Annotated in this window: 186 protein-coding genes and 2 pseudogenes (2 of these 188 only partly in view); 49 read left to right on the plus strand and 139 right to left on the minus strand. The window is 53.9% G+C overall.

The window, feature by feature from the left end:
- Positions 1–1,191, minus strand: partial view of an amino acid permease gene (locus tag AC27KL_RS11265; RefSeq protein WP_487169724.1) — the 5' portion only. Its footprint begins 168 nt before the window's first position; only the first 1,191 of its 1,359 coding nucleotides appear in the window; its start codon is at positions 1,189–1,191; its stop codon lies beyond the left edge, outside the window.
- A 222-nt stretch (positions 1,192–1,413) separates the two neighbouring features.
- Here AC27KL_RS11265 and AC27KL_RS11270 point away from each other — a divergent pair, with 222 nt between their 5' ends.
- Entirely contained in the window at positions 1,414–2,535 is a 1,122-nt protein-coding gene (locus tag AC27KL_RS11270) for a VanZ family protein (protein WP_487169725.1), read from the plus strand.
- An 18-nt stretch (positions 2,536–2,553) separates the two neighbouring features.
- On the opposite strand, the gene AC27KL_RS11275 is transcribed toward AC27KL_RS11270, so the two are convergent.
- From AC27KL_RS11275 to AC27KL_RS11315, 9 genes are all read right to left on the minus strand, one after another.
- Positions 2,554–3,771, minus strand: a complete 1,218-nt coding sequence (locus AC27KL_RS11275) for an ABC transporter permease (protein ID WP_487169726.1) — start codon at positions 3,769–3,771, stop codon at positions 2,554–2,556.
- A complete protein-coding gene (locus tag AC27KL_RS11280; protein WP_487169727.1) occupies positions 3,768–4,460 on the minus strand; it encodes an ABC transporter ATP-binding protein in 693 nt (230 codons plus the stop codon). Before AC27KL_RS11280 ends, AC27KL_RS11275 begins: the two co-directional genes overlap by 4 nt.
- Positions 4,457–6,013, minus strand: a complete 1,557-nt coding sequence (locus AC27KL_RS11285; protein ID WP_487169728.1) for an efflux RND transporter periplasmic adaptor subunit — start codon at positions 6,011–6,013, stop codon at positions 4,457–4,459. The genes AC27KL_RS11280 and AC27KL_RS11285 overlap by 4 nt, the downstream gene beginning before the upstream one ends.
- A 220-nt stretch (positions 6,014–6,233) precedes the next feature.
- The gene (locus AC27KL_RS11290) at positions 6,234–6,602 is read right to left on the minus strand and encodes a Rieske (2Fe-2S) protein (RefSeq protein WP_212947710.1); all 369 of its coding nucleotides are present in this window, start codon (positions 6,600–6,602) and stop codon (positions 6,234–6,236) included.
- Positions 6,599–7,693, minus strand: coding sequence for an amidohydrolase family protein (locus tag AC27KL_RS11295; protein WP_487169729.1), 1,095 nt, complete (start codon positions 7,691–7,693; stop codon positions 6,599–6,601). The genes AC27KL_RS11290 and AC27KL_RS11295 overlap by 4 nt, the downstream gene beginning before the upstream one ends.
- A gap of 32 nt (positions 7,694–7,725) precedes the next feature.
- Positions 7,726–9,288 carry an extracellular solute-binding protein gene (locus AC27KL_RS11300; protein WP_487169730.1) on the minus strand — a complete coding sequence of 521 codons (1,563 nt, stop codon included), beginning with the start codon at positions 9,286–9,288 and terminating at the stop codon, positions 7,726–7,728.
- A 61-nt stretch (positions 9,289–9,349) separates the two neighbouring features.
- Positions 9,350–10,210: a carbohydrate ABC transporter permease gene (locus tag AC27KL_RS11305; RefSeq protein WP_487169731.1), complete on the minus strand. Its 861-nt coding sequence runs from the start codon at positions 10,208–10,210 to the stop codon at positions 9,350–9,352.
- Positions 10,211–10,224: 14 nt separating this feature from the next.
- Positions 10,225–11,118, minus strand: a complete 894-nt coding sequence (locus AC27KL_RS11310) for an ABC transporter permease (RefSeq protein ID WP_487169934.1) — start codon at positions 11,116–11,118, stop codon at positions 10,225–10,227.
- Between the two features lie 270 nt (positions 11,119–11,388).
- Positions 11,389–13,701 (minus strand): helix-turn-helix domain-containing protein, encoded by a 2,313-nt coding sequence (locus AC27KL_RS11315; RefSeq protein WP_487169732.1) that lies wholly within the window; start codon positions 13,699–13,701, stop codon positions 11,389–11,391.
- A 248-nt stretch (positions 13,702–13,949) separates the two neighbouring features.
- Between AC27KL_RS11315 and AC27KL_RS11320 the strand changes: the two genes are divergently transcribed.
- Both AC27KL_RS11320 and AC27KL_RS11325 read left to right on the plus strand, forming a co-directional pair.
- Positions 13,950–15,017: a YeeE/YedE thiosulfate transporter family protein gene (locus AC27KL_RS11320; RefSeq protein ID WP_487169733.1), complete on the plus strand. Its 1,068-nt coding sequence runs from the start codon at positions 13,950–13,952 to the stop codon at positions 15,015–15,017.
- 14 nt (positions 15,018–15,031) lie between these two features.
- Positions 15,032–15,259, plus strand: a complete 228-nt coding sequence (locus AC27KL_RS11325; RefSeq protein ID WP_036714716.1) for a sulfurtransferase TusA family protein — start codon at positions 15,032–15,034, stop codon at positions 15,257–15,259.
- A gap of 74 nt (positions 15,260–15,333) precedes the next feature.
- Here AC27KL_RS11325 and AC27KL_RS11330 read toward each other — a convergent pair whose 3' ends face one another.
- The 6 genes from AC27KL_RS11330 to AC27KL_RS11355 form a co-directional block, all read right to left on the minus strand.
- Positions 15,334–16,035 carry a CD3324 family protein gene (locus tag AC27KL_RS11330; protein ID WP_487169734.1) on the minus strand — a complete coding sequence of 234 codons (702 nt, stop codon included), beginning with the start codon at positions 16,033–16,035 and terminating at the stop codon, positions 15,334–15,336.
- A 12-nt stretch (positions 16,036–16,047) separates the two neighbouring features.
- Complete coding sequence (locus AC27KL_RS11335) at positions 16,048–16,752, minus strand: hypothetical protein (RefSeq protein ID WP_487169735.1); 705 nt, start codon at positions 16,750–16,752, stop codon at positions 16,048–16,050.
- Positions 16,753–17,029: 277 nt separating this feature from the next.
- Positions 17,030–17,851, minus strand: a complete 822-nt coding sequence (locus AC27KL_RS11340; protein ID WP_487169736.1) for a carbohydrate ABC transporter permease — start codon at positions 17,849–17,851, stop codon at positions 17,030–17,032.
- Positions 17,852–17,866: 15 nt separating this feature from the next.
- Positions 17,867–18,829, minus strand: a complete 963-nt coding sequence (locus AC27KL_RS11345) for a carbohydrate ABC transporter permease (RefSeq protein ID WP_487169737.1) — start codon at positions 18,827–18,829, stop codon at positions 17,867–17,869.
- Positions 18,830–18,867: 38 nt separating this feature from the next.
- Positions 18,868–20,115 carry an ABC transporter substrate-binding protein gene (locus tag AC27KL_RS11350; RefSeq protein ID WP_339325164.1) on the minus strand — a complete coding sequence of 416 codons (1,248 nt, stop codon included), beginning with the start codon at positions 20,113–20,115 and terminating at the stop codon, positions 18,868–18,870.
- A 334-nt stretch (positions 20,116–20,449) separates the two neighbouring features.
- The gene (locus AC27KL_RS11355) at positions 20,450–21,604 is read right to left on the minus strand and encodes a Gfo/Idh/MocA family protein (protein WP_487169738.1); all 1,155 of its coding nucleotides are present in this window, start codon (positions 21,602–21,604) and stop codon (positions 20,450–20,452) included.
- Positions 21,605–21,766: 162 nt separating this feature from the next.
- Here AC27KL_RS11355 and AC27KL_RS11360 point away from each other — a divergent pair, with 162 nt between their 5' ends.
- A complete protein-coding gene (locus AC27KL_RS11360) occupies positions 21,767–22,171 on the plus strand; it encodes a winged helix-turn-helix transcriptional regulator (RefSeq protein ID WP_487169739.1) in 405 nt (134 codons plus the stop codon).
- A gap of 120 nt (positions 22,172–22,291) precedes the next feature.
- On the opposite strand, the gene AC27KL_RS11365 is transcribed toward AC27KL_RS11360, so the two are convergent.
- Positions 22,292–23,728, minus strand: coding sequence for a serine hydrolase domain-containing protein (locus AC27KL_RS11365; protein ID WP_487169740.1), 1,437 nt, complete (start codon positions 23,726–23,728; stop codon positions 22,292–22,294).
- Between the two features lie 185 nt (positions 23,729–23,913).
- Between AC27KL_RS11365 and AC27KL_RS11370 the strand changes: the two genes are divergently transcribed.
- Positions 23,914–25,146 (plus strand): aminopeptidase, encoded by a 1,233-nt coding sequence (locus AC27KL_RS11370; protein ID WP_487169741.1) that lies wholly within the window; start codon positions 23,914–23,916, stop codon positions 25,144–25,146.
- A gap of 86 nt (positions 25,147–25,232) precedes the next feature.
- On the opposite strand, the gene AC27KL_RS11375 is transcribed toward AC27KL_RS11370, so the two are convergent.
- From AC27KL_RS11375 to AC27KL_RS11385, 3 genes are all read right to left on the minus strand, one after another.
- Positions 25,233–26,525 carry an MFS transporter gene (locus AC27KL_RS11375; RefSeq protein ID WP_487169742.1) on the minus strand — a complete coding sequence of 431 codons (1,293 nt, stop codon included), beginning with the start codon at positions 26,523–26,525 and terminating at the stop codon, positions 25,233–25,235.
- 126 nt (positions 26,526–26,651) lie between these two features.
- Complete coding sequence (locus tag AC27KL_RS11380; RefSeq protein ID WP_052147345.1) at positions 26,652–27,116, minus strand: MarR family winged helix-turn-helix transcriptional regulator; 465 nt, start codon at positions 27,114–27,116, stop codon at positions 26,652–26,654.
- 199 nt (positions 27,117–27,315) lie between these two features.
- Positions 27,316–28,110 carry an exodeoxyribonuclease III gene (locus AC27KL_RS11385; RefSeq protein WP_487169743.1) on the minus strand — a complete coding sequence of 265 codons (795 nt, stop codon included), beginning with the start codon at positions 28,108–28,110 and terminating at the stop codon, positions 27,316–27,318.
- Between the two features lie 218 nt (positions 28,111–28,328).
- On the opposite strand from AC27KL_RS11385, the gene AC27KL_RS11390 reads away from it, so the two are divergent.
- Positions 28,329–29,495: an MFS transporter gene (locus AC27KL_RS11390; protein WP_339321002.1), complete on the plus strand. Its 1,167-nt coding sequence runs from the start codon at positions 28,329–28,331 to the stop codon at positions 29,493–29,495.
- Between the two features lie 220 nt (positions 29,496–29,715).
- Here AC27KL_RS11390 and AC27KL_RS11395 read toward each other — a convergent pair whose 3' ends face one another.
- Entirely contained in the window at positions 29,716–30,048 is a 333-nt protein-coding gene (locus tag AC27KL_RS11395; RefSeq protein WP_487169744.1) for an antibiotic biosynthesis monooxygenase, read from the minus strand.
- 263 nt (positions 30,049–30,311) lie between these two features.
- On the opposite strand from AC27KL_RS11395, the gene fabV reads away from it, so the two are divergent.
- The 5 genes from fabV (at position 30,312) to AC27KL_RS11420 (ending at position 37,187) form a co-directional block, all read left to right on the plus strand.
- Positions 30,312–31,502 carry an enoyl-ACP reductase FabV gene (gene fabV, locus AC27KL_RS11400; protein WP_487169745.1) on the plus strand — a complete coding sequence of 397 codons (1,191 nt, stop codon included), beginning with the start codon at positions 30,312–30,314 and terminating at the stop codon, positions 31,500–31,502.
- A gap of 254 nt (positions 31,503–31,756) precedes the next feature.
- The gene (gene aspA / locus AC27KL_RS11405) at positions 31,757–33,166 is read left to right on the plus strand and encodes an aspartate ammonia-lyase (RefSeq protein ID WP_212947722.1); all 1,410 of its coding nucleotides are present in this window, start codon (positions 31,757–31,759) and stop codon (positions 33,164–33,166) included.
- 303 nt (positions 33,167–33,469) lie between these two features.
- Positions 33,470–34,561, plus strand: coding sequence for an endospore germination permease (locus tag AC27KL_RS11410; RefSeq protein ID WP_212947723.1), 1,092 nt, complete (start codon positions 33,470–33,472; stop codon positions 34,559–34,561).
- On the plus strand, positions 34,558–36,045 hold the full coding sequence (locus tag AC27KL_RS11415; RefSeq protein WP_339321006.1) for a spore germination protein: 1,488 nt from the start codon (positions 34,558–34,560) through the stop codon (positions 36,043–36,045). Before AC27KL_RS11410 ends, AC27KL_RS11415 begins: the two co-directional genes overlap by 4 nt.
- Positions 36,042–37,187, plus strand: coding sequence for a Ger(x)C family spore germination protein (locus AC27KL_RS11420; RefSeq protein WP_487169746.1), 1,146 nt, complete (start codon positions 36,042–36,044; stop codon positions 37,185–37,187). Before AC27KL_RS11415 ends, AC27KL_RS11420 begins: the two co-directional genes overlap by 4 nt.
- Before the next feature lie 51 nt (positions 37,188–37,238).
- On the opposite strand, the gene map is transcribed toward AC27KL_RS11420, so the two are convergent.
- From map to AC27KL_RS11445, 5 genes are all read right to left on the minus strand, one after another.
- Positions 37,239–37,985 (minus strand): type I methionyl aminopeptidase, encoded by a 747-nt coding sequence (map, locus tag AC27KL_RS11425; protein ID WP_487169747.1) that lies wholly within the window; start codon positions 37,983–37,985, stop codon positions 37,239–37,241.
- A 228-nt stretch (positions 37,986–38,213) separates the two neighbouring features.
- Positions 38,214–40,472 (minus strand): YhgE/Pip family protein, encoded by a 2,259-nt coding sequence (locus tag AC27KL_RS11430; protein ID WP_212947732.1) that lies wholly within the window; start codon positions 40,470–40,472, stop codon positions 38,214–38,216.
- A 192-nt stretch (positions 40,473–40,664) separates the two neighbouring features.
- Positions 40,665–41,246 (minus strand): TetR/AcrR family transcriptional regulator, encoded by a 582-nt coding sequence (locus AC27KL_RS11435; RefSeq protein ID WP_036711610.1) that lies wholly within the window; start codon positions 41,244–41,246, stop codon positions 40,665–40,667.
- A gap of 190 nt (positions 41,247–41,436) precedes the next feature.
- Positions 41,437–41,775: a protein YmzB gene (gene ymzB / locus AC27KL_RS11440; RefSeq protein ID WP_340998632.1), complete on the minus strand. Its 339-nt coding sequence runs from the start codon at positions 41,773–41,775 to the stop codon at positions 41,437–41,439.
- Positions 41,776–41,947: 172 nt separating this feature from the next.
- Positions 41,948–43,471, minus strand: coding sequence for an MDR family MFS transporter (locus AC27KL_RS11445; protein ID WP_340998630.1), 1,524 nt, complete (start codon positions 43,469–43,471; stop codon positions 41,948–41,950).
- A 175-nt stretch (positions 43,472–43,646) separates the two neighbouring features.
- Between AC27KL_RS11445 and AC27KL_RS11450 the strand changes: the two genes are divergently transcribed.
- A complete protein-coding gene (locus AC27KL_RS11450; protein WP_487169935.1) occupies positions 43,647–44,087 on the plus strand; it encodes a MarR family winged helix-turn-helix transcriptional regulator in 441 nt (146 codons plus the stop codon).
- Between the two features lie 181 nt (positions 44,088–44,268).
- Here the strand turns inward: AC27KL_RS11450 and AC27KL_RS11455 are convergent, their stop codons facing one another.
- From AC27KL_RS11455 to AC27KL_RS11465, 3 genes are all read right to left on the minus strand, one after another.
- Entirely contained in the window at positions 44,269–44,865 is a 597-nt protein-coding gene (locus tag AC27KL_RS11455) for a nitroreductase family protein (RefSeq protein WP_036711604.1), read from the minus strand.
- A gap of 164 nt (positions 44,866–45,029) precedes the next feature.
- Entirely contained in the window at positions 45,030–46,049 is a 1,020-nt protein-coding gene (gene murB / locus AC27KL_RS11460) for a UDP-N-acetylmuramate dehydrogenase (RefSeq protein ID WP_036711602.1), read from the minus strand.
- Positions 46,050–46,593: 544 nt separating this feature from the next.
- On the minus strand, positions 46,594–46,971 hold the full coding sequence (locus AC27KL_RS11465) for a nuclear transport factor 2 family protein (protein ID WP_212947735.1): 378 nt from the start codon (positions 46,969–46,971) through the stop codon (positions 46,594–46,596).
- A 174-nt stretch (positions 46,972–47,145) separates the two neighbouring features.
- Between AC27KL_RS11465 and AC27KL_RS11470 the strand changes: the two genes are divergently transcribed.
- Positions 47,146–47,853, plus strand: a complete 708-nt coding sequence (locus tag AC27KL_RS11470; RefSeq protein WP_246536582.1) for a futalosine hydrolase — start codon at positions 47,146–47,148, stop codon at positions 47,851–47,853.
- Positions 47,850–48,698: a 1,4-dihydroxy-6-naphtoate synthase gene (locus AC27KL_RS11475; RefSeq protein ID WP_340998623.1), complete on the plus strand. Its 849-nt coding sequence runs from the start codon at positions 47,850–47,852 to the stop codon at positions 48,696–48,698. The genes AC27KL_RS11470 and AC27KL_RS11475 overlap by 4 nt, the downstream gene beginning before the upstream one ends.
- A 61-nt stretch (positions 48,699–48,759) precedes the next feature.
- Here AC27KL_RS11475 and AC27KL_RS11480 read toward each other — a convergent pair whose 3' ends face one another.
- The 4 genes from AC27KL_RS11480 to AC27KL_RS11495 form a co-directional block, all read right to left on the minus strand.
- The gene (locus tag AC27KL_RS11480) at positions 48,760–50,163 is read right to left on the minus strand and encodes an NAD-dependent malic enzyme (protein WP_340998621.1); all 1,404 of its coding nucleotides are present in this window, start codon (positions 50,161–50,163) and stop codon (positions 48,760–48,762) included.
- A gap of 142 nt (positions 50,164–50,305) precedes the next feature.
- Positions 50,306–50,809: a hypothetical protein gene (locus tag AC27KL_RS11485; protein WP_487169748.1), complete on the minus strand. Its 504-nt coding sequence runs from the start codon at positions 50,807–50,809 to the stop codon at positions 50,306–50,308.
- A gap of 189 nt (positions 50,810–50,998) precedes the next feature.
- Positions 50,999–51,889 (minus strand): GNAT family N-acetyltransferase, encoded by an 891-nt coding sequence (locus AC27KL_RS11490; RefSeq protein ID WP_487169749.1) that lies wholly within the window; start codon positions 51,887–51,889, stop codon positions 50,999–51,001.
- 151 nt (positions 51,890–52,040) lie between these two features.
- Complete coding sequence (locus AC27KL_RS11495; RefSeq protein WP_487169750.1) at positions 52,041–52,844, minus strand: AAC(3) family N-acetyltransferase; 804 nt, start codon at positions 52,842–52,844, stop codon at positions 52,041–52,043.
- Positions 52,845–53,215: 371 nt separating this feature from the next.
- Between AC27KL_RS11495 and AC27KL_RS11500 the strand changes: the two genes are divergently transcribed.
- Positions 53,216–55,363 (plus strand): acyltransferase family protein, encoded by a 2,148-nt coding sequence (locus tag AC27KL_RS11500; protein WP_487169751.1) that lies wholly within the window; start codon positions 53,216–53,218, stop codon positions 55,361–55,363.
- 108 nt (positions 55,364–55,471) lie between these two features.
- Here AC27KL_RS11500 and AC27KL_RS11505 read toward each other — a convergent pair whose 3' ends face one another.
- The 9 genes from AC27KL_RS11505 to AC27KL_RS11545 form a co-directional block, all read right to left on the minus strand.
- Positions 55,472–56,422 carry a D-alanine--D-alanine ligase gene (locus AC27KL_RS11505; protein WP_487169752.1) on the minus strand — a complete coding sequence of 317 codons (951 nt, stop codon included), beginning with the start codon at positions 56,420–56,422 and terminating at the stop codon, positions 55,472–55,474.
- Entirely contained in the window at positions 56,419–57,873 is a 1,455-nt protein-coding gene (locus AC27KL_RS11510) for an aminotransferase-like domain-containing protein (protein WP_212947751.1), read from the minus strand. Before AC27KL_RS11510 ends, AC27KL_RS11505 begins: the two co-directional genes overlap by 4 nt.
- Positions 57,874–58,085: 212 nt before the next feature.
- A complete protein-coding gene (locus tag AC27KL_RS11515; protein ID WP_036711576.1) occupies positions 58,086–58,535 on the minus strand; it encodes an OsmC family protein in 450 nt (149 codons plus the stop codon).
- A 144-nt stretch (positions 58,536–58,679) separates the two neighbouring features.
- Positions 58,680–59,627: a VanW family protein gene (locus tag AC27KL_RS11520; protein WP_445323967.1), complete on the minus strand. Its 948-nt coding sequence runs from the start codon at positions 59,625–59,627 to the stop codon at positions 58,680–58,682.
- 228 nt (positions 59,628–59,855) lie between these two features.
- Positions 59,856–61,136, minus strand: coding sequence for a glycoside hydrolase family 27 protein (locus tag AC27KL_RS11525; protein ID WP_487169753.1), 1,281 nt, complete (start codon positions 61,134–61,136; stop codon positions 59,856–59,858).
- A gap of 116 nt (positions 61,137–61,252) precedes the next feature.
- Positions 61,253–62,137, minus strand: coding sequence for an AraC family transcriptional regulator (locus AC27KL_RS11530; RefSeq protein WP_212947757.1), 885 nt, complete (start codon positions 62,135–62,137; stop codon positions 61,253–61,255).
- Positions 62,138–62,380: 243 nt separating this feature from the next.
- On the minus strand, positions 62,381–62,686 hold the full coding sequence (locus AC27KL_RS11535) for a DUF3889 domain-containing protein (protein ID WP_487169754.1): 306 nt from the start codon (positions 62,684–62,686) through the stop codon (positions 62,381–62,383).
- Between the two features lie 162 nt (positions 62,687–62,848).
- Positions 62,849–63,031 (minus strand): hypothetical protein, encoded by a 183-nt coding sequence (locus tag AC27KL_RS11540; protein ID WP_036711568.1) that lies wholly within the window; start codon positions 63,029–63,031, stop codon positions 62,849–62,851.
- A 161-nt stretch (positions 63,032–63,192) separates the two neighbouring features.
- Positions 63,193–63,654 carry a MarR family winged helix-turn-helix transcriptional regulator gene (locus tag AC27KL_RS11545; RefSeq protein ID WP_212947760.1) on the minus strand — a complete coding sequence of 154 codons (462 nt, stop codon included), beginning with the start codon at positions 63,652–63,654 and terminating at the stop codon, positions 63,193–63,195.
- Between the two features lie 162 nt (positions 63,655–63,816).
- On the opposite strand from AC27KL_RS11545, the gene AC27KL_RS11550 reads away from it, so the two are divergent.
- Together AC27KL_RS11550 and AC27KL_RS11555 are read left to right on the plus strand one after the other, a co-directional pair.
- Complete coding sequence (locus AC27KL_RS11550; protein WP_036711561.1) at positions 63,817–64,305, plus strand: glutathione peroxidase; 489 nt, start codon at positions 63,817–63,819, stop codon at positions 64,303–64,305.
- Between the two features lie 298 nt (positions 64,306–64,603).
- Positions 64,604–66,553: a PAS domain S-box protein gene (locus AC27KL_RS11555; RefSeq protein ID WP_487169755.1), complete on the plus strand. Its 1,950-nt coding sequence runs from the start codon at positions 64,604–64,606 to the stop codon at positions 66,551–66,553.
- 130 nt (positions 66,554–66,683) lie between these two features.
- On the opposite strand, the gene AC27KL_RS11560 is transcribed toward AC27KL_RS11555, so the two are convergent.
- The 4 genes from AC27KL_RS11560 to AC27KL_RS11575 form a co-directional block, all read right to left on the minus strand.
- Complete coding sequence (locus AC27KL_RS11560) at positions 66,684–67,478, minus strand: alpha/beta hydrolase (RefSeq protein WP_340998603.1); 795 nt, start codon at positions 67,476–67,478, stop codon at positions 66,684–66,686.
- Between the two features lie 129 nt (positions 67,479–67,607).
- Positions 67,608–68,591, minus strand: coding sequence for an endo-1,4-beta-xylanase (locus AC27KL_RS11565; RefSeq protein WP_212947764.1), 984 nt, complete (start codon positions 68,589–68,591; stop codon positions 67,608–67,610).
- Between the two features lie 261 nt (positions 68,592–68,852).
- Positions 68,853–70,388 carry a glycoside hydrolase family 43 protein gene (locus tag AC27KL_RS11570; protein WP_340998600.1) on the minus strand — a complete coding sequence of 512 codons (1,536 nt, stop codon included), beginning with the start codon at positions 70,386–70,388 and terminating at the stop codon, positions 68,853–68,855.
- 17 nt (positions 70,389–70,405) lie between these two features.
- Positions 70,406–72,226 (minus strand): family 43 glycosylhydrolase, encoded by a 1,821-nt coding sequence (locus tag AC27KL_RS11575; RefSeq protein WP_487169756.1) that lies wholly within the window; start codon positions 72,224–72,226, stop codon positions 70,406–70,408.
- 182 nt (positions 72,227–72,408) lie between these two features.
- On the opposite strand from AC27KL_RS11575, the gene AC27KL_RS11580 reads away from it, so the two are divergent.
- Positions 72,409–73,185: a helix-turn-helix domain-containing protein gene (locus tag AC27KL_RS11580; protein ID WP_036711550.1), complete on the plus strand. Its 777-nt coding sequence runs from the start codon at positions 72,409–72,411 to the stop codon at positions 73,183–73,185.
- Positions 73,186–73,277: 92 nt separating this feature from the next.
- Here AC27KL_RS11580 and AC27KL_RS11585 read toward each other — a convergent pair whose 3' ends face one another.
- The 9 genes from AC27KL_RS11585 to AC27KL_RS11625 all read right to left on the minus strand — a co-directional run bounded on the left by AC27KL_RS11585 (position 73,278) and on the right by AC27KL_RS11625 (position 86,154).
- The gene (locus AC27KL_RS11585; protein WP_212947768.1) at positions 73,278–74,225 is read right to left on the minus strand and encodes a carbohydrate ABC transporter permease; all 948 of its coding nucleotides are present in this window, start codon (positions 74,223–74,225) and stop codon (positions 73,278–73,280) included.
- 17 nt (positions 74,226–74,242) lie between these two features.
- On the minus strand, positions 74,243–75,151 hold the full coding sequence (locus AC27KL_RS11590) for a carbohydrate ABC transporter permease (RefSeq protein WP_036711547.1): 909 nt from the start codon (positions 75,149–75,151) through the stop codon (positions 74,243–74,245).
- Positions 75,148–77,700, minus strand: coding sequence for a DUF5696 domain-containing protein (locus AC27KL_RS11595; protein ID WP_487169757.1), 2,553 nt, complete (start codon positions 77,698–77,700; stop codon positions 75,148–75,150). Before AC27KL_RS11595 ends, AC27KL_RS11590 begins: the two co-directional genes overlap by 4 nt.
- Before the next feature lie 17 nt (positions 77,701–77,717).
- Positions 77,718–78,308: a Yip1 family protein gene (locus tag AC27KL_RS11600; RefSeq protein ID WP_487169936.1), complete on the minus strand. Its 591-nt coding sequence runs from the start codon at positions 78,306–78,308 to the stop codon at positions 77,718–77,720.
- A gap of 25 nt (positions 78,309–78,333) precedes the next feature.
- Positions 78,334–79,797: a hypothetical protein gene (locus tag AC27KL_RS11605; RefSeq protein WP_036711540.1), complete on the minus strand. Its 1,464-nt coding sequence runs from the start codon at positions 79,795–79,797 to the stop codon at positions 78,334–78,336.
- A 16-nt stretch (positions 79,798–79,813) separates the two neighbouring features.
- On the minus strand, positions 79,814–80,677 hold the full coding sequence (locus tag AC27KL_RS11610; protein ID WP_036711630.1) for a carbohydrate ABC transporter permease: 864 nt from the start codon (positions 80,675–80,677) through the stop codon (positions 79,814–79,816).
- A 13-nt stretch (positions 80,678–80,690) separates the two neighbouring features.
- Entirely contained in the window at positions 80,691–81,650 is a 960-nt protein-coding gene (locus tag AC27KL_RS11615; RefSeq protein WP_036711537.1) for a carbohydrate ABC transporter permease, read from the minus strand.
- A gap of 21 nt (positions 81,651–81,671) precedes the next feature.
- A complete protein-coding gene (locus AC27KL_RS11620) occupies positions 81,672–84,548 on the minus strand; it encodes an extracellular solute-binding protein (RefSeq protein WP_487169758.1) in 2,877 nt (958 codons plus the stop codon).
- Between the two features lie 211 nt (positions 84,549–84,759).
- Positions 84,760–86,154 carry an ABC transporter substrate-binding protein gene (locus AC27KL_RS11625; RefSeq protein ID WP_340998593.1) on the minus strand — a complete coding sequence of 465 codons (1,395 nt, stop codon included), beginning with the start codon at positions 86,152–86,154 and terminating at the stop codon, positions 84,760–84,762.
- Positions 86,155–86,429: 275 nt separating this feature from the next.
- On the opposite strand from AC27KL_RS11625, the gene AC27KL_RS11630 reads away from it, so the two are divergent.
- On the plus strand, positions 86,430–87,197 hold the full coding sequence (locus AC27KL_RS11630) for a helix-turn-helix domain-containing protein (protein ID WP_036711533.1): 768 nt from the start codon (positions 86,430–86,432) through the stop codon (positions 87,195–87,197).
- A gap of 109 nt (positions 87,198–87,306) precedes the next feature.
- Here the strand turns inward: AC27KL_RS11630 and AC27KL_RS11635 are convergent, their stop codons facing one another.
- The 11 genes from AC27KL_RS11635 to AC27KL_RS11685 all read right to left on the minus strand — a co-directional run bounded on the left by AC27KL_RS11635 (position 87,307) and on the right by AC27KL_RS11685 (position 105,665).
- Positions 87,307–90,033 (minus strand): endo-1,4-beta-xylanase, encoded by a 2,727-nt coding sequence (locus AC27KL_RS11635; RefSeq protein ID WP_487169759.1) that lies wholly within the window; start codon positions 90,031–90,033, stop codon positions 87,307–87,309.
- A gap of 221 nt (positions 90,034–90,254) precedes the next feature.
- The gene (locus tag AC27KL_RS11640) at positions 90,255–91,148 is read right to left on the minus strand and encodes an ABC transporter ATP-binding protein (RefSeq protein ID WP_487169760.1); all 894 of its coding nucleotides are present in this window, start codon (positions 91,146–91,148) and stop codon (positions 90,255–90,257) included.
- Positions 91,149–91,151: 3 nt separating this feature from the next.
- The gene (locus AC27KL_RS11645) at positions 91,152–94,025 is read right to left on the minus strand and encodes an ABC transporter permease (RefSeq protein ID WP_487169761.1); all 2,874 of its coding nucleotides are present in this window, start codon (positions 94,023–94,025) and stop codon (positions 91,152–91,154) included.
- 52 nt (positions 94,026–94,077) lie between these two features.
- The gene (locus AC27KL_RS11650; protein WP_487169762.1) at positions 94,078–95,136 is read right to left on the minus strand and encodes an efflux RND transporter periplasmic adaptor subunit; all 1,059 of its coding nucleotides are present in this window, start codon (positions 95,134–95,136) and stop codon (positions 94,078–94,080) included.
- On the minus strand, positions 95,099–95,830 hold the full coding sequence (locus tag AC27KL_RS11655) for an ABC transporter ATP-binding protein (protein ID WP_487169763.1): 732 nt from the start codon (positions 95,828–95,830) through the stop codon (positions 95,099–95,101). The genes AC27KL_RS11650 and AC27KL_RS11655 overlap by 38 nt, the downstream gene beginning before the upstream one ends.
- Positions 95,831–96,179: 349 nt before the next feature.
- Complete coding sequence (locus AC27KL_RS11660; RefSeq protein WP_487169764.1) at positions 96,180–97,613, minus strand: glycoside hydrolase family 43 protein; 1,434 nt, start codon at positions 97,611–97,613, stop codon at positions 96,180–96,182.
- A gap of 147 nt (positions 97,614–97,760) precedes the next feature.
- Entirely contained in the window at positions 97,761–99,392 is a 1,632-nt protein-coding gene (locus AC27KL_RS11665) for a response regulator transcription factor (RefSeq protein WP_487169765.1), read from the minus strand.
- The gene (locus AC27KL_RS11670; RefSeq protein WP_487169937.1) at positions 99,385–101,076 is read right to left on the minus strand and encodes a sensor histidine kinase; all 1,692 of its coding nucleotides are present in this window, start codon (positions 101,074–101,076) and stop codon (positions 99,385–99,387) included. The genes AC27KL_RS11665 and AC27KL_RS11670 overlap by 8 nt, the downstream gene beginning before the upstream one ends.
- 75 nt (positions 101,077–101,151) lie before the next feature.
- Complete coding sequence (locus tag AC27KL_RS11675) at positions 101,152–102,810, minus strand: extracellular solute-binding protein (RefSeq protein WP_487169938.1); 1,659 nt, start codon at positions 102,808–102,810, stop codon at positions 101,152–101,154.
- Positions 102,811–103,042: 232 nt separating this feature from the next.
- Positions 103,043–104,710, minus strand: coding sequence for a glucuronoarabinoxylan endo-1,4-beta-xylanase XynC (gene xynC, locus AC27KL_RS11680; RefSeq protein ID WP_487169766.1), 1,668 nt, complete (start codon positions 104,708–104,710; stop codon positions 103,043–103,045).
- Between the two features lie 130 nt (positions 104,711–104,840).
- Positions 104,841–105,665, minus strand: coding sequence for a sugar phosphate isomerase/epimerase family protein (locus AC27KL_RS11685; RefSeq protein WP_487169767.1), 825 nt, complete (start codon positions 105,663–105,665; stop codon positions 104,841–104,843).
- 95 nt (positions 105,666–105,760) lie between these two features.
- Here AC27KL_RS11685 and AC27KL_RS11690 point away from each other — a divergent pair, with 95 nt between their 5' ends.
- Positions 105,761–106,567 carry a helix-turn-helix transcriptional regulator gene (locus tag AC27KL_RS11690; protein WP_487169768.1) on the plus strand — a complete coding sequence of 269 codons (807 nt, stop codon included), beginning with the start codon at positions 105,761–105,763 and terminating at the stop codon, positions 106,565–106,567.
- A 50-nt stretch (positions 106,568–106,617) separates the two neighbouring features.
- Here the strand turns inward: AC27KL_RS11690 and AC27KL_RS11695 are convergent, their stop codons facing one another.
- Entirely contained in the window at positions 106,618–107,991 is a 1,374-nt protein-coding gene (locus AC27KL_RS11695) for an ABC transporter substrate-binding protein (RefSeq protein ID WP_487169769.1), read from the minus strand.
- Positions 107,992–108,277: 286 nt separating this feature from the next.
- Positions 108,278–109,579 carry an SGNH/GDSL hydrolase family protein gene (locus AC27KL_RS11700; protein ID WP_487169770.1) on the minus strand — a complete coding sequence of 434 codons (1,302 nt, stop codon included), beginning with the start codon at positions 109,577–109,579 and terminating at the stop codon, positions 108,278–108,280.
- A 212-nt stretch (positions 109,580–109,791) separates the two neighbouring features.
- Here AC27KL_RS11700 and AC27KL_RS11705 point away from each other — a divergent pair, with 212 nt between their 5' ends.
- Positions 109,792–110,556 (plus strand): helix-turn-helix transcriptional regulator, encoded by a 765-nt coding sequence (locus tag AC27KL_RS11705; protein ID WP_339321051.1) that lies wholly within the window; start codon positions 109,792–109,794, stop codon positions 110,554–110,556.
- Between the two features lie 18 nt (positions 110,557–110,574).
- On the opposite strand, the gene AC27KL_RS11710 is transcribed toward AC27KL_RS11705, so the two are convergent.
- The 4 genes from AC27KL_RS11710 to AC27KL_RS11725 all read right to left on the minus strand — a co-directional run bounded on the left by AC27KL_RS11710 (position 110,575) and on the right by AC27KL_RS11725 (position 116,665).
- Positions 110,575–112,119 (minus strand): carboxylesterase/lipase family protein, encoded by a 1,545-nt coding sequence (locus tag AC27KL_RS11710; RefSeq protein WP_487169771.1) that lies wholly within the window; start codon positions 112,117–112,119, stop codon positions 110,575–110,577.
- A gap of 356 nt (positions 112,120–112,475) precedes the next feature.
- Positions 112,476–114,806 (minus strand): glycoside hydrolase family 95 protein, encoded by a 2,331-nt coding sequence (locus tag AC27KL_RS11715; protein ID WP_487169772.1) that lies wholly within the window; start codon positions 114,804–114,806, stop codon positions 112,476–112,478.
- A 245-nt stretch (positions 114,807–115,051) separates the two neighbouring features.
- Positions 115,052–115,609, minus strand: a complete 558-nt coding sequence (locus tag AC27KL_RS11720; protein WP_487169773.1) for a dihydrofolate reductase family protein — start codon at positions 115,607–115,609, stop codon at positions 115,052–115,054.
- A gap of 123 nt (positions 115,610–115,732) precedes the next feature.
- Complete coding sequence (locus AC27KL_RS11725; RefSeq protein ID WP_487169774.1) at positions 115,733–116,665, minus strand: ketopantoate reductase family protein; 933 nt, start codon at positions 116,663–116,665, stop codon at positions 115,733–115,735.
- Positions 116,666–116,834: 169 nt separating this feature from the next.
- Between AC27KL_RS11725 and AC27KL_RS11730 the strand changes: the two genes are divergently transcribed.
- Positions 116,835–117,389, plus strand: a complete 555-nt coding sequence (locus AC27KL_RS11730) for a TetR/AcrR family transcriptional regulator (RefSeq protein WP_487169775.1) — start codon at positions 116,835–116,837, stop codon at positions 117,387–117,389.
- Between the two features lie 86 nt (positions 117,390–117,475).
- Here AC27KL_RS11730 and AC27KL_RS11735 read toward each other — a convergent pair whose 3' ends face one another.
- The 9 genes from AC27KL_RS11735 to AC27KL_RS11775 all read right to left on the minus strand — a co-directional run bounded on the left by AC27KL_RS11735 (position 117,476) and on the right by AC27KL_RS11775 (position 132,410).
- Positions 117,476–119,947: a family 43 glycosylhydrolase gene (locus tag AC27KL_RS11735; RefSeq protein WP_487169776.1), complete on the minus strand. Its 2,472-nt coding sequence runs from the start codon at positions 119,945–119,947 to the stop codon at positions 117,476–117,478.
- Between the two features lie 204 nt (positions 119,948–120,151).
- The gene (locus AC27KL_RS11740; protein ID WP_487169777.1) at positions 120,152–121,912 is read right to left on the minus strand and encodes a glycoside hydrolase family 2 protein; all 1,761 of its coding nucleotides are present in this window, start codon (positions 121,910–121,912) and stop codon (positions 120,152–120,154) included.
- Positions 121,909–123,942, minus strand: a complete 2,034-nt coding sequence (locus tag AC27KL_RS11745) for an alpha-L-arabinofuranosidase C-terminal domain-containing protein (RefSeq protein ID WP_487169778.1) — start codon at positions 123,940–123,942, stop codon at positions 121,909–121,911. The genes AC27KL_RS11740 and AC27KL_RS11745 overlap by 4 nt, the downstream gene beginning before the upstream one ends.
- A 68-nt stretch (positions 123,943–124,010) precedes the next feature.
- Positions 124,011–124,904, minus strand: a complete 894-nt coding sequence (locus AC27KL_RS11750) for a carbohydrate ABC transporter permease (protein WP_487169779.1) — start codon at positions 124,902–124,904, stop codon at positions 124,011–124,013.
- Positions 124,905–124,919: 15 nt separating this feature from the next.
- Positions 124,920–125,882 carry an ABC transporter permease gene (locus tag AC27KL_RS11755; RefSeq protein ID WP_487169780.1) on the minus strand — a complete coding sequence of 321 codons (963 nt, stop codon included), beginning with the start codon at positions 125,880–125,882 and terminating at the stop codon, positions 124,920–124,922.
- A gap of 43 nt (positions 125,883–125,925) precedes the next feature.
- The gene (locus tag AC27KL_RS11760) at positions 125,926–127,515 is read right to left on the minus strand and encodes a type 2 periplasmic-binding domain-containing protein (protein ID WP_487169781.1); all 1,590 of its coding nucleotides are present in this window, start codon (positions 127,513–127,515) and stop codon (positions 125,926–125,928) included.
- A 134-nt stretch (positions 127,516–127,649) separates the two neighbouring features.
- Positions 127,650–129,311 carry a response regulator gene (locus tag AC27KL_RS11765; RefSeq protein WP_487169782.1) on the minus strand — a complete coding sequence of 554 codons (1,662 nt, stop codon included), beginning with the start codon at positions 129,309–129,311 and terminating at the stop codon, positions 127,650–127,652.
- Between the two features lie 2 nt (positions 129,312–129,313).
- Entirely contained in the window at positions 129,314–131,113 is a 1,800-nt protein-coding gene (locus AC27KL_RS11770; protein ID WP_487169783.1) for a cache domain-containing sensor histidine kinase, read from the minus strand.
- A 427-nt stretch (positions 131,114–131,540) separates the two neighbouring features.
- Positions 131,541–132,410, minus strand: coding sequence for an AraC family transcriptional regulator (locus AC27KL_RS11775; protein ID WP_487169784.1), 870 nt, complete (start codon positions 132,408–132,410; stop codon positions 131,541–131,543).
- Positions 132,411–132,530: 120 nt separating this feature from the next.
- Here AC27KL_RS11775 and AC27KL_RS11780 point away from each other — a divergent pair, with 120 nt between their 5' ends.
- Positions 132,531–134,066 (plus strand): sulfatase family protein, encoded by a 1,536-nt coding sequence (locus AC27KL_RS11780; RefSeq protein WP_487169785.1) that lies wholly within the window; start codon positions 132,531–132,533, stop codon positions 134,064–134,066.
- Positions 134,067–134,224: 158 nt separating this feature from the next.
- On the opposite strand, the pseudogene AC27KL_RS11785 reads toward AC27KL_RS11780, so the two are convergent.
- Positions 134,225–134,988, minus strand: a pseudogene (locus AC27KL_RS11785) (MerR family transcriptional regulator).
- 178 nt (positions 134,989–135,166) lie between these two features.
- On the opposite strand from AC27KL_RS11785, the gene AC27KL_RS11790 reads away from it, so the two are divergent.
- The gene (locus tag AC27KL_RS11790) at positions 135,167–135,973 is read left to right on the plus strand and encodes a MerR family transcriptional regulator (protein WP_339321068.1); all 807 of its coding nucleotides are present in this window, start codon (positions 135,167–135,169) and stop codon (positions 135,971–135,973) included.
- Between the two features lie 16 nt (positions 135,974–135,989).
- Positions 135,990–137,222 (plus strand): MFS transporter, encoded by a 1,233-nt coding sequence (locus tag AC27KL_RS11795; RefSeq protein ID WP_487169786.1) that lies wholly within the window; start codon positions 135,990–135,992, stop codon positions 137,220–137,222.
- Between the two features lie 87 nt (positions 137,223–137,309).
- Here AC27KL_RS11795 and AC27KL_RS11800 read toward each other — a convergent pair whose 3' ends face one another.
- The 6 genes from AC27KL_RS11800 to AC27KL_RS11825 form a co-directional block, all read right to left on the minus strand.
- Positions 137,310–139,016, minus strand: coding sequence for an ABC transporter substrate-binding protein (locus tag AC27KL_RS11800; protein ID WP_487169787.1), 1,707 nt, complete (start codon positions 139,014–139,016; stop codon positions 137,310–137,312).
- A gap of 86 nt (positions 139,017–139,102) precedes the next feature.
- Positions 139,103–140,041, minus strand: coding sequence for a carbohydrate ABC transporter permease (locus AC27KL_RS11805; RefSeq protein WP_487169788.1), 939 nt, complete (start codon positions 140,039–140,041; stop codon positions 139,103–139,105).
- Between the two features lie 10 nt (positions 140,042–140,051).
- Positions 140,052–141,017: an ABC transporter permease gene (locus tag AC27KL_RS11810; protein ID WP_487169789.1), complete on the minus strand. Its 966-nt coding sequence runs from the start codon at positions 141,015–141,017 to the stop codon at positions 140,052–140,054.
- A gap of 91 nt (positions 141,018–141,108) precedes the next feature.
- A complete protein-coding gene (locus tag AC27KL_RS11815; protein ID WP_487169790.1) occupies positions 141,109–142,659 on the minus strand; it encodes a response regulator transcription factor in 1,551 nt (516 codons plus the stop codon).
- On the minus strand, positions 142,653–144,437 hold the full coding sequence (locus tag AC27KL_RS11820; protein ID WP_487169791.1) for a cache domain-containing sensor histidine kinase: 1,785 nt from the start codon (positions 144,435–144,437) through the stop codon (positions 142,653–142,655). The genes AC27KL_RS11815 and AC27KL_RS11820 overlap by 7 nt, the downstream gene beginning before the upstream one ends.
- Before the next feature lie 117 nt (positions 144,438–144,554).
- Positions 144,555–146,738 carry an alpha-galactosidase gene (locus AC27KL_RS11825; RefSeq protein ID WP_487169792.1) on the minus strand — a complete coding sequence of 728 codons (2,184 nt, stop codon included), beginning with the start codon at positions 146,736–146,738 and terminating at the stop codon, positions 144,555–144,557.
- 291 nt (positions 146,739–147,029) lie between these two features.
- Here AC27KL_RS11825 and AC27KL_RS11830 point away from each other — a divergent pair, with 291 nt between their 5' ends.
- Positions 147,030–147,869, plus strand: coding sequence for an AraC family transcriptional regulator (locus AC27KL_RS11830; RefSeq protein WP_036710372.1), 840 nt, complete (start codon positions 147,030–147,032; stop codon positions 147,867–147,869).
- A 187-nt stretch (positions 147,870–148,056) separates the two neighbouring features.
- Here AC27KL_RS11830 and AC27KL_RS11835 read toward each other — a convergent pair whose 3' ends face one another.
- Positions 148,057–149,499 carry an MFS transporter gene (locus AC27KL_RS11835; RefSeq protein WP_487169793.1) on the minus strand — a complete coding sequence of 481 codons (1,443 nt, stop codon included), beginning with the start codon at positions 149,497–149,499 and terminating at the stop codon, positions 148,057–148,059.
- 212 nt (positions 149,500–149,711) lie between these two features.
- Entirely contained in the window at positions 149,712–150,626 is a 915-nt protein-coding gene (locus AC27KL_RS11840; RefSeq protein ID WP_487169794.1) for a radical SAM/SPASM domain-containing protein, read from the minus strand.
- 215 nt (positions 150,627–150,841) lie between these two features.
- On the opposite strand from AC27KL_RS11840, the gene AC27KL_RS11845 reads away from it, so the two are divergent.
- The 5 genes from AC27KL_RS11845 (at position 150,842) to AC27KL_RS11865 (ending at position 155,095) form a co-directional block, all read left to right on the plus strand.
- A complete protein-coding gene (locus AC27KL_RS11845) occupies positions 150,842–151,672 on the plus strand; it encodes a protein-glutamine gamma-glutamyltransferase (protein ID WP_246536594.1) in 831 nt (276 codons plus the stop codon).
- Between the two features lie 181 nt (positions 151,673–151,853).
- Positions 151,854–153,104, plus strand: a complete 1,251-nt coding sequence (locus AC27KL_RS11850; RefSeq protein WP_487169795.1) for a methyl-accepting chemotaxis protein — start codon at positions 151,854–151,856, stop codon at positions 153,102–153,104.
- A 108-nt stretch (positions 153,105–153,212) separates the two neighbouring features.
- On the plus strand, positions 153,213–153,866 hold the full coding sequence (locus tag AC27KL_RS11855; protein ID WP_487169796.1) for a TetR/AcrR family transcriptional regulator: 654 nt from the start codon (positions 153,213–153,215) through the stop codon (positions 153,864–153,866).
- Between the two features lie 78 nt (positions 153,867–153,944).
- Positions 153,945–154,289, plus strand: coding sequence for a helix-turn-helix domain-containing protein (locus tag AC27KL_RS11860; RefSeq protein WP_244873139.1), 345 nt, complete (start codon positions 153,945–153,947; stop codon positions 154,287–154,289).
- Positions 154,211–155,095: an IS3 family transposase gene (locus AC27KL_RS11865; protein WP_212958463.1), complete on the plus strand. Its 885-nt coding sequence runs from the start codon at positions 154,211–154,213 to the stop codon at positions 155,093–155,095. Before AC27KL_RS11860 ends, AC27KL_RS11865 begins: the two co-directional genes overlap by 79 nt.
- A gap of 76 nt (positions 155,096–155,171) precedes the next feature.
- Here the strand turns inward: AC27KL_RS11865 and AC27KL_RS11870 are convergent, their stop codons facing one another.
- Together AC27KL_RS11870 and AC27KL_RS11875 are read right to left on the minus strand one after the other, a co-directional pair.
- Complete coding sequence (locus AC27KL_RS11870; protein ID WP_487169797.1) at positions 155,172–155,918, minus strand: SDR family NAD(P)-dependent oxidoreductase; 747 nt, start codon at positions 155,916–155,918, stop codon at positions 155,172–155,174.
- Positions 155,919–156,093: 175 nt separating this feature from the next.
- On the minus strand, positions 156,094–157,860 hold the full coding sequence (locus tag AC27KL_RS11875) for an ABC transporter substrate-binding protein (RefSeq protein WP_487169798.1): 1,767 nt from the start codon (positions 157,858–157,860) through the stop codon (positions 156,094–156,096).
- A gap of 125 nt (positions 157,861–157,985) precedes the next feature.
- On the opposite strand from AC27KL_RS11875, the gene AC27KL_RS11880 reads away from it, so the two are divergent.
- Complete coding sequence (locus AC27KL_RS11880; RefSeq protein WP_340998538.1) at positions 157,986–158,183, plus strand: hypothetical protein; 198 nt, start codon at positions 157,986–157,988, stop codon at positions 158,181–158,183.
- A 174-nt stretch (positions 158,184–158,357) separates the two neighbouring features.
- On the opposite strand, the gene AC27KL_RS11885 is transcribed toward AC27KL_RS11880, so the two are convergent.
- The 5 genes from AC27KL_RS11885 to AC27KL_RS11905 are packed head-to-tail and all read right to left on the minus strand — an operon-like array spanning position 158,358 to position 162,882.
- Positions 158,358–159,830, minus strand: coding sequence for a HAMP domain-containing sensor histidine kinase (locus AC27KL_RS11885; protein WP_340998537.1), 1,473 nt, complete (start codon positions 159,828–159,830; stop codon positions 158,358–158,360).
- Positions 159,809–160,504 (minus strand): response regulator transcription factor, encoded by a 696-nt coding sequence (locus AC27KL_RS11890; RefSeq protein WP_340998535.1) that lies wholly within the window; start codon positions 160,502–160,504, stop codon positions 159,809–159,811. Before AC27KL_RS11890 ends, AC27KL_RS11885 begins: the two co-directional genes overlap by 22 nt.
- 25 nt (positions 160,505–160,529) lie before the next feature.
- On the minus strand, positions 160,530–161,300 hold the full coding sequence (locus AC27KL_RS11895) for an ABC transporter permease (RefSeq protein WP_340998533.1): 771 nt from the start codon (positions 161,298–161,300) through the stop codon (positions 160,530–160,532).
- Between the two features lie 14 nt (positions 161,301–161,314).
- Positions 161,315–162,157: an ABC transporter permease gene (locus AC27KL_RS11900; RefSeq protein WP_340998531.1), complete on the minus strand. Its 843-nt coding sequence runs from the start codon at positions 162,155–162,157 to the stop codon at positions 161,315–161,317.
- Positions 162,154–162,882 (minus strand): ABC transporter ATP-binding protein, encoded by a 729-nt coding sequence (locus tag AC27KL_RS11905; RefSeq protein WP_340998529.1) that lies wholly within the window; start codon positions 162,880–162,882, stop codon positions 162,154–162,156. Before AC27KL_RS11905 ends, AC27KL_RS11900 begins: the two co-directional genes overlap by 4 nt.
- A gap of 178 nt (positions 162,883–163,060) precedes the next feature.
- Between AC27KL_RS11905 and AC27KL_RS11910 the strand changes: the two genes are divergently transcribed.
- From AC27KL_RS11910 to AC27KL_RS11920, 3 genes are all read left to right on the plus strand, one after another.
- Positions 163,061–163,834, plus strand: a complete 774-nt coding sequence (locus tag AC27KL_RS11910) for a class I SAM-dependent methyltransferase (RefSeq protein WP_340998527.1) — start codon at positions 163,061–163,063, stop codon at positions 163,832–163,834.
- A 289-nt stretch (positions 163,835–164,123) separates the two neighbouring features.
- Positions 164,124–164,492, plus strand: a complete 369-nt coding sequence (locus AC27KL_RS11915) for a hypothetical protein (protein WP_340998526.1) — start codon at positions 164,124–164,126, stop codon at positions 164,490–164,492.
- 67 nt (positions 164,493–164,559) lie between these two features.
- Complete coding sequence (locus tag AC27KL_RS11920) at positions 164,560–165,822, plus strand: FAD-binding protein (RefSeq protein WP_487169799.1); 1,263 nt, start codon at positions 164,560–164,562, stop codon at positions 165,820–165,822.
- 100 nt (positions 165,823–165,922) lie between these two features.
- On the opposite strand, the gene AC27KL_RS11925 is transcribed toward AC27KL_RS11920, so the two are convergent.
- The 6 genes from AC27KL_RS11925 to AC27KL_RS11950 form a co-directional block, all read right to left on the minus strand.
- On the minus strand, positions 165,923–167,059 hold the full coding sequence (locus AC27KL_RS11925) for a zinc-dependent alcohol dehydrogenase (protein WP_487169800.1): 1,137 nt from the start codon (positions 167,057–167,059) through the stop codon (positions 165,923–165,925).
- Positions 166,992–167,654 (minus strand): DUF3841 domain-containing protein, encoded by a 663-nt coding sequence (locus AC27KL_RS11930; RefSeq protein ID WP_487169801.1) that lies wholly within the window; start codon positions 167,652–167,654, stop codon positions 166,992–166,994. The genes AC27KL_RS11925 and AC27KL_RS11930 overlap by 68 nt, the downstream gene beginning before the upstream one ends.
- 291 nt (positions 167,655–167,945) lie before the next feature.
- Positions 167,946–169,136: a GTP-binding protein gene (locus tag AC27KL_RS11935; RefSeq protein ID WP_487169802.1), complete on the minus strand. Its 1,191-nt coding sequence runs from the start codon at positions 169,134–169,136 to the stop codon at positions 167,946–167,948.
- Positions 169,137–169,158: 22 nt separating this feature from the next.
- Positions 169,159–170,232, minus strand: coding sequence for a metal ABC transporter substrate-binding protein (locus AC27KL_RS11940; protein ID WP_487169803.1), 1,074 nt, complete (start codon positions 170,230–170,232; stop codon positions 169,159–169,161).
- The gene (locus AC27KL_RS11945; RefSeq protein WP_487169804.1) at positions 170,232–171,110 is read right to left on the minus strand and encodes a metal ABC transporter permease; all 879 of its coding nucleotides are present in this window, start codon (positions 171,108–171,110) and stop codon (positions 170,232–170,234) included. The genes AC27KL_RS11940 and AC27KL_RS11945 overlap by 1 nt, the downstream gene beginning before the upstream one ends.
- Positions 171,097–171,753: a metal ABC transporter ATP-binding protein gene (locus AC27KL_RS11950; RefSeq protein WP_487169805.1), complete on the minus strand. Its 657-nt coding sequence runs from the start codon at positions 171,751–171,753 to the stop codon at positions 171,097–171,099. Before AC27KL_RS11950 ends, AC27KL_RS11945 begins: the two co-directional genes overlap by 14 nt.
- Before the next feature lie 269 nt (positions 171,754–172,022).
- Here AC27KL_RS11950 and AC27KL_RS11955 point away from each other — a divergent pair, with 269 nt between their 5' ends.
- The 7 genes from AC27KL_RS11955 to AC27KL_RS11985 all read left to right on the plus strand — a co-directional run bounded on the left by AC27KL_RS11955 (position 172,023) and on the right by AC27KL_RS11985 (position 177,556).
- Complete coding sequence (locus AC27KL_RS11955) at positions 172,023–172,604, plus strand: TetR/AcrR family transcriptional regulator (RefSeq protein WP_487169806.1); 582 nt, start codon at positions 172,023–172,025, stop codon at positions 172,602–172,604.
- A gap of 24 nt (positions 172,605–172,628) precedes the next feature.
- A complete protein-coding gene (locus tag AC27KL_RS11960; RefSeq protein WP_487169807.1) occupies positions 172,629–173,834 on the plus strand; it encodes an MFS transporter in 1,206 nt (401 codons plus the stop codon).
- A gap of 141 nt (positions 173,835–173,975) precedes the next feature.
- Positions 173,976–174,551 (plus strand): class I SAM-dependent methyltransferase, encoded by a 576-nt coding sequence (locus AC27KL_RS11965; protein ID WP_487169939.1) that lies wholly within the window; start codon positions 173,976–173,978, stop codon positions 174,549–174,551.
- Positions 174,544–175,179, plus strand: coding sequence for a phosphatase PAP2 family protein (locus AC27KL_RS11970; protein ID WP_487169808.1), 636 nt, complete (start codon positions 174,544–174,546; stop codon positions 175,177–175,179). The genes AC27KL_RS11965 and AC27KL_RS11970 overlap by 8 nt, the downstream gene beginning before the upstream one ends.
- Positions 175,169–175,786 carry a DedA family protein gene (locus AC27KL_RS11975; protein WP_487169809.1) on the plus strand — a complete coding sequence of 206 codons (618 nt, stop codon included), beginning with the start codon at positions 175,169–175,171 and terminating at the stop codon, positions 175,784–175,786. Before AC27KL_RS11970 ends, AC27KL_RS11975 begins: the two co-directional genes overlap by 11 nt.
- On the plus strand, positions 175,783–176,481 hold the full coding sequence (locus AC27KL_RS11980; protein WP_487169810.1) for a response regulator transcription factor: 699 nt from the start codon (positions 175,783–175,785) through the stop codon (positions 176,479–176,481). Before AC27KL_RS11975 ends, AC27KL_RS11980 begins: the two co-directional genes overlap by 4 nt.
- Complete coding sequence (locus AC27KL_RS11985) at positions 176,474–177,556, plus strand: sensor histidine kinase (protein ID WP_487169811.1); 1,083 nt, start codon at positions 176,474–176,476, stop codon at positions 177,554–177,556. The genes AC27KL_RS11980 and AC27KL_RS11985 overlap by 8 nt, the downstream gene beginning before the upstream one ends.
- A gap of 57 nt (positions 177,557–177,613) precedes the next feature.
- Here the strand turns inward: AC27KL_RS11985 and AC27KL_RS11990 are convergent, their stop codons facing one another.
- From AC27KL_RS11990 to AC27KL_RS12005, 4 genes are all read right to left on the minus strand, one after another.
- Entirely contained in the window at positions 177,614–178,534 is a 921-nt protein-coding gene (locus AC27KL_RS11990) for a DMT family transporter (RefSeq protein WP_487169812.1), read from the minus strand.
- A gap of 88 nt (positions 178,535–178,622) precedes the next feature.
- A complete protein-coding gene (locus AC27KL_RS11995) occupies positions 178,623–178,835 on the minus strand; it encodes a hypothetical protein (RefSeq protein ID WP_487169813.1) in 213 nt (70 codons plus the stop codon).
- 60 nt (positions 178,836–178,895) lie between these two features.
- The gene (locus AC27KL_RS12000; protein WP_487169814.1) at positions 178,896–180,980 is read right to left on the minus strand and encodes a WD40/YVTN/BNR-like repeat-containing protein; all 2,085 of its coding nucleotides are present in this window, start codon (positions 180,978–180,980) and stop codon (positions 178,896–178,898) included.
- A gap of 265 nt (positions 180,981–181,245) precedes the next feature.
- Entirely contained in the window at positions 181,246–182,130 is an 885-nt protein-coding gene (locus AC27KL_RS12005) for a LysR family transcriptional regulator (RefSeq protein ID WP_487169815.1), read from the minus strand.
- 143 nt (positions 182,131–182,273) lie between these two features.
- Between AC27KL_RS12005 and AC27KL_RS12010 the strand changes: the two genes are divergently transcribed.
- On the plus strand, positions 182,274–183,293 hold the full coding sequence (locus AC27KL_RS12010; protein WP_487169816.1) for an alpha/beta fold hydrolase: 1,020 nt from the start codon (positions 182,274–182,276) through the stop codon (positions 183,291–183,293).
- Positions 183,294–183,598: 305 nt separating this feature from the next.
- Here AC27KL_RS12010 and AC27KL_RS12015 read toward each other — a convergent pair whose 3' ends face one another.
- The 15 genes from AC27KL_RS12015 to AC27KL_RS12085 form a co-directional block, all read right to left on the minus strand.
- Positions 183,599–184,510, minus strand: a complete 912-nt coding sequence (locus tag AC27KL_RS12015; protein WP_487169817.1) for a sensor histidine kinase — start codon at positions 184,508–184,510, stop codon at positions 183,599–183,601.
- Positions 184,511–184,527: 17 nt separating this feature from the next.
- Positions 184,528–185,289, minus strand: a complete 762-nt coding sequence (locus tag AC27KL_RS12020) for an ABC transporter permease (RefSeq protein ID WP_487169818.1) — start codon at positions 185,287–185,289, stop codon at positions 184,528–184,530.
- The gene (locus tag AC27KL_RS12025; RefSeq protein ID WP_487169819.1) at positions 185,282–186,205 is read right to left on the minus strand and encodes an ABC transporter ATP-binding protein; all 924 of its coding nucleotides are present in this window, start codon (positions 186,203–186,205) and stop codon (positions 185,282–185,284) included. The genes AC27KL_RS12020 and AC27KL_RS12025 overlap by 8 nt, the downstream gene beginning before the upstream one ends.
- 80 nt (positions 186,206–186,285) lie before the next feature.
- Complete coding sequence (locus tag AC27KL_RS12030) at positions 186,286–186,978, minus strand: response regulator transcription factor (RefSeq protein WP_487169820.1); 693 nt, start codon at positions 186,976–186,978, stop codon at positions 186,286–186,288.
- Positions 186,979–187,154: 176 nt separating this feature from the next.
- Positions 187,155–188,033: an MBL fold metallo-hydrolase gene (locus tag AC27KL_RS12035; protein WP_487169821.1), complete on the minus strand. Its 879-nt coding sequence runs from the start codon at positions 188,031–188,033 to the stop codon at positions 187,155–187,157.
- A gap of 62 nt (positions 188,034–188,095) precedes the next feature.
- On the minus strand, positions 188,096–189,310 hold the full coding sequence (locus AC27KL_RS12040; protein WP_487169822.1) for an MFS transporter: 1,215 nt from the start codon (positions 189,308–189,310) through the stop codon (positions 188,096–188,098).
- 28 nt (positions 189,311–189,338) lie between these two features.
- Positions 189,339–190,385, minus strand: coding sequence for an ArsR/SmtB family transcription factor (locus AC27KL_RS12045; RefSeq protein WP_487169823.1), 1,047 nt, complete (start codon positions 190,383–190,385; stop codon positions 189,339–189,341).
- Positions 190,386–190,697: 312 nt separating this feature from the next.
- Positions 190,698–193,745, minus strand: coding sequence for a DUF4855 domain-containing protein (locus AC27KL_RS12050; RefSeq protein ID WP_487169824.1), 3,048 nt, complete (start codon positions 193,743–193,745; stop codon positions 190,698–190,700).
- A gap of 348 nt (positions 193,746–194,093) precedes the next feature.
- Positions 194,094–195,698, minus strand: coding sequence for an S-layer homology domain-containing protein (locus tag AC27KL_RS12055; RefSeq protein WP_487169825.1), 1,605 nt, complete (start codon positions 195,696–195,698; stop codon positions 194,094–194,096).
- A gap of 230 nt (positions 195,699–195,928) precedes the next feature.
- A complete protein-coding gene (locus AC27KL_RS12060) occupies positions 195,929–197,524 on the minus strand; it encodes an alkaline phosphatase family protein (RefSeq protein WP_487169826.1) in 1,596 nt (531 codons plus the stop codon).
- A 156-nt stretch (positions 197,525–197,680) separates the two neighbouring features.
- Positions 197,681–198,241 (minus strand): GNAT family N-acetyltransferase, encoded by a 561-nt coding sequence (locus tag AC27KL_RS12065; protein ID WP_487169827.1) that lies wholly within the window; start codon positions 198,239–198,241, stop codon positions 197,681–197,683.
- A 37-nt stretch (positions 198,242–198,278) separates the two neighbouring features.
- Positions 198,279–200,003 carry a proline--tRNA ligase gene (locus tag AC27KL_RS12070; RefSeq protein ID WP_487169828.1) on the minus strand — a complete coding sequence of 575 codons (1,725 nt, stop codon included), beginning with the start codon at positions 200,001–200,003 and terminating at the stop codon, positions 198,279–198,281.
- A 398-nt stretch (positions 200,004–200,401) separates the two neighbouring features.
- The gene (locus tag AC27KL_RS12075; RefSeq protein WP_487169829.1) at positions 200,402–201,070 is read right to left on the minus strand and encodes a class II aldolase/adducin family protein; all 669 of its coding nucleotides are present in this window, start codon (positions 201,068–201,070) and stop codon (positions 200,402–200,404) included.
- A gap of 54 nt (positions 201,071–201,124) precedes the next feature.
- Positions 201,125–202,627 carry a rhamnulokinase gene (locus AC27KL_RS12080; protein WP_487169830.1) on the minus strand — a complete coding sequence of 501 codons (1,503 nt, stop codon included), beginning with the start codon at positions 202,625–202,627 and terminating at the stop codon, positions 201,125–201,127.
- An 82-nt stretch (positions 202,628–202,709) separates the two neighbouring features.
- Positions 202,710–204,497 carry an L-fucose isomerase gene (locus AC27KL_RS12085; protein WP_487169940.1) on the minus strand — a complete coding sequence of 596 codons (1,788 nt, stop codon included), beginning with the start codon at positions 204,495–204,497 and terminating at the stop codon, positions 202,710–202,712.
- A gap of 301 nt (positions 204,498–204,798) precedes the next feature.
- On the opposite strand from AC27KL_RS12085, the gene AC27KL_RS12090 reads away from it, so the two are divergent.
- Together AC27KL_RS12090 and AC27KL_RS12095 are read left to right on the plus strand one after the other, a co-directional pair.
- The gene (locus AC27KL_RS12090) at positions 204,799–205,812 is read left to right on the plus strand and encodes a LacI family DNA-binding transcriptional regulator (protein ID WP_339321115.1); all 1,014 of its coding nucleotides are present in this window, start codon (positions 204,799–204,801) and stop codon (positions 205,810–205,812) included.
- Positions 205,813–205,892: 80 nt separating this feature from the next.
- Positions 205,893–207,227, plus strand: coding sequence for a TrkH family potassium uptake protein (locus AC27KL_RS12095; RefSeq protein ID WP_487169831.1), 1,335 nt, complete (start codon positions 205,893–205,895; stop codon positions 207,225–207,227).
- A 193-nt stretch (positions 207,228–207,420) separates the two neighbouring features.
- Here AC27KL_RS12095 and AC27KL_RS12100 read toward each other — a convergent pair whose 3' ends face one another.
- On the minus strand, positions 207,421–208,098 hold the full coding sequence (locus AC27KL_RS12100; RefSeq protein WP_339321117.1) for a response regulator: 678 nt from the start codon (positions 208,096–208,098) through the stop codon (positions 207,421–207,423).
- Positions 208,095–208,931, minus strand: a complete 837-nt coding sequence (locus AC27KL_RS12105; protein ID WP_487169832.1) for a sensor histidine kinase — start codon at positions 208,929–208,931, stop codon at positions 208,095–208,097. The genes AC27KL_RS12100 and AC27KL_RS12105 overlap by 4 nt, the downstream gene beginning before the upstream one ends.
- Positions 208,932–209,096: 165 nt before the next feature.
- On the opposite strand from AC27KL_RS12105, the gene AC27KL_RS12110 reads away from it, so the two are divergent.
- Entirely contained in the window at positions 209,097–209,840 is a 744-nt protein-coding gene (locus tag AC27KL_RS12110; RefSeq protein WP_339321118.1) for a polysaccharide deacetylase family protein, read from the plus strand.
- Positions 209,841–209,946: 106 nt separating this feature from the next.
- On the opposite strand, the gene AC27KL_RS12115 is transcribed toward AC27KL_RS12110, so the two are convergent.
- Together AC27KL_RS12115 and AC27KL_RS12120 are read right to left on the minus strand one after the other, a co-directional pair.
- Positions 209,947–211,335, minus strand: coding sequence for a DUF4179 domain-containing protein (locus AC27KL_RS12115; RefSeq protein ID WP_487169833.1), 1,389 nt, complete (start codon positions 211,333–211,335; stop codon positions 209,947–209,949).
- Positions 211,332–211,871: an RNA polymerase sigma factor gene (locus AC27KL_RS12120; RefSeq protein WP_487169834.1), complete on the minus strand. Its 540-nt coding sequence runs from the start codon at positions 211,869–211,871 to the stop codon at positions 211,332–211,334. The genes AC27KL_RS12115 and AC27KL_RS12120 overlap by 4 nt, the downstream gene beginning before the upstream one ends.
- Positions 211,872–212,074: 203 nt before the next feature.
- Here AC27KL_RS12120 and AC27KL_RS12125 point away from each other — a divergent pair, with 203 nt between their 5' ends.
- Together AC27KL_RS12125 and AC27KL_RS12130 are read left to right on the plus strand one after the other, a co-directional pair.
- Positions 212,075–212,602: a YfiT family bacillithiol transferase gene (locus AC27KL_RS12125; RefSeq protein WP_339321121.1), complete on the plus strand. Its 528-nt coding sequence runs from the start codon at positions 212,075–212,077 to the stop codon at positions 212,600–212,602.
- A gap of 87 nt (positions 212,603–212,689) precedes the next feature.
- Positions 212,690–214,834, plus strand: coding sequence for a YhgE/Pip family protein (locus AC27KL_RS12130; RefSeq protein ID WP_487169835.1), 2,145 nt, complete (start codon positions 212,690–212,692; stop codon positions 214,832–214,834).
- Positions 214,835–214,972: 138 nt separating this feature from the next.
- On the opposite strand, the gene AC27KL_RS12135 is transcribed toward AC27KL_RS12130, so the two are convergent.
- From AC27KL_RS12135 to AC27KL_RS12155, 5 genes are all read right to left on the minus strand, one after another.
- Positions 214,973–217,252, minus strand: a complete 2,280-nt coding sequence (locus AC27KL_RS12135; RefSeq protein ID WP_487169836.1) for a glycoside hydrolase family 3 protein — start codon at positions 217,250–217,252, stop codon at positions 214,973–214,975.
- Positions 217,253–217,296: 44 nt separating this feature from the next.
- A complete protein-coding gene (locus tag AC27KL_RS12140) occupies positions 217,297–218,625 on the minus strand; it encodes an MFS transporter (RefSeq protein WP_487169837.1) in 1,329 nt (442 codons plus the stop codon).
- Positions 218,626–218,799: 174 nt separating this feature from the next.
- Positions 218,800–221,337 (minus strand): GH39 family glycosyl hydrolase, encoded by a 2,538-nt coding sequence (locus AC27KL_RS12145; RefSeq protein ID WP_487169838.1) that lies wholly within the window; start codon positions 221,335–221,337, stop codon positions 218,800–218,802.
- Positions 221,338–221,656: 319 nt separating this feature from the next.
- Positions 221,657–222,178: a PadR family transcriptional regulator gene (locus AC27KL_RS12150; protein WP_487169839.1), complete on the minus strand. Its 522-nt coding sequence runs from the start codon at positions 222,176–222,178 to the stop codon at positions 221,657–221,659.
- A 155-nt stretch (positions 222,179–222,333) separates the two neighbouring features.
- Positions 222,334–223,098 carry a class I SAM-dependent methyltransferase gene (locus tag AC27KL_RS12155; RefSeq protein WP_487169840.1) on the minus strand — a complete coding sequence of 255 codons (765 nt, stop codon included), beginning with the start codon at positions 223,096–223,098 and terminating at the stop codon, positions 222,334–222,336.
- Between the two features lie 188 nt (positions 223,099–223,286).
- Here AC27KL_RS12155 and AC27KL_RS12160 point away from each other — a divergent pair, with 188 nt between their 5' ends.
- The gene (locus tag AC27KL_RS12160) at positions 223,287–223,745 is read left to right on the plus strand and encodes an AraC family transcriptional regulator (protein WP_487169841.1); all 459 of its coding nucleotides are present in this window, start codon (positions 223,287–223,289) and stop codon (positions 223,743–223,745) included.
- Between the two features lie 115 nt (positions 223,746–223,860).
- Here the strand turns inward: AC27KL_RS12160 and AC27KL_RS12165 are convergent, their stop codons facing one another.
- From AC27KL_RS12165 to AC27KL_RS12200, 8 genes and pseudogenes are all read right to left on the minus strand, one after another.
- Positions 223,861–224,658, minus strand: a complete 798-nt coding sequence (locus tag AC27KL_RS12165; protein ID WP_036710386.1) for an ABC transporter ATP-binding protein — start codon at positions 224,656–224,658, stop codon at positions 223,861–223,863.
- Positions 224,651–225,571 (minus strand): ABC transporter permease, encoded by a 921-nt coding sequence (locus AC27KL_RS12170; RefSeq protein ID WP_339321134.1) that lies wholly within the window; start codon positions 225,569–225,571, stop codon positions 224,651–224,653. Before AC27KL_RS12170 ends, AC27KL_RS12165 begins: the two co-directional genes overlap by 8 nt.
- A gap of 134 nt (positions 225,572–225,705) precedes the next feature.
- Positions 225,706–226,746 (minus strand): ABC transporter substrate-binding protein, encoded by a 1,041-nt coding sequence (locus AC27KL_RS12175; RefSeq protein ID WP_036710384.1) that lies wholly within the window; start codon positions 226,744–226,746, stop codon positions 225,706–225,708.
- Between the two features lie 206 nt (positions 226,747–226,952).
- A complete protein-coding gene (locus AC27KL_RS12180; RefSeq protein ID WP_487169842.1) occupies positions 226,953–227,636 on the minus strand; it encodes an HAD family hydrolase in 684 nt (227 codons plus the stop codon).
- 241 nt (positions 227,637–227,877) lie between these two features.
- A complete protein-coding gene (gene pfkB / locus AC27KL_RS12185; protein ID WP_487169843.1) occupies positions 227,878–228,810 on the minus strand; it encodes a 1-phosphofructokinase in 933 nt (310 codons plus the stop codon).
- A 232-nt stretch (positions 228,811–229,042) separates the two neighbouring features.
- Positions 229,043–229,966, minus strand: coding sequence for a carbohydrate kinase family protein (locus AC27KL_RS12190; protein ID WP_487169844.1), 924 nt, complete (start codon positions 229,964–229,966; stop codon positions 229,043–229,045).
- Positions 229,967–230,010: 44 nt separating this feature from the next.
- Entirely contained in the window at positions 230,011–230,595 is a 585-nt protein-coding gene (locus AC27KL_RS12195) for a histidine phosphatase family protein (RefSeq protein WP_036710258.1), read from the minus strand.
- A pseudogene (locus AC27KL_RS12200) lies at positions 230,592–230,686 on the minus strand (VOC family protein); its annotated part runs 163 nt beyond the window's last position; the annotation flags it as partial. The pseudogene AC27KL_RS12200 and the gene AC27KL_RS12195, both read right to left, overlap by 4 nt.

A 230,686-nucleotide genomic window follows, 5' to 3' on the forward strand; every position in this document is an offset into this window, starting at 1 on the left:
CGGGTATCCCCACACCTTAAACGACGGTTTCACCGGATACCTTTTGCGCAGCTTCATTTGCGACAGCGCAATGCAAATCCATACCAGCAATACGACGAATCCCGGCACGGCCATGAGCACCCTGAACAGCTGATCCTGCGCGAAAAAGCCAAGCATGGCGCCCGCAAGCAGGATGACCGCGCATAACAGCAGCGTGTTGACCGGACTTCCCTTGCGGTTCGTTTTGGACAACGCCTTCGGCGCCTCCCCGGCCGCAGCCATCGAATACAGCATCCGCGACGCGCCGTAAATGCCGGAGTTCGCAGCCGACAGCACCGCCGTGACCAGAATGAAATTCATTATGTGAGCCGCGCCCGCAAGCCCCGTCGCCGACAGCACCTGCACGAACGGGCTGCTTTCCTGCCCGACCTCGTTCCACGGAATCATGCCGCAAATGACGAGGATCGGCAGCGTAAAAAACAAAATGATCCTTAAAATGAAATTGCCGACGACCTTGGGCAAAATGCGCTCGGCGTTTTCCGTCTCGGTGAGCGTCAAGCCGATCAGCTCAGAACCGCCGTAGGAGAACATGACGACCAGCATCGCCGAGAAAACGGACGTCCAGCCCCCGGGGAAAAAGCCGCCGGCACCGGCAAAATTGCTCAAATACGGCGTGTTGCCGCTTGGAATGATCCCGAAAATGAGGCAAGTGCCCAGCACGATAAATACGATGATCATGGCGATTTTGATGCCCGCCAGCCAAAATTCGAATTCCCCGAGCGTCCCTACGCTCAGCATATTGATCAGGATGATCAATGCCGCGGAAGCCAGGCTCAGCACCCATAACGGCACCCCCGGCAGCCAATACTGCAAGAAACTGCCCGCGGCAATGATTTCGATAACGCAAACCGAAAGCCACATAAAGCAGTACATCCATCCCAAAATGAAGGACACCTTTTCGCCGAATGCTTCCCTCACGAAATCCTTCATATTCCTGCCCTTGTATACCGTGGCCATTTCGGCCATCGCCGCCATCACAACCAGCAGCAGCAGCCCGGCAAACACGTACGTGACGATGACGCCCGGTCCCGCCAGCCCGATCGTTTCCGCGCTGCCTTTAAAAATGCCTGTTCCGATGACGCCGCCCATAGCCATAAAACTGATATGTCTAGGCTTTAGTTTTTTCTGCAACGATCCTTCAGGTTGTCCCATCCATATCCTCCTGATGCACTCATACATGAATGACGATGAATTTAATTAAACGTATAGTCCAGTATAAACGATTTTGCGTTTTTGTGAATAATAATTAAAGCATTTAAAGATGGCTGCAGGAAAATTTAAACTTAATTTAATCGAGAAGAAGGCCCGATTATGTTATGATCATTACCGGCTGTCTTTCCACGGCGGCCTTGATTAAACATTGGCGGTGATCGTGTGCTTCAATCCTATCTGTTTCCCATTTCTTACGCCTTTATGTCTTTTCCGTTTGCGGCGTTGTTGTTCACGCTTCCGTTCCTGATCGTGCAATACCGCAAATACGGTTATATCAATAAAGTACGGGCGTTTGTATTGTACCTGTTTTTGCTTTACTTAATGAATGCGTTGTTTCTTGTGATCCTTCCGCTGCCGTTGTCGCGGCATAACCCCGCGCTGGCATCGGGAGCCATGCAGCTAGTGCCGCTGAACTTCATTTTCGATATTCTAAAAGAGACGTCGGTCATCGGATCGGCTCCCTCCACTTACTGGCATTTGCTGAAGGAACGGGCGTTCCTGCAGGTCGTCTTCAACATCATTCTGACGGTGCCATTCGGGATGGTGCTCCGTTATTACTTCCGTACGGGCTGGATCCGGTCCATCCTGTTTTCGTTCCTGCTCTCCCTCTTTTTCGAGGTGACCCAGCTGACGGGTATATACGGAATATATGACCATGCATACCGCGTATTCGACGTCGATGATCTCATCATGAACACCCTTGGCGGCATTTGCGGGTATGTGGCGGCCGAATGGTTGTCCGGGCTCCTGCCAAGGATCGAAAAACTCGATGAAAACGTGGATTTATCCGCCAAAAGAGTCACATACACCCGCCGTGCCGTCGCGTTTTTGATCGATTCGGTCATCTGGCCGATATTGATGGCGATCTGTTTCGTTCTTCATGTCAAGGCGGCGTTTTGGGTGGCCACGGGGATTTATTTCATTCTGGTTCCATGGCTGACGCATGGCGTGACTCCGGGAAAATGGCTGGTCCGCATCAAGCTGACGAACATGGGAGAACCCATTACGCTCGCGGCGCTCCTCAAACGTTACGGTCTGCTTTACTGGGTATTTTTCGGGCTTAACCGCCTGCTGGCGGGTTCGCTCGACAATGTGCCGGACGTCGGCCGGCTCATCCTCGGCATGGTCGTCTTCGTCATGGACGCCTGGTTTTTTATCCACGTCCTCATCCGCCTGTTTCGAAAAGATCCCCAACTTTTTTACGAGAAACTCAGCAAGACGAAACATGTCATCCTGTGGAACAAACCTGCGGTAACGGTCAAAGAAGAAAAAGAGCCCGATTAACGGGCTCTTTTTCCGTATTCATTCGTATCTCAGCGCTTCGATCGGGTCCAGCTTGGCCGCTTTTCTTGCCGGGAACACCCCGAAGACCATGCCGATGCAGCCCGAAAAAATGACCGCCAGCAGCACGGAGTTAAGCGATACCGCGGTTTGGATGCTCATGAAATGGCCGACCAGCTTGGAACCGCCGAAGCCGAGCAAAACGCCGGCGATGCCGCCGAGAACGGCAAGCGTGACGGATTCGACGAGAAACTGGGACAAAATCGTGCCTTCCCGCGCCCCGATGGCTTTGCGGGTTCCGATCTCCCGGGTACGCTCCGTAACGGACACCAGCATGATGTTCATGATGCCGATCCCGCCGACAAGCAGCGAGATGGCCGCGATGCCGCCCAGAAACAGCGTCAGCGTCTTCGTCACGCTTTCGGCCGAGGACAAGACGTCTTCCTGGCTCTGAACCTTAAAGTCATCTTCCGCGCTTCCCAGCTTATGGCTCTGGCGCATCGTGTATTCGATCAGCGCGATCGTGCTTTGCATCGCATCCGGAGATTTGGCTTCCACCAAAATTTGACGAAGGCCGTTTCTGGAACTGCCGGACATGAAGCGGGACTGCACGGTCGAAATCGGCGCGATGGCCGTATCGTCCTGGTCTAAGGAGCCGGACGAACCTTTCGTTTTCAGCACGCCGATGACGCGAAACGGGACGTTGTTGATGTTGACGATGCTGCCGATCGCGTCAAAACCCGCCTTTCCGAACAGGTTTTCGGCCATCGTGGCCCCCAAAACGACCACCTTGGCTTTATCCGTGACTTCGTCCTCCGTAAAAAAGCGGCCGATATCCGTTTCCCAGGATTTGATGTCCGCGTAGCTCGGGGTCGTTCCGATCACGCTGGTTGACGTAACATTTTTTCCGTTTTTGAACTGAGCGCTTGCCTGCGTGACGGGCGCTACGTATTGGACCGTATCGATTCGGGAGAGCGGGTCGGCGTCCGTCAGCTTCAGCATACCGCTCCCCGATCCCCCGCTGCCGGATGATCCGGCCGAGGAGGCGGTTATCGTGATCAGGTTGGAGCCCAAGCTTTGGATTTGGCTTGCCACCTGTGCGTTGGTTCCCTGCCCGATCGAAATCATGGCGATGACGGTCGCAACCCCGATCATCATGCCGAGCACCGTCAAAAAGGAACGGAGCAGGTTGCTTTGCAAACTTCGAAAAGAAAGCTTGAACAATTCTCCCATTTTCATCCGGACACACGCTCCACGTTCAGCCGGTCGGATTCGATTCGCCCGTCCCGGAACCAGATGATTCGTTTCGTATGCGCCGCGATTTCCGGCTCGTGCGTCACGAGGACGATCGTGTTGCCGCTGTCGTTCAACCGCTTGAATATGTCCATGATTTCCTCGGAGGATGCCGTATCCAGGTTGCCCGTCGGTTCGTCGGCCAAAATAATGGCAGGTTCGTTCGAGAGCGCCCGGGCGATGGCAACCCGCTGCTGCTGCCCGCCGGACAGCTCGTTCGGCTTATGGCGCATCCGATCCTTCAGGCCCACCAGCTCCAGACAATATTCCGCCCGTTCGCGCCGCTCCTTTTTGTTTTTCCCGGCGTACAACAGCGGCAGTTCCACGTTTTCGACCGCCGAGGTCCGCTTGAGGAGGTTGAAATTTTGAAAAACGAAGCCGATTTTTTGATTACGGATCGCCGCCAGCTGCTTGGCCGAAGCCGAACCGATATCGACGCCGTCCAACGTATACGTGCCGGAGCCTGGTTTATCCAAACAGCCGATGACATTCATCATCGTGGATTTCCCGGACCCCGACGGGCCCATGATGGACACGAATTCGCGCGGCTCGATTTGCAGCGACACGCCTTTTAACGCATGGACCTTCATCTCGCCGGCGGCGTAGATTTTATCGACATGCTCAAACTTGATCATTGGCCGCCACCTCCGCCGGAACCGGCTGGACGCGAGCCGCCGCTCCGGCCCGACTGCTGGAACTGCTGCCTTCCTCCGCCCGTTTCGCCGCCGAACCCGCCAAAACCGCCGAATCTGCCTTGCATCATTAAAGCGTTGGATTTGGCAGAGGAAGACGTCGTCATCGTGATCGTTACCTTGTCGCCTTCCGAGAGGCCGGAGACGACCTCCGAGCTTGCGCCGTCGTCCAGCCCAGTCGTGATTTCCTTTTGCTCCGTTTTGCCGCCCGTTTCAACCATGACGATTTTTTTGCCGCCGAACGACTTGATCGCCGCATCCGGAACGGTCAGCACGTCCTTTTTCCCGTCGGTAACGATCGCCACCGTAGCGCTGAGACCGGGAATAAGCTTATCGGCGTTGTCCTGGCCCGGTGTGATTTCGACGGTTACCGGGAACGTGACCAGCCCGCTGCTTTGGACTTCGCCTAGAACGGCCTTGTTCGTGACCTTCCCTTTTAACGCCACGCCCGTCAACGCGTCGAACGTAATTCGCACCTCTTGCCCGACTTTGACGTCGGTAATGTCGGTATCGTCGATGGAGGCGGAAATTTTGTAATTGCCTTCGGTCGAAAACATCGAAATCGCCGTAGCCGTAGCCGCATCCCCGGAAGGATACTCGCCCGCTTTGATATTGACCGCGGACACGACACCGTTAAACGGAGCGAAAATTTTGGCCCCCGTCAGATTCGCCTTGGCGTCGTTTACGTTCGCCTCCGCCTGCGCCACGCTCGCTTTTGCCATGGCCAGCTCGCTTTCCTCCGGCCCTTTTTGCAGTTTGTTCAACTGCTGCACAGCCTGATCGTAGGCCCGTTTTGCGCTTTCGACTTTGCTCTCCGCCGTTTTGACCGACGACTGGGAAGCATCCGCTCCGCTTTGCCGGGAAGCTGCCTGCTTGTACGCGTTTTGGGCGTTTTCCAGCGCCACTTGGGCGAACAGGACCTGCGACTGATCCGGTCCCTGTTTCGCCAGATCCAGCTTTGCCTGGGCGATCTCCACCGTCTTTTTTGCCTTGTCCAGCTGCTGCCGGATATACGTCGGATCGGCCTGCTTTTTGGCCTCCGCCAGTTCGCTTTGCGCATTTTCCAAATCCGCCTTGGCTTTGGAAACCTCGTATTTCTGGTTCGCAATCGTATCCGCGTCCGTTCCTTCCTGCAGGCTTTTCAGCTTGGCGGCCGCGCTTTCGTAATTCGCCTGCGCGGACAGCAGCGCGTTTTGCAGCGCCGTGGCATCCATCTCGGCAAGCAGCTGGCCCTTGGACACCTTATCGCCGGGGCTCACGTGCACTTTGGTCACTTTGGATTTTCCGCTGAAGGCCAGATTGACCGAATCCGAGGCTTCCACATTGCCCGAAGAGGTCACCGTCTTGGAAAGATCCCCTTTCTTGACTTCGTATGTAATCGTCGCCGTTTCCGTCCTCGGCGTGGCCGCGCTTTTCTGAACAACATAAGTCCCTCCCGCTCCGATCACGACGACGCAGCCGCAGATGATCAATACGTTCCTAGCCACCTTGTTCATGCCTTCTCTTCTCCCTTCCCTTGAATGAACATGATGGTAGCACCGCCAGCTTAAAGAAAACTTAACTGCGTCTGCGATCGCACCGATGTGTCCCGGCTAGAAACCAAAAAACGGCTTCAGGTGCATCCCCTCAGCCGTTTTTGCCTGCATCATAACTTCGTCTGCATCGTCCCCTTTATCAGAACCTTTAAGGGCTGATGGAGCCGGCGCAGCCGCGAACCTAGCTTTTTTTTCGGTCGCCCAACACAATATACACCCCGGAATCGTCGGTTTCCACCGGATAACCCCGCAGTTTGGCATCGCTGCCGGCCGCCAGGTGGCGGCCGCTTTTCAGGTCGAACTCCCAGCCGTGCCACGGGCAGCGAAGCACTTGTTCCTCCATCCCGTAACGGTAATCGTATACGCCCGAAGGGAGACGGGTTCCCCGAATCGGACCCGCGCAGACCGGCGCCGCCGCATGCGGACAAACGTTAAGCCACGCATAGTAGCCGTCTCCGATCCGAAACAAGCCGATTTCCATCCCCTTCACGTTCACGATCAGCTTGCCCCCGCTAGGGAGCGCATCCGGCTCCGCGACTTTCACTCTCATGCGCGATCCGCCCCCTTATGCTCCGCCGGGATCGGAAAGCCGTACAGCTCCGCGGCGTTATATCCGAGAATACGCTCTTTCAGCTTCTGGGGAAGGCCCCGGAACACGACCTTCGGATTGTCGAAGTCCCAATGCGGGTAATCGGACGAAAACATGGCGATCTGTTCGGCATGCATCATCTGGAAGATTTGCAGCAGATGCTCCGGCATCCGCGGTTCCTCGATCGGCTGCGTCGTGAGCCGCACATGCTCCACGATATACTCCGAGGGGAGCCGTTTGAGCCACGGCGCGGTATCGCGCAGCGCTTTGTAGTTTTTGTCCATGCGCCACATCAAATGGGGCAGCCAGCCTATGCCGCCTTCGATCGCTACGAATTTGAGCTTCGGATATTTTTCGAACACCCCTTCGCATACGAGGCTGTTGATATGGGTCATGAAATTCGCCGGCAAAATATTATGCCATTCCATATACCGGGTCGGGTATCCAGCAGGCGTCGGCGGGCCGGCGATCCCCTTCCCTTCGGTCCCCGGATGAATCGCGACCGGCAGGCCATTCCGTTCCGCCGCTTCGTAGATTGGATGGTAGAAGCGGTTGCCGTACGGCATGCGCGCCCCGCTTCCCATCACGATCTGCACCATGCCCGGATGCGCCCCCATTCTGTCGATCTCTTTGGCCGCTTCGGCCGGATCGGAGTGGTTGATCTGAATCGAACCTTTGAATTTCGGACTGACGCCGAGCCAACGGTCCGCGAGCCAATCGTTGAAGGCGGCGGCCACGGCATTCGCAAAGTCCGGATCGGCGTGAAGGGAGAGGCCTTGCTCTCCCCCGCCGGTCAGTATCGCATAGTCGATGCCGAACGGTTCCATGTAATGCTGCAGAACAAAATGAGGATCGCTCCCGGGAAGCCCACCGTCGCCCGGCCGGGCGTCTTGGCGCAGCACGCCTACGGGCGAATAATACTGGCCATGCACGCCGATCCCGCTTTCCAGCCATTGCTGATGCCATGCTTTCGGCAAATAGGGCAGCAGGTCCTCGGGCCTCCCGATCGCATTGTGGACGTCGGCATCGACGATAAACGGTGCGGATCGCATTTCATGCCCTCCTTTGATTTGCATCGTGCCGCTTATTTCGAGCCGTACGTGCGCTTATACGCGGTGTTGTACATGTCCAGCAGCTCATCCGCACCAAGCTTCTTCAATTGCTCCAAAAACTGCTGGTAGTTTGCGTCCGTAATCGGCGTCTTGCCCGTGACGAATTCCGTAATTTTCTGCTCCAAAAACTTGGTAAGCGGGGTCAGCTTCGCTTTTTCCAGATCAAGCTCTTCGGTCGTTTTCACGATCGCTTTCGGCGCGGGGATAATGAACTTTTCATAGCTTTTGTTGATTTCTTTGCTCTTGTCGTCGAGGCCTCTCTCCCACGTTTCGCGCGCCAGCGCGTTGTTCAGCGAAATGTTGTCGTACCAGACGCCAAAATCGCGGCGCAGCGGCACGTAAGGGCTGGCTCCGAACTCTTTCATGTAGACGGGTTTTCCGTTCTCAAGCGTATACGATTTGCCTTCGATGCCAAGCGATAAATATTTCGTCCCTTCTTCGCTCACCAGATAATCAAGGAATTTGACGGCTCTTTCCTTATCCTTGACTTTCGCCGAAATGGCCCGCCCCGATGATCCGACCACCGGACGGGAAAACTGGTAGCTCTGAACGCCGTCCGCGGCAAACTCGGGCAGCGCATCCAGATTGTAGTCCGGGATGCCGGACTGCTTCGCTTTTTCAATCATCGGGTTCACTTCGGCCTTCCAATAATACGTTACGGACGACTTGCCTTTTAATAACCGCTCTTCCCACTGCTCCGGCGTCAACAAATAAAACTCGGGGTCGAGCAGCTGCTCCGCGTACAACTTATTCATGAAAATAAGCGCATCTTTATACTTGCTGTTATACGGCGCAAACTCGTATTGTTCACCCGTCGGGCTTTGATTGAAAAACCCTGAAATTCCCGTGAATATTTTGCCGAATACGGTATACATGCCGGTATCGCCCGTGACCGGGGCATTGAAGCTGAGCGGGAAACTGTCCGGCTCTTTGGCCTTCAAATCTTTCAGGAAACGGTAGAACTCATCGAGATTGGTTGGGGCTGTCAATTGGTATTTATCCATCAAATCTTTGCGTGCCATCCAAATATAGTTGAAGCCTTTCCCCGCCGGGTCGCCTTCGAGCACGGGAACGTCGTAGAGGCCGCCGTCCGCGCCGGTCGCCACGGCTTTGGCTTCGGGATACGTTTCGTAGAACTTTTTGAGATTGGGCGCGATATCCAAATAGTCCTTCAAATTCAGAAATACTTTTTCCGGCCCGTTCTCCCTGGCCTCCTGATTCGTCGGCTGACTGAAATCGGTGACCGAGTTCGTGGCGATCATAATCTGCCGCTTCTCCGTCAACCCTTCCTGGCTGACGACCTGCCAATCCACCTTGACCCCTGTTTTTGCTTCGATCTCTTTGAAAATCTCCCAATCATCCCTTACCTTTCCTTCCGGACGGTCGTAGACGAGCCAGGAGAACTTCGCCGGCTTTTGCGAGCCCGCTTCCCCTCCGGTTGCCCCTTCCTGCGTGCCGCCCTTTCCGCTGCAGCCCGCGGTCAAACCGCCCAGGATCGCGGCAGCAAGCATGACAGCCATCATTTTTTTGCTCATACGTTTGCCCCCTCCTTATATTGACTTCGGATATAGGAATAGTTTCCGGCGGTATCCATGGCTACCCTTTGATTCCGCCGATCATGGCGCCCTGCACGAAATATTTTTGGACGAACGGATATACGCATAAAATCGGCACCGTTGCGATCATGATCATGGCGTATTTTAGCGTTTCTATGTAGTCCGTGTTGCCTTCGCCCTGGACGTTGGAGCCGGCGATAATAATGTTGCGCAGCATGATCTGCAAAGGGTACATGCTCCGATCGTTCAAATAGAGCAGCGCATCGAAAAACGAGTTCCATTGATTGACGGCGGTAAACAAGCCGATGGAGACCAGCACCGGCAGAGAAAGCGGCAGGACGATCCGCAGGAATACCTGCATCGTGCCGCAGCCGTCCATCGTGGCGGCATCCTCAAGCTCTTCCGGCAATGCCTCGAAAAAGGTGCGCATGATAAACAAATACCAGGTGCTGACTAGCGTCGGCAGGACGATCGCCCACATCGTATCGAGCAGCCCGAGTTTCTGCACGACCAGGAAGGTCGGGATCATCCCTCCTCCGAACATGAGCGTAAAGGCGGCCAAAAGCAGGATCAGCCGTCGGCCGGGGAGCCATCTTTTGGCCAGCGGGTAAGCCATGGCGGATGTGACGGCAAGCGACAAGAAGGTTTGAACAGCGGTATAACGAATCGTGTTCCAATAGCTGATCCACAGGTCCGGATTGCCGACGAGCCGTTCGTAGGCGGCCAAGGTGACCGCCTTCGGCCAGAGGACAACCTGCCCGCTCATCACCATGGCGTTGTCGCTGATGGAAGCTGAGAATACATAGACGAGCGGATACACCATGACAATAACGAGGACGATCATAAGGAAGATATTGACGGCGTCAAACAGCCGCGAGCCGAAGCTTTCCTTGATTTTCATTTCCCGGCCCCCTTTCACCAGAGACTTGTGTCCGAAAATTTCTTGACGACGCGGTTCGCGGCCACGACCAGCACGAATCCGATCACCGATTGGAACAATCCGACCGCCGTAGCGAAGCTGAAGTCGGCGGATAGGATGCCGCGCCGATAAATGAACGTATTCAGGACGTCCGCGGTTTCGTAAGTCATCGGATTGTACAACAGGATGATTTTTTGAAAGCCGATTTCCATGAAATGGCCGAGCGTCAGGACGAACAGAATGATCATCACCGGAATCATGCCGACTAACGTCACATGGCGCATTTGTTGAAACCGGTTGGCCCCGTCGATTTTGGCAGCCTCGTACAAGGTCGGATCGACGCCTGCGATCGCCGCCAGGTACAGAATCGTGCCCCAGCCGACCGTCTGCCATATTTCCGAGCCCACGTAGATCGTGCGGAACCATTCCGGCTGGCCGAGGAACAGGATTCGTTCGAATCCGAGCCAGCTGAGCAAATGATTGACGATGCCGGTTTGCTGCGATAAAAAGGTGACCATAATGCCGGCGATCACGACGGTCGATAAAAAATGCGGCAAGTAGCTGACGCTCTGCACGAACCTTTTAAACATGCGGCTTCGAATTTCGTGAAACAGCAAGGCCAGGATGATCGGCGCCGGAAAACGAAACAGCAGGTCGTACACATTCAGCATGACCGTGTTTCGGATCAGCTTCCAGGCATCCGGCGTGTTCACGAAAAAATCGGTAAAATGCTGGAGGCCGACAAACTTGCTGCCCAAGATGCCGCGGCCGATCGAAAAATTCTGAAACGCGATGATCAGCCCGTACATCGGCACGTATTTGAAAAGGATGTAATACAGGATGCCGGGCAGCATCAACAAATACAATGTTTTGTGCTTCTTCAGGATCATTCCGAGAGAAGCCCTCTTCCTCCGATGCCCCCGGGCAGGCGCTCGGACGTTCGCCGCATCGCTTCGATCCAATGACAACGCTTTCACCCCCTTTGGCAGGCGTTTGCACACCAACCTTTGCTGAATGTTTGCCCTGACTATACGTCTTGGGCATGCCGCGGGTAAAGCGCCGTGTTTTTACGGATGTCTCCGTTTTTGCATCCCGCGGTACGGTTGAATTTCCGTTACCGGCCGACGAAAAAAATGAGTCTTCCCAAAAAAAGATCCCTCTCAAGATTGATGCATGGTACGGTATTTAGCCGGGGTAATGCCTTCGTATCTTCGAAAATTGCGGATGAACGAATTCCTTCCCCAATAGCCGATCCGTTCCGCGATCTCGTCGATTTTCAAATCCGTTTCGAGCAAAAATTGCTTCGCTTTCGATATCCGGTATTTGGCGATGTATTCCACGTACTTTTCGCCGACCTCTTCCTTGAACATGCGGCTGAAATGGCCGGCGGACATGTTCATTTGCTCCGCGAAATATTCTATGGAGAGCTCTTCGTTATAATGGTCCTGAATATAGGCCAAAATGTCGGCAAACTGCCGTTTGCGATCCGACGGTTCGATCGTCCGGAACAGCACGCCATGGATGTCCCGGAACGTCTGCTTCAGCTCATCCCAGGTCACGCAGCGGTTGATGGCGGCAAAAAACTCGGAATAGACCGAAATATCAAAATCGTTCCGCTCGCTCTCGACGGCGCGGGTCCACGTATTCAGCACATCGACGGCCAAGTTTTTGACCTGTCGGGCGTTGGCATGGCTTCTCATTCCGTCGTCCAGCAGGTCGAACGCCGATTGAAGCAGGCTTTTGCTGTCGCCGGCTTTATACATATTGAGGATGCGGTTCACTTCGAGCGCAGACAAGAAGCTGTCGCCTGACAATCGTCCCTTCCACGCCCTTTGCTCGCTGCAAATTTCGGCGCCGGAATGCAGACTTTTATACTTGAGCATCGAATGGGCATGTTTGTAAGACTGATGGAGGGCGGCCATGGAATGGACCGTTTTCCCGATGCCGATGGAAGCTTTGTAATACGGCTGCTGCAGAAGCTGCTTGATGGCATCCGCCGTTTCCGCGGGGTCGTCAAGCCCGTTCTCGTCATGGTGCAGCACGCACGCCAGTTGATCGGAACGCGTCTGGCAAACCCAGATCATGGCGGGGGACAGTTTACGGATGTTCTCCTTCAGTTCGGCCAGCATGAACGATTTGGACGTCTCGGACAATTGGTCCGCAAACGACGCGTAGAATTGGATTTCAATGCAAAGCACGGTGGCCGTCGCAACCGGATTGCAATGGAAGGATATTTCTTTCGCGTAATATCCGACCGACAAGCTGTCGCGGTATTCGCCGAACAATACCCTGACGATAAATTGCTCCTGGACGATCGGGTACATGCCGTTTACCGTCTGTGCCAGCTCCTTGTTCTTTGAGATCAGCAAACGGGAAAACCGTTTGATCATGTCGAACTCGTTGCCGCCGTGCAAATCGGGTGCATCGTCCAGCTGCTGCGATTCAAGCCCCGTTTTGATTTCGCGGATCGGGTTGTACAGCCTCCGGCTCAACACATACGAGACCAGGCCGCCGACGACGATAAACATGCCGAGCAGCGCGAGCGTCATCATGCGGATCGTGCGGGCCGGCTTCAATAAGGTTGGCAGGTCGATCATGCTTACGTAATACCACCCGTCATTGAACCGGGATTTTACATATGAAAGCGCTTTCTGTCCATCGTTCAAAAATAATTCCTGCTCCGGCATCGTGCCGATCATCGCCGCAAACGCATCGCGTTGCAGCTCGGAGAAGCCGCTTGCGATCAGGGCGGAACCTTCCGAGTTGACGAGCGCCGTATCCATCACCCACTTCTCGGGCATGCCCAATCGTTCACGAAGCTTATCCAGATCCAAATTCACGACCAAGTAGACGTCGAGACGGCCGCTGTTGAACGGATAGCTCATCAACACGGCGATGTTCTCATGGGCCTGGACGATGTCCCGCGTGTACGGCGGCCGTTCATATACGGTATGCGGTTTGGTAAAAACCATCGGCTTTTTGCCGGTAAAATTGCCGAAGTAGGAAGGCATATCCGCTTCTTTTACCGGATACCTTTCCCGGAAATACTCGTCCTTGCCATTGTACGTTTTGCCGTCGATGACAAGGTCTTCGTCCGCAAAATACAGGAACGATTGATACACCAGAGGTTCCGAATCCAGTGTAACCATTTGCTGCATGAGCGTGTGGATCGATTCATAACGCTGCGTCAGTTCGGCGGGATCGCCGGACGTTCGCGGAACGCTTTTGAAGCTTGCCGTCGACAGCATGTTCACCATATCGCTTTCGAGCGAGGCGAAGGTGTCGTCGATTTGCTCCGAAAAATGCCGCATGACGGTATTGTTCAATGTCTCCGCATCACGCTCGATCAACCGGACGACGAAGAAATGGGTCAATACGCTGGCTACGATGACCGGAATGAGAATCAGCGCGAAATAGTTGGCAAAAAAACGACAGAACAGCACCGTGCGATACGTTTGCCAGACACGTTTCACCTGGATGACCTCCTAATAAAAAATATCACGGAACAAACTGGGCAATGAAATATTATTTCACCCTATTCTAAACTATTTTGCTGCGTTTGTATTTAAACTTCTATGTTTTCGGCGGAACACCAACCCCAGATTTTGGCATTGACATCTCTTCTTGATCTGCTAAAATCGGTAATGCCGATAATTCAAAGCGTCTTACTTGTATTTACACAAAAAAACAGCATGATTTTTTTATTAGGAGGGGATCTCATATGATGTTAACGGGCTTGTTATGCGGAGCCTTGCTGGGATTTGTGATGCAGCGCGGCCGCTTCTGCCTGACGGGCGGTTTCCGGGACATGTACTTAACCAAAGATAACCGCATGTTCTACGCCCTGCTGATCGCCATTTCGATTCAAAGCATCGGCGTCTTTGCCCTCATTCAGGCGGGGCTGATCGAATTCAGCGCAGGCGCATTTCCATGGGTTGCCACGATCCTCGGCTCTTTTATATTCGGGATCGGCATTATCCTTGCCGGCGGCTGTGCGACAGGAACATGGTACCGCGCCGGCGAAGGTCTGATCGGCAGCTGGATCGCCCTTTTTGGATATATGGCCATGAGTGCGACCATGAAGACTGGTGCGCTGGCCCCGGTTAACAACGGAATCAAGAAATTGGACGCGCCGGTCAATTCGATTCCGGAAACGTTCGGGCTTTCCGTATGGCCATTCATTGCTATTCTTGCAGTCCTTACGGCATTTTTGGCCATCCGCCAGCTGCGCAAACCGAAGGTGGCCATTCCGGCCATGAAAGCAAAACGTTCCGGTCTGAACCACCTGTTGTTCGAAAAGCGGTGGCATCCGTTTTTCACGGCCGTCTTGGTCGGGTTGATCGCGCTTCTGGCTTGGCCGCTCAGCGAAGCGACGGGCCGGATGTCCGGACTGGGCATTACCACGCCTTCCGCGAATCTTTTGCAGTATCTCGTTACGGGGGACAGCGATAAATTCGTGAACTGGGGCATGTTTCTCGTGCTCGGCATTTTCGTGGGATCTTTTATCGCAGCGAAAGGCAGCCGCGAATTCCGTTTCAGAGCTCCGGACGCCAAAACAGCAGTCTCCAGCTTCATCGGCGGCATTCTCATGGGCTTTGGCGCCAGCTGGGCCGGCGGCTGCTCGATCGGCAACGGGCTGGTGATGACGGCGATGATGACCTGGCAGGGTTGGGTTTCCCTTGCCTTTATGATTCTGGGTACCTGGACGGCGTCATACTTCGTCTATGTCCGTCCGCGTGCCAAAACCAAAGCGAATCCGAGTGCGGCGCTGCGCACATCAACGACATAAGGGAGGATCAGATCATGAAACAACAAAAGCTGGAAGTCCTCGGGATGGTATGCCCGTTCCCGTTAATTGAAGCCAAGCAGGCCATCGAAGCGCTGGACAGCGGCGATGAGCTGGTGATCGATTTTGACTGCACCCAGGCGACGGAAGCCATTCCGCGCTGGGCTGCCGAAGCCGGCCACTCCGTCACGAACTTCGAACAAATCGATGATGCGTCCTGGACGATTACCGTTCAGAAGAAATAAACGCATTGATATGCCCTGTAAACAGAGGTGCCGTCCATTGCTGGACGGCCCTTTTTTTTGAATATATCGCCAAATCATGCATGATCGATAAAAAACAGCACGTTTCCATAATGCTTCTTAAACCTTTGATAATCCGCCGTTTCCTTTAACACGATGATGGTCGGGAATGCATTTACTTTGCGGCGTTTTAATGCGGCTAACATTTCTTTTTGCTCGATGCAATAAAATCGGCCTTCTTCATATTGAATGAGGAGAGGCGGAAGGTCCGCCGCGTGATCATCCGGTTCATTCTCTTCATCCGCTCCAGTTGCATGTTCCGCATCTAGCTGGATGAGACGCAAGGGAAACTTTACGATCCCAAAATAGACATGCTTTTCTTCCATGAAATTATAGAATCCGGGACCGGATTTTAGAGTCAGTTGCAAAAAACATTGGATCCATTCTTCGAGCATTCCGATATTGGCATATGCTACGGCCGATCGTACGGTTGGAGCATACGTCATATGTCCGTCGTTTTTCTTCGAATAAATGATTTTTTTGATCGAATCCAGGGATAAAAAATATTCGTCCGCAAGCTCCGAAACGGTCATTCCCCCGGCATATTTATTGCGAATCATCCTATTCCGCTTTTGCAATCGGTCCCGGTAGCCGGACGTTTCGCCCCAACCCTTCTTTTCCTTTCCGATCGGAATGTATAACAGTTTACCGGCCGCGTATTTTTGGATTTCTTTCAATAACTTCTCGGGTATGACTTCGCCGGCGTTTTCATATTTCATGACGATCATCCTTTATAAGGCGTAAATTCGGTCCTTCAGCTGACGGATCGATTCCATGATGGACGTGCATGATTCCGTGTCATCGATCGACGCATGCCAACGCAAAGTATCGATCCCTTTATAATACGCCATGCATAAAAATCTTTCTTTAAAATCCGGAATGACGATGCCCCTTTTGCCGCAATACTCGAACAGCAATTCAGGAATGCGCAAATAAGGCTTGTTTAAGTCCATTATGGCAAAATCCAGCAGGAAGTCGCAGATGCCGGAACGGCTCCAATCCGGGAAACCGACCATTGTTTTTCCATCCGTAATCATAATTTCGAAAAACGTATTATTATTGACCAAATACCGCCTGCCCTCGCAATAATCGATTCTGGCTTCCATTTCCTTTAAATACGTTTCGACAAAGCCGCGGTCCAGCATCGTCGTATCGTAGAGTTCCTTCCAGTGGAACCAATATCCTTCTTTCTCTTCCGCAAAAGTGTCGATCAGAAATTCCCTGCAGGTAGCATACTCCGTCTTGCAATCCTCGTTGAACTCGCCGTAGCCCTGTACGCCGGTGATATCCGATGCGCTAATTTCCAAGATCTTGTCAAAAAAAAGCTCGTAACAATCGGCAAATTGAGCGGGGCTTAAGTGATCTGCGAGAAATCCGTTTGGCGTCATGCTGACCTGGCCGGACAGCATCGACTTAATGATATGGTCTTTGCTCATGTTATATCTCCTTTTGATTAAAAATGGCAAAACCGGTTGCGCGCACCCGTGATGTGCTCATCATAACATCAGCCTTGTTAAGGAGATAGGCAGCAAATAAGTTTAGTCAACTTTACACGCCTGAGCATGAGTTCCAGCCCCATGTAACGTGCTGCAATCAAAAGAACAAGCCGCCCAGGCTGTCGCCGGGACGGCTTTGGATATAGATGGAGAACCTGTCGGCTCAGTCTGCATTTGGAACGGCCGCCCGCAATGCGGCCCAAACACGATCCACCCTTCAGCTCTTGATCGCGCCCGCGGCGATGTCCGAAATGAACTGCTTGCTGACGAACAGGAACAAGATGATGAGCGGCACGACCGCGAGCAGCGTCCCGGCGATGACCATCGAATAGTCCGTGGTGTAAATGCCGTTAAGCGAAGATAAGGCCACCTGCAGCGTAAATTTGCTTTCGTCGTTCAAAATGATGAGCGGCCACAGGTAATCGTTCCACGCGCCGATGAACGTAAACGCCCCCAAAAAGGACAGGGCCGGCCGCAAAATCGGCAGCGCCACGTTCCAATAAAGCCGGAAAAAGCCGCAGCCGTCGATCCGCCCCGCGTCCAGGAGCTCGGAGGGCACGGATTCCTCGGCATACTGCCGAATCCAGAAAATGCCGAACGCGTTCGCCATGCCCGGAATTATCAGTGCCTTGAAGGTGCCGACCCAGCCGAATTTGGCCATGATGACGAAGGACGGCACAAGCGAAAGCTGCGCCGGGGCCATCATCGTCGCCAGGAGCAGAACGAACAGCCATTTTTTGCCCGGAAAATTGAACTTCGCAAACGTGTAGCCTGCCAGCGAATCGAAGAACAACACGAGCACGGTGCTGCAGGAAGCCACAAACAACGTGTTCAGGAACGCCCCGAAAAAATCGATGTTTTGCAACACCCGGGAAATGTTGTCGATCAGGTGGGTCCCGAACCAGAACTTGGGCGGGAAGCTGTAAATCTCCGCGGTCGTGCGCGTAGCCATGACCACCAGCCAATAAAACGGAAAGACGGATAGGATCAGTCCAACGATCAGACCGAAATAAAGCAGGATCGATTTTCGGATAGCCATTCGATGCACCCCCGTTTATTCGTCTTTGGCGCCGCCGCCCTGAACGACCCGCCAATTGAAGATCGAAAACAAAGCGATCAGGATGAACATGCCCCAGCCGACGGCCGAGCCGTAACCGAAATAGTTGTTCACGAAAGCTTCGCGGTACAGATACAGGACGATGGTCAAGCCGCCTCCGCTGACGCCGCCGTCATTGCCGACCAGCACCTGGGATTCGGTGAAAATCTGCATGCCGCCGATCGTCGACGTGATCACCGTAAACAAAATGATCGGCCGCAAGTTCGGGATCGTGATGCGGAAAAAAGCCTGGACGCCCGTGGCGCCGTCGATTTTGGCCGCTTCGTACAATACGGTCGGAATGCTTTGCAGGCCGGCAAGATAAATGATCGCGTTGTAGCCGACCCAGCGCCAGATGACCATGACGGAGACGGCCAGCTGGATGCCCCATGTTTTGTTCAGCCATTCGACGGGCGAAATGCCAAGCAGCGAGAGCAAATAGTTCAGCAAGCCATAGTTGTTGGAAAACAGCGTGCTGAATACGATGGCTACGGCGACAAGCGAGGTGACGTTCGGCAGGAAATAGCCGATCCGGAAGATGGTCCGGAATCTGACGAAGGACGCGTTCAGCAAGAAAGCGACGATCAGCGCGAAAAACAGCATCGGAATCGTGGAATAGATCCAGATCAGCAGCGTGTTGCCGACCGCTTTCCAAAATTCCGGATCGGTGACCATGAACTGATAGTTGTTCAGGCCGTTAAAGGTCATTTCGCCGATGCCGTCCCATTTCTGGAAGGAAAGATACATCGAAAACAGGATCGGGAACAGGCCGAAAACGGCAAACAAAATATAAAACGGAGATATCGCAAGGTACTCTTTCCGGTGCTTCCAGATTTCGGACGCCAATCCCGCCTTTCGCCCCGCCGGCGGCGCGGAACTGCCCGGATCGAAATGAGTTCGCTTCTGTAAGGGTGCTCCCATAAGACTCAACCTCCATTGTCGATGATGGTCTAACCGTTTTACCGCAGCAGCTCCTTTTTGACCCTGGAGAGCGCGTCTTCCCAAGCCTTCTCCGGATTTTTGCCCTGAATGGCGACCGATGACAGCTCCCGGCCGACGATGCCGTTCAGATTGGCATATTTCGTGCCGTAATAGGCCGGTTTTACGTTGCGGGCAGACTCCGAAAAGATTTCGCCCGTGACCTGGCCGCCGAAAAACGCTTCTTTTTGCTTCATGACGTCGGAATCAAGCGCCTTTTTGGCGGACGGGAACAGATTGATTTCTTTAAAGCTGGTTACCTGGTTCTCCGGATTTTGCAGCCATTGGATGACATCGAACGCTTCCTGCGGATGTTTGCTTGTTTTCATGATGGCCAGGAACGATCCGCCGTTGTTGCCGTCCCCGCCCGGCGCCCTTGCAACGCGCCACTTCCCTGAAGTGTCGGGCGCCGCCTGCATGAGAATTTCCTTGCACCAGACCGCGCCGACGAAGGACGCGATTTTCCCGTTGTTCGCCGCGGCGTTCCACTCGGAGGAAAACGTGCTCGCATTGGCCAGCAGCCCCATTTGGGAGGCTTTGACGGCGAGGTCCCACGCTTTTTTCATGGAAGAAGAAGGATCTTCCCCTATGAAATTTTCGTTTTTGTCAAAATAGATTTTGTCCGACTGGGCGTTCACTTGGGTGTATATGTTGCCGATGTTGTCCGTGAGCTTGACCTTGCCGCCTAACGCTTCCTGCAGCTTTTGGCCTGCGGCGAAATAGTCGTCCCAGGTCCCCATCAGCTTATGGACCTCTTCCGGATCGCTCGGAAGCCCGGCCTGCTCGAACAGGTCCGCCCGGTAAAACAAGGCGGTAGGTCCGGTATCCATCGGCAGCGCGATCATTTTTCCTTCCGGCGTTACGCCCAGCTTCCATTTCCAGTCGAGGTAATCCTGCTCGATGTCTCCCGCGCCGAGATCGTACAAATCGTAGAAACGGTCGGCGCTCGGGAACAGCTCCGTCACCCAGTCGTTAAAGGCTACGATGTCCGGTCCGCCGGAGCCCGCAGCCAGCGTCGTTTTCAATTTGGATTTGAAATCGCCGCCGATTTTTTGGGCATTGATGCGGATTCCGGGAAACTGCTTCTGGACCGATTGAATCAGGTTGTCGTCGATGCTTCGGTTCCAGTACCACAAAGTAAGCGTTTTCACATTTTCGTTGGAAGATCCGCTTGAACACCCGCTAATCATGAGAACGACAAGCAATAAACACGTAAACGCCATGCGCATTTTTTTCAATCGCTTCAGCCTCCCACCGTTAGCTTATGGTACTGCCGTTTTTGCCGTCACTCCTCTGGACAAAGCTTTTATTAGTAAATATGTATGAAACATAATAAACATTTAATATCGTTTTTGAAACAGTATGGAAAAATATTAAATCTACAAAGTCCAAGATCCTTCTCAGGCCTGACGCGATCACCCGAGAAGGACCCCTATTTGACGCGTTTTGTACCCGAACCTTCGTTGTTTTAGACCAGCGACGAAAGGGCGACATTCGCCCCTCCATCCACCCGATAGCCCCATCAAAGCGCGCTTTCCCTCGCGCCGGTTAACCCGGCATCCTTCACTCTTCCACTTCCTGCCGAAAATTTATACAGTCTCGGACTTCTGCATTGTGATTACGCCCCGTCTTCCCTGCCTTCCGCACCTGATCCAACACCTCGTGTATCGCAAGCGCAGTTCGGAAATCCGGGGTTTCGTGTGTTCCATTCGCCAAATCTTGCTGGATTTGCTGGTAAATGCCCGCCACATTGTAAGCAGCGGTTCCGATCAGCTCGGCCGGAGGCTGGAGGATATAATCGGGCAGCGGCAGCTCCTTCAGCTCCCCGCTACCCTGCGTACCAAACACGGTTAACTCGTCGATTTGGAACATAAAGTTTTGCCGTGAGCGGATCTGCAAATCCCCTTTCGTACCATTGACCTCGATCAAGAAGCTCCCGGCATGCGCGTTGCGAATTTGGGTGTTGAATACGGCCTGCCCTGGCAGCATACCGCTGACCACGACATGATCCGGCGCCGACGCGTAGATGAGTTCACCCGTCTCTTCTACAGGCACCTGCTGTGCTTGCGTTTTTAACATGGCCGAAATTTCGGAGAAGGGGCCAAAGAGATGCATGATCCCGTCCAGGAGATGCCCGCCGGTGATCGTCAGTTGGTTGGCGCCGTTCGCATCGTCCAGCAAATAAGCGTGACCTAGATCGATCTGTTTGGAACGGATCGGATAAGTCGGCACGGCGTAATTGACATGAACGGCAAATACGTCCCCGACGTAACGGTCTGTCAGAAGCTCCCGGACATAACGAATGACGGGATTGGCCCGTGACTGCAGCCCGACGAAATGGCGCACTCCTTGTTCCTCGGCCGCCTGCAACAATTTTGCCGATTCCGCGGTCGTGCGGCCGAGCGGGAACTCGCTGTACACATGTTTGCCGGCTTGAAGCGCCGCACGAATCAGCCGGTCATGTTCGGGAACCCGGACGGATACGGTAACCAAATCGACCTCCGGATGCAGAGCAAGCTCAAACGGATCGGAAAAGGCATGTTGTACGCCAAAATGATCGGCGCTCGCTTCCGCGCTGGACTGCCGAGACGCACCGACGGCCGTTACTTTAAACTCGGGCAGCGCTTGTAGTGCCGGGATATGCGCTATTCCTCCCCATGCGCCGTTCAAACCGGCACCGATGACTCCGACACGAATGGGTTGATGATTTTTATTCATAAGAAAACCTCCTTGAAGTTCATAGCGGATCCACCCGTTTCTCTGACAATTTTTGCGGGGAATTTCCGGGTTGGTAGACATAGATTAATACAGTCAGTACAATGTGAAAAGAAGGCACTTTTTAGTTCGTCACGAACCCGAAGGTGCGTCAGGAGGTGAATGATGGAAAAGATCAAAGCAGCGGAACCCGCATTTTCGGTAACTTCATGCACGGCTCGGCGCGTACTGGAAATCGTTTCGAATAAATGGGCGGTCCTCATCATTTTTGTTTTGGAGAAAGGCACCAAACGTTATGGTCAGCTTCAGCGAAGCATCGCGGACATTTCCCAAAAAATGCTGACCCAGACGCTCCGCCAGCTGGAACGGGACGGACTTATTGAGCGCAGTATCTTTCCGGAGGTTCCGCCCATAGTGGAATACACCCTGACTCCACTGGGAGAGAGCTTGATCCCCTACATGCGCCATCTAAACCATTGGTTGAACGAGTATTATCCTCAAATCGAACAAGCCCGAAAAGCTTACGATACGAGAGAAAAATTCCGAGATGACAAAAGCACGCCGACCTAAACGGTCCGCGTGCTTTTTTTAAGAAGCAGAAATGATCTTCATACCATATGAGGTCATCGCGCCCATGCCGATTATTGACCGGAGTCAAGCCAATAGGGCCCACGGGCGGACTTTTCCATTTTATTCAGCAGCTCTTCCTTTGATCGGGCTGACGTCATCTTGTCCGAACACATTAAACCTGTGGTCGATCACAATGGATTCTTCTTCGAACTTTACCTCCATCGTGATGGCAAAAGGCGTTTCGATGCCGCGGATCGTCAACAAAAGCGTATCCGGCGATTTCCACGTAAAGCTGGATGACGTAAGAGTGTCCCTTCCCTCAAACACCGGCGATAGCTCCGTGACCCAGCGCTGGCGTCCTAACGTGATGAGTTCGTCACCCTCTTCTTTTTTGAACGTCAGGCAGGCGGATTCTTCGGTAAAATCGATGCGAAAACTTTGCAGCGAATACCGATTTTCCTCCAGGTCGTAGATTTTGCCTCCGATTTGAGCCTCCAGCTCCGAACGGGGTTCGAACCGGGGAAGGTCCAGGCTTAGCTTCGCAAGTCTTTCCTTCAGCTCGGAAGACCATTCGTCCCCGTCCGCCGGTTCCGGCAAAAATGCGTCCAGCAGATGATCCCATACACAATTGAGCACGCCTTGAAGGTCCCCCGTTCCGGCCGTGATCGCGATCACCCCATCCTGCTCCGGCATAACGATGCAGAATTGCCCGAAAGCCCCGTCTCCGCGGTAAACGCCATGGCGGCAGCGCCAGAATTGGTATCCGTAACCCTGCGCCCAGTCGCTGTCTCCGCCGTCCCCGTTGGAAATCCGCTTGCCTGTGGCCTCCTCGATCCAAGTTTCTTCGATGAGCCTTTTTCCTTGCCATACTCCTTTTTGCAAGTACAGCTGCCCGAACTTCGCGATATCTTCGGTGGTTACGTTCAAGCCGAAGCCCCCGGTATGTATGCCGCGCGGACAGGTTTGCCAGGTTGGATTTACAATGCCCAGCGGTTCAAACAGCCGGCTTTGCAAATAATCGAGCAAGCGCTGTCCCGAGGCCTTCTGCAGAATCGCGGAAAGCATATAAGTCGCGCCCGTGTTGTACAGGAAATGAGTGCCCGGTTCATGCGGAACCGGCAGCGCAAGAAACGCTTTGGCCCAGTTGCCGTCCTCCGCCTGATGGAGCGCGTCCATCGTGTCCTCGTCGTGGCCCGTCCCCATCATCAGCAGATGACGGATTTGCATGGCTGCAAGATGTTCCGATACTTCGGCAGGCAAATCCTCTGGAAAATACGAGACGACCGGATCGTCAAGCGTTAGGATGCCCTCCTGAACCGCCATGCCGATGGCCGTCGAAGTAAAGCTTTTGCTTAGCGAAAACAGCATGTGCGGAAGCTCCGGCGCATAAGGAGCCCACCAGCCCTCGGCGGCCACATGGCCGTGCCGGAGAAGCATAAAGCTGTGAATTTCAAGTCCCCGTTCCTTTAAGCCATCGAGGAATCCGATCACCTTTTGCGGGGATATCCCGAGTTCCTCCGGGCTTTTTCTTGGCAGCGACGTTTCCGTTTTCTGCATACATCCACTCTCCCTTATTGAAGTGGCATTGCTTGGGGTTTTCCCTTTTCCATTATACACCAATGGGGGGACTCTTTTGGCCAAACCAAAGCGAATCGCCGATTTTCGGGTTATAATAGGGATTGCATCTTCAGAGAATCATGCCAATGAAAGAGATTTTCAACGAAACCGGAGGACAAATCGCCATGAAAGACTTCAATCGCATGCTGGAAAAATACGCGGAACTGGTCATTAAGGTAGGGGTGAACATTCAGCCCGGCCAGGTGCTGCTCGTGCAGGCCCCGCTGGAGACGGCCGAGTTTGCCCGCCATGTCGTATCCAAAGCTTACGAAGCCGGCGCCAAATACGTGCAGGTGGATTGGGACGACGAAAAAATAACGCGCATCCGTTATGAAAAAGCTCCGGACGATTCGTTCGGCTATTATCCGAAATGGACGGCCGACATGATGGAGCAGCTTGCCGAAGGCGGCGGAGCCGTATTACATATCAAAGTTCCCGACCCCGAGCTGTTCCGCGGCATCGACGGCTCCAAGGTAGCCACGGCCGTCAAAGCCGCCGCCGTCGCCCGCGAGAAATATCAGGCTTATGTGCGCAGCAATAAAGTAACCTGGTCGCTGATCAAAGCCCCGACGAAGGCCTGGGCGGACAAAGTGTACGCCGACCTTCCGGAGGAAAAGCGCGTTCCCGCCATGTGGGAAGCCGTGTTCCAAATGAACCGCGTCACCGAAGACAACGATCCGATCGCCGCCTGGAAGGACCATATCCGGACGCTGAAGGAAAAACAGGAGTACATGAACAACAAGCGGTACAAAGCGCTGCATTACCGGGCGCCGGGGACGGATCTGCGCGTCGAGATGCCCGAAGGCTACCTGTGGCTGGGCGGGGGCGATTACAACGAGGCCGGCCATTATTTCGTCGCCAACATGCCGACGGAGGAAATTTACACGATGCCGCATCGGACCGGCGTTAACGGCACCGTCACGAGTACTCTTCCTCTAAACCTGAACGGCCGCCTGGTCGAAGGCATCAAGCTGACGTTCAAGGACGGCAAAGTCGTGGAATACGATGCGGTCTCCGGCCGCGAGCATTTGACGTCGCTGTTCGAAACGGATGAAGGCGCGTCCTACCTCGGCGAAATGGCCCTCGTGCCGAACGACTCGCCGATTTCGAAGATGAAGCGGGTATTCTTCAACACCGGGATCGACGAAAACGCCTCCTGCCATTTCGCTCTCGGCAGCTCCTATCCCGTGAACATCGAAGGCGGCACGAAGCTGAGCAAGGAGGAACTGCTTGCCCGGGGCGCCAACGTCAGCCTGACGCACGTCGATTTCATGGTCGGCTCCGAGGCGCTTGAAATCGACGGCGTGCTGCCGGACGGGACGACCGAGCCGGTATTCCGGAACGGGGTCTGGGTATAACCCGGCACGCCCTCCTATTAAACAGCTGGATTATACGTTAGAAAAACAACCACCCTGCGGCGCGTGCCGAAGGGTGGTTGTTGGCGTTAGATCGCCGCGCCGGCTCTCGCTGCCCGGCTTTTGCGGATTTGCATCGCCATCACCGATGCGATAAAGCATAAGAAGCCGGCGACCACGAAAGCCTGCGAATAGCTGCCAAGCCAGTCGCGCAGCGCGCCTGCGCCGTAAGCCGCCGCCGAAGCGCCGATTTGGTGGGCGACGACGATCCACCCGAAAATCATGCCGGATCTCTCCTTCCCGAACGCTTCTCCCGCCAGCTTGGCGGTAGGCGGTACGGTGGCGATCCAGTCCAGGCCGTAAAACACGGAGAAAGCGACAAGCATGTACGGGGAGGCGCTGCTCAGCGCATAGGGCAGAAACAGCAAGGACAATCCGCGGAACCCGTAATATACGAACAGCAACTTGCGGCTGTCGAAACGATCCGACAACCAGCCGGAAATCGTCGTGCCAAACAAATCGAATACCCCCATCATCGCAAGCAGCCCGGCGGCCGCCACCTCCATGATGCCGTGATCCCCGCAAGCCGCAATAAGGTGGGTGCCGATGAGGCCGTTCGTGGACAAACCGCAAAAAAAGAAGGTCCCGGCCAGCAGCCAAAAGGTGGCGCTGCTTAACGCCTGCCGCAAGTTTTGCAGCGGAGCCAGAAATATATTCCCTTCGAAAGGCGTCGGTTTGACCATTTCATCGGAACCGTACGGCGCCGCGCCGACGTCATGCGGGTGGTTGCGCATCCAGATCGCAACGGCCGCAAGCACAAGGACGATGCTGATGACGGCGATATAAACGGCGTATTTCCAGCCGAAATCGGACGTCAATTTGGCATACAGCGGCAAAAAGAGAAGCTGGCCGGTGGCGGCGCTGGCCGTCAGCAGCCCGACGACAAGTCCTTTGCGCTTCACGAACCACTGATTGCTGACGGTTACGCCGAGCACGTTCGCCATCATCCCTGTCGCCAGCCCCGAGACGATGCCCCAGAGCAGCTCGAACTGCCACAAGGACCGGATCCACGGCGTCATGGCCAGGCTTAGCCCCAACACGGCAAGGGAAGCGACGATCACTTTGCGGAAGCCGAATTTCAGCAGCAGCGCCGCCGAAAACGGGCCGACCAAGCCGTAAAGAAAGATGCCGACCGAAATGACGCTCGAAATGCTGGCGCGGCTCCAGCCGAAATCTTCCTGGAACGGAACGATCAGAACGCTGGGCAGCGAACGAATGCCCGCCGACACGAGCAGCGTGGCAAAGGTAAGCAAAACGATAATCCAACCATAATAAAAACGCGATTTAGGCCTGATTTGAACTTGTTCGTCCCTCATGCTCATCGTATGGTTCACCCTCTATATTTGTATTTTGTTTGTACATACAAAACAATAACGACCAAGCGCAGCGAAGTTTTCCGCCAGAAGGACGAAATTTGCGCTTCGGTTCAACAGGATCAAGCTCTTGCGTTATTGCTCCAACAGCTCGCTTGCGGACTCCTGCATCCGGGTCAGCGCATCGGCCAGCTCCTTGCCGAGTTTCGCCTCGTAGGCGGCTTTCAGCTTTTTGGAAGCTTCGTGGAGCGTTTCCTTCATGGCCGTCCCTTTTACGGTCGGATACACCAGCACGGTTTTCCCCTGAACCTGACGCTCCACGAGCTGTTTCCCCTCGAGCTTATCGATGAAACGCGTCAGTGTGGAGGGCGTGATATACAGCTTCTCGGAAAGCTCCTTTTGGGTAATGCCCGGATTGGCGATAACCAGCCGAACCAGATAACCGTAGGCCGGGGCCAGCCCCGTCATCGCAAACGCCTCGTCGGCAAGGCGCGTAATCGCCCGGCTTAACCGGTTGGTGGTGAAGTACATGCAGGTATGCAAAAACGTTCCGTCTTGTTCAGAGGATGGCTCTGTTTTATTGTTGGGTTCATTCGGCATGATCGTTCCTCCTTCCTTTGATCGGATCGGCATCATCAAATCAATTTTGTATGTACAACAAAAATAAGGAATCTGGATGATTATGTCAAGCGTTTTTTTACCATTGCCCGGCTCACGTCTCCCCCTAAACCAAAAGCAGTCCCGCCGCATACGCGGCAGAACTGCCTGTTTTTCCATCCTATTTTCGCCTGTTCCGGGTCTAGTCCGTTTGGCTTTCGGAACCGATTTGGGCCAGTTTTGCCTCGTCAAGCTCCAGAATGATCGGGCAGTGGTCGCTGCCCGTTACTTCCGCGTCGATCCGCGCATCCGTCAACGCCGGGACAAGCCTGTCCGATACGAGGAAATAATCGATCCGCCAGCCGATATTCCGCTCCCTGACCTTCGGCATAAAAGACCACCACGTAAAGGCGTCATCCCGGTCAGGATAAAAATGCCGGAAGCTGTCCACAAAACCGGCCGCCAGCAGTTCGGTCATTTTGCCGCGTTCTTCGTCCGTAAATCCCGAATTGCCCATGTTCGATTTCCAATTTTTCAGATCAATCTCCTGATGGGCAACGTTCAGGTCGCCGCAGATGATGACCGGTTTCTTGGCATCGAGTGCGGACACGTAGCTGCGAAAACGCTCCTCCCATTCCAGGCGCAGCGGCAGCCTCGACAGGTCCCTTCTGGCATTTGGCGTATATACGTTGACCAGATAAAAATGCTCGAACTCGAGCGTGACGAGACGCCCTTCCGCTTCCGCGTTTTCTTCCATGCCGTAATAGACGGACAATGGTTTTAATTTCGAAAACACCGCGGTTCCGGAATACCCCTTTTTCTCGGCATAGTTCCAGTACTGCCCATATTCCTCGCCGTAATCAAGGCATATCTGCCCTTCCTGGAGCTTCGTTTCCTGCACGCAAAACAAATCGGCGTCGCATGCCGCAAAATAATCGTTGAATCCTTTATTGACGCAGGCCCGCAGGCCGTTCACATTCCAAGATACCAGTTTCATCGTCGTTCTCCTTATGGCTATCAATCTATCGACATCATTTGATAGTGTACCATAAAAAGAAAATGACATGGGATTTTCCCGCGACGCCTGCCATATAAAAAACATACGCAATTTGGTCTGCCCCATGTCCGCCACTTATGTTAAAATAGCAGAACTGCCGATTCGTTCGACGATAGGTTGCAGAAAAAACTTCATTTTGTGGAAAAGGACAGAAAAACATGAGATCTTCGTTTACGGTTAAATCATTCAATTTTCTTTTCTTTGCGCTGTTATCGATGTTTATTCCGTTTTTGCCCCTCTATTTCAGCGAGCAGGGGTTAAACGAGACGCAAATCGGCTCGATCGTCGGCATAGGCGGGTTCATCACGCTCATTGCGCAGCCGCTTTGGGGCATGATCAGCGACCGGACGCGGACCATCCGCAAGGTTCTCCTGATTTTGGTGCTTTGTTCGACGGTGACGGGATTCATGATTTACAGCACAAACCACTATGCCTTGATTTTGCTGTTCGTCATGCTGACCTACTTTTTCCTGATGCCGGTCGATCCTTTGACGGAAAGTCTCAATTTCCGCGTGGCGGAACAAGCCGGCATCAGCTACGGATCCCTGCGGACGTTCGGCGCGCTAGGATATGCGGTCATGTCGCTGGCCGCCGGGTACTTGATGACCCAGTTCGGCTCCCGCAGCCTGGGGTATACGTTTGCCGGGCTTGGCGTAATCAGTCTGGTCGTGACCTATCTCATGCCGGATGCGCCCGTCTCCGGGAAACCCGTGACCATGAAAAGTTTGAAAAACTTTTTGAGCAACAAGGAAACGCTGCTGTTCCTGATCCTCGTGTTTATCAGCTCGATTCCGGCCCGAATGAACGATACCTTTTTGGGCCTGTATATCAAGGATTTGGGCGGGAAGCCGGATTTGCTTGGCCTCGCATGGTTTCTGGCCGCGGGCAGCGAAATTCTCGTGTTTTCCTTGAGTTTCTGGTGGCTTCGCAAAAACAAGGAGCTTGCCATCATCTCTTTTGCCGGGGCGTTTTACTTTTTGCGGTTTTTTATTTCGGCCTGGATCAAGGACCCGAACTGGCTCGCCTACATCCAGCTCTTGCAGCTGCTGACGTTTCCGGTGTTCTACACGGCTGCAATCCAGTATTTGTACAGCATCGTGCCCGTGGAATGGAGAGCGACCGGACAAACCGTGCTGGCGCTGTTGTTCTTTGGGGTCTCGGGCATTTTGTCGTCCTTTGCGGGCGGCGCGTTATACCAAGCTTTCGGCGGCCGGACGATGTATTTGACGATTTCTTGCATGTCCTTCATCGGCATGCTGTTCGGAATTGTGCTGTACCGCATTTACGGGCGGAAAAAGTCGGGCGAGGGCGACGCAGCCTCATGATAACGGCGTCATCGTGAAACGATCGTGCCTGAAGCGTCTTCCCATATCTCAAACACTATGAAAATTGTCCAATCCTTTTGATTACCGTTCATGCGTCGTAACAAGTCAACGTTAAAGCGAAAACAGCCGCCCTGGGATCGAACCCGGGTGGCTGTTTTTTTACTGAATTCTTTCCGCAACATGAAAATGGCGTTATTCGAAATGTTTTTTATGCCATGATCTATACGCTCTGGGAGGCTTTTCCTTGGGTTACGCTTTGCACCTCGTACATGTTGGCCTTCGTGCTGATGACGTATTCCGGGGGTTCCTGCCCTTTTTTCTCGCGATGCCCCTGAAGATGCGCGTCGCTTTTCTCCCAATTTTTCCAATCGTCGCGGGAACGCCAACGGATCATGACGGCGACTTCTTCCTCTTCCCTGCTGATTTTGGTCGTCATGACCGTTTTATCGATCAACCCTTCCATGGCGTCGATCGGGCTTTCCTTGCTGAACCGGGCCACGACCTGATCGGCGTTCCCCGCCTTGACCGTAATTCTCCGAACCTGAATGAACATATAAGCCGCCTCCTAAGGATTAGATATCGGTGATTTCCGCAAAACCTGCATATGTATGCTGCAATAACCGGTTGAACCTTCTTCCCCATTTTAGTTGATAATGATTATCATCGTCAAATATATTTTTATAAACGTTAATTAATTCCCTTTTGCTTGCGATCCTGGTTGGTCGTTTCCTCAAAAATTGATACAATAGGATGGAGTATGTCCAAAACGTCTCAACATTAGTTGTATTTTCATTTGGAAGAGAGGAAAAGCCTAACATGATCATTAAACCGAGAACACGCGGATTCATCTGCACCACTTCACATCCGGCAGGCTGCGCGGCACAGGTTCAAAAACAAATCGATTACGTCCAGTCGAAACCTGCGATCGAAGGGCCGAAAAACGTGCTGGTCATCGGCGCGTCCACGGGCTACGGCCTGGCGGCCCGGATTACGGCGGCTTTCGGCGCGCAAGCCAGCACGGTCGGCGTCTATCGTCCGAGCAGCGGCTCCGAGAAACGCACCGCTTCTGCAGGCTGGTATAATTCCGCCGCCTTCGAGCAAGCAGCCCAGGACGCAGGCTTGAAGTCATACAGCGTAACCGGCGACGCTTTCGCCAAAGAAACGAAGGATAAAACGATCGAGCTCATCAAGGAAAAAATCGGCAAGGTCGACCTCGTCATTTATAGCGTGGCTTCCGCCCGCAAGACAGATCCGGCAACGGGAGAAACGTTCAACTCCGTGCTCAAGCCGATCGGCAAGCCATTCTCGAATAAAACCGTCAATTTCCATACGGGCGAAGTGACGGACATCACGATTGAACCGGCAACCGAAAAGGAAATCCAAGAAACGGTAGCGGTCATGGGCGGCGACGACTGGGAAGCATGGATCGAGGCGCTTCGCGCCGCGGAAGTGCTGAGCGAAGACGTAACGACCATTTCGTTCTCCTACATCGGCTCCGAGATCACGAAAGCGGTCTATCGCGACGGTTCGATCGGTCGGGCCAAGGACCATCTGGAGGCGACGGCCCTGAAGCTAAACGATCAGCTCAAAACGAACGGCGGACGGGCTTACGTCGTAGTGAGCAAAGGCCTCGTGACGCAATCCAGCTCCGCGATTCCGATCGTTCCGCTGTACATTTCCTCCCTGTACAAAATCATGAAGGAAAAGGGCATCCATGAAGGCTGCATCGAGCAAACCTATCGCCTGTTCAAGGATCGCCTGTATGCCGGAGGAGAGCCGCAGGTCGACGAAGCCGGACGCATCCGCATCGACGATTGGGAGCTGCGCGAGGACGTGCAGGCCGAAGTGGTGAACATTTGGGATCAAGTCACAAGCGACAATATTTATGATCTGACGGACCTGGAAGGATACCGCAAGGAATTTTTCCAACTGTTCGGGTTTGAAACCGAAGGCGTGGATTATGAAGCCGACGTCAATCCCGACGTCAAAGTTCCGAATTCGATTTAAGGTCAAAAGTTACACGGAAAGCCCGCTTCACGGCGGGCTTTTTTCGTTCCCCGCTTCCCCGTCCCTATGGTCTCCAACGCGTCCGAATATACAGTTGTGCGTTCATGGCGGACATTTCCGCCTTTTTTTCATTCCTTAATGACATAGGACTGGCAGTTCCTGCATTTAAACCGTATAATGATAGCGGGTCCGATAAAATAAAGCGTTCTCATCTGACTCTAATATCCAGTTACCAAACTCGGAGGAATGTATTCATGAGACTAGAAAAAGACTTTCTCGGCACCAAAGAAGTTCCCGAAGACGCATACTACGGCATTCAAACGATGCGTGCGGCAGAAAACTTCCCGATTACCGGCCAGCGGATTCATCCGGAGCTGATCCGGGCGATGGCCATGGTCAAAAAAGGGGCCGCGATCGCAAACATGGAGATTAAACGGCTGCTCCCGTCCAAAGGCGAAGCCATCGTCAAGGCGGCAGACGAGATCATCGGCGGGAAATGGTTCGATCATTTTATCGTCGATCCGATCCAAGGCGGAGCAGGCACGTCTATTAATATGAACACGAACGAAGTCATCGCCAACCGCGCGCTCGAGCTGATCGGCAAAGAAAAAGGCAGCTACGCCGACATCAGCCCGAACAACCACGTCAACATGGCCCAGTCGACCAACGATTCCTTCCCGACGGCGGTGCATTTGGCTACCCTGACGATGATCGAGAAGCTGCTGAAAACGATGCAGGAATTGAAGCAGGCCTTCGAACGCAAAGCCGAAGAATTCGACTCCGTCATCAAAATGGGACGAACCCATCTGCAGGATGCGGTTCCGATCCGTCTGGGACAAGAATTCCAGGCATACGCGCGCGTGCTTGGGCGGGACATCGACCGCCTGGCCGCGACCAAGAAAAACCTGCTCCACATCAATATGGGCGCAACCGCCGTCGGTACGGGCCTGAATGCCGACGTCCGCTACATCGAATATGTCGCCAAAGTGCTCGCCGAGCTGAGCGGTTTCCCGATCGAGCCGGCGGACCATCTGGTTGACGCCACCCAAAACACCGACGCGTACACCGAAGTTTCGGCCGCGCTGAAAATTTGCATGATGAACATGTCCAAGGTCGCGAACGATATCCGCTTGATGGCCTCCGGACCGAGAGCCGGACTTGGCGAACTGTCGCTCCCGGCAAGGCAGCCGGGTTCTTCCATCATGCCGGGCAAGGTCAATCCGGTCATGTGCGAAGTCATCAACCAAATCGCCTTCCAGGTCATCGGCAACGACCATACGATCTGCCTCGCCTCCGAAGCCGGACAACTGGAACTGAACGTGATGGAACCGGTGCTGGTATATAACCTGCTCCAATCCCTTGAGATCATGAACAACGGCTTCCGCGTATTCCGCGAGCATTGCATCGAAGGCATCCAGGCCAACGTGGAACGCTGCCGCGAATACGTCGAAAACAGCGTCGGCATCATCACTGCGCTGAACCCGCATCTCGGATACGAGGTCGTTTCGCGCATTGCCCGCGAAGCGATCCTGACCGGCAAACCGGTCCGCGAATTGTGCCTCCTTTATAATGTGTTGACCGAGGAAGAACTGAATATCATTCTGGATCCTTATCAGATGACGAATCCGGGCATCGCCGGCGCGGAACTGCTGAACAAGGAGTAATCCAAACGGCCAAGCAGCGCTTCACGCGCTGCTTTTTTTGTCCTCTTTTTCTCGGTCAAAGTCCGTGGGGCGTGGCAGACGTTCGGTATAGTAACTAGGCGCAAGCTTGTTTTGTTATTGTGAATTTTTCATATAATGAAATTATCACTTTAAATAGTTGGAATTTTTGGAGGATAAGCCCGCTTTTTTGGGTGTGGAAGCCTCATGTCATCCGCTTGTTTCAAAATATGGAATATTCAGGAGTGATTTTAGCCAAAATACGATAATCAACGATTCCATTCAGGAAGAGGGAACAAGCCTCAAATGAAAAAATCAGCATCCGTGCATATCGTGCCAATTTTGATGTCCCTTATGCTAATGAACGGCCTGACGAGCCATGTCATCATCAATCCGCTCGTGCTCGATGCGGCTGGCAGGGACGCGTGGCTTTCCGTTATTTTCGCGACCGTGCTGCTGGTGCCTTGGACCCTGATGCTTGCCGTTTTCATGAAACGGACCGGCCAGCAGAAAATTCAGCCGTGGCTGGCGGAAAAAACAACTCCCGTCCTGTCCTGGATTTTGGTTGCTCCATTGATTATTCATTTGTACCTGATCGGCGGCGTTACCCTTTATCATACTTCCGGCTGGACGATCAGCAACTATTTGCCGGCGACGCCCAAAATCGTTTTGGTCGGCACCTTGATGTTCGTATGTTTCTATATGGCCAAGCTGGGCATCCGTTCGATCGCCGTCAGCGCGGGTATATTGCTACCCATCGTCGTCATACTCGGCTTTTTCGTGTCGATTTCCAATGTAATGGAAAAAAATTTCAATTTGCTCGCCCCGATTCTGGAGCACGGAATAATGCCGCCGGTGAATGGAATGATATATGTTGGCGGGGGTTTTGTGGAAATCTTCGTTATTTTGTCCATGCAGCACCGGATCACAAACCGGGTCAAACCATGGCACATGGCCGTCTACGGCCTGATCATCTCCTACATCACCCTCGGCCCTATCCTCGGCGCCATATCGGAGTTTGGGCCGCAGGAGGCCGCAAAGCAAATGGAATCCCCCTATGAACAGTGGAGGCTCGTAAAAATCGGGAAATATGTGGAGCATGTCGACTTTTTATCGGTTTATCAATGGCTGGCCGGCGCATTCATGCGGATTGCGCTTGCCCAATATCTCCTTGTCGAAATACTCCCATTTAAAAGCAGGGTGATGGCGAACCGCTTTCTGCTCGCCGTCTCCTTCAGTTATGTCCTGTTTGCCATGTTTCCTGTCAGCCAAGACGCGTTCTATCAAGGTTTGTATCGATATTACTTTCCGATCTCGCTTTGCGTAAACCTGTTACTATCCGTCATCTGGACCGCTATAACGTTTTTGCCGGCGAAAAGAAAGGAGGAAGCATCGTGACCCCGTCCGAATCACCAAACGAAAACGCGGTATGGACGCTGCCAAAAATCCGATCCGTCTTTTCCAAGAGCTTCGATGTCGTCATCCGAACGTACCGTTTGGAAAAAAACTCCGCTTCGTCCGACGTCGTGCTCATATACGCAAGCGGACTCGCGGACTCCGCGCAAATCAGCCTGGTCGTACTTCCCGAGCTCCAGGACATGTACCGGGAATCCGGCTTTTTCCTGCAGCAAAACGGCGACCTGTATTCCAAATTGGCGCTGGACGAAATGAAGGAGCCCGTCACCGAACAGGAAATCGAGGATATCGTATTCCAAGGGGGTCTCGTCATTTTGATCCCGCTCACCAATCAAATGTATTCTTTGGATATTTCCAACGCTCCCAAACGCACTCCCGAGGAGCCCAACGTCGAAATCTCGATCAAAGGGCCGAAAGACGGTTTTACCGAGGATTTTGTCACCAATATCGCCTTGATCCGCAAGCGCATCCGCAGCAAGTCCCTTTGCTGCGAAAATCTGATTTTGGGACGCAGGTCCAGAACAAGGATTGCTTTAATGTACTTCGACGACATCATCTCAAAGAGTATCCTGACGGAAGTCAGGCAACGCCTGGACCGGATCGATATCGATGCGATCTATTCGATCAATCAGCTGGAGGAGCTGTTGTCCGACTCCAGATATGCCCTCTTCCCCCTGCTTGATTTTACCGGCCGGCCGGATTACGCGGTTGCAAGCCTGATCAACGGCCGTTTCGTCATCATTATTGACGGCATTCCCATGGCGTTGATTGGGCCAGGCACCTTGTCGCTGCAGATGAAGTCTCCGGAGGACGTTCATTTCAACTATATTTATGTTTCTTTTGTGCGGCTCATCCGGATCCTCAGCCTGCTCATCTCCATCGGCCTGCCCTCCTTCTGGGTAGCTGTGACCGCTTTCCATCAGGACCAGATCCCTTTCCGGCTCATGGCGACCATTTCGACCGCAAGATTAGGGCTTCCTTTTTCCGCCCAAATGGAGCTTTTCCTGCTGATGATCCTTCTTGAAATTTTCCGCGAGGCGGGAATCAGGCTTCCAAGCACCATCGGGCAGACCTTAACGGTCATCGGCGGCTTGATTATCGGCGATGCAGCCATCCGCGCGGGGCTCGTCTCTCCTTCCGTGGTCGTCGTCGGAGCCATCACTGCGGTTGCAAGCGCCACGCTCGTCAATCAGACGCTAAGCACCGCCGTGAGCGTGATCCGATTCGGGCTGTTTTTTGCTTCGTCCATTCTGGGCATGTACGGGATGATCCTCGGCTTGATTCTTTTGCTGGCCTATGCGTCAAGACTGCGGTCCTTCGGCGTTCCTTACTTGACGCCCGTATCGCCTTTTCACGCGAAAGATTTTTTCCTTGCCATTTTGCGGGGGCCTTGGAAGCTGATGCGTAAAAAGCCGACGTCGCTCGGCACCATGGATTCGGATCATTTTGGGGAGAACCCGCAATGAGGAACGCAAAAAAAATCGCCTTATCGCTTCTCATCCTGATGCTCGTTTCCGGCTGCTGGAATTCCAAGGACATCCAGAATATGGCTTACGTTACGGCTCTTGGCGTCGATTATGAAAACGGCCGCTTCAAAAGTTACGCGCAGGTGCCGAATTTTACCAATATCGCCAAATCGGATACCGGAGAAGAGGGAAAACCGGTCCCGATCTGGGTTGGAGTCGGCGAAGGAAAAACGTTGACCGAATCGCTCACGACCATGTACGCCACTTCGCAGATCAGGGTTTTTTGGGGGCATTTGAAGGCGCTGGTCCTGTCCGAAAACGCCATGAAACATGGAATGAAGGAAATCTACGACATGCTGAACCGCTACCGCGAGGTGCGATACAACATTTTGATGTACGGCACGAACGAACCGCTGCACGAGATCCTGATCCAAAAGTCCATCCTGAATTTTTCGCCTCTGGACACCCTTATGGATTTACCGTACCAGATCTATTCGCAAAGGTCGTTCATCCTCCCCGAATACGGCTACAAAATCATCGCGCAAATGAACGAGCCGAGCGGACTTGCCATGATCCCGTGCCTCACGCTTGACCGGACCGGCTGGTACGAGGATCGGAACCAACGTTCGATGTTCCGGATCAACGGGGCGTATTTTTTTCAAAACAAGGAATTCCGGGGCCATCTAAGCGAGGATGATCTCAAGGGGACGAGATGGATTCAGCGGCAATTGGTCCAATCCCCCATGAACATCCCGGATCAAGGTCCTCCCGTCGCCGCGATCGTTCTCCAAAAACCCCATCTGTATGTAAAACCCGTCATCGAAAACGGCAAGGCCCGATTCAAGATCCGGGTATCCGTCGATGCGTATATCGATGAGCTGATCAAAGACACGCCGCATAAAAAGATGGAGGAAATGGCAGGCGATGCCATCCGGGACGAAATCAAAATGAGCTTCAAAAAGGGATTGGAGAAAAAAGCCGACGTCTTCATGCTTGATGAAAAGCTTTACCGCAAAAATCCGAAAAAGTGGCATGAGTTTCATCGCGCCAGCCCGTATCTCTTGGACGCGGACTCCATCAAGACCATCGATATTCGGGTCAGCATCGAAAGCTCGGGGAAATATAAGCAAAGGGTGAATTAGAGTTCGCCGATCAAAACGCAAAAGGAGCCCGTTTAGGCTCCTTTTTGTATGTTATTGCAGCGTGAGAATTTCCGGTCCGTCCGCGGTAATCGCGATCGTGTGCTCGTATTGGGCCGACAATCCGCCGTCAAGCGTTCGTGCCGTCCAGCCGTCGCTGTCGATTTTGCTGCGGTACGTTCCCGTGTTCAGCATCGGTTCGATGGTAATGACCATGCCTTCCTTCAAACGGGGGCCGAGTTTTGGCGGTCCGTAATGCGGCACCTGCGGTTCTTCATGCATTTCCCGGCCGATGCCATGGCCGATGAACTCGCGGACGACGGAGAAACCTTCGGCTTCCGCGTACACCTGGATCGCATTCGAAATATCGCCGATCCGGTTACCGATCACCGCCTTTTCGATGCCTTTGTAGAGCGATTCTTTCGTCACGTCCAGCAGGCGCTGCGCTTGCTCGGACACGTTGCCGACCGCATAGGACCAGGCCGAATCCGCCAGCCATCCGTTCAAGTTCACGACCATGTCCACGGTCACGATGTCGCCGTCCTTGAGGGCGTAGCTGCCCGGGAACCCGTGGCAGATAACGTCGTTGACGGATGTGCAAGTCGCGTAAGGAAATCCGTTATACCCTTTCTGTTCGGGCGTCGCTCCTGCTGCCCGGATGAATTTTTCCGCGAAACGGTCGATTTCGATCGTCGTGATTCCCGGTTCGATCAGCTTTCGGATCTCCCGGTGGCAAGCCGCGAGGATGGCTCCGGCTTCCTTCATCTGTTCGATTTGTGATCTGGTTTTAATCGTAATCATGTAATCCCTCATTCCTGTCTGATCTCTTTATTATACCCTGAACCTCAGAAAAACGTCCATCCGGCGTGCTTTCACCGATGGCCGGCCATGTCAGTGCGGAAATGTTTCTAGCAGAGAAAAGGATCGCTTGCGCATAAACATGATACTCTCTTTTGCATTCGAAAAAAAGTCCTGACCCTTGCGGATCAGGACTTCGTTTTTTTTGGAATGCCCTGAAGTTCCTGCTGCTTAAGCCGCCGCTTCGGCAGGCTGCTGCTTTTTGCTTCCTTTCCACAGGAAATAAATCAGGCTGAAAACCAGGAAGATGACGGCGACGATACCGAGCACGCCGGCCTGCTTCCACATCAGGTCGTAATCCCCGCTGGATATGATGGCTTTATATCCAAGCACGCTGTGCGACATCGGAAGCCAAGGATTGATCGGTTTGAGCCAATCCGGAATCAGTTCGAGCGGGAACGTGCCTGCGCTGGTCGTCAGCTGCAAAATGAGCAGAATGATAATGAGGAAACGTCCCGGCATATCAAACCACGTGACGACCGCCTGCACGATAAACATAAACGTCAAACTCGTGATAAAGGTGAAGAGGAAGAAATACGGCACGCTCTGCACCTTGAGTCCAAGTCCGTACAAAATGATGGTCGCCGCCACGACGGACTGGAACAAGCCCATGCCCGCAAAAGAAAGCGTGCGGCTGACGAAACGGCCGAAGCCTGTCGCTCCTTCCACGGTCGTGCCTTTGAGCGAAATCACGAGCGTCGAGATGAGCGCCCCGACGAACAAACCGAGGGACATGAAATACGGCGTCAAGCCCGTGCCGTAATTCGGCACTTTGCGGCTGTCGTTTTCCTCGGAGTCGATCGGCTGGGCGAACATTTTCACGAGATCGTCGGTCTTTTTCAGCTCGGAAGTTTTTTCGGCCGCATCGTTCAGCTTGGTTGCCAGCTCCTTCGAACCGTCGTCAAGCTTCGTGATGCCATTGGCGAGCTCGCCCGCGCCTTTATGCAGCTGCTGCGACCCGTCGGCAAGCGTCACCAGGCCGCCCGACAATTTGTTCACGCCGCCTTTCAGCTGGGACGTGCCGTCCACGAGCTGCTTCGAGCCGGCGACAAGCGCTTGGCTGCCGTTTGCCGCTTCTCCGAGCTTCTGGTTAAACGTTGAAAGTCCGGCGGTCAACGCGGACTGCCCTTCATTCAGCTTCGCGGCGCCCTGCACGAGTTGTTCCTGGCCTTTCACAAGCTGGCCGCTGCCTTCAAGCAGCTGTTTCTGCCCGCTATGAAGCGCCGTTGCGCCGGTCAGCAGCTGCTGCTGCGCGTCATGCAGGGAATCGGCGCCTTTGGACAGCTGTTCCTGGCCAGCCGCCACCTTGGCGCTTCCTTCCGCCACGGATTGGCTGGCGGCAAGCAGCTTCTGGAATTGCGGGTTTTTGGCCAGTTCCGGGCTGGAGGAGGCAAGCTGCTGCAGTCCGTCGGCAACGCCCTTCGCGCCTTCGGAAACCTTGGATGCCCCGTCAAGGGAAGACTTGAGTCCGGAAGATAGATCCGCGCTGCCCTTTTCGGCGGCTTGAAGCCCCGCTTCAAGCTTGCCTGCGCCCTGCTCCGAACCTTGAAGGCCTGCGTTCAGCTTTTTCGCGCCTTCCAAGGAGCTTTGCAGCCCGGCATGCAGCTGCGAACCGCCCTGCTGCGCCTGCTTCGCTCCGCTCAGCAGCTGGCCTCCCGCGGCGTTCAGCTGACCCAGCCCGCTGGCGAGTTTGCCCGCGCCCTGGTTCAGCTGACCCGCGCCCTGATGAAGATCGCTTACGCCTTTGGCCAGCGGCCCCATGCCGTCTTTGGCTTCCAGCGTGCCGTCCGCCAGCTTTTTCAGGTTTTCCTTCAGCTTGACGGCTCCTTCGTCAAGATCGACGCTGCCGTCATGGATTTTGTCCGCCCCGTCGCCCGCTTCCGCAAGTCCGTCCGAAACTTCCGTGAAGTTGTCGAGCAGGCTTTCGGTATACGATTCGGTGACTTTGGCGGACACTTTCGCTTTAATGTCCTTGATCGCCGTATTTCCGATCTGGGAGGCGATAAAGTTGTAATCCCCGTTCGGTTCATACAAAATTTTTGCCGGCTGCGGATGATCGTCCAGCAGCGTCGTGGCTTGTTCGGAGAAGTTTTCGGGGATGGTAATTTTCATATAATAGCGGTTTTCCTTGATCCCCTTCTCCGCTTCCTCTGCGCTGACAAACTTCCAGTCGAAATCTTTGCCTTTTTTGAGTTCATCCACCAGGTCCGAGCCGATATGCAGCTCTTTGCCTTTGAACTCGGCGCCTTTATCCTGGTTCACCACGGCGACCGGCAAATTGTCCAAATGGCCGTACGGGTCCCAGAAGGCTGCCAGATACACGCCGCTGTACATGATCGGGATAAACATGACGGCAATGATCGGGATCAGCACTTTCGGGTTTTTGACGGCCGCAGCTAAGTCTTTAAAAAACACGGATAATGCATTCATGTCTGGCGGTAGCCCCTCCTTATCCAAATATCGATGATGCCAAAAACATTCTGACTGTTTTCATCATCCGGTCAATCATGCGCATGCGAAAGCAGGCTCCGGGTATCCGTCGCCGGTTCGCATGCCCGAGCTGAGCTGCTCCCGATGTATGAGCTTGGTTTGGCGGTGCTACTTCCATGGTTCCGGAATGCGTTACGCGTTCGCAGCGAGCCCGTTCTCCAAAAAAAGCCGGATATGCTCCTTGATCTGCTCCTTGGATAACGGCTCGTGGTTTTTGTTCCACTCCGAAGTCAAGGCGATGTACATCTTTACCATCAGGAAAGATACGATTTTGGGGTCGCAATCCCTCAGCTCGCCCCGGGCAATCGCCCGCTCGATTTCTTTTTCGATATACCCCAGAATGACGTTTTCCACCTGGGCCATCGCTTCTTGCGATTGAGGCGTGCCGACGTCCCGAAGCTCCTGGGACAGCTTGATGAGGAGTTCGTGCTCGCTGCGGAATTCCAGAAAAGAATCCAAAACGCGGAACAAATTGTCAAAAAACTTCCTGTCATGGTCCACTTCCCGCAAAATGATCGATTTCATTTCGGAAATGACGCCATTGACGATTTCGTCGAAAAGCTGCTCCTTGGTATCAAAAAACGTATAGATGGTCCCTTTCCCCACATTGGCGATTTTGGCCACCTGGTCCATCGTGGTCGCTTTGTAGCCGAACAATGCGAAGGACCGAGAAGCCGCTTCAAGCACCTGCTTTTTACGATCCACCGTTCCTATGATTTTCCCCTCCCGAATTCGCTCTGCATCCTATGATTGACCAAAAAACAATTCCAGTCATAAGGTCAATGTTAACTTTATCATGTTTTGAAGGATATGACAAATGTTTAATACAGATTTTCTGTAAAAAAACCAAAAAACCACCGACCGCTTTTCAAGGATGCATGGTCGGCACGAGCCGGCAAGACCGTCAAGAAATGACGGAAATGCGGTATTTGGCCCGTCCCGTCGTCAAGCTTAAGCCGTTGCCGTCGGGGCTGCAGTCGAACTGTCCGTCCACGTAGATCTGGTATTCGTCCCTAGGCAGCGGCAATTCGCCGTCCCCGCTGACGACGTTTCCCGCCCCGTGCAAAATGAGGGAGCTTCCTTCCGCGTATTCGTCGAAGGTCGGCACCGTTTCGTCATATTCCACGCTCTCCAGGCGTACCCGGGTTTCGTCGATATCGTCCCGCTCCTCTTTGCGGATCAGCAGCGTTTCTCCGGTTTTTTGCTCCAGCCATGCCTTTGCGGCGTTCAGTTGGTCACTCATTGGTTTACCCCTTCTTCCTTGGAATGTTATGAAACCCTTTTTTCCTAATATGAGTCTAACCATTCCGGCGGGGCGCAAAACATCGTGCTGTCAGAAAAGCTCCCTTTCCTGCCCCAAAGAAAAAACGCCCGACACCTCGGACGTTTTATCGTTTTATAGCATTTCAATGCCTTTAGGCTTTCTCCTGCCGCTTCTGAGGGAGTTCGACCCTTGCCTTCCCCATCGCAATGACGAAAATGACGGCGATGGCAATCGGGACGAGAGCAATCAGGAACACATGGGTGATCGAACCGGACATGGCGTCGATGATTTTGGAGAGGACAGCCTCCGGAATCTTCGTCCGTACGCTAGGCTCGAAGATTTGCTTGGGATCTCCCAGGCTGGACATGGCGGAATCGGCATTCCCGCCCATGCCTTTGAAGTTTTCCGTCAGCTTGCTCGTAAACAGGTTATTTTGGATCGTGCCGAAAATCGTAATCCCCATCGTCATCCCCAGCGAACGAAGAAACTGGTTGGTCGAGTTCGCGGTTCCGCGGTAGCGCGGCTCCAAATTATGCTGGGAGGCCGTAGGCAGCAGCGAAAACGAAAAGCCCATGCCAAAGCCGACGACGATCATGAACAATGTCAGCAAATAACGCGCGGAATCCGGCTGGAGCGTGCTGAGAAGGTACATGCCTGCAAGATAAAACACAACCGAAATCCCCATCAGATTGCGATAGCTCGTCTTCGTCGAAAATATGCCGCCGATCGAGCTGCCCGCCACCGAACCGAGCATCATCGGCGTCAGGATCAGTCCTGCATTGGTCGCCGAGCCGCCATAGACCGCCTGGACGAAGATCGGAATGTACACCGTCAATATAATGAACGTGCCGCCATATAAAAACGCTAATATTTGCGATGAAGCAAACAAACGGCGTTTAAAGAGGAAAAACGGCAAAATCGGCTCCTTCGCCCGGAGCTCCACGAAAAAGAACGCGACGAAAAAAACGGCGAAGAGCGCAAACAGCGAAATGATCGGCGCCGAACTCCAGGCATACTCCTTGCCTCCGAGCTCCAGCGCGAACATCAGGCTGATGACCGCAATAACGAGCGTCGCGGCGCCCCACCAGTCGATCTTTTGCTTCGAATGGGAAGGCGATTCCTTATAGTTTTTCATGATCAGCGCAAACGAAACGATCCCGATCGGAACGTTGATATAAAACACCCATTCCCATCCCATGTAATCGGTAATATAGGCCCCGAGCAGCGGACCGACCACGCTTGCGGCTCCGAATACCGCTCCGAGAAGGCCTGTCATTTTGCCCCGTTTTTCCGGCGGAAAAATGTCAAAAATAATCGTAAACGCGATCGGCATAAGCGCTCCCCCGCCGATCCCCTGGATCGCGCGGTAGATGCTGAGCTGCTCGATCGTTTGAGCCAGCCCGCATAATGCTGAACCGATCAAAAACACGGCCAAACCGAAAATAAAAAATCTCTTTCTGCCGTACATGTCCGACAATTTGCCGAAAATCGGCATGCCCGCCATGGTGGTCACCATATACGCGGACGTGACCCAGACAAACTTGTCCATCCCGCCAAGATCGGACACGATCGTCCCCATGGCCGTGGCAACGATGGTATTATCGATAGCCGACATAAAAATGGCAAGCAACAAGCCTGCCACAACCAGCTTTATGTTGTTATTGGCTGCTTCCATTCGCAAACCCCTTTCCCCTTTGCAAAGTATGAACAAGTTCGATAAAATCATATTAATATCTCATTTATCGAATATCTCGTTCATCGAGATATGTAAATATTAAGAGGAGGTGTCTCGTTTGTCAAGCGAACGGCAGGAACAGCCTGCAGATCTCCGGGAACAGCTTGCGCTGCTGATGCGGGGGTTGGGCACCCGAACCGTATTGTACCAGCAGTTTGTCGCCGCCTCCCACGGTTTGTACAATAACGATCTGAAATCGGTTGACATTTTGCGCGAAACCGGGCCGATTACGGCAGGCGAGCTATCCAAAATTACGGGGCTGGCGACCGGAACGATCACCGCGTTGATCGACCGCCTTGAAAAATGCGGTTACGTGCGCAGGGAAAACGATCCGGCCGACCGGCGCAGAGTCATTATCGTTCCGGTATACGAGCACAACGAAGCAATCAAAAACACGTATTCGCCTCTTCATTCGGCGATGCTGGAGCTTGCCTCCCAGTATTCGGCGGACGAGCTCCGGCTCATCATGCAGTTCATCGGCAAAACGAGCAACATATTGGAGGAGCAAATCCATCATCTCAGCGCCTCCCGCGGGAAAACCTCCCCTGAGCCTTAAACGGCTCCGCCGTCCTTGGCAGGCGGTGCTTACGCCTCGCACACGGCATCATTAGCCTGGTGATCAGCATGAAGCGTTTAATCGTGCAAGTTTTAAAAAAGAAGGGACGGTTTTTCCGGCAAACTCGGAAAAACCGTCCCTTTTCTTTTTATTCGTAGCTGTATGCCGGGTTGGATCTGGATTAGTTGAATACTTTGACGCGCTCTTCAAGCGGCTGGAATTGTTTCTCGCCGGCAGGAGCCACCACTTTGCCGAACGGCATTTGGGCAATCAGCTTCCAGCTTGCAGGCAGGTTCCATTCGTGAGCGACCTTTTGGTCGATCAGCGGGTTGTAGTGCTGCAAGCTTGCGCCCAGCCCTTCCTCTTCCAAAGCCGTCCATACGACGAGCTGAAGCATGCCGTTGGATTGATTGGACCATACAGGGAAATTATCCTTGTAAGCTTCGAATTGGGCTTGAAGACCTTCGATGACGGCATTGTCTTCAAAGAACAGGACCGTGCCGTATCCATTGCGGAATCCGGCCATTTTCTCGGCCGTCGGAGCAAAATTTTCGGCTGGAACGACGCCTCTGAGCGTTTCTTCCGTCAGGTTCCACAGCTTGTCATGCTGTTCGCCCAACAGAACGACGACGCGGGCGCTTTGGGAGTTAAAGGACGATGGCGTATGTTTGACCGCTTCGTTGACGATTTCGACGATCTTTTCGTCCGAAACGGATACATCCTTGCTAATGGCATAAATGGAACGTCTGTTTTTGAGCGCATCGATGAAATTCGACATAAGTATAGTAGCCCCCAATATTTTATTTACTTACTTTTTTATTATATAACCCCATTAACTTACTTGCAATACTTTGTTTTTCTAAACTCGCCTGCACGTATACAAAAAACCTTTCCTAAAACGGAAAGGTTTATACGCGGCCGCAGCCTTGTATGTTATTTTGTTTATTTCACGACGACCACTTCGGGTTCCGGTTCAAAGCCGAATGCATTATTGACCCCTTCGATGATCACGTTCATCAAATATTTCACGTCTTCGGCGGTGGCATGCCGGTGATTGATGATCATGTTCCCGTGATACGGCGAGATCATTGCGCCGCCATGCTCCTTGCCCTTCATGTTCAACCGGTCCACAAGGGCGCCCACCGGAACGCCGTAGTCGTAATTGTTTTTGAACACCGAACCGCAGGAAGGGAACTCGAAATGTCGTTTTCCGTTACGGTAATTGGCGATGTCGGTCATTTCGGCCGGGATGACGATGCCCTGTTTCTTAAGCGCTTCGGCTTCCCCATCCATGTACGAATAAAAAGAAGCCAGCGTCGACATGCCTTCCTTCGCCTTCCACCGCGCAAGCAGCTCATTGCCGGCAGCGATCTGCTTCTCGTCCGGCACGGCAAGCATATCCGCCCCGAGCACCAGCCATGGGTTCATCTGGAAGATGGATTGTTTGTAGCCGTATTGGCACTGCGACACGTCGATCGACCGAACGGCCAAGGACGGGTCGGACAAGTCGACGTAATAAACGGTTTTAATGATGTCGCTGATCTGATGGTGATTGTATTTGGCGTTCATATAAATTCCCGCGCCAAGTCCCCCGGGCAGCAAGTAGGTGAATTCGTAGCCGGGAATGCCGAACATCCTGCCGCTGATCGCCAGCATGGACATCGGCGTTCCGGAGGATATGAACCATTTGGTCGGCTGGATGTCCCAATAGACGAATTTTTTCAATGAGATGTACAGCGTATCCTCCTGCGGACGGTCCGGAAACAGCAGGTTCGAACCCATCCCGCAAATAAAATAATCCAATCCGTGCGTTTTGCAGCCCCGCAGCAGTGTCAGAAGCTCCTCCACCGTTTCGGGCATGGCAAAAAAGTTCGCTTCGCCCCCGATTTGGTACGATGAATGGTTGGCCAGCGGTTCGTTCCGCAGGCACAGGCTTTCAAAAGTCATCCGGTTATTCAGCATTAGGTTCCTTCTCGCTTTCAACTTCATTATTAATGTTCAAAATCAATGAATGATTCCTTTTCGCCACGTAAACGTAGACCTATCTATTCTAATATATCGCCAGTCATTACGCCATGTGTCAATTCATACCCGCATCCAGGAATTATATCCGATTTTTTGGGGAAAGGAAACGGCGAAGGCCCGCTCGGCAAAGTATCCGGCAGCATGTTCGGCGCAATGCCGGCGGTCTGCGGAACGGCTGCGGCCTCCGTTTTTCAGGCGCTTATCCGTATTTTCTTGTTTTCCATATGTTTCTATACGTTATTTAATGCGGCAAACCGGGCGGAAATAGCATTTCTGCCGTCTCGTCGGCGTCCTTCACCGCGTTATATTACAGCGAACAGTACGGCATCGAGGAATCGGGCTAACGGTCTCATTTCCCCCGAATAAAAAAGAAGCAGCGAAGGTTCGCTGCTCCATGCCGCTGCCGTCCGTAATGCTACGCGTTGACGTTAAAAAACTTCTTTCAACACATACAACATGCAACATGCGAACGGCCGCAAAATCATTTCGTCTCTATATCCGACTGTCCCCAATATGCCTTCATGCCGGTAATGAGCCCTTCCTCGTTAAACGTCATCAACTCGATCACATGAATGACGATCGTTGCGCCTTCGACTGTCGTTTCGATATGAACGGCCATGGCTCCCGAATGTTCGTGCGACCCCCGAATCGGTTCCTCGCGGCGGATCCGGGTGCTTCCGTTCACGACCTTACGGTAAAATTCCGCGATCGCGGCCTTGCCCCGCACCGGCTCGGACCCCGCGGGATCCTCTACGACCGCATCCTCCGCATATAATGAAAGGATTCCTTCCAAATCGTCCCGGTTAAAACAATCGATGTAGTTTTGCATGGCCGTTTTGATATGCTGTTCGGCAAGCATGGCTGATTCCTCCTTTAATTGACATCATGTCCAATAAATCTATTATACCTTCCGGGAAAGCGTTTGTAAAAACAAGGTTGGCAATCTCCCCGGCCGAGCCGCGCTTTACACGGCGTTCCGTTAGTTATAAGGTTATTATGTTGAGGTCAAATGAATTGTACTGGAGGATTCTGCATGAAATCAGACTTGGAGACCGTGATGCATGACGGGGATATCTTCCGAAATGCGGATTCGGACGGACGAATCCTGATCATGACGGCGGTCGAAGCAGAGCGGCAGGCCGTCACGCGCGGAACCCGCGATTCAAAGCGGTTTAATGTTCAACTCGCCGGTTTCGGGCCGGCCTCGGCGGCGGCACGGACGGCCGCAGAGCTTGCGAAGGGCAGCTACAGCCTGGTCATCAGCGCAGGGATCGCCGGAGGCTTCAAGGGACGGGCGGAGATCGGCTCCACCGTCATCGCCGACCGGATCGCGGCCGCCGATTTGGGCGCCGAAACCCCTGACGGGTTTCTCAGCGTGGACGAGCTTGGTTTCGGCAGCTCCGTCATCCTGCCTGATTCAAAGCTTGTGCAAACCCTCTCCGATGCCATGGCATCCGAGGGGATTCCCGTTACCCGCGGCACCATCCTGACGGTCACGACGGGAACGGGTTCCGCCGAAACGACCGCCAAGTTAACCGCGCGGTACGGCGATGCGGCTGCCGAAGGGATGGAGGGCTTCGGCGTGGCGACCGCCGCCAAGCTGTGGAATCTGCCCGTGCTCGAAATCCGCACGATTTCGAACGTCGTCGGCCCAAGGGACCGTGCGGCCTGGCGCCTCGGCGAAGCCTTTGCCGCGCTCGAAGCGGCAGGCGACATTTTAAGGAGGGTATTTACCGAATGAAGATTGCTTTTTCACCATGTCCAAACGATACCTTTGTCTTCCATGCATGGGCGCATGGCCTTATTCCGGGCGCACCGCAGCTGGAAGTTACCTATGCGGATATCGACATTACGAACCATCTGGCCGCCCAGGAACAAAGCGATTACGACGTGCTCAAAATTTCCTATGCGGCATTGCCTTGGGTGCTGGACCGCTACGCGCTTCTGCCATGCGGCGGCGCTCTCGGCAGAGGCTGCGGGCCGCTGGTGCTCGCGTCGGGCGGACCGGATGCGCCTACAAACGCCGAAGGCTTGTCCGGACGGCGCGTAGCCGTTCCAAGCGAACGTTCCACCGCGTACCTGCTGTTCCGCTTATGGGCTGCCCAAAACGTCCCGGGAGGCATCGGGGAGATCGTCGTCATGCCGTTCGATCAAATCATGCCAGCCGTTCGCGACGGAAACATCGACGCCGGGCTTGTCATCCACGAAGCCAGATTTACGTATCCCAATTACGGCCTGACGCTGATGGCGGACCTGGGCAACTGGTGGGAACAGGATACCGGGCTGCCGATCCCGCTCGGCGCCATCATCGCCAAACGGAATTTGGATCTCAAGGCCATTTCCGATTGGGCGCGCGCATCGGTGGAATATGCATGGGCGCATCCGGAAGCTTCCCGCGAGTACGTCCTCAGCCATGCCCAGGAAATGGATCCGAAGGTGGCCGACGCTCACATCGATTTGTACGTCAATTCCTTTACCGCGAATTTGGGCGAAGACGGTTACGCCGCGATCTCTTCCCTGCTCACGCGCGCGGCCGATGAAGGTCTTGTCCCGCCGATCGATCCCAAGGCGCTCCTGCTGCCTTAAACGGAAAAACCCGCGTTTCTATTGGCTTAGAAACGCGGGTTTTTCTATATCGCAGGTGATCTTAGCGGAAATCTTTCGGAATTCTGCGGGCCACGCCGGTCAAAATCGCTGCCTGCACGACCGCTTTGCGGACTTCGATGACGACCTGGTCGTTAAAAATGCTCGGGATGATGTACAGCTCGTTCAGCTCGCCGCCGGTCACGACCGATGCGATGGCGCGCGCGGCGGCCAGCTTCATCGGTTCGTTGATGCAGCGCGCCCTGCAGTCGAGCGCCCCGCGGAACAATCCGGGGAATACGAGCACGTTGTTGATCTGGTTCGGGAAATCGCTCCGGCCGGTAGCGTATACCCGTGCATGGGGAAGCGCCTCTTCGGGCGACACTTCGGGCACCGGATTGGCCATGGCGAAAACGATCGGATCCGGTCCCATTCCCCGGATATCCTCGCCGTTCAGCAAGTTCCCGCGGGATACGCCGATAAAGACGTCGGCGCCTTTAATGACTTCCTTCAGCGTTCCGCCCGTCGCCTCGACCTGAGGCTGATCCGCCAGCCACTGCCACATCTCGTGTTCGTACGTTCCGCCTCTGACGATCGCGCCTTCGCGGTCCACGGGCACCAATTTGGTCACGCCGGCGCTGAGCAGCATTTTGCAGATGGAAACCCCTGCGGCGCCGATGCCGTTAACGACGACCCGGATGTTTTCGATCCGTTTGTTGACGACCTTTAAGGCGTTGAGCAGCCCCGCGATGACCACGACGGCCGTACCGTGCTGATCATCGTGGAAGACCGGAATTTCCAGCTCCTCGGACAATCTTCTTTCGATTTCGAAGCAGCGCGGGGAGCTGATGTCCTCCAGGTTGATGCCGCCGAAAATCGGGCTCATCGCCTTAATGGTGCGGATGATCTCCTCCGTGTCGCGGGTATCCAAACAGATCGGGAACGCATCGACCCCGGCCAGCTGCTTGAACAGCATCGCTTTCCCTTCCATCACGGGAGCCGCCGCGTAAGGGCCAACGTCTCCGAGTCCGAGCACCGCCGTGCCGTCGCTGACGACGGCCACCGTATTGCGTTTGATTGTCAACGAGTAAGCCTTTTCCGAATTTTCGTGGATTGCCGTGCAAACCTTCGCCACGCCTGGCGTATACACCCGGGACAGGTCGTCCCGGTTTTTGATCGGCAGCGTCGGCTGAATTTTGATTTTGCCGCCCAAATGAACGAGGAAGGTCCGGTCCGAAACGTTGATCAGCTTGATGCCATCCTGTTTCCTAAGCGATTCGACGACGTTGTCCTCTTCGGTGTCCACGACTTCGACGGTAATGTCCCTGACCGAAGAATCTTTTCCCGGCCTGATCACGTCGATGGACGTGATATCTCCCCCGGATTTGCTGATTGCGGCAGCAACATCCCCAAAGGTGACCTTCGCATGATCAAGTTCAACGCGCAGAATGATACTCGTGTTTGCCATGATGCTTCCTCCCAAAAATATATGTAGTCATCCTCATGTAATCGATTTCAGCACGCACATATCATAACAGCCGAAGGGCTCCAATACAAGCCTCCTTCGAATCATTCTGCTTCCATTTTCGTCTCCGGACGGAGGACAAAACTCAAGGAATGTTGGCGTGGTGCGCATTCGACATCCTTTTGTTTGTTTCATGCACTCCCATAACGACGGCGATCAATTCGTAGCTCCCCAAACGTTCGGATTCGTTCCGCAGGCAAAAAGCTCCGGATTCGAACCAGCCGTTCACCTTTTCGAATTGGGCAACCGCGATCCCGCGCTCGTCGGTGATCGAATATTCCTTGAAGAACTCGGGCGAAAAAATTTCGTAAATTCCTCTCCCCTCTGATTCGTAAATGAATTTTTTCGACATGAAACTGAGACGGTGTTTCAGCACGCCCAGCAGGCTTCCGTCCGCCCCCGTCACCTCCCATTTGCTTGACATGAACCGGAACTTTCCGCTGCAAACCAGGTTCCCGCCGGCATCCAGCACGTCGAGCGACGAGCCGAACGCGCTTTTCAAATCCAATTTCCCTGCAGGCTCCCGCCTGGCGTTGACGATATCCGTACGGCCCGCATTAAAGAAATTATCTCTAAAGTACAGCTCCAAGATCGGCACCTTCTTTCAAAGACGAATTCTTCGTTCACCGTTCACGGAGTAAGAAAGCCATGGACAAAATGACACGATCCATGGCTTATGTTCATGCAAACGCTGCATATTTTCGGTTTTCAAGCCTCCGTTAACATCACGGCAAACGACAAGACAATTTTATACTATTTTAGGCATTTTTTCTATACGCTAGGCCTGGTTCAGCTCGCATTTCATATGTACCTGATGAACCGTGGCTTTGAAGCCGGCTTCCTCCAGAACTCGTATGAGGCGCTCCTCGGATACCCGCAGATTGACGGCGCGGCGCGTTATATTGGCATCCAGCGGGGCATATGCCCGGGACAACAGCGCTTTGAGGAGCTCCGGGGCTCGCTCTCCCGTATCTTCTACGGTCCGGCATTGGTACAGAATCGTCGCCTGATGTTCTCCGCCCGCGTCCATCGTTTTTCTAAACAGCGCATAACCCGCAAGTTCCCCATTTGCGTCCGTTGCGATGACCGATTCGCCGCCGGCGATGTTTTCCCAATGGGTTTGCCACGGCAGGTCTCCGACCGGAAGCTTGAACCGCTGAACATCCCGGGGCAGGCCGAACCGGAATTGGTAGGCATCCGCCCCCTCCGACGCCAAAGCATCGGGTTTCAATCCTTCCTTTTGCTCGTAAAATCTTAAATCCCCGATCCATCGGTATCCCATCTTCGCGTACAGCTTGATCGCCGGTTCATTTTCGCTCAGCGCCTCCAGCAAGGCCACCTCGGCGCCTTTTTCCCTGCAGACGTCAAGCGCCGCCCCGATCAGCTGTTTGCCGAGCCCCCGGCCCCTGTATTCCGGAATGATCCCCGTGCCCCCGTTCCAGGCCGTCAACCGTCCGTCGACGGTGCGAAAACCGTTCATGACGAAACCTACCGGCTTGCCTTGACCGCAGATCGCGATCGACGCCTCCATGGAGAGCTGGTTCTCCGGAATCCGTTTGATGAACGCGTCGACGCTCATCGTCATGTCGAATGCGTATCCTTTGAAGCCTTCGTTCCACAACCGGGTAAGCTCACTCGCCGAAAATTCGCTAAACTTCACAATTTCCATGTCCCATCGTTCTCCCCTGCTCAACATTTTCATCGATAGGCGGGCCCGAAAAGCGGCCAGCGTTCAGACGCCTGCCATGATTATCTCTTGATTCGCGCCCCGGAGCAAGCACGCCCCGGACAATCCATTCGTATCCTCTTCGGCAACAACATCACGCTTGCCTTAAGAATTTCGCTTCGGCTTCTTGAACCGCGCTTTCGGAAAGAGGATCTTGATCCGAAAATAAATCGGGATGGTCCTGCAACATTCCGCTTATGACCTCCGTCATTCGGACGGCATCGCATGCCCAGCAATCCGCCTCCCCCAATTTCGCCCGGCGGATCGCCCCTGTCCGCTCAAGAATTCCCTCCACCTTCCAGAAATGTTCCGACCACGGAAGTCCGCAATGTCGCCGGGACGGAACCGGAATTTCCGTGCCATCGCCAAGCACGACGATCAGGTTTTCATGGCCGTCGGTCAGTCTGCCGGGAACATCCGCCCATTCCTCGATTCCGTGAATAAACGTGTTGCGCCTTAAATCCACCCCGACAAGCAGGATGGTCGCTTTGCGGTCCAGCAGTTTCCCCCACGGGGATTCCCTGTGGCACGGCGTGTCATACCGCTCCGCCCCGGCAACAAAATCCCCGGCATCCCTGCCTAAAGCGGCGACGGAGTGCGTCGGATGATACGAACGAACCACTCCCTTGCGTTTGCGGAACAATTCCGGCAAAATGCCGACGCACGAAGGCGACGATTCGACATAAAATTTGGGATTATCGGCCTGAATGTATGACCATGTATGGGTTGGCAGAACGAGCAGGCCCTCCCGCATGTATTCGCTCAGCGCATCCAAAACCGTATCCGCTCCTCCTTCCACTTCCCCGACGCTTTTCATGGAAGAATGAACGAGCAGCGTCCCCTTCCGGTCGATTCCGGCCGCTTCCAGCTGATCGATTAAACTACGACGCGTATGCATGGTATGCCTCCTAAAAATTCATCCTATGGACCATTTGTCCCCAGTATACCGCAGTCAGCCGCAATAACAACCCGCCCTTTAGGCTTTATTTCGCTGCCAAGCCCGTGAGGAATGATGTTTATCCGGACCGGGTGCGCGGTCGTATTCGTAGCTGCAGCCTTACCTCATGAACAAAATGTGAATGGAAAGCAATCTTTTTGTAACTTTAAACGGAAACGCTTATGATAAAGTAAGTACCTGTGAACCCCTTCATTGACATCATCATCCGTACGGAGGCATCCAGATCATGAACATAAGCGAATCGATCTTTTCCGCATACATATCCCGCTTTTTAAGGGACCGATCCGGTTTGGAAAGCAGGGTTAGTCCATATGTCTAATCAGTTATCCAACAGCAAACGTTACATGCCGGGTCTTGACGGTCTGCGGACGCTGGCGTTGTTTTTTGTCGTTTTGTACCATCTGAACGTCGAATGGGCCCCGGGAGGACTGCTCGGCGTCAGCATCTTTTTTGTTTTATCCGGATATTTGATCACGGATTTGCTCACCGCGGAATGGAGCCGCAGCCGGTCGATCGACCTGAAATCGTTTTGGATCAGGCGATGCCGCAGGCTGCTCCCTGCCATGCTCGTCATGATGGCGGCCGTCGTGGCGTGGGTCACCCTTTTTGACCGTTCCTTGATATCCGTCTTGCGCGGCGACGTTGTTTCTTCGCTTTTATACATAAACAATTGGTATTCGATTTTCCATGAGGTATCCTATTTCGAAAAATTCGGACCCCAATCCCCGTTCGGGCATATGTGGTCGCTGGCGGTCGAGGAACAGTTTTACCTCTTGTGGCCCATATTGCTGCTCATCGGCATGAAACGGATGAAAAAACGCGGGCCGGTCTTTTTGCTTGCCCTGGCTTTGGCGGTTTTGTCGGCCCTTGCCATGCTTTTGCTGTACAATCCCGACACGGATCCAAGCCGGGTCTATTACGGCACCGACACGCGCGCGTTTTCGCTGCTGATCGGGGCTGCCCTCAGCATCGTTTGGCCCAGCCGGAACATGTCCGCCGCAGCCGGGCCCGGAACACGCGTTACGCTTAACCTGATCGGGGCGGTTGGGTTGGGTTCGATTTTTAGGATGGTATGGAAAACCAACGAATACGACCCCTTTTTATATCCGTACGGATTCCTGCTCCTGTCGCTGCTCACCGCCATGGTGATTGCCTCCGCCGCGCATCCGGCAAGCTTCGTAGGCAGGCTGCTCGGCATGAAGCCGCTGCGTTGGATCGGGGTGCGGACCTATGGGATATATTTATGGCATTATCCGGTCATTCTGCTTTCGGGCGGCGCGAATGCCGAACCGAACGAATGGCGCGCCCTGCTGCAAACGGCTTTAAGCGTCGCGCTGGCCTGCCTGTCCTATAAATATATCGAAGAGCCGGTCCGGGGAGGCCTCGTCGGCAGGTCGTGGCGCAAACTCCGCAAAGGCAGCGTAAACTTGTCCCTCGTGCCGATGAAAGGCTGGGTCACGTTAGCCTCCGTGCTGCTGATGGTCGTCGTGTCCTTTGCCGGATTCGCCATGCGGGCGCCGGTGAGCGCGTCAAAGCTGCACCAGGAGGCGGCGGCCGCGCAAGTATGGGCCCCGTCCGAAACGCCGGCAGAACCGGCTGCGGGTCCGGCGGGAGAAGTAGGCGGGGACGTGCCGCCGGTGAAAGGGGCGCCGGAAAGCACGGCGGCCAAATACGATGGCGGGGAAGCCGGCCGGCCGGATCAGCCGATCGGAGGCACCGACGAACCCGCGGATGATCCGGCGAAAAAACCGGCAGCGGACGCGGAGGCACCGGCGAATTCGGGCAGCGGCCGGCAGCCGGCGGGCAAGGAGGGCGCACCCGAAGAGGGCTCATCCAAAGAAGGTTCAGCCAAAGCGGGTACAGCCAATGGTGGTTCAGCTGCAACCGACGAACCTAAGGATTCCGCAAGCCAACCTGGCAAAACGAAACCTCCGCGTGCATCGGCCGGCGGCAAAACGCAGGTTCCTGGCGCTCCGAAAAGCGGCAAAAGCGTTCCGGTGACGGCCATCGGCGACTCGATCATGCTGGATGCGGAGCCTTATTTGCAGCAGCTGATCCCCGGTGCGGTGATCGACGGCAAAATCGGAAGGCAAATGGCCGAGGCGCCGGAACTGGTCGCCCGTCTCCGGGAAGAAGGCAAGCTGGGCGATCAGGTCGTGATCGAGCTGGGCACGAACGGCCCGTTCAGCAGCAAACAGCTGATGTCGCTTCTGGATTCCATGCAGGACGTGCGCAAGGTCGTGCTGGTGAATGCGAGGGTTCCGCGCAGCTGGGAGAGCGTCGTCAACGCCTCGATCAAAAAAACGGCTTCCGCTTATCCGAATGCGGTGCTGCTCGATTGGCACGGGGCCAGCGAAGGCCAATCGTATTTCGAACCCGACGGCGTCCATTTGAAGCCGGAAGGCGGAGAAACGCTGGCGGAGCTGATCGCCCAAGCGGTCGGATACGGCAAATCGTAAACGTTGTTGCCATGATCCCTGATCCCGCGGATCGATGGCTATCTTAAACTTTCCGATGCCCAAAAAAGGACCTCTTCATTCGAAGAGGTCCTTTTCCCATGGATGCAGTCACCCTGCCTGCTGCCGGCGACTGCTGCCAATGACGCCATTTTCCGTATTCGGCCTTGCCGCCAAGGATCCTTCGATGATGGCATCCAGCAGCTTCGCGAAAGAGATTCCCGCCGCAAGCGCGCTCTGCGGCAGCAGGCTGGTCCGGGTCATGCCGGGCAGCGTGTTGACTTCGAGGATATACGGAATGCCGTCCTTCAGCATCATATCGACTCGGGCATACACCGAACACTTCATCGTCCGGAAGCTTATGACGGCCGCATCGCGGATGCGCTGTTCAAGCTCCGGTTCGAACGCCGCGACACGCTCGTCGCTTTGCCCCGGCTCGTATTTGGACGTATAATCGAAAAATTCGGCGCTTGGTTTAATCGACAGGATCGGCAACAGCTCCCCGTTCAGTATCCCGCACGTGATCTCCTCGCCGTCGACATAAGCTTCCACGAGCACCTCTTCGCCATAGGAAAAGGCGGTCTCCGCCGCTTGCCGAAGACTTTGTTCGTCCCTGACCAAGGTAACCCCGATGCTGGAGCCCCCGGCATTCGGTTTGACTACGAGCGGATACCCGAGCGCGGCGACCTGCGGACTCCGGATATCGTCCAACCGGCGGAGAAGCACCCAATCCGGCGTATGCAGGCCTTCGCAACGCAGCAGTTTTTTGCTTACATCTTTATCCATGCACAATGCGCTGGACAGCAGCGAACATCCCGTATAGGGGATCCCCATCGTTTCAAGCGTGCCTTGAATCGTGCCGTCCTCGCCGAAGCTTCCATGGAGGGCGAGCAACGCCAGATCGATCCCTTGCGCCTGCGCAAGCAAATCCTGTTTATGCCGAATCTCGATCGGGATCGCCTCGTATTTCGTCCGGTCCAGATGAGCCATCATTTCTTTCCCCGTCGCCAGCGACACTTCCCTCTCGGAAGAAACCCCGCCCATAATGATGCCTACCTTCATCGTTGCGCCTCCAATCTTTTGGTCACTTCTTTTCCGATGATTTCGATTCCGCGGCGAAGCTCGTCGTCGCTCACCCGCGAAAAGCCGAGCCGGAGCGTATTTGCGCCGCCTCCATCCGTAAAAAACACGTCCCCTGCGGTATACACCACGCCTTGCCTGTAGCAATCGGCGAGAATTTCCCTCGCGTTCAGCCCCTGGGACAGCTCGATAAACAGGTGCAATCCGCCTGAACCGGTTATCCGCTCGCAGGGGATGTGTTCGGTGCAGCAGCGGACGGCAAGCTCGTGTTTTCTTTTATACTCCGATTTGGCCCTTTTCAAGTATTTTTCAAAGTTGCCGTTATGGAAATATTGGAACAGCACCGCCTGGTCGAGCGTCGAAGTATGGATGTTCCGCGAACGCTTCACGCTGACCAGCGCATCGATCAATTCCCGGTCCGCCGCAATCCAGCCGATCCGGATGCCCGGAAACAGGATTTTGGAAAAGCTGCCGAGGTAGATGATGCTGTTCCCCTCCCCGCCGAAAGCGGCAAGCGGTGCCATGTGGGAGCCCGAATAACGCAGCTCCTCGTTAAAACCGTCCTCGATCAGCGGTATCCGGTGTTCCGCGAGCAAACGCAGCACCTCGACCCTTTTTTCCGCGGACATGACGATTCCGGTCGGATTATGGTACGAAGGCGTCAAATACGCCAGCCCGAAGTCGTTCTCTTTTAACGCCTGCTCGAACAAATCCAGCCTGACGCCGTCCTGATCCATCGGAATCCCGGTGATGTCGTAGCCGTGCAATTTCGATATTTTGATCGCCGTGTGGTGGGTCGGGTTCTCGCACAGAATGTGCCTGCAAGGCACCTTAAGCGAGGATAAAATGATATCGTACGCTTCGGTAAAGCCGTTCGTGATCAAAATGTCCTTTCCTTCCATGTCGACGCCTTTCGTTTCCATGTATCCCGTCAAATATTGGATCAGCGGTTTATACCCTTTGGCATAGCCGTAATTCAGCAAAATTTCCCCTTCCAGAGCCATTCGGTCCAAAAAGGCGCGCTTCACGTTGGTAAGATCGAACAGCTTTTCGTCCGGCGCGATGCTGGCGAAGTTGATCATGCCTTTTTCGCCCCGCAGATCGCGTTTCATCAGGTCAAGGTCGACGGCCTGTTTTGCCGTATCGTTCAGCCGCTGCTGCCAATCGAGCGACCAGGACGGGACGGAGGCGATCCCGACGCGGGAAACGAAGCTTCCTTTGGAATGCACTGTATAGATGAATCCTTCTTCTTCCAGCTCGGAATATACGGTGACCAGCGTATTTCGGCTGATGCCGAGCATCGTGCTCAGCTCCCTTGTCGACGGCAGCTTCTGGTCGACCCTTCCTTTTCCTTTCGTAATCCACTGTTTCAAATATTCTTTAACCTGCACCGTTAACGGCCGGCCTTCCACAATTTTAAAGTCGGTAAACATATGGCAATCCCTCCGTATACTATCTTGGCATAAAGCAGGAGCGGATGAAAGAACCACCGGGATGCGTTTTGCCGTCGGTCGTGGTATGGCATGGAAGATACGAAAAAAGGGCGGCCGACAAGTCCATAAGGAATGGACCTCTCCGGCGCCCTTGATTTCAAACCTGGCTGCATCCGATGCCGCAAGGAGGGGGTTCCTTTCCCCCAAGGTTTTTACGGCAAATTTCTTTCGATGCGCGGGACCGTGGACAATGCCACATTACCGGCTACCGCGCGGGAAATCATGCAGGAGCTTTCCGCTTTTTCGGCAAGCCTGCGGGCATGCTCCAAATCGTGATCCGCAGCTTCGGCCTTCAGCACGATGTGCGGCTTATGCGTGATGCTGACGTACGTGAAGACGTTGTTCGTGACGTCCACGATGCCTTCCGATTCCAGCGTCAGCTTTTCGACCGGCAGCCCGCCCCGCTCCATCATCGCCGCCAGCGTGATCAAATAACACGTCGCCGCGGCCCCGAGCAGCATTTCGTCGGGATTGGTGCCGATTCCCGGCCCGCCCATTTCCTTCGGAATCGAAATGGCCGTTTTCAGCTGGCCCGCTTCGATCGTTCCCTGGCTGTTGCGGCCTCCGTCCCATACGGCTTTCAAAATAAACGAATGATTCATGACGCCATCCCCCCATGCATGATGTTCGGTTGTTTATTCATATCATAACATAACCGGCATCGTTTATTTTCCATGCCGCAGCATGGCCGCTGGTTCGCTTCCGATTCCTAAAAGGATTTCACTTTTGCCAGGAGCGGACACACGTCACTTTTTCCCGTTCGCCGGGATCGGCAGCGTAGGCGCTTCCCTTATTTCTTCGGGCAGCCGCTGGGACATGCTCGGCACCTTTCTCGGCATGTATTCAATGACGTCCGAAGAATGAATGGACACGCCGACGCGGCCTCCGCCCGCAAACGCCCGGATCAAAACGGGCTGGTTGTAGGCGTTTTTAAAGACGAAGTCCGGTCCGCCCCAACTGACCGTCGCATCCCTGCCCGGCGGAACATAGGGCACGTGGCGGCTGTGGGAGTACCGCTGGACGATGCTCAGCCCTGCCCGGTCGGCCGCGTTGAACAGCGTCGAGGATACCTGGCAAATCCCTCCGCCAATGCCTTCGGACAATTCGCCCCTGACGATGACGGTCGCTTGCCTATACCCTTTGCCTGTCGTGCGAATGCCGACCACGCGATTAAAAGAAAACGTTTCTCCGGGGAACACGACGGTGCCGTCGATCGCTTTGGCGGCCAGAGCGATATTGTGGGAGCGGTCGATGTTGCCCGCATTGTAGTACGTTACGTAATATCCGATCTGCTGGGCCCGCAGCGAAGCAAGCAGCTCCGTGTCTACCTTGGGATAGACCGGGTACACCGGAACCTCGATCGAAGCCGGGCCGCCGCCGTAGAGTACATCATAATAACGTTTCATGAATTCTCTGCGGTCGAGCTTATGCCCGTTTTGACCGGGCACGATTTGCCCGTTTCCACCGATGCGGGCGTTGACGGGTTCCGTATACGTTTTCCGGTCCAATTCATTTACCCATCGGTTATATTTTTCCATATCCAGCAAAGGAAACACGGGTAACCTGTGCGCATCCAAGCTCAGGCTCGATACGGGTTTCCCTTCATGGGTGACGGTTAACCCGCCGTTATGCTGATCTGGAGCGTGATCCTGCAGCAGGAGATACAGGAGATATGCCGCTATTGTCCACTTCAAACCTCATCACTCGTTTCGACATTGTGGTTCATCGTTGGTTTCGCCTTGAAAAACGATGTATTTTTGCGATGAATCCGGCGTTATTCAGCGATCTCTCTTCCTGCTAATATGATTACATCGCTTGGTATTCATGCAAGAAATAACAATTCCAACAGATATCCCTCCATACAAAAACGCCCTCGGCATTCGTCATTGCCGAGGGCGCCATGTAGGCTCCGGACTTCGTTATCATCCGGCCGTCAATTGAAACAAAGCCGCTCCATGCGGAGGAATCGACCATTGCAGCACGTCTTCCAAATGGCCGCATCCTTCTCCGGTCCACAGGTTTTTGGCATCCGCGCCTCCGTCGATCCCCAACTCGGAAAGCAAAACGGAGACTTCCGCGGCGGTTTCGCCGGTGTTGAACAGTGCCGCGTAACGTTCCCCGTCAGGACCTTCGGCCGTCCACACCGCCTTGCCGTCCGCGCGGCTCACTTGCCGGGCACCGAAGCTATGCTTATGCATGTATAACACGCCGCGGTTTGTCAGGAGGGATAAGGTCCACTCGTCATTGTCGCGCATCTCTCCCCCGAACATCAGCGGCGAGCGGAAAATCGTCCACAGCGTCATCATCGTGAGCTGTTCGTCCCGCGTAAAGTTCGTCATCCGGTCGGGGTGGCTGGCGCGGACGCCGATGCGCCCCAGCGGGAGCATGTCGCAATCCGGCCAGCAGCCGGGTTTCGGCCGTCCCTGCCATGCCTCGCAGCGGTCGAACATGTCCAAAAGAAGCGGCCACCGATCCCAGAAGTCGTCGGTCATCCGCCACATATTGGCATTCGCTTCAAAAAAATCGGCGTGCTCTACGGGCGCTGGCCCGGGCGAAAGGCTCAGCACCATCGGACGGCCGGCGTGGTCGATCGCCTTGCGGATCAGCTCGATCTCCGCCAAATGCGGCCCTCCGTGCAGCCATGAAGCCGCGATGTCGTCAACCTTGACGTAATCGACGCCCCATTCGGCATAAAGCTCGAACAGCGAATTGTAATATTCCTGCGCGCCTTGCTTCGAAGCATCGACGCCGTACATGTCGGTGTTCCAGCCGCAGAAGGAACAGGGATGGGCTATGTCCCGGGCGGTCGCCTCCGTCCCCTTGATCGGCGTATTGTCATGGACCGCCTGCCGCGGAATGCCGCGCATGATATGGATCCCGAACTTCAGCCCGAGGCCATGCACATAGTCCGCCAGCGGTTTGAACCCTTTGCCGCCTGCCGCGGAAGGAAAACGGTTGACCGCGGGAACAAGCCGCGAATAACCGTCGGTTTCCAGCCGGACAAAGGGTCTGTAGAGATCCGAGTTCGCCCCCGGCTCATACCATTGAATGTCGACGACGACGTACTCCCATCCATAATCCTTCAAGTGCTTCGCCATATATTCGGCGTTGCCGCGAACTTCCTCCTCCGTAACGGCGGCGCCGTAACAATCCCAACTGTTCCACCCCATCGGGGGCGTCGGTGCATAGGAATGATGCTGCATGTCGTTCCTCCTTAAATAGCATTCATTTGCTGTATGTCCCTATCATAAGGTTCGGAGGAATCACGTTTCTATAGTAATCTTTCGTGGAAAATAGCAAAATATTGCGGTTCCGGAGACTAATCAAAATACAACCGGCTGAGCGTCAGCTGCCCCTGTTCCGACCGGAAGCTTCCGGGCGTCCGGCCGGTCATTTTCCGAAACACTTTGATAAAATAACTCCCTCCGGAATACCCCACCTCTTCGGCAATCCGTTCGATGCCGAGGTCCGTTTGCCGGAGCAGCCTCATCGCCTGCTCGATGCGAACCCGGTTCAAATATTCGCTTGGCGTTTCGCCGGTCGCGGCCGCAAACGTGCGGAGCAGATGGTACTTCGACACTCCGAGCCTCTCCGACAGCTGATCCAGGCTGATCATGCTGCCGTAATGCGTGTCGATATAGCGGGCAGCCTGACGCACCTTTTCCGGCCAATGCCGGCGTTCGCCTTGCGGCGCGATCGCAAAACGGCACAGTTCGGACACGAACTGGTACACATAAGAGGAAGCTGTAAAAGGATCCGTGATCCGGCCGTCGTTCGCTTGCTCCCATATGTCCTGCAGCAGGCGGATTGGCCGGCTGGTCGCAGGCAGATGCGGCGCTTGCCCCATCCTGCTTTTCGCTTCCTGCCAATTCGGCAAAATCAGCGACGGCCGCATCAGGATGAACATGAAGCTCCACTCGGGTCCGCCCTCCGGGAAATAATACCGGTGATCCCCCGGAATTTCGGACATAAACGCCCGTTCCGCATCAATCCGGTACGCTTCGGCGCCCGATTCGAAAACGCCCTCGCCTTCGATCGTATACTGGAATAACAACAGCGGTCCGTCCTTCCGCGTGTACCCGTCCCACCGGTAAGCCGGACTCTGCACCGCGTCCCTCCCAACCGCAAACAAGCTGCACAGCGCCAAATGGTCCGGAGCCGAAAATCGAAAGCCGTATGTGCCTATCCTGTTGCCGGTTCCCATATGCCCTCTCCTTTTTACATCGTTTTTGCCCGCAGAATCGCTGCCGCGTTCCCCATGGCGAGATTCGCCGCCATTCGAAAACATGGCTATGAACGAACTTTCGGCAATCGCTCAAGTCAAGGTTACGACGATCATGGCCAAGCGTCAATGCGGGGGAGCTCATTTAAAAAAGCTGCCGTTTCCGCGGCAGCCTTTGGTCATGGCAATCCAGTTTTGTTCATTGGATATGCAGGACTTGCCCGCTCACCGTTCGGATTCGGAAAACCGAATCGAACGGATGGCGTCGGTGGACGGATCGAAACGGATAAACACGTACACTCCGAACTCGCGGCCTTCCTTGTTTCTGACCCAAAGTTTGAACCGCTCCTCCGATTCGTTTGGCGTCCGTTCAATCCTCCCCAAATGCCGATAGTCGATGATGTCTGCCCGGTACCTTTTTTGTGCTTCCTTTACCGCTATTGCGCCCCATTTTTCGTATTCAGGGTTTGCTTGGACTGGGGCAGCCAACAAAACGAACACCGTCATCAGGGAAATCAACCATGTTTTCATTCAAAGACCACCTGCCTGAAACGTTTTACTTCCGGCTTTTCGCTTATCGCGCATTCATTCAAGGCTTTTTTCCATGATCGGAGATGGAGCCGGGCACGAAAAAACAAACACCCGCTTTCAAGCTCGGGTTAAAAACGCCTGAAAACGGGTACTTGTGCATATTTAATGGTTGATGTCGCATTTATTCATAATAAACGCAATTTGGTTTTCAAGCCGATTGATTTGCTCCTGAGTCTCTTGGTCTTCCCTGCCCAGACCGCGGAGCGAAGCGAGTTCCTGCTTGAGTTGATGCAGGTCATCCCCTGCACGGGAACAGTCGTAGCTGCTTTCAAGGTTGTCCAGCATGCCTCATTCCTCCATTTTTTCTTGGGTGTACTTCCCTATTATGGAGGATTCGGACGAGTTTATTCAGTCGAAAGGCATGGCGGGTCACCCCGCCTATACTGCCACTTAAGCATGATTTTTCGAAGTAGGGAGATCGTGCGGTATCCGGCGGGCTAACCCTTTCATCGTTCCGCTTCCCTTCCCCCGGTAACTTCGCCTATCTTCCGCAGGAAGGATTGAATATGTTCATGCATCGCTTGAATGTCTTCGATCCGAACATTCGTACCGGCGTACAGCTTGGTCGGAACTTCCGCGGCTTGTTCACGCAAGTCCTGTCCTTTGGCGGTCAATTCGATGATCACGCTGCGCTCGTCCGCCTTATCGCGGGTTCGCGTAATCAGACCCATCGCTTCCAGCTTCTTCAAAAGCGGCGTCAGCGTTCCGGAATCCAAAAACAGCTTTGCCCCGAGCTCTTTGACGGTCACCCCGTCCTGTTCCCACAAGGAAAGCAGCGTAATGTATTGCGTATACGTCAGTCCAAGCGGCGACAGCAGCGGGCGGTACAGCTTCATCATCTCGCGGGAGCATGTATAAAAAGCAAAGCAAAGCTGATGTTCCAGTTTCATATATTCGTTAGGCTGCATCTATCTCACCTGCCATTAAATTGTATGCAATTTATTATTCGAAATATTATAGCATTTGGAACTTGGACACGTCAAAGATCGAAAAACAGCTTGAATTCGTCATTTAAATTGTATACAATCTAATTGCACAAAATTATAACGGACTCAGGAGGAGAGGGTATCATGTCAATCTACGATATCGAGGTTAAAACGATTAAAGGAGAAGTACAAACGTTGGAACCGTACCGCGGCCAAGTGCTGCTCATCGTCAATACGGCGACCAAATGCGGGTTCGCTCCGCAGTTCAAAGGGCTGCAGAAGCTGCACGATGCTTACAAGGAGAGGGGGTTTGCCGTTCTCGGTTTTCCTTGCGGCCAATTCGCCAACCAGGAGCCGGGAACGGACGCGGAGGTCGCCCAGGCTTGCGAGCTGAATTTCGGGGTGTCCTTCCCGCTGTTCGCCAAAATCGACGTCAACGGCCATAACGCCCATCCGCTGTTCCGGCACCTGACCTCGGAAGCCCCGGGCCTCCTTGGCTCCAAAGCGATCAAATGGAACTTTACGAAGTTTCTGGTCGACGGCAGCGGAAAGGTCGTGAAACGGTTTGGACCGACGGAAGAGCCGGAAAAAATCGAACCGCATATTCTCCAGCTGCTGGGGACCAGAGCATAATTATATAGGAAGAAGACTGAAGAAATCCTGATTGCCTGCCGGCCTTTCGGGGTTTCTTTTTTTCTTCGCCCCCGATATGATGGAGCAAGTCTATAATTTTTGTCGCAATCCTGTATAATCGGAAATGGAGAGGTTCAAATTTTATGTTTTTGTTTATATCTACTTTATAAGCGGAATTATGATCTTTGGGCCATAAACGTTAGCTCTATGCTCTCCTAAGGGCAAATCAAACACCAAATCGCTATCCCTTAGGCGGAAACCCTAAGCGGAGTTACATATCGGGGGATGGAGGCGCAAAATGGAAAAATTACCGATGGAGGAGTACTCCTATTTGCAGCATGTATACCACAATGCTCCTTTTGGCATTGCCATGTTTACGCTCCGGGGGGTGCTCGTCAAAGCAAATCCGGCACTCACCCGTATCCTGGGGTATTCCTTGGAAGAACTGAACAAACAACGTTTTGACAAGCTGATTTACCCTGACGACCTGGAGCGAAACATCCGCCAAATCAGGACGCTGTTCGAGAATTATCCCAAACAGAACGAAATCGACGTCGAAGGCAGGTATATGCGGAAGAACGGGCAGATTGTCTGGGCATCCGTACATATATCCATCATGCCTGATCCGGAGGGGACTCCTCTCTATTACATCGTGACGCTGAATGATATATCCAAAGTGACGCTGAATGATATATCCAAAAATAAAGCCGCCGAACAAAAACTGCAGGAAACAGTTGAACGGTATACCTCCTTAAAAAGATATAACCACGATGCGATCATTTCACTCGACCTAAGCGGCAACATTTTGAACGCCAACACCCGGGCGGAGCAAATGACGGGCTGCCCTGTCAGCGAAATGGCCGGCAAAAGCATCGCTCGTTTCATCGGGGAGTATAACCTGCGGCGGGTTTTGCGGGAGGCGCTGAACAATCCGACCGTCGAGCAGGAGATCAAGACGATCCGGCATAAGGACGGCCATTTGGTCGAAGTCATTACGACGATCGCTCCGATCATCATCAACAACAAAAACGTAGGCTTCTATATCATCGCCAAGGATTTCACCGAGCAAAGACAGCTGATCATTGCCAAAGAACTTGCCGAAAACACGAACAAAGCCAAAAGCGAATTTTTGGCGATGATGAGCCATGAAATCCGCACGCCGATGAACGGGGTCATCGGAATGACGGATCTGTTGGAGACGACGACGGAGCTGGATGACGAGCAAAAGGAATATATCGAGATTATCCGCAAAAGCGGCGAAACCTTGCTGTCGATCATCAACGACATTCTCGATTTCTCCAAAATCGAAGCCGGGATGACCGAGCTTCAAGAAGATGCGCTAGACGTGAAGCAGTGCATTCAAGAAACTTTGGATGTGTTGTCCGCCAAAGCCAGCGCGAAGCAGCTGGAAATGACCTTCGCCGTAGACGACGACATCCCGGACCTGCTGTATGGCGACTCCAAACGGCTGAAGCAGGTGTTGATGAATCTGGTCGGCAACGCCGTCAAGTTTACCCTGCATGGAGGGATTTCGGTCAGCGCGAGAAAGCTCTACCAGGAAGGAGACCTGATCGATCTGGAGTTCAAGGTTTCCGACACGGGGATCGGCATTCCGGACAACAAGCTGGAAGCGATCTTCGAGCCGTTTTCCCAGGTAGACAACTTCATGACCCGCAACTACGAAGGCACGGGCCTGGGTCTGGCCATCAGCAAAAAGCTGGTCAACGTGATGGGCGGCAACATATGGGTTGAGAAAAAAGAAGGCCCCGGCACGACGTTCGTATTTACGGTTCTGCTGAAAAAATATCATCAGCCCCCCAAACAAAGCGCATGCGACGATCAGCTGGAATCGCTGCCGGACCCGCTTCAGATTCTGATTGCCGAAGATAATGAAATCAACCAAATCGTATTGAGGAAAATTTTAGAGAAGCAGGGGCATGCGGTCACCGTCGTGACCAACGGGCATGACGTGCTGCGGGCCGTGGAACAGGCATCCTACGACATCGTATTCATGGACGTGCAAATGCCGGGACTGAACGGACTGGAGGCCACCCGGAAGCTTAGGGCCACCGTGCCGAAGGATCAATGCCCGATGATCGTGGCGGTTACGGCCAACGCCCTGAAGGATGACCGGGAAATCTGCCTTGCGGCGGGAATGGACGACTATATCAGCAAGCCGATCAAAAGCAAACCGGTGCTTGCCGTGCTGGAGCACGTCATCCGTGAGCGGAAAGTTTCGAACCGATAAATGTCCCGGGCTCGAAACTGGCGCGAGCGGATCATCAACTGAGCGTAAAGCCGAAAAAGGCCGGTCATGGGTGAAAACCCATGACCGGCCTTTTTTGTCCGCTTCCTATATGGATGATGGTTTGATGGTTTCATTCGTCCCCGCTCGAAACGTCATGGAAAAGGAGCCGGCTAAAATAATACAGATCGTTTTTCCAAACCGGCCAATCGTGACCGCCGTCCTTGGTAATGTACCACGCGTGGGGAACTTCGTGCCGCGCCAAATAGTCGTGCGTCCGGGTGCTGATCGATAGGAGTTCGTCCCGGTCGCCGCATGAAAGCCATAACAGCTTGAGACTCGCCGACGTTTCCTTCGGGTTGGGGACGAGCAGTTCGGGTGCCTTCGTATTGGGGGCAGGAGAAAAAGCTCCAATCCATGCGAAACGGTCCAGATGATGCAGCCCGATATTCAAGGACTGACCCCCGCCCATCGATAACCCTGCAAGCGCCCGGTTCCCGCGGTCCGTGAACACCGGGTAATTCGATTCGATAAAAGGGATCAGATCGTGAAGCAAATCCGATTCGAACGTCTCGAATGCCCTAACCTTTTCGGCGCTGAAAACATCCCCCGTCGCCCGGTCGTCGGGCATGGCGCGGCCGTTGGGTAATACGACGATCATGGGCGCCAGCTTGCCGTCGGCATAAAGGTTGTCAAAAATGACCTCCGGATGCCCGTGGTTAAACCACTCCGCTTCATCCCCTCCTATGCCGTGCAGAAGATAAAGCACGTTATATCTCTTCGCATCGGAAAACCCTGGCGGGGTGTAAACCATCGTTTTACGGGAATTCCCGACCGTCGAGGAGAAATATTCCACCGTATTCATGTTCCCGCGCGTTACGTTTTCCCTAGGCCGGTCGAATCCGACCGGAGCCTTTTCTATCATCATCCCGATCAACCCTTTCCGAAAAGCGTTTTCATTGAAATGCCTTACAAAGGAGCATGAGATTCCGCACCTATTCGAACCCCGGGATCGAAAACCGTGAAAGCGACGTTGGTTTTGCCTTTAGGCGACTTTTCATATGGTTTCAAGCACCTTCCAATAAGACGGCTTGGGCTGATGCTTGATATCGAACAGGAAGGGCCAGTTTTTCCGGCCGCGCACAGGGAAATGGTCCAGCCAGGTATAATCGTCTGCAGCCCCCCAAAAAGTGACGGACGTGATATATTCGCTGTATTCCTGAAACAACCGGAAAAATTGCCCGTAACGTTCCGCTTGAAGGGCAAGCATCTCTTCGGTCGGAGCCGCGAGATCGGTCCGCCGGTCATCGAACGCAAACATGGAGACATCCAGCTCCGTAATGTGCAGCTTCAAGCCGAGGCTGGCATACCGTTCGATCGCTTGGCGGATATCGTCCACGGACGGATGATGCAGGCTCCAATGCGCTTGAAGCCCGATGCCGTGAATGGGGACTCCCTGCTCGAGCAACGATTTGACGAGCGCGTAAATTTTCTCCCTTTTCTCCGGTACGGCTTCGTTGTAATCGTTATAGAAGAGCAGCGCCCCCGGGTCCGCTTCATGGGCATACTCAAACGCTTTGGCGATGAAATCGTCGCCGATGATGTCCAGCCACTTTGAAGGCCGCAGCAGTTCGCTGCCGCTGTCGGACACCGCTTCGTTCACCACGTCCCAGGCATAGATATCTCCCCTGTAGCGGGACAAAACCGTGTCGATGTGAGATTTCATGCGGGCCAGCAGCGTCTCCCGGTCAACCGGGCTGCCGTCCTGATGTTCAAACACCCATTTCGGCGTCTGATTGTGCCAGACCAGCGTGTGGCCCCTGACCCCCATGCCATTGGCTTTGGCCAGAGACACCAGGCGATCCGCCGCTTCAAACGTATATTGATCTTGCGACGGATGCAGCCTTTCGAACTTCATTTCATTTTCGGCAGTCACGCTGTTGAAATGCTCGATCAGCAAATCCCGCTGCGTGTCCAATGTGACCGGATTTACGGCGGCCCCCACCAAGAAATGCTCTTTAAACGCTTCACGCAACCTCATATAAAACCAATCCCCCTCCTTAGCGGAAATTCCCAACTAGCAGCAAGCGACTTGCGGCACACACCTTCATCCCAAAGTCTAGCCGTCGCCTCGCCGCGAAACAACCTGCCGTCGACCGTGTCCTTACCCGGGAAAATATGATTCCCTGCGGCCGCAGACGGCGGCTTCCGAAAGAACATCATGTGCAAACAAGGACATTCCCGCGGGAACGTCCCTAACGATTTCTTGCACGATTCGAATAATATAAGCCACTAGGGCTCGTTAAGAGAGCACCTGGTATTGAAAATCGGAAAAGTCGGCCGTTCCCCCGATCTCGCGGGTTGAAAACAAAAACAGACCGATGCGGCAACCCATAAAATGGTCCAGCTTGTATATCATCTTGTGCGTAATCCCAAGCTGCTTCCAATCCGCCCCATCCCGGTAATAAAACATGCACTCGTCCGCGTTATTCACGAAATTGCCGGCCGCCTTGAGCGTGACGACGTCTCCGGAGACGGGAATTCGGGCGAATTCGGTGCCGGGCTTCTCGTCTACCAAATTGCCGAATATGGAACGATCCTGCGGCTCTCTCGCCAACATGACCAGATACGACCGGCCGGCTTCCTTGGTCAGGGCAATCAGGCCGTACGTACCGATCAGGAAACACAGTCCTGCGTAATCGCCATCCTTCAGTCCGCTGCCGTCCAGCGTGACCGTCGCTTCGCATGCCGGCCCCATGGCGCGCTGCGTCAACGTGTTGACCGCAAACGTCAAATTGGGGCTGAGCTTTCCGGATCGGATCCGGTAGACTCCCGGCTTGTCCGTTACGGACCATAATGCATCGTCTGGCGTATGATTCCACTGCCAAACATCCTTCAGGCGCACCTTGCCGCGCTCGTCCGGCGTGTAATGAAAGTCATCGCTTCCAACCAATGGCCGGTAGGAATAACCGGGTCTTGTGCTCGGCAATTCGATCATTTTAGGCGCTTCCTTGGGGAATACCGGAAAACCGTTCTCAAAACGCAGCGGAACGAGCACCGGAATCCGGCCGACGGCGCCATGATCCTGAAACAGCACGGCCACCCATTTCCCGTCCGGCGTATCCACGATGCCTCCCTGCGCAACGCCCGAATTAAAATACCCCATGTCGTCGTTAAAGACCTCTCCGCCCGTAAACTCCCCTTCCAGGGAATCCGCCGCAAAGCAGGCCTGCGTTCGGCGTCCCGCCGCCTTCGAAATATGGATAAAGAAGGCGTAATACCTGCCGTCGATCTTATAAAAGTGGGCTCCCTCATATCCGAGATGATACGGCTCGCTTTCTTTGACGATGATGCGGTTCAGCCCGCCGGGCTTGGGCCCGGATAGATCCTCCTTCAATTCGGTCAGGTGAATTTCGGCATTGCCGTAAATCAAATACGTCCGGCCGTCATCGTCAAACAAGAGGGAGCAGTCATGATAAAATCCTTCGATGTATTGTTTCGCCCATGGACCGGATACGGAATCTGCCGTGTACAGATAGGTTCGGCGGGTATCGTTCGCCACGAAGATCACATAAAATTTCCCCTTGTGGTAACGCAGAGTCGGCGCCCACATGCCTTGCCCGTAAATATGCTGGCCGTCTTCGAGCCGCTGTGCCGGCGTATTGTCCAATACGTCGTACACATAAGAAGCCACTTCCCAGTGAATGAGGTCGTACGAGCGCAGGATGACGCAGCCCGGCATCATGTGCATCGTCGTGCTGACCATATAGTACGTGTCCTCTACCCGGATCACGTCAAGATCCGGAAAATCGGCCCATATCATCGGATTTGGATACATGTTCTTTCTGCCCCTTCCTAGTCGCGTTTTACAATGACTTCGATCGACACCTCGGCCAAAGCCGGGTTCAAATCCCGCTCTTCCGTTAAATCAAGCACCGGATATCCGTCCATGCCGAAATGCACGCGGCGGATTCCGGAACCTCTGGGTTCCTCTACTCCCGGTCTGGCGTGGTAGACGTTCCAAGTGACGCCTTCATCATCGGTCACGTAGGAATTATGGCCGGGGCCGTATTCGCCGGGAACGCTTCTCGACGTCAGCAGCGGATAGTTGCCCTTCGTCCAGCTGCCGGGATTCAGCAGATCCGCATTCGCATCGGCGGTCAACAGGCCTACGCAATACGTCGCGTCGATCGCCGCGCTTGAAAAGGTTAAAAAGATCCTGCCGTCCCGGATCAGGGCAAACGGCCCCTCATCGACGAAGGTATGGTTATTGGCCCAGCCAAAGTCCGGCCTGGTCAGCAGCACCGGGTCGCTCGCCAGCCTCCACGGCTCTTTCGGATCCAATTTCGCGATATAAATCCAGGCTCCAAGATCGACGGGCACGAACTGCCGCTCCGACCAAGCCGCGTAACATTCCCCGTTCACCTGGATGACCGTCATGTCCAGGGAGATCACCTTGCCCGCCTCGCATAAATCGGTTCCGTCTCTCTTGACGACGCGCCGGGGCATCGACCAGTCTGCCGCGCAGGCAGGGTCCCCTCCCTCGCGGAGCTTCATCACGTGACACTCTTCATAGAAAAACTCGCCCGTCGTTGCCGCATGAAAAATGTACAGCTCGCCCCCGATGATATGGAGCTCGGGAGCCCACAACAGCCCTTTAATGTGATCATAGGTCTTAGTATCCAGAATTAAGGACTCGCTGGCCTGAATCAGACCCGATATCGTATCCGCTTCCCTGATAGATAAGGTTTGATTGCCGTCGGCGTCGTTGGTCGCGATGAAATAATACTTGCCGTTCCACTTCGCGATGCATGGGTCCGCCCGGTTCGCCGCGATCGGAAAGGCATAATGCTCCTGACGAACGGTTCCGTTCACCCGATAAGTCCCGGCCTGATCCCAGCGAACCGCCGCCGTGTCCCAGCCCACGGACTTGGGAGCCGTGGTGCCGTCGCTATATACCGCGGTCGCTTTGAGCGTCTTCAAATCCTCGGCCGAGTTAGCCGCGATCCGATCCGGAACTTTAATGGCGACATTCTCGGGAACCGTAAGCCGGCCTATGAGACGGTCCGCCGTTTCCCGCGGAACGCGGATCACGTTTCGGTGCTGCATGCCTTCGATGTCAGCCGATACGGCTTCCAGCGTAAACGCCTCCGCCGTTTCCGGGACACCTGCACAGGTAAGGTCAAAAAGATCCTGGACCCTGTTTCGGTAATGTCCCCCGTTTTCATTGCTCCAGCGGATGACGTAAGCTTGGCTCGATTCATCGTATTCGCAAGCGACATCGCTTACGTGAGCATCGCTTTGCAGATCGATCAGCCCGATTTCTTGGTACTGCAGCAAATCTTCGGAAGTAAAAAACAGCACTGCCCCTCGGCTCTCCTCATCCTGCTGGCCATCCGCCTCCGTCCGTACGGCAACGACGCCGAATGTTCCGTCGGCCATGCGGAAGAGATACGGATTTTTCAAGCTTTTGGCTCGGAGCGTTCCGTTCTCATTTTGGGTGGCCTTGGCGAACAAGACGCCTGAATTATGGTTCAAAGCCTGGAAAGGCTTGCCGTCCTCGCGATAGGCAAGATGCATGCTGAATGCCAGCCTGGGCGCATAAATCCGATCCTCCTGCGGGATGCGCGTGTAGCATAGCACCTCAATAAATTCGCTTTTCTTTTTTGGTATCATGGCATGGACCTCACCTTTAATTGATCATTTCAATACAACTACGTGAAGAGGGACTTTCTCCATTTCTTGTGATTCTATTGACTTTATATTGCGTTTACTATGAAATTATAAAATAGGATACCTCATCAAATGAATGATCTATGCTAACAGAAACTTGATCTATTCTACGATTGGAGATTGCGATGACCACATCCATTTACTATGTCGGATATGATGCCGCCCATCCTGGGGACTTTATTTACGACATTCCGGAAGGGCATGACTTTTGGCTGCTGATCCTGACGCAAACGCCGGCCGAGTTCTGGGTCCAAGGAGAAATCAGGGAATACCCGGCCAACTGCGCCGTTCTCTTTCCCCCTCGCCAAAAGATCATGTACCGCGCCTGTTCAGGCCCCTTTGTGAATGACTGGGTGCGGTTCGAAACGGACGAAGCCTACGTTCTGGAGACGCCGTTTCCGCGGGGCATTCCGATTCCGGTTCCGGATCCCGGATACTGCCGCCAACTGTTCCAGCTTCTCGCCACCGAAAATTTTTTCAGCTGCGATTACCGGGAACTCTCCATCGACTACCTGTTTCGGCTCTTGTTCAACAAGCTGCTCGAAGCTTTTCAATCCAAGGAGCATTCGCCGCATTACCAGAAACTATTGGATTTGCGCAAAGCGATCCATAACCGTCCCGGCGGCGAATGGAGCGTCCCCTCCATGGCCGATGACGTTCACTTGAGTCCCGGGTACCTGCAAGCGCTGTATAAGGCGACCTTCGGGATATCCTGCATGGAGGACGTGATCCAGTGCAGAATCCGTCTCGCCAAGGAAAGGCTGAGCCACGGGTCGCTCCGAATCGCCGATATCAGCGAGCTGTGCGGATACAAAAACGTCGAGCATTTCTCCAGACAATTTCGGCGCATCGTGGGCTGCACGCCCCGTGAATACCGGCAATCGGCTCATTTGCGGCCATGAGACGCTGCCGGCATGGCATGGCATAAAGAAGCGTCTTTCAGGTACCAAGCATTTACAGCTTGGTTCCGAAAGACGCCCTGAATGTATCAACGTTACCCGACGATGCCGGTCCGCTCGATGCTTTCCACAAAGTAACGCTGCACGAACAAATAAATAATGATCAGCGGCAGGATGGCCAGCAGGATGCCGGTATCCTGAACCATGCTCATATAGAAAGGATCCTTGTTGGTCGCGACCCCGCCCTCGAGCATGATGGAGAGGTTGTGCGGCAGCGATGCCAGCTGGGTGGACATCACTTTGCCCGACGTTAAATACGTGGTCGTAAAGAAGCTGTCATTCCACTGCCATACGAACGAAAACAACAGCACGGTGACGATGGCCGGAACGGCATTCGGCAGCATGATGCGCAGAAAGGTTTTGCCTACGCCCGCCCCATCGATGTAAGCCGCTTCCTCCACTTCTTTCGGAATGCCCCGGAAGAACTGCCTGAAAATAAAAATGTAGAGCCCCGCCTTCAGCGAGTTTGCGGTGACCGAGGTCAAAATGAACGGCCAGTACGAATCCAACAGGTTCACGGACTTCCCGGTCAGCAGCGGAATCAGTCCCATGAGGCTGAAATCCTTCAAATTCATGTAGATCGGGATCAAAATGGTCGTCGGCGGCACCAGAATGGTCAAAATGACGCCTCCAAAAAGCAAGTTGCTGCCTTTGAATTTAAGCCGCGCAAAGGCGTAACCTGCAAACGCGCAGGACACGGCCGTCAGGATCGTCGTCATGGCCGATAAGGTAAACGTATTGAACAGCGTATGCCAGTAGTCCATGATCGAGATGGCTTTTTTGAAATTGTCCAGCGAATAATGCTCCGGGATAAAGATGACGATCGGCGAATACAGGTCGCTTTTGTCCTTGATGGCCGTCGAAATCTTTTGAAGAATGGGGTACAGAATGACAAACGACAGTCCTGCCATCAGGACCAGCCGCACGACGGTCCACAGCCAGCGCTTCCAGCTTTCGAGCGACAACAAACGGGCGATGATCAACGCTGCTCACGCTCCTTCTATTCTTGATAGAAAATTCTTTTGGAAATGAAAAACGTAATGATGGACAAAATGACCATGATCGCCAGGAAATAGATCCAGGCCATCGCCGAGCTGAGGCCGAAGTTGAAATTCGTGAACCCCGTTTCCCGGATCAGCGTCGTCATTTCGCTCCGGGAAAACGAGTCGATGATCGTATAAATCACGTTGACCAGGATGAGCGGGCTGACCATGGGCAGCGTGATTTTCCAGAACGCTTCGTAACCGGTCGCTCCTTCGATCTTGGATGCCTCGTAAAGCTGGGGGGATACCGATTGGATCCCCGCCAGGAAGATCAAAATTTGCACGCCCGACTGGCTGACGATCTGGTAGATGCGATCCACGGCGCTGGTCAGGTACGCGACGACGTTTTCGCTGACGCCGGAATTGAGCATGATCCGCGTCAGCTCGCTGGTCCCCAGGCCGCTCACGGCGCCGCCGGCGTTCTGCTCGTTGATGGCTTGAACCAGGCTGGTCGTCTCCAAATTCGCGATCACCCCGGAAGCCAAAATGACCGGAAGGAAAAAGATCGATCTGGCAATGGCTCTGCCGACAAACTTCTGGTTCAGCAACACAGCCAAAAACAAGCTGAAAATCACGATGAGCGGCACGTTGATGACCATGTTGACGATCGAGGTCGTCAGCGTCCGGTTAAAGCTCGTATTGACCGTAAGGGCTTCCACGTAATTGGAAATGCCGATGAAGCTGATTTTCATGCCGTTTGCATTGGCTTCGATGGAGCTGAAGCTGTACCTTAACGAAGAGACCAGCGGGATCAGGAAAAAAAGGAGAAATCCCAGCAGCCACGGCAGCACGTAGATAAAGCCCCAGAGTGCCTTCTGTTCGGCGTACGTCCGCCGCTTCATGCCGAATTTCAGTATGGACTTCATGATTGCACACCACCCGTCAAATAGCTCTCGGCTTTCACCGTTCGGCCGTCCACCGTCACATCCGTGCGGTTATAGTTGACAATGACGTACGTGCCGTTTCCGTACACGGTTTTGAATACGCCTTCGCCAAGCTTCTCATGGCCCGTAATCGGTTCATTCCGGACCTTCTTCAGCACGTCGTTTACCTCGCGGTACATTGCGGCGGCCTGATCGATCCACTGCTTGTAATGGACGGCATACAGGTCGTTGTACTCCGTATCCTTCACTTTGTCGTTCGGTTCATGGATCCATTCGAAATATACGCCCGCTCCGTATTCGAGGCATTTCAGGATATACTGCCGCTCATCCGTATAGGTCGACAGGTTAAACGGACTGCCCGTGTAGTCGACGTACCCGCGAATGACCATTTGGTAGAACGGGATCTCCTCGTCCTCGATCTTGAAATGGCTGCCTGACATCGGCGCGTTCGTAATATCCGACAAAAATGGAAGCGCATAAACGTTGCCGCCGTCCGCCATGACCTTCGGATTCGCCTGCGAGAAGCTGCCCAGCGCCTGAATCGATATGCTCTCGGATTCGGTTCGATCCAGCTGAGCGTGCTTCCGGTAATCGCTGTTGAGCCGGTCGGCGAGATCCCGCAGCGAAATGCCGCCCGGCTGGTACTCTTTCAAGCCCTTCAGCACCGACTCGGCATAGGATAAGGTCAGCCGCGGGGAAACAACGTATGACGGCGGCTTATCCCGGTCCCTCCGGTTGAGCGCCTGATCCAGCGGATAAAGAGCGGCAGGAACGCCTCTCAACGTTCTGGCGGCATTCGCGTTCTCGTTGAATCCCTTCCCCGTATTTGCGGTCAGGACCGCAACGTCAGGATAGAAAGAAACCCCTTGTTCCCGGGTGAAGGAGATGAAGTTTCGCAAACCTTTGCTGCCGCCGACAGCCTTGTCGACCGAAACATGATCCGGAACCTCATGATCCATCCCGCCGTTGAACCAGCCGGAAAATTTCAGCTTAATATTGGATATGCCCCGGTTTTTCATCTGGTTGATGATGTCCTGCGACTGTTCGAACGTCGTGAGCGGTTCAATCGTCCGGTAAGGGATGCCGGCGACATGCTTCTGTTTGGCAATGCCGCCGACCAATTGCAGGTAAAACGGCATATGTTCCGCTTCCGCAGCCGGCTTCGGCTTGGGCAATCCGCCGCGATCTTCGAGATACTGCCGATAGTACCGCGCCAATCCTTGATAAGATGCTTCTTCTTTGTTCAAAAAAGCGTACCGGACCGTAAAATCCGATTTCGTCGGACGTTCCTGGAACCTGGGCAGCGTGCGTTCCTGACCGTTTGCCTGCAGCGACACATCGCCCTTGTTGACGACATTGAAACTTGGATACACATAGTTATAGCTGTTCAGCTTTCCGCTGATATCGGCATGGATCGTCGCAGCCGAGGCGCCTTCCTCGATGATGCCGAGCATCGCGCCGCTTTCGCGAATGATCCCGAACACCGGCAGACGAACCGCTTGCTCGTTCTTGGCATCCTCGATCGTCTTCATCGTCAGATCTTCCCCGTACACCGGTTGCTGGTAAGCGGGATACTGCTTCTTCCCGTTGTTGAAATGGATGAGCGCGCCGGAGCCGTCCGGCACGAAGATCGCCCCCTGCTCCTTGGAACTGCCGGCTCCAAAAAAGCTGAGGAAGGAAATGTTCCCGATCGGATAGGCGCTCGGGTATTGAATGCCGGATGCCGGAATTTTGGCGATTAGGCTGCCGCCGTCCAGGGCGTATTCGATCGATGCCAGGAAAATCCGCGGTTCCGGCTTTTCCTGCGTGAATTGCAGCTCCTCCATGTCTTTCATCAGGTCCTCTTCGGTATATCCTGCATCTTCGAATGCCTTAAAGGCACGATCGAGCTGCAGCCCGTTTAAGGCGCTGTCGTTGCGGACATACACTTTTTTGTCCGGATCCTCTTTGTAGGCGATTTTCAGCGCCCGCTGGCCCGTTTTGTCCAGCTTGCCCAGCATCGCCTCGATTCGTTCGCTGCTGAGCATCATCGGCAAATCGGCCGCCGATTTCACGGCCGTTCCGAACTGGTACGTGACCCTTACCCCGCTTGGGATCGGCTCGAATTTGATCTGCTTATGCGAGACGCTGTCGGTGAACGTGTTGATGGAATTCACCTGGCCGAAATTGTTGTAATAATCGATTTTCAGCTGGGACGAAAGGATGCCTTTATTCACCCCGGACGCAAGGGCATCCTTATCGCGTTCCGGCGGGTTGCTATACCACATCTCGCCGGATTGTTTATTCAGAACGGCGATGACGCCCGTTTGCTCATCCACGAACAACCGCAGCCGTTCATTTTCGGCCACGCCTTTCATGCCTGCTGCCCGGGCATCGGTGAAGGCGGCCTTCACGGGCTGGCCCTTGGTGAATTCAATGGCAGCCGGCGCATCGCCTGCACCGGAATGGACCGCGTTCGAACCGCTGCAGCCGGCCAGCGCGACCCCCGCGAGCAGTACCGGGAGCCACAAGGCGTTTCTGGCTTTACGCATGGTTTCTCCTCCTTTCTTTAGCTTCTCAGCATGATTTCCTGGTAGATGACATGAACGAACGAAATCATCTGCTGAATCAGCCCGAAAAACAGCAGGCAGATAAAAGCCATGAATCCCATCGCCACGACCGTCAGCAGGATCGTCCCGACGGTCTTCGACGGCGTATATTGATGCACCGTCATGTTGCCGACGAACAAAAGATACGCCGACCAGAGGACGGCCGCGCTGTTGCAGAAGTAATAAAACGCGGTTTCCTGCAGCGATATGACATTGCTGAGCCAAATCCACGGAAAGTTGATGATCATCATCGGAACGAGGGCAAAGCACGTCGACGTAAAGATCTCAACGAATTTCCCTTCGCCGTCCATGAGCGTCGTCAGCGACCAGTTGGCTACGCACCAGAACAAGACCGGGACAACGACGTACACCACTTCCATCAGGCTGTTGATATCGTCCGGGTTGGACAGGCGGACCAGAAATCCGCTGTACTGGTTGCCCAATACATTCGTAATGATCATCAAAAACAAAATGATAAAAGCGGTGATCAAGGTATGCCGCTTGTTCCGTTCATATTTCAGATCCCAATACGCGTTAAAAGGATGAACCATAAGATAAAGGGGGTATTTCACGAGCTCACGATTCAATCGTAACACCTCCTTGTCTCCTCATCCGCTTACGGAGCTTTTTGAAGAGCAGGAGAACTGCGGCGAGCACGATCAACCCCGTCATGACGGCCGGGAAATATTCTCGCAGCACCTGCTTGCGGTAAAGCAAGTAAGCCTTGGAATAATTGGCTTGGTCGTAGCTTTCCTTGAAATAATGCATCGCCCCTTTGTAGTCCCCTTTCCGAAGGAGGGCCTTGCCCACGCCGGAATAGGCAAATTCCAGGTTCGCATTCATGTTGATCGCCTGTTGATAGAGATCAAACGCTTTTTCCTCGTCGCCTCTGTAGTAGCTCCGGACCGCTTCGTTCAACAGCCGGCCGTACGCCGTCGTCCGAAACACCGTAATCTCGCCGAATGCCTTATCGAGGACAAGAAAATCGTCTCCGACCCGTTCAATCGCCGCAGGGGTGTTGAATTGGCCCAACTGGTTGCCCAGGCCGCCGAAGATATACATCAGATGGCCATCCCCGCTGTAAGTGAAGATTCTGCCCCGCTTGGAATCGAGGACCGAATACATTTCGCTGTCGGCGACATCGATATCGATGAGCCGCGAAGGACCGACATCGGTTGAATACCGGGTATCTCCCACCAGGCTGAGATATCCCGTCCGCCGGAGAATATCGTTGCCCTGAGCGTTCAATTTCTTGATCGGGTTGTTCGAGTAGTCTCCGCTCGTTGCGTAAATGAAGCCTTCGTCATCGATGTCCAGATTGGTGAATTCGGTAGGCGTGAACATGACCATCTGGCTCCGCTGCGCCTGCGTGGACATCCTTTTCCAAAACAGTTCCACGGGATCGACCGTCACCCGGTTGGCGCCGATGAACGAGGTGAACGCTCCGTCGGAATTGAACTCCATAAAGCCGTCGAATACGCCGGTCGACATGACGTAGATCCGCTGCGCCTTGTCCACGACCACCCGAACCGGCTGGAAATCGAAATTGGCCTGCAGCAGGTCGGACTTCGGCGCTTCGAGCACTCCCAAGAGCCTTAGGTCGGCATCCAGGTGAACCACCCGTTTATTGCCCGTATCGGCGACAAACAGCTCTTTCCGTTCGGTCACGAAGATCCCTTGCGGGTTGTTGAACGTATCCTTCTTTCCCCCGTGGTCAAAGGAACTCACCACCTTTACCGGCTTGAATTGCTCATCAAGGACGACGATGCGGTTGTTGCCGGAATCGAGCACATAGATCCGCTTGTCAGCCGTGACATGGATGTCGCTCGGGTTTTTGAAGGGACCGACGCCAAGCTGGGCGCCGCTGAGCAAAGACGCGGCCTCATACGCGGCAGGCGCTGCCACGGTGTCGTTCCAGAAGGAATAGTTGTAAGAGGCGCTGCCCTCGGCATGGACCGCGTTTACGCCGGTACTCGTCCCCAGCAGGCAGCAGAGGGCAGCCAGGAGGAACCATTTCACTTTCGTTATGCTCTTTTGCATCGTGCTAAGTCTCCCCCTATTCTTTCATTCCGGAGGTCGCCATCGTCTGAAGGACGTTGCTCTGCGAAATGATAAAGAGTGTAATCGGCACGATCATCAGGATCAGCGCGACGGCGGCCCCCACGCCGGCACGGGCGATCCCCCCCGCGGTAATTTGGCCCAAGGCGTAGTGAAGCGTTTTGAGGTTCTCGCTGTAAATGAAATTGCCCCCGTCCGAGCCCCACAGCATCGGAAATTGCAAAATCATCAGCGTTAACCAAGCAGGTTTTACGTTGGGCATGACGATCGTCCAATAAATCCGGTATTCGTTCGCCCCGTCGATTTTGGCCGCTTCCAGCAGGGCGTCCGGAATTTGTTCCATGAACTGTTTCATTAGAAACAACCCGAGCGGGAAAGCGAGCGACGGGACGATAATCGATGCGTGCGTATTGATCCAGCCCAGCCACGACATCACCATATAGTTGGGAATCGCCGTCACGTGCCCGGAAAACATCAAGGCCATGACGACGATGGAGAACAGGACCCTGGACCCGGGAAAGCGGTATTTCGCCAGCGGGTAAGCCGCGGCGGACGACAGCAGGATATGGCCGACGGTCCCGACGATCGTAATGAAAAGCGTATTCACGATGTATCGGGAAAGCGGCACCCAGGAATTCCCCATTAACGCCACCAGATCGTAAAAATTGTCCATCGTCGGATTGTTGACGAAGAAACGCGGCGGAAACAGGAACAGTTCGTTCAGCGGTTTAAAGGCGTTGTTTACGGCATAGATCAGCGGCAGCGCCATAAATGCGCCGAAGACGGCCAGGAACGCGAACAGCACAAAGCTGACGGCAAAAGAGCGGTTTAGCCTCCGCGGCATGCGAATGGCGCCCATCATTCTCGTCACCAAATCACTCCCCTACCTTTCTGAGCATTCGCTGCGTCAGCTTGTTGGCGCCAAGCATCATGGCGAACAGCACCGTTGCGATCGCGGACGCATACCCCATTTCAAAGCGAATCGTTCCGTAATCCATCAAATGGGTGACGATCGTATGCCCCGCATAGTTGACGCTTGGAAAACCCGCGAGCGCCACCGAAATATCGGCCACCGCAAACGAGCTCGTAATCTGCATGACCGCCCCGAACATCAGCTGCGGCCGCATGGAAGGCAGCGTAATGAACCACAGCTCCTGCCAGCGGTTGCGGATGCCGTCGATCGCCCCGGCTTCAATCAGGGACTTGTCGATCGTCTGCAATCCCGCGATAAAGGCCAGGAAGCTCGTGCCCAAACTGAGCCACAGCTGGACGATCATGATGATCGGCAAAATGTACTTCTCGTTCGTCAGCCATTGAATCGGTTCCAATATAAAGCCGAATTTAATTAAAAAGCCGTTCAAATAGCCGTATCTGTCGCCTGAAAAAATGATGAGCCAAATAAAGAAAACGTTGCCGGAAATCGACGGCGCGTAGAACACAAGCGTCATCAACGCGCGGACTTTCGGGGACAGCTCATTGATAATCCATGCAAACAGGAAGCAGGCCAGGTAGCTGATCGGTCCGCAAATGACCGCGAACAGCAGCGTATTTTTCAATGCGATCATAAAGACGTCGTCGTTCAAAAACAATCTGGAGTAGTTCTGCCACCCGACAAACCGGGGGAACTCCAACATGTTGAAATAAAAGAAGCTGAGGACGATCGAAAACACGACCGGGACGACCGTAAAGGCAAAAAAGATCAGCATATACGGACTCATCAAAATGTAATAATGCTTGTTTTTCTTCAGTTCTCTCCATAAGTTGGCCAGCCGCGACTGCTTTTTCGGCTGCACGAGGCTTGAAACGGCGGACGGACTGGTTGTTTCGGCTTGCATCCGATTTCCACCCCCTGACTGTTAAGGTAAATTGAATTCCTTCCGCTTGACCGCAATTTCGTCATCGATGTACAAGAGGTAATCCGACAAAGCCTCGCGGGGATTTTCGCTGGCGTTGACGACTTTGCGGAATGCGTTGTCCAAGTGCCGTCCGGTAAAGTAGCCGCCCGGAACCTGCGGGATTCCCCTGACCCATTTCCACTGATTCTCCAAATTGCGATAATCTTTGACCGGCCAAGGCAGCTCCTCCAGCGCCTCGACGTTGGCTGTCGGATAACGGGCCGCCTCGCCCATCAGCCCTTCCATCTCGCGGCCGTAAGCGATTTGGGTGTCCTTATCCGTCCACCATTTCATAAATTCCCAAGCGGCCTCTTGATCCTTTGCCCCGGCCAGCATCATGACGCCGGTCGTGTGGCTGGCCACCTCGTGATGGACCGTGCCGTTTTTCTCCGTGCCGGGAACCATGGTGAATTCCCAGAGTCCTTTGATTTCCGGCGCCAATACGGTCAGCATGTTGTACGTCGTATAATCCGCGATGCCGATCGGCATTTCGCCGGTCCGGAACCGGTTCGGGAAATCGGCCAGCAGCGGGAACTTGTAGCTTGTATAAAACTGCGTCCATTTCTTGAAGGCATCCATGGCGATCTCGGAGTCCAGCGCGCTTTTTCTCCCGCCGTCCCGATAAAACTCGCCGCCGCCTTGATACAGCAGCATGGAGAACGTCGGGTTAGGCACCAGGCTCGCGTTGGCGGCCTCGATCGGCAAGTAAAATTGCATGTTGTGCTTCTGCAGAACCGAAATCATGTTATAGATATCCTGCCACGTTTGGGGAGGCTCCAGGTTCAGTTCCTTCAAGATATCCTTGCGGTAAAAGAGCATCGGGAACGACTGCTGCTCCGGCAGCGCGTAAACGCCCCCGTCATATTGGTAAGGCACCAATCCGCTGTCTCGAAAGCGGGATGCCACTTCGTCATAATCGGCAAACTTCGACAGGTCGACGGCCGCCCCCCGCATGGCATAGTTCACGGGCACGTCTTCGCCGATCTGCATGGCCACGTCCGGTCCTTCGCCGGCGAGCGTCGCGGGCAGAAGGATGTTGGCCGGCACGAGCTTCAGATTGACCGAAATGTTCGAGTTCGGGGTAAACGAATCATCGATCAGGTTTTTCAACACCTGGGCCTGATCCCGCCCCGTCGTAATCCAAACCGTCGTCGATCGCTTCTGCTTGCCGGTATTGCCGATGCTGTCGTAATCCTCGGTATAAGACGCTGCCAGCGCCCCGGCTTCATGCTTCACCACTTGCGGAAACGTCGCGTCCGCTTTCGGCAGTTTATGATCCGGCGAGGAGACGATCAAATAATCCAGCGTAAGCGGCTGTTCCCGGACGGTCAGAATCCACGTACCCAGGCCGCCGACGTTGGTCTTGAAGGCCTCCAAACGGTTCGCAACCGTATCCGGCCGCTTGGCCATTTCCTCCAGTTGCTTGGCCATCGTGTGCAAAATGGCGACCTTGTCGCTCTGTTCTCCTGTCGTTTGTTCCAGGTAATCGGCCACGCTTTGGATCGTTTCGGCTTGTTTGCGGAATACCTCCGCCATTTCCGGGATCCGCTTCTCCAACTGGTAGTCCCGGTACGGATCGGGGGAATTGGACGTGATCATCAATATTTTGCGGTACATTTCGTTCAGCTGCAGCACGCTGGACTCGATCGTCTGAATCAGCGGAGCCAGCTCGCCAAGGGAAACGGCCATGCGAATGCGGTGCTTGCCTTGGGTCAAGTGGAACAGATACGGCTCATCCCCTCCCAGCACGTACATGTCCCAGTCCCTGCCGAATTCGAAAGGAATCCGTTTCATCTCCTTGAACGGAACCTTGCCGTCAATCGTCAGGCTTCGCGCGGCGAAGACGCCTCGCAGCTGATCCTGCTTCTCTTTTAAGGCGATTTGGTACAAGCCGTCCTCCGGCGCTTCGAACTCCCACTCGATCCACTGTCCCGGCAGTTTCCAGTTCAACCCTCCGATCGTGTTGATCCGGATTTTGGACACGTCGTACGGAATCACCGTCGGGCTGGACCTGTCGGAAACGGGATATAAGGTCGGAGAGGATTTATACACCGCATCCTCTGCTTGAATCACGATGTATTGGCCTTTGGCGGGCTGCAATCCTTTGGCTGAATAATCGCCCTTGATTTCTTCGTACGTCTTTAACGTTTCTTCCTGATACAACTCGATATAATCGATGGCCATTGGCTCGCGCAATGCCGTTAAGGTCATGCTTTGAAGGCCTTTGTCAAAATAAAACAAGTAGGGTTCGTCATAATAACCGCTGCGGTCGGTAATGGATTCGATTTGCCAGACGGGCTTCTCGACCTGGCTCGGACGCAGATCGTTGCCCCTGTCGTCCCGCCTGATCTTGTCGTCCCGGTTGCCCCATACCCGGTCAAAGGTAACCAGATCGGCTCCCTTAAAGGGTATCTGTCGATTGATCGTCAACTCGCGTTCGATCGCGGAACTTTTCCCCTCGACGGGCAAATATCGGACTCTCACGTTGTAGAGACCCGGCTGTTCGATGGGGATGTTCCAGCTGATGGAACCCGACTCCGGCGTGAGGACGGCGGTTTCCCCCGACGGATGAATGACCTCGAATCCCGGCCCATCGGTTTTGGTAAAGCTCTCGCCCTCAACCCGAATGACCTGATCCGGACGTTTCGCAGCTGAATGGGCTTTTAAATACGCGTCGTAGCCGCCGTCATCTCCGCCCGATCCCGTAACAGCCGCGAAATCGGCCATGGCCCGAACGTTTCGGACTTCGGATGAACCGGAAGGGTAGAAGGCCCAGACGGACGTTACTATGACTAGGACGAGCAAAACAGCGACGTAGCTCTTCTTTCGGTTGATCATCTTCTCCCTCCTGAAGCAAGAGACTTATCATTTTAATAACAGTCCCGATTAGACATGTTCTAATGGGGACTGTCGGTTCAACGTTTGGTTTTCAGGATTTTGCAAAATTCGATTCCTGCCGCTCCCGGATACAATATATAGACGAACTAGACCGTTTCGCTCTGTATACTGCTGACTGAGAGTCGCTTTTTGGATTTTGCAAAATCCTCATTTATTTCGATCCGTATACTTCATCAATCGCTGCTTGGAACGGCGCCTTGTATTTCTCTACGACGGTAGATACCGAGGTTCCGCCGACGATCTCGCCGAGAAAATCGTAAAACTTCAGGTTCGGGAACGTGCCGTGGTCGAGGACGGCCAAATTGGCGGCGACTTCCTTCGCATTGTTGATATCCTCTTCGTTCGTAAACAGGGTTTCATAAGTGGCCTGGTCCGGATAGTCATACATCGAATCGATGTCGTTGATTTTCTCCCAAATATAAAGCAGCTTATCCGGGTCCTTAGCGGCCTTAGGGATGAACAAAGATTGATACAGGCCTTCGTAGGAATGGTACGCGCTTGCGCTCGGGCCTTTAGGGAACGGAACGAATCCGATATCCACATCAGGCATATCCTTTTTGATGCCGCTAAGCTCATGAAGGGCCCCTGCATACATCAGCGTATTGCCCTGACGGAAAAATTGGCCCGGTTCGGTCCAGTCTCCGCCTTCCGTCGGTCTGGCTATTTTTTCAGTCGCGATTCGGGAGATGAAATTAAGCGCTTCGGTCGTTTTAGGATCTTCCAGGTTCTGCTTGTTTTCTTTCGTCAAACTTGTTTCGTTGGAAGCAAGCGCAAATTCAAGCGGCGACGGATTGGCGAGTCCCCAGGAATCCAGCTTGCCGTCGTTATTCGTATCCTTGTTGGCTTCTTTGGCCACTTGCAGGAACGTATCCCAATTCCAGCTGTCCTCATTGACGTAGTCTTGAAGCGGCTTCAAGCCGAGCTTGCTCATGAGGGTCCGGTTGTAAAAAATGCCCTGAACCAGGTTGGCTTGGTTTTCCGTGAAGCCGTACCCTCTTCCGTTATATTGCATGTATTGATTGGTCACGTTCTGGTTAAAAGCTGCCGGATTCTTCGTATACTCATCGACGGGTGCCAGCAGATCCTGTTTCACAAGCGTTGGAATCGTATAGTTTTTGCCCAGTCTGACGATGTCGCCGAGCGGCTCGCCGGCCAGCAGGGATGCCGTCACTTTTTGCTGGTATTCGCCGTAGTCGATCGCGACGTATTCCATTTTGAAATTATGCTTCTTTTGCAGCTCCTCCAGGTTTTTTTTGCGCTGGATGTTATCCGGGTTATCCTCCGGAATCGTCATATCCCACCACGATACGACCTTGATCGTTCGGCCCCCCAAGTCGAAATCCATGTCCGGCGTTTTGTACGTTTGTTCCGTTTCTTTCTCCGCGCCCTTGTTTTCCGTGTCGGTTGCCGCAGTCTCGGTCTTCGTCTCGGTCTTCGTCTCCGTCGCGCCGGTAGTGCTTGGCCCGCCCTTGGAACCGCCGTTGCTGCATGCCGAAAGCACAAGCAACAGCGTGCAAAGCAGCATCATCATTTTTCGATTACGCATTTTTCCAATCCCCCCATGAAATGAGTTGCATTCGAATCACATTCAAAGTGTAGCGCTTACATTGAAAGAGCAACAACCCGTGGTAAATTAGGTATTCTACCCGTCAAAATATAGATTGCTTGCAACCCCTTACATTGCAAATGGCCAATAAGTAAACAACGGTTAGCAATATAAAGAAAAGCACATTGTTTGCGTGACGGTTTTTTTTTCATAATGAGAAATAAGCAACTTCACCGAGACAACGTTTTAACGAGAAAGAAATAGGGGGGAATATCGTGTATAAGGTGCTGCTTGTTGATCCCGATCATCATGCGAAGGAACGGATGAAGCGTATGCTGGACAGACATCAAGCGGAATTTGAATTGGAATGCCATGCCGCTGCGGCTGCCGAGGCGTTGTCGATGCTTTCCGCCCAGAATCATCAGCTGGTGCTGATCAGCATGAGGGCATCGGAGGAAGAAGGGCTTCGGCTGTGCGGCCGCATTCGCGAGAAAAGCCGCGTCCCGATCGTGCTGATCGGCGGGCGCAATGAGTTCCAGCTTGCCAGGAAGGCCTTGTATTATCAGGTGAACGACTATCTGCCCGACCCTGTCACGCCGGAGGAATTCTCCGCGAGCCTGGAGAACGTGAAACGGGAGCTGGACGTAGCGCTGTTTTCCGGAAACCAAGCGGACCCATGGTCAGAAGCCGTTCGGCAAGCCGCGGCCGTCTCTTCGGCCGACATTATCGATAAGGTGAAGGCTTATGTGGACGAGGCCCTGCATCAGAACATCACGCTGAAGGAAATCTCCCATATTTTCCATTTCAACTATTCTTACCTGGGCCAGAAATTCAAGGTTCAAGAGAAGATGACCTTCAAGGAATATCTGCTTCAGCAGCGCATGGAGAAGGCGAAATTTCTGCTCGAGAATACCGACATGAAGGTGTATGAAATCGCGAACGAAGTCGGATATACCGAGATGGACTGGTTCTACAAGAAGTTCAAAACGTATACAGGTGTAAGCGCTAACAAGTATAGAAAAACACTGAACATTACGGCGTAACAAAACATCTATCAACGTACACACTATGTAACCAACCATCACATATCAAAGGCCGCTTCCCGGTTGACCATCCGGGAGCGGCCTTTATTCATTCCCCCACTCGCTGGGGTTATTCCAATGTTAACAGTCCGATGTTCGTCAGGTTCTGCCACGTTCTGTCCGACGTATCGTTCCAGATCGCCACGCTGTCGCGTGTCCCGTCGTCATTCTCGTCATTGTTGACCTGTACGTCAAACCCGATGAGACTGCCCGCCTTAGGCGGCGTTCCGACCCAATCGACAGCGGCCTCGATGATATAGCCTGTCGGTGTCCGCTTCGCGGCCGACGTCAAATTGGCGCTGAGCGATCCGGGGTTGACCGACGTTTCGTTATCGAAGTTCACGCGATACTGCCCGTCGTCGCCGTCATAAGAACCGGTTCGGGCATTGTTCTGATCGATGAAGATTTCGACGGAATCCTGCTCCCATACATTGGCGCTCCGCTTGGTCACCAGCGAGTCGGTCACCTCGGCCAGCACGTACAAACGGTTGTCGTCCCAGAGCGTTCGTACCTTCGCCGTTGAGCCCGAAGATCCGCTGACCCAGCGGTCGGTTACGATCTGCTCCGCCTTGTTCCAAATGTCGTCGATGTCCCCGTCGATGACCGCCGTTCCTTTTGCAGCCTTGGCGGTTCGCGGACCTTCCGCCATCGTCAATATGCCATACCCGGACGTATCGGCGTCCTGTCTGTGATGAATATCGTTCCAGGACGCCAGTTCTTCCGCCGAACTGGACCGGTCGCGAATGCGGACGTCAAAGCCGATTTCCTTTCCGGTTTGCGCGCCGTCGACCGGGATCGAAGCTTCGATCCGGTATCCCTTCTCCGTCTTCACCGCCTTATACTCGGCCGGCTTATGCGGATTGGCGCCGCTGCGCCGGAACGTGTACTTTTTGTCGTCCGCTTCGTAAGCATTCGTTTTGCCGTTGTTTTCGTCAATATACACCTCGACGGCATCATTGCCGTTCACCGTGGCATCATCGACATCGACCCATACGTACAGATGTCCTGCATCCCATAACGTTTTATAAGTCGCTGCCGCTTTGCCGCCTGCCTGGATCGGCACGGCCTGCGCCACATTCCATACCGCTTCCGCCTGGCCGTCAATCTTTACGCTGGCCTCAAGGGCTTTCGTGCGCTTCGTTTCAACCGGAACCTTCGCCGGATCGACGAGCGCCCAGTATGCGTATTTGGCTTGCAGCCGTTCATCGAACAGCAGCGGCCAATTGTTGCGAACGACCGGGAACGTGCGCAGCCAGGTGTTCAGGTCGTCCTTGCCCCAGAATATGACGGCGCTGAGCTGATCCGAATGCTTCCTGAATACGTCGAAAATCTCCCTGTACCGGTTGGCCTGCTTGATTTGCAGCTCCGTTGGGAACGTCTCATAGGCGTCCGCGTCATTCGTATAGATGCTCATGTCCAGCTCGGTGACTTGCTGATCGATGTCAAGATCCCGGAACGCCTGAATCATATCATCTAACTCCTGCACCCGGGGATATTCGATCCCGATATGCGTCTGGTGGCCGACTCCGTCGACCGGAATCCCTTTGGCCTTCAAACGCTTGATCAGATCATGCAGAAACTGCCGTTTCACGGGATCATTCGTGTTGTAATCGTTGATGAACAGCTTGGCGTCCGGATCGGCCTCATGCGCAAAAAGGAACGCCTTTTCAATAAATTCTTCGCCTGCAATTTGATACCATAAGCTGTTGCGGAGGCCCCCCGGCTTCTGGTCGCCGGGCTCAATGACCTCGTTTACAACGTCCCAAGCGTAAATTTTTCCCTTGTACCGGCCAACGACGGTATCGATATGCTTTTTCATCCGGGCATATAGAAGCTCCTTGCTGGCGAGGTTGCCGCCTCTGTCGTAAAACACCCATTTCGGCGTCTGGGAATGCCAGACCAGCGTGTGGCCCCGCATCGCGATCCCGTTATCCATGGCGAAGTTTACGATTTTATCGGCTGCCGTAAAATTGAACTGACCCTCCGCCGGCTCGGTGGCGTCCCATTTGAGCTCGTTGCCGGCCGTCAGGCTGTTGAAATGCTTCCGGACCAGCTCCGCATCAGGGCTGTTCGGATTCTGGATTTCATTGACCAGCACAGCCGTCCCCAGCTTGAATTGGCCGGCAAACACGTCCTTCAGGCTCGGAATGTCCTTCTGAATCTCGATCGGAACCGGATCCGGAGCGCGCTCGATCACGACATCGTCCACGTAAAAGTCCAGCGTCGGATGATCGAAGGATTCGAAATAAACGGCCAAGCTTTCAATCGGCTGCTGCAGGGTATATTCTCCGCTGAGCTTGACCCATCCGCTGTCGCCCGCCTGAACCGATTTGACGACTTCATACGCATTGGTTCCGCCCGTCGTGCGCTGGATCACCATCGATACCGGCGAGCCCGGCGTTCCGGCAGGCAGCTTGACCCAAGCCGATAAACGGTACGTCTTTCCCGTTTCCATGATCGGCGTCACGTCGAGCTGCGGACCGTTCCAGCCCTGGGTTCTGCCGGTGACCTGCATGCCGTAAGACCCCGTGTGGGCCGCTAACGGGGAAACCGTCAGGATTTCGTTGCCTCCCCGCCCGAACCAGCCTTGGAGCGTCCCATCCTCGAAATCCTTGGAGATCCGCACGCTTGCTGCCCCATCGCCCGTCTCGGATGTTCCCGCGCGGCCTTCGGAAAGCGCTGGCGATTCCTGCTGGGCACTGGCCGGGCTCGGGCGTGTACCGAGCGATAAAGGGGCCAGCACGAGAACAAGCGCAATCATCAACAGGATGGAACGTTTCATTCGATGCTTCTTCATGAATCCACCTCTCCTTAAGTTATCTATTCCATTAAAACGCCTCTTTACGGCATTCCATGGCCATGTATCGGATCGCTAAAACTATATCGAATGAACGAAAGTACTTTAATGACACGGATGTCCGCTCCGGATCAACAAATGACAAAAAAGACTTTGGTTCATTCCGGCTTGTTAAGGCTTTGCCTTATATATGGAAGGGTTAGGCCCGAAGAACACCCGAATTAGACCGTCTGCCTTTCGTTCGCCGGGTACAGGACGATTCGTCCGTCCTCGAGTTCGACGCGCACTTTGTTGCTGTCCTTGAAGCTCCCCGTGCCCAGATAACCGGCAGGGATTTGCAGCCGGCCGGCCTTGTCGAGCACCGCATACTCTATATGGCTCTCGGCTTCCCGCCGGGCGCTGTCGGCATCCATTTGCGTCAACACGTCGGAATAAGAGATTCTGCGGAGCATCTCGGCGGACGTCTTGCCGTCGCGGATCTGAACAACCCGGTCCACCTTCCGGGCCAGCTCCGGATCATGGGTCACGATCACAATCGTAATGCCGATCGTCCGGTTCAATGTCCGGAACAAATCGAGGACCTGATTGGATGTAGCCGTATCCAGCGATCCCGTCGGCTCATCGGCGAGCAGCAGCCGCGGTTCGTTCGCCAGCGCAATGGCGATGGCCACCCGCTGCTGCTCTCCGCCGGACAATTCGCTGAGCTTGTTTTTCACCCTGTGGCTCAGGCCGACCGCTTCCAGGAGCTCGAGCGCGCGGGTCCGGCGTCTTCGGCCCCGCAGGAGAATCGGGAGCTCTACGTTTTCGATCGCGGTCAAATAGGGAATCAGGTTGCGCGCGTTATTTTGCCAGACGAACCCGACCGACTCCCGCTTATATTTCACGAGGTCGCGTTCGCTGAACGCGAGCAGGTCCTTGCCGTCCACGTACAGCTTGCCGGCCGATGGTTTGTCGAGGCCGCCCAGCATGTTGAGCAGCGTCGATTTGCCGCTGCCGGAATTGCCGATGATCGCCATGAATTCGCCGTTCTCTACCTGAAGATCCAGCCCTTGAAGGGCGACGACTTCCAGGTCCGCCGATTTATAAATTTTGACGAGCCCTTCGCATTGAATCATGAACTATTCCTCCCCGAGTTTCAGCGCCTGCGCGATGCGGATTCGTGTCAGCCGGTACCCCAGAATGAGCAGCCCGGTCGCCAGCGTGAACCCGATGATGCCGTACAGCTGCAAATAGTCGCTGAGCTGATATGTAATCGTGAATGGAGGGACTTGTTCTTTGGACGCAAACGACATTTCGAAGAGCGGCACGAATTTCATGCTGGTGACGTTGCCGATGAACACGCCGATGAGGACCGCGGCCCCCGACGTGAGCAGCTGTTCGCTGACGAGCATGCCGATCATTTGCGGGAAAGAGACGCCCATCGCCCGCAAAACCCCGTATTGAAGCGTTCTGCCGGATAAGGTCAAGACCCAGAACAGCAGGAAACCGATGAAGCTGACCAGCATGGAGATGGCAAATCCGAGCGTCATTACGCCGTTCATCGCCAAACGGAACGGATCGTTCCTGGATTGGACCACCTCCTGGGTCGTGTCCCGGAGGCTGGTCACCTGCAGCTTCTTCTCCTGCAGCTGCCCGTAGATATCTTCGCTGCTTGTGCCGTCCGCCAGCTTCAGCCATACTTCGTACGGCTCGACTGCCAGGCGGTTCTGAATCGTGCCCAGATGTCCGACAACGAGATGCGGCTGCTCCGGTTTGCCGCTTCCTTGATCGGACGGCAGCGGACTCCAGCTCGGCCAATAATCGATAATGCCGTACACGGTAAACGTCGCCCCGTCCAGACCGTCCCAATACACCCGGATCGGATCGCCGGGCTTCAGCTTGGCATCCTCCGCAAGCGAGCGTGAAATGAGCACGGCCTCCGGATTCGGGGCGATCAGATTCAAGTAGCTGTTGATCGGATGCTGCAGCAGCCCCTCCTTCATCCAAGCGGTACTTCCGAAATCCTTCGTGTCGATGCCAAAAAGAGCCGTTTTGCCGTTTTTTTCATTGGTGCCGGCACTGAACCTGGCCTCCTGCTTCTTGAACACCTTTGCTGTCGCTTGCACACCGTCCAGCTCCTCAAAGGGCTCGAAGGGCGGCTCCGTATATTGAACCCGTTTCTGCACGGTTGTCGTTGCCGGCTCAGACGGAGGCTGCCCTCCCGCCCCCGGGGATACCGGTGGAGGGGCATCGCTTTCCCACTTTGTCGTCAACGCGATGTCCGTGCCGACCGCATACCGAACCTTGCTGTCCATGTTGTCGTTGATGGTCCTGGCCGCGTTCGCGCTGAATAGGCCCGTCGCCACCGTCATGATCAGAAACACCTGGATGGTCAAATACTGCCCGGACGAGCGGCTGATCTGAACGAGCGTATGGTATAGCGCCGGCGGCCATCCGTTTCGGCCCAGCCAATAAACGAGCCGGACGAACCAGGGGTATACCCGAAGCACCAGCAGGCCGCCTCCAAGCGCAAAGAGGGCCGGCGTCAGGAACAGCAGGGGATCGACCTGCAGGTCGGCAGATCCCAGCGCAAGCCTCCGCAAATCCTCCTGACGCTGGTTGAAATTGTACAGCAGATAAACTGCCAGGCTGACGAGCACCACATCGAGACCGGTCCTATGCCAGATCGACAGCCGGGTCAGGCGCGCCGTCTGCTGCTTATGGCTTACGATGCTCACCCGCGTTGCGAGGAAGGCCGGGATCAGGATCAGGATGATCGCCCCCGCCACGGCGGCCGCAGCCACCTGGTAGGCGCCGCTCGTCATGCTCACCTTCAGCGCGGAGCGCTGCACGAACTCCAGAAAACCATTGGAAGCGCCAAGCAGTTTCGTAAACCATACGCCGAGAAACGGTCCGGCGGCCAGCGCGCTCAGACCCAGCAGCAGGCTCTCCAGCAGATAGGCCGCCATAATCTGCAGACGGCTTGCTCCCCGGCTGCGGAGCACGGAAATCTCCGTTTTTTGCCGGTCGATGATCAGATTGGCGGTCATGTATAAATAGAACGCCAGCATCAGCATGACGGGGGTATACAGCGAAAGCGTCACCGTATCGAGCTTATCCTGTTTGCCCTGGTACGATGCGATGGTCGGGCTCGCCGGAATTTTGATTTCGGCTACCCCAAGCTTGCCTTTAAAATAACGCCGGACCTCCCGGTCCGCCTGGGTGAACGCATCGACCTTGCCCAGCGACAGCTGTTCGTAATTGAGCGCGAGCCGCCATTCCATGCTGGAGACCCTGGCTTTGCCGCCCTGCGTAAATTCGCGCTCGAACTGCTGGAAAGGGATCAGGAATCCGTCCTCGTTCTCCGTGGTCAGAAACGGCAAATACCGGTCCGCCTCCGGATCCGTCTCTGCAATGCCGACCGGGATGACCCGAAAGCGGGTACTTCCGCCATCCTGGGGCTCTACGGTCAGTTCTTCACCAAGCTTCCGCTTGGTCGCCAACTGAAACTTCTGCGTGACCAGCGCCTCGATGATCCCGTCCGAACGATCCGCAGGCATCCGCCCCTCGATCAGACGGACCCGCTTCTCCAGATCGGACAGCGACATAAAGCTTCCTAACGTCTTTTGCGATTGCTTCTCTTGGGCGGAAGCATCGGCTCCGTATACCTTCATCTTCGGCGTGAACCTTTGCTGGTAGAACGACAGCGCCTCCAGCCCCATGCGCTCCGGAATCGTCTTGACGAACCGATCGGCGCTTTCGACAGCTTCCGTCGTCTTTGCGTCCATGGAGGGTGCCGAGACCGTGGTGCTTATTCGGAGATAGCCCGGATACACCCCGTTCCCGGTCTGCACGGACTGCAGCTCCTTCAGTAACGTCCGCTCCAGGATGGCCTGCGAGTAGAGCGGCATGGAGCTGAACAGAGCCACGCATACGGTAAGGCCGATCCACAAATTCAGCTGCAGCCACTTGTTGTTGGCCATCTTGCGCAGGATCATCGTCCATAAAGCCAAATCATACACCTCATCCCTCATGCCCGGCCGGACCGGGCTGTAGCTCTTTACGTTAATTGTTCAGGATGACCTTCTGGCCTTCCTCCAGTCCTTTGACGATCTCGACTTCCGTCGGCGTCGTCAATCCGATCTCGATGTCAACCTCCTTGCGGCGGTCTCCTTCGGCGATCTGAACATAGGAACGCCCCATATAGGAGCGGATGGCAGAGCGGGGTACAATGATGGCGTTATCCCGCTTCTGAAGCTCAATCGTCAGCTCGGCGCTGTCGCCGACCTTGACGTCGCCCGGGGCGTTGTCCATACTCATGAAGATCGTCACCCCGTTCTTTTCGGCCTTCGTACTGTCCGCGGCAGCCGGCAAATTCGAAGGGGACTGGAGGACCTTTCCTTTATAGTCCTTGCCTTTATACTTAAGGCTGACGGGCATCCCGGCCTTGACCGGGTTCAGATCCTTGCTGTCCGCCGCAACGTACGTCAGCTGCACTTTGTTCGGGTCGGAGACGGTGACGATCGCTTGATATGCATTCACGTTGTCTCCCGCATTCAGCTTCTCGACGAACGTCACCGTTCCCGAAACGGGAGCGTACAAGCGCGATTGCCCCAGCCTGGCCTTCATCTCCTGCAGCGACATCCGCTCGCGCTCCAGGTCGATTTCCTTGAGCCGCAGGTCGACGGCGCCGGCGCCAGCCTCGCGCGCCTGGTCGTACAGCAGCTGGGCGCGCTCTACATTCAGCTGCTGCAGGCGAACCTGAAAATCCAGGTCGCCCGTCTCCAGCTCGGCCAGCAGATCGCCCGCTTTCACGGACTGGCCCAACGTCACCTGAATCGATTTCAGCCTCCCGCCCAGATCCTTGAAGGACAGCGCTTCGGATTGGGCCGACACGAAATAAGCCGTCCCCTTCAGGAAGGTCTGAATTTTCCCGCGGCTGGCCTGCACGACGTTAAACTGTTCTTTGGCCGGCTCGACCAAAGGCGGCTGCAGCGTTTCCGGTTCGACCGGCAGGAGCGAACAGCCCGAAAGCAGCATCAGCGCCGTCAGCAGCGCGGCGATTCGGCGCAAGCGACGGTCTTTGTTAGATAAGGGGAGATTCGTTCGTTGTCTGCGATACAATAGTTCCATCCTCCAATGCGATAACGTGATCGACAAGCTCCATCATGCCGGGGTCATGCGTCGTGAGAACGACTGTCATCCCCGACTCTTTCACCAGCTCGCGAAAAATGCGGACGACCTGCAGCCCCATCTTGCTGTCCAGCTCTGCGGTCGGCTCATCCGCAATCAGCAGGACGGGCTGGTGGACGATCGCGCGGGCAATGGCTACGCGCTGCTGTTCGCCGCCTGACAGCTCGGACGGCCGGTGCTTCATCCGCTCCCGCATGCCGACGCGGTCAAGCGCATCCTCCACCGCCTCCCGGTTCCCCTTCAGTCCCGCGATACGCAGCCCGAATTCGACGTTCTCGTAAGCCGACATCAGCGGCATCAAACCATAGGACTGGAATACGAGACCGATCTCCCTGCGCCGGATCTGGCTGCGTTCGGAGCCGGATAATCCGGTGATCTCCCTTCCCTTGAAATAAACCTGTCCCTCCGTCGGATCGTCCAATGCGCTGAGAATGTTCAATAACGTCGTCTTTCCGGAACCCGAGCGCCCCCTCAAAGCCACGATCGTTCCGGGCGGAATATTCAGATCGATATTCTCCAAAGCAGTCACGGCCGTATTCCCCCTGCCAAAGATCCGTTTGATCCCGCATGCCCGCAGAATCGGTCCGCTGCCCGAATCATTCATCTCCGTTTCCTTCGTGTTCATTGCACTCGCCTCCTTCAATATGGCCCGATTCGATATATTTCAGCGTCAAAGCCGCATCCGGATGGATTGTATGCGAACCAATGCAAAGCGCAGGCGCCATCACAACCCATTTTAGCGCTTTCATTTCGAACGAAATACCCGTCGATTCCAGTTCGTTTACCTGAGAAAACCTAGAATTATGCTGGTTGCAGGCTTGGCGGCTTCCTACTTGCAAGGTTCGGATACCGGCTCCTGGAATGATCTTTCCGACCGCGAGGCAGCGAAGGTCCAATAAAAAAAGAATGCCGCCCGTTCAATCAGACGGCATTCTTTCCATGGCACAACATGACAAACGTTCATCCCGGCTTGCTTACCTAAATTGCCAATCCCCTAGCCGGAACAACTCGATGTCCGGCTTTCCTTTGAAGATCAGGAACAAATCATGAACGCCCTCCGCACCGCTGACGGGCGTCGTCATTTCGTTCCACTGTCCGCCGGTTGAAGGCACCTGAAGCGTGCCGATCGATTGGCCTTCAGGACTGTCCAAGCGGAGCTCGATGACTCCCCCGTCATTCATACACGACACGGATGCGGCAAACGCGGAGGCCCCGGCGCCGAAATCAACGCCGGACACGGCCGTCCAATCGCCATGATGGATATCCGCCAAGACCATAAGCGGCTCGCCCTGTCCCCCTCCATCAGGCTGGAATTGCCGCACGTTCACACCCGCGCACCAAGCAATCGTCTCCGCCCCGACGCGGGCATACGGATTCAGCGGCTTGATCTGCTTAGCGCCGACCATGTCCGCTTCGATGGGGAGAATCGCTCCCTCTTCGTCCAAGAACACTTGGTTTAGATGTGTGGACCGATATCCCTTCTGCACGCCCATGGCCTTCGATAAGGTCTGCGCGTGATAAGCAATATACCAATTTTCATGAAACTGGAAAATGGCATGGTGATTATTCCCGCTGACACCGAAAAAATGGCCGGGATTTTTAAGGATCGATCCCTGGTACGTCCAGGGTCCCATCGGGCCGGTGCTGGTCATATAGGCTATCTCTCCCGCCGGGGGGCTCCCTTCCGGCCGCATCCCATCGTAGAAGTTAGAGCAATACGAAAAGTAATACCTGCCGTCCTTCTTATGTATGCCGGCATCCTCGAACATAAACGGAGCCGGAATCGGCTCGGCTTCGCCGACCACGCTGATCATGTCGTCACCCAGCCGCATCACGCGGGCGGTCCCCGGGCTCTCATGCTCTCCTTCCGGCACGCCGCCGCCGAAGTAAATATATCCCTTGCCGTCTTCGTCCACCAGGACGGCCGGGTCGAAGAGCCATACGACGCCTTGAACGCCCGGCGTGTCCCTTGCGATCAGCGGCCTGCCGATCGGATCGACCCACGGCCCGGTCGGACTGTCGCTCGTCAGCACGCCGATGCCACTGGCGTTGTTGGCAAAGTACAAGAAGAAACGGTCTTTGCCGTCTATTCTTTTGTGGGCCGCAGCCGGCGCCCAGGATTGCGTCGCCCATTTGGCCGCTCCTTCCGGACCTGCGACTTGAATGACGCCATGGTCCGTCCAGTTCGCCAGATCATCCGAGGAAATCACCGATATGCGGTTGATGGTGCTGTAGCTGTTCTCCTTGACCCCTCCTTGCTCGTCGTACTCCAATACGTCGTCCGTATTATAGAGGTATACGCGCCCGTTGAACACAAGCACATAGGGGTCGGCCCCGAATTTATGGGCGACAAGCGGATTTCCGTTTTGCGGCAGTTTGCCGATCGGTGCATGCACGACTTCATTCATTTTTGCGTCAACTCCCGTTATTCAGCATTTTTAGTCTTTAACCCAACTCTCATAAAAGCGTAAGGCTTGCGCTCCGCGGGAACAACCCGTCTAATCCGTCCGGATTACCCGCCAAACTCTAGTTAGACCGTCAATTCAAAGACTTCGTCAATTCAAAGACAGCGTATCCCGGTATTCCTGCGGCGTAAGCCCCGTCGCCTTTTTGAAAAAGCGGGTGAACGAATGGGCCGCCTCGTAACCGACGGATAATGCCACCTCCCGCACTTTCAGATCGTTGTCCCGCAGCATCTCCTTGGCTTTCTTCACGCGGCATTTGTCGATAAAATCGGATAAATTGATTCCTTTTTCCTGCTTGAAAAACCGTGACAAATACGACGGGTTGAAATAATGGATTTCCGCGAGGCGCACCAAAGACAAATCTTCGCTCAAGTGTTCTTCGACGTACTCGCAAATCCGGTCGACGATCAGCGAGGCCCTGTCCCTCTCCTGCGTTTGTTTGCTTAGAAAAATGGATTCCGCGACGCGCTTCAGGTAACCGAACGCCGCTTCCATCGTGGGATGATCGTTTAGCCGCATCAATTGCCCGGCATCGTCGATTCGTCCGTGCATTCCCATACGGCCTATGCAGGAATGCAGCATCAACGCGACCGTATAATACGTTTCAATCGTTAACTGTACATTTCCGTTCATTTTCAGGGCGTTGCCCGCCACCTCTTCAAGCTCCTGAAGAAACTCCTCGTTTCTGCCCGATTCAAGATAAGCCCTCAGCACTTCCGCCTTTTGACTGTCCGCAAAGCTTTCTTTGCCGGCCAATCCATCGAGCGGCTCGAAGCCGTCGCGCACAATGATCGCGCCCCCGCTGCCGATCCTTAGCTGCTGCAGCTCCCGCAGCCTTTCGTACTGCCTCGTCAAGCATTCCCATCTGCATGCTTCGCAGCTCAGCGTCCATCCGATGGTCAATCCAAGCGAACCGAGACATGATTCCTGAATCATCTCTAGCGTCCCCTCCACGAAACGGATAAAATGGCTGTCAAGCCTGCCTTCGGCCCGCACAGACGGTTGAAGAAACCAAAAAAGATCGCCGTGCTTATCGATGATCCCCATGCTTCGGGCCCTATCCGAAAAATAGGTATCCCAGGCCATTCTGACGGATGACAGGATCTCGGATCTTTCGGTATACGTCCTGCCCTCCGGGTACGAAATGCGGCCAAGGACCAGCACGACCGGCTGGGCAGGATCCAGGCCGATGTCCAGCTTGCCGAATTCGCGGACCATCACCTCCGCATCCCTGCACAAAACACGGCTGTTCTGGAGAAGATGCCTCATATAGTCGCCCTGCGCCATGAATCGGTACGCAAGCAGCTGCTCGCGGGATTGTTCCAGCAACAGGCTGTCATGACGAGCACGGTCCATTTCGTCCAGGACCGCCTGCACGGTGTCGATCACCTTGCCGTACCCTTCCGTCTTCAACACATAACGGACATTCGTCATTTGGATGGCACGGTACGCATATTCGAATTCGCTGTGCCCGGTCAAGAACACCACCCTGCATCTCGGCCAGTACTTCTGAATTTCTTCGGATAATTCCAGTCCGTTCATGCCGGGCATGGCAATATCGGTCAAGACGATATCGATTCTCGTACGCGACATCCAATCCAGCGCTTCTTTGGCGGAATAAGCTTTGCACACGTCGAGCCGCTCCGGATGATATCGATTGAATACTTCATACAGCCCGTCCGTAATGATGTCTTCATCGTCAACGATCAGCAGTCTATACATTCCCGCTCTCCTCCCTGAATTTGATTCGGATGGCGGCCTCAAGCCCGCCAAGCTTGCTTCTCGACAAAAACAGTCCGCTGCCTTCTCCGTAAGTAAGCAGGATTCGCCGGTGGATGTTCATGATCCCCGTCATTTCATGGGATTCGGCAGGACCTGATACCCGATGCTGAAGGGCTTCGAGCCCGGCATCGTCGATGCTGTCCCCGTTATCCTCCACCTTAATGAGACATTCCGCGTCGGTATGTGCAAACGTGACGCGAAGAAACCCTTCGTTCGGCATGTTCTCCAGACTGTGTTCATAGGCGTTTTCGATCATCGGTTGGACGATCAATCTCGGCACCTTGATGCGCCGCATGGCCTCCGGCAATTCGTCGAATTGGACGCGGATCCGCCGGGAGAACCGGAGCTGCTGGATTTCCGTATACATTCTCGCATGCTTGATTTCTTCCGACAGCGTGACGTGGTCCTCGCCGTTGCGGGCGATGAACCGGTAATATTCGCCGAGCATGATCGTGAACAGCTCGATCCTGTCTGTGTCGCCCGTCTTGGCCAGCGAGTTCAGGATAAAAAAGCTGTTATACAGAAAATGCGGTTTGATTTGCGACTGCAGCTGCTTCAGTTCCGCCTTCTGCATCATCAACTTCTGTTTGAAATCTTGATCGATCAAGGTCTGAAGTTTGACGAGCATCTGATTAAACCGGTCATACAAATAGCCGAATTCATCCTTTTGCTCATGGCGGATCGGAATATCAAGAGTCCCGCCCTCCATTCTGCGAAAGCTTTGGACGAGCGAGAGGAGCGGGCGATGAACGTAACGGTAAGTGGAAAAGGCATACACGACGATGGCAAAAACCGAAGTTACCGCGAATACCCATGCCCATAAATTGAATTTGATCAGCGGCCTCCTCACCGTTCCTTCCGGCAAGTACGATACGAGGGAGAGGCCCAGCTTGTCGGAATGGGCGATGTTGAAATGGTATTCCCTTCCGCCGATATCGAGCAGCATCGTGCTGTCATCCAAGTCCTTGGCCGCCTTGATCCATTCCTCCGGCAATCCCTGCGGCGTGCCCGTGCTGGATAAAGTGAACCCCGCCGCCTCCGCGATCAGAATCGACCCGCTTTCGGGATACGCGCCGAGCGGTCCCATGGAATCCTTCAGCTTGTCGTTATCCAATTCGATTTGAACGAGATACAGCGGATTCTCGTCATTTTTCCCGCCGTACTTGGACGCCGTCAGCTGAAGCGAATCGCCCTGCCGGACCAGCCGGCTGCCGCTTCGTTCGCCGATGGAGCGTATTTCTTCATATCTTTGCCGGTCCAGGGCGCGAACGGCGTTGCTTGCCGAAATCGTTTTATCGATCGAATGAATATGGACATAAATATCTTTAATATACGGGCTGCTGTTTTTTATGGAGGTCAGGCGATGGAGCAAATAATTTACGCTGGACCTTTTCTCCGCGCTGTCCATCTTCTCCCACGTGACGGCTATTTTATGAAGCTCGCTTTCCTGCAAAATATCGAACTGCTGAATTTCCAGCCATTCGATTTCCCGGTTCAGCCCCTCGAGATAGGACGACAACTGCGCCAGCGCATTTCTGGATATTTCTTCGCTTGCGTTTTTATAGCTCCAATTGTACAAATAAACGCCGAGCAGAATGATCGGGAGGATCACCACCACATACATCAGGACAAGCCTGGCCAGAATGGTATGACGCAATGAATTCACGGGAATCCTTATCAATTTAACGCCTCCGATGCACTAGTCTTTCTGTTTGTCCGAATACCACTCGTTTACCTCGGCCGTCATTTGGTCACCGCCCAATCGATGCCATTCCTCGACGAAATGATCGAATTCTTCGATGGGACGACCAAGGATAATATTGGTGAACGTATCCATCGCCAGGGAGTCGAGAATGGATTGTTTCTCGATCATCGTGTCGGTTGGAGCCCCCACAAAGCTCTCATACAATAACTGGTTGTTCCTTTTATAACGGTCAAGGATCGAAAAAGCCCCCGACGGGCCGTAGGTTCGTTCCCAGCCCCAACCGGACGGATCGTTCCGTGTCAGGTAGGCCTCGATGTTTTTTTGAATCGCCCTTGCCTCATCCTTAAGCACGGAAGAGTCCCCGGTTCGGCGAGCTTCTTCGATTTGGTAATAGGCATTCAAATTTTTCAGCGCCGGATAAGGGGTGACGGGAGAAAGCTGCCACGCCGGATAAGGGGTGCTGTAATAGGTTTCGTATTCGGCCGTCGCTCCCCAGTTCTTTTCCAGATGCAAATTGAACAGCTTGACGACCGCTTCGGGATGAGCCACCCCCTTGCGGACGGCAAGAAATTGATGGGTTGCGAAGCGGAGCGGCACTTTCGCCGCTTTCCCCGTCGCCGATACGATGGGAAATGCCTGCCACCTTGCTTCCGGGTCCCGCTCATGATTTCCTTGCACGACAAACGACCCCCACTGTTCGCCGTACATCATGCCATATTTTCCTGCGATAATCTGTTCTTTTACCTTGATACCGTCCTTAAACATAAATTCCTCATCGATTTGGCCGTTCCGATACATGTCCTGCAGGACCTTCAGTGCGGTCTTGACCTCCGGCTGAACGGCGCCGAAGACGAGTTTGCCGGATGAATCCCGAATCCACATATTCGGAAAGGCGCCGTAACCGGCCATGAATGCCGACAAGCCCATCACGGGATCCCACAAATATTGGGTCACCGGAAGCCCCAATGTATCGTTTTTTCCGTTACGGTCCGGGTCCCTTTCTGTAAACGCTTTCGAAATCTCCAACACGTCATTCATCGTTTGCGGCGGCTGCAAACCAAGGCGCTCCAGCCAATCGGTCCGAATCCAAATATATTGGGCTCCCTCAATCGATGAGCTGGTCTCGGGAATGCCCATCAATTTTCCGTCCACCGTAGCGGCTTCGAACGGCCCGGTCCCTTCTTGGCCCAAAATTTCTTTCGTAAACGGCGCCGCATATTTCTCATAGGCTTGGGACAAATCCTGAATCAGGCCCGCATTGCTCAGTTGGCGGAGCTGCTCCGCATTGACTCTGACGACATCCGGCAAATCGCCCGCGGCCAGCGCGACGCCCAGCTTCTGATTGTAGAGGGTGCCTTTCGCCGTCCAATCATATTTGATTCGGATGCCCAGCACTTGTTCGTACAAGCGGGTCCATCGGTTATCCTCCAGCGTTTCCCCCGGAAACGTTTTGATGAGATTGTCCAAATCATCGCTCGTCTCCCGCACGAAGGTCAGCTCGATCGGCGGGTTGTACTTACTTAATCCAGGCTCTGTATAGGTATATTCTCCATCACTCTTCAACGGCAAACCGCTCTGATTCGTTAGGCCTTTCCCGTCGCAAGACGCCAGCATAGACAACGGGAACGTGATCGTAAGAAGAAGCGTGACCATGCTTATTCTGGAAATACGCAAGCGTGCAACCCCATTTCGTTTCATAGTGTTAGAAGCGTATCATTTCTATTATTCATGGATTTTATTGACAAAACAATCCGCATCTCTTTACTTGCATGCCGGATTTTTACTTTTTTTGGTTTTGCGGCATTTTATAAGGGAAGGCTCCCCGCTTCTGCGGATGGGCCTTCCCTTATAAGATTATAAAATATGGAACCCGCTGCCTGCTGCGTTACGAACCTGGCGAAACGGTAACGCTGTCCATATTCGGCCCTTCCGTCCCGGTTGTAACGACTTTTAACGTGTTGATTCCGCTGTCCATGGATATTTGAAGCGTTTTATTTCTCCAGTTGGACCAGCTGCCGGTCGCTGTAAACTCGGCGTTGCTGATCGCTTTGGTCCCGTTGACGTATACATCCACTTTTCTTGAACCGGATTCCAGCGCGTAACGAAAATTCACGTTTTTGGTTCCGGCCACTGCGCAATAAATACCGTTCCACTGAACGGATGCTCCGGATGAGGCATTAAAGTTAACGTATCCGGTACCGTGATATCCGGGATTGACGGTTTCAACGACTGCATCGGTCAATGTCGTGCCGCTTTCTGCTTCGTAAGTGCTGCCGTTGCTGCCCAAGTCAACCACAAACGTGGTCACGCTTTGGGCTGGAAGCTGCGCCGTAAATGAATTTCCGGACGTATTGACGGACCCGGGGGCCAGATTGCGGCCGGCGTCCGTCACCCATGAAGATACCTTGGATGCCGTTCCGTTTTGCAGAATGAAATGTTGGTTTTTGGCCGAAGTGCCTCTGTTGATCGCCACGACCACAACCTTGTTGTCGCCTTTAAAGGCGGATGTATATACGTCGGTATCCGGATTCTCCGCTGCATCGATCCTCACGTAACCAGGGCGAACGAACTTGGAGAAATGTGCCATGTTGTAACCCCGCTTGCTTATCGAACCATCCTCCTTGATCGGACCGTACTGCCGGCGGATATACCACCATACGTAAGCCTGAAAATCCCCCTTCGCCATCGCCTTGTGGATATGATAGGAAACATCCAGCGCCTCCGGCCAACGATCTGCCGAATTATTATCGCTATTAGGGTAATAGACCTCCGTCATCCAGAGATCCTTCCCCGTACCTTTTTCTTTGAATAGCGGATATGAGAAGTTGTCGAACGGAGTTCCGTACAGATGAGCGCCCAGAATATCCATATTGGCAAGTGCCTGCGGATCATTCAGAATCGGGTCCGACATGTTTTTCAGATAAGAAAACGACTCGGGAGCGATGACCCGGCATTGGATGGTTCCCGCATATTCTTTCATAAAGCGAAGCATTTCTGCTGGCGTCCACCACGTCCAGGTATGCGCATAATCAGGTTCGTTTTGGACCGAAATCGCATACAAATCGACGCCGTTATTTTTCATATACGTAACAAAATCGTTAAGATACTGCGCATACGCAGCGTATTTATCGTATCTGAGCCGTTTGGCCGAAGTGTCTCCATTACGATTGAAGGTCTCGATCATGTCGCTTGGGGGATTCCATGGCGAAGCAAAGACGATGGCTCCGCGCGCGATCGCGCTTTTGGCCGTTTCGACTTCCTTGCTCCACTGATTCCGATCTTCATCCACATGAATTCTTAAAATGGAGAAGCCCAACTGGTTGTCCCCGTTGCCAAATGCCGTTTCTCGTTGAGCTGCCGTCAAATCTCCAATCCATACCGGGTGGTTGATTCCTCCAAACCCGCGGATCACTTGTTTTTCGGCCGACAAATCGATCGTTACATCGCTTGCCGCCAAAGCTTTGTTAGGTACCGACACCGAAACGCTAAATATAAGTGACAACATCGTGCAGCATGCCAACAATGCACAGACAGGTTTCTTAAACCGTGACATCTTGTTATCATCTCCTTATACATCGTCGTCTCGCTAAGACGTTCATTGCGGTAACATGAGTTTCATGGGAAGCCTGTTGACCAACCCGGTCCTTGACGGATCCGTTCGTCTATCCTAGTCAGGCGACGTTTTAGTTCCACTTTATTTCTTGTTCAGCCAGCAGCCGTTTGATGGCTTTGGCGGCTACCACGAACAATTCGGGTTTGCTAAACCCCGCATATCTTCCGGTTGCCTGCAGATGCGGTTCCAAAGACATGAATCCGGAATATCCCGTCCGCTTCAGTTCCTGGAGAAGCCAATGCATTTGACCGTCTCCCTCGCCGGCAGGGACAACCGTACCATCGTTCATGAGTGCATCCTTGATATGAATATATGAAATATAATCGGCCAGCAGCGGGTAGGCCTCGGACACGGGTTTTACCTTGCATTGCACGAAATTCGCGGGATCGAAGGCCGCCCTCAAGCCGGGCGATGAAACCGCCTCCAAAATGTCCCGGCAGCGTTCCCCCGTATCGCCGTAAATATGGCTTTCATTCTCATGGAGCAAAACGATTCCGGCGTCATTCGCCAGCCGAACGAGCCGTTTCATGCGGCCGAAGACTTCCTCGCGGAATGGTTCATGTTCTCCGTCCGGAATATAGAAGGAAAATATGCGGACAAACTTGGCTTGAAAAAACTTTGCCAACCGTATGGCATGCGCGGCATCCGCAAAATGAGAATCAAAATCGTCGGTAATTTTGATTTTTCCTATTGGGGAGCCGATCGAGGAAACGCCGAATCCCCGCCGGTCCAGACGTTCTTTGATCTTTGCCGCTTCCTCTTCGGTTAAGTTCAATACGTTTTTTCCCCAGACCCCTCGCAGCTCCAGGTAACGAATATGTTCCGATTCGAGCACGTCCAGCTGCTCTTCCAGATCGGAAGAAATCTCGTCCGCGAATCCGGTTAAGGTAACCATGCAAAAACCCCCTTTATTGAGAGCGCAATGAATCGCTTTTTTCTCTTGAAATTTTTGGAGCGGAATCTATGATTAGCTTATAGGAGGCGGTGTCCTTGGAAATCGAGCATCATCCCCATCTTGTTCCGAATATTTTTCTGTTCATCGACCGCAAATGCTTTCCCGAGTGGACGATCCAAAAAGCGAAAATCGATTTTCATGATCTGACGTTCGTGGTGGACGGCATGGCGAATTACTATATTAATGGAGAAAAATTCACCGCCGAAGCAGGCGACCTTGTGTACGTCCCGGAAGGAAGCATCAGGGAAGCCCACACCTTCAAGGAGTTCCCCATGCATTCGTATCCGTTCAACTTTTTTTGGGCCGAACCGCATAATCATGTTCATCTCCCGTTCAAAGGCGTCACGAAGAAAGTGATCACCAAGGAGATTTTGGGCTATATACGTGAATTCAACCATGTATGGATGAGCAAACAGCCGTTTTACCACATCCAAGCGCGCGCCTTGTTCGAACTCATCCTCCACCGTTTGCTCAGCAACCATTACCGCAAAGCGCCCATGCGGATGGATCCGCGGATCAAAAAATTAACCGAATACATTTCAGAGCACTACTCGGAAAATCTCTCGATCGCCGAATTGGCGGAATGGCTGCAGCTGCACCCCGTATATTTGGGCCGGCTCTTTAAGCAGAGCACCGGTACGACGATCAAGGAGTATGTCAAACGCATTCGCATCAACAATGCCGAAATGATGCTGTCATCCGGCGATTTTACGGTAAAAAACGCGGCGGAGATGTGCGGAATTGACGATATTTATTATTTCAGCAAGTTGTTCAAGGAAATGAAGGGCTATCCTCCATCCGCGGCCAGGAAACAGGCGGGGCAGAAGCACCTCCTTGAATGAGGAGGCCCCGCCTCAGTTATTTTCTTATGTGGAGACGGTATGCATGACCGCTACTTTTTCCACACCTCATCGATCGACGCCTGGAACGGTTCTTTATATTTCCCGATGACCGTGGAAACGGAATTCCCTTCCAGGATTTCTCCGACAAGCTCGTAATAAGGCATGGAAGGATACCCGTCTTTGCCGTCGACGACGTTGATGACTTCCCCTGCCACCTTGGCGTTATGGATATCGTCTTCGTTTTGGAACAACGTTTCAAGCGTTGACTGTTTCGGGTAGTCGTAGATGGACTCGATGTCGTTGATTTTTTCATAGATGTAAACCAGCTGCTCGGGGTGTTCGACCGCCTTCGGGATCGTCAAGTAATTCGGGATCGTAAGATGGGAGCGGTATTCGGTGGCGCTTGGTCCTTTAGGAAAAGGCAAAAATCCGATATCCAAATCGGGCATATCCTTTTTAAACCCATCCATCTCATAATCGCTTCCGGCATACATCAGCGTGTTTCCTTGGCGGAAAAATTGGCCGGGTTCGGTCCAATCTCCCCCTTCCGTAGGCCTGGCGATATGTTCCGTTGCAAGGCGGGAGATGAAGTTTAAGGCTTCTTTCGTTTTGGGATCTTCAAGATTTTGTTTCCCCTCCGAAACGATATTCGCGTCGTTGGCAGCCAAAGCCTGCACTAAAATCGAAGCGGAAGCGAGCCCCCATATGTCCAGCTTGCCGTCATTGTTGGTATCTTTGTTCGCCTCTTTGGCGGCTTGGATGAACGTCTCCCAATTCCAGTTATTTTCGTTCACGTATTCCTGCAGCGGCTTGAGGCCGAGTTTTCCCATCAGGGTCCGATTATAAAAAATGCCCGACGAAGCGCCGTTGATGCCTGCCCTGAAGCCGTAGCCCCTGCCCTCAAACTGCGAATAATCGTTCGTGTACTGCTGAATAAACACGTTCTGATTTTTCGTATATTCATCCACCGGCGAAAATAAATCCTGCTTCACGAGCGTCGGAATCATCCAAGGTCTGGCCATCCTTATGATGTCGCCGATCGGCTCCCCCGCCAGCAGGGATGACGTCACTTTATTCACGTACTCCGCATAGTCGATGATGACGTATTCCATTTTAAAATTATGCTTCTTCATGAGTTCGTCCAGGTTCTGCTTCTTCTTAATACTGTCCGGATTATCTTCCTTGATCGATTCGTCGTACCAGGATACCCATTTGATCGTCCGGCCGCCCATGTCGAAATTCATTTCCGACGTGTTGCTCTCTTCTTTTTCATCCGGCTTCGCGGGTGCATCCGTGCTTCCCCCGGCGGAATTCCCGCCGCTTGCATCCGGGTTGGCCGCGCCTCCTCCCGAACCGCTGCTGCAAGAGGCCATCAGGACAAGAATCAAACACCATACCAGCACCATCGACTTACGCTTCCTCATACATATCCCCCTTTGGATGACGCTGCACTTCAAAGTACAGCGCTTTCAAAAAATGAGCTTGCATGCGCATGCCAAACGATGAACGCAAAAATCGGTTCCGAAGCCGGTGGTTCCTGATGAAACGGCAAGCCCATGGATCATGTTAAATGGATTTCCGGAAAACAACCATAGAGAATCTAAATGGCATTTGTAAGTTTTAAACATGATTTCGGGCTGCAGCGAAGGTGCCCCAAAATAAAAAGAAGCCTGTCCATCAAAGGAGAGGCTTCCTTCTCCGTGACTGATCTTACGGCACGTAACCAAACCCCAAAATGGTAAAACGTTGATGTTCGCTGCCCTCGGCCATGCCGATCTCCACCGTATGCTCCTTTGATTCCTGCTCATCAACCAGAATCACCGCGTTACAGTGGGTCCAGTTTACTTCATGCGGATCGGCGAATATCTTATGCTGCCCGTCCACCCGAATCTCGGCGGTTCCGAAATCGCTGCTTCCCGAGTCTTTGAATACGAGAATGAGGCGCTTGCACCGGAGGGTCATGCTGAAATGGCCGTCTCCCGATTCGGCCGTATGCATCCAGTTATAGGGAAACTGGGGCGTGCCGTCATAATGGTCGTCCATTTCCGCGAGCTGCAGCTCCGTATCGGTCTCCAGGAAACCGCCGGGATCGATCCGGGCGACGCTGTTAGCGTTCAGGCGATCGAGCAGCCGGGTGTGAACGTAATCACGGCCGATCAACGGCGGCTTATCGGTCGCGATATCCTCCTCGTCCGGGGCAGACCGGTCCGTGACTGCGAACAGCCAGTCCAGGCAATCCGCCATGATTTGATGGCCGCTATTCGTCGGATGATAGATATCATAAAAAAACTGCCTTTTGGAGATGACGCCTCCTTGGTCCCTGGCCAAACGGAACTGCTCCACGACGGCATCCTTGATGCTGACCATGGGAAGGTCGTAATGCCACCCGACCGGAGCCAGCCGATCCTGAAGATTCCAGTCGTTCAAAAACACGCTGAACAGCAAAATGACGGCAGGCTGGCCGGGGCCGTCAAGCGCTTTGAGCACCAAGCTTTCGTAGCAATTCCCCCGCGTCTCGTCGCCGGCGTCATTGACGGCAAATTCCACGACCACGATATCCGGATTCTCCTTGCCGTCCCGGAGCACATCCCGGTCGTAACGGACGATCCCCAGCTCCGACGGCGTGCCGCCTACCCCCGCTTTGATGAAACGGACAGAACGGCCCTCGGAGGAGGCGGCGAACCGCTTCCTGAAGAGCTCGTACGACCTGTAAGCATAACAATTTACGGGAAGCGGGACGGCACCGGCGCCATGGGTTATGGAACCGCCGATGTAGGCGATGGTCACCGACTCGCCTCTCTTCGCTTTTTCGATGGCCGCTTTCAACCGCTTATTGTTGCCCCGATTCAGCAGAGATTTGGCGACCATGTCACGGTAGGATGGCGATGCAAAGTCAACCGGGGGATCGATCATGGCTTCGGGAATCGGATCACCCTCATGCAAGTATTCAGGGTCCCGCGGTGCCGCCGGACCTCCCGAGTCGTTCATGGATATGGCTGAATGGTCGGTCATAGGAATTCTCCCTTCTCCGTTATTCAATCGGAGCAGATTCTGCATTTCGATATGATATTATGACGGGCCGTGATACCCAAACGCAACTCCCATCTCTTTACATCCTCACCCGATGTTTACTCTTGCAGGTTTTGGGGCCATGCGCTTCTCTATCGTTCCTATTTTCCTCGATATGGTATAGTAGAAACATCATTCCACAGGGGGGATAAGGCTTGGCCCATATTCATTTTGTCGAGTGCAACACGACGCACCCGAGCAACTTTGTGATCGATGTTCCTATGGGTTATCACTGGCTCCTTGTCATCACCAAAACTCCCGCGCTGTTCTGGGTCAATGGAGATCTGAAGGAATATCCTTCGCATAGCGTGATTCTCTACCGCCCGCAGCAGAAGGTTTATTACCGGGCATGCGCCGATCAATTCATCAACGATTGGATCCGCTTCGAATCGAACGAACCCTATATTACCGAATCGCCGCTGCCGCTCGGAGTCCCTTTTGCCCTGGATGATCCCGACTACTGCCACAAGCTGCTTGAATTGTTAACCATCGAACACAACTTTCACCGGGATTACAAGGCATCCTCCATCGACTGTTTGCTGCGAACGCTGTTCAACAAGCTGCTCGAATCTTATTTCCGTGAACCCGTCACGCCTCAGTACTATAACTTATTGAAACTTCGTACCGCGATCCAGAACGATCCGGGCGATTACTGGACGATTGCGAAAATGGCGGATGATCTCGGAATCAGCCCGGGCTATCTGCAGAGCATCTACAAAAAAACATTTAAAGTCACCTGCATGGAAGACGTCATCAACAGCCGAATCCGGTTGGCCAAAGAATATTTAATTCACAGCACCCAAAGCATTGCCGATATCGCTTCCCGATGCGGTTACCAAAATGTGGAGCACTTCTGCAGGCAGTTCAAACAGATGACAGGCTATACGCCAAGAAAATTCCAACAGCAGGCAAAAGGTTAGCATTCTGCGATCCCCTCGCTATACCTCCGGTTGCAGAACGGACCCGTTCTTCTTGAAATATTGGTGCACCAGAAATTTCATGATCTCGCTAGGGGGTTCTTTGCAAAATTCGGCCTGATCGGCAAAAAGCATGCCATACGGGGCTTCAGGGGTATAAGGCTCCCATCTCGGCAGCTCCTCTCCCGTCGAATCCAGCCCGTTCGGGTCTCCCGAACGAATGAAGTTGGCCCAGTAATTGCACATCTGGCGGGCCAAATCGTAATGTTTGCCGACAAACGGCCGCCAGCATTTTGCCAGCGTTTCGAAGAAAAACCAGAGATCCACCGAGTGGAAGGTTCCCGGATGATCCCAGCCCGGGATTTCGGCATCAAAATTGTAATAATACAACGGAGTACCGGAGCCGTTCTCGGCATTGGCTTGCGCGGCGATCCGGATGGCATATTCAATGCCGCTCACCGAAGCCTTCTTCCGGATCTCCTCCATGTCGGCCGACGGCCCGCCGCAAAGCTCCAGGAACACCTCTGCATCGTCTCCGAACATGTCCGCGGCGAGCTGCTTGAAGTCTTCCGGCGAATCGGCGTCCGGAACGCTGAAAAACTCGGAGGACGTGTGGCCAAACATCACCGGCACCTTCCAGCGCTTGTTTTCAAGGAACAATTCAAACGCGTTGCCTACGCTAAACACCTGGTCAGCGACGGTGCCCCAGAATCCCTGGTATTGCACAGCCTTGTCGCGGAGAGTGACTGCATCCAGCTGCCGGGCTTCCGCAAGAGAGGATACGCCGAGGTACTCGAAAAATTTGACGCCGTCCTGTTCGGCTTCAGCCAGATGACGCCGAAGCGGAGGCGTGCGAGTTCCCGGATAAAGCTTCGTAAAGATCCCGCTTTGAATGATCGCCTTCTGAAAGAGCCCCTCATTCTGAGGGGAAGTCAGCTGGGCCATCACGCTGCCGCCGCCGGCGGACTGTCCGCCGATCGTAATGTTGTCCGGGTCGCCGCCGAAAGCCGCGATATTGCGCTTGACCCATCTTGTGGCCGCCTGTTGGTCGAGATGGCCGAAGTTAGCCGGCGCGCCGGGTGCCTCCGCCGTAATTTCGGGATGGCATAAAAATCCGAAAACGTTGAGACGGTAGTTGATCGTAACGACGACGATGCCTCTCCTGGCGATGCGTTCGCCGTCAAACTCCATTTCAGCCGTATGGCCGACCTGAAGCCCCCCGCCAAAATACCATACATATACCGGCAATTTTTCATCGGTGCGTTTGGCCGGTGTCCATACGTTCAGGTAGAGGCAGTCCTCGTCCATGGCGATGTCCGGTTCCACGGCCCATTCCCGGGTATAGATATTGTTGTCGTCGATCTCCTGCCTCACCTGCATCGAGATCGGCGCGAATTCGTACGCCTTAAGCACCCCTTCCCAGTCCTTGGCCGGCTGCGGGGCTCGCCACCGGTTGTCGCCTACGGGAGGGGCGGCGAATGGGATGCCCTTGAAACTTGTGATTCGGGGGTCGGCTGCCGGCAGTCCCTGAACCAACCCGTTTTCCACTTGCACGATTCGAAGCATGTTCATCGTCTCCCTTCGTTTTGCGGATTCCCGGCATATCGCTCCATGAATCCCTTTCGGATTCGTTTGGATTCCGCGGAGCTTCGGCCCGGACCGATCCAAACAAGCGCTTTCATGAGCGCGCAAAGGAACCCTGGCCTTGTCAACCTTTGGTATTCAACGCCTGGTATACATAACTTCGTCATTCACTAAATCAAAAAAAATTGTAAATGACGACTTGGATTTAAACAATGATATATACGCATATCCAATTGATATATCGTGAGACGGGAATTTTTCAGTGCAGCCGCCACAACAAAAGGAAGCCGATCCGCAAGCGGACCGGCTTCCTTCTTATGGAATTTCCCTTTCCTTTGTTACACGGATGGGAGCAAATTCTCCGTTTCGATCCTGTAGGCTGCTCCCGGTTCCGTGTGATAACGGATGCAGCCTTCATGGGCGTTCACTTGAGGTATCGTAGTTCCATCCTTCTTCACCACGACGGGCTGCCGGTAACGAACCGTGCACGGGCCGCCAACGGTGGATACAATCGTCGCGTGCGTCAGCTTCCCTGCTTTCCACGCCATGTCGACGGTAAATCCTCCTCTGGCACGGAGCCCCTTAACGGCCCCCTCCGACCATGAGGACGGAAGAGCCGGCAGCAGATCAAGCCGGCCTGCATGGCTCTGCAGCAGCATCTCGGCTACCGCAGCCGTCCCGCCGAAATTTCCGTCAATCTGGAACGGCGGGTGGTTATCCAGGAAGTTTGGCAGCGTGGAATGCGTCAAAAGCGCAGCGAGATGATCCGCCGCCGCTTCCGCGTCCCCCAACCTCGCCCAGAAATTGATGATCCACGCCCGGCTCCATCCCGTATGGCCGCCGCCGTTTGCCAACCGCCGTTTCAGCGTGTTTCTGGCTGCCTTGGCCAGTTCCGGCGTTCCCTCCGGCGTGATTTGGCTGCCGGGATACAGGGCAAATAAATGCGAAATATGGCGATGGCCGGGTTCGGCCTCCTCATAATCCTCGTACCATTCCTGCAGTTGGCCGTACCTGCCGATCTTTGGCTGCGGCAGTTTGTCCATCACGCGTTTCAGCTCCCCTCCAACGGCTTCGCCGGCAATGCCAAGGATCGCCTCCGCTTCAAGGACCGCCGCAAACAACTCGCGGATGATTTGGGTGTCCATCGATGGTCCTGCGCACAGAACGCCGGATTCTCCGTTCGGAAGAATATAGGTGTTCTCCGGGGATACCGACGGGCAGGTCACCAGTTCGCCACCCGGCGTTTCGACCACGTAATCGATGAGAAATTGCGCTGCTTCGCGCAGCGTGGGATACGCCTGTCTCAGGAACTCCGCGTCCATCGAATAGCGGTAATGCTCCCATAAATGGAGCGAAAGCCACCCAGCGCCCATCGGCCAGTAGGAAGCGGGAAGGTATGAATCCTGAGGAGCCGTATCCGCCCAAATGTCCGTATTATGATGAGCCGTAAAGCCCCTGCAGCCATACATGATGCTTGCCGTATGCCTGCCCGTCTCACGCATCCGTTCCAACAAATCGAACAGCGGCTCATGGCACTCCGCGAGACCGCACGATTCCGCCGGCCAATAGTTCATCTGGGCGTTGATGTTGATCGTATATTTGCTGTCCCACGGCGGGAGGAAATGCTCATTCCAAATTCCCTGCAGATTGGCGGGAAGTGAACCGGGACGGCTGCTCGCAATGAGCAGATAGCGTCCATATTGAAAGTACAGCGCAAGCAGTCCCGGATCCGCTCCGCCGCGGCGCATGCGTTCCATGCGGTCCGGCAGGCTCATGCGTTCAAGTTCAACGTCGCATGGACCTAGCGAAAGCGATACCCGGCTAAACAATGCGCGATAATCGTCTGTATGACGTCGGAGCAAATTGGCGTAACCGGTATGTATGGCGGCTTCCGCCCTTTTTAAGGCGTCCCCGACCGGATCAGTGGACCTAAACGTGGTTGCGGCTGCCAAAACAAGCGTCACGCTGTCTGCGCTCTCCACAAGGAGATGCTCCCCGATGGCTTTAACCGCTCCGCCTTCCGCTGCCGCCTTCAACACCGTGCCGAACAGGCTGCCGCCTTCGCCGCCGCAACTTCCGCCCATCCAGATCGCGTCGTCTCCAAATCTGCCGGTCCTGTCGGCGTAACGCCATTGGCCTCGTTCCAAGCGTGCAGTAAAGCCGATTTGGCCCGGTCTATCCGCTGTCATCCGCACGACGATCACCTGATCGGGATGGCTGGCGAACAGTTCCCGCTTGAACGCAACGCCACCTTGCATGAAGGAAACGGTGACGGTGCCGCTGTGCAAATCCAGCATTCGAGTATACTGCTCCAGCTTCCCGTTTGGAAGCATAATGTCAAACATCAAGCGGCCAAGCGGAAGGTAGTGCCGCTGCGTTTCGGGCAGGCCGGACAGGGAAAGCCGGGCAAGCCGCTCCGCTTCCGCTAATTTCCCTTCAAATATAAGCCTGCGGATCTCCGGCAGGTTCTCTTTGGCGTCGGGGTTGTTTCGATCCCGCGGCCCGCCGTACCATACGGAATCCTCGTTCAGCTGCAGCTGCTCCCGGTCCGGCTGACCGTATACCATAGCGCCCAGCCGGCCGTTGCCGATCGGCAACGCTTCATCCCATTTTTTTGCCGGCTCCTCGAATAACAGTATCTGGCTCCTTGTTTTCGGTTGTTCCCCCATCGGATTACACTCCCCGCCTATTAAAATAGTGTTCATTCACCTTCGTTCGCGTCCCGTTTCGGACGTCCATCGCCTTATTCGTCGTCTATCCACTTTTCCCTCATTATCAGCCCTCTCTCTTTTCGGTACAATAAGCATTTCTTGATTCCATTGCCCGTTCTCGACTTGAATTCTATTGGGAAGAATATTCATTCCATTAAAAAAGAAGGACGAATGATTTCATCGTCCTTCTTTTTTAGGGTCGATTACTTTTTGTAATGTAACCCAACCACACCGTTTGAATAGGTTTTAGCACCGGTTAATCGGAGGGAGCGTTGTTGTCCGGCCAAGGCGAATAAACGTTCACCTGCGGCTGCGATAACGGGATGGACAAGCAGCCAAAGTTCGTCGTATAAGTCGTGTTCGATAAAGGACTGCCATGTCCTAACCCCGCTTTCAACCGATATCCTTCTCGCCTCTTTTTTCCGGACTTCAAGTTTTTCGGCGAGTGAAGGATTGTCATGAACAAGCCATAACTCCGAGTTTCTCCAGCTTAATGCTACATCGGAATGCGAGATCACGACTTTAGGAATCTCATTCATTTTTTGGGCGATGGCCCGTTCCAACGAATTGGACGAGTTCTCCGCCTGCTGCCAATGATCGGCGAGAGAAGCATATGTGTTTCTGCCGACGATGATCGTATCGACCGTCTTATAATATTCCAGATAATCCTCGAAAATCTCCTCGCTCAAAGTCATCCATTTGTGCTCGTCCGAGACAACCCCGTCCAGCGACACCTGCATGGTTAGTACGATTTCGCCCATACCGTATCAACCTCCAAAAAATGTGATGAATCCATTATATCAACATTGCCTGGAGTTCATTTCTCGCAGATTGCTCAAACTGACGGCCGGCGAATTTCGTCCTGCAAACCCGATGCCTGTTGGCTAGTCCGATCGTCCGCTCCCAAGCAGACGTCTTTCAAGATCGTCCATGCGAGGCGTCGGAATGCCTGATTTCCGATTCCATTCGCCAAACGCTTCGAATAAAGAGGCAATTTCGTCATAGGAACCGTCGAAGAATCGGGAAAATGGCAGGAGATGATAGATTTTCAGCATGAGATAGGCTGTCCGTTTATTTTTGCGAAAAAGCTTTGCCTGGCTTGCCGGCGTCATCATGTATCCCAATGCTTCCAGCACATCGAAACCTTCGCCAATGGCCGCAATGATCTGTCTGAGCATTTCTTTATCCCTCGCAAGCTCTCTTAGCCTGCCCCCCTTGGCAAACAAGGCTGAAGTTAACGCTATAATCGGTACGATGTGGTTTTTCAGCCAAGCATCCATATCTTCATGAAAGATCAGTTTATAGTTGACCGTATCAAATGCCTTCTCCAGCAAAGGCTGAAAAGGAATCGGACCGTCAAGCCCGCCCAGCACCATTTGCCCTCCTCCGCGGAGGCAGACGATGCGTCCGTTTTCCCGGCGACCGCCGCTAATCTGGAAACCGAAAGCGACTTGTTTTTCCATTCGGCTCATGTTTTGCAGCTCCGTTTGCATCCTGCGGGCATCCGCATTATTGCCCACCAGAACGATACGACGGCTCCGATTGGCGGCCAGAATAGGCAGGACGGACGGGAAATCCGAATAGGTCATCACCACAAAGATGAGATCATAGCCCTCATCCTCTTCCAGCGTCCGAATAACACGAACCTGATCGATGGTCGTTCGGCGCTGAAAATAATGACGGATGACGACCCCGTTCCGCTCCAGCTCCTCCGCTCGCTTTCCTCTGGCCAATACAGTAACGTCATGGCCGCCCCGTACCAGAACATGGGCCAAGTAGCTGCCCAACACGCCAGCCCCAAACACCAACACTTTCATAGGTTTGCCTCCGATTGCTCATTTTTAAACATATATTGATTTATCAACGTTTGTTGATTAGACTTAGCATAGCAATGCGTCAGGATCGCTTCAATCGGTAATATCCATGCTTTTGTCGATAAATCAACAAATCAACCCGGTATGTTCAAAAAATGTGAAAGGAGAAGCGATGGACAGACGGATCCCAAAAACAAAGGAAGCGATTCTCAAAGCTTTCGTCGAACTACTGAAGGAGAAAAAAATCGAGCAGATCACGATCAACGAAATTGCCGACCGGGCCAATGTAAACCGCGGAACCATCTATTTACATTACACGGATAAATACGACTTGCTGGATCAGTGCATCGACACGTATTTGAAGCAGTTGTACGAAAGCTGCATGCCAAAGAAAGGCACATCCCTGCTTTCGTCCGGAGGTCCCCTTTTTCAAACCTTTGAATATTTGGAACAAAATGCACACATCTATGTAACGCTTTTGAACAGAAAAGGAACTCATGCATTTCGTTGCCAGATGATGGAATACGTCATGAGGGGAGCCGAGGAACAAATCAATCTTTACGGACTTCCTGCGGGGATGAACCGGGAGATCGCCGTACAATTTCTAGCTTCGGCGATTACCGGCCTGGTGGAGTGGTGGATCGTGAATTCGATGCCGTATCCTGCGGAGGAGCTGGTCATTCAGTTGATGATGCTGCTGAAACAGCATCTGCCGACAGTGTCGTGAGCTTAAAAAACCAAGAGCGAATGACACGCTCTTGGTTTTTTGAAATCGGTATCTCTGAAACGATTCCCCGCAAATCCCCCGACCTATTAAGGATATACCTTGAAGTTATCGAAATGCGTCTGCTTGCCGGCCGTTCTGAAGCCGACTTTGCCATGCGTAAACGGGTTCAGGCTGTTGTCGGTATAATCGATTTTCGGTTGATTCATATCCTCGACATATACCTTAATGTTCGTACCGTTTACCACGACTTTCATATGATACCAGGTGTCCGTTGCGTACGTCTGCGGCGCTCCTTTGAGGAATGACCATTTGTAACTCATCTTGCCCAGGTTTACCCCGCTTGTCGTCAAATAGGCATAATATCCCTGGAACGCGTCATAGTTGTTCTGCCCCCGCTCCGTGCCGTGGGAAGGATTGGACACCCTGACGAGCAATCCCCCGTCGCCTCCCGAGTCGATCATTTTGACGTCCGCCTCGACTGTATAATCCATCCAATTTGCGTCTCCGATCGTCGTCTTGGCAGGTCCCGTACTGCTTCCCGATCTATACTCGCCGTTCTCCACGGCCCAGGTTCCTTCAAAGCGTGTCCATCCGTCGTCATTGCCATCGTTGAAATCATCGCTAATGGCAGTGACGCCTGCGTTTTTATGGAACGTCATCCGTGAAAAATCCGCCTCGCCTTTAACGAACTCAACCTTCAGCTCCCGCTGTCCGGCATTCAAATAGACGCCTTTCTTCGATACGGTACGCCAGTTGTCCCAATCTCCCGTATCTGGAACGTCAATGATCCCGGTTAAGTCCGTCGATCCGTCCCACAAGCGGATTTGAACGCCGCTCATCGTGGTGGCCATGCGGAAATCGATGTCGTAATAACCGCCGGATTCCACATTGACTTTATACTTATACCATTCACCGGTTTGATTCCAGCCCAGATTGAACAGGCCTTCGCTGTTCAGACGAATGTCGCCCGCGTCCGTGCGGTACGCGCCTCCGACATTATTCGCGGTGGTGTCATGATAGGCGACCCCTTCGCCTCCTTTCATATAATGCACCGCTTCAATCTTGCCCGGAACCGGTTTATAAGCATCCCATGCGCTGCTTCCGTTTACGTCGTTGCTGAAAGCGACAAAACCGAAATCCGCATGCGTGTCTTCCGTCTGAACCCCGATTTTGCCTCCGCCCAGGTTCGCGGTACGCGTTCCTTTCAGCATGCCGTCCACGTAAAACTTAAACGTGGATCCGGATTTTTCAACGCGGATCGTATGCCATTTCGAATAATCGAAGCCTGCGGGCAGGTCGAACGTTTGCCATGCTTGATCCACGCCGTTAATCCGGAAAAACGTGGCGAGGCGGTTATTTTTCGAACTGAGCATCGCTGCCCCGAAATTGTTCTCGTCTTTATATGAAAAGGTGGCGCCGTATCTTGGGCTTGCGGAAGCGCCCCGCTTCATTTCTTTCATATTGAATTCGGCCGTATAATCGGACGCGCTCGCCGCTGCCGAAATTTGTTTATACCAGGTGGTATCGCCGACCGAATCCTGCCACATCAGCTCTTGATTGTAGATCCCCCAACGGCCTCCGTTCACATTGGTCCACCCGCTTCCGATCGAAGGGCGATCGAAATAATCGTAAAACGCAGGCATTTCCGGATCAGGCTGCAGCGTCGTGGTTGGACCGAGTACGATCATCTTGTCGTTGTTCCAGACGATGCGGTCCATGTTCAAATGACGCAGCGGACCGATCACGCCGGGGCCCTCCAAATTGTGATAAATCATGTAATGCGTATCCAGATTGGGACCGATGACCACGGAATTATGACCAAGACCTACGGTCGGGCCTTCCGTGCTGATTAACGCCGGATTCAGGCTGTCCGCCACGTAACCGGACCTCGGCCCGGTCGTGCTGACGGCATAATCCACCCGGTAGCCTTTGCTGAATACGTGATTTCCGGTATAAGTCATATAATATTTGCCGCCCCGCTTGAAGACGGTGGCCCCTTCGGTCCAGCCTCCCATACCGACGCCCGTTGAAGAACTCGCCCCAATCGAGGTGGGGCTGCTCATCGGCGCCGCGTCGATGCGGCCCTGCCCGGCATGAAAAAAGCTGAACGAGCCGTCATCGTCGATAAACACATTGCCGTCGATCGTTTTGCCAAGATTGCCGGTTACGACTTCGAACGGTCCGGTCGGACTCGTGCTGCTGAGGACGTAATGGCCTTTTCCGGCGGGAGAAGTATACATATAGAACTTGCCGTTCCAATAAACGACCTCAGGGGCGTACGCACCGTGCGTAACCGGGTCTGTTGCCGCCAAACCGCGATAGGACCAGTTCACCAAGTCCCGGGAGCTCCACACCTTGACACCGTCGTCCGTGTCTCTCGTGCTCACATACAAATAATAATATCCGTTAAATTTCATAACGTAGGGATCGCCGAGCCCGTACTGCTCCCACTCGCCCGGCAGTGATCTCGGATTTTGATAGGCGAATGTTTCCGTCGGCACGGAAGCGATAAGGGGAAATGTAACCGCTAACACAAATAGCCATCGTATGGTTTTCACTTTATAATTACCTCCCTTTCGTTCAATAGCGTTCGCTTCGGTGAAATGACTTGGCTTGACTCATTTTCAAAGTGACCTGCGACGCTGCATAGTTGTTGTGTCATGTCCGGCGCGAGACCGAATCTATCACCCCCTTCCCGCCATATGGCAAGAGCCAAAAGAAAAACGGGTTCTCTTTTGGCTCCGGTTGGTTGGCATCATGCGTTATGCCATATTAATCTCTCTAATTTTCTCGAGCGGCATTTTGGGGCTGCGGTCTTCATATAAGAGACCGTTGATCTCCTGTTGAACGTCGGTAAGCTGCGTATAACAGTAGCCATTGATCGCATCGACGCTTTTGATCGCCTTCGTTAATCCCTCGAAACGCGCCATAAATTCTTCTTCGGAAGAGACTTGATGGCCGTAGCCCCAGCCTTTGTCCGATTGGAACGCAATGCCGCCGTATTCGCTGATGATGATCGGCTGTCCCCGGTAGGCGTATCCTTCCGCGAAGGCATATTTCCATTGGTTGCAGGTCGTTTCGCAAGAGAGGACCGCCTCCAGATTGGAATACCGTTTCATCAATCCGTCGCCGGTCTCCACGTAATCATGCAGCGTCAAAATGTCGGATACGGTATGCTCCCAGCCGTCGTTCGTGATGACCGGGCGGTACGGATCGATCGATTTGGTCAAATGATAAATGCTCTCGGTAAATTTCTGCTGTCTCGGGTCGCGAAGGATGGACGCAATCCCCCATGATTCGTTGAACGGAACCCAAGTGATGATGCTGGGATGGTTATACTGCTGCTGAACGATTTCCAGCCATTCCTTCGTAAACGCTTCGACCGCCCGATCATGGAACTCGAAGGTTGCAGCCATTTCAGACCATACCAGCAGGCCTTTGACGTCGCACCAATAAAGAAAACGGGCGTCTTCGATTTTCATATGCTTGCGTACGCCGTTGTAGCCCATCTCCAGCATTCTGTCGATATCTTCGATGAGCGCTTCCTCGCTTGGCGGCGTCAAATGGCTGTCCGTCCAATACCCTTGGTCCAAAATCAACCTTTGATAGATCGGGACATTGTTCAGCAGTACCTTGCCTTTTTCAATCGAGATCTTCCTCATCCCGAAATAGGAAAACACTCGGTCCACCACTTGATCGTTTAAGGTCAGGACAAACTCGACATCGTACAGATTCGGGTGCTGCGGGGACCATAGACGTTTCTTCCACGGTCCGTTGGCCTCATGGATGAGATCGACTTCCACCGTCAGGCAAGGACGATCGATCGCCAAGCTTACCCGTTTGACAGGCTTGTCTTTCAAAGTAACGATCGCCTCCAGCTTTAAATCGCCAGCCGCCGGCACCCCGTTCACCTCATAATCGAAGCGTACGATATTACGGTCGATATCCGGCGTGATTTTAACCGACTCCAGCCGTTGTTCCTCCACGTATTCAAGCCATACAGTCTGCCAAATCCCCGTCGTTTGGACGTAAAAGCATTCAAAATTGTCCTTCGTCCACCGTTGTTTGCCGCGCGGCTGGGTGCAGCTGTCGCTGTCCTCCGCTTTTACCGTAATTTGATTCTCGGATCCGAAGACCAGGTAAGGTGTAATATCAAAGGAAAATGCCGCATACCCTCCCTGATGGCTCCCGGCCATTTTGCCGTTGATCCATACTTTGGCCACGTGATCAACCGCTTGGAAATGCAGGATCACCCGTTTGCCCTCAACTTCTTTTGGAATAAGTACCTGTCTGCTGTACCAAACATTCGGGTGAAATTCTTCCGCTCCGATGCCGCTCATCTTGGTTTCGTACGTAAAAGGGACGTTGATCTTATGCGTTTCCGTGAACTTCTCCTGCCAATTTTCTCGTTCTCCCGTGTTAGGGTCGTCGAACCGGAAGTCCCACTCTCCGTTCAGGTTCGTCCAATCCTTGCGTACGAATTGGGGTCTGGGATAATCCTTGATATACGCTTTGGTTGTCATTTCTTTCCTCCTGCTTTCTGCGCTGACTTGATCTCGACTGCATAAATTGAAGTTTTCCGTAAAGGATATCCGTCCTTCCATTCGGAAGCGGAGACGCTTCGGGTCGTGCAAACGATTCGATTCGGCTCGAATACGGAATTGATATCTTCAAAAGAATCCCCCGTAATCTCATGCAGGATGGTCTCCCCGGAAAAATCGAAGGATTGGAGCGCAAGTTTGGCCTTCACCTCATGCAGGCTGCGGTTCACGATAAACAAGGTGATGACGCTACCGTCCTCGTTCGTACAAGCGGCCACATCCAAATCCGGAAGTTCATCAAGTCCCACCGGCGTCTGTTTCGGCGACTGCACGGAAAAGGTGCCGCACTCCGTATCCACGGGCAGGACCCGCCGGATTCCCCGATTGGCGTAAAGCTTTAACACTTCATACGTCGGCGTTCCGTACACCGTGAGAGGCAGTCCGCTCCAGCCGGAGATCTTGCCGCTGTTTTGATCGGCGTAGTAGTCGCCCACGCGTATACATCCGCCGAGCCAGCCGTTCACGAGATCGGAGAAGCTGCCGATGTGCACCATATCGCTTGCGCGAAGCATTTCATTCAAATTAGCCGCATTCGCAACAGCGGCGCCCAGTGTATGTTCGTCCGGCAGACCTTTCCGGTTCGTGTTCGGATAATACATGGTGTTGTATTCCGTAATGGCGAGCTTCACATGGCGGGTCTTCGGATTTGCGCGAATAACCTCCACCGCTTGCCCGATATCTTTGCTGGTCCATTCCGGGAATGCCGCGATGGCTTTGTATCGCTCCTCCGCCGGCGTATCCCGGTTCATTCCGAAACGTCCGAAGCCGTGGTATAAATGCATCGTCAAATAGTCGATGTATTCGCCTGCTACTTCGAGCACCGGCTTGTTCCATTCCGGATCGGTATGTCCGCAAGCCAAAACCGCAATCGAAGGGTCAACGGCTTTCATCGCTAGTGCAAATGTCTTGCATCGCTCGGCGAACGGGTCAGCAGAACAAGTGCCCACTTGCCAATCGCCCCATACTTCGTTGCCGATCTCCCAATATCGCACGTGATACGGCTCCGGATGGCCGTTCGCCGCCCGCAAGGCTCCCATCGGCGTGTCGATGCTACCGTTGCAATATTCCACCCAATTCGCGGCTTCCTCCGGCGAACCGGATCCGTCGTTGACGCAGATGAGCGGTTCCACCTGCAGCTCCCGGCAAAATCGGATAAACTCGTCCGTCCCGAAATATTTGCTGGTCCACCCTCCCCAAGCTTCGTTGTACATGACAGGCCGCTCGAGCACGGGGCCTACGCCATGTTCCCAGTGGTAGGCGCTGATGTAATTTCCCGCGAGTCTCATCATTCCCGCGTTCAGGTCCCGGGTCATGTCCACGACCTCGCGCTTCACCATGCCAATGCTGTCAGCGGGAAGCAGTGACACGTGATCGAGCCAGAGCATGCCTGTGGACACGTGGTCTTTCCAGCGGGGATGGTCTTCCGGAACATAGACGCGAATTTCCGCGTCGGCACAATTCCGCGAAACCGTCAGGTTAGCTTCGTATTCTTGCCAATTGTGGCTTTTCAGTTCGATGAGCACGCGGCCGAGCAGTTCCTCCGATCGCCGATCCACTGCATCCACCGTCAGATAGCGAAGCTCGACGGATGCACGGGCGACGACCTTCACCGCGTAAGCCATCGGTCCCTTTAGCGCTGCAGGCTGCGCGATTCCCGCGTAGGCTTCGTCGTCGCTGAACATCCGGATGCGCTGGGCGCGGCCCGAATGCCTTTGGGCCGGCGCCTCCAGCGCATATTGCGTATTTCTGCCGTTCGTATAAGGAAGCCAGCTTCCGGAAACGGCGATCTCACCGGCCTTTTCGCTTTCGAAATCCATGTCTCTTAAAGGAAAAGCCAGCATCGCTTCCATATGGTCGCGGATATCTTCGACGAAATGCCCGAAAAGATAAGGGTTGATCGTATGCTCTTTGGGCCTGTTGCAGTCGATTGTAATCGTCGCATTCGTTTGCACAATATACCTCCATGAACATGATGTTAAGAATCGCTGTAGATCAAGTGGTCTGACAAGTGACAAGGTCTTTACCCTTTGATGGAGCCGATCATGACGCCTTTGACGAAATGCCGCTGCACAAAAGGATACATGATCAAAATGGGCAGGCTGGAGATCATGATGACCGCGTACTTGATGCTCTCGGCCAGCATCACTTTATTTTCCAGCCCAACGTTAGCGTCGACGGCATCGGACTGGCTGATCAACAGTATTTCTCTCAGAATCAGTTGAAGCGGATAACGTGCTTCATTACGGATGTAGATCAAAGCATTAAAATAAGAGTTCCAATGCCCGACGGCGTAAAACAATACCATTACGGCCAGGATGGGCTTGGACAAAGGCAAAATAATGTTCAGCAGCAGCCGCCAGTTGGAGCAGCCGTCGATATGGGCGGCTTCCTGCAGTTCCCATGGGATGCTGGTTTGAAAGTACGTCCGCATTACGATCAGATTATACGTTGCGATCGCCCCGGGAATGATCAAAGCCCACATCGTATCGAGCAGCCCCAAATTTTTGACGAGCAAATACGTAGGAATAAGCCCGCCCCCGAAAAACATGGTCAGCGTAATGATCACCATGAGTACCTTGCGGCCGGGAAGATCCGGTCTTGACAGCGGGTATGCCGCTAATACGGTCATGATGATATTGACGGCCGTACCAATTACCGTATATATGATCGTGTTGGTGTATCCGGTCCATATCTTCCCGTTGTGCAGAATGTTTGTGTAAGCATCCAAGGATATGTTTTTAGGCAGCAGCCATACTTCCCCGCTCAATACTTTCGCCGGATCGCTGAACGAAGCGCTGACAACGAAAATGAGCGGATACAACACAATCAAAATGATGAGTGCAGCGATGGTATATATAACGGCATCGAATATCTTTTCATCCGACGATCGGCTTATGGAAGCTTGATTAGCCATGCTCATTTTCCCCCTTTACCATAAGCTGGTCTCCGATACTTTGCGTGCGAACCGGTTGACAAGCAGCAGCAGGATCAGATTGATAACCGAATTAAACAATCCGATCGCCGCCGTATAGCTGTATTCGCCTTTGAGAATACCGGTCGTATACACGAACGTGGAGATCACGTCGCTTGATTCGATATTCAAATTATTTTGCATGAGCAGGATTTTCTCGAAACCGATGTCCATGAAATGTCCAATATCCAGAATGAGCATAATAACGATGACAGGCACGATGCCCGGCAAGGAAATATGCCATACGTGCCGCAGTCTGGAAGCGCCGTCTATCTTGGCCGCCTCATACAGCTGCGGATTCACTCCGCTGAGCGCTGCGATATAGATGATGGATTGCCAGCCCATGTTCTGCCATATGTTCGAGCCGATGAAAATGGTCTTGAACCAACCGGCTTCCTCCAGAAAACGGATCGGCGACCCGCCGAGAGCTTCGATCAGCGAATTGATCGGCCCCGTGGTCGGCGAGAGGAAAACGTTCAGAATGCCGACGATGACGACGACGGAAATAAAGTGCGGAATAAACGTAATGTTCTGCAGTATTTTGCTGAACGTCTTGCTGCGAATTTCGTTAACGATCAGTGCAAGCAGGATCGAAATAGGGAATGCGATGAGCAGCGAGAACAAATTGATCGATAACGTGTTCCACAGCAGCCTCCAGAAATAAAACGAATCAAAAAAACGTACGATGTGGTCGAAGCCGACCCAACTGCTGCCGATGATTCCCTTGCCCGGATTGAAATTTTTAAAGGCAATTTGCAGCCCGTACATCGGCCCGTAATGAAAAATCAAATACCAGGCGATGGGCAGCAGCAGCATAAGATACAGGTCTACCCGTCTTGCCATCTGTTTCCATACGCGGCCCCGCCGTCCCGGAATGTTCCGGGACGGCGCAGCATTGACGTGGACTTGAGCGCTCTTCATAAGCATCTACTCCTAACGAATGCGGGAAATCGTATGATGTCCGTTATTTTTCCATCTTGTCGTAGGCTTGCTGATACAGGTCCTGCAGCTTATCGATGTTCATCTTTTTAAGCGTGGATTGGAATTCGTCCCACTTATCGAAGCTGAGTGCTCCGGCGATGAACTTCGCGCTTTGCTCTTCGTAATATTTGTCGATATCATTTCGCAGGACGTTGACTTCCTGAGCCGTATTTTCGTCAAACATCGGGGATGCGTATTTAACCTTCGGCATGAACGGAGTCAGCTTGTCCTGCGCTTCCTGCACCTGCGGAGGATTGATGAAGGAGGCAACCTTATCGCTGATGAGATGCGGCGCTCCGCCGCCTGCATACGGCGTGATTTTGGCTTGGTTGCCCGTCGCGAGGAAAGCTTCCGTATAATAAGGAATGCCGTCTTTCATTTCGTAGTTCTCGCCTTCCCTGCCGAAACGCAGCATCGTAGAGCCTTCGTCGCTGTAGAAGTAATCGATCCAGCGCATCGTGATTTCCGGATTCTTGTTTACGGAGGTGATGGCAAAGGCTCCGAAGTCCCGGGCGACAGGCGCGCCCTGGCTTTGCATCTGATCGCCGTGCGGGCCTTTGAACGGCGCGATGCCCGTATATTGATCCTGGATCGGCATAAATACATTGTTCGTCTGGTCAAAGAACAAGCCGGTGTTCCCCGAAGACTGCTTCGCCAAATAATCCGCTTCTTTCTGCGAGAACATATCGGGATCGAGCAGCTTTTCCGTGTACAGCTTGTTCAGATACTGGAGCATCTCTTTGTTCCGATCGTTGCCCATCCAGATTTCGACCTTGTCGTTGACGAGATTGATGTTATAGCCGAGCTGCTGATCGAGGCCGAACGAACCGCTCATCATGTTGACGATCGGCAGCCCCTGACCCGGCACCGGCGGACGCGCCGTCATCGGCAGTTCGTCTTTTTTGCCGTTCCCGTTCGGATCCTTGTCGCGGAAGGCGACCAGCACGTTGTACAGGTCGTCGGTCGTCTCCGGCACGGCAAGGTTCAGCTTCTTAAGCCACGCCTGGTTGATCCATTTTTTGTCCGTGCGGGCGGCATCGAGGGTAACAATGCCCGGGATCGCATAAATATGGCCCTCCGGCGTCGTGATGCCCGAGCGGATCTCCGGATATTTCTCCATCAGGCTTTTGAGGTTGGGCGCATATTTGTCGATCAAATCTTCCAACGGAATCAATTGGCCGCCCGTTCCGTAGCGGGTTGCTTCCAGCTGCGTAATTCCCGACCGGTAAAAAGCGTCAGGCAGCTCGTTGGACGCGAACAGGAGATTTTTCTTTTCCTGAAAGCCGTCCGTCGGCGCTTCGGTGAATTCGACATGGACGTTGCTCATTTTCTCGTAATCCTGGAAAACGGGCATGTCCTTGAACGGGCCGTTGGCGGGAGCAATCCGGGTGAACATCTTCAGAGTAATAGGATCTTTGGTCAGCGGAAACCCGGATGCGTTGACCGTTGTTTCGGATGAACCCTCCGCGTTTTTGGATTCGGCTCCTTTTTCGCTATTGGAACCGCATCCCGCGAGTAATAATGCCGAGATGAGCGCTGTGCTCAACGCGCCTCTTCCCCAGAGTTTGGACATGAATGAATGACCTCCATTTGATGTAGTTCCGTACCGTTGTAAGCGTTTCCCGTGATGTCTGTGAGTATTATAGTTCATCCGTCTTGTGCGCAAATTCTAATAATATGACTATTTACTCCACAAATTTTACGGTTTTATCCCATGATCTCCCGTCGAAGGCTGCTCAAATAGGCATGCGGCGTCATTCCTGTCAATTCCTTGAAAACTTTGAAAAAATAATTATATGTCGAAAAACCCACTTGGCTGCTGATTTGTTTAATCGAATATTGCCCGCTCTCCAGCAGCTTTTTCCCGGCATCGATCCGGACCCGGTTCACATATTCGGAGAAGGTGTACCCGGTCTCCTCTTTGAATAACCGGCTTAAATAGGAGGGATTGAGGCCGATGGCGCCCGCCGCCATCTCCAGGGTCACATAACCTTGATACCGCTCCAAAATAAAATGGATCGCCTGCGACACGTGCCGGGAATAGCTGCCTGCAGCGCGCTGCTGTTTAAGCAAATTCAACAAAGCTGCGAAATAGGATTGCAGCCACTGCTCCAGTTCGCCCATGCTGCCGATCCGCCCCAAATCGCCGCGCGGCGGGAGTCCAGTACCGGCGGTTTCCGGCGCATGCATTGGAATCGATTTTTTTAATGCTTTATCGCCGGTATGCAAAAGCTCGCTGACGATCAATTGTACCGCAGGGGAATGTAGCGGCTGATGGCGGACGGAACCGCACACCGAGGCGATCAGGCGGTGCAGCCTGTCCTTGTCCAAACTTTCCATCGCAAGCAGAAGCTGCTTCTGTTCTTCGATGGTGAGGGCAACACGCAACTGCGGTGCGCTTGTTCTCCCCCCTGGAGACGGAAACGCTCGATCAGCATACTCGGCCACCGCATCCGGCTCGGCCGCAGGAGATGCGTCAAGCGCCTTCTCGGCCGATCTGTAGCTGGCTCCGAGTTGCGCCAGACTCGTGCAAGGATGCCCCAGCGCATAGGCGGACTTCAGGTTCAGCATCAGCTCAAGCGCATGCTGAACCTTCCCCATCCAGCGGCGTGCCTCGCTCGCGCCGGTATGCTCGCTGCGGTCCTTGAACGCAAACACGACAACCAGCCTCCCGTTCTCGACATAAGCGGCCGTCCGTTCTTGAATGTCTCCGAGGCTTTGCTGCATGACATCGACCGCCTGCTGCACCAGCCGGTTCGTTTGCCTGTCGCTGTATGATTCCGTCAGCAGCAGGAAGGGAATGATCTGCAGCGCAGCTGCCGTGTAACTGACGGCGTCAGGATACAAATTTTCCATCCCGGCGGCCGCATCAAGCGTTCCGCCGTCCTCCTTCCCCCTTACCAGGTCGGCCATGTAATTTCTTATGAATACCGGTTTCATCGATTCTTCGATTTTGCGGCTAGCCAGCCTTCCTTCCTGCGCCCTGCTTTCCTGCTGCAGGTCCTGAACGGCTTTGTTCAACACGTTTCGCAGCAGCGGTCCATCGAGACGGTGCTTGAGCAAGTAGTCGACGGCCCCGCTTCGCAAGCATTCGCGCACGTAATCGTAGTCGTCATAGCTGCTGAGCATGATCGTCTTGATGGCCGGATGCCGCTCGCGAAGGATCCCGTGAAGTTCTACGCCGTTCATCTCCGGCATATTCACGTCGATGATCGCGATGTGCGGCGCCGACTCTTCGATCATCGCCAAAGCCGCCGCCCCGCTGTATGCCTCGCCCACGAACTCAAACCCATGCTCCTTCCAGTTGAATAACGTCCTTATCACATTGCCGATCAACGGTTCATCGTCGATCAGGAGCACTTTAAACATCGTTAGACCACCTCTTGTTCAGATTGTTCCGCATGTTGTATTTTCGGAAAGCGGATTTCTACCTTCGTATACAGTCCCGGCTCGCTGTACAAGCTCAAACCGTACGTTTCGCCGTACATTCGGACGATCCGCTCGTGCGCGTTGCGTACCCCCATTCCGCTGAAGCGGGACGGGGCATCCTCTTTTCCCATCTCTCCCAGCAGGGCGTCCATCTGATCCTGCGTCATGCCCCGGCCGTTGTCCGTGACTTCGATCCGCAGATCATGATGCTCCGCATAAACGCGAATCAGGACGTATCCCCCTTCCCCGGAAGGGCCGATGCCGTGCATGATTGCATTTTCGACGAGCGGCTGCAGCACCAGTTTCAGCACCCGGCATTCCAGCAAAGCATCGTCTTCGATTTGCGTGTGCACCTCGATCGGCTCCAAATACTTGTATTTCACGATCGAAATATAACTGTACACATAATCCAGTTCTTCGCGAAGCGACAGAAATTCGTTGGAATTCCCCAATAAGCCGCGCATCAGCTCGATGAGCGAACCGGACACCTCCTCGATATTGGGCACCCCGTTCAGCTTGGCCAAATATTTGATCGTGTTGAGCGAGTTATACAGGAAATGCGGGCGGATTTGCGCCTGGAGAGCGGTCAGTTCCGCCTCGCGTTTTTTCTTCTCGCTCATGCGGATGCCTTCCATCAGCCGCTTCAATTCCTCAATCATGCTGATAAAAACGCGGTACAGGTCGCCGATTTCGTCCTTGGCCTTAATCTCCGCTTTGGGAAATGACAAATTCCCGTCCTTGACCTGCATCATCATCGATTTCAGCCGGCGGATGTTTAAAGTGCTTCGGGAAGAAACCTGATGGGAAGCGATCAGGATGACGATAAAGACGATGATCGACACCTCGGCCATCAAATTCCGGATTCGCGTGGATTCGCTGAGCAGCGAGTCCAGCGGAATCAGTGCCAACGTGCTCCAGCCTGTATATTCGGAAAGCCGGCTGACGACGATGTAGGACCTGCCGTTGATCTGTTGCTCCACCACAGCGTCATGTCCCGCAATCTTCCGTTTGATCCCGACGATCGTATCCAGAGGAGGCGCATAGGAGGATGGCGAAGATTCCGATTGATAGACATACCCGTTCTGCTCATCCAGGACATACAGCATGCTGTCCGCGGTCGGCTTTACGCCATATGTTTTTTTTATAAATTCGTAGTCCAAATCAACCATGACAATGCCGACGGTTTCGCTGTTATAGCGGATCTCGCGCCCGACGGTGATGGTATCCGCCGTTCCTTCAGGCTTAAAGTACGCATGGCGCGACCCGTTGAGCAGCATATAGTTCAGCATCGGAGTCCCCAAGACGCTCCGGTCCATCCAAGGACCTCCGGTGAAAAACACTTTCCCGTTCAGACCCACGACGGCCATCCGGGAAATATAGGGCTTATATTTGGTCAGACCCGACAGAAATTCCGTAATCCGCTTCTGCTCCTGAAACCATTCATAACCGGGCTCCTCGTTCGGGCTCAGGATCGTATCGATCACCGTGCTTTTATTGGTCACGACAACCGTGTTCAGCCGGTCGATTTCCTCCAGCATGACGTTGAGGGATTCATCCGCCTGTCGGATACTGTCCGAGACCGAGGTGACCGCGTTGTCCTTGATGGTCTCGCGCATATTTACGTACACGATGCCGGTGACAGAGACGATAGACAAAAAAGTGACCAGGCCGAAGGCCATGAATATTTTCCCTTGAAAACTCGTTCGGGGCCAAAACCACCTTCGAAGCGCAGCCCATTTCATAAGAGATCTCTCCTCCAAAGAATCTGTGGAATCTGTGGAACCTGTCGAATCTTGAAACTACCGCTCGGAACGAGCAGGATTTGAAAACGCTTTCGAAGCAATGCGGAAGCCATCCCTCTTTTCTTCGTTGGTTCCGGATGGAATACATGGAACATGCACAGACCTCCCGCAACAAAATAACAGCCGGAATAATGGCGGCGCAGCAAAAATCGAGGAAAAAATTATACCATATTATATAGGGGGCAAATGAAAATTGTCGAGCAAACCTAACAAATTGCCAAATTCAGTTACAGCGACGTGTGAGGCCTGAAGACAGGCATGCCGAAAAAGCCGGCCGCCGTTTCCGGCGTGGCCAGCCTGGCGGGCAGAAATATCGATGGCCGGCATGACGGCCAAAGCTTAACGCAGTCCTTATGCCTTGAACCCGTTAGGCTTGATGCTGCTTCCGGTACTCCGACGGGGACATCGAACAATAATGGGTGAAAGCCCGGGTAAAGGCAAAAAGCGTCGGATACCCCAGCGAATAGGCGATTTCCGTAACGGTGGCCGACGTCCCGCGCAGCATTTGTTGGGCTTTGTCCATTTTGATCTTGGCAATATACCGGGCGGGCGTCAAACCCACGGCCTTGGTGAACTGCGCAGAAAAATAGGTCCGGTTCAACCCGGCATATTCGGCGACCTGCTGAACCGTGATCCCTTCGGCCGCATGCCATTCGATATATTCGGTCCATTGCGAAGCTTTGCTTTTCTTCGCGGGACTCCGAAGCCCTTCCCCCATGCCGGCGGTCGAGGCTAAAAGGGATAACGTTTGGTACAGCAGCCCTTTCAAACCCAGGGAGACGGCAAGCTGATCGGCTTTACCTTTCCTCCACTCCGCAAACAGCCGCCCGATCCGGTCCTCCAGCTCCGGAGTCCACCGTCCTCTGGACCAAGGCTTCCCTGCATCGAAACCGGCCAGCGTCAGCATCTTTTCCATCCCGGGCCCGTCCATGGCCAGCCACGTCAACTGCAGGGACGGTTCGTCGTCCGGCTTATAATACAGATACGTTTCATTCGGATACATGCAAAACGCATCCCCTGCCTGCAGCCTCCAGGACTGCCCCTTATATTCAACCATCAGGCTGCCTTCCCTGACAAAATGAATACTGCTGCATTCGATTCTGCGCGGACCGATCCGATATCCCGGCTTCGCGATGTTCCGGCCCGCCCTGACCAGCCAAAAGGGGCTGCCCTTGTCGATTTCGGCCGGGGTGTAGTACAAAAATTCGGCAAATTCATGGTCATATTCCTGCAGCACGTTTTTCGCCCCCTTAACTTCTTTTAAGACTCAAACAGACAAAATGATAAATTTAGCATACAATACGCCATTCCGTTCGCATATCCTTTTTTCATATAATCAGGGCAAGGAGGGTGACGGATGAAAAAACCGAACATTTTGTTGATCACCAGCGATCAGCAGCATTGGAACACGATTGGCGCGTGGAATCCCGAAATACAGACCCCGAACCTGGACCGGCTTGTCCGGGAAGGAACGGCGTTCGACCGGGCGTATTGCCCCAATCCGACCTGCACGCCCAGCCGCGCTTCGATCATTACCGGCATGTACCCGAGCCAGCACGGCGCGTGGACGCTTGGCACCAAATTGCTGGAAGACAGGCACACGGTAGGCGAAGATTTCAGGCAGGCCGGTTACCGGACCGGGCTCATCGGCAAAGCCCATTTTCAGCCGCTCCGGTCGACCGAAGCGTTTCCGTCGCTTGAAGCATACCCCATTTTGCAGGATCTGGAATTTTGGAAACATTATAACGGCGAGTTTTACGGCTTCGACCATGTGGAGCTGGCCCGGAATCACACGAACGAAGCCCACGTCGGGCAGCATTATGCGCTGTGGATGGAGGAAAAAGGCTGCCGTAACTGGAGGGACTATTTTCTGCCGCCGACCGGCACCATGGACCGGAACCGGATGTATACCTGGCCGATCCCCGAAGAGTACCACTACAATACCTGGATTGCCGAACGAACGAATGCTTTACTGGAACAATATCACGAAAATGGCGAGAGCTTTTTCCTGTGGTCCAGCTTCTTCGACCCGCATCCCGAATACCTCGTACCCGAGCCGTGGGATACGATGTACGACCCTGATGAGCTTACGATTCCGGAAATGGTGCCGGGCGAACACGACCGCAATCCGCCGCATTTTGCAAAAACGCAGGAAGAACATCCCGACTTTTCCGATCTGCAAGAAACGGGGTACGGCATCCACGGTTACCGGTCGCATCATTATTACGAATACGGCAGCAGACCGCGGTTAACGGACTTTGACAAGAAAAAGCTGGTCGCCGTCTATTACGGCATGATCAGCATGATGGATAAGTACATCGGGCGTATTCTCGATAAGCTGGACGAACTGGGGATCGCCGACAACACCATTGTCGTCTTTACGACGGACCACGGCCACTTTTTCGGGCAGCACGGCTTGCAGGCCAAGGGCGGTTTTCATTACGAAGACTTGATCAAACTGCCGTTTATCGTGCGTTATCCCGGACGGGTACCGGCAGGCAAGCGGAGCAGCGCGATCCAGTCCTTGGTGGATTTGGCTCCGACCTTTTTGTCCCTGTGCGGGCTTCCCGTTCCTTACGCCATGACGGGCGTCGACCAGAAAAAGGTATGGCTCGGCGAAGCGTCGCAGGCGCGCACGCATGCCATCTGCGAGTTCAGGCACGAACCGACGACGATCCATCAAAAGACCTATGTCGACGAGCGCTACAAAATCACGGTGTATTACAATCAAACCTACGGCGAAATCTTCGATCTTCAGGAGGATCCCGGCGAGTTGAACAATGTCTGGAACGACCCGGCGTACGCCTCGCTCAAAACCGAACTTTTGCTGAAATATGTATGGGCCGAGCTGGGGAAGGAACCGATGCCGATGCCGAGAATTTCCGGAGCTTAAAAGCGAAGCCAACGACAGCCTTGCCTCATCCGGGGCATAAAGGCTGTGTTTCTGGCTCCTTGGGCACGTTCACAATAAAACCCCTCTGCCGCGTGGGTTACGCAAGCAGAGGGGTGACTCCAAAACCATATGACTTTATTGGGTCAGGCTAAGCCTGCTTAGGATTTCATGCCCGTATAAATCAAAATCGCATCCCGCAGAAATGCCGCCGTTCCCGGCTGCTTCGCATCATAATGTGCCGTAAACCGCTCATCATCCACGTACATTTGGGCAAGTCCCGCATGGGCCTCCTTGCTGTAATCGTTCCAAAAATACGTAGCCACCGTTTATGCAAATCCGCCGCGCGCTGGGCAAGCTCTCCGGCCGGATCCCCCTGTTTGAACGCTTCAGCCAACGTCTCATACAGCTCATCAGCGAGACGGGTTACCTCCTCATGCTGCTCCTTCGTCATGCTCATCCATTTCGCATTGGACTTATCCACGGCCTCATCACCGTATTTTTCCCGGGCTTCCTTGCCGTATTGTTTCTCGTTGTCATCGATGCATTTTTGTTTAAACCCTTCAAATTTCTCCTGATCGCTCATTGTGATTCTCCCTTCAGCGGAGGCAATCGTTTTCTCCACATTCGTAATCAGCAGGTCGAGCTGCCGTCTCCTGTCAAGAAGCTGCGCATGGTGCTCCCTCAGCGCCCGGGTCCGGTCAAAGGATGGCGAATCCATGATGGCCTTAATATCTTCCAGCTGGAACCCCAGCTCGCGGTAGAACAAAATCTGCTGCAACCGGTTCACCTCATCTTCCCCGTAAATTCGGTAACCCGAAGAGTTGATTCTGGCCGGCTTCAGAATGCCAATCTCATCGTAATATCGAAGCGTCCGGGTGCTGATTCCAGCCAGCCGTCCGAGCTTCTGTATGGTGTATTCCATGATTTCACCCCCTGACGTCTATACTGTACACCTTAACGTAACGTGAAGGTCAACAAGAAGATGAATGAAAAAAATACTTCATTTTAAAATCATTTTTAGACCTTGACTTTCCCCTTGTATGGAAAGTTTATAATAAGGCCACGGTAACTCCAACATATCCAAGAAAGGAAGAAGGATGATGTTTAAGATCAGCGAGTTTTCCAAACTGAGTCAAGTTCCTGCCAAAACGCTGCGCTTCTATGATCAACTTGAACTGCTCAAACCTGCATATACGGACCCGCAAAGCGGTTACCGATACTATACTAGCGATCAATTGCTTGTCTTGCATCGGATTCTCGTTTTTAAAGATCTGGGATTTACGCTGGAACAGATTAGGCAGCTCCTTCATGATGACGTATCGCCTGATGAAATGCGAGGGATGTTTCGGCTGAAGAAGGCAGAAGTCCAGTCGTTGATTCAGTCGGAAATCGAGCGTTTGAGGCGAATTGAAGCGAGGCTGGAGCAGATCGAACGTGGTGGAACGCCGCGTTTCGAGGTTTTGGTAAAGAAGGTGGATCCGCTAATGGTCGTTTCGGTCAAAGAAACCACGAGCAGGGTGAACATCCCCTATTTATTTGAAGAAATTGACGAATATTTAAAGTGGAACGGCGTGTCGCTCCCCACTTCGCATATGGTTCTGTGGCACAGTTGCGCGGAGTGCGAAGATAACATCAGCCTGGAGATTGCCTGCCCAATTCAGCTTCCGCTCCCGGACTCAGATCGATTCAAGACGAAAGTGCTCCCCGAAATGACCGTCGCGTCGGTCAAGCACGTCAGCCGTCCCGACAGAGATACACCGGTGAGTATCGACCTAGGCTCCTGGATTGAAAGAAATCATTACCAAATAAGCTCGGAGATGCCGAGCAGAGAATTATATTTGTCAAAGCAAGAAGGCAATGAGCTCGGTTATATCACCGAAAGCCAGATGCCGATTGCAGCACGCTGAGAGGAGAGTATATACCATGACGGACTCACAAGACTTCAGTAATCTTTCCAACCGAAGAAGAATGACCGCGCTCATTCTTTTAACCCTCACGATATTTGCCGTTGGCACTGCCGAGCTTCTCCCCATGGGACTCTTATTGCCTATTGCAACCGAGACCCAAGTTTCGATTTCTGCCGCAGGCATGCTTGTGACAGGATACGCTCTTGGCGTCGTCATTGGGGGACCCGTATTGTCGGCGTTGACCGGAAGATTACCGCGAAAAACCTTATTAAGTTTATTCCTGTTCGTATTTATTATAGGCAGTATCGTCTGCACCGCCGCTCCCTCGTACGGTGTGCTGCTGGCAGGGCGAGTCATAAGCTCCTTGGCACACGGAACCCTGTTCGGCATGATCGTTGTCACTGCAAAAAATTTGGCGCAACCAGGCAAGGAAGGAAGGAATATCGCACTGGTCGGATCCGGATTGACCGTATCCGTCATCCTTGGCGCTCCCCTCGGAACCCTTCTTGGCCAGCATTTGGGCTGGCGGTTTCCTTTTCTGGTCATATCGCTTCTTTCTGCTGCGGCCCTGCTGGGCATTATGAAACAGATTCCCCCATTGCCGCGATCGAAAGGGGTCTCTCTCAAAGGGCAGCTGCGCATCGTCAGCCGTCCCGCCTTTCTCCTGGTTCTGCTGATAACCATATTCGGAACCGGCGGGACGTTCGCCGGGTTTACGTACATTACTCCAATTCTAGAACGAATAACGGGCTTTTCCAGTGATTCGGTGACCATCATTTTGCTTGTTTTCGGAGCAGGTTCGTTACTTGGCAACATCGCGGGCGGCAGCCTTGCCGATAAACGGCTCGTGCCGACCTTGTTTGGCGGATTAATACTCTTAGCCGCATCCATGGCGATATTTACTTGGTCGAGCCATGGCAAAGTCGCTGCCGTAATGACTGTTTTCATCTGGGGAGTGGCAGCATACAGCATAATTCCCTCCCTCAACATGTTCGTGCTGCAAAAAGCCGGAGACGCGCAAGAATTGGCTTCGACGCTCAATATATCGGCTTTCAATCTGGGCAACGCAATCGGCGCATTCATAGGCGGACTGGTGATCGATAGTAAGATGGGACTAGCAGCCGTGCCATGGGTTGCCTCCATCGTCACATTGCTTGGTATAGCATTGGCTGCATGGAGCGTAATTATGGAGAGAAACAGGAAATGCGATCAGGTCCATCAATGTCCGTTCGAAAACCGGACCGCATAAAAAGCACTCAAAGCCCTTCCAGCTTCCTGCAGGAAGCGAAAGGGCTGAAGAGTTTACATACCCGTTATTCGATAAGCCTCGTTCTAGTTATTTGGTGGACCAGAGCTCAATCCGGTCTTTAATATGCTTGGTATAGGCTTCTTCCATTTCCTTGACTCCAGCCTTCTCCAGTTCCGCCATGTAGGCGTCCCAGATGTTGTCGAAGTCTTCCGGCTTGGACATGACCGCTTCCGGGATGCGTTTCCAGGTGATATCCTTCATTTTGGCGCCCAGGATCACGGCAGGGTCGTCGTTAGGCAGCGACATCGTATACGCCGCTCCATAAGCTCTCGGTTTGAATTCTTCTTCCTTTGGGAAAAGGTCTTTCCAATGCTCCGCGTTATACGCTTTCAAGGTCTCTTTTTCCGCCGCGCTGTAATTGGCCGTCAGCAGTTCCGGGTAGTTACGGGTGAAGTAGTTGCCGGTCGAATCCTTGATGCCGTCGCCGTAGTGGACCATCAGGTTCCAGTACAGCCCCAGGCCGGATTCTTTTTGGAACGCCGCGCCGTCATTGTTCGCCCGTTCCTGCACCTCCGGAATAAGCGTGCGTTTGCCGTTTTCCACCGTGTAATGCTTGCCTTCGATGCCCCAGTTGTTCAGGATCTGCCCTTCTTCCGATGCCAAAAAGTCGAGGAACTTGATCGCACGCACCGGATCCTTGCATTTGCTGGAGATCGAGATGCCGTACCCTCCGTCAAAGCCGGCGGGCCAGAAGCTCGTATCCTTGTATTCCTTACTCATCGTGACCGGATAATGACCGTACGTCTGGTCGAATTTGCCCGCCGCTTTGAGCGCATTTTGTCCGTCGCCGTAGTCCCATTCCGGATCGGCAAGGCCAAGAACCCGCCCCGAAGCCACCTTTGCTTTAAACTGGTCGGTCTTCTGAACGAAACTTTCCGGATCAAGCAGGCCAACGGCATTCATGTGATTCAGCCAGCGGAAAAACTCCTTTTCTTCCGGACGGCGGAAATGGTAGGTGGCTTGATGCGTTTCTTGATCGATGTAATATTCGCCGTCGTCCGGCCCGCCGGTCGTCTGGAACCCCAAGTTGGTCACCTGGTACATATGCCAATCGTCCGCATTCAGGGACAACCCGATGTTTTTGTTGCCGTTTTCGTCGGTCGGATGCTTCGTAATATAGTCTTGAATGACCTTCTCAAAATCCTTCACCGTGCGAATTTCCGGATATCCCGCTTCCTTGACGACGCGATGCTGAAGTTCAAAACCTCCGTCGGCTTTAATCTTCTTCTCCTCGACGGCCGACCAGGTCGGAATCGCGTAGATCGCCTGGTCGTCCAAACTGTACTTCGTTCGAACAAGCTTGTCTCCAAGCATTTTTTTGATGTTCGGCGCGTGCTTGTCGATCAAATCCGTCAAATCGATGACGGCGCCTGCGTCGACGAGTTTGCCGACGTCCGCTTTGGCTGCGATCAAGTCGGGATAGTTGCCGGTAGCCGCAATCAGTGAAATTTTTTGTACCGGATCGCCGACAGCGAACTCTGCATCCAGCGTAACCCCGGTTTTTTCCGTGATTACCTTGCCGACCTCGTCTTTCATGTTATTCCAGTTCGTGCTGGAGTCTTCCGAAAAATACGTGAACGTAATGGGCTTTAAGTCGTCGCCCTTCGTTCCGGATGCAGCATCCCCCTCTGTCCCGGCAGCCGGAGAGCCGCCGTTTCCGCCGCACGCAACGAGCGTTGCCGTCAAAGTCAGCGCCAGCAAAGACGCCGCCCATCTTTTTTTCCCTGACTTCATGAAGCTTAACCCCCCCAAAAAAATGTATTGATCAACGACAGTGCTGTATGAAACAGGCGTAAGCCTGGACACACCTGGATCTGTTTTTAACTTTTGACCGCCCCGAGCGTCATGCCTTTCACGAAATATTTTTGCAAGAAAGGATAGACGATCAGAATCGGCACCGTCACGATGATGGTGATCGCCATTTTGACCGATTCCGGCGACACCTGCGCCATACGCTGGGCCATGTTGGCGGCATCCTGGGCATTGGTTGCGCTTGTCGTCGTGCTCTGCAAAATTTTCATCAACTCGTATTGCAGCGTTGTCAACGATTCGTTGGACCCGTTAAACAGATACGTATCGAACCAGGAGTTCCATTGCCCTACCGCCAAGAAAAGGGCCACGGTCGCCAATGCCGGCTTGCATAGGGGCAGGATCACGCGCCAGTAGATCGTAAAATCGTTGGCCCCGTCCAGTTTGGCCGATTCTTGCAGCGCATAGGGCAGACCGTCGATGAAGGAACGAATCACGAAGACGTTAAAGGCGCTTACGAGACCCGGCAAAATATAAACGGCAAACGTATTGATCAAATGCAGATCCTTCATCAGGATAAATCCCGGAATCAGCCCCCCTGATACGTACATGGTTACGGCGAGAAAGGCGGAAATGAATTTTCTGGCCTGGAAATCGCTGCGCGCAAGCGTGTAAGCCAGCATGGAACCGCTGATCAAACCCGCTGCGGTACCCACGACCGTCCTCAGAACCGAGATTTTGAATCCGGTGATCAAGCCGCTGTAAGTAAAGATCAAATCGTAATTTTTTAACGTGAATTGCCTTGGCCAGACCGTAATCCCCCCTCTGACGGTGTCCACCGAATCGTTAAGGGAGATCGCCAGCACGTTTAAGAACGGATAAATCGTCAAAACGGTGACCACGATCATGAACAGATAAACGACCGCTACCAAAATCCGGTCCTGCGGAGATTTCGACTTCAGTTTGCTTGATCCCCGGCCGACCGGTGCCATACGATTGACAGTCCCCATGTCTTCCTCCTTACATAATGCTTTCGTTGGTAAAGCGCTTAAAAATGCCGTTGGCCGCAAACAACAGGATCAGGCTGATGACGGAATTGAAAATATTGATTGCCGTCCCGAAGGAATAACGTCCCATGGCCAGACCGTAATTAAGCGCATACAAGTCAAGCACTTCGGAGTAATCGATGACGAGGTGATTGCCTAGCAAGAACTGCTTCTCGAAGCCGGTACCGAGCAAATGGCCGATGGACATGATCAGGAGCACGATGATCGTCGGCCTGATCCCGGGCAGCGTGATATGCCACATTTGCCGCAGCCTGCTTGCGCCGTCTACCCGCGCCGCTTCGTACAACTCGGGCCCAATGCCGGAGATGGCCGCCAGGTAGATAATGGCGTTCCAGCCCGTTTCCTTCCAAATGTCCGCGCCTGTCACAATCCCCCAAAACCAGTGTCCCTGGGCCATAAACTGGATCGGCTGATCGATGATATGGAGGCTTATGAGCAGGCTGTTCACCACGCCGCCGTCCGTCGAGAGCATTTTGGTGACGATGCCTGCGGCAACCACCCACGAAACAAAATGCGGCAGGTAAGATACGGTTTGCACAAAACGTTTCATCACCTGCAATCGAACCTCGTTGAGCATCAGGGCAAAAACGACGGGTACGATGAAACCCGCGATCAGGCCCATCAAGCTCATGGCCAGCGTATTCCGGAGCACTTGGTAGAAATGGTCATCCTGGAACAAGGTCCGGAAATGCTCCAAGCCCACCCACTTCTGTTCAAAAAAACCGACGCCGGGCCTATATTTTTGGAAGGCCATCGTCCAGCCCCACAGAGGCAGGTACTGAAAGACAAAGACCCAAAGAACGAACGGGATGGACATGTAGTAGAGATACTTCTGGTTTTTCAGCACCTTCCAGGCACTTTTTTTTGTCTGCTTTGCCGGTTCGTAAACGTTTTCCAGACTAGATGATATCGTTTTCATTTTTCCTCCCCTCCCATCTCCTTGCTTTCCATCATAAATCAGGGGGGAGAATCGGCCCATACAACGGATTTCGGTAAAAATCATCCACAAATTATGGATTTTTAAAATCCGACGGCGAACGTCCTTCGTATTTTTTGAACTTGCTGTAAAAGTAGTTGACGTTTGTGTAGCCGACGCGCTCCGCCGCTTCGTACACCTTCATTCCTTGTTCCAGCAGCTCCTTTGCCTTTTGGATCCGGACCTTGTCGAGGTATGTGTTAAAATACTCTCCCGTCTTGCTTTTGAAAAGCTGTCCCAAATAGGCCGTACTGTAGTTCAGCATGCCGGCCAATGTTTCCAGTTTCAAAGGGTCGGCGTAATGCCTGTGGATGATGTTGATCATGATCTTCAATTCCTTTTCCTTCCCCTCCGGTTCGGATTCCTCCGCCAAAGCGAGAAGAAAACGGCGGGTCTCTTCCAGCAGATCGCTCAGATACTCATATTCGAAAATCCCCTTCAGAAACCTCGAAACCTCCTCCGTTTTTTTCCATTCCTTGCGGGAACCCGCGGCCAGCTTATGAATGACGGCGTTGGATAGGAAAAAGAACGATTCTTTGACGGAATGTTCATCCTGCTCCTGCATGAGAAAATACGCTGCGGCTTCTTGCAACAACGGGAGGATCATCGGTTCATTTCCGGCATCCAAACTGTAATATAGGCGGAGTATGAACTCCTCCATCATCTCTTCGGCGTTTTCGTTGAATTGTCCGGGGGATTCCGAAAAAGGGCCAGATGGAGCGCCCGGCCCCAGCAGCTGTCCTTTCTCGCTAAAAAAAGCCTGCTTGATCCAATTCCGGGCTTTCGCATAGGAGCGGCAAATCTCTTCGGGCTGGCAGACGGCTCCCCCGGTTGCAGCGACGAAACGTAAATCTCCCAAAGCGTTCCGGATTTCCTGATGCAAATGCTCCCGCTGCCGGATGCCGCGCAGCGGCTTGCGGAGGAGCAAAACCACGTATGGGGGATTCACGGTCACCACCCCCATGCCACTGCCTTCAATCAAGGGTTGTATTGCATCCGCGCACTGCTGAAGCATGTCGGGACGGCCCGCTTCAACGTCGCGCGGAAGCACGCAAACGACTTCATAGCTGCTCCACAACAAGCCGGCTTCGTTTGCGATGTTTCTCAATCGGGCGGGGGCTTCGTGCTGATCCTGCGGTATGAGAAGGCGGTGCAGGACCCGCTCCCGGTTCTCAACCCCGAGCTGCCGTTGCCCCCGTTTCACCCGCTCCGCTTCGATGCGCTCACGCACCCGCTTTAATGTATTCGTCATTTCTTTGATATCCACCGGTTTGAGAAGATACCCGGCAACCCCGTATTTGATGGCTTGCTTGGCATATTCGAAATCGGCATACCCGCTAAGGATGATGCATTGCACTTGATGGCCGCTCGTTGCCAGCCGCCGGATCAATTGCAACCCATCCATAAGCGGCATGCGGATATCGACGAGCGCGATGTCCGGAGGTTCTTTTCCCATCATTTCCAACGCTTCTTTTCCATTGGCTGCCGCGGCCGTCACGGCGAGATCCAGGCTTTCCCACGGAATCAACGTTTGAAGGCCTTGGCGGAGCTTCGGTTCGTCATCCACGATCATAACCTTCAACACAGGGAATCACCTCCCGGTATAAAAAACGTGATGCATGTTCCGACTTCCGGTTCGCTTTCGATCTGCAAGGCGCTTGACGCCCCGTACAGCAAAACAAGCCGATCGTTGACGTTGCGCAAACCGATCCGCTGCTCCTCCTCATCCATCATGTCCGAAGCAAGCTTTTCCCGTATCAGGGCGAGACGATCAGGCGCAAAGCCCCCGCCGTCGTCGCTCACCTTGACCCGAACTCCCCTTGGAACGGCTTTGGCTTCCACCTCGATGCATACGGCTTCCGCCCGGCTATCCAAGCCATGAACGACGGCATTTTCGACCAATGGTTGGATGATCAACGGCGGTACCTGCATCCCCTCCAAGCCCGCATCCACCGTCAATTGGTACCTCAAACGGTCTTCATACCTGAACTTTTGAATGTCAAGATAGCAGCGTACCCGCTCCAGCTCTTGGCCGAGCGATATCTTGCCGTTCCCGGTCTCGAGGCTGCTGCGCAGCAACGTGCTGAGCAACCATACCGCCTCCGCGATATCATCTTGCTTCCGGATATGGGCCTCCATCCGGATCGACTCCAGCGAGTTGAACAGGAAATGGGGATGAATCTGGCTGGCCAGCATCCTGAACTTCATCTCGTTTTGCCTTTGCTCTACCAGGTATTTTTGGTGATTCGTTTCCTGGACTTCATGGACCAAATCGTTCACTTCCCTCACTAACGCATTAAATTGCCTGGACAGCAAACCAATCTCGTCTTTGCCGTCGATATCCAGAAAGGTTTCCCAAGATCCTGACCGGACCCTGGACATATGCTTGCTTAAGCGGAGGAGCCTTCCGGATAACAACGCAGCCGAAGCATAGATGAGCAAAGCGGCAAAAATCAGGCTGGCCGTCATCACGACCACGCCGAGGCGGATCACTTGGTTGGCGTCACGGGTAATCTCGGCCACGGAAAAAACGGAAATAACCCGCAGCCCGTTCCAACTGTCCTGCGGGTGTATGCCGGCGATAACCACTTTGGACGATTTGCCGTTTACGGACAGGTCATAACTTCCCGCTTGAAGGGATCGCATATCTTCGTCGGCATGGATTGCCGAGAGGTCCTTTCCTGTGACACCCGCTTCGTTGGACGCGACGATCCGATTCCGGTCGTCCACGATCAACGTAGGAAACGACTCTTGATCCAGGATGGAGCTTAATCGCTGCCTGTCCACGTTGATGACCAGGACCCCTTTTCGCCCCGAAGAGTCGAGCGGAAAGGAACGAATCAGACTCAAGTCATCGGCATCTTTCCGTTCGTCTTTCATGAAGTTCCAGCCCGCCATGCCTTTCTGATCCAGGGCCTCCCTGTACCAATCCTGGGCCATGATGCTGGCGTCCGGCTGGATAAACTCCCAATTGTTGAGCGCTCCGGGATTGACCGCATAGACGCGGATGCCCGATATCTCTTTATACAACTGGAGGTAGTCGCGAATATCCGTGTACTCCCGGTAAGTCCGAATGACATCAACGTAACTGTCGTATTTTTGGCCGGCAGCCTTCTTCATCCGGTTGTCATTCATTAGCCGGTTCGAAATGTCCAGCGGCACCTTAATCAGCTCTTCCGTGCGCTTTCGGACCCGTTCAACGTTGTTGGACGCTTGGGCAAAGGCGTTATTGACGGCGATTTCCCGAAGCTTCCCGGTCAGAAACAGGCCGCACAGCAGCAAGGGAAGAACGGCTGCCGAGATGAACGTAATCGCCAGCTTCTTCTTCATTTTCATGTCGTTCATGAATCGGATAAAAAACATCGTTTTAACCTCCCGAGCCAATTTGGCCGCTGCGCGCAAAATGCCCCTTTTCTCTCAAAAAGGGGCACCGCTCTCCATGGATTGTATTTCCTTCGGGCGTTGGCTGAATTCTCTATGTCAGCTCTTCCCGGGCTTTATGGCTTGAAGCCTGAACCATCTGCTTTCGTAGTCTTTTTGTTCGTAAGCGAGAGGCAGCCCCAATTTCATGAGCCTGTCTCCTCCGATGATCGACTTTTCTCCGCGATGTCCCGACTGCACCTCGTATTCCAGTTCCGGGTCCAGTCCGTCGAGCCGCAAGGTGCGTCGAGGCGGGTTCGGCACGGCCATCACTTGGAAGCAGAAGACGAGAGCCTCCCCTTTGTCTTCCGAAACGAACATCCAAGCCGACTCGTTTCCTTCAAACGGACTCTTCAGCCGGTACAAGTCGCCTTTTTGCACTAAACCGCGAATCTGCTTGTAGAATGCGACCTGGTGCTTAACGGTCTCTTTTTCCTCCTCGGTGAATTTCGTTAGATCCAGTTCGTATCCGAAATTGCCGGACATCGCCACATCGCCACGAAAATCGAGGGGCGTCATCCGTCCGACTTGATGGTTCGGAACGGCCGATACATGCGCTCCGATGGCGCTTACCGGATAAACGAGGCTGGTGCCGTATTGAATCTTGAGACGTTCCACCGCGTCGGTGTTGTCGCTTGTCCAGGTTTGAGGCATGTAATGCAGCATGCCGGGATCGAAACGTCCGCCGCCGCTGGAGCAGCTTTCGAACAAAATATGCGGAAAATCGGTGGTAATTCGCTCGAGCAGCTCGTACAACCCAAGCACGTAACGGTGTGCCGTTTCCGCCTGGCGCTCCGGCGGCAGGTCGGCGGAGCCGATTTCCGTCAAGCCGCGGTTCATGTCCCATTTGACGTAAGCGACCGGCACGCTGGAGAATATCGCGGACAACGAGTCATAGATATAATCGCGCACTTCCTTGCGGGTATAGTCCAGCACTAACTGCCACCGGGCTTCGGTCCGCCGCCGCTCTGGAACATGCAGGCACCAATCCGGATGCTTCCGGTACAGTTCGCTGTCCGGCGAGATCATTTCGGGCTCGAACCATAGTCCGAATTTCAACCCCAGCCGATTGATGCGTTCCGCGACGTCCGCAAGTCCGCCCGGCAGCTTCCGGCGATCCTCGTACCAATCGCCCAAGGATGAATTGTCGGCATCCCGTTTCCCGAACCAACCGTCATCCAGGACGAACAATTCGATGCCTAATTTAGCCCCTTCCTCGGCGATCGCGACCAGCTTATCCGCATTGAAGTTAAAATAGGTCGCTTCCCAGTTATTGACCAGTATCGGCCGTTCTTCGTCCCGATACTTCCCTCGGCACAGCCGGGTTCGATATAAACGGTGATAGGTCCGCGACATGTCGCCCAGCCCTTGTCCGGAGTAAACCATGACGGCCTCCGGCGTTTGGAAGCTCTCCCCGGGACTTAGCAGCCATGCAAAGTCAAAGGAATTGATGCCGATTCCAAACCGCGTGGAACCGAACGAATCCACTTCGGCCCCCGCCTCAAAGCTGCCGCTGTACACAAGGCTGAAGCCGAAGGCCTCGCCATGGTATTCCGTCGTTTCCTTCGCGACCAGCGCAGCGAAAGGGTTGAACTGATGGCTGCTGATGCCCCTTTTGCTGTCGATGCGGGTTTCGCCCTGAAGAAGCGGCCTGCGGGTGATGTTGCCTTCCCGAGCCCAGGCTCCGGAAAGGTAGACCATCTCCATCTCTTGTTTGCCGGTAATATCGACGCTTGCGCTCAGAGCGCGACGAATGCGAAGCCCTTCTTTCCCCGCGTTCGACAAACGGGCCGAGCGCACGATCACGTTTCGATCCGCGAAAATCGTGTAGAGGAGAACTACCTGTAGTCCCGAATAGGCATCTTTCAATATCAGCTCGAGCGTATCCGCCTCGGATTCATCCTCCGCGTAAACCGCCGGCAGTCCGGGCAGCGGCGGCTTGCCCTTGCTGATCCGGTAACCGTCGTACTTCAGTTCCGTAATCCGCGTTCCGTCTTCAAGTTCGACCTGGTAGGCCGGGTTACGAAAGTCTCCGCTGCCATACTGCGGATATTCTTGGGGCAGCCGGTCCAATCCCGCCCCCGCCGGGGTGTGAATCAGCAGATCGGGCATCGATTCCCGGTGCTTCAGTCTGCTCCCCCAATATACATGCACAGGATATCCATCCACGATTTGGATAAGATAGCTCATGTCGGTCGACTGCAAATGAAACAGCCCCGTTTGCTCTTGAACCATTACGCCCATGAAAAAAATAACTCCCTTCCAGATCATACTCCTCGGAAACCCATGCCAAAAAAAGAGGCGCTATGGAAAAATCCCCTTTGCCACGCACATTGGAACATTCGTTTCGTCTTGCCCAACAGAGTATATTGATCGATGAGTAATATGAAGCCGACATGGTTTAAAGCTTGATCCATTTGCTTTAAAACGCCCTTCGGCTACAGAAATAATATATTAAATTCAAATATCGAGTACATGGCATGACCCTCATAAAATATGTTATAATGCTAGAAATTTTGCACAAGGAGATTGACGGTGATCGAATATTTGCCACGAAGCAAACATCACGCAGAGCTGCATCTTACTCAATTTGGCAGGGAGGATTGCACTCCCGGCCATTATTTTGGGCCCGCCGTAAGAAACCACTATCTGCTTCACTACATATTGGGCGGAGAAGGAATTTTCGAGGTGGGAGGCAAAAGGTACAGGCTGGGGAAAGGACAAGGATTTCTCATCATCCCCGATGTCGTGACGCATTATCAAGCGGATGCGGTAAACCCTTGGTCTTATTGCTGGTTTGGCTTTAACGGGACGCTGGCGGAATTCCTCCTTAAGCAGGCCGGCTTAACCATGGCATCTCCGATCCTTCATTACGATCGGGACGATATGATCGATCAGTATCTGCAGTTGATGATCGAGTCGAGGGAATTCCCTAAATCCCGGGAAACGCGGCTGACCGGGCTGCTGTATTTGATGTTATCGTCCCTTGCAGAGTCCGGTCCGCTAACGCTCCCCAACCCCCAAGAAAGCCAGGCGGAAATTTATGCGGAAAAAGTGAAGGATTTTATCGAGCTCAATTATGCCCAGAAAATCACCGTTGAGGACATCGCGCAATATATCGGACTCAACCGAAGCTATTTGTGCTCGTTATTCAAACAACGGACGAAGACGAGCATCCAGCATTATTTGATTCAATACAGGATCCGCAAAGCTTGCGAAATGATGGAAAACGCGGAGCTTTCGATCGGCGATATCTCCCGGTCTGTCGGCTATAACGACCCTTTGCTCTTCTCCAAAGTTTTTAAAAAGGTAAAGGGGGTCTCCCCAAAACGGTACCGGACGGAAGGAAAAATAACTTCGCATTCGACCTCATGATTGAATCCCGGCCGGCTGGTTCCCATGTCTTCAGCGGGTTCAATCATGAAAAAAGCCCGTCCCCTCCGGGTACAGGCTGCTCATACGATTTTAATTTATTTATCCCTGCGGTACATGCCGGCCAAGACCACGTTCCAACCTATTGCGCGGTTTTGGCCGGTTTTGCCTGGATGGCGACAGCCTTCCGTCACACTTTTCGTTTTCGGGGCAAAAACAAGGCGACAACCGCGCCGAGAAGGATGCCGAGCGCCGCGAGATAAATCGCCGTCCGGTTCCCCTGGGCTAAGGCATCGCGGAGAGCTACCCCCGACTGTTCCTGTATGCCCGCGTTGGCGACCGCAATCAAGATGGCCATCCCGATGGCGTTCCCGATGTTTAACGTGGTCGATGCGATCCCGGACGCTACGCCTTGGTCCTCCGGGGCTACGCCGCTGGAAGCGGCGATCCACATGCCGGTCCATGTGATGCCCTGGCCGATGCCGGAAATGACGAGCCCCGGAACGATCATCAGATAGCTGCTGCCGGTGTATGCGCCAAGCGGAATCAGCAAAGTCCCGACGATTCCGATCGCCATGCCGACCAGCAGCGTGCTTCGCGCGTCCAACCGGGTCGCCAGGCGTTCGCCGAGCTGCGTGCCTGCCGCAATCGCCAACGAAGGAATGATGAAGGCAAGCCCGGTTTGCAGCGCGCTGTATCCGTGCACGTTCTGAAAAAAGGTTGTCAGGAAGTATGGCAAAGCACCGAACGTTCCCATGTAGATGAATGTGATGACCATGCTGGCTACCAAGCTGCGGTTACGCAGAAGATGCATCGACATGAGCGGAGCGGCGCTTCGTCTTTCGATCAGGGCAAAGATCGACAGAAAGACCAGGGAAAGTACTGCGCTGACGATCGTTTCCCCGGAGGCCCAGCCCAATTCGGGCCCCTGTACAAGTACATAGACGAGAAGGGTAGCGCCTGCGGTTACGGTGGCGGCGCCGGGTACGTCGAAATGGCGCTTTTGCCTCCGTTTCTCGTCGCGGGGAATGACAAGCAGCGCAGCCAGGGCAACGATTCCCGCCAAAGGAACATTAACCAAAAAGACCGCTTCCCAACCGAATGCATTCGTCAATATTCCCCCCAAGATCGAGCCGATCGTCAGTCCGCTGGCGCCGGCGCCGCCCCATACGGCAAGGGCGCGGTTGCGGCGCGGGCCTTCCCCGAACAACCGGTTGAGCAGCGATAACGTGGACGGAAACAGAAACGCCGCTCCTATCCCTTGGATGGCCCGGGCGATAATGATCACAAGCGGATCCCAGGCCAAACCTCCCAATAGCGACGAAAGCGCGTAGAGGACCAATGCGAAAACAAACATTCGTTTTTGTCCGAGCAAATCGGCGGCACGGCCTCCAAGAAGCAGAAAGCCCCCGCAGAAAACCGTGTAGGCGCTGACGACCCATTGCAGCGACTGCTCCGAGAAGCCAAGACCATGGCCGATCTCGGGCAAAGCTACGAAAACGATATTGATGTCGAGCCCGTAGATAAGCTGCGCCAAAGCAAGCAGCGCCAAACTCCATCCCATGGCCCCCTGCTTGACGGCAGCCGGTTGAGTGGCAGAGCCGCTTAGGCGCGTTTGTTGATCGGTAGACATGAACGTATCACCCCTATATTTCAATTTTATTTGAAATGTCAACCGCCTTTACAAAATTATGCGACCGCTCGGGCTGCATGCCCATTTAAAGCACTAAAAAAGCCTGATCCACCAAGGATTCAGGCTTTGCGGCATGACGTTCAAGAAACGCCTCCAAACGATGGCCTCAACATTCCAGCACGTTTATATCCCGCCCTATAAATTTTTGATGATCATTTCGCGGCAGCTTCCTCCGCAAACCCGTTCGCCTTGTAGTTAAACCGCTTGCGGTACCCGCATTTCCGGCACAGCTCCTCCACCACTTCGCGGCGGGAGAAGCCGTCGACGATGTTGGTCGCGCGTTCCCCTTCGATGATGTCTTTGAAAGGCGTTTTGTAGATATTGCCGAGATTGATGACGCCTTCCCCGTCCAAACAGCACGGGATGACGGTGCCGTCGGCCAAGACGCCGGCCTGGTTGCGCAAACCGTGGCAAAAGCCCGGTCCGAAATCCTCTTCCGCGTACAAATCCGGCCACTCGAATTCATGGTCCATGTTGATGTAGATCCGGTCGGCGATTTTGACGCCTTTGCCGGGCTGGACCTTTTCTTCGATGTTATAATCCAGTCCGAATTCCTTTTCGATATAGGCCAGCATTTCGCGGTTCCGCTGCTTCTCCAGGTTCGTGGCGTTATCCATGTCCAGGTTCCACAATCGAAGCGACACGATCAGGTTCGAATTCGCGGTCGCTTCCTTGACGAAATTCAGCACCTTGGCGATGTAGGCGTCTTTGTCTTTGGAGCCGACATGCCCGTCGAAGCTATGCAGCGAGAAGTTCATCTGGCGAAGCGCCGGCTTGTTCATCAGCTTAGGCCCCGCTTTATGCAGCAGCGTCCCGTTGGACGTGATGTTCACTTTAAAACCTTTTTCATGGGCGATATCCAGCAATTGGTCGATGTGCGGGTGGAGCAGCGGTTCGCCTTTGACGTGAAAATAAATGTAATCCGTGTACGGCTTGACTTCGTCCAGCGTATGCCGGAATTGATCCAGCGTAATATATTGGGTTGCTCTGTGCGTAGGCGGGCAAAACGTGCAGGCCAAATTGCAGCGGCTCGTCAGCTCGACGTAAAACTTTTTGAATTTCTTCATTCTCGTTACTCCAGTCCGTTCCTCTATCAGAATCGATGAATTTTCGTCAAAATATAGTGCAGCTCTCACAAAAGTTTATATGAGAACCCCCGCAATCGCAACCATAACTCACTAAAACGGCCCGCATGCCGTCTTTTCATCCGTACATTTTGACATTTCTTGGCTTGGCCGCGACATATGCTCTACTTAGGTTAAGGAAAGGAGCGGGGTAAACAGTGATTCGAATCGGCAATGAAGAGCCCGTGCTGGAAACCGAAAATTGGCCGCCGTTATGGCAAAAAATTGTTCGCGCCAAAAAAAATAGCGCCTCCGTATACCGTTATGCATCGCTTGCTCATTTGCAGTTTGAGCTGAAACTAAGAACGGGCATCGTCGAAGCAGCCAAGGCGCTGAGGCGAAGCGGCGTGCAATTCGAAGATTTCGAACATTCCCATTGCAACGAGCGGTTCTGGCATTTGAACAACCGGGGAGGGTTCGAGCTCCGGTCCGATGTGACCCCGGCCGAAGGGATTCGGGATATTTTCGCCAACGGACCGCTTTACGGCTTCGAATGTGCGACCGCCATTGTGATCGTCCTGTATAAAGGCCTGCTGGATTGCATACGGGAAAAGGATTTCAACCGGATGTTCGCGGACCTGCTGTTATACGACTGGCATTACGACGCCGACCTGCGTCTCATCGAAAAGCAAGGCGCGTCCGAAGCGTTCCCTGGCGATGTCCTCTATTTCAAAAATCCGGACGTCAACCCGAGGCAAATCGAATGGCAGGGAGAAAATACCGTCAAGCTGGAAGAAGACCTTTATTACGGGCACGGCATCGGGATCGAATCGTCCCGCGCGATCATCGCCAAGCTAAACAGGCACCGAAAGCCGGGAAGCACCGTATCCGCGTATTTGACCGATCAGGTGATATCCCCGGATTTTCTGTATTTATCCCAGTTTGAAGGCGGCGGGCCGGGGGCGAACCCCGAATCATTCTACCAAACCTTCGCGCAGGAGCCGGGGATCGTCTCGCGGATCGGCCGCCGGCGGTATTGGATGGTTTGACCCTGGAAAAACGAAGCTGGCGCAAAATGCATCGGCTTCGTTTTTTTAACGGGAACGTTATCGAATTATGTCAAAAGAATCATTGATTTTGGCTCATTTTGTAAACGTTTTATAGACCTTTGAACCGTGTCGGTGCTATAATATGGTAGAACTAGTACATATTAAGGAGGCCTATTTTCCTATGTCGTGGTTGAAGAATCTTCCGCTTTCCCAACGGGTCATCGCCGGGTGTTATTTGGTCGCCGCCCTGTTCGCCCTTCCGGCGCTCGTTATTTTTATCGTGATCGGCAAGCTTGTGATCGGAATCGTGTTTGTCGCCGTCCTGGCCGCATTGACCTACCCGCTTGCCCGATACGTGGAGCAGACGCTCACCTCCTCGTTCGAAAACATCGCCAACGTGACCGCCGCGATCGCCAAAGGCGACTTTACGAACCGCGTCGATGAAACCGGCTCCATGGGAGACGTCAGCCGTTCGTTTAACAGCATGATCGACAAGTTGAAGAAAATATTAAACGAAGCCTCCGGCATTACCCGCCGGGTGATCGACGCCAGCCGCGGGATCGCGGACAAAAACCAGGAGCTGAAAACCGTCATGGCATCCGTCGCCTCGGCATCCAACGAGCTGGCCGTAGGCGCAAGCGAAATATCGCAGGACGTCGCCGGCATGACCGAATCGATCCAGGATATCGAATTGAAGGTAGGGAACTACGCCAAATCCACGAAGGAAATGAAAAAACAATCCGACCTGACGCTCAGCTTCGTGGAAAAAGGCCGCCAGTCGGTCGAAAAGCAGGCCGAGGGCATGCGCAAAAACGTCGAAGCCACGGAGCACGTCGCCCAAACGATCGACGCCCTTTCCAAAAACGCATACGGCATCCATAAAATCACCAAAACCATTTCCGAATTGGCCGAGCAAACGAACCTCCTTTCCCTGAACGCATCGATCGAGGCCGCCAGAGCCGGGGAGCACGGGCGGGGATTCGCCGTCGTTGCCCATGAAGTGCGCAAGCTGGCGGAAGAGTCGACGGCATCGACCCAGGAGGTGTTCGGACTCGTCAAAAGCATTGAGCAAGGCATCCGCGAAGCGATCGAAAACATTAAAGTAAACGAAGAAGTCGTGCGGATGCAAAACGAAATGATCCGCGAGGCGGAGCAGATTTTTACGAACATCGTGGAAAGCGTACAATACATAACCGAGCAGATCAACGCCTTCTCCAGCGAAAGCGACCAGATGCTCGAAAGCGCGCAGAAAATTTCTGCCGCGATCCAGAACATTTCGGCCATTACCGAGCAATCCTCCGCCGGAACCGAGCAGGTATCCGCTTCGATGAATGAACAGATGAAATCGATCGAAGCCGTCGTGGAAGAAACCGAAGCGATGAGACAAGCCGTATTCCAGCTGCAAAAAACGATTCAAATCTTCAAGTTCTAGCACCGAATCTCCGATTCTTCATTCCTTCGCCTGATTGAATCCTTCTCCGGTCTGTTATATGATGGATAGAATACAATGATATAGCAGGATTGTGGAGGAATGAAAAGTATGGCTTCAGAGCAACAGCAACGAATCGATCCGAGGGTCATACGGACGCAAAGGCTGCTCAAAAACGCGCTCTTTGATCTGCTGGAGGAACAAAACTACGAACAGGTTACCGTACAGGATATCGCCGACAGAGCCACCGTCAAACGAGCGACGTTTTATCTGCATTACAACGATAAACAAGACCTCGTGAATCAATGCATCGACGAGCTGCTGGCCGAATTGAGCGAATCGATCCGGAATTCGAACGACGATCCGATCCAATTCGATTTTTCCAGCGGACAAGCCCATCCTATTTTCATCCGGATGTTCAAGCATGTCAGCGAGCGTTTCCGCCAATACCAGGCCTTGCTGGTCAAAAACCGGATTGCGGCCTTCACCGCCGGTCTGCTGGATGTGCTCCACAACTTCATATCCGAGGGCATCAATATGACCGAGCCGGACGATTCCAATTTATCCGCGCGCAGGGAAGTCGTCATCAAATACGTGGAATCGGCGTTCCTGGAGCTTATTATTTGGTGGGTCGAAAACCAAATGCCTTACAAGGAAGAGGAAATGGCCGAAATGTTGATGAACTTGTCCATCCTTGGCCCTTATCGCGTCCGTCCGTTCGATAAAATAAAGCAATGGGAAAATAAAAATAACCCTGAAGGATAGTTGAAGTGCACCCCTTAGAATAGACATTGGAAAAACCCCTTGGTTTAACCGATGAATTTCTAGGGGGTGTATTTTTTTATGGCGATTAAAGGTCAAAAGTTTAAGACATATTCTGAGGAAATCAAAATGGAGGCCATCCGCCTGCACGTAGAGGAAAAATGGACATATCGGCAAATCAACGAACACTTAGGAATACAAGATAAGGATCGAATGAAGCGATGGATGCGTAAATACCGTGAGCAGGGTGAATTTGGTCTACTGGATCAACGAGGAAGGCGGAAGGAATATTTAGATCAGGAGCGATATGTTCAGCAGTTGAAACGGGAGAATGCGATGCTAAAAAAGTGTTTAGAAATCTGGATGCGGGAGGGAAAGAACAGCGTTTCAAGCTCATTGAACAAGCAGCGGACATCGGCCAAGTAGCTGATTACTGCCAACTCCTTGGCGTCTCTAGAAGTGGTTACTACGCATATTTGAAGCGGAAGAACAACGACCGAGACGCCGAGGCTAAACGACTCATCCACACGGTGTATAAACGCTACGAAGGAAGGTATGGCTACCGGCAGATCCAGTTGTTCTTGTGGCAGGATGAAGGTGTATGGATGAACCACAAGAAGGTGCTTCGCCTTATGCAAAAGCTCGGTCTTCAAGCCAGCATTCGCCGGAAACGTCGATTTAATATGACATACCAGGCTGCCGAGCGTGTAGCTGATAATTTGCTTAAGCGAAATTTCACAGCCGAAAAACCAAGCCAGAAATGGGTGACGGATGTGACTCAATACCGGATAGGCGAGCGCTGGTTGTATCTCTCGGCAGTGAAAGACCTATTCAATAACGAGATTGTGGCCTACCAACTTAGCGAACGCAACAACAATGAGCTGGTCCTCCAGACCTTCGCCAAGGCATTTGCAAAGCAAAAAGACGTGACCGGATTGATCGTTCACAGCGACCAAGGGTTCCAGTACACGTCTCATGCTTACCACGACATGCTGCCAAAGGTTGGCGCCCAAATCAGCATGTCTCGCCGGGGCAATTGCCTAGACAACGCCTCCATGGAGAGTTTCTTCTCGCATCTCAAAACGGAAGGACTCTATCCCTATGATATACGAAATCTGGCAGAGGCACAAAGACGAATTGAGAAATACATAAGTTTTTACAACCGAAGACGACCACAGCGTAAATTAAACAAACTGACGCCGGTAGAGTACCGACGCCAGTTTCAAGCTTAGGTGTTTTTTCAATGTCCACTAAATGGGGTCTTGACCAAGTCCTTCAGGGTTATTTTTATTTGTTCCGTCAGACGGATTACAGGGCCGTCCAGCCGCCGTCGATGACAAGCTCCGCGCCGGTCATGAAACGGGATTCGTCGGAAGCCAGGAACAGCACGCCGTAAGCTACGTCTTCTGGATTGCCGAAGTAAGGAAGCTGCGTAAACGTTTTGTAATACGGCTCCGCTTCCCCGAACGTGCTGGCCGTCATCGGCGTGACGATGATGCCGGGGTGCACGGAGTTTACCCGGACGCAGTCTTTCGCATATTCGACGGCCGCCGCTTTCGAAATCGAACGCAGCGCGCCTTTCGCAGCGGTATAAGCGCTGGAACCGGCCATGCCGACAAGGCCGCCGATCGAGGAAATGTTGATGACGGAGCCGGAGCCGTTCTTTTTCATCTCAGGAATGGCATATTTCATGCCCAGCATGCAACCGTTCAGGTTGATGTCCATCACTTTGTTCCATTTGTCCATCTCCAGGTTGGCGATGGTCATCGTCGAGGAAACGCCGGCATTGTTCACAAGAACGTCGACTTTCCCGAATTGTTTGACGGTTTCTTCGATGATGGATTTCCACTCTTCTTCCGAAGCTACGTTATGCTTGAAGCTCAGGACTTCCCCGCCGCTTTGCTTGATTTCGTTCACGACTTCATGCAATGCCGTTTCGTTGATATCGGTTGCGACCACTTTGGCGCCTTCCCGGGCGAACAATTTCGCTTCCGCGGCCCCCATGCCGTTGCCTGCGCCCGTAATGACGGCGACTTTGCCTGCCAATCTTCCCATGTCCATCTTCCTCTCTATGTGGTACATCGTCATCAATGTAATCGATTACGATCCGATTATACACCCGCTCGTCTATTTTGTGAAGTATTTTACACTATGTCATTTAATTTGAACGATTCGGAACGCGTTGCTGAAACCAAAAAAAGAACCCCTATGAAAAGGAGTTCCCCCATTTTTAATCATGTTTTTCGAGCCAAACGTCCTTAAAATCGACCCAACCCAGCGGATTCAGGCTCATGCCGTGCACAAACGGATGCAAAAAGGCATTCAGGTGCCGATGATAAAGAAAAATCACCGAGGCTTCGTCACGCAAATACTGTTCGATTTCCCGGAACGTCATGCGTCTGTCTTCCCTGTTCTCCGCCCCCAAGGCGTCGTCGATCCGAGCTTTGATCCAAAGCAGTCGCTCTTCATCCAAGTACAGCCGCAATACGCTGGCCCCGTTCTCATAAGATTCGATTTCGCACACTTCGTCTTCGGCGAGGACGATGCTGGTGACGGTGCAGTCTGCATCCTCCCAGTCGCGGTGGTTCTGGATGTCGGCGCGGATTCCCCATTCCGACAACCGTTTTTGAATCCATGCCGCGTCATCCTTGTATTTGTCATACACCGCCAGCCGGATGACCGCCCCATCGTATCCGGATTCTTTTAACGCGGACTTCACGCGTTCCGGCCGAACCGGATCGATGACCCTGCCTCGGCTTTCGTCCGGCCGGTATCCGAAAGCAGGGATGGCACGCGGGCCTCCCAGGTCCGCAATCATCTCGCCGGGATGCAAAATCATCCGTACGGCCCGCCGAAAGGCTTCGGACTGCTGCGGACCTTCCCTGTTCACATTCCAGGACAACATCGTACAGCCCAGCCTTAAACCTGTACCCCGTCCATCTCCTTCGTCCTGCCTGTACCGGTCCCAGGTATGCAAAACCGATGTAAAGCCGATCGCTTCCGGGTCGCAGTCCGCCGGCATAATGACGATATCGACGCCGTCCAAATACGGGCGGCCCTGATAATATTGGGAATGCGCTGCAAGCTCGATGCGATGTTTGGAAAAAGAAACGACGCGAAACGGACCGGTGCCTAGCGGCAAGTTCCAGAAGCTCCCTTCCTCCTGACCGGCGAAATCGGCAGGCAGGATCGAAGCCCCGACCGAACACATGAACCTGTCAAAAATGCGGTTCGGTTTGCGCAGCCGGATCCGGACGACGCGCGGCCCCAGCGCCTCGATCGTTTCCGCCTCCCGGAGAAGCCACTTGTTTTCCGCATGGTTGCGCAGCCGCTCAAAGGAAAACAGCACGTCGGCGGACGTCAGCTCCTGGCCGTGATGAAAACGGATGCCCTTGCGCAAATAAAAGGTCCATTCCGTCGCATCCCGATTGGCTTCCCAATGATGGGCCACCCCGGGCACGATCCGGCCCAGCCGCTCGTCAAAAGCCAACAGCCGGTCGAAAATTTGCCGCTGAAGATGGGAATCAAACGCGAAGCTTGCGGCTGCCGGGTCCAGCGTCCGAGGCGGATACAGGACGGGAAATATCAAATTGTCGGTTGCATGGGAGCCCTCGGCTCCTTCTTCTTTTTTGTAGCCGAAATGGCCGTTCAGCCAATCCAGAAACTGCTCCTTTGCCTGCGTTCCGCTTCCGTATGCGCCAAGCGTTTGAAAAGCCTGCCGATAATCGCCGCTTTTGGCCAGCTCGACGACCAGGTTCAGCAAAAACTCCTCTTTGCCTGCTAGGAACGTAATTCGCGAATAATTGCCCCTTCCCCGGCCGGGAAGCCATTGAACCCACCCTTCATCCACGAGCTTCCGCAAAATCAGCTTTGCGTTTCGCACGGTGCAATATAAGGCTTGCGCCAAATCCTCAAGCGTCACTTCGATCGGCATGCCGCTTTGTTTTCCGTCCGAAAACCGGCTGTGAAGCATTAAGTATTGTTCTTTAATTTGCATCGAACGACCCTCCTGAAAGCAATCTCCGGCGTAAAAGGGGAAAACCATTTCCGAAAGTATACTCTTTTTTGCCCCTTTTGAACAGCGCATAATGAGAGCAACCCAATAGAAGCGGAGGAGAAGACATGCTCGAACATTATACGTTTCAAAAGCTGCTTGAATACGAACAGGCGGAACGCAACAATCCCGTAAACATCCGGAGGGAACAAGAAAAACAAATGATCTACGAGGCAACCCGAACCAGGAAGGCCCATGACAAATGGTATGTCATGCCGCTAAGGTTGTTCCGCAAATCGCATCGGCGCCAAAAATACCGAACCTGAGCGAAACCCGGGCCCCGAGTCCGTTTTATTAGGCTTATGGCAAAAAAGGCACCCTCATGATCGAATCATGAAGATGCCTGGGCCGGGGGCTACCGTTTCCCCTTTTCAGGGGCCTGTTTTTCCGCCGGTCCATCCGGCGAACGATAAACGTGGTCTCGAACCGCCGTTTCTTTTTCATCTTTTGCAGGCAAGTTCGTCCGTCCGGATCGTAAAAACCATGCAAGCCCCGCCCTCCCTGCGGTTCGACGCGCGGATGCTGCCTCCGTGTTTCTCGACGATCACTTTTGCGGTATGCAGGCCAAGGCCCGTTTGCCCGTTGTCCCCCCGATAAAACTTTTCGAACAAATGCGGAAGATCTTTTTCGGCAAAACCCGAGCCATTGTCGCATATCGCGAATCGCAGGCCGGACGCGTTCCTTTCGATCCGAACGCCGAGCCAGCCGCCCTCCGCGGGCAAATACCGGAAGCTGTTGGCCACCAGGTTGTCCATGACTTGGCTGATGCGCTGCACGTCCATATATACCGTCTCCCCGCCGCCGGGAGCAGAATCCTCGTATTCGAAGCTGAACCGGACCTGCCGGGAACGGCACATGAAGCCGATCTCCCGCTCCTTGTCCTGGATGAACTGCCGCAAAGCAACCTGCGCCCCGCGAAGCGGAAAGTATTCCAAATCCTTTTCGGAAGCGATCTGTATGTCTTGGATCAGGCGGTTGACCCTTTGAATGTTATCCTCGATGACTTTCAGATGGCTTTCGGCTTGGCTCCGGGACATATCGGGCGTATCTGCCAGCAGCTCCACGTTGCCTTGGATGACCGTCATCGGCGTGCGGAAATCGTGGGCGATCGCGTCCATCATGTCCCTGCGTTCCTGCTCCAGCTTCCACTCCCTCAGCAAGGCGTCCTTAAGGGCGCTGCGCATGTTTTCAAACGATTCGGTCAGCATGCCCAGCTCATTGTCCGCCTGATAGCTGATCGTAAAGTCGAGATCCTGGTCGCGGATGCGTTTGGAGGCATCGATGAGATTATGCACGGGTCTGGCAATCCGTTTTCCGAGCCTCGCCGCAAACAGATACGTAAACAACGCGACGTATAAAAACGGCGAAACGACGAAGTACAGGACGATGGCGAGGTTGATCCAGTTGGAACCCGACGCGGCCGTGGTCGCTTCCAGCTTATAGCGGAATACCATGGCCCCTTTTAGCTCCCCTGCCGCCGACATGACGGGCACGCTCCGGACAAACATCCCGCCAAAAGCCGGCGTCGTCCCCGCGCTTTTGGTCGTATTCAGGTTCTCGATCAACGCTTGACTCGTTTGAAACTTGCGTTCCCGCATCGTTCCATAGAGCGGATTCCCGGAAAGGTCGACCGCCTGGTACTGGATTCCGTCGCCCGGAATCCGTTTTTCCAGCTCCGCTCGGCTTGTCGGGTCGAGGATCGCGTCCCCTTGCGATTTGACGTATGCCACGAGGGAAGGGATTTTGTTTTCATAGCTGTTCGCCGGGCGTATCCATTTGTTCGAAACGATCCAGCCCACGCCGAAGACAAGCGTAATGGCCGTGCACGCCACGCTGAAAACCATGATCCACACGAAGGTGAGAATCAGCTGCCGCTTGATGGGCAGGCGTTCTACGAATCCGATCTTTCCCATTTGTAGCCGACCCCCCAAAGCGTGGAAATATAGCTGTTCAAAGGATCCCTCGAGCCCAGCTTGGCGCGGATCTTCTTGATATGCTCCGTCACGGTGCTTGCGTCTCCGCTCGCTTCAAGCCCCCAAATCCGGTCATAAATTTGTTCCTTGGAAAAAACTTGCCCGGGATGCAGTGCCAGCAGCTCGACGATATCGAACTCTTTGGCCGTCATCGGTACGACCGCGTCGTTGACATGCACCTCCCGGCCTTTCAAATTGATGCGCAGCCGTCCGTACCGGAGCAGGGACCGCTCCGCGGAGCTTTCCCGCATTCGCCGGCTTCCGCGCAGATGGGCAGCCACTCGCGCTTTTAGCTCCCGAAGGCTGAACGGCTTCGTAATATAATCGTCCCCTCCGATGGACAGCCCTTGGATCCGGTCCGCCTCCGTTTGCTTCGCGCTGACGAACAGGATCGGGCAATCCACCTCGTCGCGGATCATCTGGCACAGCTCAAATCCGTTCATGCCCGGCATCATGACGTCAAGAATGATCAGATCCGGCGCCTGGCCGAGTTGATTCATCGCTTCGATTCCGTTGGAAGCGGTCAGCACCCGGTACCCCTCCGCCGTCATGGCCTGCTCCATCAGCGACACGATTTGAGCCTCGTCGTCTACGATCAGTATTTTGTCCTGCATGTAAAACAAACTCCCTGCTTCCGGGCTATTTCACCCAGTTTCTTCGGTTCCACCACAACATTGTAACGGCAAAACCTAGAAATATACAAACCATTACCGGCAAAAGAAAGGCATGAACGTACCGGCCGGCCATCCATTGAAAAACGGTGCTCATCCCTATCAGCAAAAATCGGAGCGCATCCGAAACATACAGGCCGCCCACTGCCACTCCGATCCAGCCGAGATAACAGATGATCGGGCTTGGAAGCAAGGTGCACAGGGCCGCGGTCACGCTTAACTGCGCGAGCAAAATCAGCATGAACAACCCGTAGGATTCCAGGTTATACAGGAATGCGCCAACCGGGCCGTAAGCGCGGTCCGGGTTCAGGTACACGACGGAGTCCACGCTTGGCTTGAGCAGATGCCCGGCACCTTCCCCTATGACAAAGGTTACCGCCACAAACAGCAGCAGGATGACGGCCAGATTGATCCATTTTGCCGCAAACAGCCGCAGGATCGAAATCGGGCGGATCAGCACCAGACGCAGCTGGCCCCCGTGATATTCCCCGTTAAAGCTGTCGATCATCAGGATCGGGCCGATAATCAGCACCAGAAAAAACGAGACTTCCTTCAGCAAAAAAAGCGAAAAATTTTGTGCGGTCAAAGGCACCGACGATACGTTATCGAACGCGCCGAACGACTGCACGCCCAAGAACAGGCAGTCGAGCAGCACGATCGCAACGAACATCAGCAGACTGACGAAGGTTTTTTTCCGTTTCCATATCCGCTGCCAGTCGCTTTGCAAAAGCTGCATCATGATCCATTTCCTCCTTATATAAAACGATCCGATTTGGTAAAGATGAGGCGGGCGGCGGCCGTAAACAACGCGACATATCCCGCAAGTATAAGCACCATCCACAGTCCGGCATGCCATTCTCTTGCCGCTGCGCTGCCCGACAGCATGACCGCGATCCCGCTAAATTGGATTTCCGTCAGCGAAACGTATTTCAGCATCGCGGGCCAGCCGAACCCCGTGACGCGGTTGAACAGGTCATAGATGAGCGGAAACCCGAGGGAACAAAGCAAAAATCCCATGCCGAGGCCAATGGCCGCGGTCGACGAACGGGAGATGACGCCGATCGCGATAAATACGGATGCCGTCCCGACGATCGAGGCATAAGCCATTCCGTAATAGCTGAGCGTATAACCGATCATGTATCGGCTTGAAACGGCATGATCGTAATAAAACAACGTCTGCTGCGGCGAAGATTCGAAAAATACGTACCCGGCGACGACCGCCGCAACCAAATAGACGACGAAAAACAAAGCCATCATGGATGCAAACGCCAGCCATTTGGCCCAAAAAATTTGCGAGCTGCCGTATGCCCGCAGCATGACGAGCCGCAGCTGGCCCGAACGGTATTCCTCCGTAAAGGAAAAAGTCAAAAGCACAAGCGCCACGACGTTAAACACGACGATCAGCTGCTCGATCATGGCCATGACCGGAAAATTTTCCGCCGTCGTATGCTCGGGACTTCCAAGCGGAAAGGACGCGTTATGGCCAATGTAATATTTAGCCGTCAGGGCAATGATCAGCGGTATGGCGATCAGGAACAGCCAGGCGATTTTGCGTTTCCATAACCGTTCCCACTCGCTGTGAAATAAAGCCATCATGTGGTCATCATCTCCACGAAATGGTCTTCCAGGCTGCTCGTTCCGGCCATCTCCAGCCACGCTTCCTGCGTGCCCTGCCATACGAGCCGTCCTTCCTTGATGATGACGAAGCGGTTGCAGATCCGCTGCAGTTCGTCAAGCAGATGGCTTGATACGAAAAAGGTGATCCCGTACGCCTGGTTCAGCTTCAAAATCAGGTTGCGCAGCTCGCGAATCCCCATCGGGTCCAGCCCGTTGGCCGGTTCGTCCAAGATGATGAGCTTCGGGTTTCCAAGCAGCGCTTGGGCAATGCCGAGGCGCTGCTTCATGCCCAGGGAATAGGTTTTGACTTTATCGCGTCCGCGTCCGTCCAGCCCGACGGTAGCCAGGACCTCGTCGACGCGGGCCGCGCGTTTTTCTTTCGGGATGCCCGCATGCAGTTTCGCGAGGTTCAGCAAGTTGTCCCTTCCGGACATATATGGGAAAAAGATCGGCGATTCCACGATGGCTCCGACCTGGCCAAGCGCCTTCATCCGGTCCCGCTGCACGTCGAAACCTTCGATGCGGATGGTGCCTTCGCCCGGTCTGACCAGCCCCGTAATCATGCGGATCAGCGTCGTTTTGCCGGCGCCGTTCGGGCCGACGAAGCCGCAAACATCCCCCTGCATGATTTCAAAGGTCATGTCGCTTACAAGCGTCCGCCGTCCTGCTTTTTTGGTTACATGTTCGATTTCCAGTACTTTCATAATCATTTCCCCTCCTGGGATTGATACTAGAGGGCAATTCTAAAGAATTTATAACGTCCGCCGATTTTCTTCGAAAACGTAGCCAATCGGCTTCGAATGTTTTATAATACATATAAATCATCCCGTTTTATAAAACATAGTTTCATTCCATGAAACTTAAAAAGGAGGAGTTTCTGTTATGCCGATGGATTTTCATGATCCAAGAAACCAATCTTCTTATACGACCCGCGTTGCGGATGCCTCTTGGCTGGAGCTCATTGCCAAGCAGGTGGAACTGAAGGGAAAACGGGCGGCGGATATTGGCTGCGGCGGAGGAATCTACACGAAAGCACTGCTTGCCCTTGGAGCCGAGCATGTCATCGGCGTCGATTATTCGGCGGAAATGCTGCAGGGGGCGAAACAAAACGTAGGCGAAACGCAAGAAGTGGAATGGATTCAAGGTGCTGCGGACCGGACGACGCTGCCTTCGGAGCATGTCGATGTCGTGCTGGAACGGGCGCTGATCCATCACTTGACCGATCTGCAGGGCTGTTTTCGCGAAGGGCATCGAATTTTAAAGGCAGGCGGCATGCTGATCGTGCAGGACCGGACGCCGGAAGACAGCGTATTGCCCGGATCGGATACCCACATCCGCGGTTACATTTTCGAAAAATTCCCTGGGCTTATGGAAACGGAGAAATCCCGGAGGCATCATTCGGAAACGGTGACCGAAGCGCTCCGCGAGAGCGGTTTTTGCGATATTCGCGAGCTGAAATGGTGGGAGCCGAGGAAAGTGCATCCTGACCCCGAGGCGTTGTTCGAGGATGTGCGGCGGCGAACCGGGCGTTCGATTTTGCATGAACTTTCGGACGGGGAACTGGATGAGCTCATTGCCTATATGCAAAGCAAGCTCCAAGGATCCGGCCCGATTGCCGAAAAGGATCCTTGGACGATCTGGTTCGCGAAGCGCTAAGGCGTCATCGGCGGCTGCCCGGGTTCGGGCAGCTCGTCTTCGACGGAAACAACAGCTTTTGATTTTCGCTCATATACATATTGTATTTCGTAATGACCTTCGACCCGGTGTCCACTATTTTCTCAGAAGACCCTCCGTAAGAACGGATTGACCGGCGTCTCTGATTCAAGAAGGCCTCCTTTCGTTTAAAATTCAGTAAAAACGTTCTTGCCGCCCGGGCACATCCGCCGAAAGCTCCGGGAACACGCAAGATGCGCAAAGCGCCAAGGACGAAGGAGGAATCTGACTTATGGATACCGATAAAAAACGTTATTATATTTCCGTCAGCCATCATTTGATTCAGGACGCCCCTTACGAATCCGCCGAATTCGAGGTGTTGATGACCGAAGCGGAGAAGACCAAGCTGATGGATAAGCTGGAGGATCTGAACCGGGAAGACGAATATACGTTCAAGCGCGCGTTTATTCCCTATAAATCGGCCGACCATGACGACGCGCCGCAGGAATTTAACGATAAACTGATCGACGTGTACGCTTTCCTGCACGACATCGGGGACGAAAAGACGAAGCGCACGATCGAAGGCATGAAAATCCTAGGCAAAATGCGGCACACCGACTACGACCACGAAGGATACGAGGATTCCCCTCTCAACAAATAGGTTGAGGCCCTGTACGCCCCCTGCTATCATAGGTTTATAGACTTTTATACCGAATGGGAGCGAGCAAATGGACCAAAAACGGAATTGGGCAGGCAATTACACGTACAGCGCTTCAAAGCTTCATATCCCTGAAACGATGGAACAGGTGGTTGAACTCGCGGCCGCAAGCCGCCGGATCAAGGTCGTCGGAACGCGGCATTCATTCAACGGAATCGCGGACAGCCCGGAAACCCAACTGTCGCTCGAAAAGCTGAACCGGGTCTTGGCGCTGGACCGCCAAAACCACCGGGTAACGGTCGAAGGCGGCATCCGCTATGGGGATCTATGCCGTTATCTGAACGAAGAAGGTTATGCGCTTCATAATTTGGCATCGCTTCCGCATATTACGGTCGCAGGGGCCTGCGCAACCGCAACGCATGGCTCCGGGGTGAACAGCCGCAATCTGGCCGCTGCGATCCATGCGATGGAAATCGTCGGGGCGGACGGAGCCGTCATGCGCTTCTCCCGGGACGCAGGGGACGAGATCAATGGAGCCGCCGTTGGTCTTGGCGGACTCGGAATCGTCACGAAAATGACGCTCGACGTCATCCCGGCGTTCGAGATGTGCCAGTACGTATACGAAAATCTCCCCTTGGAGAATTTGGAGCATCACTTTGACGAAATCGCCTCTGCCGCTTACAGCGTCAGCCTGTTCACGGACTGGAAGTCGTCCTCCTTTAATCAGGTCTGGCTGAAGCATCGGACGATGGACGGCACCGCCTCCGCCATGGGGCCGACGTTTTTCGGCTCGGTCAGGGCTGCGGGAAATGTTCACCCCGTGGCAGGATTTTCAGCGGAAAACTGCAGCGAACAGCTGGGCGTCCCCGGACCTTGGTTCGAGCGGCTCCCCCATTTCCGGATGGAATTCACCCCAAGCGCCGGGGAGGAGCTGCAAAGCGAATATTTTGTGCCCCGAGCATTCGCCTACCAGGCTTTATGCGCGTTGGACGGACTTCGGGAACAGGTTGCCCCTCTTCTTTATGTTTCCGAGGTTCGAACGATTGCAAAAGACGAATTGTGGATGAGCCCTTGTTACCTGCAGGATTCGGTCGCGATCCATTTCACCTGGAAGCCTGACTGGCAAGCCGTGCAGCGAGTGCTCCCGTTGATCGAAGAGCGGCTTGCTCCATACGGCGCGCGTCCGCATTGGGCCAAGCTGTTTACGATGCCGCCCGTCCGCTTGCGGACGCTTTACGAACGGCTGCCGGATTTCCGCAACCTTCTTCTTCGCTGCGACCCTGAAGGCAAGTTCCGAAACGATTTTTTGGATGCTTATGTGCTGGGTGACTGATGAGAGTGAGAGAATAAATCATACGGAATGAAGCTAAATGACCGTTCGAAAGAGAGCCCGTTCTTATGGAACGGGCTCTTTCGCAAGTCACGGCTGCAGTTTATGGTTTGAGCACTACTTTGATGCAGTTGTCCTCTTTGTTGTCGAAGATGTTGTAGGCATGCCCCGCTTCGGACATCGGAAGCCGGTGCGTAATGATGTCGGTGGCGTCCAGCTCCCCGGACTTGATCCATTGGAATAGTTCCGGCATATAGTGGATGACGGGTGCCTGCCCCATTTTGACCGTAATGTTCCGTTCAAACAAGTGGCCGAACGGGAACAGGTTGTATTTCAGCCCGTAGACGCCGACGACCGAAATCGTTCCGCATTTGCGCACGATGTTGGCCGCCATGTCAAAAGCTCCAAGCGAGCCGCCCTGCAGCTTCAGCGCCGTTTCGACCTTTTCGAGCGGGGTGCGCTTCGCATCCAGGCCCACGCAGTCGATGACGACGTCGGCTCCGCCTTTGGTCAATTCGATCAGCTGCTTGTCCAGGTCGTTGACCGCCCCGAAGTTGTAGGCTTCAACATGGCTGTATGTTTTGGCATGCTCCAGCCTGTAATCCACTTGATCGACGGCGATGACGCGTTTGGCCCCTTTTTTCCAGGCAAATCTCTGCGCGAGCAGTCCGACCGGCCCGCATCCGAGCACCACGACCGTGTCCCCGGGTTTTACGCCGGCGTGATCGACGCCCCAGTAGGCCGTCGGCAAAATATCGGACAAAAAGAGAATCTGTTCATCCTCCAGCTCCGCGTCTTTGGGTACGACGAACGGAACGAAGTTTCCGTAAGGCACCCGCATCAGTTCGGCTTGTCCCCCCGCGTAATCGCCGTAAGTCTTCGAATAACCGAAATATCCGCCCGTATCCCTGGCATCGTTTGCATTGTCGCATTGGCTTTCCATCTGGTTTTGGCAGTAAAAACATTGCCCGCAGGATACGTTAAACGGAATGATGACCCGGTCCCCTTTTTTGACGCGCGTCACTTCCGGTCCCACTTCTTCCACGATGCCCATCGGTTCATGGCCGATCACGTAATTGTCATGCATGCCGGGAATCAATCCATGATAGATATGGAGGTCTGAACCGCATATCGCGGTCGTCGTTACCCGGACCAAAATATCGTCCTTTTTTTCAAGCCCGGGATCCCGGACATCCTTCACTTCCACCTTTTTTCGACCTTGATACGTTACGGCTTTCATGCGCATCCTCCATGGCTTGTTTTTCCCTAGTTTGCCCAAAGCATGGAGGTTCATCCGACGCTTTCAAAACCGTTTCATATCTAGATTTACGAGTTGTAAAGTATTCGACCTTTTTAACCTGATCTAAGTTGACTCGTCCCGTCGTTCCTTGCAGCCATCTGCCGCCGCCAGTCCATTCAATATCTGTTTCCCTATTCAAATCAAAAATACGCTCCCAGCTTCGTTCTTTGGTTATAGTTAATTTACCATTGTAGAAGTCATCATCTTCTTTTTCGTCGTCTGAGCAAAAACCATCACTCAAAACGATATGCCATCGTTCAAAATCAGACACCAGAACATCGAAGTCATCAAGATCAAGGGTAAGGCGAACGCATCTAGTTCCACCTTCAAAGTGTCCTGTAGACCTCATATCAGGCTTTTTGATCCATAACCAAACAGGATATTCACCCGTATAATTGGGCAGCCTCATATTCATTTGATGCATCATCCATCGATAATGTTCGGGGAACATAGCGTGCTCAGCACTTCCCTCCAGATATCCCCTTTTTCGGGCCAATTCCCAAACTTCAACAGTCTGCAAGCTCCAATAAATCATTTGCTGAGTGTTCCTCCAAGGATCTTTATATTTTTGGCTATCCTTCCCTAGAAATTTCGTTACGCAGCTCATTAATTGTTTAAGCTTTCCTTTCTTATTTTTACATAACTTTATTTATCTTCAAGAGTGACTCATTAAAATGAAACTCAACGCGAGGTTGGAAGGCAGCTAACTCATGATGGCAACGTAAAAACACCTCCAAGTTGTCCTCCACATCATGCGACATGGTTCCTATCACTTGAAGGTGTTTTAATTTGTCTTACCGCTTGCCATCCAGGCCGCTTATCCGCTTTATAGCTCTACCCACGGCAGCGGATTTCGGAACCGGGCCCAGTCCATCTTCATTTCCTCCGGCGTCAGCAGGCAGGCATCCAGCTGTTCCTCAATGGCCTTGCGGTCCATATCGATGCCGATCAGAACGATTTCGTTCATCCGGTCGCCCCAAACCGGGTCCCATTTGCTTTGCAGGTTCGGTTCGGCCGCCAGAATCTCCTGCCGCTCGGCTTCCGGCATGGCGGCCAGCCAATACCCCGCAGGGCCGAACTGGATCGAAGGACCCGCTTGGCTGAAGGTGGCGGCCACATCGTCCTTCACCGCCAGCCATACCAACCCTTTGGCACGAACCACTTCCGCCGGCCAGTCCGACAATGCCGCGGCGAGACGTTCCGGGTGGAAAGGGAGGCGCTTGCGATAAACGAACGAGCCGATGCCATATTCCTCCGTTTCTGGCGTATGGTGATCTTTTTCCAGCTCCTGTATCCAGCCGGCGGACAGGCTCGCTTTTTCGAAGTCGAACAATCCCGTGTTCATGATTTCGGCGGGATTCACCCGCCCGCCCACGGTGCGTATGATTTTGGCCGTAGGCTGCAGCTTGCGCAGCAGTCCCTCGAGGCGGTTCAGATCCTCTTCCTCCACCAAATCGCATTTGTTTAGCAGCAGCACGTCGCAGGTTTCGATTTGGTCGATCAGCAGGTCGACGACATCCCGATCGTCGTTGTCTCCCGAAGCCTCCGCCCGGTCAAGCAGCGATTCGCCCGAGGAAAAGTCCTTCCAGAACCGGTAGGCGTCCACCACGGTTACCATGCAGTCCAGCCGGGCGTGCTCCGCCAGGTTAATGCCGGACGCTTCATCCGCGTAGCTGAAGGTTTGGGCCACGGGGATCGGTTCCGAAATGCCTGTCGATTCGATCAAAATATAGTCGAACCGCCCTTCCTCCGCCAGCTTCTTGACCTCCTGCAGCAAATCGTCCCGCAGGGTGCAGCAGATGCAGCCGTTGGACATCTCGACGAGTTTTTCTTCGGTGCGCGACAGGCTCCCGCCCGACTGCACCAGCGCCGCGTCGACGTTGATTTCGCTCATATCGTTGACAATCACGGCTACCTTCACGCCTTCGCGATTGTTCAGGACATGGTTCAGCACGGTCGTTTTGCCTGCCCCCAGGTATCCGCTCAGCACGGTTACCGGTATGATTTTGTCAGCCATTTTCTCTTCTCCCCTCAAGATCCTATTCGTTTAACGCTTTTTTCAGCTCCTCCAGGTTGGCGCGCATGACGGAGATATAGTCCATGTTTTTCGCCTGTTCCTCCGCTGTCAATCCTTCAAGAGGGTTCAGGACGGCGGTTTTCGCCCCGAGCTCCTTGGCGATCGTATCGGCAACCTGGGAGGAGACAAGCGTCTCGAAAAATATCGTTTTGACCTGATGCTCTTTCGCGAACTTGACCACATCCGCCATGGCGGACGCCGACGGTTCCTGTTCCGGAGACAACCCGGCAATCGGCACCTGCGTTAAACCGTATGTCTTGGCCAAATATCCGAAAGCGGCATGCTGGGTAATGAAATCCTTTCGTTTTGCGTTTTGCAGCTCCTTCTTGTAATCCGCATCCAGCTGCTCCAGCTTCGCGACGTAAGCGTCCGCGTTTTTCGTGAATTGTTCCTTATGTTCCGGAGCCTTTTCGATCAGGGCCGCTTCGATGTTCCGGACTTCCTTGACGGCCAACTGCGGGGATAGCCATACGTGCGGGTCCAATCCCCCGTGATCGTGATCGTGTTCATGCTCATGTTCGTGTGCATCCTCATGGGAATGCCCCGCTTCCGCATCATGGTCTTCCGCAGCATCATGTTTGTCACCGGCCTCATGTGCCGAATGCGCAGCTTCCCCGTGCCCGTGCTCTCCCTCGGCGCCTTCGATCAGCTCCAGTCCCTTGCTTGCTTCGACGACGCTCAAATTTTTGTTGCCCGAACTGTTCAGGATTTGATCGATCCATCCTTCCAGGCCGGCGCCGTTATACACAAGCACGTCCGCCTGCTCGATTTTCCCCATGTCCTGCGGCGTCGGATCCCAATCATGGGGCTCCACGTCCGGCGGAATGAGCAGGTTCACCTCCGCCAAATCCCCCGCTACCTGACGGGCGAATTCATACATCGGATAAAAGCTAGCTTCGATCTTCAGCTTCTGCTTTTGCGCGGCGGGCTGCGCCCCGGCCGGTGCCGAAACCTCCTCTTTTTGACCGCAGCCGGCCAAGGAAACGGCCAGTGCGGCAATCGTAAGCGCGGATACAAAAGGAATCCGTTTTTTCATTATTTTGAAGCTCCTTCCTTCAAAGTTTGATGGGTTTGCTGCCGTACAGGCATGCCGGCTTTGGCGATACGCCGTTTGGCGGTCCGTTTGGCCACTCGTTTGACGCCGATGCCGACCAGCAGAATGGCAAGCAGAATCAGGGCAATGATCCCCCCGGGCGGGGTATTCGTGTAATAGGAAGCGGTCAGGCCGCTGAACACCCCGACCATGCCGGTGGCGACCGCAAGAATCGCGGCCGACGCGAAACCTCCTGCAAAACGGAGGGCAAAAGCCGAAGGCAATACGATCATGGAGGACACGAGCAGAACCCCGACGATCGGCATCGCAGCCGCAACGATCATGCCCGTGACCACCGCAAAAGCGAACGACAGCAGCTTGACGCGCACCCCGCTGACCGCGGCCGTATCTTCCTCGAAGGTTAGACTGTAAAGCGGTCTGCGCAGCAGGACGAAAAACAGCAGCCCGATCAGCGTCACGACGGCGATGACGGCGAGCTGGGTCTCGCTGACCGCCACGATGGAGCCGAACAGGTAGGCGTTAAAACTTTTGTTCAGGCTCGTCTTCAGGCTCATCAGCACCATCGCAAGCGCCAGCCCCGAGGTCATAATGATCGCCACGGGCACTTCGCTGTAGGAACGGTACGTCCGCCGCAGCTGCTCGATGACGATTCCTCCCAATATGGCGAAAAGAAATCCGCATAACACCGGGCTGAGATGGAGCACGGAGCCAAGCGCGACCCCGGCCATCGAAACATGCGAGAGCGTATCCGACATCAGGGATTGCCTTCTGAGCACAAGATACACGCCAAGCACCGGCGCAATGAGCGAAATCAAGCCAGCCGCCAAAAACGCCCGCTGCATAAATTCATATTGAAACATCGCTTTCTTCCTTCCCTTCCAGATAAATCACGCGGTCCAGGTAATCTTGGGCTTCGTCCAGCCCGTGGGTCACCATGATCACCGTCCTGCCTTCCTCTTTGACCTGCTGCCGCATCCACTCGTAAAAACGAGTGCGGCTCGCGGCATCCATTCCGGTGACGGGCTCATCCAAAACGAGCAGATCCGGCTGCTGCACGATCGCCCTGGCGATGCATGCCTTTTGCTTTTGCCCTCCGGACAACTCCCCGATTTTCCGGTTTCGCAGCTCCCACAAGCCGACCGCTTTTAGCGCCTCCTCCACAAGCTCATGCTGCTCCCGGCGAAAACGCCGGAACAAACCGAGCTCCGGGTAACATCCCGACCGGACCAATTCGATGACTTTGCTGGGAAACCCGGCATTAAAAGAAGAGGCCTGCTGAGGAACGTACGCCACCCGGCTCCGGCCGAGTTCCGCCGAAAACCTGACCGTGCCGCTCCATGGCTTCAGGAGGCCGAGCATCAGCTTTAACAGCGTCGTTTTGGCCGCCCCGTTCGGGCCGCTGACGGCAATGAATTCTCCGGCATGAATATCCACGGATACATTCCGGATCACAGGTTCGTTTTCGTATCCAAACACGATATCGCGTAATGAGCAAAGGATCATATGTATCCTCCTTGACGGTATTAATAGTAATAATTACGATTTGAAAACAGGCAAAAAAAATATCCTCTGCTGTGTACGCACATATTAGGTACGAGTGAACCAGCTCATCTTCCCTTATTCGTAATTATTACGTTTAACATTAAAACATACATTTTTTGCTCTGGCAAGTTATTCGTAACAATTACTATTAAAAAATTTAGGCTCTTGCTTATCAAGCGATCATCTGTTAAGATAACTGACGAACGTTCGTTAGTTGGAGGTGCACGTGATTGAAAGCCGATGAAATTAAGGATGCCGCCCTGAAATTTTTCACGATACACGGCTATGAAGGGGCCTCCCTTTCCCAAATCGCCGAAGAAGTCGGTATGAAAAAACAGTCCCTTTACGCACACTTTAAAGGAAAAGACGATTTGTTCCTGCAGGTGCTGCGGGATGCGAAAGAGGCCGAGCGCGCTTCGAAGCTCGAATATATGAGCGGATTCGATAAGCATCATCCGGAGCGGGATCTTTACGGATTTTTGCGGCTGGTCATCGATTTGTTCCAGAAAAACGAGCAGTTGAAGTTTTGGCTGCGGACGTCCTTTTTCCCGCCGGCACATCTGGCCGATGCGATCGGACAGGAAGTCGTCGACATCGAAACCGAAATTCAGGGCGTACTCGAACGAAAATTCAAGGATTGGATCGATACGAAGGCCATATACGGCGAGTCGGCCAAAACGCCGACGCTTGCATTCCTCGGAATCGTCGATTCCATCATGCTGAGCCTGGTGTACGACAATGACGAACAGCGGCTGGAAGAAAAATTGGAAGCCTGCTGGACCGTATTTTGGCGAGGCATATCGCATCCATGATTTTTACGGAAAGAGTGTTGAGACATGAAAAAACCAATTAAAGAGCAAAAAGCGGTGCTGCTCATTCTGTTGAGCAACGTGTTCATTGCGTTTCTGGGGGTCGGCCTGATCATCCCCGTCATGCCGTCCTTTATGGATATGATGCATTTATCGGGCAAAACGATGGGGGCGCTCGTCGCGGTATTCGCGGTGTCCCAGCTGGTGATGTCGCCGTTTGCGGGCCGCTGGGTCGACCGCTACGGCCGGAAAAAAATCATCGTCATCGGCCTGTTCCTGTTTGGCGTGTCCGAGCTGATCTTCGGGGTGGGCACGAACGTATGGGTGCTTTATTTCGCAAGGGTGTTGGGAGGCTTCAGCGCCGCCTTTATCATGCCCAGCGCGACCGCATACGTGGCCGACATCACCAGCGTCGAGGAACGTCCAAAGGCCATGGGGTATATCTCCGCCGCGATCAGTACCGGCTTTATTATCGGCCCCGGCATCGGCGGCTTCATCGCGGAATACGGAATTCGCGTTCCTTTCTTTTTTGCCGCGGTCATCGCCTTCCTGGCATGCGTAATTTCCATCTTTATTTTGAAGGAGCCGCTGACCAAGGAAGAACTCGCGGAAATCGCCGCGAACGCAAAGCAAACCAATTTTTTGGGCGATTTGAAAAAATCGCTTCAACCGCTCTACTTTATCGCGTTTATCATCGTATTTGTGCTTGCGTTCGGCCTGTCGGCCTACGAGACGGTGTTCAGCTTGGTTTCCGACCATAAATTCGGGTTCACGCCCAAAGATATTGCGGCCATTATTACGATCAGCTCCATCTTCGGGGTCGTCGTCCAAATATTCTTGTTCGGTAAAATGGTGGACATTCTCGGCGAAAAAAGGCTCATTCAGTGGTGCCTGATCGTCGGCGCGGTGCTGGCGGTCGTATCCACCGTGATCTCCGGCTTTATGGCGGTCCTGGTGGTAACGAGCTTTATTTTCCTTGCGTTTGACCTGCTTCGCCCGGCCTTGACGACGTTTTTGTCCAAATCGGCCGGGAAAGACCAAGGGTTTGTCGCGGGGATGAACTCGACGTATACGAGCCTCGGCAATATCGCCGGTCCGGCGGTGGGCGGCATCTTGTTCGACGTCAACGTCAATTATCCTTACCTGTTCGCCGCCGTCGTCATTGTCATCGGCCTTGCCATTACCGTCATGTGGAAAGAAAAGCAATGGGGAGAAAACGAAACGACTGCATAACGAAAACGCCGTTGCCGGGGAAATCCGGTGCGGCGTTTTTTTTCGGTTTGCTTCAGAAATTCTTCAGATTTTCCTTTGCTTGTTCCCAAGAAAATTTTTTTAACATGGGAATATGCAAAAGCAAGGGAGAGAAATCCGATGATGAAGCATATCCAAGAAAAAATGCTGTTTCTGTACAAATTTTCGCAGGCGCCGAAACAAATCGGCAGCGTGACGCCGAGTTCGGCTTTTTTGGCCCGGAAAATGCTTGAGGCGGCCGACTGGCGGCAAACCCGGCATATAGCCGAGCTCGGCGCGGGAACCGGCGCGATTACCAAGTACATTGACGCTTATAACATCAACCGGGCGAATGTGATGTTATTCGAAAAAGATGCGGTGCTCCGCGGCGGATTAACCAGGGATTTCCCCCGTTTTTCGTGTTACCCCGATGCCTGCCGGCTTCGGGAAGCGCTGCGGGCCGAGGGTGTCGATCGGCTGGATTGCATTTTGAGCGGCCTGCCGTTTTTTAATTTTCCGCAACGGCTTCGCGATCAGCTGATGGACGAAATCATGGGTTCGCTAAAACCCGGAGGTTTGTTCATCGCCTTCCAATATTCGCAGCAAATGAAAAAGCAGCTCGGCGCGTTGTTCGACATCGAGCATGTCCATTACGTCCCGTTGAATATTCCCCCGGCATTTGTGTACGTTTGCCGCAAGCGATATGATACGTATGAATAAGAAGCTTGCAGCCTATCTGCCGCTTGGATGGCTCCTTGCCATTCCCGTCTTGAACGTGTTTTACGGCTTGCTCAATCATGGCGGGGCCGATACGGCCCAATTGATCACCGAATGGGACCGACGGATCCCTTTCATGCCCGTCTTCATTATCCCGTACCTGATCTGGTACCCTTACGTCTTTTTGATGTTTGTCGTGTTTTTCAAGAAGGACCGGCGGGTCTACTACCGCAGCTTAACGTTGACCTGCATCGGCCTTGCCGTCTGTTATGGCTGCTTTTATCTGTTCCAAACGACGCTGCAGCGGCCGGAAATCGGCGAAGGCGGCGTGCTGAATGCGCTTGTCGGCTTCGTTTACGCGACGGACGCGCCTTACAATTGCTTTCCGAGCATTCACGTCCTGACCAGCCATATCGTCCTGAAAGCGGCCTTCCAGTGCAATCCGGGCAAGCGCTTAAAAACAGCCGCATTCGTCGTCTCCTGGATGATCATCGCCTCTACGCTGCTCGTCAAACAGCATGTCTTGGCGGACGCGGCGGGTGGCATCCTGTTGTCCGAATTGCTTTATTACGGGATCGGCAGGAACCTATTCAAGGATGAAAAAAAGGAGCGCGCAGCCTATGAATGCTGATACGCTGCTTTCCTTCATCGGGCATTTTGGTTATGCCGCGCTGTTTTTTGCCTTGTGGCTTGGCATCGTCGGCATGCCGGTTCCGGACGAAGTGATCGTCATGACCGGAGGGGCTTTGACCGCAAACGGTTTTCTTCAAATGCTCCCCGCCTTCATGCTCACCTATCTGGGAGTCGTCTCCGGGTTGTCCTTAGGTTATGTGCTCGGCCGATTATTCGGGAATGCGGTGCTCGAGCGGCTTGGCCGGAAGAAAAACATAAAAAAATACGCCGACTTTTCAGAGGCGCTGGTGCGCAAGTACGGCAGCTTCGCGTTATGCATAAGCTATTTTTTCCCGGTCGTGCGCCACGTCATGCCGTACGTCGTCGGGCTGCACCGTATGCCGTTCCGGACATACGCGCTGTTCTCTTTTGCGACGGGCGGGATATGGACGGCGATATTTTTCGCCGCAGGACGTTTCGTAGGAGATCACGCGCAGGCAGTCGGCGAGCTGGTTTACCGATACGGTTTGCTGCTGGCCGGCGTCTCGGTTGCCGCTGTTGCCATTGCGGCGGTCGTTCGTCATCTATTCAAACCAAACCATTCGAAAGGAGATCGTTCGCTTTGAACCATACCGTGCTGGTCGTCGACGACGACCCGGAAATTCGCGACGTGGTGCATATTTTTCTGCTCAACGAAGGGCTTCGCGTGTTCGAAGCCGAAGACGGCCTCAAGGCTTTGGAGCTGCTCAAAAACGAGGCGGTGGATTTGATTATTTTGGACGTGATGATGCCCCATATGGACGGGATCAAGGCATGCCTCAAAATCCGCGAAACGATGAATATTCCGATCATCATGCTTTCCGCCAAAGGCGAAGACATCGATAAAATTACGGGGCTGACGACGGGAGCCGACGATTATGTCTCCAAACCGTTTAACCCGCTTGAGCTGGTGGCCCGGGTGAAGGCGCAGCTGCGCAGAATCAAGCTGGCAAGCGACGGCGGCAACCAGTCCCAATCCGGCGGTGCGATCATCGAAATCAACGACCTGATCATCGATAAAAGCCGCCATGTCGTGACGGTCCGCGGCAAGCAGGTCTCGCTGACCCCGATCGAATTTTCGATTCTGGAACTGATGGCCAGCCACCGCGGGCATGTTTTCAACGTGGAAAAAATCTACCGAGGCGTCTGGAAAGAAGACAAGTTTTTATCCGACAACACGATCATGGTCCATATCCGGAACATCCGCGAAAAAATCGAGGACAATCCGCGGGAACCCCGGTATATTAAAACGGTCTGGGGAGTGGGATATAAAGTTGAGTAAAGAGTTTCTTTCGTTCCTGGCCTCCTTTCTGACCGGAAAAAAGAACATCCGGGTCCGCATGTTTTGGGCCGCTGTCCTGAGCTTTATCCTGATGATTGCCTTCTCATGGATCCTGGCTTATTTTACGATCAATTGGGGGGATCTGGGGCCGGTCGGGAATTTTGCTTTTTTGGTCGTGACGTTTTTGTTTTTCTTTTTTATGCTGACGCGGCCGATCGTGCGGTATTTGCGGACGTTGGCCGACGGCCTCATGACGATTGCGGGCGGAAATCTCGACTACCGGCTCCCCGCGTCGAGCGAAGACGAGCTGGGGGAGGTCGCCAAAAGTATCAATTTCATGGCGGAACAGCTGCAGGAAAAAATGGACCTGGAGCGGCGGAGCGAGCAGTCCAAAATGGAGCTGATCACGGGCGTCTCCCATGATTTGCGGACGCCGCTGACCAGCATCATCGGTTATTTGAACCTGCTGAAAAATGACGATTATACGAATCTCGAGGAACATAAACGCTATATCGACAATGCGTACAACAAATCCCAGCAGCTGAAACAGCTGATCGACGATTTGTTCGAATACACGCGGTTAACGAGCGGCGCGGCAAACCTGAGCTTAACCAAGATGGACATGGCCGCATTGCTCGAGCAAATCATGAACGAATTCGAACCCATTGCTCAGGAAAATGCGCTTTCGGTGCGTTTGGTCCGGGACCCGGGGCCGATGTACGCGTCCATCGATACGGAAAAAATGGTCCGCGCCATCGACAACCTGTTAATGAACGCGCTCAAGTTTTCGTTTAAGCCCGGCGATATCACGGTACGGCTTTTGGAAAACTTCGGCGACATTTATTTCGCCGTCGAAAACGTCGGCAAGCCGATCGCAAAAGAGCAGGAAAAACTGTTGTTCGAACGGTTTTACAAGGCAGACCCGTCCCGCAGCGAATATCGCGCCTCCCCCGGCGCCGGCCTCGGGCTGTCCATCGCCAAAAACATCGCCGAACTGCACGGCGGTCGCATCGGCCTTAAACATAACAACGGGCACTTCACTTTTTTCATCGAGCTTCCCCGATGGTCCGAGTAGAAGTGCCCGCGTGCAGGCTTTATGCGCAGGTTAAACAAGCTCAAGGCCGGTGCTTCCCTATGCCGATTTTAACGGTTCGGCGGCCCGTTTGTCTTTCGCCTTCCATTTGAACCGGTCGGCGTTCAAAAACACGATCAATCCGAAGATGGCCAGCATGCCGCCGACGACCTGGAACCAGGTCATTTGTTCGCCGAGCAGCAGAAACGCAAGCAGGCTGGACCCGACCGGCTCGCCCAGGATGCTCATGGATATGGTCGTCGCCGAAACGTACTGAAGCAGCCAGTTGAACAGCAAATGGCCGAATACGGTCGGCACGACGGCCAGCAGCGCGAACATCGCCCAGTCCTGTCCGGGATAGTCCGTAAAAGAGATGCCGCACGCGGCGTTGTACACGGCAAACACGACCGTCGCCGACAAAAACACGACAAAGCTGTATACATAAGAGGAAACTTGCTGCACCACTTTTTGGCCGATCAGCATATGCACCGACACCGCAAGCGTGCCGAACATCGACAGCAAATCGCCGAGCAGATTGTCGCGAGAGACGCCGATGTCCCCCCAGCCGATCAGCACCGCCCCCACGATCGCCACGCCCATGCCGGCCATGGCGACCCGCGACGTCCGTTCCTTATAGATAAAAAAAGCGCCGATGACGATAAAAACCGGTTCCAAAGCCAAAATAATGGTCGAGCTGGATACCGTCGTCAGCTTGAGCGAACCCATCCACAGCAAAAAATGCAGCGCCAGAAAAAAACCCGAAGCAAACAGCATGAAGAGCTTTTTTCGGGTCAATGACTTCAGCTCCGCCAGATGGGGGCGGATAAACGGGAGCATCAGCAGCGCGGTCATCAGCAGCCGGTACATGCCCTGGATCGATGCGGGAGCCGACGACCATTTGACGAAAATGGAAGAAAACGAAACGGCGATGATGCCGATAACCAAAGGGATTGCGGTTGGAATGGGTGCGTTTTTTTTCATGATGTTTCCTTTCCCGTAACGGTGATCACAACAATCCATTGTATCACGGCCGTGCGAAAGCGGCTATCCCGACATTTTCCCCTTCCACTTAGCCAAATTGTTTTACCAGTACGGATATCAATCCGACCACGATAAATAACGAGCCGCCGAATATCCCGGCTTCCCCTTGATAACGGATCTCGTGCGGCTTGCTTTCGGCTTTGGGCGTACGCCTCAAGAAACGAAAGAGCCCGGAGTCCGGTTTTTTGGCGTCATACAGCCCCAGCAAAATCATGATGATGCCGATCAAAATCATAACCATGCCTTCATCTCCTATCGCTTTTTCTTGAATCGGGTAACCGTAGCGTTCATTCCCAAGATATTACGGCAAAACTTTCCAGGTTAGTCCTCCGTCCTTCGTTTCCGCCATCCCTCCGTCATAACGAAGCCAACCGTGTTTCACGTCCGCAAACCAAACGCTTTTCGCCCCGCTGATCCCGGACGCCGCAGGAATAGGACGGTCCGTCCACACCTTTCCGCCATCCGACGTCGTTAACAAATGCACCGCATCTCCATCGGAGCGGAAATCCTCAAAAACCGCCACACCGTGAAGGGAATCGGAAAAGCCGATCGCTTCCGGATACCAGCCCGCCGGCAGAGCAAGCACTTTTTGCTCCGGCTGTTCTCCCGTCAAACGCAACAATGCGGGGCCGCGTTGCCGATCCCCTTCCTGAACGGCCCACCCCTCCGCGATGGAGAAAAAATGCATCGGCGTTCCCAACCCGCTGCCGACGCCGACGCTCGATGGTTGCCAGCTGGCTCCGCCGTCCGACGTGCGCCAAATAGAGTTTCCCGAGCCCTTGAAAGCAATAAGGCCCTGCTTTTGGTCATAAAAACGGAAGAACGAAGGTTCGGATACGCCGCTCAGGCCGCGAAGGGAATCCACTGATACCTTTGCCCAATGCTTCCCGCCGTCCGACGTTTTCAGCAGCGTGCGATGGGGCTCATGCTCGCCGTAGGCAATGACGTACCCGTCCATCCGATTGATGAAGCTTGCTTTTTCAAGCCGCAAGTACCCGTCGATCCGGCCTTGCACGTTCCAGCTTGTTCCGCCGTCCACGGTTTGCAGCACCGCGTTGTTGTCCAGCAGCGTGCCTACGGCATAGCCATGGGAAGCGTCGACCATGGAGACGTCGCCGGTCGGCCGCACCGCCGGATAAACTTGCTTCCATGTCATCCCGCCGTCCGTGGAATGAAGCAGGAAGCCCGATTCATTGATGCCGTCCGCGGCGGCCCATATATTCTTCGCGCTTACCATTTGCACCTGATTGACGGCTACGGCGCGATTCGGGGCCACGCTCGCAAAGCTTTTGCCCCCGTCATGAGTGATCCAAATCCCCCCTTCGATCGGACCGGCGCCCGGATGAAGGGACATCACTCCAGTACTGGCATCCGCTAGCCGAATATCGGTTGGCGTCGGGCGTCCCGTGCGCTGCGTGCTCATTTTCGCCCAATGTTTGCCTCCGTCCGTCGTCCGGTACAGCTCTCCGCTCAGCATGCCTTCTTCGTCGGTCAGCAGCCAGCCGGTGCGTTCGTCCTTAAAATCGATGCCCAAGCTCGACAGCGGCGAATTTTTCCCCGTAAGCTCGAGCTGTTTCCGCCAGGTTCGGGCGCCGTCCGTCGTTTTCATAACGGCAAGCTTTCCCGTATCCGTACCCAGCGTCCCCGCCACGTAACCGGTCCGCTCGCTTGGAAAGCTCATATAAAGCGGAATGAAATGGTTGACGCCGAACGAAACCTGATCGAAACGAACGCCGCCGTCGCGGGTCACGTACAGACGGCCGTTGGCAAGCATCATCCCGTTTTTCGGGTTGTCGAAGGACAATCTGCGCATATTCGTAAACACATGGCTGTTGTCTTCCTGCGAGGCGGCCTTCCATAATGTCGTCCAGGTGTCCCCTCCGTTTGTCGTCCGGATCAGCCGGATGGTTTTGCACACGGTTGTACCCTTGGCGCTGCATTCTTCCTGAATAAGGCTCCAGCCGTTTTGCCCATCCGAGAAATCAAGCCCCAAAACAAGCTCGCCCGGCAAAGGTTTCTCCTTCCAATGCACGCCGCCGTCGGTGGTGGAAATGAGAGACAACGATTCCGCATAGGCCTGCTTGACGGCAAAACCGGTATCGCCGTTGACGAAATCGACCACCGGAAGCTCAAACGTGCTTGAACGGTTGTTGATTTTAACGGGATCTCCCTTTTGCAGTACGGCTGTGCCATCTGAACCTATTTTTGATGCTTTTGTCTCAGACATGGCATGGCTGTCCGCTGCCGCCGCTTTTGCCGGCAAAACCGTTCCCTCGTTGCCGGATGCGGCCATGATGCCGGAACCGGCGCGTATACAGCCTGACATCAACATCGCTGAAATAAGCAAGGCGGAGCCCGTTTGGGCAAGCCGCGTCATTATTCTCATGATAAACCTCCTTAACGCCCCGTTGGATAAAAATACCTTCTCCATTATAAAGTCGTCCGGGAGACAAGATGTTAAGGTTTCGTTGCAATCCGGAGTCAATTTGTTCTTTTTTGGCCAACATGAGGATTTACAAACACTGCAAAAAGAAGCAATGAAGCATTCATTACAAAAAACCGCCACCACAGAACGTGGTGACGTTTTTGTACGATATAAGGCCTATGCGCGGATCGAACCCCGACCGCATCGCTTCAAGTGGAACGTCCTTTCAAGCAAGAACTTCCCTCGCTGCTTCTATGAACGATAACATGATGGGCGAAAGCCACTTGTCTTTATGCCATGACATCTGCGTAAATACGTGAAGGTCCGGAATTTGCCATGGAAGGGCAACCAGTTCGCCCCGTTCAACTTCGGTTTTCACTACGATTTCAGGAAGAAAGGCAATGCCGATTCCCGAAATGGCGCATTGTTTGATGGCTTCCGCACTTTGAAACTCCAAATACGTAATACTATCCATGCCCTCTTTCTCAAATGACCGGTCAAACATGGTTCGATAGGGACAACCCTTTTCATTCGTCAGGAACACTTCACCGTGAAAATCATCCAGCTGCAGCACCGTTCGTTGGGCAAGCGGGTGGTCTGGAGCGGCAAAAAGGCGGAAAGTTTCTTCCAGTAAAGGCTCCACTGCAAGTCCGTTCGAGCGAATAGGCTCATCCAGCATAAAGACGACGTCCGCGGTTCCCTCAAAAAGCGATTGCTTGAGCTCCAGATTGGGAACGGAGCGGAAGATCAGGCGAACTCCCGGATGCTGCGAACGAAATCGTTGAAAGACAGCCGGAAGCCGGTAGACGCAAATCACCTCATTCGCGCTGATCGTCAGGGTGCCGCTTAGCACTTCGTTGTCGTGAACGACGCTGCGGGCTTCGTCCAATTTTTCCAGAACGCTTTGAATCTGAGTTAAAAAGCGTTTCCCCGCATGCGTGAGAACAAGCTGCTTCCCTAAACGGTCAAAAAGACGCACACCAAGCTCATCCTCCAATGCTTTGATTTGCATCGTGACGTTGGAGGGGACGTAGTTCAACGCTTCCGCAGCCCGACTGAAATTTAAAGTTGATGCAACCGTACGGAACGTAACCAGTTGGCGCAATTCCATCGTACGATCCCCCTTCAACTTTCAATTTTATTGAATACTAATATGAAAATCATTCACTTTTATTGAGAGTATCACAGATCTATACTAACAACAAGAAATACATTCTTTAAGGTGTGGTTCATTTTGAAGGGAGAGGCTGTACGATGGATTATGAAATTTTTGATTTGGGTGACGTAACCTTACAATCGGGAGTGACATTGCTGGGCGCTTTTCTGGCTTATAAGACTTATGGAACATTGAATGAAAAAAAGGATAATGTCATCGTCTATCCAACGGCTTTTGGCGATACGCATGTTCAGAATGAATGGTTGATTGGAAACGGTCTGGCACTGGATCCGCAAAAGTATTTCATCATCGTTCCAAATCTGCTGGGCAACGGATTATCTTCGTCTCCCAGCAACATGCCTTCGCCATTCGACCGGGCTAATTTTCCGCAGGTAACGATCTATGACAACGTTCAATTCCAGCATCGGCTGGTGACCGAAAAATTCGGCATTCAAAAGATCGCTCTCGTCGTCGGATGGTCCATGGGAGGCATTCAAGCCTTCCAATGGGGAGCCAGTTATCCCGACATGGTGGAACGAATTGCGCCTTTCGCCGGCGTTGCCAAGACCTGGCCCCAAACGTATGTGGTCCTGGAAGGAATGAAAGCTCCGCTCATGGCTGCAGTCGGCTTCGATTCAAGCAAGCTCAACCGGTTGACCTCTGCAGACATGCGTGCCGTTGGCCGTGTTTATGCGGGATGGGGCGTATCGTCAGCATTTTACAGAGAGGAGCTTTATCGTGTGATGGGATTTGACTCCTTGGCGGATTTTATGGTCGGCGTCTGGGAGGACAGCTTTATGCAGATGGATCCGCACAATGTGCTAGCCATGTTATGGACGGGCCAACATGCAGATATTAGTGCGAACCCCACTTATAACGGAGATTTCGATAAGGCGCTGGGAAGCATTAAAGCACTCGCCTGCGTCATGCCGGGAAGCACGGATCTCTTCTGCCCGGCGGACGATAATGAATACGAGGCAAATCGTATACCTAATGCTGAATTTAAACCGATCGAGTCGGTCTGGGGCCATTTTGCCGGTCGCGGAATCAACCCTAGCGACAATCAGTTTATTGATGATAACTTAAAACGCTTGTTGGCAACTTGTACGAACGGGTAAATCATCTTAGCATTGGGGTGTCCTGCCTTAATTTGATAGGAAGCTGTTGAACCTCCACCATAAAGGAATTGAAATAGGATTTATACCCTTCGGACTGTGAGAAACCCTGCCTTTTAAAGAGGAATAGGGTTTCTTGTTATTCCTGGGAGTCACAAAATTTGGAAAGTGATTAGATTGCCCCAGCTTTTCCAAGCGATCCAGGTGGATCGCTATTCTTCTTCATGTTCTGCTCCGCCGCTGTCATGGATCGAACCCCCTGGCTGCCTCATTGCTGCCAGCGACTCGCCCTACAGCCGTCGCCGGCTTCACTGCCCTTTTACTTTTTTCCAGCGGCAGACGAGCATTAACTTGTCACCGTCCAGTTCGGCCGTCAGCGTGCCGCCCATGTTGTTCATCAGGCTTTTGGCGATCGGAAGGCCAAGCCCGGATGTTTGGGCGGATCGGGCACGGTCTGCCGTATAGAACCGATCAAACAAAAGGTTAACGTCGCTTCCGGCCAGTTCCTTCGCATCGTTAATAATGGTCAAATCTACGGTCTCCTGCTGCTGTTCCAACCGGATGTCCACCTGACCGGAAGCATACTTGGCCGTGTTGGCAAGCAAGTTCTCAACGACTCTCCGCACGGCCGATTCGTCGGCGTATACGGACGCATTTCCCTCCGTCAGCCGTATGTCAGGCGTGATGCCCCGTTCGTTAAACGCATCGTAAAATTCGACCACAATGTCGGAGATCAGGGCGGTCAACCCAAGCTTTTCGGTTGTCAGCGGGTAATCCGGCGATTCGATCACGGACAGCTCAAAAAAATCGTTTAATAACGACTGCAGGCGTTTGGTTCGATTTTTCACGACCGCGATGTATTCGAGTTTCTCTTCAGGCGTTATGTTCTCCGCCTCCAACAACTGGATATAACCAAAGATAGAGGTTAACGGAGTACGGATATCATGGGAAATGTTCGCGGCCGCCTGCCGAAATTCGTTTTCGATTCGTCTTCGATGGGCTTCCGCTTCAACGATGAAATGAGACTGACGATTGATTTGCCCGGCAAGCGCTTCGAGCTTCGGGTCGAATAGGGCGACGTCGATTTTTTTGCCGGTTACTCCTTCGTTGTAGCTTCGCAATTGCTCCGTCATCCGCCCCAATTCTCTCCTCAGCATCAGTAGATGGACAAGCAGAAAAGCTGCTGCCGCCATGGATAAGATCGTCAGGACAAGCAGCACTCTCCTCACTCCCATCATTACTTAATATCTTTTCGCCGGAATACGAAAATGCCCAGCATCGCACATAAGACAATGGTCAATAACGGCACAAGCAGGAGCGCGGGCCAATCTCCGCTATCGATGCTCGGTTTGCTGATATCCCCAACCAGCTTGAATATCGAATAATCGTACAACTTGCGAAAAAATTCGACTTTCGAACCTATGCCGGCCAAAACGATATCGATCATCAGAAAGAAAATGATGGAAACCCCGATCGTTTTGCCGCTGTCCGTTAGGAAGACGGCAAACATCGCCCCAATGGCCGCGTAGGCCGCTGTATACAGCAGCGTCAAACCAAGCACCCTAGGTATAAAAAACTCACTGCTATCCGCCGGCAAATGACCAAAACCCGACAACAACGTAACTTCCACTGTACTGACGATTGGAAATACAAGAGAAACCACCATGGCACCCACAGCGAATCCGATGAGTTTGGCCGCATACAGCCGCCCTCTTGTGTTGCCCGACGAAGCGATCGTCTTCATGATACCCGCCGCGTACTCATTGCAAATGAAAAATCCGGCCAACACAGCAACACTGAATTTAATAGCGTAAGCATTGCTTGCAATAAAAGTGCTCAGAAACTGGGCTCCCGTGAATTGCGGCTCTCCGTTGGAGCGATGATCAAAATAATATAACAAGGGGTAAGCAAGCGAGACAACTGCAAGTGCAACCAGCAGCGTCCAGAACGATCTGTTCTTGCGAAGCTTGAAAAACTCGGCTCGGATCAGATTATACATGCGGATGACCTCCAATCCGCTTTGTAAAATAACTTTCCAAGTCTTCCCCCATTGGCATAAACTTCTCAATTTCCAGGCCCGCAGAGAAAAGCGCAGAAGAAATTTTACTTGGCTGCTCTATACGGTTGTATAATTTGATGGCTCCATCCTGCATCACTTCGAAATCGGTTGTGCCCAGCTCGTTCTGAATAACGGCTGCCGCCATGCCGGGATCATTTACTTTTATATACACATACTGCCGGCATTTTCCGTCCAACTCTTCGGCGGTAAGCTGCTCCAGCAGCCGGCCGCTGTGAATGATGCCGTAATGGCTTGCCATCAAATGCAACTCGCTTAGAATATGGCTTGAGATGAGGATCGTCATGCCGAGCTCCCGATTTAATTTCTTGAGCAGCTCCCGCATTTCAATAACGCCCATCGGATCCAATCCATTGGTCGGCTCATCCAAAATGAGGAATTCCGGATCGCCCAGCAAGGCGATCGCCAGACCCAGCCGCTGCTTCATGCCGAGCGAAAAATTTTTCGCTTTTTTCTTCCCGGTTCCGTCCAGCCCCACCTGCTTGAGGATTTGGGGAACGCAATCTTTGCCGGGAATGCCGCGCAGAATCCGGTTCGCCTCCAGGTTCTCGCTGGCGGTCATATGAGGAAACAACGCAGGGCTCTCAATAATCGAGCCGATCCGTTTGCGAGCCTCGGTTAAAGCCTTACCTTCGCTGGCGCCGAACAGCTCGATCGATCCCTCGGTCGGAAAGGCCAGTCCCGTTACAAGGCGGATCAACGTTGATTTTCCTGCTCCGTTTTGCCCAATGAAGCCGTAAATCGCACCTCTCCGAATGGACAAATTAACTTTGTCCAACGCTGTATGACCTTTGAACTTTTTGGATAGCTGGTTTGTTTTTAATACATACTCCTGCATCTTCTTGGCCTCCTTTTTGTGATAGACCAAGTATAGAAATCAAAACATAAGTAGATCTAAAGCCAAAACTTAAAAATATCTTAAGGTTTTAAGCGATATCCCATGCCCCATACCGTCTCGATAAAATCGCTTTGCGGAGCGGCCTTTAACAGCTTGCTGCGTAAATTGCTCATATGAACATTAATGATGTTGTCGTCGCCATAGAATGGTTCCTGCCAAACTCTTTCATACAAATTGGATTTCGTGAAAACCTTCTTCGGTGCCGACATGAGCAACGAAAGAATCTCAAATTCCCGCGCTGTGAGATTCAACTCAGCCCCATCTGCTGTAACCGACATGGCGTCCCGATCAAGTACAAGCCCTTTATGTTGCAGCACACTAGGCAAAACCGGCTGTGCGATTCGTGCATACGTACGCAGATGGGAATCGATTCGAGCAGATACTTCCTCAACGTCGAACGGTTTCGTAATGAAGTCATCCGCTCCCCCGCGCAGGACAGACACTTTGGTCTTTGGCTCGTCTTTGGCCGATATGATAAGAACCGGCATATCATCACGTCTGTCGATACGTTCAAGCAGTTCTTCTCCAGTCATTCCTGGCAGCATCAAATCGAGAAGCAGCATGCTCCAGCGGCGCTGCTCCAGGTAGAGAAGCGCCTCTGTTCCGGAGTAAGCCGGCTGCGGGATATAACCGCTTTTCTTAATCATGCTGCAAAGAAGTCGACTGATATCATTATCGTCCTCGGCAACCAGAATATGTATCGGATTGTTCATGAAGTGCTCCTTTGCTATCTTTCATGTTTCTATGGTTATGAATCGATATTACCACCAGATTTTCGCCAGTTCTACAATATTTATGAATTGAACCTCCCTTGTTTTCGCAAAAAAAAGAGCCTTTCGGGATGATCTGCCGCTGCCGTTCCCTTAGGCTCCGATGTCGATGCTCTAATTTAATGCTTCATGCCGTCTTTCTCGGGAACGTATTTCCCGTAGTCGGGCACGGCGACCTCGTCGAAATGGGCAACAAGCGCTTGGAGCCCGTCCGCCAGCTCGTCTCCGGAAACCGCCCTGCCATGCCCCGTGACCGCGCAGTTTGGCTTCAGGGCTTGCAAGGTTTGTACCGATGTTTTGGCCGCAGCCCAATCGGTCGTAAAATAACGCGGCGGCCCGCTGATCTCCATCTTCTGCGTTAATACGCTATACAGCCGATCCTGACGTACCGTTACGAACGCGTCGCCCGCGATCAAGAGCCGGTCCCGTTCACGAAAAAACGACACATGTCCCGGGGCATGCCCCGGCGTATGCAGCCAGCGGAATTCGTTCAGCCCGGGAACCGTGCCGTCGTCCGGAAGAGGGCGAACCCAGGAGCCCAGGTTCAGCGGCTCGTTCGGAAAAGCGAAAGACATTTTCGCCAGCAGCCCGCCTTCCACCGACCAATCCGGTTCGGGGTAACTTCGTTCTCCCGTAAGGAAAGGCAGCTCCTCCGAATGGGCATAGACCGGAACCTGCCATTCCCGGACCAAATCCACGAGGCCGCCGACATGGTCAAAATGCGCATGGGTCAGCAGGATCGCCTCCGGCCGGGAATGCGGGCCAAAGCGCTGCCGGGTCATTTCCAAAATGTCGCCCGCCGATTCCGGCATTCCCGCATCGATCAAGACGAACGAGTCCTTCCCCGGCGTGCCGACCGCCACTAGATTTACGATTTGGCTCGTATAAGCATATACGTCGTCCCTGATTTCAACGCCTTTGCCGCTGGCAACCGAAAATGCGGGTATGTAATGGTAATCTTCGCCGCCATGAATGTGCTCATTGTTGGTGGTATCCATCGTTCAGACCTCTTTTCATCATTATTCCTGTCTTATGGATATCTTGTGAAAAAAGGGAAAGTTTATTCTTGGGCGGCGGACGCCCTTCTTTTTTGCGACGCGGATCTCCAATGAAAGAGCGCTGCGGCCCCGGAAACGGCACAGATCAGCAGGCCTACGGAGAGGAAAAGCGCCGGCAAGCCGAAGGCGGACGCGCAGTAAGCTCCGTACATCACGCCAACGGGCGTGGCCGCCCGCTGAAGCAGCGACCTCATGGAGAGGACCTGTCCTAAAAGCGACGAAGGGACCGTTCGGTAATAAAGGGTGCTGCTGTACACGTTCCAAAAGGGCATGGCTGCACCGGCCGCCGTTTCGATGCAGATCGCCGCTGCGATATTCGTCGTCATGCCAAGCAGGATATAGGTCATACCACCGGCAAATAATGCAGCGCTCATCACGGCAAACATATAGGCTCCTGGCTCGCGCAGCCGGCCAACCAGAACGGTTCCGCATACGTATCCAAGAGGGAATGCGGCGGAGAACCACCCGTATTCCAGCGGTCCGCCGCGCAGCATTTCCGTCACGTACGGCAAATACATCGCTTGCGTCGCAAATACGCCAAAGCTCGTCACCGAAACGAGGAACGCAAGGGAATACAGCACGGTATTCGACCGGTATACCCGGATTCCCTGCACGAAGCTGTTTTTCCAGGAATGGCGCTCTTCGGCTGAATGAGCTTCCTCCCCGATCCGTACCGTGGAAACCCATGACGCCAAAAACAAAAACGCAAGCAGCGGCAGCAACGTTTCAGTTGAAACGACGCCCGTCAAGAACCCGGCTGCCGGCAGTGCCGCAATTCTTGCCAGCTGTCCCAAGCCGGACGCGGCCGCATTGACGCGAACCAGCTTGTCCGCCTTGGCCAGCTTCGGCACGATCGCTCCCGCGGCGGCGTCGTAAACCTGCAGGGAGCCGATGAACGATCCGGCCATGATGATCCACGCTTCCTTTTGGCCCGCCGTCCACATCACCCACACCCATATGTAAGCGGCTCCGCGGATCGTTTCGGATATCCTCATGACGGTCACGCGCCTCCACCGGTCGATCAAAGGGCCTGCAAGCCACTGCACCAGCCATTGGCCGGACAAGCTGAGCAGCCATAACCCGCCCATCGCCGCTTTCGAGCCGGTCCATTCGTACAGCATCCAGGATAAAACAAACGTCCCCGCCGTTGTCGCAAAAGCCGAGCGCATCTGATCCACGAACAGCCAGACGAGGCTGCGGTTCCATGTGTCGCCCACCGGATCATTTCCCCTTCAATTGGAAATTTCACTCCTTCAATCCCAAAAAATCGAGCAGCTCGCCTGCATGATGGTTCAGCGAGTCCCGGTTCCAAGCATAGCTGCCTCCGTGAACGCGAACTAATCCCGCGCTGCGAAGTATCGCCAAATGATGATGGGCGTTGGTTTTGCCGATTCCCAGCAGGTCGGTAAGCTCCTTAAGGGACCGGTCCTGCTCCGAAATCAGCTTCAAAGCCCGCAGCCGCTTTTCGTCTCCCAGCGCCTTATATAACTGGACCAGCCGGCCCGGAGGCTCGTAAGGATCGGCCTGGTCCGCCATGCTCGATTCGCTGACGGGGTAATAATAAATTTGCGTACCTTCCATGTTTGCTTCGATCGTCCATGGCCGATAGATGACGTGCGGAATCAGCAGCACCTTCGTGACGCCCGCTTCCGGCTTGTATTCGACCCCGGCGGCCCGGAGCACGACTTCTTCCGGCGAACAGCTTGCGAGCCATGCTTTTTTCTCGGCCAAGTCCCGTTCCAATATCGCCTTGCTTTCAGCGGCGTCCCTGCCTCCGATTTCTTTCTCCCACAACCGGAGCAAGTTCGTGAGATGGCGCTTTAGTCCGCCCGCTCCGTACCTGCCGACCGCATGAATCATGTCCGGAAAAAACGCATGGTCCTTGCATGCCCCGATCAACGCTTTTGCAGCTTCCTCGCTTCCGCGGGCCGCTTGCCGCCGAACCTCGTTCCATTCGGGCTCCAAATAGGGAAGCACGATAAAGTTAAAATCTTCATCCTTCAGGGACCGTACTTCGCCGTCAAAGCGCTCGGCCGAATCGAACGCAACCGCATGAAGCAGCTGAAGCAGCATTTTCCAGGTTTGATGTTTTTGGCAAAAATCAAGCTCCCGCCGAAGTTCGGCCGATGCCTCTGCCCGCAGCTGCCGCCAAAACGCCGCAGGTTTCTCCATCGTCCCATGAAGCTTGGGGTATGTGATCGCCGCGATGCCCAGCGCATACTCAAAGAGCAGCGAAGCGGCCAGCTCCACCTCGTAGGTATTCCGTTTAAATGACGCATCAAAGATATGCATGCAGCAGCTCTCCTCTGATCTGGATTTCCACCTGACTTGAATTAACACTATTCTATATTTTTAGGATTTTATATTCAATATATTTTTAACGAATGATCCAAAAAAATTGTCCGTTCACCTGTCGGCAACGCAAAAAACCATGGAGCGCCCGCGGAAATAACCGCATGCGTCCATGGTTTTAAGCGATGAGCGATTTTCGTCTTTTGTCGTGCAGCGACGGATATTGTCGCGGGAGCGCCGGCAACCGGAGTCGAAATGATCGGAACCAGGCCGCCTCTGATCGAATCCTGCGCTCGCCCGGGAAATGTACGCTTAATCCTTTTTGTTATACTCGAATGTCATCTTCACGGGTTCCTGCATCCCTTCCATCAAAAGATAAGCATCGCACGTTCCCTTCAAATTGCCGGTAAGTTTGATCGCAAACTCAAAATTTCCCGATGCCGTGCTGGTGGTCTCTCCCTCATAGCGAACCTTCCCTTTAGAGTCGACCACTTTCAATTGGATTTTGGACCGGCTGCCATTCATGACGAGGCCGTCGATCGTCAATTTCTTTGCGGCCGGATCCACCACGGCTCTGGCGCCGTCGATTGGAGGGGCCTCGCTGCCTCCCGCAAGGTTGTATAAGCCGAACTCGTAGAAGGAGTACCCGTAATCCGTATTCCTTTCAACGCCTTGGAACTTGACGTATCTTGCTTTGACGGGATCGAAGCGGACGGTCTCCTTGCCGTCATGCGCCGTGATGACGCCGCCGTTCTCCTTGACTGCGTTGGTCCAGTTCTGTTTGTCGTCACTGACTAAGATCTTGTAGGTTTTGGCGCGGGCGAATTCCCAGTCGATTCGCACGGTATCGAACTCTTTGGCTTCTCCAAGGTCGAGCTGAAGCCAGCTGTCATTGACGTAATTGCTGGCCCAACGTGTAGATGGGAATCCGTCCACCGCATTTTCCGGGGCAAGCTTCGCACTTGAGCCTTCGACGGAAGAAGCCGTTGCCGGTTTGCCGGCGGCCAAATTCCCGACAAGGTTGTACACCTCTTCCTTCAGCGCGGTGTACGCCGTATCGGAAACGGCGCGTTCCGCAGCCAATTGATCCAGCCGTGCGTTGAAGCCTCTGACGTATGTTTCGAACCGGGCCGTATCCGTCCCTTCATACCGCTTCATCAGATCCGCGTAATTGAGCAGCGACCGCGGACCTTCTTCGGTCGTAAACTGTTTCTGCTCCGCGAACCGGTTCACATGCGTTTTCATCGTATCGGCATCCGCCGCCGCGTTGATGATGTAAGTCGTCGTCTTGGATTTGGCCGCGGCTACGGTAACGTCCAGCCGATGTTTGCCCGGTTTGCCCGTCAGGTCGATCGGCGTTCCCGAAGCGTATGGCTTGCCGTCGAACAGGGCCGTTACTTTCGCCAAACCGCTGCCGTCATCGTCCTTGACTTCCCAGGTCAATTGGATCGTTTCCGTATCCGGTACGACCGTCTCCCCGTTTAACGTCTGCCCGTTGACGAATACGTTTGCCTCCGGCGGCGGGCTGTTGTTGATGACGTACGTTCCGTTCACGTATCGGTACAGCCAATCATACATCAAACGCAAGCTTGAATCCTTGCTCACCGCCAAGTTGTAAACGGCATTATTGCCTTGGTAATAAGCCCTAAAACCATTCTGCATCAAGCCGGTTTCGGCGCCGCTGTTCAAATAATCGATAAAACGTTCGCGGAAGACGCCGTCCGTAAGCATCCGGTCATCAAATTCGACCTCGTTCGACATTCCATACTGTTTGGCCATATTCGCTGCATCCTCCAAACGGTCGATGTCCATCCCGCCGAAGAAATAGTTGGGCTGAAGCGCCGCGGCATCAAATCCTACGTCTTTCCACATGAAGCTTTTGTATGCCAGGGAGTGCGGAATCCAGAAAAATTTCAGGTTCATGCCATGAACCTTGCCGCTCACCGCTTTCACCAATTCCGGCCCCGTAGCGCTTGTGCTGATTTGCTCTTCAAGCCAGTACATGCCGACAAGCTCCAGATGGGAATAATTCGCCGCCTGCCATCGTTGCCGGACTTGATCCAGCCACCACTGCACCGCTTTCTCCCGGTTTGCAAACGCTTTCGCTTCGCCGACGTCGGAGGCGTTGAAGCTTTCCGATACGCCGTCGCCGTCAATGTCGCCGAAACGGCTCAAGTATTCGCCGGGATTCGGAATCATCAGGACGACTTTCATTTTGTGGTCCGGCTGGTTCAGCTTGCCTCCGACTTCCTTGGTAGCTTCATTCAACTGCTGCATATCCCCCGCAGACGCAAACGTCTTATCCAAATACCATTTCCAGTCCTCGAGGGTCGTTTGCCCCAAGCCGAAATCGCGGCCGGCAGGCGAAGCGAGCCCCAGATACAAAACTCCGTCAAAAAGCCAGTCGACAGGTTCGCCGTCCGTATTCACGTAACTGATGTTCGGGATAATCCGTTCCTTGTTCCAATTGCCTAAACCGCCGTCATACTGTCCGTTATACAGCAAATTCAGGTTCCGGATCCCTGCCGTCGCTTCCCCCGGCTCCAAAAAACGAGGCTGCTCGGCAGGAACCTTTACCGCCCCGTCGACCTGGCCGTCCGTTCCCAAAATTTCGATTTCGTCAATGTATTCCCAATGCGTAGGATGCATCGTAAAGGTAACCTTTACGTAACGGGCATAGGCCAGCTTGCCGTCGGTATTCCCGCCTTTGATCCCGTCCCGGCTGCCGTCCCATTCATAGGTCTCCTGTCTGGGCGGGCCTTCTCCCCAAAGCAGCTGGGTCGCGTTATGGGAGAGCAGCCCCCAATTCTCCTTATCGTCGGATACGTACATCGATACGGTCAACGGCACGAGGATCGAGTTTGTCGGATAATCCTGTAAAAAGCGGGCTTTGATCTTGCCGATCGACTTTTCTTCGCCCAAATCGAACACAACCTCTCGCGTTTTCCCGCGCACATGTCCGACCCATGCCGGATCGTTCATATCCAGCTTGCCGTATTTGCCGTCCGTCAGCTTGTTCCCGCTATCAGGACGGGAAATATCCGGCGCCTCGGACCATTCATATGTAAGACCCGCAGCGAGATTGCGGAGCTTCGTTTGATCCTCCGAGGCCGGAGCCGCCGGGTCGGTGGCCTGCGGATCGGCGACCGTTGCCGGATTCGCTCCCGGCTGCCCGGCATCCGCCGGCTGGTTCGGCATGGATGGCGGATTCACTGCGTCATTGCCTTCCGCTTGGCCTGCGTCTCCCGCCTGCGCGATGGTTGCGGACGGAACAGCCGGCTCTGCCTGCGCGGCGGAAAGCGGGACTGTCAGCAATGCGGCGGCGATCAGCGCGGAACCCCAATTTTTTTTCGAATTCATCATGTCCAGCTCCTTTATTTTTGTTTGAGTACAGAAATGCTGCAATCTTACAAACTTCTTCTGTTTCGGGTGACGCTCAGCCCATCCCCTCCCTTCGCGCCATTCGTCGCCAAGCGTTTTGAAAGCACTTTCAATGACTTTACTGTAGGGAAATTCAGGAGCAATTCAAAGAGACAATCATTGACTTCTCGTATACACTTGTTTACTTTGCTGCTTGTTAACGGATCAGGCCGCTTTTATAACCGCCGGCATGGGAACGTCTTTTTCTTTGCCTGCAGGCAAGGACAAAAAAAGCCTCGACCCAAAACGGTCGAAGCCCAAAGCTTATATAGGTTTAAAATTGTTTTTTTAATACGAGGCGTAACGGACGGCATTTCTCAAACTCGGCCAAATATCGTCGGTTTCGGCGCCCATGTACCAATACGCATAACCCGCTATGCCCCGCTTGGCGGCCATCATCGTTTTAAGGCCGAGGGAACGTCCGTCTTCCACCCAAATCCGGTGCTCGATTCCCTGCCCTGAATATCTGACCACATATTGGCCGATCTCTTCATCCCATAACCGGTTATAGGCCACGGAACGAATCCGGTAGCCCTGCTGGATCAGCGTCAAATCTTCGGACGTAACCCCGGTCGGTAACAGCGTCCAATCCCTCGTATAAAAAGGGAGCGCCAGAATGGTTTTTTTCGCCGGAACGACGGAAAGCATCCGGTTCAAAGCTTTTTGCACCCATGGAAACGAGGAAACGGAACCTGCCACGGGATCCGAGGACCAATGTTCGTCGTACCCCATCAGAACCACGTAATCCGCGTATCTGCCGAGCGCTTCGTAATCGAAGGCTTCGGTCCAGTCGGTGCCGAGGTCCGGGGAAACGTCGATCGACAGCACGGCTCCGGCCGCCCGCAAACTCGTTCCGAGCTCGGAAGCGAAAGCCGTAAGCGACAAACGGTCCTCCGGGCTTACGTTTTCAAAATCGACGTTAATGCCGGACAATCCGTACGTTTTTACATACCCCGTAAGCTTCTTGATAACGGCGGCCCGTTTGTTTTCATCCGACAGGATTTGATGCGTCAGTGCCGAATCCGAATGGTTTCCGAGCATGGCCCACACCTTTTTTCCGTTCTGCTTGGCCCAGCTGGACAGGCTGCCGTCCGCATGGTTGGAAACCGGGACCGATCCGTATTCGAGAAAAAACCACCGGGGCACCAGCGTGTTCACGGTGCTGTTGTTGACCTGCTCTTTAAATTGGGAGGTCGTTAATCCGTTTTGCCAGCCAAGCTGGAGTCCCATGTTCGGCGTTGCATGGATGGCCCGGGACCAAACCTTGTCCTTGAGCACCCTGTCCAGCACCGCAGACGTTTCTTCGCGGGTCATGGCGTCGGAAGGACGGAATTTGCCGCTTGCTCCGCCCATCAGTCCGAGCGTTTTTGCGGCTTGCACATATGGGGCGGCCCAAGGAGCGATCCGATCCGCGTCCGCGTAATCCAGGCGGCTGCCGGAGTCGCTTCCGGGATCGACCTTGAGGGCCCGGACGATAAGCACGGCGGCTTCCTGCCGCGTAATGCGTGCCGACGGCTCGAACTTGCCGGCGCTTTTCCCCTCTACGATCCCAAGCTGGACCGCCGTTTCAACCCAGCCGTAATACCAGCTTTTCGCGGCAACGTCGGCAAACGTCGGCAAGGCGTTATCCACTGGCGCAAGCTTGAGCAAACGGCCCGTCATGGCGGCAAATTCGGCGCGCGTAACGTTTTTTTTCGGTTCGAATTTCCGGTTGCCCGTGCCGTTGACGACCCCCTCCTTGACCAGCTCCAGAATGTCGTTTTTGGCAAAACTTCCGGCAATATCGTCAAACGGCAAAGAAGCAGCAGCGGCTGCTGCCGCAGCGTTGGCGCAGGAACCCAACACGATGGCTGCTGCCGTCCAGGCGGCTAAAATAGGTTTACGTTTTTTCAACAGGACTGCCTCGCTTTTTTTATGTTTTCATAGAATAGTTTTATAGCATCATTTCATAGCATAGTTTCCTAGCATATGCATCTCTTCTATCCTATCAAAAAATAGCTCCGGCGTAAGATTCTAAATATTGGCAAACAAAAAAAGCCCTAACGCCTTGTCCGGCGTTAAAGCCTTTCTACATGCATCTTCATTCATCAACGGGGAGTTCGAACACACACCCGGGGGCGAGATCACCGCCGTTCATTGGCCAACTGCATAATCCAGTCCTTGAAGTCCACGATGCGCCGCGTTTGGGGCCGGGTATCGGTTCCGGCTACGATCACCGGGACGAGCGAATCCTTTTCGTGCAGGGAGCCATGCGAACCGCCGCCAACATGCGTAAGCGAGCTTTCGCCAACGAGTTCGTATCCGGGTTCCGCGTTTGCGACAACGTACCTGCCTTCATGGGAAAACATCGCCCCGCGCAGCCTTGCCAACGCATCGGGATATTTCCCGTAAACGATCCGGTTGCCGGTGATCTTCATATCGGCGATGCGCGGATCGCCGGATAACGTCCATGTCTGCCCGTATTCGTCCTTGTAGGATCCGCCCGGCCGGAATCGCAGCGTCCCCCCGCTTTTTCCGGAGATGATCCGTATGGCGGAGCCCTCTTTAAAGGCGATCATATCGAGCTTTGGTTCCCTGCTCAAGCGCGCTGCGACCTCCGATACCTCCATTCGGGGATCAAGCGCGTATATATAAGCCATGCGTTCGTTCGTGGAAATCAAAATTTGGTCCCCGGAAGACACCGGCCGGTTCAATCTCGCGATGCGGAAATCCTTTAATAATGGGACCAATTCGATCGTTGCCCGCTGACGGTCACCGTAAACCCGGCTTTGCCCGCTGTCCCCCATCACGATCCAGATCGCTTCCTTGGCGGCCCGCTCCCACGAACCGAAAGAGCTTAGCACTTCCTGAAGCGCTTCATCGGCCCGCATGATTCCTTGCCGTTCGTCAGGGCCTTTTCGGTGCACCCTATTGTCGTTTTCCGGAAAATACGCCACCGTAACCGCCGGGAGACGGTGCTGCCGGACGAGAAAAGCCAGATCCTGCGCGGTAAATCGATCGTTCATCCCGAATTTCTTCCAAAGATAGGTGTTGCGTGCGTTATCCGGGTCCAGCCGGGCCAATGCCGCATAGGAAAAAAGCTTGGGTCCCGTGATCCGGAGTTGATCCGGCACGTCTTTGGCCAGTTTTAAAAATGGGGGCACCTTCAGGACATGCTCCGTTCGACCCCGATAAATGACCCCGTTAATGGAGGCGGTATCTTTGCCTTGGTCGGCCAGTTCTTCATGGATGGTTTTCGTTTCCTTGCTCAGATGCTCCTGGTTTAAATGGTACACCGCATCCATGAACACTTGAACCTGATCTATTTTCATCGCTTCCTTGATGCCGTTGCCGTAAAAAACCATTCGTTGCTCTTTGCCGTCGTACCATACAAGCCCGGGCACATGATGCCCATCCGCATAAGTTCCCGTCAGCAAGGTGCTGTCGATCGTCACCGACATGGTGGGAAACGAACTGACCACCTGCGGAATCAGCTCTCCTTTTTGGAGCAGGAACTCCATCGCAGGTGCGGATCTTTGCCGAATCGCTTCCCGCAGCGGCTTTTCCATCAATGAATCGACGATGACCAAAATGACGGGTTTCGTTTTCCCGGCCGAAGCCGTATGAAGCTTAGATGGATTGGATTCCGCCGTTTTCGGGTGGATGTGCGACCCGCAGCCCGCGACGAGGAAACTGAAACAGATGGCCAACATGATCTGCATGCAAAGTTTATTCTTCATCGGGCGACCTCTCTTTAATAGTCCTTTTTCCCGATTAGGGTTCCTTGTTTTGCGCAATCTATCCGGCATTCGACGGAAAACGGCAACGCAACCGGTAACGGCGAAACACGACAAAATAACCCGTCTCCAAGGAGCCCGGGTTATTTAACGCTTGGTTTACAGCGATTTGACCATGTGATAATAGATATGGCCGTTGATCGTAATTTCTTTGTCCACTTCATAACCAAGATGAAGGTACAAGGAGTAGGCGCGCGTATTGTCCGTCACCACGGCCATGGCGATTTTGTCGTACCCTCGCTCCCTCGCTTTTTCTTCCGCGGCCTGGATCAGCTTGGTGCCGATCCCTTGACCGCCGAATTGCGGGGATACGGACAACGTATCGATGTAATATTCGTCTTCGTCCGACTCTTTGTCGAGCTTGAGCGTCGGATCGTTTTTCAGCTTGCGCAGCCGGTCCAGAATCGGACGGTCCAATTCCTTGATTTCATCCCCGCCGTAAGCGACGACGACGCCGGCGACCTTCCCTTCCGCTTCTTTTACGATCGCCTGTTTATGGGAAAGCCTCCCCTCGTCCGAAGCGAAATATTGCTCCAGCACCGCAACCGCGCCTTCTTCTTTTTCTTCCCCCGTCAGTTGATGCGCCACATCATGCAGGGCGTCGTACAGCAATCTTGCCGCCTCTTTCGCGTCTTCGCGTACCGCAAGTCGAATCGTCATGTTTGTATTTCCTCCATTAAAACCTTTGTCCCCTCCATTATAGCCGCCCTTCGGCAGAGGAACAAATCGCGGCGATCCGCCGGAACGCTTCATCGATACCGATCTGTTCCTTTGAGTCCCCTTCCAACCGATTCTGCCACTCCACCTTGCCCTCTGCAGCCGATTTTCCGGCGATGATCCGCAGCGGGGCCCCGATCAGGTCCGCATCCTTGAATTTGACGCCCGGACGCTCGTCGCGGTCATCCAACAACACGGCGATTCCTTTGCTGCGGAGCTTATCGTAAAGTTTGGTCGCCGCCCCATACTGCTGTTCGTCTTTGGCCGATACCGGAATGACGTGAACCTGGAACGGAGCGAGCGGCAACGGCCAGACGATGCCGCTCTCGCTGCCATGCTGTTCCGCTACCGCCGACATCAGGCGGGAAACGCCGATGCCGTAACACCCCATGATCATCCATTCTTCCTTCCCGTCTTTATTCGTATAGGTCGCACCCAGGGACCGGCTGTATTTGGTCCCCAGCTTAAACACGTGTCCGACTTCGATGCCGCGGCTGAATATCAGCCCTTGTCCGCAGCGGCAGCAGCGATCGCCGGCTGACGCGTTCCGGAAATCGCCGATCCGGTCGGCCTTGTAATCCCGCCCCAAAACGAGATGACGGACATGGTAATCTTTCCGGTTTGCGCCGGCTATCCCTTCGTGAACGGCTGCGGCGGCGCGATCCATCATGACCGGGATACCGAGGCCAACCGGTCCTGCAAAGCCATGAGGCGCACCCGTCAGCCGCTCCACGGTCTCCGCATCGGCCAACTCTGCGCAGGATGCGCCAAGCTCATTTTTCAGCTTGAATTCGTTGACCTCATGATCTCCCCTGACCACCACCGCCACCGGCTTGCCATCAACCAAATACAACATCGTCTTCAAAATCGCTTGCGGCCTTGCTCCTAAAAAGGCGCATACCTCTTCGATCGTTCTCGTCTCCGGCGTATAAACCTCTTCGGGTTCGGGAACGGAATCCTGAAGGCGGGCTTCGGTTTTTGCTTCAAGGAAAACCGCCTTTTCGAGATTGGCGGCATAGTCGCAGGAAGAGCAGGTCACGATCGTGTCTTCCCCGATATCCGCAAGGGCCATAAACTCAAGCGTTTCGCCTTCGCCGCCGATCGAACCCGCTTCCGCTTCGACCGCCCGAAAACGCAAACCGCATCTATCGAAAATGCGATGATAGGCGCGAACCATCGCTTGATAATTTTCATCAAGCCCTTCCCAATCCGCATCAAACGAATAGGCGTCCTTCATCAGAAATTCGCGTCCCCGGAGGAGGCCGTAACGCGGACGGCGTTCATCCCGGAACTTCGTTTGGATCTGGTACAGCCGGAGCGGCAGTTGCCGGTAACTGCCGGCTTCAGCGGCGACCAACGAAGCGATGACTTCCTCGTGCGTCGGACCCAACACGAAGCCGCGCTCGTGCCGGTCCTGCAGCCGGATCAACTCCGGTCCGTATTCCGAATACCTCCCCGATTGCTCCCATAACTCCGACGGCTGCATCGCCGGCATCAACAGTTCGTCGAAACCGGCTTCGTTCATCTCCTGACGGATGATCCTTTCCATATTCCGAATGACGCGATGCCCAAGCGGCAAAAAGCTGTATATGCCAGCAGCCGTTTGCCGGATGTAACCTCCCCGAAGCAGCAGTCGATGGCTCGCGGCCTCCGCTTCGGCCGGGGCTTCCCGGAGCGTCCGCAGCAGCATGAGCTGTTGTCTCATTTTTTCATCTCCTTCACAAGTGTGGATGCCAATCATGGAATGCAAAAAAACACATCCGTCCGGACAAGGGACGAATGTGCTCGTGGTACCACCCTATATTCAATAGCCCGTCAGCAGTCATGCGATGGACGCATGCGGACTATCCTTTATGGTCGATATAACGGGTTAACCCGGCCAGGAATGAACCGAACCTGCAGATTCCGTTCTTCCGGCAGCTCGCAAGATGGGGGGTTCACGACGCATGCGAAACCTTTCAGCCTGGGGTTTCTTCTCTGGGGCGATGCGGGATTCCATGAACCGCTGGTCTTGGTCACGGCTTTTGGCAATGTGAACAAACGCGCGTTTGTTTTTCCATACATTACAAGATCGCCCGGATGATGTCAAGCCCGTTTCAAACGTTATTTCAGCTTCTGCAGCAGCTGCACGCGGTAAGCCTCGCTCTCGAGCGACTGAATTTCCTTGTATTCCTCGTCCGTGAGCACCTTCGGCGTGCCGGCGGCTTTGGCGGAAAGATAGATTTTTGCGCTTTCCTCCACCACTTCAGTCCGGTAGTACGCCTCGCGCAGGTTTTTCCCTGTCGTGACCAAACCGTGGTTTTCCAGCAAAATCGAGTTGTATCGCCCGACTTTCGCGGCAACCGCATCCGCCAGCAAATCCGTCGTCGGCAGCACGTACGGCACGAACGCGACTTCGCCGACGAGCGCGGCCTGGTCCGGGAACAGCATCGGCAGTTCCTTAGCTACCAGCGTCAGCGCGATGCAGTAGGCGGGATGCGTATGCACGATGGCCTGAACATCCGGATTTTCGCGGTAAGCATACAGGTGCATCAGCACTTCCGACGATGGCCGGAATTCTGTGTCGAGCACCTTGCCGGACCCGATCTCTACGCGGATCCATTGATGCGGTTCGATATCTTCCAATGCAAAACCGCTGGGGGACAGCAGCATCAGATCGCCGGCCTTGGCGCTGATGTTGCCTCCGGGTCCTACGACCAGCCCTTTGGCGACGATTTTGCGGGCGTAAAGCGACAGCTCTTCGCGTACTTGTTGTTCCAGTGATAACGTCATCTCTCCATGCACTCTCCTATCCGATGATTCAACCGATCCGCGGGGCGGACCGGTTCATGAGTCTTCCGTTTTTTGAAGCACAAGCCGTTGTTCGTACCCGCGGTAACGCTCTTCCCATTCCGCGGCGTCTTCAGGCATATAAATTTCCGGCGGGAAGGACCGGCGCACCACCTCGCGGATGTCCGCCAAGCCGCCGACTTCTCCGTGAGCTTTGGCCTGCATCATGAGATTTCCGATGGATGTTGCTTCCACCGGTCCCGCGACAACGGTTCTGCCGGTAACGTTTGCGGTCAGCCGGCAGAGCAGCCTGTTCTGGATGCCGCCCCCGACCATGTGGATTTGCTCGATGCGTTTTCCGGTCAATTCTTCGATTTCGTCCAGCGTCTGCCGGTATTTAAAGGCAAGGCTCTCGAGGATGCATCTCACGATTTCGGGTCGTGACTCCGGCACGGCCTGCCCCGTGGAGCGGCAGTATTCCCGAATCCGCTGCGGCATGTTCCCCGACGGCAGGAAAACGGCGTCCCCCGCATCGACGTAGCTCCCGTTCCGCGGGGCGTGTTGCGCCATTTCCGTCAGCTCGGCAAAACTGAGCTCCGTCCCTTCCATCGCCCACGTCCGGCGGCATTCCTGCAGCAGCCATAACCCCATGATGTTTTTGAGCATGCGGATGTTGCCTTCCGTACCGCCTTCATTGCTGAACAGCAGCTGTCTGCTGCGTTCGGTCAATATCGGCTCCTTCAGTTCGATCCCCATAAGCGACCAGGTGCCGCTGCTAATAAAAGCATACGGGGCATCCCCGGCCGGAACGGAAGTCACCGCCGCAGCCGTGTCATGGCCCGCGGCCGCAATGACCGGCATCGCCTCCAGCGAAAGCTCGGCGCAAATGTCCGGCCGGATCGATCCGACGGGCGTTCCCGGCATGATGATCGGATTCAGCAACGACGACGGGAGCGAAAGTCCATCCAGAATATCCGTGCTCCAGTCCCTTCGGGCGGCGTCAAGCATGCCGCTTGTGCTGGCTATGGTATATTCGCTTGCCATCGTGCCGGACAGGTAGTAATGGAACAAGTCGGGCATAAACAGCATCCGCAAGCCGCGGTCGTTTTGCTCAAGCCGCAGCTCTTCGTCGGCAAACAGCTGATAAACGGTATTGATGCTGGAGGACTGGATCCCGGTTCGGGCGTACAGCTCTTTCTCGGGGATTCGCTTCAAGGCTTCCCGCATCGGCTGCTCGGTGCGAAGGTCGCGGTAATGATACGGGTTGCTTACCAAACGTCCTTTGGGATCGACCAAACCGTAATCGACGCCCCACGTATCCACGGCGATGGAAGCGGGCGTGCGTCCAAGCTGCTGTTTTGCTTTGGTCATCCCCCGCTTCAGCTCATGGAACAATCGCAGGAAATCCCAATGAAGCCTGTCGCCGAGCTGCACGGGCTCGTTGTCGAAACGGTGGACCTCCTGAATGGAGATTCTTTCGCCGTCGAAATGCCCGATGACCGCCCTGCCGCTGCTAGCGCCAAAATCGACCGCCATCATCTTCAATGATTCCGTGCTCATTCAATCACCTCATCGATTCTCCGCGAAAAACCCGCCAAATCCGTTATATGCTGAATGTTGGCGGGCATCGTTTCAAGCGGAATTACTTATAAAGCGGTCCGAAATTTTGGCATGCACGGTAGTCCGCGCCCTCAGGATCGTTGGTTCCGAACAGTCCCCAAGCTCTCGGACGGAAGATATGCTCTTCGCTGACGTTATGCATGCTGACGGGGATGCGGAGGATCGACGCAAGCGTAATCAGGTCCGCGCCGATATGCCCGTAGCTGATCGCTCCATGGTTTGCGCCCCAGTTGTCCATGACGGTGTACACGTCCGTGAAGGCGCCTTTGCCCGTCAGATTCGGAGCAAACCACGTCGTCGGCCAGGTCGGATCCGTACGCCGGTCCAGCTTGTCATGCACTTCTTCCGGCAGGTCGACCGTATATCCTTCCGCGATCTGCAGCACCGGTCCCAGTCCTTTGACCAGGTTCAGGCGGGACATCGTGACCGGCATGCCGCCGCGCGTCAGGAAATCGGAGGAGAAGCCGCCGCCGCGGAAATATTCCACCGCCGCCGGACGCCAGGAGGTTGCTTTCAGGCAGTTGTTGACATCCTCTTCGGTGATTTCCCAGAACGGCTTCATGACCGGTTTGCCGTCCCGCATTTGTTCGCCCGTGCCGTCCAGCGCGGCCGGACCGGAGTTGATCAGGTGCAGCAGCCCGTTTTGTCCCAGCCCGGTCAGTTCGTGGCCGGTCACGCGTTTGACCGCATCCGGGCTCCAATATGTACGGACGTCGGCGAAAATTTGGGCCGTATTCGTGAGCAAATAGCCGAACAACATCGATACGCCGTTCAAGCTGTCGTTTTCCGTGGCGACCAGGTAAGGGGCGCGGATGCCGTTCCAGTCGAAGGAAGAGTTCAAAATCGCTTCATGGAAGTCCCCGTTCGGGAAATGGTCCGTCCATTGCCGCTGCCCCTGGAAACCGGACACGATCGCGTTATGGCCCATGGCTTCTTCGGCAAAGCCCAGTTCTTCCAGGCGTTTGTTGCCGACCATCAAGTCGCGCACGATTTGCGTCATTTTGACGACCATTTCCCAATCCTTGTCCTTTTTCTCGCGGGAGGTTTGGATATGCTCCGGATTGTTGTCCGGTCCTTCCTTGCAGTTTTCCTTCACCCAAGCCAGCGCCATCTTGTACTCTTCCGGATCGTAAATTTCCTCTTCGATCCGGCGGGTGATTTCGGACATGTCGACGTATTCGTTGCGCATGCCCAGATATTCCTGGAAGAAGTCCGGATCGATCATCGAACCCGCAATCCCCATCGATACGGAACCGATCGCAAGATACGATTTCCCTTTCATGAGCGCCGCGGCTATCCCCGCTCTGGCGAAACGGAGCAGCTTCTCCTGAACGTCTGCCGGAATGGAAGGATCGTTCAAATCCTGCACGTCCCTGCCGTAAATCCCGAAAGCCGGAAGCCCTTTCTGCGCGTGGGCCGACAATACGGCGGCCAAATAAACCGCACCCGGTCTTTCCGTGCCGTTGAAGCCCCAAACCGCCTTCGGGATGGCCGGATCCATGTCCATCGTTTCGGTGCCGTAACACCAGCACGGCGTCACGGTGATCGAAACGCCCACGCCGGCCTTAGCGAATTTATCTGCGCAAGCGGCCGCTTCTGCGACCCCGCCGATGCAGGTGTCGGCGATGACGCATTCCACCGGCGAACCGTCGGGATAACGGAGATTTTCGCTCAACAAAGCGGATACCGACTTGGCCAGATTCATCGTCATATCTTCGAGGGATTCGCGCACGCCCTTTCTTCTGCCGTCGATGGTGGGGCGGATGCCGATCTTGGGAAATTCCTGCTTCCATCTTGCGTCCTTCGTCATAACCATTACTTCCTCCTCATGAAAAATATGATGGGAAATGCCTTTGCACAACATAGGGTTATCGATAACCCTAAACTTAAAAATAAGGCAGCTTTCGCTTTGCTTTTTACCATGACCACTAAAAATAAAAACTAGATGGATCTTAACAAATGATAGCTGCAGATAAGTTATAGCCTATTTTGTCATTCCGCGTGTATAATGAGGTTATCGATAACTTTAAAATAGCAATGAAAACGGTTGCTGTCAATCCATATTTTCGATTTCCGGAACGCTTAAAAACAAACACAAGAAGGGGTCATTCATGGTTACGATTTATGATATCGCGCAAAAAGCCAACGTCTCCGCGATGACGGTGTCGAAGGTGATCAACAATACGGGGAGGATCAGCGAGCAGACGCGCAAAAGGGTCAAAAAGGTAATGGAAGAACTCAACTACGTGCCGAACTCCAATGCGAGGAGCCTTGTTCTCCAGCAGACGCAGATCCTGTCGCTCCTGATCACGGACATCACGAATCCGTTTTATACCAGCCTCGCGCGCGGGGCGGAAGACAGCGCCAAAAAGCTCGGATACCGGCTTCTTTTCGGCAACAGCGACGAAGACTACGACAAAGAGCAGGATTACGTGGACATGATTTTGTCCACCCGCGTGGACGGCGTCCTGTTCGCCCCCGCCGGAGACCATTCGCTCAAGCATCTGGAGAAGCTGCGCGCCCATAATATTCCGTTCGTCATCCTGGACCGGGCCGTGCCCGGCATCGAATCCGATATCGTCCTCGGGGACAGCAAGCAGGGCGCGCGCAACCTCGTGGAATACCTCATCGGCCTCGGCCATCGCCGGATCGCGCTCGTCAACGGGTCGCTGGACGTTTCCACCGCGCGGCTCCGGTACGAAGGATACGCCGAAGCGCTTCAGCTTCACGGCATTCCGCTCGACGACGAACTGGTCGTCCACAAAAGCTATCGCGAATACAAAGACGAAGATCAGCTGGAGCGTTTGCTGCAGCATCCCGCCCCGCCGACCGCGATATTCGCGGCGAACAATTTTCTGGCCGTGGGCGTCATCAACGCCTTGCGGAAGCGGGGAATCCGCGTACCGGAGGATATGTCCGTCGTCTGCTTCGACGACCTCGACCTGTCTTCGGCGCTTGACCCGTTCCTGACCGTCGCCGCCCAGCCGGCGTACCAGTTCGGGGCGATGGGCATCCAGCTGCTCGTCGAACGCATTCAAGGCAGCGCGGTACCGGAACCGAGGAAGCTCATATTGCCTTCGGAGCTCATGATACGTTCTTCGGCCAAGACTTTCGGGACGGAATAGGGTACAATAGGAAGAACGCAATGCTTTAAAGTAGGTGACGTACCATTCCATCCATTCGAACCAAAAAGATAACGAAAAACATGCTGACGCCGCCGAAAATCCTCGTCTTCGGCTTCCTGCTGATCATCACGCTCGGAACCTTCCTGCTGTCTTTGCCCATATCGTCGGCAACCGGCGTGCGGATCCCGTTCCTGAACGCGTTGTTTACGGCGACTTCGGCCACGTGCGTGACGGGTCTCACCGTCCTGGACTCCGGAACCGCCCTGTCGGTCTTCGGCCAAATCGTCATGATCGTTTTGGTGCAAATCGGCGGCATCGGGTTCATGACGATGGCGACGATCATTGCTCTTGCGCTCAACAAGCGCATTTCCCTGCGCGAAAGGCTCATTTTGCAGGAGGCTTTGAACCACGGCACCATCAACGGCGTCGTCCGCCTGGTCAAAAAGGTGACGTTGTATTCGGTGCTTGTCGAACTGGCGGGGGCGCTGCTGCTGGGGCTTCATTTTTTATTTTCGCTCCGTTTGCCTATGGGACAAGCCGCTTACTTCGGCATTTTCCACAGCGTCTCCATGTTCAACAATGCCGGGTTCGACCTGATGGGAACGGTCAACGGGCCGTTTAGCGGCATGGTGCCGTTCGTGACCGATCCCTTTATCAACATCGTGATGATGGCGTTGATTTTCCTTGGCGGCATCGGCTTCATCGTTCTTTCGGATCTGATCGAATATCCGACGGCGCGCAAGCTCTCGCTGCACAGCAAAGTGGTCCTTACCGCGACGCTTTGCCTGGTCGTCATCGGCACGCTGGTCATTTTCGTGATGGAATTCAGCAATCCGAACACCCTGAAACCGCTGCATGCCGGAGGCAAATTTCTGGCATCGCTGTTTCAATCGGTGACGACCCGTTCCGGCGGCGTTGCCACGCTCGATATCGGTTCGCTGCGCCAGTCCACCCAATTCATGATCATCCTGCTCATGTTTGCGGGTGCGGCGCCGGGCTCTACGGGCGGCGGCATCAAGATTACGACCTTCGTGCTTTTGCTCGGAGCGGTGCATGCCATGATGCGCGGCCGCCCGGACGTGATTTTGTTCCGCAAAAGAATCGCCAAGGACGTCGTCTACAAAGCGATCACGCTGACGCTGCTGTCGCTGCTGATCATCATTTTGTTCTCCATGCTCCTGTCCGTGACGGAACATCAGGATTTCCTGACGATCCTGTTCGAATCCACCTCCGCCTTCGGGACGACCGGATTGTCCATGGGTTTGACGACCCACCTGTCACCGCTTGGCAAGGTATGGATTATCTGCCTGATGTTTTTCGGGCGTCTCGGACCGCTGACGCTGATTTACGCGCTGTCCCGCGAGCGCAAAAAGGATTTGTACAACTACCCGGAGGGCCAGATCATCATCGGATAACCGGCTGTGCCCCGTCCGAACCGCAAAAAAGTCCGGCAAACCGTCATTCGGTCGCCGGACTTTTTGCATTCCCGCTAAAGCTTCGGATCTATCGATTGGTCGCCTGCTGCCCGCGCCCTTCGCCTTCCTGGTTCGTGCCCGCTTTCGGTTTCTGAGCTTCATGCTGCCGCAGCCCCATGTTCATCGAAAACCGTCATTCCTTCCACAGTTTCGTGAACAAACCCGGCTTTCTTCCGACAAGCCCTTTTTCGATCGCGTAACGCGTCAGTTGGACCCGGTTTTCCAGATGAAGCTTCTGCAAAATGTTTTTCAAATGGTTTTTTACCGTCTGGTCCGAAATATGCAGCTCCGCCGCGATCTCTTTGTTGGTCAAACCCGACGCCACCCAGTTCAAAATTTCGCGCTCCCTGTTGGTCAGCGTCTCATGATGCTCCGGGCTTTTCGCCGCCAACGGAAATTCGCGCAAAATTTGCGTGGCTAATTCCCGGCTAAGCGGCGCCTCGTCGCTCATGATCGCGTGCAAATATTCGATCCAGGTCGAAGGGGACAAGTTTTTAAGCAAATACCCCTGCGCCCCTTGCTTCAACGCTTCGAACAAATGCGACGCATCGTCCGAAACGGTAATGATCACGATTTTGACGTACGGAAACCGCAGCTTGATCTGCCTAGTCGCTTCAAGCCCTCCGATTCCCTGCATCTGGATGTCCATCAGAATGAGATCCGGCATCAGGGATTCGGTCATCGCAACGGCCTCCTCCCCGCTTGTGGCCAGTCCCACCACCTCGAACGAAGCATCCCCGGACAAAATCTCGTTTACCGCCTCGCGGGCATGCGCGGAGTCGTCGGCGATCAAAACGCGATACGTATTCATGATGTTTCAGCCCCCTTTCTGATCTCGACCCGGCTCCCCTTGGAAAGCGGGATAAAATCGACCTGCCATTTCAGCTCCTGCGCCCGTTCCTTCATGATCCGCAGCCCGTACCGGTCTTTCATTTGAAAAGGGTCCAGGATCGTCCCCCTGCCGTTATCGTCGATCCGCACCACCCAAGCCTCCGCATCCCCGCTGCCGGTCACCGTCACCAGATCCGCGTGGGCATGTTTGCGGACATTGAGCAGCGCTTCGCGGATGCAGGCGAGCAGCTCCACTTTTTCCTTGGCGGTAAAAACCGGATCGGGGATGTCCCATTGGATCGAAGGATGGATGAACGTTTCCTTGGCCGTATGCTCGATCCGCGATTTCATGGAATCCTCGATCTCCTGTTCGTCGGCATTCGCCTGAAAACGCAAGTTCGCGATCGCTTGTCTCACGTAACGGTTCACCTCGTGCACCAGCTTGCGCATTTCCTTGAACTCCGTTTGCGCCGCAAGCCCATGCTGCCGCGCTTCCGCCCGGTCCATTTTGACGGACAACAGAAACAGCGACTGGGCGATGCCGTCATGCAGTTCCCGTGCCAAAAGATCCCTCGCGGCCAACGCCGCATTTTCCGCACGTTCCTTGTTCAGCTCCTCCTGAACCTGCTCCAGCCGGTGAAACAGCTGGCTGAGCAGCGTCATGCTGATCAGAAAGACGATGACCGGAGTCAAAAAATTCCCCGCCTCCATCGACAAATACGGCATCAACAGCGTATGGCGCACATATTCCCACAGCCCGACCGTCAGCGTCGGAACGATCAAAATCATCCATTTGATTTGCGTATAAGACATAAGGCCCTCCCGAAAAGGCTTTTTCAACATATTGTAGCATGAAGCCGGGAAAAATGCCTGACCCCTCCGGGCCATGCCATGTATGTTCGCGTCCTCTCCGTCGCATACTACCTACGGACTTTGGGAACGGGTCATGGACACCATTTACATATAGGGGTTGAAACCATGCAAATTTACATGCGGAGGATGCTGCTGACGGCTTGTGCCGCCGTCTTGGCGACCGGAATTCTCGCTCCGGCGGCCGCGGCCCCTTCCGGAAATAAAGGGCGGGAATATTACGAACAACGCGGGGATGTCGTCTGGGAAATTCCGAACAAAGAGAAGGTGATCGCCTTTACCTTTGACGATGGGCCGGATCCGGAGGAAACGACGCAGATTCTCGATCTGCTGAAGCAATACGATGCCAAAGCCACTTTTTTTGTCGTCGGCAAGCAGGTGGAAAAACATCCCGAGCTGGTGCGGCGCGAAGTGGCCGAAGGGCATGAGCTCGGAAACCATACGTACGACCATGCTTATTTCAACCGCGGCAGCTCCGCGGAAACGATCGCAAGCCAGTTGCTGCGCACGCAGGAGGCCATCTTCAAGGCGACGGGAAAAAAATCGTATCTGTTCCGCCCTCCCGGCGGTTATTATAGCGACCGGATGATCGAAACCTGCAAAAAAAACGGGTATTTGGTGGTCATGTGGTCCTGGCATCAGGATACGTGGGACTGGAACCGCCCGGGCGTCAAAAAAATCGTGAACAAAGTGCTCGGCAACGCCCGCAACGGCGACATCGTGCTGATGCATGACCACGTCGAAGGCAGGTCGCAAACGGTGGACGCGTTAAAGGAAATTTTGCCTGAGCTGAAAAAACGGGGTTATCGTTTCGTGACGGTCTCGGAGCTGGCGCAGTACAACATTCCTTGAGATAACCCACGGGTTGGGAGCAAGGGTACGCAACATAACAAACGAAGGACATGGCATTTTGCCAGCATTGTTGCTGCTTGCCATGTCCTTTTTGCCTGAAAAGCAATTACGGTTTGGACCAGTCGAGAGGCACTCGGATCGTTGTCGGCGGTTTGGGTTTATACCCCGGCTTGTCGTCGTACGAAATCATTTTGATCTGTTTCAGCGAGCCGCTTTCAAGTTTGGGGAATGTCATTTGAAATTCAAACCGCTCTTTGGAGATTCTGACCGGCTGGCCGATCCTGAAATGTTCCTTTTCTTTGGAATCAATTAAGAGCAACATAGGGCATTGATTATCGGCATCGCTCGCTTCGTAAGTAAGGATCGTTCCTTCTTCCTTATAATCGACGCGGGTAACGGTGACCTTCCCGCCGTTTCGGCCCTTCAGCGTGATCGGAAATGATTCATTCAAAGGCGCTTGTTCCTCACGTTGAATGAAATTTTCAGCTTTTTTGGACGGGTCGTCGAACAACACTTCCACATATTTGGGATGCGGATTGATAGCGGAGGCCGGCCCGAAATTGCCGATGATTTCATAGTCTCCTCCCATGCCTCCGGACATTGCAAAATCGGTTTGAAGATCGTCCCACAGCCTGTAAGAAATTTCGTGTTCCCTGTATTCGCTGGTACGAATGGCGATCTGCGTCGATACCGGCGTGAACGTGATGCGTTCGATCGTTCTTTTTTTGCCGTTCACCTCCACGGTTTTACCCGGGAAAAAGACTTTGGTGCCGGGATTCGTTTTCGACACGGACAAAGGAACGGTCACGGACCAATCCCCTTTGACTTGGCCTATCTGCGAAATGTTCATACGAAGGTTGTAGCCGTCGAGATATTGATAAGCATCGATGAGCGTGCTTCCGATAAAAGCATGATCGCCCAGCTTCGTAAATTTGTGCGTGCTCATTGCCTCTGGTTCTGCCCCGTCAAAATTTAGATCATAGTACACGGCTACGTCTTTTTCGCCGATTTTTTTATTTTTGTCCAAATATTCCACGTCATAATTCAAAACGATTTGAACCCCGTCATAAAAAACTTCATCCATCGTAAACCGGATATTGCGATCGATGACCGATGTATTGAGATGCACGCCGAGGCCCTCTTGTTCGATTTTCGATAACCCCTGTTGCTCAAAGCCCCCACCCGCCAACAGCATTTTCATGAAAGGAAAGCGGGACAAAGCCGCCCTGACTTCCGGCGAGGAAAATAAGACGCCTCCCCCCAACAATACCAACACCAGGAATGACGCGGCAGCGGCCCGCCACTTGTTCCGGATTTGTTGTTTCCTCCGGTTACGTTCTGCGGCCGACAAATAACGGTCCCACACGTCTTCAAAAGGCGTAACGGGTTCATGTTCCTCCCATTTTCTAAGCATGCTCCCGGCATGCTCCCGCATGATTTGGTCCTGCTCGGTTACGTTTGGTTCAACATGTACCGGATCACGTTTCGCGCTCATTGCATCTCCTCCTTGCATCGAACCTCGTGCCACCGCAAAGTCTGGCTGCGCCTTAATTGTTTCAGCGCTTCATGAAGCCTGGATTTGCATGTCCCTTCAGGAATATGGAGTGCTTCAGCCACCTCGGGCAGCGACAGCTCCGCATAATAATGCAAAATGATCACTTCTTTTCTTTTGGCCGAAAGCTTGCTCACCGATTCCCAAAGTTCCCGCTCGCTTTCGCTTTTCATCATCGATTCCTCCACCAGGAATTCGTCGCCGATGTCGGGCGGGTCCGCTTGAAAGAAAAGCCATCTCTGCTTGCGCATGGCGCTTTTGGCTAAGTTTACGGCGATGCGGCACAACCACGGTCTGAGCGGTCTGGATGGATCGTATTGGTCGAATTTTTGAAATGCCCGCAAAAACGTTTCCTGCATGATATCGTCGGCCATCGGACTTGAACGGGTCAACATCAACGCGATCCCGTACACATAAGGCGAGTGTTTGTTATATATGGACCTGGCTTGTTCTTCGGATATGTTCTGAAGTCCCAACATCGCTTCCCCCTTGTCTCGTTATCTTCTATACGCTTTGAAATGCCCAACCGTTCGGTCCAAGCTGCAAAAAAATGCTGCAGACCGGCGCGATCTTATGTTAAAGTTGTGAAAAATATCGTTTTACGGAAGAAGCTACATATAATAAATATAGAGGGGCTTCAGGTGTAAAAAGATGAGACATTCCAATTGGGGAGGTACATGTTATGAATTCCGATTTACGTTATCCTATCGGGGAATTTGCCCCGTCCGAGACGATCAGTCCCGCCGAACGCAGCTATTGGATCGACCAGCTCCGGGCGCTTCCGGGCCAGGTCAGGGATGCCGTGGCCGGGCTTACGGATGAGCAGCTGGATACGCCTTATCGCCCTGGTGGCTGGACCGTTCGCCAGGTGGTGCATCATTTGGCCGACAGCCACATGAACGCGATGCTGCGGATCAAGCTGGCGCTTACCGAAGATGCGCCGACGGTTAAACCGTACGAGGAAAATCTTTGGGCCGAACTCGTGGATTCCACCGCTCCGGCGCCGGAGGTTTCGCTTCGAATATTGGAGGGCGTTCACGCCCGCATGGTCCTCATTCTCAAAAACATGAAGGAAGACGATTGGCAGCGCTCGTACATACACCCGGTGAACGGAAGCACGAAGCTGGACCGCCATCTCGGCTTGTATGCCTGGCATGGACGCCATCATCTCGCCCACATCACCTCGCTGATCCGCAGAATGGATTGGTAATGTTTTCATTTTCGCCATGAGCGGTTAACATAGGATAAAGCGACAAATACTAACAAAAACCGTTCCATAGGCGAGGGATGCGACTTCATGAAAAACATTGCACTTATTTTTGGCAGGGATATCCGAAATATCGTCACCAACTGGGCGGCATTGGTCATCATTCTTGGATTGGCCATGCTGCCGTCTTTGTATGCATGGTTTAACATTAAAGCCTCGTGGGATCCTTACGGCAACACCGGCGATATCGCCATCGCCGTCGCGAACAACGACAAAGGCACCACCCTTAGGGGCAAACCCATCAACCTCGGCAACGAAGTCATCGCCTCCTTGAAAAACAACCACAAGCTGGGCTGGCGTTTCGTTAGCGAAGCCGATGCCATGAGGGGCGTCAAACACGGGGACTATTATGCGAGCATCATCATTCCCGACAACTTTTCGGCGACGATCGCCACCGTTCTCACCGATCAACCCTCCAAAGCCGAAATTTTATATTACGTCAACGAAAAAATAAACGCCGTATCCCCGAAAATTGCCACCTCGGGAGCCAGCGGCATCATTCAGGAAGTCAGCAAAAACTTCGTCCAAACGGCCAACGGCACCATTTTTAAAATATTTAACGAGCTCGGCATCGAGCTGCAGGAGCAGCTGCCGACCATCGAAAGGGTACGGACGTTGATTTTCAGGCTGGAAAAAGATTTTCCGGAGATCAACCGCGTCGTGAATACCGCCATGAATGACGTGCAAACCACCGACAAACTCGTCAAAAAGGCCCAAAGCAGTCTCCCTGTCGTGACCGAAATCGCGGAAAAAGGGCAGCGCTTTGCGTCCGGCTTGGATACTTTTTTGACCGAGGCATCGGGGGCCGCCAAAGATATCGCTCCGAACGTCAAACAAGACCTGCTTTTGCTGCAGCAAACCGCCATTTCGACGCAGCAGCTGGCCTCCGCCCTGAAGGATCCGAACGTGGATCCGTCGGTCGTAACAGACATGCTGGATCATGCCGCTTCCAGGCTTGAGATCGGGCTCAAGGTTCAGTCCCGGCTCATCGAGTGGTTTAATCAGCTGAACAAGGTGACCGGCAACAAACTCGGTTTCGTCAGCTCGCGGCTGAAACAGGTGCAGGATAAAGTGAAAGAGCAGCAGACGCTCGTCAGCAGCATCAGCAGCGCCGTGAAAAAAGGCGAAAAACCCGCTTCCGATCTGGTCGACCGGCTGGGCAAGGTGTCCGGGGACGCCTCGGAGCTGCTCGGCAACATCCTGGATAGATACGACAGCGAAATCCAGCCGGCCATTCTCGGCGGAGTGAACCAGGCGCGGCAAACGGCGGAAAAAACCCGCGACACGCTCAGCGACGCGCTGAAAAGCGTGCCTGACGTAAAAAAGATTTTAAGCGACGCATCCAAAGGACTGGCGATCGGCACCCAAGGTCTGGCCCAGATCAAAAAGGAATTGCCGACGGTCGAAAAAAAGATTACCGAGCTGGCCAACAAAATGAGGGAATTCGAAAGCAAAGGCAATCTGCAGGAAGTCATCGGCCTCCTCAAAAACAATTTCCAGCTGGAAAGCCAGGTTTTTGCCGAACCGGTCGTCCTGAAGGAAAACAAACTGTACCCGATTCCGAATTACGGATCGGCGATGTCTCCGTTTTTTAGCACCCTTGCGCTATGGGTCGGAGCTACGCTGCTTGTTTCCCTCGTGACGACGGAAGTGCACGGGGATCATCCCTACCGAAACTATGAAGTGTATTTTGGCCGATTTTTCACCTTCCTGACGATCGCGCTGCTGCAATCCGTTCTGGTCACGGCGGGCGATATGTACATTCTCGGAACCTACGTCGTGGACAAGCCGTGGTTTATCGTGTTTGGCATGGTGAACAGCGCCGTGTTTATGCTCATGGTTTATACGCTTGTATCCGTATTCGGCAATGTGGGCAAAGCGCTGGCGATCGTCCTGCTCGTGCTTCAGCTTGCCGGTTCCGGCGGCACCTTTCCGATTCAGACGACCCCGGCTTTTTTCCGGGCCATCCATCCCTTCCTGCCATTTACGTATGGCATCAGCATGATGCGCGAAGCGGTCGGCGGAATCATTTGGCCCATTGTGCGGAACGACCTGCTGATTATGTGCATTTATGCCGCCGTCACGCTGGTGGTCGGTCTGGCGCTGAAAGGCATCATTAACCAGCTCTCGGCCGGACTCGTCAAAAAAGCCAAGGAGAGCAAGCTGATCCATTAACGCCCTCCGCCGCTCCAACCCGAGTGGCAAACGTCATGGCAGATTCCCATGCCAAAAAAAGCCCTGTCCGAAAGCGGCATGAATCGCTTGCGGAAGCAGGGCCTTTTTCATGGGAATGAACCAAACAAAGTGCCTAGTTTAGCTTTTACGATATTTCTTGGTTCGCTCATCCTCGATCACGCCGCTCCAGTTCAACCCGAAGGCAAAGTCATATACATGCTTCTCCGAATCGACATGGCACTCCATATCGTGCGCGACATCTTCCAACTGCTCTTCGACGGTGCGCATATGGGCGGGCATTTGCATCGGCAGCAGCCCGGACGGCTCCGCCGCCCCCGTCAATACATCCATGATCGCCTGATCCTGAACGCCGAAGTTCGCCAGGATGGCATCCACTTCCGCTTCAAACTCCGAAACGACCGTGGGATTGCTCAACACCATGGAGACGATGACGGGTTTGCCTTTCATTTTTTCCTTCGTCTCCAGTACCATGTTTAAATCCGTCGTATTATGCGGAATAACGGTTTTTCCTTTATAAGAACGGTTTCGCGGTTCCTTCCCGTGTTCATCGCCGGCCAGGCTGACTTCCCGGGCATACTCTGCCGTATACGGCTTGTATTGCAGGCTGATCGGCACATAACCGTTCCCGCCCCGCTCCTCGTCCTCTTGGCTGTAGCCGGTGCCGGACTTCGGTGATGCGATAAAGACAAGGGCAAATTCCGCTTCGTCCGGTTGGTCGGTGACTTCGAAATATTTCGAGACGACCTCCAGGTTGACCGGATAATCATAGCTTTCCGGCGTCGGATGGCCGAACCAGTCTTTTCCCGGCGGAAGAAAACGTTTGGGGATGTAAACTTTGCTTTTCGCATGAAGCGGGAGCACCCCGTTTTTGTTTTTGAGCATGACGATCGATTTAAGCTGTGCTTCGTAACCTTCCCGCATAAATTCGGGGTTCCCGACCAGCTTGGCGCTTTCCTGCGGATCGAGGTACGGATTTTCAAACAAGCCGAGGCGGAACATATTTTTCAGCAGCCGGACGGCCGATTGCTCGAAGCGTTCCCGCATATAGGCTTCGCCGTGTTCGCGAACCCCGATCTTGTAAGCCTCAAGCACCGGCTCGATCTCATTGTTGCCGCCGAATTGGTCAACGCCCGCCATCAGCAGCTTGTAATGGCGCTCGGCCACGGTCAAATCCTCCACGCCCCATGGTTTGCCGCTCAGAAAAGAATCCTTGGCACCGGATACGTCGGCCGTGATCATCCAGTCCGTGCATACGACGCCGTCATATCCGTATTTGCCGCGCAGCAAATCCCGAATCAGGTACGAGTTATAGGAGTTGCCGACATTTTCGCCATTTACGGTGTCCTGACCGAGGGAGATCGTGTAATACGGCATGACGGCTGACGCCTTCCCTGTTTTGCCGTCCAGCTTGAATGCCCCGTCAACAAAAGGCACCAAATGCTCGTCAAAGTTGTTGCCCGGATACACCGCATACTTCCCGCAGCTGTAATGGGCGTCCCTTCCGGCTTCACCCGAGCCTCCTCCCGGCCAATGCTTCACCATCGCATTCACGCTGTCATAACCCCAGCCGTCCGCGATTTCCCGATCGCCTTCGGAAGCCTGGAAGCCGTCGACATATGCGCGGGCCATATCGGCCGCGAGCTTCGAATCTTCGCCGAACGTGCCGTTAAACCGGAACCAGCGCGGCTCCGTGGCGATATCGATTTGCGGAGACAGGGCGGTAGCCAGCCCTAACGCGCGATATTCCCGGGAAGCGATCCTCCCGAACTTCTTCGTGATCTCCGGGTCGAAAGTCGCCGCAAGGCCGAGCGTCTCGGGCCACATGGAGATATGGCCGCCCGCACCCGCGTTGAATTCGGAGCTTGAATCCGAAGCGTGGCGGGGATCGGAGCTGTTGTTTGCCGGAATCCCGAGGCCGGTGCCTTCGGCAAACGCCTGGATTTTATTGTTCCAGCGCGCCGCGACCTCCGGACTTTCCACCGTGGTCACAAGCACGTGCCGCACATGGTCTTTGGTCAAAAATGCGATCTGCTCATCGGTCAGTTCCCAGGGCTTTGCTCCGCTCTCCTCATACGTTTTCCCGCCATACGTGCCTGAGAACCAGCCGTTACTGAGCGCGGGAATCGACTGATGGCGGCTGTACAGCATCAGGCCGGCAATCTGCTCGACCGTCATTTTCGAGGCCAGGTCTTTCGCCCGCTCCTCCGGCGACAGCCGCCAGTCCTCGTATTTGTCCAGCTTGCCGTCACGGCTTAAATCCTTGAAGAACAAGCCGTCCTGCTCGATGATGCCCACGCCCGATTCCTGGCTGTAACCAAGCGTGGGGCCGCCAGGATTTTTTACATATCGAACCGTTTCTTCTGTCTTATTGATCGTATCTAAAGTATGGTTTCTCATGTTCGCTCTCCCCGTTTCTCTTTATTTTTATCCGAGTGTTACGTTCAGTTGATGCTGCCTGCCGCAAGGCTGATGCCTGCCGTTTCGGTTCCGTTCTCTGTGGCTACGGGCTCGCCTACTTCCGGCAGCGGCTTGATCGAGATCATGCCGATTGCCGTGAATATGGCAAGGACGAGGTAGAAGAACGTCCAGCTGCCTAGTCCAATCGATGTGCCTGCGCTTAACAGAAGCGGAGCAATCGCCGGAACGATCGATTGCGGCAAGGCGTTGGCCACGTTCATGATGCCGAAGTCCTTGGCCGAATCTTCTTTGCGCGGCAGAATGCGCGCCACCAAAGCCATATCGACGGCGGAAAAACAGCCGAACCCAAGACCAAGCACCGCGGATGCGATGACATAAGCCAAGTAATGAGGAACAAACGCAAATATCAGAACGGCAATCACCATAATGAATGCAGACACATACAAGAACGGCTTTTGCTTACGGAATTTATCCGACAGCATCCCGCCGAAAATACTGGTCAGCGCCATGGCTATCGTGGATATAATGTTCACGGTAGCCACGCTGGACGTAGCCTGGGCTTCCGTGTAACCCATCCGGTTGACAAGCATCACCGTGAGGTAAAGGCTGCTGCAGTATCCCATCATCATCAAAAATTTCGAAGCGACCGCCCAGGAAAACGCCGGGAACCGCCGCGGGCTAGGGTAAATTTTGCTCAGCTTTTCGCCGAGCGGCACGACCGTGTTATGCTCGCGGATAATTTCCACTTTTCCTTCTTGAATGAGGAACAGGCTGATCATCGGGCCTACGATGCCGATCGCGGCGATAAGCGTCCATTTCGCGGCCGAGGAGACATCAGGCAACAAGGTCATCAAGACCATCCCGACGACGATCCCGAGCGGTAAGGACATGCCGAGCAGACCGGAGATCGTGCCTTGTTTTTCCTCTTTCACCTGATCGGGAATGAGCGCCGTGTACGCCGCCATCCCGAAGTTGAAGAACAGCTGCGCAATTGCCCACCCAACGATGATGAGCCATAACGAGGATGTCCAGCCAATCATCAGAAGCGCGGCACTGCCGACCAAGGGGCCGAGCAATATCCAGGTGCGCCGGCGTCCGAATCGGTTGATCGTCCGATCGCTGATCGCACCGCCCAAGGGGTTTCCGATCAAGGCGAAGAAAGCGCCGATTCCGGCCACGAGGCCATAAGACGACGTATATCCATTCGGATCGATCTCGATCATCTTGAATGTCAACAACAGTGTCGCCGGTGTCATGAGTGCGACCATCATCAGGCCGTAGCCCAACATCACGCCGAAAGTCAATCGGCCAAAAGGGGTTTTGACCTGTCCTTTTACTTTAGCTCCAGCCATTTATATAACCTCCCATTGTCTTGAAAACGATTACAATCAAATTATAAAAGAAACCGCCTTCATGAAGACAGGCGGTTGTTTAAAGACTTATGGGGCGATTTTTAATCTCATTATGAAAGCGTTTAACTCTCCCTTTCCGATTGGCTTAAAAATTGACACAGATTGTGCTGCCGCTCATACCATAGGCGTTAATTCAATCAGCTGCACCTCATGCGGTTTCAAGGTGGAGCCAATCACCGTCCCGTTCTCGTTCTCCACGTTCAAGACTTGAACCTCTCTTAATGGGGTGGAGCTCTGCTTCAGATAAGCGATATCCTCAGCCGTCAATGATTCCGGTGCCCCCATTTCCACCCATTTGTCGTAGCTGCTGCCGTGTTTGCGGGTGATCGTCTGGGTAACCATGCGGTACGCGCCTTGAGGTAACCCGCTAAGCGCGATGTCGATTTTTAAGATTTTCTCTTCCTTGAATCCGTTATACCTGTGTGTTTCATCTATAAACGAAGTGTCGCCGAGAGCGTAAAGATCATCATAATGACAGTAATTATACGTCATGATTTGAATGGAGTCTCCGCGGGTGGCCACGATATATCCGTCCCCGCGGGCAATCAGCGTCTCCCCCAGCTTGCCGAGCAGCCTGTACGCATGCATGGCGGGCTTCGGGATCCCATATTGGGCGATCAGCCCAAGTCCTCCATGAAACAAACGCGGTGACGGGAACGTTTCCTCGATGTTGTCGCTCAGCACCCAGTAACCGAAACCGTCGATGGCATCAAGATTATCGAGAATGTTTTTGGCGATATAGGCAGCCTTGTATAAGGTATCGTTCGTCAATTCGCGGTGATAGGCGGTCGAATTCCATTCCGTCATATACACCTCGCGGCCGGATAACCCCTGGTCGGCGAGCAGCTGCAGCTCCATCGCAAGTCTCTCCTTAAGAAAATCGGGATTCGGCGAAATCCCTCCGAATTTCTCCAGCAGCCTCCGGTAAAGCTCTTCGTCCTGCGTGAGCTCCGCTTCTTCCTGCTGAACTCGTTTTTCGATTTCTTCATGCGGATAAAAATGCAGCGGAATGAAGTCGGGAAGACAATCGTGCTTGCGGCAAAACGCGAAAAAATTCGTCGCCGTTTCCGGCGAAGTCACGGTGATGATTCGTCCGGGTGCGCCGATCTTCAGTCCTGCGGACAACCGTTTGACGGTTCTGTAGGTGGCCAGATACAGCTCATGGTATTCCTGAACGGATCCGGGCCAAAATACGTTTAATTCCGGCTCGTTCCAGAACTCGAATCTCCAGCTCTCGACCTCCGCCGCGCCGTAACGGTTCATACAGTGACGAAGGAAGCTGTCGATAAGTCCGCACCATTTATCCAGCGACTTCGGCGGGCTCGTAAAGCTGGCTCTGTAGAACACCGTCTTCCCGGGATCGGAGGCCAGCGCGGAGGGCATAAATCCCAGCTCCACGAACGGCTTCAAGCCAATCGACAGCATAAAATCGAACAGCTGGTCCACCAGCCTGAAATTGTAGCGCGGCCGGCCTGCCTCGTCTTCATCATATACCATCATCCCGTCGTCAAAGATTCCGTGGAAGCGTAAATACCGGAATGGACAGCATTGCTGCACATAGGCCAGCTGCTGTTGTACATCGGCATGCAGCCCTTCCTGCGCTTTCCCGATCGTGATGAGGTTTTTCCACGTATGCTTCAGGTTTCTTCCCGGAGCGGCCGCGTTCACCTCGTAGGTCTTCGATTCGATTGCCTGGATCGTTTCAACCTCCAACGATTCGGTCCGCCGCAAATACTGACGGATGATCCCCAGTGCGCTGGATTGGTTGAACTGAAGATAGTTCGAAGAGATGTCTTGCTTCTTCTCTTCCGTTTCCCGTTCAGGCCGATACTGCTTGCGGTATTCGTGAGGGGTCATGCGGTATTTGTTTTTAAACGCCGTGTAAAACGATTTGGCATTGGGAAATCCGTGGCTTAACGCCAGATCGGCAATCGGGAGGTCTTCATGACGAAGCAGTTCCTCCACCGCGTTCTTCAACCGGATGCTGGTCAAATAGGATTGGAAATTAAGTCCGATATTTTCGCTGAAAAATTTGGACAGATACGGCACGGACAGAAATTCCTTCTTGGCAATCGATTGCAGGGTGATCGGTTCATTGTAATGCTCATCGATGTAATTGATTATTCGGAGCATGCGCTCCATATACTTCTCGTTGATCGCGCCGCCGGTTTCGGAGGATTTGAACTGCTTAATGAGCATGGAAAATACGGCCAGCATGCGGATTCCCATATCCAGCTCGTACGCCTCTCCTTTTTTCTGCTTCAGCTCGACCATCTCTGCCAGCATCTGGCGGATTCGGTCCAACCCGCTTTTCTGTTCCGGCCGGACCGTGGAAGAATTGCACTCGAACTGTATGTCCTCAATGCCTTTAATGTTATCCTTCAAAAATACCATTGGGATCAGAAACGTGGCGATAATGTTCATGTCCAGGCCAATGACCTCATGGACATGGCTGGAATTAATCACAAATACATCGCCTTCGGTTATCGTGTGCCGCTCGGTTCCGACGGTGACTTCCAGATTGCCGGACAGCACGAATATGATCTCCACGCTGGTATGCCAATGGCTCGGCACGTAATTTACCCGGTGCAGCGATACATCAAACGGCAGATCGTCCGCTGTCTCCACCAATTCAAAGATGGACGTTTTCAAAGATGTCCCCCAGACAAAGATTGTGTCTCTTTTTTGTACTATCGTCCATTATACAAAATAGTATGCTTTAATATCTAAGCGCACTAATCAAAGTCTAAAGACCGCGATCAGGGCATTTTTGTTGTATTGGATCTAGGCTTTAACTCCATTCGCATGCAAGCGAAACTAAATAACCAGCCGCCGATGGATTACAGGCGACTGGCTGCTTTACTTAAAAGGTGTATGGATTAGGTCAATTTTTTATATCTTTGCATATAAGCCCGACTTCTTAGCGGAGCAAAAAATAATGAACGACGCGGAATTTCGGCGTTAATGCTCATCATCCTTGCTTCGCTTCCAGCTCTTGCAGCGTTTGGATCAGAAAATGCTTGTTGCACTCGAGCAGAGCCATGCGGTGGCGGAAAGACAAATTCACGCCGATGCCCTCGCCGTGCGGCGGAATTTTCGAACATGCCCCGATCAGTTCCTGCACTCTCTCCAGCTTGATCTTAAGCAGTTCTATGGCATCCTCCCGCGACAAATGATCGATAAACATCAGTCCGATATTCCCGTCCGGCGTCGTATTTTCGGCATGGACCAAGGAAGCGCGGAGCAATTGAAAAAAACGTTTTTTGCCTTCTTCCGTGATCGAATAAATCTGGCGCGGCGGCCGGTTGCCTTCCTGCTCGACCGTCACGTTTACGCAGCCCTGCTTGTCGAGCCGCTTCAAAATGGCATACGCCGTCGCTTTTTTCATATCGGATACTTGACCCAAATTGCGCTCAATGAAATCGTTGATTTGATACCCGTGCTGGCTTTGGGTCATCAGCAATCCCAAAACGAGCAGTTCGCGTTCATCCATTGTTAAGACTCCTTCAATGCTGTTGCTACTTCTAGTATAGTCATTCTTGACTAGCAGGTCAAAAATGGTTTGGCGCGAGGTTGTATGAAATTATGGCAGAAGATCGTCTAACATCCCAGGTACCGCGTCCGGGGGAAAGCCGCGCAGGCAGATCGTTACCGTTTCTTTCGGGCCGCGATGATAAAACGGTGACAGCTCGTATCCAAATATCCTTGCTGCTCCAATGTACGATGAAGCTCCCGAAGCTGCCGGTCATACCGCTCCACCGAAAAGTCGGGGATTTGCCAAGGAATGACGCTTAAATAATAGACGACGGCTCCCAGGTCATAAAACCTGGAACGCGTTACCTCCTCGTCTTGGCCTTGAATATCGAAATACGGCTCCAACTCCCGCACGGCGTAATCCAAATTCCAATGCGCAAATTCGTCGTTCGGCGCTGCCAGCCATTCGTTCAGTTCCTGGTCGTTCGTCCCCCCAACCTGCTGGGTGATGAACAAGCCGCCCGGTTTCAAAATCCGGTGAACCTCCTTGGGGCAATACGATTCATGGCGGTTGATCACCAGATCGAATTCATCGTCCGCAAACGGAATCTGCTCATCCTTTTCGATGTAGGAAACCCGGACGCCCAACGGTTCAAGCCTTCGGCGGGCTACCTCCACATTCGGCTTATACCCTTCCGTAGCGCAAGTATGCGCGGGAAGCCGGCTGAACCTTGGCAAGAACTCGCCGCCGCCAGTCCCCATATCCAGCATGCTTTCCGATTGGGATATGGCTTGTTCCACCAGATTGTAATAATTCCAGCGCAGCGGAAATTCCTGCAGCCTTCCCGTGTTCCCCAGATACGAAAAATCCCAGCCGCTAAACGTCATGTCCGTCGATTGAACGACTTCCTCGTAGGACAGGTTCGTCAAATGCTTCATGTCCCCACACCCTTTCGTTTCCCTCTGTCGTCCAGAACATATCATTTCTATGAAAACGGCCAAAAAACCTTTATTCGGAGGAGGGATGTTCTTTTGCCGCTTTTTCGAAAAAAATGAATGAATATATTTTTATACCATGATAGCATCCAAAGTGAATTCACTCATATGACCAGAAAAGGAGCTTAACGATGAACATGAAGATGGAAAACATTCCGAATTACCGCTTGGCCTATGTGCGGCAAGTCGGCCCGTACGGCCCGGCCAATGCCCAAGCCATGGAAACACTGAAACGATGGGCCGCAGACAGACATTTGCTGACCGAATCGGCCATTCTGCTCGGAATCCCGCAGGATCGCCCCGAAACGACGCTTCCCGAAAACTGCAGGTATGACGCCTGCATCGTGATTTCGGCGGATGTTGCGTTGGATGATACCGTGGAGGAAGGCGAATTTACCGGCGGCGAGTATGCGGTTTGCACCGTAAAGCACACCAAGGAAGAGGTACAAAAGGCATGGGCCGCCGTTTTCCCGGCTTTGCGGCAAAGCGGATATCAACCGGACAACAAGCCTGCCTTGGAACGATATACCGGGAAAATGATCGCCGATGGATATTGCGAAATATGCATCCCTGTGATGAAAACGGTCTAAAGAATACGCAAAAAGAAGAACAAGCGGCTGCCGATCGCGACAGCTCCTTGTTCTTCCTTATACGTATGTTTTATGGCACGATGATGAGCTTATTACACGATGTCATTTGAATCGCTTATCCGCCCAATACAACCCGATCGTCCGACAGTTTGTGGCCGCTGATCCGTTCGAATTCGCCGAGCAGCTTTTCGATCGTAAGATCCTTTTTCGTCCGTTCATCGATATCGAGAATGATTTTCCCCTTGTCCATCATGATCAGCCGATTTCCCAGCCGAATGGCCTGCTCCATATTATGGGTGACCATCAGCGTCGTCAGCTGCATCTCGCGCACAATCGTATCCGTCAATCTCGTAATCAGCTCCGCGCGGGCGGGATCAAGCGCTGCGGTATGTTCGTCAAGGAGCAAAATCTGCGGCTTGGTGAAGGTGGCCATCAGCAGGCTGAGCGCCTGCCGCTCCCCTCCGGACAACAGTCCGACTTTGGCGCGGAGCCTGTTTTCCAGGCCGATGCCCAAACGTTCGAGCGATTCGCGGAACATGCTGCGGCGGCTTGCGTTGATGCTGACCGAAAGTCCCCGCCGGGCCCCGCGCCGGTAAGCCATCGCCAAATTTTCCTCGATCGTCATTCGCGGCGCCGTTCCGGCCATCGGATCCTGGAACACGCGGCCGATCCATCGGCTGCGGCGGTATTCGGGAAGACCGCTGATCTCCTGGCCGTCGATCCGGACCGCGCCGGCGTCCGGTTTCATCACGCCCGAAATGATGTTCATCAAGGTCGATTTGCCTGCGCCGTTGCTTCCGATGATCGTGACGAAGTCGCCGGGATTCAGCTTCAGGTTGATGTGCTGCAAAGCGATTTTTTCGTCCGGCGTTCCCGGATTAAACAGCTTGGAAACATGGGATAATTCAAGCACGGAGATCACCTCCCTTAAACTCCTTCGATAAGGCCCCCGTGAGTTCTTCGGTACGCTTTTTGGCCATTTTTTTCTGCTTCATCGCCCGGCTGGCCGTCGGGAAAACGAGCGCAATGATGACGATGACCGCCGTAATGACCTTCATGTCCGAAGCATCGAGCCATTCCACCCGCAGCGCCAAGGCAACGACGATCCGGTAGACGATCGCGCCGAGCACGACGGATATCGTGGCATGAATGATGTTGCGGGCTCCGAATACGGCTTCGCCGATGATCACCGATGCAAGTCCAACGACAATCATGCCGACCCCCATCGTAATGTCCGCAAATCCGGATTGCTGCGCGATCAGGGCCCCGGACAGCGCCACAAGGCCGTTGGAGAGGCTGACGCCGATGATTTTGGTCGTGTCCGTGTTTGCCCCGAAGCTGCGGATCATCCGGTCGTTGTCGCCGGTTGCGCGCAGCGCCAGGCCGACGTCCGTCCGGAAAAACCAGTTCATGAGCAGCAGCACGATGATCAGCATACTCCCCAGCACGATCCACGGGTTGACGGAGGTAAGCACGGTATCGGCATCGATGATCGCGATGTTCGGTTTGCCCATAATCCGCAAGTTGATGGAATGCAGCGCAATCATCATTAATATCCCGGACAACAGCCCGTTGATTTTTCCTTTGGTATGGAGCAGCCCCGTGCATAACCCTGCCGCGATGCCGCCGGCAAAGGCCACGATGCAGCTCAGCCATGCGTTATATCCGTGGGAAATCATGACAGCGGCAATGCCGCCCCCTGTCGTAAAACTGCCGTCAACGGTCAAGTCCGGAAAATCGAGAATCCGGTACGTAATATAGACGCCAAGCGCCAACAAAGCATAAAGCAGTCCCAGTTCGACCGCGCCTATCAGCGAACTGATCATAATGACGTTCCTCCTTCGGGTAATTTCCGCCCCGATCGGGCGGAAGAGTTCATAGATGCCGCAAATCCAGCCCGTATGCAATGAAGGGAGTGGACGAAGGACGTCGCCACTCCCTATCACACCAATCCGTGCCGTTACTTATTGATGATGTAGTTCTCCTTGTCCTGCACTTCGTTCTTCATTTCTTCCGTTACCGTAACCCCTTGCGCCTCGGCAGCCTTCAAATTGAGAACGACGTCCAGCTTCTCCTGCATTTTCACCGGAATCTCTCCCGGATTTTTACCGTTTTTCAGAATGTCCGCCGCAAGTTTGCCGACCTCGTATCCGTGATCGAAATATTTGAAGCCGACGGTCGCGAACGCGCCTTTTTCAACCGTATCGTAGTCGCTCGAGAAAAACGGAATATGATTTTCGTTGGCCACTTGGATGATCGTATCCGCTCCGCTGACCACGGTATTGTCCAGCGTAATGAAAAGCGCGTCGGCGCGGCCGACCAATGACTGCGCGGCTTGCTTAACTTCGGACGTGTTGGTCACGGCCGCTTTGACCAGCTTGATGTTATGCTTGGCCAGCGCTTCTTCGGCATTTTTGGCCATGACGACCGCATTCTGCTCCCCTTCGTTGATGATCAGACCTACCGATTTGATGTTCGGAAAATGCTTGGCGATAAAATCCATCAGCCGTTGAACCGCCTCGGGATTCGTGTCGGAAACGCCGGTCACGTTGCCGCCCGGCTTCTCCAGGCTGGAAACGATCTTGGCATCGACCGGATCGGTCACGGAGGCGAACAGGACCGGTTTGTCCTTGACCTCTTTCACGACGGCCTGCGCCGAGCTGGTGGCGATGGCAAGCACGAGGTCTTCCTTGCCCGAAGCAAACTTTTGCGCGATGGACAGGTTGGTCGCCGGATCATTTTGGGCGTTTTTATAATCCACTTCCAGATTGTCGCCTTCGGACAACCCCGCATCCTTAAGCGCTGCCATGAAGCCTTCCCGCGTCGCGTCAAGCGACGGATGCTCGACGATTTGGGAAATGGCGATTTTATACGTTTTTTTGTCCGCTTGGTTTCCGGAGCCGCCGGCTTCCGTTTTCTTGCCGTCAGAACTGCCGCAACCTGCAAGCGCTGCCGCCAAAAGCGCCGACATGACGACAGGCAGCCATTTTTTCTTCAACATCATTAGACCCCTCCAACATTTTCCTCTACACTGCTTTTGTGTTCGAAAGCATTAAAGCAATCGGGTAAAAAAAAGAGTGCCGATCGTATAAAATTTTCCATTCCATACAATCCATTGATTATTCATAATCATAAAGGGGCACTCCGGCATCCGTCAATCGGTATCATGTAAAAAAATGAATTTTTTTATCGGATTTTAAAGGATGATTATTCCAATTCGCCTACCCGGTTTTGCTTCTCCAGCCGTTCGATCAGCTCGTTTAACGGCATCGCTTCCATGTCGGGGATTTTCAGGTCGTAACCTTCGAACGAAAAGGTCGTCGTCATCTCGTTCGGCACGATCACGGTACGGACTCCGGCTTGTTTCGCCGCGATAAACCCGTTCAAGGAATCTTCGAAAGAGACCGCTTCCTCCGGCTGGATCTCCAGCTTTTGCAGCGATAATCGATAAAGCTCGGGGTCCGGCTTCACCTTCTTGACCAAATCCGCCGTATTGACGAATTCGAAATAACCGTGCAGGCCGAATTTGTCCAGGTACGGCTCGATCCAGTTGTAATACGAGCTCGAGGCGATGCAAACCCGCAGCCCCAGCCTTTTGGCTTCCTGCAGATAGCTGACGACGCCGGGCCTCGGCTGCACGTCCTTCAACAGCTCCCGGTAGCAAACGTCGACCTGCTTGCGGATCCGTTCGGCATCCCCGGCCTGTTCAAGCAATTCGGCGAGGTATGTATATGGGTTGAAAAATTCGAAGGAAGTCCCAACGCACCGGGCATACATTTCGAGTGGGAGCTCCTTGCCGTATTCCTTGTATATTTTGCAAAAGGCGTGGTAGGCCGGCGTTTCCGTATCCACGATCAATCCGTCGAAATCAAAAATAAGCGCTTTAATCATGTAACTCTCCTTTTCGTCCTCGTATTCTTTTCCCCGTCGCCGATCCCCATTTTCCCAGCCGTTCGGCATGAACCCGCCCTTTCCCCGGGAAAATAAACAGCCGCTTCACGGCCGCTCTGAAACGGGCCCTCGGTTTATACTATAAAATTCTTCGCCGGCGCGGCACATTCCTCTTTTTTCGGGAAGCGGCGAAAGACCGGACGCCAACGCGCCCGGCCATTACAAATGATACTGCCGCAAGTTATAATGCCGTGATCCGTACCTGCCCGCGCAGCCGTTCCACCTCTTCCGGTTCGATCAGCCCCGCTTCGTCCGTCATGGCGTTGGAAGTGCCGGCCGCCGAAGCCAGTGCCAGCCCTTCTTCGAGAGACAGCCCTTTGGCCAGCGAGACCGCCATTCCGGCGACGTACGAATCCCCGCAGCCGACCGTGTTCACGACGTCGACCTTCGGCGTTTCCACGCGGAAAGTTCCCGCTTGGGACGCCACCATGGAGCCTGCGCCGCCGAGCGAGACGCTGATCCGGTCCATGCCGTATTTTTGCAGGAGCGTTTCGACCGCCTTTTGGAGCGCCGCCTCATCCTGAACGTGGATGCCGAGAAGCTCCTCGACTTCCTCTTCGTTCGGTTTGATCATATCCGGTCCGGCTTCCAGGCCGAAGCGCAGCGCGTCCCCGCTGGCATCCAAAATGACGTAGGCTCCGGCTTCTTTGGCGATCGATACGAGCTTCACGTAAAAATCCTTCGGAACCCCGGCCGGCAGGCTGCCGCTAAAGCAAACGATGCGGGATTTGGCGGCGTGCTCGCGGATTTTCTCTTCCATCTGCGCCAAAGCCTGCGGGTCGACGGTCGGCCCCGGCTCCAAAAGCTCGGTGGAAATACCGTTTTCCTCGTCCAAAATGTTCAGGCAAACCCGCGACTCCCCGGGAACGGAGACAAAATCATGCCCGATGCCCATCCGGTCCAATAGCTGTTTGATCATTTCGCCGTTAAATCCGCCGACGAAGCCGGTTGCGGTCACCGGCACGCCGAGCTGGGCCACGACCTTCGCCACGTTGATCCCTTTGCCGCCCGGCGCGGCGCGGAACCGCTGTACCCTTGAAACCTTGCCCAGCGGAAACGTCGGAAGAAAATACGTCTTATCGATGGCTGCATTCAATGTTACGGTCGTAATCATAAATACCCTGTCATCCCATCCTAGCCGTGAACGTGAGCGCCTTATCCGTCATGACCCGGCCCGGGGAAAGCCGTCCTTCGCTGCCTGCTCACCGTTTGCTATCCGTCTCGATGCCCCCTGAAGCCCTTGCGGTCATGGGGCAAAAAACCCATGCCGCCGGGCACATCGGCAATATCCAAAGTATACCTGCATGCCTCAAATTGCACAACGTTACATTACATTCCGAAGCTTCTCACGCCTCATCCAGCATCCCGTGTACTTTTTCCAGCGTCGGCAGGGAGCCCGTCCCCCCGATCCCCAGCGTCGAAATCGCCCCGCTTGCGTTGGCGAACCTCACCAACTCCCGTCCGCGCAAACCGCTGCGGTAAGCATAGATCAAACCGGCATTAAAAGCGTCCCCGGCACCGGTCGTATCGACCGGCGCGACTTGGAAGGAGGCAACCAGCTCCGGTGCCCGCTCCGGCGCAAACAGCATCGCTCCCCTTTTGCCGCATTTGACGACCACGGTATGCACGCCTGCCGGAAGTCCTCTGGCCGCTTCTTTTACGCTTTCGGCCCCGTAAATGTGCATCATTTCCTCTTCGCTCGGAATAAACAGGTCCGTGTGCGGCAGCAGACGGTCGATTTGTTCGCGGTACCACAATCCGCGGACATCCCAGCCGGTGTCAAAGGAGGTCGTCGCCCCCTCGGCCCGGAGGCCCGCAAACAACGTTTCCCAATGCGGCCGCATGCCGTCCTGAAGAAAATAAGAGCCGAAATGCACATGGTCCGCTTCGGCAAGCAGCCCCGCAGGGAGGTGCTCCGGCGCAAGCAGCGGAATGCTGCCCGGGTACGTGAGCAGTCCGCGGTCCCGCGGCGTCGAAAAAGACAAGGTGACCCCGGTTTTAAGATCCGCCTTCCGGATGACATGTTCGGTATTCACCTGCATCCGATCCAGCTCGCGCAAGCAAAAACGCCCGAAGTCGTCTTCCCCCACCACGCTTACGAAATGAACTTCGGCGCCAAGCGATGCCAGCGCGCATGCGGTAATCGCCGAAGACGAACCCAACACGACATCAAAGGAATTGATCAGCTTTTCCCTGTTCCACTCCGGCATCACGTCGGTGCCGGCCAAAATAACGTCCACGTTCAACTCGCCGACGACAACGATTTTCACGGCATTTTCCCCTTTGCAATTGGTCTTATGGTCTTATGCCTGCATTATAAATTGACGGCGTCCAAATGACGGCGGCAGTTGTACAAATCGCATACCCACTGTTCATCCAGCTTGCGGATCAACGTGACCGACGTGTTGTGAAGATGCTGGCGTTCCCCCATGTTCGCAACCAGCGCCGGAAGCAGCGTCGAGATCAAGGCGCCATGGCTGACGAGGAGCACGCGCTGCCCGGGATGCCGCTGGCAAACCTCCTTCACGAGTTCTGTTCCGCGCGCAATCATCGACTCTTCGGTCTCGATTCCAAGTTCAAACTCGCGCCAGTCCTCGCCCCACATCCGAATCCGGTCTTCCTCCGTCGTGCCTTCGATTTTACCGCAGCCTTTTTCCCGCAAACGCTCATCGATATAGAGCGGAATGCCAAGCGCTTTGGCGATCGTTTCGGCCGTTTCCTTCGCCCGCGACAAATCGCTTGCGTACACGGCATCCCATGTCTCGTTCCGGAACCGTTCCGCCAGCGCTCGGGCTTGCGCCCGGCCCGTATCATTAAGCGGAATATCCGTTTGTCCCTGCGCCTTTTTCGCCACGTTCCAGTCGGTAATGCCGTGTCTGACCCATCCAATCGTCGTCATCCTATGTTCCCCCTGTTATCGTCGTAAAATGTCATATGGCCTTTTTCCGCCCGGTAATAATCGAGGCGGTCCTGCAGCGTGCCCGTGTGAA

This window comes from Paenibacillus sp. YAE3 (assembly GCF_057546105.1).

What these genes read in the sequence shown, in the direction of transcription:
- AC27KL_RS12060 (WP_487169826.1), bottom strand. Translation starts at nt 197,524, where the DNA reads ATGAAGAATAAACTTTGCATGCAGATCATGTTGGCCATCTGTTTCAGT.
- AC27KL_RS11505 (WP_487169752.1), bottom strand. Translation starts at nt 56,422, where the DNA reads ATGAAGGTAGGCATCATTATGGGCGGGGTTTCTTCCGAGAGGGAAGTG.
- AC27KL_RS11465 (WP_212947735.1), bottom strand. Translation starts at nt 46,971, where the DNA reads ATGCTTGCCGAACAGCATATCAAAACGGCCATGCAAAACTACATCGAT.
- AC27KL_RS11890 (WP_340998535.1), bottom strand. Translation starts at nt 160,504, where the DNA reads ATGCAGGACAAAATACTGATCGTAGACGACGAGGCTCAAATCGTGTCG.
- AC27KL_RS11855 (WP_487169796.1), top strand. Translation starts at nt 153,213, where the DNA reads ATGGCTTCAGAGCAACAGCAACGAATCGATCCGAGGGTCATACGGACG.
- AC27KL_RS12135 (WP_487169836.1), bottom strand. Translation starts at nt 217,252, where the DNA reads ATGAGAAACCATACTTTAGATACGATCAATAAGACAGAAGAAACGGTT.
- AC27KL_RS11640 (WP_487169760.1), bottom strand. Translation starts at nt 91,148, where the DNA reads ATGATTCAATGCGAAGGGCTCGTCAAAATTTATAAATCGGCGGACCTG.
- AC27KL_RS11710 (WP_487169771.1), bottom strand. Translation starts at nt 112,119, where the DNA reads ATGCTTCGAATCGTGCAAGTGGAAAACGGGTTGGTTCAGGGACTGCCG.
- AC27KL_RS11580 (WP_036711550.1), top strand. Translation starts at nt 72,409, where the DNA reads ATGACCACATCCATTTACTATGTCGGATATGATGCCGCCCATCCTGGG.
- AC27KL_RS11895 (WP_340998533.1), bottom strand. Translation starts at nt 161,300, where the DNA reads ATGATGCAGCTTTTGCAAAGCGACTGGCAGCGGATATGGAAACGGAAA.
- AC27KL_RS11655 (WP_487169763.1), bottom strand. Translation starts at nt 95,830, where the DNA reads ATGAACACGAAGGAAACGGAGATGAATGATTCGGGCAGCGGACCGATT.
- AC27KL_RS11560 (WP_340998603.1), bottom strand. Translation starts at nt 67,478, where the DNA reads ATGATGATAGAAAAGGCTCCGGTCGGATTCGACCGGCCTAGGGAAAAC.
- AC27KL_RS11550 (WP_036711561.1), top strand. Translation starts at nt 63,817, where the DNA reads ATGTCAATCTACGATATCGAGGTTAAAACGATTAAAGGAGAAGTACAA.
- AC27KL_RS11965 (WP_487169939.1), top strand. Translation starts at nt 173,976, where the DNA reads ATGAAGCATATCCAAGAAAAAATGCTGTTTCTGTACAAATTTTCGCAG.
- AC27KL_RS11475 (WP_340998623.1), top strand. Translation starts at nt 47,850, where the DNA reads ATGAAGATTGCTTTTTCACCATGTCCAAACGATACCTTTGTCTTCCAT.
- AC27KL_RS11760 (WP_487169781.1), bottom strand. Translation starts at nt 127,515, where the DNA reads ATGTCCAAACTCTGGGGAAGAGGCGCGTTGAGCACAGCGCTCATCTCG.
- AC27KL_RS11695 (WP_487169769.1), bottom strand. Translation starts at nt 107,991, where the DNA reads ATGAGGAAGCGTAAGTCGATGGTGCTGGTATGGTGTTTGATTCTTGTC.
- AC27KL_RS11575 (WP_487169756.1), bottom strand. Translation starts at nt 72,226, where the DNA reads ATGATACCAAAAAAGAAAAGCGAATTTATTGAGGTGCTATGCTACACG.
- AC27KL_RS12120 (WP_487169834.1), bottom strand. Translation starts at nt 211,871, where the DNA reads ATGTTGGGACTTCAGAACATATCCGAAGAACAAGCCAGGTCCATATAT.
- AC27KL_RS12085 (WP_487169940.1), bottom strand. Translation starts at nt 204,497, where the DNA reads ATGACGAAGGACGCAAGATGGAAGCAGGAATTTCCCAAGATCGGCATC.
- AC27KL_RS11410 (WP_212947723.1), top strand. Translation starts at nt 33,470, where the DNA reads ATGAAAAAATCAGCATCCGTGCATATCGTGCCAATTTTGATGTCCCTT.
- AC27KL_RS11880 (WP_340998538.1), top strand. Translation starts at nt 157,986, where the DNA reads ATGCTCGAACATTATACGTTTCAAAAGCTGCTTGAATACGAACAGGCG.
- AC27KL_RS11275 (WP_487169726.1), bottom strand. Translation starts at nt 3,771, where the DNA reads ATGAAAATGGGAGAATTGTTCAAGCTTTCTTTTCGAAGTTTGCAAAGC.
- AC27KL_RS12065 (WP_487169827.1), bottom strand. Translation starts at nt 198,241, where the DNA reads ATGACGATTCGACTTGCGGTACGCGAAGACGCGAAAGAGGCGGCAAGA.
- AC27KL_RS11430 (WP_212947732.1), bottom strand. Translation starts at nt 40,472, where the DNA reads ATGAATGCATTATCCGTGTTTTTTAAAGACTTAGCTGCGGCCGTCAAA.
- AC27KL_RS11875 (WP_487169798.1), bottom strand. Translation starts at nt 157,860, where the DNA reads ATGCAAATTAAAGAACAATACTTAATGCTTCACAGCCGGTTTTCGGAC.
- AC27KL_RS11300 (WP_487169730.1), bottom strand. Translation starts at nt 9,288, where the DNA reads ATGAGCAAAAAAATGATGGCTGTCATGCTTGCTGCCGCGATCCTGGGC.
- AC27KL_RS11350 (WP_339325164.1), bottom strand. Translation starts at nt 20,115, where the DNA reads ATGCGCATGGCGTTTACGTGTTTATTGCTTGTCGTTCTCATGATTAGC.
- AC27KL_RS11835 (WP_487169793.1), bottom strand. Translation starts at nt 149,499, where the DNA reads ATGTCTACCGATCAACAAACGCGCCTAAGCGGCTCTGCCACTCAACCG.
- AC27KL_RS12095 (WP_487169831.1), top strand. Translation starts at nt 205,893, where the DNA reads ATGCTGACGCCGCCGAAAATCCTCGTCTTCGGCTTCCTGCTGATCATC.
- AC27KL_RS12155 (WP_487169840.1), bottom strand. Translation starts at nt 223,098, where the DNA reads ATGAAGCATTTGACGAACCTGTCCTACGAGGAAGTCGTTCAATCGACG.
- AC27KL_RS12170 (WP_339321134.1), bottom strand. Translation starts at nt 225,571, where the DNA reads ATGATCAGTTCGCTGATAGGCGCGGTCGAACTGGGACTGCTTTATGCT.
- AC27KL_RS11285 (WP_487169728.1), bottom strand. Translation starts at nt 6,013, where the DNA reads ATGAACAAGGTGGCTAGGAACGTATTGATCATCTGCGGCTGCGTCGTC.
- AC27KL_RS12100 (WP_339321117.1), bottom strand. Translation starts at nt 208,098, where the DNA reads ATGAATACGTATCGCGTTTTGATCGCCGACGACTCCGCGCATGCCCGC.
- map (WP_487169747.1), bottom strand. Translation starts at nt 37,985, where the DNA reads ATGATTACGATTAAAACCAGATCACAAATCGAACAGATGAAGGAAGCC.
- AC27KL_RS11820 (WP_487169791.1), bottom strand. Translation starts at nt 144,437, where the DNA reads ATGTTTTTTATCCGATTCATGAACGACATGAAAATGAAGAAGAAGCTG.
- AC27KL_RS11935 (WP_487169802.1), bottom strand. Translation starts at nt 169,136, where the DNA reads ATGGCTGACAAAATCATACCGGTAACCGTGCTGAGCGGATACCTGGGG.
- AC27KL_RS11780 (WP_487169785.1), top strand. Translation starts at nt 132,531, where the DNA reads ATGAAAAAACCGAACATTTTGTTGATCACCAGCGATCAGCAGCATTGG.
- AC27KL_RS11595 (WP_487169757.1), bottom strand. Translation starts at nt 77,700, where the DNA reads ATGCGTAAAGCCAGAAACGCCTTGTGGCTCCCGGTACTGCTCGCGGGG.
- AC27KL_RS11385 (WP_487169743.1), bottom strand. Translation starts at nt 28,110, where the DNA reads ATGAAACTGGTATCTTGGAATGTGAACGGCCTGCGGGCCTGCGTCAAT.
- AC27KL_RS11365 (WP_487169740.1), bottom strand. Translation starts at nt 23,728, where the DNA reads ATGCAGAAAACGGAAACGTCGCTGCCAAGAAAAAGCCCGGAGGAACTC.
- AC27KL_RS11900 (WP_340998531.1), bottom strand. Translation starts at nt 162,157, where the DNA reads ATGATGGCTTTATTTCACAGCGAGTGGGAACGGTTATGGAAACGCAAA.
- AC27KL_RS11885 (WP_340998537.1), bottom strand. Translation starts at nt 159,830, where the DNA reads ATGGGAAAGATCGGATTCGTAGAACGCCTGCCCATCAAGCGGCAGCTG.
- AC27KL_RS11490 (WP_487169749.1), bottom strand. Translation starts at nt 51,889, where the DNA reads ATGGAAATTGTGAAGTTTAGCGAATTTTCGGCGAGTGAGCTTACCCGG.
- AC27KL_RS11310 (WP_487169934.1), bottom strand. Translation starts at nt 11,118, where the DNA reads ATGATCCTGAAGAAGCACAAAACATTGTATTTGTTGATGCTGCCCGGC.
- AC27KL_RS12035 (WP_487169821.1), bottom strand. Translation starts at nt 188,033, where the DNA reads ATGGATACCACCAACAATGAGCACATTCATGGCGGCGAAGATTACCAT.
- AC27KL_RS11765 (WP_487169782.1), bottom strand. Translation starts at nt 129,311, where the DNA reads ATGTTTAAAGTGCTCCTGATCGACGATGAACCGTTGATCGGCAATGTG.
- AC27KL_RS11675 (WP_487169938.1), bottom strand. Translation starts at nt 102,810, where the DNA reads ATGGTCACGCTTCTTCTTACGATCACGTTCCCGTTGTCTATGCTGGCG.
- AC27KL_RS11795 (WP_487169786.1), top strand. Translation starts at nt 135,990, where the DNA reads ATGACGGACTCACAAGACTTCAGTAATCTTTCCAACCGAAGAAGAATG.
- AC27KL_RS11510 (WP_212947751.1), bottom strand. Translation starts at nt 57,873, where the DNA reads ATGTTTACCGACTTTAAAATTGTGGAAGGCCGGCCGTTAACGGTGCAG.
- AC27KL_RS11295 (WP_487169729.1), bottom strand. Translation starts at nt 7,693, where the DNA reads ATGCGATCCGCACCGTTTATCGTCGATGCCGACGTCCACAATGCGATC.
- AC27KL_RS11750 (WP_487169779.1), bottom strand. Translation starts at nt 124,904, where the DNA reads ATGGCTAATCAAGCTTCCATAAGCCGATCGTCGGATGAAAAGATATTC.
- AC27KL_RS11740 (WP_487169777.1), bottom strand. Translation starts at nt 121,912, where the DNA reads ATGACAACCAAAGCGTATATCAAGGATTATCCCAGACCCCAATTCGTA.
- AC27KL_RS11920 (WP_487169799.1), top strand. Translation starts at nt 164,560, where the DNA reads ATGGACCAAAAACGGAATTGGGCAGGCAATTACACGTACAGCGCTTCA.
- AC27KL_RS11970 (WP_487169808.1), top strand. Translation starts at nt 174,544, where the DNA reads ATGAATAAGAAGCTTGCAGCCTATCTGCCGCTTGGATGGCTCCTTGCC.
- AC27KL_RS12020 (WP_487169818.1), bottom strand. Translation starts at nt 185,289, where the DNA reads ATGTATAATCTGATCCGAGCCGAGTTTTTCAAGCTTCGCAAGAACAGA.
- murB (WP_036711602.1), bottom strand. Translation starts at nt 46,049, where the DNA reads ATGCTGAATAACCGGATGACTTTTGAAAGCCTGTGCCTGCGGAACGAA.
- AC27KL_RS12010 (WP_487169816.1), top strand. Translation starts at nt 182,274, where the DNA reads ATGGATTATGAAATTTTTGATTTGGGTGACGTAACCTTACAATCGGGA.
- AC27KL_RS11395 (WP_487169744.1), bottom strand. Translation starts at nt 30,048, where the DNA reads ATGTTCATTCAGGTTCGGAGAATTACGGTCAAGGCGGGGAACGCCGAT.
- AC27KL_RS11995 (WP_487169813.1), bottom strand. Translation starts at nt 178,835, where the DNA reads ATGGTTATGATTTTGATCGGCATCATCATGATTTTGCTGGGGCTGTAT.
- AC27KL_RS11335 (WP_487169735.1), bottom strand. Translation starts at nt 16,752, where the DNA reads ATGAGCAAAGACCATATCATTAAGTCGATGCTGTCCGGCCAGGTCAGC.
- AC27KL_RS11840 (WP_487169794.1), bottom strand. Translation starts at nt 150,626, where the DNA reads ATGAAGAAATTCAAAAAGTTTTACGTCGAGCTGACGAGCCGCTGCAAT.
- fabV (WP_487169745.1), top strand. Translation starts at nt 30,312, where the DNA reads ATGATCATTAAACCGAGAACACGCGGATTCATCTGCACCACTTCACAT.
- AC27KL_RS11620 (WP_487169758.1), bottom strand. Translation starts at nt 84,548, where the DNA reads ATGATCAACCGAAAGAAGAGCTACGTCGCTGTTTTGCTCGTCCTAGTC.
- AC27KL_RS11565 (WP_212947764.1), bottom strand. Translation starts at nt 68,591, where the DNA reads ATGAGGTTGCGTGAAGCGTTTAAAGAGCATTTCTTGGTGGGGGCCGCC.
- AC27KL_RS11370 (WP_487169741.1), top strand. Translation starts at nt 23,914, where the DNA reads ATGAAAGACTTCAATCGCATGCTGGAAAAATACGCGGAACTGGTCATT.
- AC27KL_RS11525 (WP_487169753.1), bottom strand. Translation starts at nt 61,136, where the DNA reads ATGCAGCATCATTCCTATGCACCGACGCCCCCGATGGGGTGGAACAGT.
- AC27KL_RS11810 (WP_487169789.1), bottom strand. Translation starts at nt 141,017, where the DNA reads ATGAAAACGATATCATCTAGTCTGGAAAACGTTTACGAACCGGCAAAG.
- AC27KL_RS11825 (WP_487169792.1), bottom strand. Translation starts at nt 146,738, where the DNA reads ATGGGCGTAATGGTTCAAGAGCAAACGGGGCTGTTTCATTTGCAGTCG.
- AC27KL_RS11700 (WP_487169770.1), bottom strand. Translation starts at nt 109,579, where the DNA reads ATGACCGACCATTCAGCCATATCCATGAACGACTCGGGAGGTCCGGCG.
- aspA (WP_212947722.1), top strand. Translation starts at nt 31,757, where the DNA reads ATGAGACTAGAAAAAGACTTTCTCGGCACCAAAGAAGTTCCCGAAGAC.
- AC27KL_RS11960 (WP_487169807.1), top strand. Translation starts at nt 172,629, where the DNA reads ATGAAAAAACCAATTAAAGAGCAAAAAGCGGTGCTGCTCATTCTGTTG.
- AC27KL_RS11870 (WP_487169797.1), bottom strand. Translation starts at nt 155,918, where the DNA reads ATGGGAAGATTGGCAGGCAAAGTCGCCGTCATTACGGGCGCAGGCAAC.
- AC27KL_RS11590 (WP_036711547.1), bottom strand. Translation starts at nt 75,151, where the DNA reads ATGAAGTCCATACTGAAATTCGGCATGAAGCGGCGGACGTACGCCGAA.
- AC27KL_RS11380 (WP_052147345.1), bottom strand. Translation starts at nt 27,116, where the DNA reads ATGCCGAATGAACCCAACAATAAAACAGAGCCATCCTCTGAACAAGAC.
- AC27KL_RS12125 (WP_339321121.1), top strand. Translation starts at nt 212,075, where the DNA reads ATGAATTCCGATTTACGTTATCCTATCGGGGAATTTGCCCCGTCCGAG.
- ymzB (WP_340998632.1), bottom strand. Translation starts at nt 41,775, where the DNA reads ATGAGTGACCAACTGAACGCCGCAAAGGCATGGCTGGAGCAAAAAACC.
- AC27KL_RS12195 (WP_036710258.1), bottom strand. Translation starts at nt 230,595, where the DNA reads ATGACGACGATTGGATGGGTCAGACACGGCATTACCGACTGGAACGTG.
- AC27KL_RS11600 (WP_487169936.1), bottom strand. Translation starts at nt 78,308, where the DNA reads ATGGTTCATCCTTTTAACGCGTATTGGGATCTGAAATATGAACGGAAC.
- AC27KL_RS11715 (WP_487169772.1), bottom strand. Translation starts at nt 114,806, where the DNA reads ATGGGGGAACAACCGAAAACAAGGAGCCAGATACTGTTATTCGAGGAG.
- AC27KL_RS11910 (WP_340998527.1), top strand. Translation starts at nt 163,061, where the DNA reads ATGCCGATGGATTTTCATGATCCAAGAAACCAATCTTCTTATACGACC.
- pfkB (WP_487169843.1), bottom strand. Translation starts at nt 228,810, where the DNA reads ATGATTACGACCGTAACATTGAATGCAGCCATCGATAAGACGTATTTT.
- AC27KL_RS11480 (WP_340998621.1), bottom strand. Translation starts at nt 50,163, where the DNA reads ATGGCAAACACGAGTATCATTCTGCGCGTTGAACTTGATCATGCGAAG.
- AC27KL_RS11755 (WP_487169780.1), bottom strand. Translation starts at nt 125,882, where the DNA reads ATGAAGAGCGCTCAAGTCCACGTCAATGCTGCGCCGTCCCGGAACATT.
- AC27KL_RS11570 (WP_340998600.1), bottom strand. Translation starts at nt 70,388, where the DNA reads ATGTATCCAAATCCGATGATATGGGCCGATTTTCCGGATCTTGACGTG.
- AC27KL_RS12180 (WP_487169842.1), bottom strand. Translation starts at nt 227,636, where the DNA reads ATGATTAAAGCGCTTATTTTTGATTTCGACGGATTGATCGTGGATACG.
- AC27KL_RS11455 (WP_036711604.1), bottom strand. Translation starts at nt 44,865, where the DNA reads ATGTCGAATTTCATCGATGCGCTCAAAAACAGACGTTCCATTTATGCC.
- AC27KL_RS11360 (WP_487169739.1), top strand. Translation starts at nt 21,767, where the DNA reads ATGGAAAAGATCAAAGCAGCGGAACCCGCATTTTCGGTAACTTCATGC.
- AC27KL_RS11725 (WP_487169774.1), bottom strand. Translation starts at nt 116,665, where the DNA reads ATGAAAGTGTTGGTGTTTGGGGCTGGCGTGTTGGGCAGCTACTTGGCC.
- AC27KL_RS12110 (WP_339321118.1), top strand. Translation starts at nt 209,097, where the DNA reads ATGCAAATTTACATGCGGAGGATGCTGCTGACGGCTTGTGCCGCCGTC.
- AC27KL_RS11805 (WP_487169788.1), bottom strand. Translation starts at nt 140,041, where the DNA reads ATGGGGACTGTCAATCGTATGGCACCGGTCGGCCGGGGATCAAGCAAA.
- AC27KL_RS12025 (WP_487169819.1), bottom strand. Translation starts at nt 186,205, where the DNA reads ATGCAGGAGTATGTATTAAAAACAAACCAGCTATCCAAAAAGTTCAAA.
- AC27KL_RS11770 (WP_487169783.1), bottom strand. Translation starts at nt 131,113, where the DNA reads ATGAAATGGGCTGCGCTTCGAAGGTGGTTTTGGCCCCGAACGAGTTTT.
- AC27KL_RS11930 (WP_487169801.1), bottom strand. Translation starts at nt 167,654, where the DNA reads ATGATTTATTGGAGCTTGCAGACTGTTGAAGTTTGGGAATTGGCCCGA.
- AC27KL_RS11850 (WP_487169795.1), top strand. Translation starts at nt 151,854, where the DNA reads ATGTCGTGGTTGAAGAATCTTCCGCTTTCCCAACGGGTCATCGCCGGG.
- AC27KL_RS11625 (WP_340998593.1), bottom strand. Translation starts at nt 86,154, where the DNA reads ATGCGTAATCGAAAAATGATGATGCTGCTTTGCACGCTGTTGCTTGTG.
- AC27KL_RS11950 (WP_487169805.1), bottom strand. Translation starts at nt 171,753, where the DNA reads ATGATCCTTTGCTCATTACGCGATATCGTGTTTGGATACGAAAACGAA.
- AC27KL_RS11530 (WP_212947757.1), bottom strand. Translation starts at nt 62,137, where the DNA reads ATGGGAACCGGCAACAGGATAGGCACATACGGCTTTCGATTTTCGGCT.
- AC27KL_RS11915 (WP_340998526.1), top strand. Translation starts at nt 164,124, where the DNA reads ATGGATACCGATAAAAAACGTTATTATATTTCCGTCAGCCATCATTTG.
- AC27KL_RS11925 (WP_487169800.1), bottom strand. Translation starts at nt 167,059, where the DNA reads ATGAAAGCCGTAACGTATCAAGGTCGAAAAAAGGTGGAAGTGAAGGAT.
- AC27KL_RS11420 (WP_487169746.1), top strand. Translation starts at nt 36,042, where the DNA reads ATGAGGAACGCAAAAAAAATCGCCTTATCGCTTCTCATCCTGATGCTC.
- AC27KL_RS11670 (WP_487169937.1), bottom strand. Translation starts at nt 101,076, where the DNA reads ATGTATGTGGTGGTGATCCTCCCGATCATTCTGCTCGGCGTTTATTTG.
- AC27KL_RS11635 (WP_487169759.1), bottom strand. Translation starts at nt 90,033, where the DNA reads ATGAAGAAGCATCGAATGAAACGTTCCATCCTGTTGATGATTGCGCTT.
- AC27KL_RS11305 (WP_487169731.1), bottom strand. Translation starts at nt 10,210, where the DNA reads ATGAAAATCAAGGAAAGCTTCGGCTCGCGGCTGTTTGACGCCGTCAAT.
- AC27KL_RS11905 (WP_340998529.1), bottom strand. Translation starts at nt 162,882, where the DNA reads ATGAAAGTACTGGAAATCGAACATGTAACCAAAAAAGCAGGACGGCGG.
- AC27KL_RS11615 (WP_036711537.1), bottom strand. Translation starts at nt 81,650, where the DNA reads ATGCAAGCCGAAACAACCAGTCCGTCCGCCGTTTCAAGCCTCGTGCAG.
- AC27KL_RS12050 (WP_487169824.1), bottom strand. Translation starts at nt 193,745, where the DNA reads ATGAATTCGAAAAAAAATTGGGGTTCCGCGCTGATCGCCGCCGCATTG.
- AC27KL_RS11860 (WP_244873139.1), top strand. Translation starts at nt 153,945, where the DNA reads ATGGCGATTAAAGGTCAAAAGTTTAAGACATATTCTGAGGAAATCAAA.
- AC27KL_RS11390 (WP_339321002.1), top strand. Translation starts at nt 28,329, where the DNA reads ATGAGATCTTCGTTTACGGTTAAATCATTCAATTTTCTTTTCTTTGCG.
- AC27KL_RS11730 (WP_487169775.1), top strand. Translation starts at nt 116,835, where the DNA reads ATGGACAGACGGATCCCAAAAACAAAGGAAGCGATTCTCAAAGCTTTC.
- AC27KL_RS12140 (WP_487169837.1), bottom strand. Translation starts at nt 218,625, where the DNA reads ATGGCTGGAGCTAAAGTAAAAGGACAGGTCAAAACCCCTTTTGGCCGA.
- AC27KL_RS12115 (WP_487169833.1), bottom strand. Translation starts at nt 211,335, where the DNA reads ATGAGCGCGAAACGTGATCCGGTACATGTTGAACCAAACGTAACCGAG.
- AC27KL_RS11975 (WP_487169809.1), top strand. Translation starts at nt 175,169, where the DNA reads ATGAATGCTGATACGCTGCTTTCCTTCATCGGGCATTTTGGTTATGCC.
- AC27KL_RS12090 (WP_339321115.1), top strand. Translation starts at nt 204,799, where the DNA reads ATGGTTACGATTTATGATATCGCGCAAAAAGCCAACGTCTCCGCGATG.
- AC27KL_RS12070 (WP_487169828.1), bottom strand. Translation starts at nt 200,003, where the DNA reads ATGAGACAACAGCTCATGCTGCTGCGGACGCTCCGGGAAGCCCCGGCC.
- AC27KL_RS12030 (WP_487169820.1), bottom strand. Translation starts at nt 186,978, where the DNA reads ATGAACAATCCGATACATATTCTGGTTGCCGAGGACGATAATGATATC.
- AC27KL_RS12175 (WP_036710384.1), bottom strand. Translation starts at nt 226,746, where the DNA reads ATGTTGAAGAAAAAATGGCTGCCTGTCGTCATGTCGGCGCTTTTGGCG.
- AC27KL_RS11800 (WP_487169787.1), bottom strand. Translation starts at nt 139,016, where the DNA reads ATGAAGTCAGGGAAAAAAAGATGGGCGGCGTCTTTGCTGGCGCTGACT.
- AC27KL_RS12150 (WP_487169839.1), bottom strand. Translation starts at nt 222,178, where the DNA reads ATGGATGAACGCGAACTGCTCGTTTTGGGATTGCTGATGACCCAAAGC.
- AC27KL_RS11355 (WP_487169738.1), bottom strand. Translation starts at nt 21,604, where the DNA reads ATGAATAAAAATCATCAACCCATTCGTGTCGGAGTCATCGGTGCCGGT.
- AC27KL_RS11610 (WP_036711630.1), bottom strand. Translation starts at nt 80,677, where the DNA reads ATGATGGGCGCCATTCGCATGCCGCGGAGGCTAAACCGCTCTTTTGCC.
- AC27KL_RS11345 (WP_487169737.1), bottom strand. Translation starts at nt 18,829, where the DNA reads ATGGGAGCACCCTTACAGAAGCGAACTCATTTCGATCCGGGCAGTTCC.
- AC27KL_RS11940 (WP_487169803.1), bottom strand. Translation starts at nt 170,232, where the DNA reads ATGAAAAAACGGATTCCTTTTGTATCCGCGCTTACGATTGCCGCACTG.
- AC27KL_RS11540 (WP_036711568.1), bottom strand. Translation starts at nt 63,031, where the DNA reads ATGCTGGACAACCTTGAAAGCAGCTACGACTGTTCCCGTGCAGGGGAT.
- AC27KL_RS11445 (WP_340998630.1), bottom strand. Translation starts at nt 43,471, where the DNA reads ATGGAAGCAGCCAATAACAACATAAAGCTGGTTGTGGCAGGCTTGTTG.
- AC27KL_RS11325 (WP_036714716.1), top strand. Translation starts at nt 15,032, where the DNA reads ATGAAACAACAAAAGCTGGAAGTCCTCGGGATGGTATGCCCGTTCCCG.
- AC27KL_RS11605 (WP_036711540.1), bottom strand. Translation starts at nt 79,797, where the DNA reads ATGCAAAAGAGCATAACGAAAGTGAAATGGTTCCTCCTGGCTGCCCTC.
- AC27KL_RS11515 (WP_036711576.1), bottom strand. Translation starts at nt 58,535, where the DNA reads ATGAATCATTCGTTTATTTTGAAAGCCGTATGGGACGGAGGCCGCAAC.
- AC27KL_RS11945 (WP_487169804.1), bottom strand. Translation starts at nt 171,110, where the DNA reads ATGTTTCAATATGAATTTATGCAGCGGGCGTTTTTGGCGGCTGGCTTG.
- AC27KL_RS11495 (WP_487169750.1), bottom strand. Translation starts at nt 52,844, where the DNA reads ATGCATACGCGTCGTAGTTTAATCGATCAGCTGGAAGCGGCCGGAATC.
- AC27KL_RS11555 (WP_487169755.1), top strand. Translation starts at nt 64,604, where the DNA reads ATGGAAAAATTACCGATGGAGGAGTACTCCTATTTGCAGCATGTATAC.
- AC27KL_RS11535 (WP_487169754.1), bottom strand. Translation starts at nt 62,686, where the DNA reads ATGAAAACATGGTTGATTTCCCTGATGACGGTGTTCGTTTTGTTGGCT.
- AC27KL_RS12000 (WP_487169814.1), bottom strand. Translation starts at nt 180,980, where the DNA reads ATGAGAATAATGACGCGGCTTGCCCAAACGGGCTCCGCCTTGCTTATT.
- AC27KL_RS11320 (WP_487169733.1), top strand. Translation starts at nt 13,950, where the DNA reads ATGATGTTAACGGGCTTGTTATGCGGAGCCTTGCTGGGATTTGTGATG.
- xynC (WP_487169766.1), bottom strand. Translation starts at nt 104,710, where the DNA reads ATGTCACGGTTTAAGAAACCTGTCTGTGCATTGTTGGCATGCTGCACG.
- AC27KL_RS11660 (WP_487169764.1), bottom strand. Translation starts at nt 97,613, where the DNA reads ATGAATGAAGTCGTGCATGCACCGATCGGCAAACTGCCGCAAAACGGA.
- AC27KL_RS11665 (WP_487169765.1), bottom strand. Translation starts at nt 99,392, where the DNA reads ATGTATAGACTGCTGATCGTTGACGATGAAGACATCATTACGGACGGG.
- AC27KL_RS11340 (WP_487169736.1), bottom strand. Translation starts at nt 17,851, where the DNA reads ATGGCTATCCGAAAATCGATCCTGCTTTATTTCGGTCTGATCGTTGGA.
- AC27KL_RS12160 (WP_487169841.1), top strand. Translation starts at nt 223,287, where the DNA reads ATGAACATGAAGATGGAAAACATTCCGAATTACCGCTTGGCCTATGTG.
- AC27KL_RS11685 (WP_487169767.1), bottom strand. Translation starts at nt 105,665, where the DNA reads ATGGTTACCTTAACCGGATTCGCGGACGAGATTTCTTCCGATCTGGAA.
- AC27KL_RS11720 (WP_487169773.1), bottom strand. Translation starts at nt 115,609, where the DNA reads ATGGGCGAAATCGTACTAACCATGCAGGTGTCGCTGGACGGGGTTGTC.
- AC27KL_RS11790 (WP_339321068.1), top strand. Translation starts at nt 135,167, where the DNA reads ATGTTTAAGATCAGCGAGTTTTCCAAACTGAGTCAAGTTCCTGCCAAA.
- AC27KL_RS12080 (WP_487169830.1), bottom strand. Translation starts at nt 202,627, where the DNA reads ATGAGCACGGAATCATTGAAGATGATGGCGGTCGATTTTGGCGCTAGC.
- AC27KL_RS11500 (WP_487169751.1), top strand. Translation starts at nt 53,216, where the DNA reads ATGTCTAATCAGTTATCCAACAGCAAACGTTACATGCCGGGTCTTGAC.
- AC27KL_RS11470 (WP_246536582.1), top strand. Translation starts at nt 47,146, where the DNA reads ATGAAATCAGACTTGGAGACCGTGATGCATGACGGGGATATCTTCCGA.
- AC27KL_RS12105 (WP_487169832.1), bottom strand. Translation starts at nt 208,931, where the DNA reads ATGTCTTATACGCAAATCAAATGGATGATTTTGATCGTTCCGACGCTG.
- AC27KL_RS12005 (WP_487169815.1), bottom strand. Translation starts at nt 182,130, where the DNA reads ATGGAATTGCGCCAACTGGTTACGTTCCGTACGGTTGCATCAACTTTA.
- AC27KL_RS11990 (WP_487169812.1), bottom strand. Translation starts at nt 178,534, where the DNA reads ATGAAAAAAAACGCACCCATTCCAACCGCAATCCCTTTGGTTATCGGC.
- AC27KL_RS11375 (WP_487169742.1), bottom strand. Translation starts at nt 26,525, where the DNA reads ATGAGCATGAGGGACGAACAAGTTCAAATCAGGCCTAAATCGCGTTTT.
- AC27KL_RS11280 (WP_487169727.1), bottom strand. Translation starts at nt 4,460, where the DNA reads ATGATCAAGTTTGAGCATGTCGATAAAATCTACGCCGCCGGCGAGATG.
- AC27KL_RS11545 (WP_212947760.1), bottom strand. Translation starts at nt 63,654, where the DNA reads ATGCAGCCTAACGAATATATGAAACTGGAACATCAGCTTTGCTTTGCT.
- AC27KL_RS12130 (WP_487169835.1), top strand. Translation starts at nt 212,690, where the DNA reads ATGAAAAACATTGCACTTATTTTTGGCAGGGATATCCGAAATATCGTC.
- AC27KL_RS12075 (WP_487169829.1), bottom strand. Translation starts at nt 201,070, where the DNA reads ATGACGTTATCACTGGAACAACAAGTACGCGAAGAGCTGTCGCTTTAC.
- AC27KL_RS11290 (WP_212947710.1), bottom strand. Translation starts at nt 6,602, where the DNA reads ATGAGAGTGAAAGTCGCGGAGCCGGATGCGCTCCCTAGCGGGGGCAAG.
- AC27KL_RS11450 (WP_487169935.1), top strand. Translation starts at nt 43,647, where the DNA reads ATGCGGGGGTTGGGCACCCGAACCGTATTGTACCAGCAGTTTGTCGCC.
- AC27KL_RS12045 (WP_487169823.1), bottom strand. Translation starts at nt 190,385, where the DNA reads ATGCATATCTTTGATGCGTCATTTAAACGGAATACCTACGAGGTGGAG.
- AC27KL_RS11330 (WP_487169734.1), bottom strand. Translation starts at nt 16,035, where the DNA reads ATGAAATATGAAAACGCCGGCGAAGTCATACCCGAGAAGTTATTGAAA.